The sequence below is a fragment of the Streptosporangium heterodermiicola genome (genome assembly GCF_051390675.1).
Classification (GTDB): Bacteria; Actinomycetota; Actinomycetes; order Streptosporangiales; family Streptosporangiaceae; genus Streptosporangium.
The window spans coordinates 746,273-931,856 of record NZ_JBPJSR010000001.1 but is presented as its reverse complement, the minus strand read 5'-3'; the positions used below and the strand labels follow the sequence as shown (position 1 = coordinate 931,856).

General features: G+C 71.5%; 166 protein-coding genes (1 of these 166 only partly in view). 92 read left to right on the top strand and 74 right to left on the bottom strand.

Annotated elements, in window-relative coordinates; translation table 11 throughout:
- The first annotated feature begins 135 nt into the window (after positions 1–135).
- The 7 genes from ACSC1Q_RS03835 to ACSC1Q_RS03805 all read left to right on the top strand — a co-directional run bounded on the left by ACSC1Q_RS03835 (position 136) and on the right by ACSC1Q_RS03805 (position 7,209).
- Entirely contained in the window at positions 136–1,428 is a 1,293-nt protein-coding gene (locus tag ACSC1Q_RS03835) for an amidohydrolase family protein (RefSeq protein WP_436757214.1), read from the top strand.
- Positions 1,425–1,823, top strand: a complete 399-nt coding sequence (locus tag ACSC1Q_RS03830) for a DUF4440 domain-containing protein (RefSeq protein WP_436757213.1) — start codon at positions 1,425–1,427, stop codon at positions 1,821–1,823. Before ACSC1Q_RS03835 ends, ACSC1Q_RS03830 begins: the two co-directional genes overlap by 4 nt.
- The gene (locus tag ACSC1Q_RS03825; RefSeq protein ID WP_436757212.1) at positions 1,820–2,809 is read left to right on the top strand and encodes a zinc-binding dehydrogenase; all 990 of its coding nucleotides are present in this window, start codon (positions 1,820–1,822) and stop codon (positions 2,807–2,809) included. Before ACSC1Q_RS03830 ends, ACSC1Q_RS03825 begins: the two co-directional genes overlap by 4 nt.
- Positions 2,810–2,822: 13 nt before the next feature.
- Positions 2,823–3,179, top strand: a complete 357-nt coding sequence (locus tag ACSC1Q_RS03820) for a TIGR04076 family protein (RefSeq protein WP_436757211.1) — start codon at positions 2,823–2,825, stop codon at positions 3,177–3,179.
- 106 nt (positions 3,180–3,285) lie between these two features.
- The gene (locus tag ACSC1Q_RS03815; protein ID WP_436757210.1) at positions 3,286–4,332 is read left to right on the top strand and encodes an LLM class flavin-dependent oxidoreductase; all 1,047 of its coding nucleotides are present in this window, start codon (positions 3,286–3,288) and stop codon (positions 4,330–4,332) included.
- Between the two features lie 160 nt (positions 4,333–4,492).
- A complete protein-coding gene (kynU, locus tag ACSC1Q_RS03810; protein WP_436757209.1) occupies positions 4,493–5,860 on the top strand; it encodes a kynureninase in 1,368 nt (455 codons plus the stop codon).
- Positions 5,857–7,209: an FAD-dependent oxidoreductase gene (locus tag ACSC1Q_RS03805; RefSeq protein ID WP_436757208.1), complete on the top strand. Its 1,353-nt coding sequence runs from the start codon at positions 5,857–5,859 to the stop codon at positions 7,207–7,209. The genes kynU and ACSC1Q_RS03805 overlap by 4 nt, the downstream gene beginning before the upstream one ends.
- A 103-nt stretch (positions 7,210–7,312) precedes the next feature.
- Here the strand turns inward: ACSC1Q_RS03805 and ACSC1Q_RS03800 are convergent, their stop codons facing one another.
- Positions 7,313–7,942 carry a helix-turn-helix domain-containing protein gene (locus ACSC1Q_RS03800; protein ID WP_344749018.1) on the bottom strand — a complete coding sequence of 210 codons (630 nt, stop codon included), beginning with the start codon at positions 7,940–7,942 and terminating at the stop codon, positions 7,313–7,315.
- 95 nt (positions 7,943–8,037) lie between these two features.
- Here ACSC1Q_RS03800 and ACSC1Q_RS03795 point away from each other — a divergent pair, with 95 nt between their 5' ends.
- Entirely contained in the window at positions 8,038–9,354 is a 1,317-nt protein-coding gene (locus ACSC1Q_RS03795; protein ID WP_436757207.1) for a damage-control phosphatase ARMT1 family protein, read from the top strand.
- A 166-nt stretch (positions 9,355–9,520) separates the two neighbouring features.
- Here the strand turns inward: ACSC1Q_RS03795 and ACSC1Q_RS03790 are convergent, their stop codons facing one another.
- The 3 genes from ACSC1Q_RS03790 to ACSC1Q_RS03780 all read right to left on the bottom strand — a co-directional run bounded on the left by ACSC1Q_RS03790 (position 9,521) and on the right by ACSC1Q_RS03780 (position 12,052).
- Positions 9,521–10,189: an AIM24 family protein gene (locus tag ACSC1Q_RS03790; RefSeq protein ID WP_436757206.1), complete on the bottom strand. Its 669-nt coding sequence runs from the start codon at positions 10,187–10,189 to the stop codon at positions 9,521–9,523.
- Between the two features lie 226 nt (positions 10,190–10,415).
- The gene (locus tag ACSC1Q_RS03785) at positions 10,416–11,075 is read right to left on the bottom strand and encodes a DUF47 domain-containing protein (protein WP_436757205.1); all 660 of its coding nucleotides are present in this window, start codon (positions 11,073–11,075) and stop codon (positions 10,416–10,418) included.
- Positions 11,072–12,052: an inorganic phosphate transporter gene (locus ACSC1Q_RS03780; RefSeq protein ID WP_436757204.1), complete on the bottom strand. Its 981-nt coding sequence runs from the start codon at positions 12,050–12,052 to the stop codon at positions 11,072–11,074. Before ACSC1Q_RS03780 ends, ACSC1Q_RS03785 begins: the two co-directional genes overlap by 4 nt.
- Before the next feature lie 471 nt (positions 12,053–12,523).
- Here ACSC1Q_RS03780 and ACSC1Q_RS03775 point away from each other — a divergent pair, with 471 nt between their 5' ends.
- From ACSC1Q_RS03775 to ACSC1Q_RS03755, 5 genes are all read left to right on the top strand, one after another.
- The gene (locus ACSC1Q_RS03775; protein ID WP_436757203.1) at positions 12,524–13,246 is read left to right on the top strand and encodes a RibD family protein; all 723 of its coding nucleotides are present in this window, start codon (positions 12,524–12,526) and stop codon (positions 13,244–13,246) included.
- A gap of 10 nt (positions 13,247–13,256) precedes the next feature.
- Complete coding sequence (locus ACSC1Q_RS03770; protein WP_436757202.1) at positions 13,257–13,700, top strand: cytidine/deoxycytidylate deaminase family protein; 444 nt, start codon at positions 13,257–13,259, stop codon at positions 13,698–13,700.
- Positions 13,701–14,185: 485 nt separating this feature from the next.
- Positions 14,186–15,451, top strand: coding sequence for a glycosyltransferase family 9 protein (locus ACSC1Q_RS03765; RefSeq protein WP_436757201.1), 1,266 nt, complete (start codon positions 14,186–14,188; stop codon positions 15,449–15,451).
- Between the two features lie 34 nt (positions 15,452–15,485).
- Entirely contained in the window at positions 15,486–16,541 is a 1,056-nt protein-coding gene (locus ACSC1Q_RS03760; protein ID WP_436757200.1) for a glycosyltransferase family 9 protein, read from the top strand.
- Positions 16,538–17,503 carry a UDP-glucuronic acid decarboxylase family protein gene (locus ACSC1Q_RS03755; RefSeq protein ID WP_436757199.1) on the top strand — a complete coding sequence of 322 codons (966 nt, stop codon included), beginning with the start codon at positions 16,538–16,540 and terminating at the stop codon, positions 17,501–17,503. Before ACSC1Q_RS03760 ends, ACSC1Q_RS03755 begins: the two co-directional genes overlap by 4 nt.
- Before the next feature lie 77 nt (positions 17,504–17,580).
- On the opposite strand, the gene ACSC1Q_RS03750 is transcribed toward ACSC1Q_RS03755, so the two are convergent.
- The 3 genes from ACSC1Q_RS03750 to ACSC1Q_RS03740 all read right to left on the bottom strand — a co-directional run bounded on the left by ACSC1Q_RS03750 (position 17,581) and on the right by ACSC1Q_RS03740 (position 20,452).
- Positions 17,581–18,315 (bottom strand): hypothetical protein, encoded by a 735-nt coding sequence (locus ACSC1Q_RS03750; RefSeq protein ID WP_436757198.1) that lies wholly within the window; start codon positions 18,313–18,315, stop codon positions 17,581–17,583.
- A 304-nt stretch (positions 18,316–18,619) separates the two neighbouring features.
- On the bottom strand, positions 18,620–19,162 hold the full coding sequence (locus ACSC1Q_RS03745) for a GNAT family N-acetyltransferase (RefSeq protein ID WP_436757197.1): 543 nt from the start codon (positions 19,160–19,162) through the stop codon (positions 18,620–18,622).
- 102 nt (positions 19,163–19,264) lie between these two features.
- A complete protein-coding gene (locus tag ACSC1Q_RS03740; RefSeq protein ID WP_436757196.1) occupies positions 19,265–20,452 on the bottom strand; it encodes an ROK family protein in 1,188 nt (395 codons plus the stop codon).
- A 268-nt stretch (positions 20,453–20,720) separates the two neighbouring features.
- Between ACSC1Q_RS03740 and ACSC1Q_RS03735 the strand changes: the two genes are divergently transcribed.
- The 5 genes from ACSC1Q_RS03735 to ACSC1Q_RS03715 all read left to right on the top strand — a co-directional run bounded on the left by ACSC1Q_RS03735 (position 20,721) and on the right by ACSC1Q_RS03715 (position 26,521).
- The gene (locus ACSC1Q_RS03735; protein WP_436757195.1) at positions 20,721–22,193 is read left to right on the top strand and encodes a sugar ABC transporter ATP-binding protein; all 1,473 of its coding nucleotides are present in this window, start codon (positions 20,721–20,723) and stop codon (positions 22,191–22,193) included.
- Positions 22,190–23,236 (top strand): ABC transporter permease, encoded by a 1,047-nt coding sequence (locus ACSC1Q_RS03730; RefSeq protein ID WP_436757194.1) that lies wholly within the window; start codon positions 22,190–22,192, stop codon positions 23,234–23,236. The genes ACSC1Q_RS03735 and ACSC1Q_RS03730 overlap by 4 nt, the downstream gene beginning before the upstream one ends.
- A 40-nt stretch (positions 23,237–23,276) precedes the next feature.
- Positions 23,277–24,215 (top strand): ABC transporter permease, encoded by a 939-nt coding sequence (locus tag ACSC1Q_RS03725; protein WP_436757193.1) that lies wholly within the window; start codon positions 23,277–23,279, stop codon positions 24,213–24,215.
- 73 nt (positions 24,216–24,288) lie between these two features.
- Positions 24,289–25,464: a substrate-binding domain-containing protein gene (locus tag ACSC1Q_RS03720; protein WP_436757244.1), complete on the top strand. Its 1,176-nt coding sequence runs from the start codon at positions 24,289–24,291 to the stop codon at positions 25,462–25,464.
- Between the two features lie 217 nt (positions 25,465–25,681).
- Entirely contained in the window at positions 25,682–26,521 is an 840-nt protein-coding gene (locus ACSC1Q_RS03715; protein ID WP_436757192.1) for a sugar phosphate isomerase/epimerase family protein, read from the top strand.
- Positions 26,522–26,823: 302 nt separating this feature from the next.
- Here ACSC1Q_RS03715 and ACSC1Q_RS03710 read toward each other — a convergent pair whose 3' ends face one another.
- From ACSC1Q_RS03710 to ACSC1Q_RS03700, 3 genes are all read right to left on the bottom strand, one after another.
- Positions 26,824–28,287 carry a hypothetical protein gene (locus ACSC1Q_RS03710; protein ID WP_436757191.1) on the bottom strand — a complete coding sequence of 488 codons (1,464 nt, stop codon included), beginning with the start codon at positions 28,285–28,287 and terminating at the stop codon, positions 26,824–26,826.
- Positions 28,288–28,705: 418 nt separating this feature from the next.
- Positions 28,706–30,205, bottom strand: a complete 1,500-nt coding sequence (locus ACSC1Q_RS03705) for a S1 family peptidase (RefSeq protein ID WP_436757190.1) — start codon at positions 30,203–30,205, stop codon at positions 28,706–28,708.
- A gap of 84 nt (positions 30,206–30,289) precedes the next feature.
- Entirely contained in the window at positions 30,290–31,249 is a 960-nt protein-coding gene (locus ACSC1Q_RS03700) for a LysR family transcriptional regulator (protein WP_436757189.1), read from the bottom strand.
- Positions 31,250–31,750: 501 nt separating this feature from the next.
- On the opposite strand from ACSC1Q_RS03700, the gene ACSC1Q_RS03695 reads away from it, so the two are divergent.
- Entirely contained in the window at positions 31,751–32,530 is a 780-nt protein-coding gene (locus ACSC1Q_RS03695) for a putative hydro-lyase (RefSeq protein WP_436757188.1), read from the top strand.
- 6 nt (positions 32,531–32,536) lie between these two features.
- Here ACSC1Q_RS03695 and ACSC1Q_RS03690 read toward each other — a convergent pair whose 3' ends face one another.
- The 3 genes from ACSC1Q_RS03690 to ACSC1Q_RS03680 form a co-directional block, all read right to left on the bottom strand.
- Positions 32,537–33,277 (bottom strand): P-loop nucleotide/nucleoside kinase family protein, encoded by a 741-nt coding sequence (locus tag ACSC1Q_RS03690; protein ID WP_436757187.1) that lies wholly within the window; start codon positions 33,275–33,277, stop codon positions 32,537–32,539.
- Positions 33,278–33,283: 6 nt separating this feature from the next.
- Positions 33,284–34,105, bottom strand: coding sequence for a patatin-like phospholipase family protein (locus tag ACSC1Q_RS03685; RefSeq protein ID WP_436757186.1), 822 nt, complete (start codon positions 34,103–34,105; stop codon positions 33,284–33,286).
- A gap of 77 nt (positions 34,106–34,182) precedes the next feature.
- Positions 34,183–34,581 carry a PPOX class F420-dependent oxidoreductase gene (locus ACSC1Q_RS03680; protein ID WP_436757185.1) on the bottom strand — a complete coding sequence of 133 codons (399 nt, stop codon included), beginning with the start codon at positions 34,579–34,581 and terminating at the stop codon, positions 34,183–34,185.
- An 82-nt stretch (positions 34,582–34,663) separates the two neighbouring features.
- Between ACSC1Q_RS03680 and soxR the strand changes: the two genes are divergently transcribed.
- The 4 genes from soxR to ACSC1Q_RS03660 all read left to right on the top strand — a co-directional run bounded on the left by soxR (position 34,664) and on the right by ACSC1Q_RS03660 (position 40,039).
- On the top strand, positions 34,664–35,137 hold the full coding sequence (gene soxR / locus ACSC1Q_RS03675) for a redox-sensitive transcriptional activator SoxR (RefSeq protein ID WP_436757184.1): 474 nt from the start codon (positions 34,664–34,666) through the stop codon (positions 35,135–35,137).
- A gap of 228 nt (positions 35,138–35,365) precedes the next feature.
- On the top strand, positions 35,366–38,383 hold the full coding sequence (locus ACSC1Q_RS03670) for a cellulose binding domain-containing protein (protein ID WP_436757183.1): 3,018 nt from the start codon (positions 35,366–35,368) through the stop codon (positions 38,381–38,383).
- Between the two features lie 280 nt (positions 38,384–38,663).
- Positions 38,664–39,320 (top strand): TIGR02611 family protein, encoded by a 657-nt coding sequence (locus ACSC1Q_RS03665; RefSeq protein WP_436757182.1) that lies wholly within the window; start codon positions 38,664–38,666, stop codon positions 39,318–39,320.
- 344 nt (positions 39,321–39,664) lie between these two features.
- Positions 39,665–40,039: a hypothetical protein gene (locus ACSC1Q_RS03660; protein ID WP_436757181.1), complete on the top strand. Its 375-nt coding sequence runs from the start codon at positions 39,665–39,667 to the stop codon at positions 40,037–40,039.
- Between the two features lie 135 nt (positions 40,040–40,174).
- Here ACSC1Q_RS03660 and ACSC1Q_RS03655 read toward each other — a convergent pair whose 3' ends face one another.
- A complete protein-coding gene (locus ACSC1Q_RS03655) occupies positions 40,175–40,945 on the bottom strand; it encodes a TetR/AcrR family transcriptional regulator (RefSeq protein ID WP_436757180.1) in 771 nt (256 codons plus the stop codon).
- Between the two features lie 148 nt (positions 40,946–41,093).
- On the opposite strand from ACSC1Q_RS03655, the gene ACSC1Q_RS03650 reads away from it, so the two are divergent.
- The 3 genes from ACSC1Q_RS03650 (at position 41,094) to ACSC1Q_RS03640 (ending at position 43,511) form a co-directional block, all read left to right on the top strand.
- Entirely contained in the window at positions 41,094–42,116 is a 1,023-nt protein-coding gene (locus ACSC1Q_RS03650; RefSeq protein ID WP_436757179.1) for an ATP-binding cassette domain-containing protein, read from the top strand.
- A 141-nt stretch (positions 42,117–42,257) separates the two neighbouring features.
- Positions 42,258–43,091 carry an ABC transporter permease gene (locus tag ACSC1Q_RS03645; RefSeq protein WP_436757178.1) on the top strand — a complete coding sequence of 278 codons (834 nt, stop codon included), beginning with the start codon at positions 42,258–42,260 and terminating at the stop codon, positions 43,089–43,091.
- Between the two features lie 147 nt (positions 43,092–43,238).
- The gene (locus ACSC1Q_RS03640) at positions 43,239–43,511 is read left to right on the top strand and encodes a hypothetical protein (RefSeq protein WP_436757177.1); all 273 of its coding nucleotides are present in this window, start codon (positions 43,239–43,241) and stop codon (positions 43,509–43,511) included.
- On the opposite strand, the gene ACSC1Q_RS03635 is transcribed toward ACSC1Q_RS03640, so the two are convergent.
- On the bottom strand, positions 43,465–45,375 hold the full coding sequence (locus tag ACSC1Q_RS03635; protein WP_436757176.1) for a phosphatidylglycerol lysyltransferase domain-containing protein: 1,911 nt from the start codon (positions 45,373–45,375) through the stop codon (positions 43,465–43,467). The genes ACSC1Q_RS03640 and ACSC1Q_RS03635 overlap by 47 nt on opposite strands.
- 480 nt (positions 45,376–45,855) lie before the next feature.
- Here ACSC1Q_RS03635 and ACSC1Q_RS03630 point away from each other — a divergent pair, with 480 nt between their 5' ends.
- On the top strand, positions 45,856–46,833 hold the full coding sequence (locus ACSC1Q_RS03630; RefSeq protein ID WP_436757175.1) for a hypothetical protein: 978 nt from the start codon (positions 45,856–45,858) through the stop codon (positions 46,831–46,833).
- Between the two features lie 58 nt (positions 46,834–46,891).
- Here ACSC1Q_RS03630 and ACSC1Q_RS03625 read toward each other — a convergent pair whose 3' ends face one another.
- Complete coding sequence (locus tag ACSC1Q_RS03625) at positions 46,892–47,212, bottom strand: GroES family chaperonin (protein ID WP_344748144.1); 321 nt, start codon at positions 47,210–47,212, stop codon at positions 46,892–46,894.
- A 120-nt stretch (positions 47,213–47,332) separates the two neighbouring features.
- Here ACSC1Q_RS03625 and ACSC1Q_RS03620 point away from each other — a divergent pair, with 120 nt between their 5' ends.
- Entirely contained in the window at positions 47,333–48,967 is a 1,635-nt protein-coding gene (locus tag ACSC1Q_RS03620; protein ID WP_436757174.1) for a DUF885 domain-containing protein, read from the top strand.
- 65 nt (positions 48,968–49,032) lie between these two features.
- Here the strand turns inward: ACSC1Q_RS03620 and ACSC1Q_RS03615 are convergent, their stop codons facing one another.
- From ACSC1Q_RS03615 to ACSC1Q_RS03605, 3 genes are all read right to left on the bottom strand, one after another.
- Entirely contained in the window at positions 49,033–49,827 is a 795-nt protein-coding gene (locus ACSC1Q_RS03615) for an ABC transporter ATP-binding protein (protein WP_436757173.1), read from the bottom strand.
- Positions 49,824–50,942: a FecCD family ABC transporter permease gene (locus ACSC1Q_RS03610; protein ID WP_436757172.1), complete on the bottom strand. Its 1,119-nt coding sequence runs from the start codon at positions 50,940–50,942 to the stop codon at positions 49,824–49,826. Before ACSC1Q_RS03610 ends, ACSC1Q_RS03615 begins: the two co-directional genes overlap by 4 nt.
- 157 nt (positions 50,943–51,099) lie before the next feature.
- Positions 51,100–52,203: a FecCD family ABC transporter permease gene (locus ACSC1Q_RS03605; protein ID WP_436757171.1), complete on the bottom strand. Its 1,104-nt coding sequence runs from the start codon at positions 52,201–52,203 to the stop codon at positions 51,100–51,102.
- Positions 52,204–52,289: 86 nt separating this feature from the next.
- Between ACSC1Q_RS03605 and ACSC1Q_RS03600 the strand changes: the two genes are divergently transcribed.
- Positions 52,290–53,312, top strand: a complete 1,023-nt coding sequence (locus ACSC1Q_RS03600) for an ABC transporter substrate-binding protein (protein ID WP_436757170.1) — start codon at positions 52,290–52,292, stop codon at positions 53,310–53,312.
- A gap of 119 nt (positions 53,313–53,431) precedes the next feature.
- On the opposite strand, the gene ACSC1Q_RS03595 is transcribed toward ACSC1Q_RS03600, so the two are convergent.
- Entirely contained in the window at positions 53,432–55,828 is a 2,397-nt protein-coding gene (locus ACSC1Q_RS03595; protein WP_436757169.1) for a helicase-associated domain-containing protein, read from the bottom strand.
- A 314-nt stretch (positions 55,829–56,142) separates the two neighbouring features.
- Entirely contained in the window at positions 56,143–56,574 is a 432-nt protein-coding gene (locus ACSC1Q_RS03590; protein ID WP_436757168.1) for an ATP-binding protein, read from the bottom strand.
- A 311-nt stretch (positions 56,575–56,885) separates the two neighbouring features.
- Between ACSC1Q_RS03590 and ACSC1Q_RS03585 the strand changes: the two genes are divergently transcribed.
- From ACSC1Q_RS03585 to ACSC1Q_RS03575, 3 genes are all read left to right on the top strand, one after another.
- Positions 56,886–57,752, top strand: coding sequence for a Sco1979 family transcriptional regulator (locus ACSC1Q_RS03585; RefSeq protein ID WP_436757167.1), 867 nt, complete (start codon positions 56,886–56,888; stop codon positions 57,750–57,752).
- Positions 57,753–57,989 carry a DUF397 domain-containing protein gene (locus ACSC1Q_RS03580; protein WP_329092568.1) on the top strand — a complete coding sequence of 79 codons (237 nt, stop codon included), beginning with the start codon at positions 57,753–57,755 and terminating at the stop codon, positions 57,987–57,989.
- 111 nt (positions 57,990–58,100) lie between these two features.
- On the top strand, positions 58,101–58,370 hold the full coding sequence (locus ACSC1Q_RS03575) for a hypothetical protein (protein ID WP_436757166.1): 270 nt from the start codon (positions 58,101–58,103) through the stop codon (positions 58,368–58,370).
- A gap of 78 nt (positions 58,371–58,448) precedes the next feature.
- On the opposite strand, the gene ACSC1Q_RS03570 is transcribed toward ACSC1Q_RS03575, so the two are convergent.
- The 4 genes from ACSC1Q_RS03570 to ACSC1Q_RS03555 all read right to left on the bottom strand — a co-directional run bounded on the left by ACSC1Q_RS03570 (position 58,449) and on the right by ACSC1Q_RS03555 (position 63,539).
- Complete coding sequence (locus ACSC1Q_RS03570) at positions 58,449–59,108, bottom strand: M15 family metallopeptidase (protein ID WP_436757165.1); 660 nt, start codon at positions 59,106–59,108, stop codon at positions 58,449–58,451.
- A gap of 99 nt (positions 59,109–59,207) precedes the next feature.
- Positions 59,208–62,207, bottom strand: a complete 3,000-nt coding sequence (locus ACSC1Q_RS03565) for an AfsR/SARP family transcriptional regulator (protein WP_436757164.1) — start codon at positions 62,205–62,207, stop codon at positions 59,208–59,210.
- Between the two features lie 272 nt (positions 62,208–62,479).
- Positions 62,480–62,794 (bottom strand): hypothetical protein, encoded by a 315-nt coding sequence (locus ACSC1Q_RS03560; protein ID WP_436757163.1) that lies wholly within the window; start codon positions 62,792–62,794, stop codon positions 62,480–62,482.
- Between the two features lie 163 nt (positions 62,795–62,957).
- Complete coding sequence (locus ACSC1Q_RS03555) at positions 62,958–63,539, bottom strand: histidine phosphatase family protein (RefSeq protein ID WP_436757162.1); 582 nt, start codon at positions 63,537–63,539, stop codon at positions 62,958–62,960.
- Between the two features lie 135 nt (positions 63,540–63,674).
- Here ACSC1Q_RS03555 and ACSC1Q_RS03550 point away from each other — a divergent pair, with 135 nt between their 5' ends.
- The 8 genes from ACSC1Q_RS03550 to ACSC1Q_RS03515 all read left to right on the top strand — a co-directional run bounded on the left by ACSC1Q_RS03550 (position 63,675) and on the right by ACSC1Q_RS03515 (position 73,153).
- Entirely contained in the window at positions 63,675–64,529 is an 855-nt protein-coding gene (locus tag ACSC1Q_RS03550; protein ID WP_436757161.1) for a Gfo/Idh/MocA family protein, read from the top strand.
- Between the two features lie 297 nt (positions 64,530–64,826).
- Complete coding sequence (locus ACSC1Q_RS03545) at positions 64,827–65,786, top strand: ABC transporter substrate-binding protein (RefSeq protein ID WP_436757160.1); 960 nt, start codon at positions 64,827–64,829, stop codon at positions 65,784–65,786.
- A 310-nt stretch (positions 65,787–66,096) separates the two neighbouring features.
- Positions 66,097–67,098 carry a FecCD family ABC transporter permease gene (locus ACSC1Q_RS03540; protein WP_436757159.1) on the top strand — a complete coding sequence of 334 codons (1,002 nt, stop codon included), beginning with the start codon at positions 66,097–66,099 and terminating at the stop codon, positions 67,096–67,098.
- A gap of 109 nt (positions 67,099–67,207) precedes the next feature.
- Positions 67,208–67,981, top strand: a complete 774-nt coding sequence (locus ACSC1Q_RS03535) for an ABC transporter ATP-binding protein (protein ID WP_436757158.1) — start codon at positions 67,208–67,210, stop codon at positions 67,979–67,981.
- A gap of 154 nt (positions 67,982–68,135) precedes the next feature.
- Entirely contained in the window at positions 68,136–68,792 is a 657-nt protein-coding gene (locus ACSC1Q_RS03530) for an adenosylcobinamide amidohydrolase (protein WP_436757243.1), read from the top strand.
- A gap of 342 nt (positions 68,793–69,134) precedes the next feature.
- Positions 69,135–70,724, top strand: coding sequence for a hypothetical protein (locus ACSC1Q_RS03525; protein ID WP_436757157.1), 1,590 nt, complete (start codon positions 69,135–69,137; stop codon positions 70,722–70,724).
- A complete protein-coding gene (locus ACSC1Q_RS03520) occupies positions 70,724–72,304 on the top strand; it encodes a serine/threonine protein kinase (RefSeq protein WP_436757156.1) in 1,581 nt (526 codons plus the stop codon). The genes ACSC1Q_RS03525 and ACSC1Q_RS03520 overlap by 1 nt, the downstream gene beginning before the upstream one ends.
- A 186-nt stretch (positions 72,305–72,490) precedes the next feature.
- Positions 72,491–73,153, top strand: a complete 663-nt coding sequence (locus ACSC1Q_RS03515) for a response regulator (RefSeq protein ID WP_436757155.1) — start codon at positions 72,491–72,493, stop codon at positions 73,151–73,153.
- Here ACSC1Q_RS03515 and ACSC1Q_RS03510 read toward each other — a convergent pair.
- Both ACSC1Q_RS03510 and ACSC1Q_RS03505 read right to left on the bottom strand, forming a co-directional pair.
- Positions 73,093–73,797, bottom strand: a complete 705-nt coding sequence (locus ACSC1Q_RS03510) for a hypothetical protein (RefSeq protein WP_436757154.1) — start codon at positions 73,795–73,797, stop codon at positions 73,093–73,095. The two genes, ACSC1Q_RS03515 and ACSC1Q_RS03510, sit on opposite strands and share 61 nt — an antisense overlap.
- 348 nt (positions 73,798–74,145) lie before the next feature.
- Entirely contained in the window at positions 74,146–75,042 is an 897-nt protein-coding gene (locus ACSC1Q_RS03505) for a LysR family transcriptional regulator (protein ID WP_436757153.1), read from the bottom strand.
- A 102-nt stretch (positions 75,043–75,144) separates the two neighbouring features.
- On the opposite strand from ACSC1Q_RS03505, the gene ACSC1Q_RS03500 reads away from it, so the two are divergent.
- Complete coding sequence (locus ACSC1Q_RS03500; protein ID WP_436757152.1) at positions 75,145–75,510, top strand: YybH family protein; 366 nt, start codon at positions 75,145–75,147, stop codon at positions 75,508–75,510.
- Between the two features lie 59 nt (positions 75,511–75,569).
- Here ACSC1Q_RS03500 and ACSC1Q_RS03495 read toward each other — a convergent pair whose 3' ends face one another.
- Positions 75,570–76,166, bottom strand: a complete 597-nt coding sequence (locus tag ACSC1Q_RS03495; protein ID WP_436757151.1) for a TetR/AcrR family transcriptional regulator — start codon at positions 76,164–76,166, stop codon at positions 75,570–75,572.
- Positions 76,167–76,221: 55 nt separating this feature from the next.
- Between ACSC1Q_RS03495 and ACSC1Q_RS03490 the strand changes: the two genes are divergently transcribed.
- Positions 76,222–77,025: an SDR family NAD(P)-dependent oxidoreductase gene (locus ACSC1Q_RS03490; RefSeq protein ID WP_436757150.1), complete on the top strand. Its 804-nt coding sequence runs from the start codon at positions 76,222–76,224 to the stop codon at positions 77,023–77,025.
- 184 nt (positions 77,026–77,209) lie between these two features.
- On the opposite strand, the gene ACSC1Q_RS03485 is transcribed toward ACSC1Q_RS03490, so the two are convergent.
- A complete protein-coding gene (locus tag ACSC1Q_RS03485) occupies positions 77,210–77,836 on the bottom strand; it encodes a hypothetical protein (RefSeq protein ID WP_436757149.1) in 627 nt (208 codons plus the stop codon).
- 504 nt (positions 77,837–78,340) lie between these two features.
- On the opposite strand from ACSC1Q_RS03485, the gene ACSC1Q_RS03480 reads away from it, so the two are divergent.
- From ACSC1Q_RS03480 to trpS, 6 genes are all read left to right on the top strand, one after another.
- Positions 78,341–78,991 (top strand): carbonic anhydrase family protein, encoded by a 651-nt coding sequence (locus tag ACSC1Q_RS03480; RefSeq protein WP_436757148.1) that lies wholly within the window; start codon positions 78,341–78,343, stop codon positions 78,989–78,991.
- A 334-nt stretch (positions 78,992–79,325) separates the two neighbouring features.
- Positions 79,326–79,514, top strand: a complete 189-nt coding sequence (locus tag ACSC1Q_RS03475; RefSeq protein ID WP_436757147.1) for a hypothetical protein — start codon at positions 79,326–79,328, stop codon at positions 79,512–79,514.
- A 117-nt stretch (positions 79,515–79,631) separates the two neighbouring features.
- On the top strand, positions 79,632–81,752 hold the full coding sequence (locus ACSC1Q_RS03470; protein WP_436757146.1) for a DUF6421 family protein: 2,121 nt from the start codon (positions 79,632–79,634) through the stop codon (positions 81,750–81,752).
- On the top strand, positions 81,749–82,414 hold the full coding sequence (locus ACSC1Q_RS03465; RefSeq protein WP_436757145.1) for an SDR family NAD(P)-dependent oxidoreductase: 666 nt from the start codon (positions 81,749–81,751) through the stop codon (positions 82,412–82,414). Before ACSC1Q_RS03470 ends, ACSC1Q_RS03465 begins: the two co-directional genes overlap by 4 nt.
- Entirely contained in the window at positions 82,411–83,475 is a 1,065-nt protein-coding gene (locus ACSC1Q_RS03460) for a threonine aldolase family protein (protein WP_436757144.1), read from the top strand. Before ACSC1Q_RS03465 ends, ACSC1Q_RS03460 begins: the two co-directional genes overlap by 4 nt.
- A 173-nt stretch (positions 83,476–83,648) precedes the next feature.
- Complete coding sequence (gene trpS, locus ACSC1Q_RS03455) at positions 83,649–84,614, top strand: tryptophan--tRNA ligase (RefSeq protein ID WP_436757143.1); 966 nt, start codon at positions 83,649–83,651, stop codon at positions 84,612–84,614.
- A gap of 82 nt (positions 84,615–84,696) precedes the next feature.
- Here trpS and ACSC1Q_RS03450 read toward each other — a convergent pair whose 3' ends face one another.
- Both ACSC1Q_RS03450 and ACSC1Q_RS03445 read right to left on the bottom strand, forming a co-directional pair.
- Positions 84,697–84,996: a DUF3467 domain-containing protein gene (locus ACSC1Q_RS03450; protein ID WP_329092600.1), complete on the bottom strand. Its 300-nt coding sequence runs from the start codon at positions 84,994–84,996 to the stop codon at positions 84,697–84,699.
- 74 nt (positions 84,997–85,070) lie between these two features.
- Positions 85,071–85,682, bottom strand: a complete 612-nt coding sequence (locus ACSC1Q_RS03445) for a DUF305 domain-containing protein (RefSeq protein ID WP_436757142.1) — start codon at positions 85,680–85,682, stop codon at positions 85,071–85,073.
- 164 nt (positions 85,683–85,846) lie between these two features.
- On the opposite strand from ACSC1Q_RS03445, the gene ACSC1Q_RS03440 reads away from it, so the two are divergent.
- Complete coding sequence (locus tag ACSC1Q_RS03440) at positions 85,847–86,590, top strand: thioredoxin-like domain-containing protein (protein WP_436757141.1); 744 nt, start codon at positions 85,847–85,849, stop codon at positions 86,588–86,590.
- Positions 86,591–86,659: 69 nt separating this feature from the next.
- Here the strand turns inward: ACSC1Q_RS03440 and ald are convergent, their stop codons facing one another.
- Positions 86,660–87,778, bottom strand: a complete 1,119-nt coding sequence (ald, locus tag ACSC1Q_RS03435; protein ID WP_436757140.1) for an alanine dehydrogenase — start codon at positions 87,776–87,778, stop codon at positions 86,660–86,662.
- A 1,106-nt stretch (positions 87,779–88,884) separates the two neighbouring features.
- Here ald and ACSC1Q_RS03430 point away from each other — a divergent pair.
- Positions 88,885–89,841, top strand: a complete 957-nt coding sequence (locus ACSC1Q_RS03430) for an excalibur calcium-binding domain-containing protein (protein ID WP_436757139.1) — start codon at positions 88,885–88,887, stop codon at positions 89,839–89,841.
- Positions 89,842–89,877: 36 nt separating this feature from the next.
- On the opposite strand, the gene ACSC1Q_RS03425 is transcribed toward ACSC1Q_RS03430, so the two are convergent.
- The 3 genes from ACSC1Q_RS03425 to ACSC1Q_RS03415 form a co-directional block, all read right to left on the bottom strand.
- Positions 89,878–92,106, bottom strand: coding sequence for a molybdopterin cofactor-binding domain-containing protein (locus ACSC1Q_RS03425; RefSeq protein ID WP_436757138.1), 2,229 nt, complete (start codon positions 92,104–92,106; stop codon positions 89,878–89,880).
- 127 nt (positions 92,107–92,233) lie between these two features.
- Entirely contained in the window at positions 92,234–95,350 is a 3,117-nt protein-coding gene (locus ACSC1Q_RS03420; protein ID WP_436757137.1) for an AfsR/SARP family transcriptional regulator, read from the bottom strand.
- A gap of 89 nt (positions 95,351–95,439) precedes the next feature.
- Positions 95,440–95,817, bottom strand: a complete 378-nt coding sequence (locus tag ACSC1Q_RS03415) for a helix-turn-helix domain-containing protein (protein ID WP_436757136.1) — start codon at positions 95,815–95,817, stop codon at positions 95,440–95,442.
- A 1,702-nt stretch (positions 95,818–97,519) separates the two neighbouring features.
- Here ACSC1Q_RS03415 and ACSC1Q_RS03410 point away from each other — a divergent pair.
- From ACSC1Q_RS03410 to ACSC1Q_RS03395, 4 genes are all read left to right on the top strand, one after another.
- Entirely contained in the window at positions 97,520–98,812 is a 1,293-nt protein-coding gene (locus ACSC1Q_RS03410; RefSeq protein ID WP_436757135.1) for a helix-turn-helix domain-containing protein, read from the top strand.
- Positions 98,813–98,901: 89 nt separating this feature from the next.
- Positions 98,902–99,525 carry a copper resistance CopC family protein gene (locus ACSC1Q_RS03405; RefSeq protein ID WP_436757134.1) on the top strand — a complete coding sequence of 208 codons (624 nt, stop codon included), beginning with the start codon at positions 98,902–98,904 and terminating at the stop codon, positions 99,523–99,525.
- Positions 99,522–101,564: a bifunctional copper resistance protein CopD/cytochrome c oxidase assembly protein gene (locus ACSC1Q_RS03400; RefSeq protein ID WP_436757133.1), complete on the top strand. Its 2,043-nt coding sequence runs from the start codon at positions 99,522–99,524 to the stop codon at positions 101,562–101,564. Before ACSC1Q_RS03405 ends, ACSC1Q_RS03400 begins: the two co-directional genes overlap by 4 nt.
- A 178-nt stretch (positions 101,565–101,742) precedes the next feature.
- Entirely contained in the window at positions 101,743–102,156 is a 414-nt protein-coding gene (locus tag ACSC1Q_RS03395; protein WP_436757132.1) for a sensor histidine kinase, read from the top strand.
- Positions 102,157–102,243: 87 nt separating this feature from the next.
- Here the strand turns inward: ACSC1Q_RS03395 and map are convergent, their stop codons facing one another.
- On the bottom strand, positions 102,244–103,092 hold the full coding sequence (gene map / locus ACSC1Q_RS03390; RefSeq protein ID WP_436757131.1) for a type I methionyl aminopeptidase: 849 nt from the start codon (positions 103,090–103,092) through the stop codon (positions 102,244–102,246).
- A 44-nt stretch (positions 103,093–103,136) separates the two neighbouring features.
- Here map and ACSC1Q_RS03385 point away from each other — a divergent pair, with 44 nt between their 5' ends.
- On the top strand, positions 103,137–103,319 hold the full coding sequence (locus ACSC1Q_RS03385) for a hypothetical protein (RefSeq protein ID WP_436757130.1): 183 nt from the start codon (positions 103,137–103,139) through the stop codon (positions 103,317–103,319).
- A gap of 105 nt (positions 103,320–103,424) precedes the next feature.
- On the opposite strand, the gene ACSC1Q_RS03380 is transcribed toward ACSC1Q_RS03385, so the two are convergent.
- Both ACSC1Q_RS03380 and ACSC1Q_RS03375 read right to left on the bottom strand, forming a co-directional pair.
- The gene (locus ACSC1Q_RS03380) at positions 103,425–104,084 is read right to left on the bottom strand and encodes a cyclase family protein (protein WP_436757129.1); all 660 of its coding nucleotides are present in this window, start codon (positions 104,082–104,084) and stop codon (positions 103,425–103,427) included.
- Positions 104,081–104,350 (bottom strand): CBU_0592 family membrane protein, encoded by a 270-nt coding sequence (locus ACSC1Q_RS03375; protein ID WP_436757128.1) that lies wholly within the window; start codon positions 104,348–104,350, stop codon positions 104,081–104,083. Before ACSC1Q_RS03375 ends, ACSC1Q_RS03380 begins: the two co-directional genes overlap by 4 nt.
- Positions 104,351–104,453: 103 nt before the next feature.
- Here ACSC1Q_RS03375 and ACSC1Q_RS03370 point away from each other — a divergent pair, with 103 nt between their 5' ends.
- Positions 104,454–105,404 (top strand): LysR family transcriptional regulator, encoded by a 951-nt coding sequence (locus ACSC1Q_RS03370; RefSeq protein ID WP_436757127.1) that lies wholly within the window; start codon positions 104,454–104,456, stop codon positions 105,402–105,404.
- Positions 105,405–105,502: 98 nt separating this feature from the next.
- Here ACSC1Q_RS03370 and ACSC1Q_RS03365 read toward each other — a convergent pair whose 3' ends face one another.
- A complete protein-coding gene (locus tag ACSC1Q_RS03365) occupies positions 105,503–106,081 on the bottom strand; it encodes a hypothetical protein (protein WP_436757126.1) in 579 nt (192 codons plus the stop codon).
- Between the two features lie 123 nt (positions 106,082–106,204).
- Between ACSC1Q_RS03365 and npdG the strand changes: the two genes are divergently transcribed.
- From npdG to ACSC1Q_RS03350, 3 genes are all read left to right on the top strand, one after another.
- Positions 106,205–106,870, top strand: coding sequence for an NADPH-dependent F420 reductase (gene npdG, locus ACSC1Q_RS03360; RefSeq protein ID WP_436757125.1), 666 nt, complete (start codon positions 106,205–106,207; stop codon positions 106,868–106,870).
- A 90-nt stretch (positions 106,871–106,960) separates the two neighbouring features.
- Positions 106,961–108,133: a trans-sulfuration enzyme family protein gene (locus ACSC1Q_RS03355; protein ID WP_436757124.1), complete on the top strand. Its 1,173-nt coding sequence runs from the start codon at positions 106,961–106,963 to the stop codon at positions 108,131–108,133.
- A 104-nt stretch (positions 108,134–108,237) separates the two neighbouring features.
- On the top strand, positions 108,238–109,149 hold the full coding sequence (locus tag ACSC1Q_RS03350) for a threonine/serine dehydratase (protein WP_436757123.1): 912 nt from the start codon (positions 108,238–108,240) through the stop codon (positions 109,147–109,149).
- A 121-nt stretch (positions 109,150–109,270) separates the two neighbouring features.
- Here ACSC1Q_RS03350 and panB read toward each other — a convergent pair whose 3' ends face one another.
- A complete protein-coding gene (gene panB, locus ACSC1Q_RS03345) occupies positions 109,271–110,116 on the bottom strand; it encodes a 3-methyl-2-oxobutanoate hydroxymethyltransferase (RefSeq protein WP_350970736.1) in 846 nt (281 codons plus the stop codon).
- A 460-nt stretch (positions 110,117–110,576) separates the two neighbouring features.
- Between panB and ACSC1Q_RS03340 the strand changes: the two genes are divergently transcribed.
- From ACSC1Q_RS03340 to ACSC1Q_RS03330, 3 genes are all read left to right on the top strand, one after another.
- Entirely contained in the window at positions 110,577–111,779 is a 1,203-nt protein-coding gene (locus ACSC1Q_RS03340) for an MFS transporter (RefSeq protein ID WP_436757122.1), read from the top strand.
- 240 nt (positions 111,780–112,019) lie between these two features.
- On the top strand, positions 112,020–113,582 hold the full coding sequence (locus ACSC1Q_RS03335; RefSeq protein WP_436757121.1) for an MFS transporter: 1,563 nt from the start codon (positions 112,020–112,022) through the stop codon (positions 113,580–113,582).
- A 7-nt stretch (positions 113,583–113,589) separates the two neighbouring features.
- Positions 113,590–114,216 carry a TetR/AcrR family transcriptional regulator gene (locus ACSC1Q_RS03330; protein WP_436757120.1) on the top strand — a complete coding sequence of 209 codons (627 nt, stop codon included), beginning with the start codon at positions 113,590–113,592 and terminating at the stop codon, positions 114,214–114,216.
- Positions 114,217–114,414: 198 nt separating this feature from the next.
- Here the strand turns inward: ACSC1Q_RS03330 and ACSC1Q_RS03325 are convergent, their stop codons facing one another.
- Both ACSC1Q_RS03325 and ACSC1Q_RS03320 read right to left on the bottom strand, forming a co-directional pair.
- Complete coding sequence (locus ACSC1Q_RS03325; protein WP_436757119.1) at positions 114,415–114,660, bottom strand: DUF397 domain-containing protein; 246 nt, start codon at positions 114,658–114,660, stop codon at positions 114,415–114,417.
- On the bottom strand, positions 114,645–115,067 hold the full coding sequence (locus ACSC1Q_RS03320; RefSeq protein WP_436757118.1) for a DUF5753 domain-containing protein: 423 nt from the start codon (positions 115,065–115,067) through the stop codon (positions 114,645–114,647). The genes ACSC1Q_RS03325 and ACSC1Q_RS03320 overlap by 16 nt, the downstream gene beginning before the upstream one ends.
- A gap of 332 nt (positions 115,068–115,399) precedes the next feature.
- Here ACSC1Q_RS03320 and ACSC1Q_RS03315 point away from each other — a divergent pair, with 332 nt between their 5' ends.
- Together ACSC1Q_RS03315 and ACSC1Q_RS03310 are read left to right on the top strand one after the other, a co-directional pair.
- Positions 115,400–117,250, top strand: coding sequence for a hypothetical protein (locus tag ACSC1Q_RS03315; protein ID WP_436757117.1), 1,851 nt, complete (start codon positions 115,400–115,402; stop codon positions 117,248–117,250).
- A gap of 3 nt (positions 117,251–117,253) precedes the next feature.
- Positions 117,254–117,547 (top strand): WXG100 family type VII secretion target, encoded by a 294-nt coding sequence (locus tag ACSC1Q_RS03310; RefSeq protein WP_436757116.1) that lies wholly within the window; start codon positions 117,254–117,256, stop codon positions 117,545–117,547.
- On the opposite strand, the gene ACSC1Q_RS03305 is transcribed toward ACSC1Q_RS03310, so the two are convergent.
- From ACSC1Q_RS03305 to ACSC1Q_RS03265, 9 genes are all read right to left on the bottom strand, one after another.
- Entirely contained in the window at positions 117,548–118,024 is a 477-nt protein-coding gene (locus ACSC1Q_RS03305) for a hypothetical protein (RefSeq protein ID WP_436757115.1), read from the bottom strand.
- Positions 118,025–118,107: 83 nt separating this feature from the next.
- Entirely contained in the window at positions 118,108–119,892 is a 1,785-nt protein-coding gene (locus tag ACSC1Q_RS03300; protein ID WP_436757114.1) for an NAD+ synthase, read from the bottom strand.
- Positions 119,893–120,881: 989 nt separating this feature from the next.
- Positions 120,882–121,844 (bottom strand): TolB family protein, encoded by a 963-nt coding sequence (locus ACSC1Q_RS03295; protein ID WP_436757113.1) that lies wholly within the window; start codon positions 121,842–121,844, stop codon positions 120,882–120,884.
- Between the two features lie 60 nt (positions 121,845–121,904).
- A complete protein-coding gene (locus ACSC1Q_RS03290) occupies positions 121,905–124,028 on the bottom strand; it encodes a sensor histidine kinase (RefSeq protein ID WP_436757112.1) in 2,124 nt (707 codons plus the stop codon).
- Between the two features lie 2 nt (positions 124,029–124,030).
- Positions 124,031–125,515, bottom strand: a complete 1,485-nt coding sequence (locus ACSC1Q_RS03285; protein WP_436757111.1) for a BTAD domain-containing putative transcriptional regulator — start codon at positions 125,513–125,515, stop codon at positions 124,031–124,033.
- An 85-nt stretch (positions 125,516–125,600) separates the two neighbouring features.
- Positions 125,601–127,538 carry a sensor histidine kinase gene (locus tag ACSC1Q_RS03280; protein ID WP_436757110.1) on the bottom strand — a complete coding sequence of 646 codons (1,938 nt, stop codon included), beginning with the start codon at positions 127,536–127,538 and terminating at the stop codon, positions 125,601–125,603.
- A gap of 289 nt (positions 127,539–127,827) precedes the next feature.
- Positions 127,828–128,859 (bottom strand): terpene synthase family protein, encoded by a 1,032-nt coding sequence (locus tag ACSC1Q_RS03275; RefSeq protein WP_436757109.1) that lies wholly within the window; start codon positions 128,857–128,859, stop codon positions 127,828–127,830.
- A 71-nt stretch (positions 128,860–128,930) separates the two neighbouring features.
- A complete protein-coding gene (locus ACSC1Q_RS03270) occupies positions 128,931–129,476 on the bottom strand; it encodes an EF-hand domain-containing protein (protein WP_436757108.1) in 546 nt (181 codons plus the stop codon).
- Between the two features lie 34 nt (positions 129,477–129,510).
- Positions 129,511–130,428, bottom strand: coding sequence for a terpene synthase family protein (locus tag ACSC1Q_RS03265; RefSeq protein ID WP_436757107.1), 918 nt, complete (start codon positions 130,426–130,428; stop codon positions 129,511–129,513).
- 192 nt (positions 130,429–130,620) lie between these two features.
- Between ACSC1Q_RS03265 and ACSC1Q_RS03260 the strand changes: the two genes are divergently transcribed.
- Positions 130,621–131,982 carry a glutamine synthetase family protein gene (locus ACSC1Q_RS03260; RefSeq protein WP_350970749.1) on the top strand — a complete coding sequence of 454 codons (1,362 nt, stop codon included), beginning with the start codon at positions 130,621–130,623 and terminating at the stop codon, positions 131,980–131,982.
- A gap of 445 nt (positions 131,983–132,427) precedes the next feature.
- The gene (locus ACSC1Q_RS03255; protein WP_436757106.1) at positions 132,428–133,162 is read left to right on the top strand and encodes a PaaI family thioesterase; all 735 of its coding nucleotides are present in this window, start codon (positions 132,428–132,430) and stop codon (positions 133,160–133,162) included.
- A gap of 22 nt (positions 133,163–133,184) precedes the next feature.
- Here ACSC1Q_RS03255 and ACSC1Q_RS03250 read toward each other — a convergent pair whose 3' ends face one another.
- On the bottom strand, positions 133,185–134,048 hold the full coding sequence (locus ACSC1Q_RS03250) for an alpha/beta hydrolase (RefSeq protein WP_436757105.1): 864 nt from the start codon (positions 134,046–134,048) through the stop codon (positions 133,185–133,187).
- Positions 134,049–134,313: 265 nt separating this feature from the next.
- On the opposite strand from ACSC1Q_RS03250, the gene ACSC1Q_RS03245 reads away from it, so the two are divergent.
- From ACSC1Q_RS03245 to ACSC1Q_RS03235, 3 genes are all read left to right on the top strand, one after another.
- Positions 134,314–135,024 (top strand): type 1 glutamine amidotransferase, encoded by a 711-nt coding sequence (locus tag ACSC1Q_RS03245; protein ID WP_436757104.1) that lies wholly within the window; start codon positions 134,314–134,316, stop codon positions 135,022–135,024.
- Between the two features lie 262 nt (positions 135,025–135,286).
- Positions 135,287–138,268, top strand: a complete 2,982-nt coding sequence (locus ACSC1Q_RS03240; protein WP_436757242.1) for a bifunctional [glutamine synthetase] adenylyltransferase/[glutamine synthetase]-adenylyl-L-tyrosine phosphorylase — start codon at positions 135,287–135,289, stop codon at positions 138,266–138,268.
- A gap of 368 nt (positions 138,269–138,636) precedes the next feature.
- Positions 138,637–139,839, top strand: coding sequence for a hypothetical protein (locus ACSC1Q_RS03235; protein ID WP_436757103.1), 1,203 nt, complete (start codon positions 138,637–138,639; stop codon positions 139,837–139,839).
- A gap of 37 nt (positions 139,840–139,876) precedes the next feature.
- Here the strand turns inward: ACSC1Q_RS03235 and ACSC1Q_RS03230 are convergent, their stop codons facing one another.
- The 3 genes from ACSC1Q_RS03230 to ACSC1Q_RS03220 all read right to left on the bottom strand — a co-directional run bounded on the left by ACSC1Q_RS03230 (position 139,877) and on the right by ACSC1Q_RS03220 (position 142,098).
- A complete protein-coding gene (locus ACSC1Q_RS03230) occupies positions 139,877–140,713 on the bottom strand; it encodes an LLM class flavin-dependent oxidoreductase (protein ID WP_436757102.1) in 837 nt (278 codons plus the stop codon).
- Between the two features lie 62 nt (positions 140,714–140,775).
- Entirely contained in the window at positions 140,776–141,327 is a 552-nt protein-coding gene (locus ACSC1Q_RS03225) for a C40 family peptidase (protein WP_436757101.1), read from the bottom strand.
- 579 nt (positions 141,328–141,906) lie between these two features.
- Positions 141,907–142,098: a hypothetical protein gene (locus tag ACSC1Q_RS03220; RefSeq protein ID WP_436757100.1), complete on the bottom strand. Its 192-nt coding sequence runs from the start codon at positions 142,096–142,098 to the stop codon at positions 141,907–141,909.
- A gap of 276 nt (positions 142,099–142,374) precedes the next feature.
- Here ACSC1Q_RS03220 and ACSC1Q_RS03215 point away from each other — a divergent pair, with 276 nt between their 5' ends.
- On the top strand, positions 142,375–142,683 hold the full coding sequence (locus ACSC1Q_RS03215) for a hypothetical protein (protein ID WP_436757099.1): 309 nt from the start codon (positions 142,375–142,377) through the stop codon (positions 142,681–142,683).
- A 268-nt stretch (positions 142,684–142,951) separates the two neighbouring features.
- Here ACSC1Q_RS03215 and glnA read toward each other — a convergent pair whose 3' ends face one another.
- Together glnA and ACSC1Q_RS03205 are read right to left on the bottom strand one after the other, a co-directional pair.
- Entirely contained in the window at positions 142,952–144,376 is a 1,425-nt protein-coding gene (gene glnA / locus ACSC1Q_RS03210; RefSeq protein ID WP_329092704.1) for a type I glutamate--ammonia ligase, read from the bottom strand.
- Positions 144,377–144,534: 158 nt separating this feature from the next.
- A complete protein-coding gene (locus ACSC1Q_RS03205) occupies positions 144,535–145,566 on the bottom strand; it encodes a hypothetical protein (RefSeq protein WP_436757098.1) in 1,032 nt (343 codons plus the stop codon).
- Between the two features lie 136 nt (positions 145,567–145,702).
- Here ACSC1Q_RS03205 and ACSC1Q_RS03200 point away from each other — a divergent pair, with 136 nt between their 5' ends.
- The 4 genes from ACSC1Q_RS03200 to ACSC1Q_RS03185 all read left to right on the top strand — a co-directional run bounded on the left by ACSC1Q_RS03200 (position 145,703) and on the right by ACSC1Q_RS03185 (position 149,075).
- Complete coding sequence (locus tag ACSC1Q_RS03200) at positions 145,703–146,164, top strand: RDD family protein (RefSeq protein WP_436757097.1); 462 nt, start codon at positions 145,703–145,705, stop codon at positions 146,162–146,164.
- 222 nt (positions 146,165–146,386) lie between these two features.
- Positions 146,387–147,433: an RNA polymerase subunit sigma-70 gene (locus tag ACSC1Q_RS03195; RefSeq protein WP_436757096.1), complete on the top strand. Its 1,047-nt coding sequence runs from the start codon at positions 146,387–146,389 to the stop codon at positions 147,431–147,433.
- The gene (locus tag ACSC1Q_RS03190) at positions 147,430–147,798 is read left to right on the top strand and encodes a hypothetical protein (protein ID WP_436757095.1); all 369 of its coding nucleotides are present in this window, start codon (positions 147,430–147,432) and stop codon (positions 147,796–147,798) included. The genes ACSC1Q_RS03195 and ACSC1Q_RS03190 overlap by 4 nt, the downstream gene beginning before the upstream one ends.
- 143 nt (positions 147,799–147,941) lie before the next feature.
- On the top strand, positions 147,942–149,075 hold the full coding sequence (locus ACSC1Q_RS03185; RefSeq protein WP_436757241.1) for a serine hydrolase domain-containing protein: 1,134 nt from the start codon (positions 147,942–147,944) through the stop codon (positions 149,073–149,075).
- Between the two features lie 166 nt (positions 149,076–149,241).
- Here the strand turns inward: ACSC1Q_RS03185 and ACSC1Q_RS03180 are convergent, their stop codons facing one another.
- The 9 genes from ACSC1Q_RS03180 to ACSC1Q_RS03140 all read right to left on the bottom strand — a co-directional run bounded on the left by ACSC1Q_RS03180 (position 149,242) and on the right by ACSC1Q_RS03140 (position 159,180).
- Positions 149,242–150,054: a class I SAM-dependent methyltransferase gene (locus tag ACSC1Q_RS03180; RefSeq protein WP_436757094.1), complete on the bottom strand. Its 813-nt coding sequence runs from the start codon at positions 150,052–150,054 to the stop codon at positions 149,242–149,244.
- Positions 150,054–150,734 (bottom strand): DUF4191 domain-containing protein, encoded by a 681-nt coding sequence (locus ACSC1Q_RS03175; RefSeq protein WP_436757093.1) that lies wholly within the window; start codon positions 150,732–150,734, stop codon positions 150,054–150,056. Before ACSC1Q_RS03175 ends, ACSC1Q_RS03180 begins: the two co-directional genes overlap by 1 nt.
- 198 nt (positions 150,735–150,932) lie before the next feature.
- Positions 150,933–151,862 carry a lipoyl synthase gene (gene lipA / locus ACSC1Q_RS03170; RefSeq protein ID WP_350970770.1) on the bottom strand — a complete coding sequence of 310 codons (930 nt, stop codon included), beginning with the start codon at positions 151,860–151,862 and terminating at the stop codon, positions 150,933–150,935.
- 163 nt (positions 151,863–152,025) lie between these two features.
- The gene (gene lipB / locus ACSC1Q_RS03165) at positions 152,026–152,703 is read right to left on the bottom strand and encodes a lipoyl(octanoyl) transferase LipB (protein WP_436757092.1); all 678 of its coding nucleotides are present in this window, start codon (positions 152,701–152,703) and stop codon (positions 152,026–152,028) included.
- Between the two features lie 28 nt (positions 152,704–152,731).
- A complete protein-coding gene (locus tag ACSC1Q_RS03160; protein ID WP_436757091.1) occupies positions 152,732–153,469 on the bottom strand; it encodes a Type 1 glutamine amidotransferase-like domain-containing protein in 738 nt (245 codons plus the stop codon).
- A 48-nt stretch (positions 153,470–153,517) separates the two neighbouring features.
- Positions 153,518–154,414, bottom strand: a complete 897-nt coding sequence (locus tag ACSC1Q_RS03155; RefSeq protein ID WP_436757090.1) for a TIGR01777 family oxidoreductase — start codon at positions 154,412–154,414, stop codon at positions 153,518–153,520.
- Between the two features lie 160 nt (positions 154,415–154,574).
- Positions 154,575–156,062 (bottom strand): 2-oxoglutarate dehydrogenase, E2 component, dihydrolipoamide succinyltransferase, encoded by a 1,488-nt coding sequence (gene sucB / locus ACSC1Q_RS03150; RefSeq protein ID WP_436757089.1) that lies wholly within the window; start codon positions 156,060–156,062, stop codon positions 154,575–154,577.
- Between the two features lie 37 nt (positions 156,063–156,099).
- Positions 156,100–157,479 (bottom strand): dihydrolipoyl dehydrogenase, encoded by a 1,380-nt coding sequence (lpdA, locus tag ACSC1Q_RS03145; protein WP_436757088.1) that lies wholly within the window; start codon positions 157,477–157,479, stop codon positions 156,100–156,102.
- A gap of 201 nt (positions 157,480–157,680) precedes the next feature.
- The gene (locus ACSC1Q_RS03140; RefSeq protein WP_436757087.1) at positions 157,681–159,180 is read right to left on the bottom strand and encodes a leucyl aminopeptidase; all 1,500 of its coding nucleotides are present in this window, start codon (positions 159,178–159,180) and stop codon (positions 157,681–157,683) included.
- 138 nt (positions 159,181–159,318) lie between these two features.
- Between ACSC1Q_RS03140 and ACSC1Q_RS03135 the strand changes: the two genes are divergently transcribed.
- From ACSC1Q_RS03135 to ACSC1Q_RS03125, 3 genes are all read left to right on the top strand, one after another.
- Positions 159,319–159,654 carry a GntR family transcriptional regulator gene (locus tag ACSC1Q_RS03135; protein WP_329092738.1) on the top strand — a complete coding sequence of 112 codons (336 nt, stop codon included), beginning with the start codon at positions 159,319–159,321 and terminating at the stop codon, positions 159,652–159,654.
- Complete coding sequence (locus tag ACSC1Q_RS03130; protein ID WP_436757086.1) at positions 159,651–160,688, top strand: DUF1648 domain-containing protein; 1,038 nt, start codon at positions 159,651–159,653, stop codon at positions 160,686–160,688. The genes ACSC1Q_RS03135 and ACSC1Q_RS03130 overlap by 4 nt, the downstream gene beginning before the upstream one ends.
- 361 nt (positions 160,689–161,049) lie before the next feature.
- Positions 161,050–161,988 carry a CPBP family intramembrane glutamic endopeptidase gene (locus ACSC1Q_RS03125; RefSeq protein ID WP_436757085.1) on the top strand — a complete coding sequence of 313 codons (939 nt, stop codon included), beginning with the start codon at positions 161,050–161,052 and terminating at the stop codon, positions 161,986–161,988.
- Positions 161,989–162,145: 157 nt separating this feature from the next.
- Here ACSC1Q_RS03125 and ACSC1Q_RS03120 read toward each other — a convergent pair whose 3' ends face one another.
- Together ACSC1Q_RS03120 and ACSC1Q_RS03115 are read right to left on the bottom strand one after the other, a co-directional pair.
- On the bottom strand, positions 162,146–163,105 hold the full coding sequence (locus ACSC1Q_RS03120) for an adenosylcobinamide-GDP ribazoletransferase (RefSeq protein WP_436757084.1): 960 nt from the start codon (positions 163,103–163,105) through the stop codon (positions 162,146–162,148).
- Positions 163,106–163,314: 209 nt separating this feature from the next.
- Complete coding sequence (locus tag ACSC1Q_RS03115; RefSeq protein ID WP_436757240.1) at positions 163,315–164,094, bottom strand: bifunctional adenosylcobinamide kinase/adenosylcobinamide-phosphate guanylyltransferase; 780 nt, start codon at positions 164,092–164,094, stop codon at positions 163,315–163,317.
- Positions 164,095–164,951: 857 nt separating this feature from the next.
- Here ACSC1Q_RS03115 and ACSC1Q_RS03110 point away from each other — a divergent pair.
- The gene (locus tag ACSC1Q_RS03110) at positions 164,952–165,158 is read left to right on the top strand and encodes a hypothetical protein (RefSeq protein WP_350970781.1); all 207 of its coding nucleotides are present in this window, start codon (positions 164,952–164,954) and stop codon (positions 165,156–165,158) included.
- Between the two features lie 293 nt (positions 165,159–165,451).
- Here ACSC1Q_RS03110 and ACSC1Q_RS03105 read toward each other — a convergent pair whose 3' ends face one another.
- On the bottom strand, positions 165,452–166,453 hold the full coding sequence (locus ACSC1Q_RS03105) for an aldo/keto reductase family protein (protein ID WP_436757083.1): 1,002 nt from the start codon (positions 166,451–166,453) through the stop codon (positions 165,452–165,454).
- 55 nt (positions 166,454–166,508) lie between these two features.
- On the opposite strand from ACSC1Q_RS03105, the gene ACSC1Q_RS03100 reads away from it, so the two are divergent.
- Positions 166,509–167,942, top strand: a complete 1,434-nt coding sequence (locus ACSC1Q_RS03100; protein ID WP_436757082.1) for an SMI1/KNR4 family protein — start codon at positions 166,509–166,511, stop codon at positions 167,940–167,942.
- Positions 167,943–168,169: 227 nt separating this feature from the next.
- Here the strand turns inward: ACSC1Q_RS03100 and ACSC1Q_RS03095 are convergent, their stop codons facing one another.
- Positions 168,170–168,778 carry a DUF3043 domain-containing protein gene (locus ACSC1Q_RS03095; RefSeq protein ID WP_344746179.1) on the bottom strand — a complete coding sequence of 203 codons (609 nt, stop codon included), beginning with the start codon at positions 168,776–168,778 and terminating at the stop codon, positions 168,170–168,172.
- A gap of 145 nt (positions 168,779–168,923) precedes the next feature.
- Between ACSC1Q_RS03095 and ACSC1Q_RS03090 the strand changes: the two genes are divergently transcribed.
- The 7 genes from ACSC1Q_RS03090 (at position 168,924) to ACSC1Q_RS03060 (ending at position 176,174) form a co-directional block, all read left to right on the top strand.
- Positions 168,924–169,760 (top strand): PspA/IM30 family protein, encoded by an 837-nt coding sequence (locus ACSC1Q_RS03090; protein WP_436757081.1) that lies wholly within the window; start codon positions 168,924–168,926, stop codon positions 169,758–169,760.
- On the top strand, positions 169,757–170,035 hold the full coding sequence (gene pspAA / locus ACSC1Q_RS03085; RefSeq protein ID WP_329092758.1) for a PspA-associated protein PspAA: 279 nt from the start codon (positions 169,757–169,759) through the stop codon (positions 170,033–170,035). Before ACSC1Q_RS03090 ends, pspAA begins: the two co-directional genes overlap by 4 nt.
- 9 nt (positions 170,036–170,044) lie before the next feature.
- Positions 170,045–170,950, top strand: coding sequence for a zinc metalloprotease HtpX (htpX, locus tag ACSC1Q_RS03080; protein WP_436757080.1), 906 nt, complete (start codon positions 170,045–170,047; stop codon positions 170,948–170,950).
- A gap of 128 nt (positions 170,951–171,078) precedes the next feature.
- Complete coding sequence (pspAB, locus tag ACSC1Q_RS03075) at positions 171,079–171,687, top strand: PspA-associated protein PspAB (RefSeq protein WP_436757079.1); 609 nt, start codon at positions 171,079–171,081, stop codon at positions 171,685–171,687.
- A 162-nt stretch (positions 171,688–171,849) separates the two neighbouring features.
- Entirely contained in the window at positions 171,850–174,507 is a 2,658-nt protein-coding gene (locus ACSC1Q_RS03070) for a serine/threonine protein kinase (RefSeq protein ID WP_436757078.1), read from the top strand.
- Between the two features lies 1 nt (position 174,508).
- Positions 174,509–175,261, top strand: a complete 753-nt coding sequence (locus tag ACSC1Q_RS03065; RefSeq protein WP_436757077.1) for a maleylpyruvate isomerase family mycothiol-dependent enzyme — start codon at positions 174,509–174,511, stop codon at positions 175,259–175,261.
- A gap of 187 nt (positions 175,262–175,448) precedes the next feature.
- The gene (locus ACSC1Q_RS03060) at positions 175,449–176,174 is read left to right on the top strand and encodes an SIMPL domain-containing protein (RefSeq protein WP_436757076.1); all 726 of its coding nucleotides are present in this window, start codon (positions 175,449–175,451) and stop codon (positions 176,172–176,174) included.
- A gap of 200 nt (positions 176,175–176,374) precedes the next feature.
- On the opposite strand, the gene nadA is transcribed toward ACSC1Q_RS03060, so the two are convergent.
- Positions 176,375–177,529, bottom strand: a complete 1,155-nt coding sequence (gene nadA / locus ACSC1Q_RS03055) for a quinolinate synthase NadA (protein WP_436757075.1) — start codon at positions 177,527–177,529, stop codon at positions 176,375–176,377.
- 221 nt (positions 177,530–177,750) lie between these two features.
- Between nadA and ACSC1Q_RS03050 the strand changes: the two genes are divergently transcribed.
- Complete coding sequence (locus tag ACSC1Q_RS03050) at positions 177,751–178,104, top strand: HesB/IscA family protein (RefSeq protein ID WP_030910261.1); 354 nt, start codon at positions 177,751–177,753, stop codon at positions 178,102–178,104.
- A gap of 225 nt (positions 178,105–178,329) precedes the next feature.
- A complete protein-coding gene (locus ACSC1Q_RS03045) occupies positions 178,330–179,316 on the top strand; it encodes a carbohydrate kinase family protein (protein WP_436757074.1) in 987 nt (328 codons plus the stop codon).
- 119 nt (positions 179,317–179,435) lie between these two features.
- On the opposite strand, the gene ACSC1Q_RS03040 is transcribed toward ACSC1Q_RS03045, so the two are convergent.
- The 3 genes from ACSC1Q_RS03040 to ACSC1Q_RS03030 all read right to left on the bottom strand — a co-directional run bounded on the left by ACSC1Q_RS03040 (position 179,436) and on the right by ACSC1Q_RS03030 (position 181,378).
- Complete coding sequence (locus ACSC1Q_RS03040) at positions 179,436–179,858, bottom strand: CBS domain-containing protein (RefSeq protein WP_436757073.1); 423 nt, start codon at positions 179,856–179,858, stop codon at positions 179,436–179,438.
- Positions 179,859–179,919: 61 nt separating this feature from the next.
- Positions 179,920–180,189 carry a sulfurtransferase TusA family protein gene (locus ACSC1Q_RS03035; protein ID WP_350970792.1) on the bottom strand — a complete coding sequence of 90 codons (270 nt, stop codon included), beginning with the start codon at positions 180,187–180,189 and terminating at the stop codon, positions 179,920–179,922.
- A gap of 25 nt (positions 180,190–180,214) precedes the next feature.
- Positions 180,215–181,378, bottom strand: a complete 1,164-nt coding sequence (locus ACSC1Q_RS03030) for a cysteine desulfurase family protein (RefSeq protein ID WP_436757072.1) — start codon at positions 181,376–181,378, stop codon at positions 180,215–180,217.
- Between the two features lie 218 nt (positions 181,379–181,596).
- On the opposite strand from ACSC1Q_RS03030, the gene ctaC reads away from it, so the two are divergent.
- The 4 genes from ctaC to ACSC1Q_RS03010 all read left to right on the top strand — a co-directional run.
- Complete coding sequence (gene ctaC, locus ACSC1Q_RS03025; RefSeq protein ID WP_436757071.1) at positions 181,597–182,346, top strand: aa3-type cytochrome oxidase subunit II; 750 nt, start codon at positions 181,597–181,599, stop codon at positions 182,344–182,346.
- Entirely contained in the window at positions 182,343–184,001 is a 1,659-nt protein-coding gene (gene ctaD, locus ACSC1Q_RS03020) for an aa3-type cytochrome oxidase subunit I (RefSeq protein WP_436757070.1), read from the top strand. The genes ctaC and ctaD overlap by 4 nt, the downstream gene beginning before the upstream one ends.
- Positions 183,998–184,393, top strand: coding sequence for a cytochrome c oxidase subunit 4 (locus tag ACSC1Q_RS03015; RefSeq protein ID WP_344916564.1), 396 nt, complete (start codon positions 183,998–184,000; stop codon positions 184,391–184,393). Before ctaD ends, ACSC1Q_RS03015 begins: the two co-directional genes overlap by 4 nt.
- Positions 184,394–184,614: 221 nt before the next feature.
- On the top strand, positions 184,615–185,584 hold the 5' portion of the coding sequence (locus tag ACSC1Q_RS03010) for a L,D-transpeptidase (RefSeq protein WP_436757069.1). 266 nt of this gene lie beyond the right edge of the window; 970 of the gene's 1,236 nt are visible here — the first part of the coding sequence; its start codon is at positions 184,615–184,617; the stop codon falls past the right edge of the window.

The following is a 185,584-nucleotide window of genomic DNA, read 5'->3' as shown; positions in this document are numbered from 1 at the left end:
AACCTACGAGAGCGGGACCGGTGTCGCCCGCCGGGCCTACGAGACCGGGACCGAGAGCGGGACCGACGCCGTCCGCTGGACCCACGAGACCGGGACCGGTGCCGCCCTCCGGGCCCATGAGACCGGGATCGTCCGATGAACGACATGGTCAACGACGTGGTCCTCGTCAACTGCACCGTCACCGACGCCCGCGCCGCCGTTCCCGGTACGGCCCCGGCGAGCCGTACACCGGAGGCGGGAGGGGGCGGCGAGGGGCGGATCGCCGACGCGGCGGTGTGGGTCAGGGGCGACCGGATCGCGGCCGTGGGCCCGCGCGAGCGGATCCTGGAGCGGACGGGCGACGCCCACCCGATCGACCTCGACGGCGCGCACGTCACCCCCGGCCTGGTCAACATGCACACCCACCTGTCCCTGTCGCTCCCGGGCAACGGGGGCGACAGCGTCAAGAACATGACGGCGCACGAGCTCGCCCTCTACATGGCCGACGGCGCCCGGCGCACCCTGCACTGCGGGGTCACCACGGTGCGGTGCGTGGCCGAGAAGGACCACGCCGACTTCGCGCTGCGCCGGGCGATCGAGTCGGGCCGGGCGATCGGCCCGCGGATCTTCACCGCCGGTCGCGCCCTGGTCTGCACCGGCGGCCACGGGCACGAGGGGAGCGACACCCTGGAGTGCGACGGCGCCGACGGGTTCCGGCGCGGGGTGCGCAGCCAGGTCAAGGCGGGCGCCGACCTCATCAAGATCATGATCTCGGGCGGGATCGCCGGGGAGCACGAGAAGATCGACACCCCGCAGCTGTTCTCCGACGAGATGGCGGCGGCGCTGCAGACCGCGCACGCCTGGGGCCGGAAGGTCACCGCGCACGCGGGCCCGGCGGCGGTGATCGCCGAGGCCGTCGAGCTCGGCCTCGACTGCGTGGAGCACGGCTACCAGCTCACCCCCGAGGTCGCGAAGAGGATGGCCGAACGCGGCACGTCCCTGGTCCCGACGCTGCTCGTCACCCGCTGCAAGGAGTTCTTCGACGAGCTCGGCGTACCGGAGTGGATGCAGTGCCGCTCGCTCGGCGCCGGACCCCGGCACCTGGAGAGCTACGCCATGGCCCTCGACGCGGGGGTGGACGTCCTGCTGGGCAGCGACATGCCGCCGTTCTGGGACTTCGAGGGGACCAACGCCTCGGTCCGCGAGCTGGAGTGCATGTCCGAGGGCGGCCTCGGCCCGGCCGGAGCGCTGTACGCCGGAACGCTCGGCCCGGTGCGCTGGCTCGGCGCCGACGCCGACCTCGGCACCGTCGAGGTCGGCAAGTACGCGGACCTCGTCGCGATGGACGCCGACCCCCTCGCGGGCACCTCGGCCTTCCGCGGGGTCCGCTGGGTGATGAAAGGCGGCCGGGTCGTCCGCGACGACCGGTCGGGATGGGAGAAATCGTGAACACCGCCTCCGGCACCGACACCGACCTGATCTCGGCGGGCATCGACGACATGTACGACGCGTTCCTCGCGGCCGACCGCCGCCGGTTCGACGGGCACCTGCACGACGAGGTGACCACCTGGGAGACACACCTGCCGGGACCGCTGCGGACCCGTTCGGAGCTCGACGCCTACCGCGACGACAGGGACGGCTCGGGCGCCCGCCCGCGCCTCGACCGTCTCGCGGCCGAGGACAAGCGGATCGACGTGTGGGACGACACCGGCGTCGCCCGCTACGTGCTCGTCGCCGAACCGCCCGGCGGGCCCGCGCGGCGCAGCCGGGTGACCGACGTGCTGCGCCGCGTCGGCGGCGACTGGCTCATCGTGCACCACCACTCCGAACTGCTCGCGCCGTGAACCGGCGGCTGGTCGCCTACGCGCACGGCGAGCCGGAGGAGGTCCTCTCCCTGGCCGAGGTGCCCGAGGACCGCGCCCCCGGCGACGGGGAGGTCAGGATCGCGGTGCGGGCCGTCGGGCTGAACTACCTCGACGTCATGCTGTGCAGGGGCACCTACCCCGTGCGCCCCGACCCGCCGATGACGCCGGGCGTCGAGGCCACCGGGACGGTGGTCGCCGCCGGGGCGGGGGCCGGTCACCTGGAGGGCAGGACGGTCCTCGCCTGTCCCACCCTGCCGCACGGCGCCCTCGGCGACGTCGTCACCGTCGACGCCGCCCTCGTGGTGCCGTACCCGGCCGGGCTCGATCCCGTCACGGTCGCGGCCCTGCCCGTCACGTACCAGACCGCGTGGTTCGCGCTGCGCCGCGCCGGGCTGGCGGCGGGGGAGACGGTGCTCGTGCACGCGGGCGCGGGAGGCGTCGGCATCGCCGCCACCCAGCTCGCGCTCGCCTCCGGGGCGCGGGTGATCTGCACGGCGGGCGGCCCGGCCAAGACCGCGCTGTGCCGGGAGAACGGGGCGGGCGAGGCGATCGACTACCTGGACGCCGACTTCGCCGCCTCGGTCATGGACCTGACGGACGGTCACGGCGTGGACGTGGTGGTCGACCCCGTCGGCGGCGACGTCCTCGCGCGCTCGCTGGGCTGCCTGGCCTTCGAGGGGCGCCTGGTGGCCGTCGGGGCGGCCGGAGGGTCCCCGCCGCCGGTCGATCCGATGGCGCTCGTCGCCGCCAACGCCTCCCTGGTCGGGGTGTCGTGGGGGTCGGCGTACCCGTGGCGGCGGCCCGGCGCGGTGCGGGACGCCTACGAGGAGCTGTTCGCCCTGCTCGCCTCGGGCGCCGTCCGGCCGCTCGTGTCGCGCGTGGTGGACCTGGCGGACACCCCCGCCGCCCTCGCGGACCTGGCCGCACGCCGTACGACAGGAAAGATCATGGTCCGCACGGGCTGAGGAGGGAACCGGCATGGACGGCACGGACGGCACGGACGACATCGGCGGGAGCGACGACGGCGACATGGAGCTGTACGACCTGCGGGTGGTGGTCGACCGCATCGAGGGCAGGTCCGTCTGCGGGATGGGGGTGGGCGACCGCTTCACGCTGGAGAACAGCGCCCACCTGCGGCTCCCCGACGGCGAGCACTTCTGCGTCTACGCGCTCGCCTCGGTCCTGCCGTTCCTCGCCGCCAAGCAGCGCGACCTCGGCGAGGGCGACTGGCTGGAGCGGGACACCCTGTTCGCCTGCCCCGACCCGGAGGAGCGGCTGGTGATGCGGGTCGAGCGGACCCGCCGCCGCCGGATGAACTCCGCCGACCTGACCTGAGGGGGTTCACGATGACGGCCGACCTGACGAAAACCGCGATGACCGCCCCTGGGCCGGGGGTTCGCGAGGGGGGCAGCGCCGACCGCCGCCGGGCCGGGGGTTCGCGATGACGGCCGCCGAGATCGGTCTCGGGCTGCAGAGCGACAAGCGGGCCGGTGACTACGCGCGGCTCGCGCGCCGCGCCGAGGAGCTCGGCTTCGACGTGCTGAGCGTGTTCGGCGACCTGATGTACCAGCCGCCGATCTTCCCCCTGCTGGAGATGGCCGCCGCCACCGGGAGGGTGCGGCTCGGCGCGGCCTGCCTCAACCCGTACTCGACGGCACCGTACGAGATCGCCGGGCAGCTCGCCGCCCTCGACCTGGCCTCGCACGGCCGCGCCTACCTGGGCCTGGCGCGCGGCACCTGGCTCGGCGCGGTGGGCATCGCCCAGCCCAGGCCGCTCACCGCGCTGGCGGAGGCCGCCGAGGTGGTCCACCGGCTGCTCGCCGGTGACTCCGGCGGGTACGAGGGGGAGATGTTCCGTCTCGCGCCCGGCACCCGGTTGCGCTACCCCGTGCACCGGGCCCGGCCGCCGTTGCTCCTCGGCGCCTGGGGCCCGCGAGGGGCGGCGCTGGCCGGGCGGATCGCCGACGAGATCAAGGTGGGCGGCAGCGCGAACCCGGCGATGGTCGGGGTGATCCGCGAACGGGTCGCGGCCGGGGCGGTCGCGGCCGGGCGCGACCCTCGCGAGATCGGCGTCGTCCTGGGCGCGGTGACCGTCGTGGACGCCGACGGCGCCGCGGCCCGCGCCAGGGCGCGCCGCGAGGTCGCCATGTACCTCGCGGTGGTCGCCGACCTCGATCCGACCGTGGAGATCCCCGCCGACCTGCTCGGCCGGGTCAAGGAGCTGGTCGGGAAGGGGAGGGACGAGGAGGCCGGGCGGCTGATCCCCGGCGACCTGCTCGACCTGTTCGCCTTCTCCGGCACCCCGGAGCAGGTCGCCGCGCAGGCCCAGGCCCTCATCGACGCGGGCGCGCACCGGGTGGAGTTCGGTACGCCGCACGGTCTCACCGACGACGGCGGCGTGGAGCTGCTGGGCACCGGGGTGCTGCCGCTGCTGGATCGCTCCCCGCTGCTGGACCGCTCCCCGAGGAGGCCGGCGACGGTACGGTGACCGAGGGTGAGGTGTGACCCTCCCGAGTGACGCTCCGTCATCTCGAAACCGGATGCCCGGAGAACCTTCCGTCCGTAAAGCGCGCGGCCGGAATCGTCGCGCGCCGCTAATTTCACCTCCGTTCGGTATGGGTGAACATAAGGAGGGAGGAGGAGATGACGTGACGAGTGAGCGCACCGGAGGCCCGGCGATCGATCCTGGGATCCCCGGCGAGCGGGAGGCGGTGGCCGCCGACGCCGAGGAGGCCGCACACGCCGGGGACGCCGGGCGCGCCGGGAAGGCCGGGAAGGCGGTGTGCCGCCGCGCGGAGTTCCTCGTCCCGCCCGCCCCCGCCACCTCCCGTCACCCCGAGGTCGCCTACTTCGCCGGGAACTCGCTCGGCCTCCAGCCCCGCGCCGCCCGCGACGCGATCTCCGCCGAGCTGGACGACTGGGCCCTGCACGCCGTCGAGGGACACCACCGGGCGGCGCACCCCTGGCTGCCGTACCACGCCGAGCTGCGCGAGGACGCCGCCGCCCTGGTGGGCGCGTACCCCGACGAGACCGTGGTGATGAACTCCCTCACGGTCAACCTGCACCTGATGATGGCGACCTTCTACCGCCCGGCGGGTGAGCGCACCCGCGTCGTCATCGAGGACCACGCCTTCTCCTCCGACAGCTACGCGGTGCGCAGCCAGGCCGTGCACCACGGGCTCGACCCCGACGAGACGGTGGTCCGCCTGCGCCCCCGCGAGGGCGAGGACTGCCTGCGCGCCGAGGACATCGCGGACTACCTGGCCCGCGAGGGGCACCGGGTGGCGCTCGTGCTCCTCGGCGGGGTCAACTACCTGACCGGCGAGTTCCTCGACATCCCCGCCGTCACCGCCGCCGGGCACGCGGCCGGGTGCCTCGTCGGCTGGGACCTCGCGCACGCCGCGGGGAACGTGCCGCTCGCGCTGCACGACTGGGACGTGGACTTCGCGGCCTGGTGCTCGTACAAGTACCTCAACGCCGGTCCCGGCGCGGTCGCCGGGTGCTTCGTGCACCGACGCCACGTGACCGACCCTGAGCTGCCCCGGCTCGCCGGGTGGTGGAGCACCGAGCAGGCGACCCGCTTCGAGATGCGGCCCGAGCTCGTCCCCGTCCCCACCGCCGACGCCTGGCAGATCTCCAACCCGCCGATCCTCGCGATGGCCCCGGTCAGGGTCTCGTTGCGGATGTTCGCCGAGACCGGGATGGCGGCGCTGCGGGAGCGGAGCCTGGCGCTCACCGGCTACCTGGAACGGCTGCTCACCGAGGTGGCCCGCGACCGCCCGCTGGAGATCGTCACGCCCGCCGACCCGGCCAGGCGCGGGGCCCAGCTCTCCCTCCGGGTGACCGGCGGCGCCGACGCCTCCGAATTGGCGGCCCGGCTGCACGAGGTCCACGGCGTCCTCGCCGACGTGCGGCGCCCGGACGTCATCCGGTTCGCCCCCGTGCCCATGTACTCCACGTTCCACGACTGCTGGCGGGCGGCCGACGCGCTCGCCAGGGAGGTGAGACCGGCATGAGTTCCCCTGGTGAGGTCGGAGAGGTGGGAGAGGTCGCCGTGGTCGGCGCCGGGCTGGTCGGCTGCCTGACGGCCTGCTACCTGGCCCGCCGGGGCTACGAGGTCACCCTGTACGAGCGCAGGCCCGACCCGCGCGAGGCCGCCCCCGAGCGCGGGCGCTCGATCAACCTGGCGATCTCCGAACGGGGGATCGCCGCGCTGCGCGGGATCGGGCTGGACGAGACCGTGCTGAAGGCCGCGCTGCCGATGCCCGGCCGGATGATGCACGCCCCCGACGGCACGCTCGGCTTCCAGCCGTACAGCGCCGGAGGGCGGCGGGCGATCAACTCCATCAGCCGCTCGGAGCTCAACCGGACCCTGCTGGACGCGGCCCTCGGCATGCCCGGGGTCCGCGCCCTCTTCGAGCACCGGCTCACCGGGCTCGACGTCGACTCGGGCCGGATGGACTTCGACACGCCCGGCGGTCCCGTCACCCGCACCGCCCAGGTCGTGCTCGCCGCCGACGGCGCCTACAGCGCGGTACGGGGACGGCTGCAGTTCCTCCCCGGCTTCGACTTCAGCCAGGAGTACCTCGACTACGGCTACAAGGAGCTGACGATCCCGGCGCGCGACGGCGGGTTCGCCCTCGACCCGGGCGCGCTGCACATCTGGCCGCGCGGCAAGGCCATGATGATCGCCCTGCCCAACCCGGACAGGTCCTTCACCTGCACGCTGTTCTGGCCCAAGTCGGGGCCGGGCAGCTTCGCGGAGCTGGACACCGCGGAGCGGTTCGAGGAGTTCTTCGCCGCCAACTACGCCGACGCCCGCGCCCTCATGCCCGACCTCGCCGGGGACTACGCCCACAACCCGATCGGGCACCTGGTCACCATGCGGGCCCGCCCCTGGCACGTGCGCGGCACCGCCGGAGCGGTGGTCGGCCTGCTCGGCGACGCGGCCCACGCGATCGTCCCCTTCTACGGCCAGGGCGCCAACTGCGGCTTCGAGGACTGCGTGGAGCTCGACCGCTGCCTGGAGGAGACCGGCGACGACTTCCCCCGGGCCCTCGCCATGTACGGGGCCCGCCGCAAGGAGCACGCCGACACCATCGCCGAGCTCGCGCTGGAGAACTTCGTCGAGATGCGCGACAAGGTCGCCTCCCGGTCGTTCCTGCTGCGCAAGCGCGTCGAGCACTGCCTGGAACGGCTGCTGCCCGGCCTCTACGCCTCCCGGTACGAGCTCGTGTCGTTCAGCACGGTGCCGTACGCCGAGATCCAGCGGCGCATCTCCCGCCAGCGCGGGGCGGTCGCCGCCGGGGCGCTCGGCGCGCTGGCCGCGGTCGCGCTGGCGGCCCGCGCCCTGCGCCGTCGCTGAGAGCCTTGTGCCGCTGACCGATCGCTCTGGGCCGTCACCGGCCGTCCTGCGCCGTGACCGGCCCGCCCCGCGTGGCCGTCGCCGCCGTCCGGGCGGGGAGGGGTCAGAACAGCCGGGGGGTCACCACGGACACGACCGTGGTCACCCGGTCGGTGTCGTTGAACATGCTGTGCGGGACGGTCGACCTCAGGTGGACGCTGTCGCCCGGGTGCAGCCGGTGCTCGACGCCGTCGACCTCGTAGAGGAGCTCGCCCTCCAGCACGAAGGCGAACTCCTCCCCGGCGTGGCCGTAGGAGTTCTCGCGCTTGCCGCCGGGCGCGATGTGCACCAGCAGCGGTTCGAGCACCAGGTTCGGGCCTCTGGCCGAGAGCATGCGGTAGGTCTGCTGGCCCGAGATGTACTCGGTGGCGGCCGTCGCCGAGCGGGTGAGCGTGAAGTGGCTCGGCAGATGGGAGACCGGGGCGTGCTCCTCCTCGGTCTCCTCCTCGGGCGGCACGTCGTTGAAGAACTCCGCCACGCTGCGGTCGAGCGCGGTGGCCACACTGTTGAGCGCGGTCAGGCCGATGGAGGAGATCCCCCTCTCGACCTGAGACAGAAACCCGATCGAGAGCCCGGAGTGGGTGGCGAGACCGCGTAGTGTCAGACCGCGCTCCTTGCGGAACTGCCGCATCCGGGCTCCGACGGCGTCGTGGCGGTCCAGCTCCTCACCGCTGCGACGCTCCGATGTGCCCACCTACGGCTCCCTCCGTCAAGCGGCGTGGCCGCCTGTTCGCTCTAGCTAAACATATTTCATAACAAGAGTCGTCCTGCGTCAAAAAGGAGTCGGAAATGGCAGACGGTGATGGCCGGGAGCTGTCCGGAGTGCCCTCGGCGCCGTACGATCCGCCGGAGTTCCTGAGCGATGTCCCCGGTTCCTATCCGTGGCGGGTTCTTCATGAACGGCACCCCGCCCTGATCGAGAGGGTCCGGGCCGCCACGCCGTACGACATCCGGGTGAACCGGGCGCTCGACCTGCTGCTTGAGGAGATCGAGGGGGTCATGGAGCCCCTGGAGGGCTCCGCGCACGACCGTGACCTGTGGGAGAGCTGGGACCGGGGGCACATCGGGCGGCGGTGGGACGACGCGCCGTTCCTGTGGGCGGAGAGTTACTTCTACCGCAGGCTCCTGTCCGCGGTCGGCTACTTCGGGCCCGGCGCGTGGCAGGGCGTCGACCCGTTCGAGCCCTTCAAGCAGGCCGAACTGTCCGGCGAGGCCGTCGACGAGGAGTTGCGCGAGCTCGACGCCCTGGCCGCCCTGCCTCCCGCCGAGCGGGCCCAGACGCTGACCCTGAGGGCATTGTGGGGGAACCGGGCCGACCTCGTGTTCCGGGTCGCGGCCGGTCCCGAGCTCGCCGGGCGCGAATCGGGGCTGGTGGCCGACGACAGCGCGCTGCTGTGGTCGCTGATCGGCGGCGAGGGGGCCGGTGTGTCGGGTGCTACCGGTGTGCCCGGCGTTTCCGGTGGCTCTGGCGTCCCTGGTATTTCCGGTGGTCCCGGTGGCGAGGCGGATCGCGCGGTGGCCGGTCGCGGGGGTGTCGCGAGGGTCTGCCTGGTCGCGGACAACGCCGGGAGCGAGCTGCTGCCCGACCTCGTCCTGATCGACCACCTGCTGCACGCCCGGGGGACGGGCGAGGTCGTCCTGCACGTCAAGCCACTGCCGTACTACGTGTCCGACGCCACCCCGGCCGACGTCCTGGCCTGCCTGCGGCGCATGTCGGCCGCGGGCGGCGAGGCGGGGGAGGTAGCGGGGCGGCTGCGGGCGGCGCTCGGGTCGGGGCGGCTGCTCGTCCGGGCGCACGCCTTCTCCTGCGCGCCGCTGCCCTACCGCGAGATGCCGGTCGGCATGCGGGAGGACTTCGCGTCCGCGTCACTGACGATCATGAAGGGTGACCTGAACTACCGCCGCCTGGTCGGCGACAGGGCCTGGCCGCACACCACCCCGTTCGCCGAGGTCACCGCGTACTTCCCCGGCCCCGTCGCGGCGCTGCGCACCCTGAAGTCCGAGGTCGCGGTCGGCCTGGACGGCGACGTGGTCAAGGCCCTGGAGGCCACCGGCCACCCCTGGCTGACCACCGGCGCCCACGGGCTCATCCAGGCCAGGCCGTAGCGACCGGAGCCCCGGCCACCGGGCCGGGGATGGTCGAACCACCGGTCCCGGGTCGTCCCCGCGCGGACTTGTGACGTCGGCCGGGGGACGGTCGGGCCGGATCCCGTGTGGCCTCGTGACGTCGGCCGGGGGACGGTCGGGCCGGGTCCCGCGCGTCCTCGTGACGTCAGCCGCTCGCCTGGGGGACGATCGGGCCCTCGCTCGCCTGGACGAGGACGAAACCCTCTCCCTTGAACGCGAGCTGCAGGGCCTCGCCGCTGCCCCGCCCGATCAGCGCCCCCGCCTTCATCGTGCGGTTGACGCCCACGTGCAACCCCGCGCTCCAGCACACCGCGGACTGGCCGTCGGCGAAGGTCGGCGCCTGGGCCGCGTCGAGGAGCACGGGGGCGCCGTGCGCGGTGACAGCCACCCAGCCGGTGCCCTTGAGCGTGGTGTTGAACAGGCCGCCGGCGGCGACGCCCGCGCCCTGGACGCGCTGGATGTCCCAGGTGAGCTGCGGATCGAAGGCCAGCAGGTTGGTGCCGTTGACGGTGAGAGCCTCGTTCTCCAGGTAGAACAGGTGCACGTCGGTGGCGTTGTCGGCGAAGAAGATCACGCCCTGCCCGCGGACCCGCATCAGCGGCGCGCCCTCCCCGCTCATCATCTTCTTCAGGAAGCGGCCGACGCTCCCCGCGCCCTCGTAGTCGAAGTCCATCTGCCCCTGGAAGGCGACCATCGCCCCCTGCCGGGCCAGCACCTCACCGCCCAGCCGCACCCGCAGCATCTTGGTGTTCTGCAGGGCGAAATGGTCGGGGAGCCGGTCCTGGTCGAGGTTGCCGAAGAATGAGCTACGCACGGGAGATGCCTCTCGGTGTCGGGGACGTCACATGGTGGGCGGCCGCATGGTGAATGACGAATCCGGGCGCGACGGAGTTCCCGCCCGTCGTCCCGCGCCCGTCCCGCGCCCGTCCGCCGCCGTCTCGCGCCTGTCCCGCCGCCTCCTCGCGAACGACCTCGGGGCCCCGCCCGAACGGCCTCGGCGCGTTCTCGGCGATGTCCGGACGCGGGGATCCGGGGCGCCCTCAGTGGCTTCGTTTGAGCATCGCGTCCGCGAGCGCGTCGGCGGCCTCGCCGAGACGGCGGCCCACCGCGTCGAGCCGCGACAGCAGCTCACGCCTGCGCAGGGTGTCCATGTCCAGCGGTTCGGCGAACAGCTCGGCGAGCCGGGCCTGGTAGAGCTGGCGAACCCGGCTGCACGCCTTGCGGGTGGCCAGCACGGCCTCGGTGACCGAGGCCGGGGCGTCGATCATCTTCAGCACGGCCCCCTCCAGCTCGTCGAGACCGTCGATCACCGCCTGCAGCGGTTCGGCCGCGAACCGCAGGTCCTCCGGCCCGAACAGGTCGATCTCGCGTACGTGGTCACGCAGGTGGTCCAGCACGTCGTCGATCGAGCGGGAGAGCCTGAACAGGTCCTCCCTGTCGATGGGCGTCGCCAGCACCCGCCGCAGGAGCCGTACCAGCTCGGCCCTGGCCTCGTCCCCCTCGTGCTCCACGTCGGCCATCCGGGCCCGCGCCGCCGACCGCTCGATCTCGCCGGACGCGACCGAGCGGGCCAGCTCGGCCCCCGCCCGCGCGATGGCCACCTGGTCCCGTACCAGCCCGACGATCCGCCGCCCGGAACGGCCGCGCAGGTCGTCCCAGGCACGCGCGAACCTCCGGGGCCTGCCCTTGACGCGCTTCACATCAGCCTCAGGGCGAGACCGCCGAGGCAGCCCAGCGCCATCGACGACGGCAGCGTGACCAGCCACGCCGTACCCACGTTCACGACCCCTTGCCATCGCACTCTCCTCGTTCCCTCGCTCGTCGCCGCGCCGACCACTCCCGCGGTGATCGACTGGGTCATGCTCACCGGACTGCCCAGCGCCGAGCTGCCGAGGACGGCGCCGGTGGCCGCCGTCTCGGCGGAGACGATGTGCAGCGGCCGGGTGATGACCACCCCGCGGCCCAGCCGGCCTCCGACACGGATCAGGCTCGTCAGGGCACCGGCGAGGAAGACCGCCACCAGGGCGGCCATCCACCCCGGCGGGACCTCGACGGGCCCCACCCCGCCGAGCCCGTCGCGGCTCACCCCGATCGCCACGCTCACCACCGCGATCATCTTCTGGCCGTCGTTCACCGCGTACGCCACGCACTGGGCCGAGTAGGCCAGCAGGTGCGTGGTGAACACCAGCCGCGGCATGCGGCGGTGGGACGGCACGCGGCGCGACACGGCCCCCAGCAGGTAGCCCAGGACCAGCCCGGCCAGGGGCGCGCCGGCCCCGATCGCGAGGACGGTGCCCAGATCCCGCCACGACACGGGGAGCCCGGCGCCGAGCCCCGCGCCGCTGATGCCGCCGATCACCGCGAGGGTGAGGCTGGTCGGCAGGCCCCTGCCGGTCAGCACCGCGACCACCGCCACCGCGATCACCACCCCCACCAGGAACGCCGCCGCGCCGCCGCTCGTCCCGAGCCCGGCCAGCCGCTCGGTGAACGTGCGCGCGACCGCGACTCCCAGGAGGTACGGGACGGCGAAGAGCACGGACACCAGGAGCACGGTGACCGCCCATCCGGGGGAGCGGGGGAACCTGAGCCCGAGGCCGATGATGGTGGCGCCGTCGTTCGCCCCGCTGGCCAGCACGAAGAGGACCGCCACGACGGCGAACGCCAGGGTCCATCCCATCAGCGGGGGAACCTCAGGCCGTGCCCCGCGCCCTCGCGGCCCTCACATCCCGGATGTCTTCCCGCCGTCACGCCTCTCCCTCGCCCAAGACGCCGCCGCCGACGCCGCTGGTGGCGCGAGTGGTGCGGGCGGTGTGGACGTACGAGGCGCCGGTGGCGTGGAGGCGGTGCCCGGTCGGTTCTCGGAGGGAGCGCGGGAGGCCGGGAAAGCGCCGGTGACCACGGCTCGGGGGGCTCACACGCATTTATGACCCTTCATTTGGATAGCTTCAGATTTAGGTTAACAGAGGGTAAACAATCGGGGAATTGCCGCTGACGTACAGGTGACATCAGGATGGCGTCCCGTGCCCCCGTCGCGTGGTCGACCGGGAGCTCGCCGGGCGGGAGGCGAGGGGGGCGGGGCGGGCGCCGCCGTGAGGGGGCCGGGCGGCGGTTGTTACGATCGGCCGGTGCCCGACCGGGGAGGTGGAGGGTGGGCGAGCGCCCGTACGTGCTGCTGAGCTGCGCGATGTCCGTCGACGGATACATCGACGACAACACGCCGCACCGGCTGCTGCTCTCCAACGACGAGGACTTCGACCGGGTCGACGCGGTCCGCGCCACCTGCGACGCGATCCTGGTCGGGGCGGGCACCGTCCGCCGTGACAACCCCAGGCTCCTGGTCAGGTCACCGGAGCGCGGGCGGGAGCGGGCCGCGCGCGGCCTGCCGCCGTCTCCGGCGAAGGTGACGCTGACCGCCACCGGCGACCTCGACCCGGACGCCGCCTTCTTCACCGCCGGTGACGCGGAGAGGATCGTGTACGCCGCGCCGTCGGCCGTGTCGAAACTCGCGGACCGTCTCGGCGGGGCCGCCGAGGTGGTCGACGCGCGAGGCCCCGCGGGCCCGGCGGGCCCGGGTTCCGGCGGTGGTGACGGCGGCGACGGGGTCGATCTCGGCCGCGTCCTCTCCGACCTGTACGGGCGGGGGGTGCGCCGCCTGATGGTCGAGGGCGGCACCTCCGTCCACACCCGCTTCCTGCGGGAGGACCTCGTGGACGAGCTTCACCTCGTCGTCGCCCCGTTCTTCGTCGGCGACCCCGCCGCCCCGCGCTTCGTCCTGGGCGGTGACTTCCCCCGCGACCGCCGTCGCAGGATGGACCTGGCGGAGGCCCGCGCGATGGGCGACGTCACCCTCCTGCGCTACCTGCTGAGCTGAGGAGGTCCGGATGGACGACCACGCCTGGCTGGAGCTGGCGTGCGACCTGGCGAGGTCGTGCCCGCCCTCGGAGACGGCCTTCTCGGTCGGCGCCGTGATCGTCTCCGCCGACGGCGAGGAGATCTCCCGGGGATACTCGCGGGAGGGCGACCCGCACGTCCACGCGGAGGAGTCGGCGCTCGCCAAGATCTCCCCGGACGATCCCCGGCTGGCCGGTGCCACGGTCTACAGCAGCCTGGAGCCGTGCAGCGCGCGCGTGTCGCGTCCCAGGACCTGCACCCGCCTGATCCTGGACAGCGGCGTCCGGCGCGTGGTGATGGCGTGGCGCGAGCCGCTGCTCTTCGTCGACTGCCACGGGGCCGAGGAACTCGCGGCGGCCGGGGTGACCGTGCTGGAGATTCCCGAGCTGGCGGACCGGGCCCGCGAGCCCAACGCCCACCTCGTTCCCGGCTGACCGGTTCCCGGGGGACTCGGGTCCCGTGCGGATTCCTGACCTGGCCGACGGGTGCTCCGGGTGCTCGGGTCCCGTGCGGATTCCTGACCTGCCCGACCGGTTCTCCGCGTGCCCCGATCCCGTACGGCCCCTCGATCCTCCCGAGCGTACGATCGCCGGAGGTGTTCTGTCCGGCCCGGGAGCGCCGAGCCCCCGCCGAGGGGACGCGCCGTCGCGGTGATCCGCCTTGTTACCCGGCAGGGGAGCCGGATAATCCTAGGAATGATTACTTATAGCGATAAGAGTAATCGCATAACCCTCTCAACTGCGCTTATATACGATTTTTCGGTTTGTGTGGCCGCTCCGCTCGGTAGTCATTAGATATCGAACGAGAGGCCGAGCACCATGAGATTTCTCGGAAAAAACGCGATATTTCATGATCCGTTGGCCGCCCCCCGGGTCAGCGGGGAGATCACCACCACCGTGGCACGGCCCGGGGAGCGGTGGTGACCGGCACCGTTCTCGTCGCCCGCGTGGACAACGCGGGCGACGTCCTGCTCGCGGGCCCGGCGATCCGCGCGGTGGCCGCGAGCGCGCGGGAGGTCGTGCTGCTGACCGGGCCGTACGGCCGGGCCGCCGCCGAGCTGCTGCCCGGGGTGTCGCGGGTGGTGGAGTGGCGCACGCCGTGGATCGACCCCGCCGCGCCGCCCCTGACCGGCCCGCACGTCCTGAGGCTGCTGCGGATCGTCCGGGACGTGGCCCCCGAGCAGGCGCTGATCCTCACCTCGCTCCACCAGTCGCCGCTGCCGCTGGCCCTGCTGTTCAGGCTCGCGGGCACGCTGAGGATCGCCGCGATCTCCGCCGACTACCCGGGCTCGCTGCTCGACGTGCGGCACGTCGTCGACGAGGACGCGGACGTGCCGGAGCCCGAGCGGATGCTCGGGCTGGCCGGTGCGGCGGGATTCGAGCTTCCCGGGGGGGACGCGGGCGGCCTCGCCGTACGACGCCCGCTGCCCGACGTCGGCCACCTCACCGGGCCGCCGGGCTACGTGGTCCTGCACCCCGGGGTGTCGGTCCCGGCCAGGGCGTGGCCGGAGGAGCACTGGGCACGCGCGGTCCACGACCTGGTCCGCTCGGGCCGCAGGGTCGTCGTGACCGGCGGCCAGGACGAACGGGGACTCACCGCGCGGATCGCCTCCGGCGTCGGGCAGCACGGCCTGTCGCCCGGCCCCCTCTTCGCGGGCGGCTGGATGGGCGGCGGTCCCGTACGCCTGCGCGACTGGGATGAGGCGGAGGAGTCCCCCTTCACCGAGGGCTGGGTCGACGGGCGGTCCGCCGCGACGGGCGGCCGGGGTCCGGACGGCCCCTCGGCCCCGCGCGGCGAGCGGCCGGACGGGCATCCGGAAAGCCCGGGAAGGCAGGAAAGGCAGGGAAGGTCCGTCGTCGACCTCGGCGGCAGGACGACCTTTCCCGAGCTCGCCGCGGTGCTCGAAGGAGCGTGCGCGGTGGTCGTCGCCGACGCCGGTCCCGCCCACCTCGCGGCCGCGGTCGGCACGCCGGTCGTCAGCCTGTTCGCCCCCGTGGTCCCCGCCGGGCGCTGGGCGCCGTACGGCGTGCCGACCGTGGTCCTCGGCGACCAGGAGGCCCCCTGCAGGGCGACGCGGGCCGGCACCTGCCCGGTCGCCGGTCACCCGTGCCTGTCGTCGGTGCCGAGCACGCGGGTCGTCGAGGCGGTCGACCACCTGACGTTCGTGAAAGAGGCCGTCACATGAGGATCGCCACGACGTTCGCGAAAGAGGCAGTCACATGAAAGTCCCCCTGGTACCGGAGCACGCGAGCCCCCTGGAGACCGTCGGCGACAGCGACGCCGGCACCGGCGCCGGAGGGCGGAGCGTCGATGTCGCGGGAGCTCCGGACGGCCGGCCGCTCATGGTGGTGCTGCGCGGGCTGGGACTGGGGGACCTGCTCACCGCGGTACCGGCGCTGCGCGCCCTGCGGCGCTCCCACCCCGGCCACCGGATCGTGCTGGCCGCGCCCTCCGCGCTGGCGCCCCTGGTGCCGCTGATCGGCGGGGTGGACGAGGTGTGCGACGTGTCGGGACCCGGCCACGTGCCGCCGCTCGGCTGCGGCGTCGACGTCGCGGTCAACCTGCACGGGGGCGGCCCGCACAGCATCGCCGCGCTCCACCGCACCGGCCCGGCGCGGCTGCTCACCCACGCGCACCCCGCCTTCCCCGACGCGTACGGACCTGACTGGCCGGACGGCGCGCACGAGGTGCGGCGCTGGTGCGACCTGCTCGGCTGGTACGGCATCGAGGCCGACCCCGCCGACCTGGAGCTGGAACGCCCCCGGCCCGGCGACCTCGGTGACGAGGGGGCGCGGCCGGTCGTCATCCACCCGGGAGCCGCGTACCCGGCCAGGCGCTGGCCGCCGGAGCGGTTCGCGCTGGTGGCCGCGGAGCTGCGGGACAACGGGCACGAGATCGTGATCACCGGGAGCGAGCGGGAAAGGGACCTCGCCGAGCGGGTGGCACTGCTCGCCGGGCTGCCGTCCACGTCCGTGCTCGCCGGGCGCACCGGGCCGCTCGAACTGGCCGAGCTGGTGGCCGGGGCCCGGCTGCTGATCTGCGGTGACACCGGGGTGGCCCATATGGCGGCGGCCTTCGTCACCCCCTCCGTGGTGCTGTTCGGCCCCGTCTCGCCCGCCCGGTGGGGGCCTCCGGAGACGGGACCGCACACCGTCCTGTGGAATGGAGGTCTCGGTGACCCCTACGGGTACGAGCCCGATCCGGGGCTGCTGGAGATCGGCGTCTGGGATGTCCTGGACGCCGTGGCGCGGTTGACGGAGGTGGGGGTGCGGTGAACGGCCGGCGGGTGGTGGTGACCGGCGGTGCCGGGTTCGTGGGGTCGCATCTGTGCGAGCGCCTGCTGGCCGAGGGGGCGGAGGTGGTGTGCCTGGACAACTTCCTGACCGGCTCGCCGCGCAACGTCCGGCATCTGGTGGGGCTGCCGTCCTTCCGGCTGGTGGAGTGTGACGTGACCGGGTTCGTGCACGTGCCGGGGGCGGTGGACCTGGTGCTGCACCTCGCCTCGGCGGCCTCGCCGGTGGACTACCTGCGTCATCCGATCGAGACGCTGAAGGCGGGCAGCCTGGGCACGCTGCACGCCCTGGGACTGGCCAGGCAGAAGGAGGCCCGGCTGGTGCTGGCCTCCACCAGCGAGGTCTACGGGGACCCGCTGGAGCACCCGCAGCGCGAGAGCTACTGGGGCAACGTCAACCCGGTCGGGCCGCGCAGCGTCTACGACGAGGCCAAGCGGTTCGCCGAGGCCCTGACCACCGCGTACCGCACCTGCCACGGCGTCGACACCGCGATCGTGCGGATCTTCAACACGTACGGGCCCAGGATGCGGCCCTACGACGGCCGGGCCATTCCCACCTTCGTACGCCAGGCGCTGCGCGGTGAGCCGATCACGGTGGCCGGAGACGGCGGGCAGACCAGGTCGGTGTGCTACGTCGACGACACGGTGGAGGGGATCGTGGCCCTGGCCCGCGGTGAGCTCACCGGGCCGGTCAACATCGGCAATCCCACCGAGCTGACCGTGCTGGCCCTGGCCGAGACGGTCCGTCACCTGACCGGCTCGGAGTCGCCGATCCGCTTCGTCGGCCGCCCCGACGACGACCCCGAGATCCGCCGCCCCGACATCTCCCTGGCCGTCTCCGCGCTGGGCTGGCGGCCGAGGATCGACGTCATCGAGGGGCTGCGCCGCACCATCACCTGGTTCACCCGGGAGCTCAGCGCGTCACGGGAACTGATCCCCGGCTGAGAGTCTCTTGCCCGTTTGTACGGGACTTCTCGCTTACGCGGAGCTTTCCGTGCTTTTCGCGGTACGAGGAGCAGAGGTCAGGCGTGGTTGTGGCCGGGGCCGTCGGCGCGGACGAGGCGCAGGAAGGCCTTGAGCCCGGCGATGACCTCGTGGTTGTCGGTGAGACCGTCCACCGTGTCCTCGAAACGCCGGGCGAGACCGGTGATCCGGCGCTCCAGGGCCTCGTCGCCGTTCCGCAGGTCGGCGCCGAGCGTCTCGGTGACGTCCCGGAGCAGCTCGGCCGACCTGGTCAGCGCGGCCACCTCGACGGCGAGCCCGTCCACCCGGGCGACAAGGGAGACGACGTCCTCGCGAGGGTGGCGAGCCTCGCTCATCAACGTGGTGACCCGCTCGCGAAGGTGGGACAGGTAGGCGCCCGCCGGGCGGAAAAAGGTGCTGAGCAGGTAGAACCCGGCGAAGTAGTAGCCCACCGAGGCGCCGGAGAAGTAGGTGATGACCGCCAGGACCGCCGCCGAGACGATGTGGCCGCCGACGGCGAACCCGCGCATCCGCCGGGCGATCTCCAGGGCCTCGGCCTCGTGCCCCTCGGGCACCTCGATGCCGCGCTCCCTGGACACGTGGATCTCGTGGACCACCTGGCGCGCCCCGAAATAGAGGTTCCACGGCAGGGTGAGGAGCACGACCAGCCAGATGAGGCTGATCGCGCCGAGCCCGAGCGACAGGAGCGTGGAGAGCGGGACGTGGGCGTACACGAGCAGCCACGCCGCGACCACCGTGGCGACGAGCCCGACCAGGAAAATCCACCATTTCATGATCTGAGCATTTCGAAGATCGCAAAATGCGGGGAGGGCGCGCGCACTCAGCCATCCCTGAGCATTCCTACTCAGATACGTCCCGGCTCCGCGATTCCCACGATCACTCGAACCCACCCCGGATTCACCCGACCCACGGGGTTCACGCGGCCCACTTCCACGCGGCCCGCTTCCACGGCCCGCGCGGTCGAGGGGCCACGGCCACGCGGCCCACTTCCACGCGTCCACGGTCCGCGCGGTCCACGGTCCGCGCGGTCCACGGTCCGCGCGCTCCATGGTCTGTCGGTGGTGGCCGGTCCCGGACCTAGCCGGATCTCCAGACGACCTCGCCGTCCACCCTGCCGTCGGTCGGTGTCAGGCCCGCGCGGCGGGCCACCGCCGACGAGGCGGTGTGGTCGGGATGGATGGTGGCGACGATGGTGGTCGTGCCCCGCTCCCCGAGCCAGGCGACGAGCGCGACCGCCGCCTCCCCGGCGATGCCACGGCCCTGCCAGGGGGTCCCCACGACCCAGGCCACGGTCGCGCGGTCACGGACGACGGTCGCCTGGACGTAGCCGACCAGCCGGTCCGAGCCGGTCAGCCGGTCCGGGTCGCCGACCGGCCGGTCCGAGCCGATGTCCGGCGTGTGGAGGCGGATCACCCAGTTGAGCCACGACTCCGCCCGGTTGGGCGGCGGGGTGGCGGCCAGGCGGGCGTAGCGGTCGCGGAGCTGCTCGGGGGTCTCGGGCGAACCGCCGATGAAGGTGTGCAGGGCCGGATCGCCGAGCACCTCGGCCATCTCGGCGGCGTGGTGCGGCGCCAGCGGCTCCAACGTGAGCCGGGCGGTCCTCACGGGTTCGGCGTTCATGGTCGAACGAGTGTCCCACGAGCGCCGTTCACCCGCTGTCGCCCGCTGTCGCCCGCCGTCGCTCACCGGCGCGGTCGAAGGGCGGGGACGGGCGAGAACCGCTCAGGCCGTGGGGACGGACACGGACCGGTCGACGCTGCCGGGGGCCAGTACGTGCTCGATGACCATGACGGCGGCGCCGATCACGCCCGCGCGGTCGCCCAGCTCGCTGGCGGTGATCGTCAGGTGCTGGGTGGCGAGGGGGAGCGACCGGCTGTAGATGACCTCGCGGAGACCGGCGAGCACCTGCTCCCCGGCCTCGGAGATGTCGCCGCCGACCACTATCACCGAGGGGTTGAAGAAGTTGACGATCGAGGCGAGCACGTCGCCGACCTCGCGGCCCGCCTGCCGGATGAGCTGGACGGCGTGGGTGTTGCCGCCGCGTACGAGGCGGACCACGTCGCGGCTGTCCTCGGCCTCCACCCCGTCCGCTGACAGCTTGGCGGCCATCGCGGCGCCACTGGCGACGGCCTCCAGGCAGCCGACGTTGCCGCAGCGGCAGACGGTGTTCAGGGCCGAGGCCACCCGGATGTGCCCGATGTCGCCGGCCGCGCCCTGCGCGCCCCGGTGCAGGCGGCGGTCGCTGATGATGCCGCAGCCGATGCCGGTGCCGATCTTGACGAAGATGAGGTGGTCGGCCTCGGGGCGGGCGGCCCAGTGCTCGCCCAGCGCCATGATGTTCACGTCGTTGTCGACGAGAACGGGGGCGCCGAGGCGCGAGCCGAGCCACTCGGGGACGGGGAAACCGTCCCAGCCCGGCATTATCGGCGGATTGACCGGTCGTCCCGAGCTGTGCTCGACCGGGCCGGGCAGGCCGACGCCGATGCCGCAGATCTCCTCCGGGCGGTGGCCGGTCTCGGTGAGCATCTCCTCGAAGGTGCGCCGCAGCCAGCCGAGCGTCTCCTCGGGGCCGCGGTCTATCGAGACCTCGGCCGCGCGTTCGGCGAGGACCGTGGTGCCGAGGTCGGTGACCGCCACCCGGGCGTGGGTGGCGCCGAGGTCGGCGGAGAGGACGACGCGGGCGGTGCGGTTGAACGTGAAGGCGATGGCCGGACGGCCCCCCGAGGAGATGGCCTCCTCCGTCGGGATGATCCACTGCTGGCTCAGCAGCGCGTCGAGACGCTGGGCCAGGGTGGATCTGGCCAGCCCGGTGAGCTGGACCAACTCGGCCCTCGTTCTGGCCTGACCGTCGCGCAGGATGTTCAGAAGCGCCCCCGCGCCGGCGATCGAACCGTTCGCTTCGCTAAGCATGCGCACAGTCAACACTCCTTGTTTCCACCGCGTCAAAGCGACTTAGGTCCTCCACCTGCTCCATTATGCCAAATGGTGACGCGCTTTTGCTTGACCATCGGCATAAGGGCGCTTTAGCATCCGGAAACATGGAGGAAATCGGGCGGTTACCGACGAATCAATTACCATCCGGTGTCGTCGGAACCCGCTTTTCGGATGTGTTCGCCCTGCCCTCGACATCCCTGACGAGTTATCCCGCCGCCGGATCTCACACCGGGACGGTTACCCCATGATCCTGAGGATGCGCGGCATCGCCAAGAGCTTTCTCGGAGTTCGCGTGCTGAGCGGGGTCGATCTGGACGTCGCCGCCGGAGAGGTGCACGCGGTCGTCGGGGAGAACGGCGCCGGCAAGTCCACGCTGATGAAGGTCCTCGCCGGGGTGCACGCCCCGGACGAGGGCACCGTCGAGATCGACGGCGACCGGGTCTCCTTCGCCCACCCGGTCGAGGCCCAGCGCGCCGGGGTCGCGATCATCTACCAGGAGTTCAACCTGCTGCCCGAGCGCAGCGTCGCCGAGAACGTCTTCCTGGGCCGCGAGCCCGTCCGGCGGGGGCTGGTCGACAGGGAGGCGATGGAGACCGCCACCACCCGGCTGCTCCAGGAGCTCGGCGAGACCTCCTTCTCCTCCCGTGACCTGGTCCGCCACCTCTCCATCGCCCAGCAGCAGGTCGTGGAGATCGTCAAGGCGCTCTCCCAGGACGCCCGGATCATCGTGATGGACGAGCCCACCGCGGCGCTGGCCGAACACGAGGTGGAACTGCTCTACCGGCTGGTGGCCCGCCTGCGGGAGCGGAGGATAGCCGTCCTCTACATCTCCCACCGGCTGCGCGAGGTCTTCGACCTGTCCACCCGGGTGACGGTGCTGAAGGACGGCGCGCTGGTCAGGACCGCCGACACCGCCGGGATCACCTCCGACGAGCTGGTCAGGCTGATGGTCGGCCGCGACCTCGGCACCTACTTCCCCGCCAGGGGCACGGAGCCGGGCGAGGTACGGCTCAGCGTGCGCGGCGGCGGCAACGCCGTACTCGACGGGATCGACCTCGAACTGCGCGAGCGCGAGATCCTCGGGGTGGCCGGGCTGCAGGGCTCGGGCCGCACCGAGCTGGCCAAGGCCCTCTTCGGCGCCGAGCCGTTCACGCGCGGCACGATGAGCCCGCTGCGGCCGGTGTCGGTACGGCAGGCCGTGGCCGCCGGGATCGGCCTGGTGAACGAGGACCGCAAGGCGGAGGGACTCGCGCTGCGCCAGTCCGTACGGGACAACGCCCTGCTGGTCTCCCGCTCGGTGCGCAGGATCGGCAACGGCGGCCGGATCGGCGGTACCGGCGGCACCGGCGTCCTGGAACTCCTGGAGGCGGTACGGCTCCACCCGCCCCGCCCCGACCAGGAGGTCCGCTACCTGTCGGGCGGCAACCAGCAGAAGGTCGTGCTGGCCAAGTGGATGACCGTCGCGCCGAACGTCCTGATCTTCGACGAGCCCACGCGCGGGGTCGACGTGGGGGCCAAGGCCGCCATCCACGACCTGATGCGCGGCCTGGCGGAGGACGGCATGGCGATCATGATGATCTCGTCCGAGCTTCCCGAGCTGATCGGCATGAGCGACCGCGTCGTGGTGATGCGCGACGGCCGCGTCGCCGGAGCCCTCCCGGCGGGCTCCTCCGAGGAGGCCGTCATGCGCCTGGCCGCCGGTGAGGTGACGGCATGACCGGCCGGGTCCGCCCCGCTGCGGCGGCGACCGGCACCGCCGGACCCGCCGCGCCCGTCCCCCCGGGAGGCGGCGGGCGGCGCGCCCTGGCGGGCCGCGTCGGCTCGACCCAGGTCATCTACCTGGCCCTGTTCGGGGTCATGCTCGTCGGATGGGTGCTGGTGGCCTTCGACGGGGGCAACTTCCTCACGCTGGAGACCGTCGTCGGCATCCAGCAGCGCTCGGCCGCGCTGGGCATCGTCGCGGTGGGACAGACGCTGGCGATCCTGGTCGGGTCGCTTGACCTGTCGGTCGCGTACCTGATCAGCCTCACCTCGCTCGTCGCGGCCGAGATCATGGCCGGGCAGGACGGCGGGATCGTCCCCGGCGTCGCGGCGGTGCTCGCGGTGAGCGCGCTGATCGGCCTGGTCAACGGCCTGGTCATCACAAGGCTGCACGTCCACGCCTTCATCGCGACCCTCGGCACGGCGCTGATCGTCAAGGGGGTCGTGGACCACCTCTACGACGGGCCCGCGGGCAGCGTGCCCGAGTCCTTCCAGCGGCTCGGCTACGACAGGATCGGGCCGGTCCCGGTCTCGGCGCTGCTCTGGGCCGCCGTCGCGGTCGCGGTCTGGTTCCTGCTGCGCCGCACGAGGCTCGGGTACCGGATCTACGCGGTCGGCGGGGACGAGGAGGTCGCCCGGCTGTCCGGCGTACGGACCGGCAGGATCGTCGTCGCCGCGCACGTCCTGTGCTCGGTCTGCGCGGGCGTCGCCGGGCTGCTGCTGGCGAGCAGGCTCGGCGCGGGCGCGCCCACGGTCGGCACCGACGGCGGCTACGACCTGGAGTCGATCGCCGCGGTGGTCCTCGGCGGCACGGCCCTGGCCGGGGGCAGGGGCGGGGTCGCGGGGACGGTCGGCGGGGTGCTGCTGCTCGCCGTGCTCGACAGCGTCTTCAACCAGCTGGAGGTCAACGCGTTCTTCAAGGACGTGGTCCGCGGCGTGGTCATCGTCGCGGCCGTGGCCGTCTACGCCCGCCGCACCGCCCGGAGGCGATCCCGATGACCGTCGTTCACGCACGCGGTGGCGCCCGGAGGCGATCCCGATGAGAGCCCTCAGGTCCATGGGGCCGATCCTGGCCGTGCTGGCGGTGCTGCTGGTGCTGATCGCGCTGGCCAACCCGTTCTTCCTGGAGCCCGCCGGGTTCCTCGCCTTCCTCAAGCGGGCCGCGCCGCTGGTCATCCTGGCGGCCGGGCAGTACTTCGTGATCGTCTCCGGGGAGTTCGACCTGTCGGTCGGGTCGCTGGTCACCGTGCAGGTCGTGGTGGCCGCCCGGCTGATCGACGGCCAGGAGCAGGCGACCTGGCCGGTGCTGGCCCTGCTGATCGTGATCGGGCTGCTGGTCGGGCTCGCCAACGGGGCCATCACCACCGGGCTGCGGGTGCCGTCGTTCATCACCACGCTCGGCATGATGCTCGTACTGTCCGGCGCGGTGTTCCTGTGGACCGGCGGCGCCCCGCGCGGCGCGCTGTCGGAGACGTTCCGGATGTTCGGCCGCAAGGACCTCGGCCCGGTGCCCTGGTCGGTGCTCATCCTCCTCGCCGCGGGCACCGCGGCGATCCTCCTCATGCGCTCCGACTTCGGCAAGCGGCTCATCGCCACCGGCGACAACGAGCGCGCCGCCGGACTGTCCGGGGTACGGGTCGACCGGACCCGGATCGCGGCCTTCGTCCTCTCCGGCCTGGCCGCCGCCGTCGCGGGCATCCTGCTCGGCGGCTTCGCGGGGGTCTCGGCCCAGGTCGGCCAGGGACTGGAGTTCTCCGCCATCACCGCCGTCGTCCTCGGCGGCGTGGCGCTCGGCGGCGGGCGCGGCTCCGTGGTCGCCGCGATGGCCGGGGCCTTCACCCTCGAAGCGCTGTTCACCCTGCTCAACCTGTACGGGATCTCGGGGGCCCTGGAGTTCGCCGTCCAGGGCGTGATCATCATCGCCGCCGTCGCGGCGAGCGCCGTACGGCTTCCGTTCAGGCGCGCGGCACGTGTCTGAACGCACCCCCCAGAAAAGAAGGAGATCTTCATTGAACAGGTCGATCACGGTGCTCGTCGCGGGTGTCTCCGCGATGTTGCTCGCCGCGGGATGTGCCAGTGACAAACCGGTGACCTCCAGCGCCGCCCCCGAGACGTCCGCAACCGCCCCGTCCAACGGCACGGCCGCCGCGTCCCCCAACACCGGTGAGCAGTCGAAGTTCTTCGTCCAGGCCGACTACGACGCCCAGCTGGCCATGCGTACCCAGAGCGCGGAGGGCCCCGCGGACAAGCCGTGGGAGCAGGCCATCGCCCCGGAGATGGTCGACACGGCCAAGTACAAGAAGGACGGCCCCTACAACCTGTGCTTCTCCAACGCCGCGGTGAACAACCCGTGGCGGCAGGTGGGCTGGAAGACCATGCAGGCCGAGGTGGCGCTGCACAAGGAGATCAAGAAGTTCACCGCGCTCGACGCGGAGGGCAAGGACGACAAGCAGATCTCCGACATCGCCGAGCTGGTCGGCAAGGGCTGTGACGCGCTGATCGTCTCGCCGAACACCACCGCGACGCTCACCCCCGCGGTGACGGGCGCCTGTCCCGAGGTCCCGGTGATCGTCTTCGACCGCGGCGTGGAGACCGACTGCCCGGTGACGTTCATCAACCCCATCGGCGGCTACGCCTTCGGCGCGGACGGCGCCGAGTTCCTGGTGGAGAAGGTGCCGGCCGGGGGCAAGGTCCTCGCGCTGCGGATCCTGCCGGGCGTCGACGTGCTGGAGACCCGCTGGTCGGCGGCGAAGGTCACCTTCGACAAGAGTCAGCTCGACGTGGTCGGGGTGGAGTTCACCGACGGCGACGCCGCCAAGACCAAGAGCATCGTGAGCGACTACATCCAGCGGCACGGCAAGATCGACGGGGTGTGGATGGACGCGGGCGCGACCGCCGTGGCGGCCGTCGAGGCGTTCGAGGACGCCGGGGTCCCGGTGCCGGCGATCGTCGGCGAGGACCAGCAGGACTTCCTGAGCAAGTGGAAGAGCGGCGGCCTCACCGCCGTCGCGCCGACCTACCCCACCTACCAGTGGCGCACCCCGATCATCGCCGCGCTGAGGATCCTCAAGGGCGAGGAGGTGCCCAAGGTCTGGAAGCTGCCGCAGCCCAAGATCACTTCTGAGAACCTGGACACCTACCTGCAGCCCAACATGCCGCCGCTGCACTACGCGCTCTGCGGCTGCGAGAAGCTGCCGGACTTCCCCGCCAACTGGGGCGGCAAGTAAGGCCCGGGGCGGTAGGCAAGACCGATCTGCCGGGCTCCGGGCGGTGCCCGGAGCCCACCGGTACGTCCACGGGCTCACGGTCGAGTCCGTATTGAACTCGTTCACGGGCTCACGACAGGCCCGCGTCGAACTCGTTCACGGGCTCACGGTGAGTCCGCGTCGAGTTCGCTCACGGGTCCACGACGGGCCCGCGCCGAACTCAGGGAAGGGGTTGCCGATGTTCCCCATCGGGGTCAACACGTGGGTGTGGGTCTCGCCGCTGACGGACGAGGATCTCGGCCGGCTGGCGCCGAAGGTGGCCGCCTGGGGGTTCGACACGATCGAGCTGCCGGTGGAGCGGATCGGCGACTGGGACCCCGCGTGGGCGGCCGAGCTGCTGGGGAACCTCGGGCTGAGGGCCTCGGTGGTCCTCGTCATGCCGCCGGGCAGGGAGCTGGTCGGCGCCGACGCGGGGACGGTCGCCGAGACCCAGGACTACCTGCGCGGGTGCGTGGACGCCGCGGTGTCGGTGGGCAGCCCGGTGATCGGCGGACCCGCCTACGCCTCGGTGGGGCGGACCTGGCGGATGTCGGCCGAGGAGCGCAAGGCCTGCTACGCCGAGCTGCGGGAGAACCTGGCCCCGGTCGGCGCGTACGCGGCCGAGCGCGGGGTGACGGTCGCCGTCGAACCGCTCAACCGCTACGAGACCAGCCTGATCAACACCTTCGAGCAGGCCGTCGGGGCGGTCGGCGGGATCCCGGGCGTCGGCCTCGCGCTGGACGTCTACCACATGAACATCGAGGAACGGGACCCGGCGGCGGCCGTACGGCGGGCCGGGGGCCTGGTCGCGCACGTGCAGGTCTGCGCCAACGACCGGGGCGCGCCCGGCGCCGACCACCTGGACTGGCCCGCCCTCGCCGACGCCCTGCGCGCCGTGGACTACCGGGGCCCGCTCTGCATCGAGTCGTTCACCGCGCACAACCGGACGATCGCCACGGCCGCCTCGATCTGGCGCCCCCTCGCCGACACCCAGGACGCCCTCGCCACGGCCGGCCTGGCCTTCCTGCGCACCCTCTGACGGGTCCCGGCTCCCCCCGCGCCATCGGGAGCCGGGCCGCGCGACCCCACCCGCGTGCGCGGCCGGAGGCCCGGTCGCGTCACACCGCCCGCACGACACCGCCCGCACGACACCGCCCGCACGACACCGCCCGCACGACACCGCCCGCACGACACCGCCCGCACGACACCGCCCGCACGCCCGCGCACCGACACACCCCGGCCTCCGCGGGGCGCCCATCGGCTGGCGCCCCCGCGCACCCTGGCTTTCGCGGGATCGTCTGTCGGTCGACGCCCCCGCGCACCCCCGCCTTCGCGGGGGCGTCAGCGCCCGGCGGTGTCCCCGCCCGCCGTGCCGGGGGCCCGCCGGGGGCGCCTGAAGAAGGCGGCCACCGCGTAGGGGTCGACGGGATCGGCGAGCAGGGCGAGCATCTCCTCCCGCCGCTCCGGATCGACCTTGAACGGGTGGCCGAACACGTGCGGCCCCGTCCCGTCGCCCAGCACCCTGGTCAGCATCAGGTCCCCGGGCAGCGCCTGCCCGGAGAGCAGCTCGTCGGACAGCGTCACCCGCTCCCCGCCCTCGCCCCCCTCGGCGGCGGCCACGGTGATCTCGTTCCCGGACACGCCGAGGACCTCCCACAGGCGCAGCGGCGTCCGCCGCCAGGACTCCAGCAGCTCCACCTCGTCGTCGCGCAGCCACTCGGCCCGCGCGTCCAGGAACTCGCCGACGACGTCGTTCTCGAACAGCGCCAGGTCCGCGAGGGCGGGCTCGGCCACCCGGACGCTCAGCGCGATCAGATCCTCGATCAGCCGGTGGCGGGCCGGGCGGTAGGCGTACGCGAGCAGCTGCCGGAACAGGTGCGCGGCCCGCTCGGGCAGCGGGGCGCCGGGGTCGGTGCGGCAGGCGGCGTACTCGGCGGCGTCGCGCACGGCCGGTGCCATGCCGGGGGAGAGGGAGAGCACCTCGGAGATCAGCCCCGACGCCTCGAACGAGCGGCCCTCGCCCTCGGCCGACCTCGCGACCAGCAGCAGCGCGGCCGGCTCGGTGCGGGGCAGGGCCTCGACCAGCGCCGGGCCGAGCGGCTCGCGCTCCACCTCGTCGGCGATCCGCGCGAGCACCACCTCCGACCGCGACAGGTAGGTGACGGCCTTGGAGAGGTCGGCGCCCTCGCCGTACGTCCGCAGGGCGCTGCGCACCAGGGCCAGCCTGATGATGTCCAGCGGCGCCAGGTCGGCGACCGACGCGGTGTCCCACGGCGCGCCCACGATGCCCACCCGGCCGTCGCGCAGCTCCAGCGAGGCGTTGCGCAGCAGCGGCGCCAGCGGCGGCAGCGGGTCGGCGAAGGTCTCGGGGGCCTTCGTCAGCAGCTCCAGGACCACGACGTCGACCGGCACGCCGGGACTGGGCTCCAGCCCCTCGGCGAAGGCGCGCAGCGCGTCGAGCGCCTGCTCCCCGAACTCCTGGACGACCCGCACCGCCCGCTCGGCGGGGACGTCGTCCAGCTCGGTGACCGACAGCTCCAGGGTGCCGCCGCGCAGGCGCAGCGCGACCACCTGCTCGGGCTCCACCCCGTCGAGCCAGCCGCCGGGCCCGGTCAGGACGGGCTCGCCGGTGTCGAGCGAGGTGCGTATCCGGCCGCCGCCCGCCAGCGGCACCCCCTCGCCGTCGGCCAGCCGGGCCCACAGCCGCAGGTCGTCGGAGGCGGGCAGCACCCCGCTCGCCAGCTCGGCCCGGGTGGCGAGATGCGTCAGCACCGCGCCCTCGCTCAGCGTCAGAAGGTCGCTCATCGTGTTCCTTTCAGCGTGGAGATCCCCGCCTTAGGTGTAGTGAGGAAACGCGGCAAGGCGTCGTACGGATTGTTAGCATGTTCGCACGGTGGCGATAACCAAGCCGCCGCACGCATGACCTGCACCAACCTCGCCGCCGGGCCGGCGGAGAGAAAAACGCCCGCGGAGCTGATGTAAGACCTCAAAGGGGGGCGTTTTCCTCCTGGCGGGCAACCGGCGGTGAAACAGGAAACCCGACCCGTGAGGGTCGGAGTCCCCTGGCTTCAGCCGTGGGAAGAAGTCAACCCTCCATTGTTCTCGACGTCCGGGCATGACAATGCCGCCCTCCCCCCGCAAGGTCGCACGGGCTCGCGGGGGAAGGGCGGCGGGGTGACCGGTCCGCGGGGGCGGCGGCCCGGCCGGGCCGAGGGGGAGAGCCTTACGGCCTGGTCAGGCCGAGGGTGTAGGAGCCGGAACCGCTGTAGGCGTGTACCCGCACGCGGTAGGTGCCCGCGGTGCCGCTGTAGGTGAAGGCCTCGTCAGGGTTGGCGGAGGTCCCGCTGGCCACGGTCGTCCAGGTGGAGCCGCTCAGCTTCTGCAGGTAGGCGTCGTAGTCGGTGCCGTTGGGGCCGTCCAGGCAGACGCGGTGGACGCCCGCTCCGGCGCTGTAGCCGGAGGTGCCGGGCTGGTAGGCGTTGGCGTTGGACGTGAGCGAGCCGGTGTAGGAGTTCTGGTAGCCGCTGCAGCCGGTGGGCGGCGGGGTCCCGTTGGTCACCAGGGTGAGCCCGTACACCGAGAGGATCTCGTTGATCGGCTGGTGGTAGGTCGTGCCGCCGGAGGTGCAGTTGCCCGAGCCGCCGGAGGTGACGCCCTGGGCCTGGCTGCCGGAGATGTAGGAGCCGCCGGAGTCGCCGGGCTCGGCGCACACGGTGGTGCGGGTCAGGCCGGTGATGGTGCCCTCGGGGTAGGTGACGCTCGTGTTGTGCTGGCTGATGGTGCCGCAGCGGTACTGGGTGGTGGAGCCGGAGCGGCAGATGGAGCTGCCCACGACCTGCTGGGTGGAGCCCGTCACCGGGAGGATGCCCGCGCTGTAGCCGTTCACCACGCCGGTCGGGGTCCAGTTGGCGTTGACCGCGACCCACGCGTAGTCGTTGCCGGGGAAGGACGAGCCCTGGAAGGTGCCCTGGGCGACCTGGTTGTAGCCCTGGGTGGCGGTGCCGGGCGTGCCGCAGTGGCCCGCGGTGGCGAAGCCGCCCTGGGAGCCGCGGGTGACCGAGAAGCCGACCGAGCAGCGGCCGCCCATGTAGAACGCGTCACCGCCGCGGACGTCGTAGAGGGGCCTGGGCTTCTCCTGCGAGGCCTCGACGCGGACCAGCGCCCGGTCCACGCCGCTGCCGTCCACGAACGCCTGCGCCTCGGCGACGTCACCGGCCAGCACGACGACGCTGTTGCTCGTCACGTCGACGTACCAGGACGGGATCGACTTCGGCGCGCTGGCCAGGAGCTGGTCGAGCCGCTCCTTGGCCGTGTCGAGCGTGGCCAGGGAGTTCTTGACGAGCTTGACCTCCGCGCCCGACTTCGCGAGCGAGGCGACCTTGGTGGAGTCGCTGGTGGCGATCACCAGGTTGGAGGTGGGACCGCTCACCCAGGATCCGGCGAAGGAGGCGCCGAGCTGCCCGCGGAGGGCGGGCTCGATCTTGGCGGCGGCCGCCTCGTTGATCAGCCGGGCCGACGCCTGCTCGGCGGTGCCGCCGAGGTCGCGCCGGATGGCGTCGACCAGGCCCGGTGACGGCTTGGCGGTGGCCTGCACCAGTGTCCGGGCCTCGGCGAGGGTGTACGGGGCGGCGGATTCGCCGGGTCCCTGGTGAGCGGCGGCGGGGGTGGCCACCATCGCGACAGCGAGCACGAAGCCCGCTGCCACGGCACTTCTGCGGAGCATGGTTCTCTCCTCGTATGGGGGGTGCCGTCAAAGTAACGGTGTGCACACGAGGCGCGCCTCTACCAAATGTCTCCTATCGTCACGTTATGGAGAGGTGCCCAGTCCGGGATTGTGGGTGAGCCACCCGGCGTATCGTCTGCTCCGCCCGATCGCGTCGGAGTGCGCGGCCTTCGCGTGTTCGAGGATCGACGTCGCGACCGCGGCGCTGGACGCCTCCGGATGCCAGCCGAGCAGCTGCCGCCAGCGCAGCGGAGCCCCCGCGAGCGGTACCAGCTTCAGCCCCTCGGCGGGCTGGAAGGTCGCCTGGCACAGCGCGGCGGCGCGGCCGACCTTGGCCAGGTGCATGCAGGTGGCCACGTCGGTCTCGTAGATGGTCTTGGGGGTGAACCCGGCGCGGGCGCAGGCAGTGGCGAAGCAGTCGCCGAAGCAGCTGTCGCCGGGGGTGACCGTCCACTGCTCGTCGGCCAGCTCCGCGAGTTCCACCTCCTCCCTGTCCACCAGCGGATGGTCCTCGTTGAGCAGCACGAAGACGGGGTCGGTCCCCACGGTCGACCACACCACCGGCCCCTCCACCGGCGGGGGGCTCTCCCCGCAGGCGCCGATGAACGCGAAGTCGATCCGGCCCAGCATCACCATGGCGGTGAGCTCCCTCGCGGACCAGGAGGTGTGGGTGCTCACCGGGGTGGACGGCCAGGCGGTGGCGAGGCGGTCCATCAGGCCGCCGAGGATCGGCCCGTTGGTGGCACCCAGCCGGTAGCTGGGGATGTCGGCGTTCGCGTTCGCGAATCGAAGTGCCTCCTCCTGGAGTTCGCGGGCCGCGGGCAGCAGCACCATGGCGCGTGACAGGACCAGCTGCCCCAGGGGCGTGGGCCTGGCGCCGTTGTGGTCGCGTTCGAAAAGAGCTCCCCCGAGCACCCGCTCTATCCGTTTGAGCTGCGCCGTCAGCGCGGGTTGGGCCAATCCGAGGTGGGTGGCGGCCTTGGTGACGCTGCCGGCCTGTGCCACCGCGCGCACGATCTTGAGGTGTCGGAGCTCGAGATCCATACCGGGAACGTAAGGCCGGGACGTTATGCCCGCAATGCCAACATGTCATGAAATATGACTCAATTTTGTCGAATCGTTCCAAAAACAATTAAGGCTATTTAAATGTGATGTTTACGGACATCCGTTAACGCCCTTCCGGTCGTCTCGTCTAGAGAGCTTCCGTTCCACCTGGCCGTACTCTGACAGTGGTGTCCGATATTCGAGATTCCCGGGATTCGGGTTTCGCCGATATTCCGGCCCCCGGAGGCGCCGGGACCCGGCGGCCGGACCCGCCCTCCCCGCCCGGGCGAGGAACGCCGCCGCCCGGCCACGTGCCGGCGGAGGCCGGTCGCGCGCTCCTCGCGCGGATGAAGGATGCATGCCGGCGGAGGCCCGTCGCGCACTCCTCGCGCGGACGCGGGGCGCCACCACCTGGTCACGTGCCGGCGGAGGCCGGTCGCGCGCTCCTCGCGCGGACGAAGGACGCTGGCCGGGAGGCGGAACCGAGGTTATGATCCGCCGATGGACGTAGCGGCGCTCACCCCCGAGCAAGCCCGGAACCACTTCAGAGAGGGGCTGCGGGCACCCACCGCGGGGTGGTGCCGGGGCTGGACCCAGGCCAACCTGCTCGCCGTGCCCCGCGAGCTCGCCTACGACCTGCTCCTGTTCGCCCAGCGCAACCCCGTCGCCTGCCCCGTCCTGGATGTCGGCGACCCCGGCGCGGTGAGCACCAGCCTGTTCGGCGGCGACCTCCGCAGCGACCTGCCCGCCTACCGCGTCTACAAGGACGGCAGGGCCACGGCCGACGTCGACGACGCCCGCGACGTCTGGCGGGACGACCTGGTCGCCTTCCTGCTGGGCTGCAGCTTCACCTTCGAGGACGCGCTGCTGAGGGCCGGGGTCCCGGTGCGGCACATCGAGGCGGGAACGAACGTGCCCATGTACCTCACCTCGATCGCCTGCCGCCCCGCGGGATCGTTGAGCGGCCCGCTGGTCGTCTCGATGCGCCCGGTCCCGGCCTCCCTCGTCTCGGCCGCCGTACGGGTGACCGCGAGGTATCCGGCCGTGCACGGGTCGCCGATCCACGTCGGCGACCCCGGCGAGATCGGGATCGCCGACCTGGGCGTGCCCGACTTCGGCGACCCCGTCGAGGTGCGGGCGGGGGAGACCCCGGTCTTCTGGGCCTGCGGGGTGACGCCGCAGGCGGCCGTCATGGCGAGCGGGGTGTCCTTCGCCATCGGTCACCTCCCCGGCCACATGGCGATCACCGACGCGAGGGACGACCGCTTCCAGGTTCCGTGATCCCGTTCACGGCGCGGCGGTTTCCCGGGGGGTGACGAGCCTTTCCAGCTGTGACGTGAGCGCGGCGGCGCCGGGCCGGTTGTCGATCTCGTCGTGGGGCACGGCGGGCGGTTCGTCGACCCTGATCGCCCGCAGGTAGTCCTCGAAGCGGTCGAGCTTGCCCGCGTCCCTGGCGAGCCCCCTGGCCTCCAGCCGGGAACGCAGCGTCGGGCCGTCCGAGCGCACCCAGAGGAGACGTATGGGCGGCCCGCCCAGCCGCCCGGCCCAGCGTTCCCACGCCGCCGCGTCGTGCACCTGGGTGGTGAAGGGGCCTCCCAGCATCACCGGGCAGCCGTGCGAGCGGATCTGCCGGGCGACCTCGGTCAGCCCCTCGTACTCGTGGCGCTTGACGTGCTCGTCGTACCAGGGGCCCTCGCGTTCGCCGTCGTCACGGCCGTGGGCGCGGAGGGTGGCGGCGACGAAGCCGCCGTAGACGGTGTCCTTGTCGAGCAGCGCGGGAACCGGGGCGAGCAGCGCCAGCAGCGCCGCCGCGACGGTCGACTTCCCCCCTCCCGGCGGCCCGCTCACCACCCACAGCGGCGCCACCCCGCCCGCGTCCCCGCCGTACGCCCCACCGAAGGTCCCGGCGCCGGTCTCACCGTGGCCTCCGGTCTCACCGTCGGTCGCGTCGGTCGCGTCGGGAACCTCACCGGAGACGTCACCGGAGACCTTGCCGGAGACCTTGCCGGGGAACCGTCTTCCGCTCATGCGGTCTCAGTCCTTCCAGACCCTGGCCACGCTCTCCTCGACGGCGGGAGCCTGGGCGAGACCGGCCTGGAAGGCGGGGCGCCACAGGGCCGGGTCGAGGACGTTGGCGCCGAACACGGCGACCGACGCCTCGTCGGGGACGACGTGGGCGATCGCGGCGCCACCCAGTTCGGCGAGCTCTGCCTCGACGCGCGCCTTCGGCGAGGTGTGCGCCAGCGGTTCCAGGAGGACCACGGCGGAACTGCCCGCCGCCAGGTCGGCGTTCGTCGGCGAGCGGACCCCGCCGTCGATGTAGCGGCGCCCGTTGATCTCCACCGGCGGGAACACGCACGGGACCGCGCAGCTGGAGGCGACCGCCGACACCAGCGGTACCCCCGAGCCGCGCTCCCAGACCACGAACTCGCCGGTCGCCGCGTCGACGGCGGTGATCAGCAGGCGGCGCTCCGGCCACTCCTTGACGGGCAGCCGGTTACCGATCGTCTCGATCCTGGCGCCGGTGTCCTTCACCGCGAGGGCCAGCTCGCCGACCCGGCGCCTGGCCTCCTGGGGGTCCAGGGACGGGTCGTAGAGGATGCTGAAGGCGGCCATGACCGCCTCCATGTCGACGGCGGAGACGGTCGCGACCTCCGTGTTCGCCTGGACGCCGACCGAGTTCTCCAGGTCGGCCTCGGTGGTGACGAGCGTCCCGACCACCGATCCGGCGGAGGTGCCGATGACCAGGTCCGCCTCTCCCAGATCAATGCCCGCCCGGCGCAGGCCGGTGATGATCCCGGCCTCCCAGGCGATGCCCGCCACGCCTCCGCCACCCAGTACCAATGCTCTCGTCATGCGCCATTCTTACCCGATGGGTCTTCCCCGCAGGGGAAGCGCCCCCGAGGTACCCTCCCCTGCGGGGGACGCGGGGATCAGACGTCGCGGCCCTTCATGCCCTCCTGGGCGGGGTCGACGCCCCAGGAGATGATCCGCCGGGGGTAGATGCGGATGATCTCCCGGCTGAAGTACGGGGAGGGCGGCTCGTGGTCCTCGACGGCCTCGGCCTCGCCGCGGATCTCCACGCCCCTGACCCGCCAGGGATCGGTGGAGGCGACGTCGTCCACCACGAAGGCCACCTGCGGGTTCGTCCGGACGTTCTGGAACTTCCTGGTGGTGCCCATCGCGCGGCCGTAGATGTCGACGACGCCGGTCTCGATGTCGACGCGGAACCCGGTCGGGCTGTTCTGCAGGGAGCCGCCGGGGCCCGTCGTGGCCAGGCGGCCCAGGCGCTGCTCTTCGAGATAGGCGAGTTCCGCCTCCGTGAATGTCATGCTCCCCCTCTTTCCGCCTTCGTGGATCTCATGCCCTCACTCTGCAACCTCAATATTGATTGAGGTCAAGTTACACTGGCGCATGCCCAACAATCCGGAGATGACCGTCGGCCAGCTCTCCTCGCGCAGCGGGGTCGCTGTCTCCGCCCTCCACTTCTACGAGGCCAAGGGCCTGATCCGCAGCCGCCGCACCGCGGGCAACCAGCGTCGTTTCCCTCGCGACACGCTCCGCAGGATCGCCTTCATCCGGGTCTCCCAGCGGGTCGGGATCCCGCTCAAGACGATCCAGGAGGCGCTGTCCGCCCTCCCCGACGAGCGCACCCCCACCAGGGACGACTGGGCGAGACTCTCGACGATGTGGCAGTACGAGCTCGACGACCGCATCAAGCAGCTCGAACGGCTCCGGCACGGCCTGACCGACTGCATCGCCTGCGGCTGCCTCTCGCTGGACCGTTGCGCGCTCGCCAACCCCGACGACGTGGCCGCCGCGAGGGGACCCGGCTCGCGGCTGATGCTCCCTCCCCGGCGGGACTGCGCTCCCTGCGAGGCGCGGTAGGCCGGGGTACGAGCGCCTCCCGGGGGCGTCCACGGCGTCACCCGGGGGTTTCGCCGCGATTTACGGCAGGTTTGTTAGTTGTCTATTCAAACTATTGACGACCCGGGGTCCGGCATGTGACCCTCTGGGCGTTCATGCACGCGCATCATGTGGGCGGTCGAAGGTCAGGGTCCCGTCGCCTGATCGTGCATGGCGGTTTGTCCGTTGCATTGCGAAGGGAAGCCGTACATGCGAAGAAGGCTGTTCAGCATGCTCGCCGCCGTGGCGGTGGCGTGCGCGTCGGCAGGCGCGGCCGTCGGGGGCGCGAGCGCCCAGGCGTCCGGTGCCGGGACCGAGGTGACCGGGGTGACCGGGACCAAAGTGACCGGGACCAAAGTGACCGGGACCAAAGTGACCGGGACCGGTTCGGTGGCCGCCGCCGAGTCGTACGAGTGGAAGAACGTCAGGATCGACGGCGGCGGGTTCGTGCCGGGGATCGTCTTCAACCAGAAGGAACAGAACCTGATCTACGCCCGCACCGACATCGGCGGCGCGTATCGCTGGGAGCAGTCGAGCAAGAGCTGGACCCCGCTGCTCGACTGGGTGGGCTGGGACAAGTGGGGATACAACGGCGTGGTCAGCCTGGCCACCGACCCGGTGGAGACCAACCGGGTCTACGTCGCCGCCGGGATGTACACCAACAGCTGGGACCCCAACAACGGGGCCATCCTGCGTTCCGCCGACAAGGGCGCCACCTGGCAGGCCACGCCGCTGCCGTTCAAGCTCGGCGGCAACATGCCCGGCCGGGGGATGGGCGAGCGGCTCGCCGTCGACCCCAACAGGAACAGCGTCGTCTACCTCGGCGCGCCCGACGGCAACGGCCTGTGGCGCAGCACCGACAAGGGCGTGACCTGGGCCAAGGTCGCGAGCTTCCCCAACCCGGGCAACCACGCCGACGACCCCGCCGACCCCAACGGCTACCTCAGCCACCGCCCCGGCGTGGTCTGGGTGACCTTCGACCCGACCTCCGCGACCGCGGGGAACACGACGCAGAAGATCTACGTGGGCGTCGCGGACAAGCAGAACACCGTCTACAGCTCCGCCGACGGCGGGACCACCTGGACGCGCGTGGCCGGGCAGCCCACCGGCTACATCGCGCACAAGGGCGTGCTCGACCACGTCGACCACACGCTCTACATCGCCACCAGCGACACCTCGGGCCCCTACGACGGCGCCAAGGGCGACGTGTGGAAGCTCAACACGACCACCGGAGCCTGGACCCAGATCAGCCCGGTCCCCTCCAGCTCGTCCGACGCGTACTACGGCTACAGCGGCCTCACGATCGACCGGCAGAACCCCGGCACGATCATGGTCGCCACCCAGATCTCCTGGTGGCCGGACGTCATCTTCTTCAGGTCCACCGACTCCGGCGCGACCTGGACCCGCATCTGGGACTTCACCTCCTACCCGAACCGCAGCTTCCGCTACACGATGGACGTCTCCTCCTCGCCGTGGCTGACCTTCGGGGCCAGCCCGCAACCGCCGGAGACGACGCCCAAGCTCGGCTGGATGACGGAATCGCTGGAGATCGACCCGTTCAACGGCAACCGGATGATGTACGGCACCGGCGCCACCCTCTACGGCACCGAGGATCTCAAGAAGTGGGACACCGGCGGCCAGCTCACCATCAAGCCCATGGTCAAGGGGCTTGAGGAGACCGCCGTCCTCGACCTGATCAGCCCGCCGTCCGGCGCCCCGCTGGTCAGCGGCCTGGGCGACATCGGCGGCTTCCGGCACACCAGCCTCGACGCCGTGCCGCCCATGATGTTCACCTCACCGAACTTCACCTCGACGACCAGCCTCGACTACGCCGAGACCAACCCGTCCGTCATGGTCCGCGCGGGCAACTTCACCGACGCCGACCGGCCGAACGACAGCCACGCCGCGTTCTCCACCGACGGCGGCGCCAACTGGTTCCAGGGTAGTGAGCCCGGCGGGATCAACGAGGGCGGCACGATCGCCGCGGCGGCCGACGGCTCCCGGTTCGTCTGGGCGCCCAAGGGTGTCGGCGTGCACTACTCGGTCGGCTACGGCACTTCCTGGACCGCCTCCACCGGACTCCCCACGGGAGCCGTGGTCGAGTCCGACCGGGTGAACTCCAGCAGGTTCTACGGCTTCGGCGCCGGAAGGTTCTACGCCAGCACCAACGGCGGCGCCTCCTTCACGGCCACCGCCGCGACCGGGCTGCCCGCCGAGGGGAACGTCAAGTTCAAGGCCGTACCCGGCCGCGAGGGCGACATCTGGCTCGCCGGGCCCCCCAGTGACACCGGCGCCGCCTCGGGCCTGTGGCACTCCACCAACGGCGGCGCGTCGTTCACCAAGCTGTCCGGCGTCACGAGCGCCGTCAACATCGGCTTCGGCAGGTCCGCCTCCGCCGGGGGCTACCAGGCGCTGTACACCGTCGCCACGATCGGCGGCGTGACCGGCGTCTTCCGCTCCGACGACACCGGCGCGAGCTGGGTCAGGATCAACGACGACAGGCACCGGTACGGCAACGCGGGCGAGGCCGTCACCGGCGACCCGCGCGTCTACGGCCGCGTCTACCTCGGCACCAACGGCCGCGGCATCCTGTACGCCGACAACGGCGGGACCGTCCCGCCCCCCGACACAGTGCCGCCGACCAGGCCGGGCACCCCGGTCGCCTCGGCGATCACCTCGTCGGGGGCGACGCTGGCATGGACGGCCTCGACGGACGCCGTGGGGGTGAGCGGTTACGACGTCTACCGCGAGGCGGGGACGACGGACGTCAAGGTGGGCTCGCCCACCTCGGCGTCGTTCGCGCTGACCGGGCTGACCCCTGACACCTCGTACACCTTCTACGTGATCGCCCGCGACGGCGCAGGGAACAGTTCCACCGCCTCCAGCCCGGTGACCTTCAGGACCCTCACCGGGCCCGTCGGCGGCGGTTGCGCCGCGGCCTACCGGGTGTCCAACTCCTGGCCGGGCGGCTTCCAGGGCGAGGTGACGGTGCGCAACGCCGGAACCTCGGCGATCACCGGCTGGACGGTCAGGTGGTCGTTCCCGAACGGCCAGACGATCACCCAGCTCTGGAGCGGCACCCACACCCAGACCGGTGCCGACGTCGTCGTGCGGAACACGAACTGGAACGGCGCCCTGGCAGCCGGGGCCTCCACGACGTTCGGCTTCGGCGCCTCCTGGACCGGCACCAACGGCGTTCCGTCCACCGTCACCTGCGCCACTTCCTGACAGTCCTCCGGCGCGCCGGTGCGGTAGGGCATCAAGGCCCGGGGGTCCGGACGGCCTCCGCACCGGCGGCCGGGGGTGTCCCGCGAGAACCACGGGGCACCCCCGGCCCGCACGGCCCCGCCACGCCCCGAACGGGCGTGGCGGGGCCGTCCCGATGATCTGGTGGTTCTCCACCTGAGGGACCCCCTGCCCTCCCCCTTGAGGATGATCTGAGTACGTCGGCGGGGCCGGTCCGCCCAGCAGAGCCTATTGTGGAAGAAACGACTGTCCTGGGGAGAACATGACGATCTCAGATGGGGTGCGCGAGCCTCACGGCTCAGCCGGGCGGCTGTCTGAGACCGGCACCTCCGGTGTGCGGGACGAGGACGGCATCGGCGACATCGGCGACGCGCGGCGCGAGACCGGCGCACGCGGTGAGACCGGCGTACGGGCCGAGACGGCCGGTCGGGGTGACAGCCTGGGCGACACGAGCGGCCGGGCCGAGACGGGCGGTCCAGGTGACGGCCGGGTCGAGACGGGCGACGCCGACGCGCTGAAAGACGCGGCGGCCGGGCGGTCCGGCATCCACGGCTGGCTCGACGGAGTGCGGTCCACCCGCGCGGGCCACCTCACCCTGAAGATCGTCATCGGTGCCATCGGTGCCGTGCTGGTCATCGGCGGCCTGATCATGGTGCCCTTCCCCGGTCCCGGCTGGCTGGTCGTCTTCGCGGGACTGGCGGTGCTGGCCACCGAGTTCCACTGGGCCCACCGGCTGCTGGAGTTCGGTAAGCGGACCCTGTCGGCCTGGACGGCCTGGCTGGGCCGCCGGGGCTGGACCGTCAAGATCCTGGTCGTCCTCGCCGCCGCGGTGACCGCCACCGCCATCGTCTACTACGGCCTCAAGCTCAGCTTCGACCTCGACCTGGTCGTCGAGGCCCAGAAGCTCCTCACCCGATAGCCCGGTAGCCCGATCCCTCCGGCCCGAGTGGCAAGGCCGGGCCGTGCCCGTGCGAGCCGGTCGCTCTGCTCCCAGCGGTAAGGCCGAACGGCGCCTGCGTGAGCTGATCGAGCCAGTGGTCGTCCGGGCCCGGCTCCGGTGGTTTCGCCTCGCACCCCTTCCGGAGTGATTGCCCCCTTGCGGCGGCAATGGTGCCGTGTGTCCGGGAAAAGGACCGGTGCTCCCCTGAGTTTTACCCAGGTCCGCCCACCTCGTTATCTTTCCCGGATCTGACTCTCCGTAGTGTCTCCACGTCCGATCCGCAGGGACGGATCGGCAGAGACGAATAAGGAGAGTGACGTTCTATGCGCGCCCTGTCCTCGATGTTGGTCCTGGCGGCCGCCGGAGCCGTCGCCCTGACCGGCACCCCCGCCCACGCCGACGACGTCAACCTGGCCGCGAGGGTTCAGCCCGGCGAGGAGGTGTTCCTCACGCCCGAGCTCGTCCCCGCGGCCCAGTACAACGGAAACGTGCTGGTCAAGCTCGACACCAACAGCGTGCCCGTCAAGGTCAAGATCGCTAACTGCCGTGGCAGGTACATCGGGACGGTGCCGATCGCCGCCAACGACCACGCCGCGTACGTCGCCGCCAGCGCCTCCCCGCCCGCCCCGTGCATCCGCTACCGGGTGAAGAACATGGGCAACCAGACCGCCGCCATCACGGGCACCGGTTACTACTAAACCGGCCCGCCGGGGTGTGCGGGACGGGAACGGCTACCGAGGGCGTTCCCGTCCCGCGCACCCCGGTTTCTCTGTTTCCGGCCACATGTCTCCGCTGGCCCGATGGCCATGTCTCCGGCCGGCGGTCCTTCGGTGTCAGGGGCGTTTCCGGCCCTCGATCAGGCCGGCGACGCCGTCCAGGATGCGTTCCAGGCCGAAGGTGAGGGCGTGGACGGGGTCGGCGACCGACTGGTGGGCCTCCCCGGCCGCCTGGCCGACGCGGGAGGCGAGGGGGAACCGGGCGGAGTCCATGATCTTGTCGAGGAGCGGGGCGTTGGACAGCCACCACTCGGCGTCGGTCATCCCGCTCTCCTCCTGGATCCTGGCCTGGTTGGCCTTGGCCCTGGCGGTGCTCTCCACGTGGCTGAGCACCAGGGCCAGGGCGGAGTCCATCTCGACGTCCGACAGGCCGGTGCCCTCCAGCGGGCGCAGCTCGGCCTCGTACTTGAGTGACGCGTTCGGTCCCAGCGTGGAGCGGACGTCGACGATCTGCAGCATCCACGGGTTGCGCCGGTAGAGGTCCCAGTTGCGGGCCGCGACGAACTCCAGTCCGCCCCGCCACCCGCCGGGCTGCCGGGACGGGGCGTCCACGTCGTCGTAGAGTTCCCCGTACGCGGTGTCGATCATGAGATCCACCAGCTCGCCCTTGCCGGGGACGTGGGTGTAGAGGGACATGGTCCCGACCTCCAGCCGCTCGGCGACGTGCCGCATGGAGACCGCGTCGAGCCCCTCCTCGTTGGCCAGTTCGATGGCCGCCAGGACGATCGAGCGCACCGTCAGCCCGGAACGACCCGGCTTGCTGTGTGATCCCCACAGGAGCGCCAGGCTGCGTGCCGGGTCGGCGTCGGAAGCTTTCTTCGCACTCATGGGAACAGCCTCCAGATTCTCGGCGTTGGGACCACCGTAGCCGAGCCGTACGGTGTACGGTACGGTCTACGTTTGCAGGCGCGTCCATGTAGGGCGAATCGTCCGTCATGGGCGCCGGACGGGAAGACGGGTGTGAAGGGTGAAACGGGTGAACCGGGTGAACGCGAAGGCGGCCGGGCGGGACGAGACGGCGATCGCCGCGCACGGCCTGCGCAAGAACTACGCGGGTGCCGCCGAGGGCACAGGACTCAACGGGTTCGACCTGCGGGTCGCGGCCGGAACGGTCTGCGGCCTGCTCGGGCCCAACGGCGCGGGAAAGACGACCGCGATCCGAATCCTGTCCACGCTCCTGCGCCCCGACTCGGGCCGGGCGAGCGTCGCCGGGTTCGACGTCCGGACACAGGCGCGGCAGGTACGCGAGCGGATCGGGCTGGTCGGCCAGTACGCCGCGGTCGACGAGATCCTCAGCGGGCGGCAGAACCTGGTCATGTTCGGCAGGCTGAACCACTTCTCCGCCGACAGGGCGCGGCGGCGGGCCGACGAGCTGCTGGAGCGCTTCTCGCTGGCCGGCACCGGGGGCAGGCCGGTCGGCAAGTACTCCGGCGGAATGCGCAGGCGGCTCGACCTGGCGGCGAGCCTCATCGTGGCGCCGCCGGTGCTCTTCGTGGACGAGCCCACCACCGGTCTCGACCCGGCCGCCCGCCAGGAGGTGTGGGCGGCCGTCCGAGACCTGGTCGGCTCCGGCACGACCGTGCTGCTCACCACCCAGTACCTGGAGGAGGCGGACCGGCTGGCCGACCGGATCACGATGCTGGGGGCGGGCCGGGTCGTCACCGAGGGCACCCCCGAGGAGCTGAAGTCCGCCATCGGCGGTGACTGGCTCGACCTCGTCCTCGCCGACCAGGCGGACGTGGCCGCGACGGAGGCCCTCGCGGCGCGGGTCGCGTCCGGCGAGGTCCACGTGGACGCCGAGGCGCGCCGGGTCAGCGTCCCGGTCGCCGAGCGCACCCGGGCGCTCGTCACGATGGCCACCGCCCTCGGTGACGCCGGGATCGAACCGCTCGACGTCACGCTGCGCCGCCCCACGCTCGACGAGGTGTTCCTGCACCTGACGGGCGGCGCGGAAGGAACCCGGCGGTCCCCGGCCCCCCTCACGGAGGCGTCCGCTTGAGCGTCACCCCCTCCCGCGCGAGCACGACCGTCTCGATGCGCGGTGCGGAGGCATCCCTGTGAGTACGAGGACCCCGATGCCTGCCACGGGAGGCATTCCCGTGAGTACGACGACCCCGATCCCCGATACGGAGGCATCCCCATGAGCACGACGACCCCGGCTCCGACGCTCGCCGGAACCTCGATGTCCCGGTTCGGCTGGGCGCTGGCCGACTCCTGGACCATCACCCTGCGCGACCTGAACCACTGGGTCCGGCAGCCGGGCCCGGTCATCCTCGGCTGGTTCTTCCCGATCATGATGGTGCTGATGTTCGGCGGGCTGTTCGGCGGCGCCATCGGCGTCCCCGGCGGGGGAGGCTACTTCGACTTCCTGATCCCCGGCATGTTCGCCATGACGATGCTCTTCGGCCTGGAGAGCACGATGATGGCGGTCACCACCGACGCGGCCAAGGGGGTGACCGACCGGTTCCGGTCGATGCCGATGAGCGCCTCCGCGGTCGTGATGGGCCGGGGGATCGCCGACATGCTCAACTCGGTCGTCGGGCTGGCCGTCATGATCGTGACCGGGCTGCTGCTCGGCTGGCGCGCCGGGGGAGGGCCGTCCGCGGCGCTCACCGCCGTGGGCCTGCTCCTGCTGCTGCGCTTCGCCCTGCTCTGGGTGGGCATCTTCATCGGCCTCGTCGCGGGAGGGCCGGAGGTGGTGACGTCCGTGCAGATCCTGGTCTGGCCCGTCGGCTTCCTGTCCAGCGTGTTCGTCGATCCCGGCACCATGCCCGGCTGGCTCGGGGCGATCGCGGAGTGGAACCCGCTCTCGGCCACCGCCACGGCCGCGAGGCAGCTCTTCGACAATCCCGGCTGGGGAGGCGAGTCCTGGGTCGCGCAGAACGCCGTGCTCATGGCGGTGGTCTGGCCGCTGCTGCTGATCGCCGTCTTCCTGCCCCTGTCGACGCGTACGTTCCGCGGGCTCGGCGGCTGACAGGCGCGCCCGCCGGTCTCCGCGGGGGTGTGTTCCCGCCGGATCACGGGGTTCACATGTTCGCCGCCGCCAGAAGATGCTCCGTGTTTTACATCGTGGTGACGGGATCCGACGCGGACTGTAACTGGCGGTAGTGAGCCTGGACGCATGAGTGAGACGGAACGGGAACGATCCGCCTCGGGGTGGACGCTCAACAGGGAACTGCTCAACGTCGGCGCGATCATCGTCGCCGCAGGTATAGCCCATCTCGTCATGGGCCTCATAGGACACGAGAAGTACGGGCCGTTCATGCTCCTGCTGCTCGGCGGGGTGCTCGTCGTGACAGCGCTCGGTCACCGGTTCTACGAGCACCGGCGGCACCGTGGCCCCATGGTCATGGAATGCGTGAGGTGCGGAAGCGCGCCGGGAGGAGGCTCCTGACGCGTCGCGAGACGACCCCGGGAACGCAGAGGGAGATGAAGGCCTCCGCCTGGAGCGCCGACACGCCGATCCGCGGAAGGTCCCGCGCCGCGGGATAGACCAGGAAACGGGGTTTCCACAGCGGCTGGAACTTCGCGTTGAACCTGTACAGCGACTCGATCTGGAACCACCTGGACAGGAAGACCAGGACGCCGTACCAGACACGGAGGATCGGGCCGGCGCCCAGCCGCTCGCCCCTGGCGAGCGCGGCGCGGAACATGGCGAAGTTGAGCGAGACCGCGCTCACACCGAGGGCCGGGGCCGCCTGCAGGGCCTTGACGATCAGCAGGTCGTTGAGGCCCGGGTCGGCCTCGTGGTCGCGGCGCATCAGGTCGAGGGAGATGCCGTCCGTCCCCCAGGGGACGAAGTGCAGGACGGCGCGGATGTCCCCGCCCGTCCCGCTCCCGCCGCCCGCCGGGCCCTCGGCGTCCATCGCGTCCTCGGCGCTCTCGGTCTTCGAGGAACCCTCGATCTTTGAGAAACCTCTGGGCTTCGCGGAATCCCCGGCCTTCGAGGTGCCTCCGGCCTCCGAGGAGCTCTCGGTCTTCGGGGCGCTCCCGGCGTGGCTGTGCGCCGTGACGACGACGCATCCGGCGTCGGCGGGGTCGCCGAACCGGCCGAGCGCCATGGAGAAGCCCCGCTCGGTGTCCGTGCCGCGCCAGGAGTCGGCGGCGTGCCGGATCCGGTCCTTCTCCGCCTCGGTGAGGTCCCCGACCCGCCGTACGAGACAGGTGTAGCCCGCGCGTTCCACCCGGTTCACCATCTGCCGGACGTTGCGCATCGTCCTGCCTTCGAGGGTGAAGGCGGCGACGTCGATGACGGCCTCGTCGCCGATCTCCAGGGCGGACAGGCGGCCCTCCCTGGTCCACACCTCGCCGCCCGTCTCGCTGCAGCCGATCACGGCGGGTACCCAGGCGTGCCGCTCCGCCTCCTCCATGAAGCGTTTGATCGCGCCCGGCCACGCCTCGACGTCCCCGATGGGGTCGCCGCTGGCGAGCATGACCCCCGAGACCACGCGGTAGGCGATCACCGCCTTGCCCGTCGGGGAGAACACGACGCTCTTGTCGCGGCGCAGCGCGAAGTAGCCGAGCGAGTCGCGGGCACCGTGCCGGGCGAGGAGCTCGCGGACCGTCTTCTCCTGCTCGGGGTCCAGCTCGGCGACGGGCCTCTCCGGCCGCAGGACGAGGTAGAGGGTCGTCACCGCGGTGAGCGCGCCGAGACCGAGGAGGGAGTAGTAGACCAGGTCGGCCGTCCGCTCCGAGGAGTACCCGACAGGGCCCTCCACCCCGACGAGGCCGAGCAGCACGTGCTGGAGCCGCTCTCCGGCATCGGGGTCGCCGACGATGTACCGGGAGTGGGCGTTCACCACGACCCAGCCGATGACGATGTCCAGGGCGCCCAGGCCGAGAAGGTTCCACAGCGCCCGCCAGCGGGTCCGGGGATCGGAGAGGGCGTTGAACTCGCGCCGGTCGATCACGAGCAGGACGACGACCAGCACGCTGACGACGGCGGTGAAGGGGCGGTGCGCGTGCAAAAGTTCCATGACGACGCTCAGCGGCAGGAGCACCATCACCGCCCGCCAGGCCCGTTTCTTCCTGCGCCGGAGGCCGTGGGCGAGCATGACGGTCAGGACGCCCAGGACGAGCGAGACCGCCTGGGCGAGCGAGGTGAACGTTCCCGGCAGGAACCCGGTAATTTCGCCGACCCGGCTCCTCCTGAACGCGGGCAGCACGGCCCTGATGATGTCCAGGACGCCGATCGCCATCGCCGCGTAACCGGTCGCGGTGGACACCCAGGAACGGGGTGCCCATGACCGATTCCTCATGGGAGGACATTAATCGGTGATAGAGGCCCTAACATGACCACACGGCTCGCCGGGGCCGAATCCGCCCCACCCGGCTCCGGTGACTTTGCATTGCGCGTCGTGAAGCGCGTCACGAACCCTCCGCGAGAACGGCCGGGGACGGGTTGGAGCCGGCCGCCGTAAAATCACCGTTCGTTTTCGGTCTGCCCGCCGCGCCGCCCACAGCCGCGCCACCCGCCTTCGGGCCGCCGCGCCGTCCCCGGGCCGCCAGCCGCACTCGACGTCCCTGACTCATGGCGACCCATGACGGCCTGCGAGGCTTTGGAAGTCCGGGCCCCGTGTCTCCGGAAGGGAGGTCCGGCCCTCGTGTCCCGGCGGCACCGGGCTTTCGTCCCGCTCGCCTTCCGGTGTCCCCTCACCCCGACCGGCCTCTCTCACACCTCTTCTAACCGATTCGTTCTAGATCAGGATCTTGGGGGCTTTCCGGCTTAGTATTCCGCCGTGTCCGTGACTCCTGGGATTTACCGGTTGTTCGGTTGCCTCGCCGTCCTGGCCTCGGTGATCGTGCCGATTCCGGCGGCCGCGCACGCCGCCGAGCCGGCGGCCGTCGCGTCCGCCGCCGCGCCCGTCGACATCGTGCTGCCCGGCACCCGGGTCACCGTCCGGGAGGATTCCGCGGACGCGCTCAGGGTGACCTCCTACTCCTCCGGCAAGATGACCTACCTGCGCAGGGGGGCCGGGTTCACCCGGCAGGCCGCCTACCAGGAGATCACGGTCGCGCCGAAGGGGAAGCAGGCCCTCGCGGTGCCCACCTCCTACCAGAGCGGCTACGACTCGGTCGTCCTGCTCGACCTGGCGACCTCCAAGGGCACCAGGATCCGTACGGTGAAGAAACCGCTCGTCGCGCATTACGCCCACTGGAGCCGCAACGGCGGCAAGGCGGTGCTGACCGTCGAGAGGAAGAGCGGATCCGCGTGGGTGACCTCCGGGTTCGTGGTCGTCGACGCGGTCACGAAGACCGCGAAGACGGTGACCGTGGCCAACGTCGACAAGGCCGCGAGGTTCCGCTGGAGCTCCGACGGCTCCGACATCGTGGCCGAACACGCGGGCGGCACCCGCTTCTACGGGCAGGACGGCGCGATCCGCCGCACCCTGGCCAAGACCGGCAGGCCCGCCGGCGGGGAGGACGCCTTCACCCCCTCCGGGCGGGGCCTGATGACCTGGTGCCCGTCCAGTCACACCGAGCACGTCTGCGTCTGGGACCGCACCTCGGGCAAGCTCGCGACCAAGGTGCCCGGCATCAAGCCGAAGGCCTTGTGGGGCTGGTGGGACGAGAAGCACTTCATCGCCGTCATCCCCGCCTCCGGCCACTATCAGGTGGTCCTGTCGACCCTCAAGGGCAAGACCACCCGGGTGCTGGCCGCCTTCTCCGCCGCCGACTGGTCCAACAAGCTCTATCTCGGCTACACCCGGAAGTGACCCGCGCGTTCCACGGACCTCGCGGACCTCGCGGATCTCGTCAGGGACCTCGCGGTCCTCACAGATACAGGCCGGTGCCGTTGTCGGTCTGCGGGGTGGCGATGGCGTGCAGGTCGCGCTCGCGCATGACCAGATAGAGCTGGCCGTGCACCTCGACCTCGTACTGGTCCTCGGGGTTGAACAGGACCTTGTCGCCGACCTTGACCGCGCGGGCGTTCTGGCCCGCGCCGCAGACCTCGCCCCAGACGAGGCGGTTGGCCATCTTCACCGTCGCCGGGATGACGATGCCCGCCGTGCTGCGGCGTTCCTCGGACTCCTGCTCGATCTTGACCATGACACGGTCGTGGAGCATCTGGATCTCGAACTTCGGGTCACCCACAGCATGAAGCTTATGGGAACCGCGGAGCCGAGCCCGCTCGACGGCGGTCCCGGGCACCGGGAGGCCGGGAGAGGACGACATCGGTGATGGAGATCCGTCCGCCGAGTAGGATCCGGCGTTATGACGTCTCCTGAACTCGTGAGCGGCTTCCTCGACTGGTATCTGGCGGCGAATCCCGCCTACGCCAACCTCGCGGGCGCACAGGGGTACGACAGGACTCTCGGCGACTTCACCGAGTCGGGCATCCTCGCCAGGCAGCGTGAGGCGCGCCGCTGGCTGGGACGGCTCCAGGAGGTCCAGGCGCCCGGGAGCGCCGGGAGCCCCGCGGAGCCCGAGAGCTTCGAGGACGAGATCGACCGGGAGCTGGTCATGTCCACGCTGCGCGGCGAGATCGCGTACGAGACGTGGCCCGTCTGGCGGCGCGACCCGGGCGCCTACGTGGGGCCGATCTTCTCCTCGATGTTCGGGCCTTTCCTGCAGCGGCTGTCCGGCGAGGCGGAGCTGGTGGACGCGGCCGTCGCGCGGCTGGCCGAGGTGCCTGACGTCATCGCCGCCTGCCGGGCCAACCTCGACCCCGGCCTCGCGGCCCCGCTGCTGGTCGCGCGGGGGCTGGGCCAGTCGCGGACCGCCCGGCGGTTCCTCACCGAGACGGTCCCCGGCCAGGTCGCCGACGAGGCCCTGCGCGCCCGGCTGGTCGCGGCGGCCGAGCCCGCGGCGGCGGCCTTCGACGAGCTGGTGGAGTTCCTGGAGGGCTTCCGGGCGACCGGCACCTGGCGGATGGGGGAGGAGCTCTACTCCACCCTGCTGCGCGAGCGGGAGATGCTCGGCTACGGCGCCGGAGAGCTGCTCAAGCGGGGACAGGCCGCCTACGACGAGCTGGACGCGCGGATGCGCGAGGTCGCCGCCAGGCTGGACGGCGGCTCCGGCGACTGGCACGCGGCCGTCACCGAGCTCCAGGACGACCACGCGCCGACGCTGGAGGACATGCGGGCCGAGTACGAGGCCGAGACGGAGCGGGCCAGGAGGTTCGTCCGCGAGCGTGGCCTGGTGACCTTCGCGGCGGGCGAGGAGTGCAGGGTCGTCCCGTCGCCGGAGTTCCAGCGGCCCATCGTCGCCGTCGCCTCCTACATGTCGCCCCCGCCCCTGTCGACCTCCAGGATCGGGCACTTCTTCGTCCCGTTCACCCCGTCCTCGTTCACCGAGGAGCAGGTCCGCCAGCGGTTGCGCACCAACGCCAGGGCGCAGATGCCCTCCATCGCCGTCCACGAGGCCTACCCGGGTCACCACTGGCACCTGTCGTGGATGGCGGACAACCCCCGGCGGGCCCGCAAGCTGTTCCGCACCCCGTACTTCGCCGAGGGCTGGGGCCTGTACGTCGAGAAGCTCATGCACGAGCAGGGCTACTTCACCACCCCGGCCCAGGAGCTCGCCCACCTCGACTTCCGGCTCTTCCGGGCGGCCCGCATCGTCGTCGACACCTCGTTGCACTGCGGCGACATGACGATCGAGCAGGCCGAGGAGTACATGACCACGAAGTCGTCGCTCACCCCCGGCACGGCCAAGGGCGAGGTCGACCGCTACTGCGCGTGGCCCACCCAGGCGCCCTCCTACCTGACCGGCGCCCTGGAGATCGACCGCATCCGCGACGACTACCTGGCGGCGGGCCGCGGCGACCTGCGCGCCTTCCACGACACGCTGGCCGGTTCCGGCGGGCTCCCCCTCGGACTGGCCCGCCGGGTCGCGCTGGAGGGCTGACCCGCGGTCACGCCCCCGCGCGAGCGGGGCTGTGCACATGGTCCCAGCTCACGTACGAGCGGCGGCTACGTGCGGGCGGGGGCGCGGCGGCGGGTCTCGGGGACGATCAGCGGGGTGCCGCTCTGCGGGTCCTCGATGATCTCGCAGCGCAGTTCGAAGACCTCCTCCACCAGCGCGGCCGTGACGATCGAGGCGGGGTCGCCCTCGGCGACGATCCGGCCGTCGCGCATCACGATCAGGTGGGTGGCGTAGCGGCAGGCCTGGTTCAGGTCGTGCAGCACGGCGACCATGGTCCTGCCCTGCTCGTGCAGGTCGGCGCAGAGGTCGAGCACCTCGATCTGGTGGGCGATGTCCAGGAAGGTCGTCGGCTCGTCGAGCAGCAGGATCGGGGTCTCCTGGGCGAGCGCCATGGCCAGCCAGACACGCTGGCGCTGGCCGCCGGAGAGCTCGTCCACGCAGCGGTCCGCCAGGTCGGTCACGTCGGTCGACTCCATGGCCGCCGCCACCGCGACCTCGTCCTCGCGGGACCACTGCCGCATCAGCCGCTGGTGCGGGTAGCGGCCCCGGCCCACCAGGTCGGCGACCGTGATGCCGTCGGGCACGATCGAGCTCTGCGGCAGCAGGCCCAGCCTGCGCGCGACCTCCTTGGACGGCAGCGAGGTGATCACGGACCCGTCCAGGTGGACCGCCCCCGCGCGGGGCTTGAGCATGCGGGCCAGGGCGCGCAGCATGGTGGACTTGCCGCACGCGTTGGGGCCGATGATCACGGTGAACGATCCGTCGGGGATCGTGACGTCCAGGTCACTGGTCACCACGCGCTTGTCGTACGAGAGCGTCAGTCCGGTGCCGTACAGTCTCAACGTCGTTCCCTCCGGAGTAGAAACACCAGGTATATACCGCCGATCGCGGCGGTCATGATTCCCACCGGCAGCTGCACCGGGGCGAAGACACGCTGGGCGGCCAGGTCGGCGCCCACCAGTAGTGTGGCGCCCGTCAGCGCCGAGGTGACCAGGGTGACGCCGGGGGAGCGGCTGATCCGGCGGGCCAGCTGGGGGGCCGCCATCGCCACGAAGATCACGGGCCCGGCGGCGGCGGTGGCGACTCCGCACAGCAGCACGCCGACGGCGATGGCCGTCGCGCGCACCGGCTCGACGCGGATGCCCGCGGCCCTGGCCGCGTCGTCGCCCATCTCCATCATCCGCAGCGGGCGCGACAGCCAGGCGCAGACGGGCAGGAGCACGGCGAGCGCGTACGCGACCGGGACCGCGTGCTCCCAGCCGCGCCCGCTGAGGCTGCCGGTGATCCACGCCCCGGCGGTGGCGGCGTCGTTGATGTTGGCGCGGGTCAGCATGTACCAGCAGGCGGAGACCAGCAGCGCGCTGATCCCGATGCCGACCAGGATCAGCCGGTAGCCCTGCACCCCGCGCCGGAAGGCCAGGGCGTACACCACCAGCGCGGAGAGGACGCACCCGGCGAGCGAGGCTCCCGCGATCTGCCAGGCGGTGCCGCCCAGCACGACGGCGGCGATGCCCCCGGTGGAGGCGCCGGCGGTGAAGCCGATGAAGTCGGGGCTGCCGAGCGGGTTGCGGGTGAGACTCTGGAAGACGGCCCCGCTCAGCCCGAACGCGGCGCCGACCAGCAGGCCGGTCACGACCCGCGGTGCCCGCAGGCGGCCCACGATGAGCTCGGCGGCCGGGGGCCCCTGGCCGAACAGCGCGGCCACGATGTCGGGGATGGGCACGGTGAACTCGCCGACGGACAGCGCTACCAGGCTGACGACCGCTCCCAGGGCGGTGACGGCGATCCCGGCGCCGAGGCCGCGCGGCGAGAGCCGCAGCGACCAGGAACGCAGGCGCAGCGCGGGGGGAAGGGCCTTCGAGGCGGGCGTCCGCCGTGCGGGATGCGTGTCGTGGGTCCCCGGAGAGGTCCCGGGAGAGGTACCCGGGGAGGTCGCCGGTGGTGGGATGAGTTTCATGAGAGGTCCGCGCGGTGAGCCTTCGAGACGGTTGCCGGTGATGGAGCGGGTTTCGTGAGGGATGCGCGCGGTGAGTCTCCGAGGCGGTCGCCGGCGGGTTCCGTAAGAGGTCCGCGCCGTGAGTCTCCGGGGTGGGCGTCCGTGGACGGGGAGGGTTTCATAGGGCGGCGAGCCTCCGGCGGCGGGCGAGCAGGACGAACACAGGGGCGCCGACGGCGGCGCACATGATGCCCACCTGCACCTCGGCGGGGGCGGCGACCACCCGGCCGAGGATGTCCGAGCCGAGCAGCACCACGGGCGCGAGCACGACGGTGTAGGGCAGGACCCAGCGCTGGTCGGGCCCCGTGAAGGCTCGCACCGCGTGCGGCACGGCCAGCCCCACGAACCACAGGGGCCCGGCGGCGGCGGTGGCGGCCCCGCACAGCAGGGTGACGGCGATCGCGGTCAGCCCGCGCGTACGGGCCACGCTCACGCCGAGCGCGCGTCCCGCCTCGTCGCCGAGCGCGAGGGCGTTGAGCGGCTTGGCGAGCAGCAGCCCGAGCACGAGCCCGGCCGCGAGGAACGGGGCGAGCCGCACCGCGACGTCGCCGCCGATCCCGGCCAGCGAGCCGGTGAGCCAGAACCGCATCCGGTCGAAGGTCGCGCTGTCGGTCCGCAGGATCGCCGAGGCGGCGGCGTTGAAGACCATGCCCAGGGCGACACCGGCGAGCGTGAGCCGTACCGGACCGCCGCCCGACCGCCCGGCGGAACCCAGCGCGTAGGCGAGCGCGGCGGCGGCGGCCGCGCCGGCGAAGGCGAACCAGACGTAGAGGGAGGGGTCGCTCACCCCGAGCAGCCCGATGGCGGCCGTCACCCCGAACGCGGCGCCCTGGTTGACGCCCAGCAGGCCGGGGTCGGCGAGCGGGTTGCGGGTGAGGCTCTGCATCAGCGCGCCGGCCAGTCCGAGTGCCGCGCCCACGGCGATGCCGATCAGGGTCCTCGGGACGCGCAGGTCCCTGATGACCGTGTGGTCCGCGGACCCGTCGGGCGCGAGCAGCGCGTCCAGCACCGTGGACAGCGGGACCGAGCGGGAGCCCACCGCGACGCCGATCATCGCCAGCAGCGCCAGTACCGCCAGCCCGGCGAGCAGTCCGGCCGCCAGCGCCGCCGAGCGCCGTCCCGTCCCTCCCGCCCGCTCCGGACGCGTCGCGTCCGGTTTCGCGGCCGTCTCTGACGCGGACGCGGCCGTGGAGACAGACGCGGCCACAGCGGCCCTGCTCACCGGGTACCCCTCTTCGTCGGTATTGGTTAGGTAAGGCTAATCTAATGCAAGAGTCATTTAGGTAAGCCTATCCTTTGGAGTCGGAAATGTCCCTACCTGTCCTACCCCGGCGGGGATTCATGGCCGCGGGCCTCGGCCTCGTGTTCGCCCTGGCCGCGTGCGGTGGCGGCACGGAGACGCCCGCGGCGACCGGCGGCTCCCCGGCCGCGGCCTCCCCGGCGGCGGCGGGTCCGTGGACGTTCACCGACGACCGCGGGAAGAAGATCGACGCGCCCGGGCGGCCGGCCAGGGTCGTCGCCCAGGTCGGCGCCGCCGCGGCGCTCTGGGACTTCGGGATCCGCCCCGTCGCCGTCTTCGGGCCGCACAAGCTCAAGGACGGTACGAAGGATCCCCAGGTCGGCGACGTCGACATCACCAAGGTCGAGTCCATCGGCAACGTGTGGGACGAGTTCAACGTCGAGAAGTACATCTCGCTCCAGCCGGACCTGCTGGTCAGCGGCATGTACACCAAGGACGCCCTCTGGTACGTGCCGCAGAAGTCCGCCGCCACCATCGAGCAGGTCGCGCCCACCCTCGGCGTCAGCCTGCTCGACGTGTCGGTGCCCCAGCTCATCGAGAGGTACGGGCAGGTCGCCACGGCCCTCGGAGCGGATCTCGGCGCTCCCGAGGTGACCTCGGCCAAGGCCAGGTTCGACGCCGCCTCCGCCGCGCTCCCCAGCCCCGAGGCCAAGGGCCTGAAGGTCCTGGTCCTGGCGAGCGGGCCGGAGTCCATCTGGGTGGCCAACCCCGACGACCACGCGGACCTGCGCTACTTCAAGGAGCTCGGCCTGGACCTGGTCGTGCCGGAGAAGGTCGACGACGGCGGCTTCTGGCAGACCCTGAGCTGGGAGAACGCCGACACCTACGACGCGGACGTGATCCTGGTGGACGCGCGCACCCAGTCGATGCGGCTTGAGGAGATGAAGAGGAAGCCGACCTTCGCCGCGCTGCCCGCGGTCAAGGCGGGGCAGGTCTATGAGTGGCACGCCGAGGAGCGCTACAGCTACCAGGGCTACGCGGACGTGCTGGAGCGGCTCAACACCGACCTCGCCAAGGCCGGGAAGCTCTAGCCGGACCGCCACCGCACCCGGGGCGGCGTACGGCACACCCGTGCCAAGCCGGGCCGGGCCGGGCCGGGCCGGGTCGGACGGCGTAAGGCCAGGCCGACGACGGAGAACAGCGGTCCGGGTCAGGCGTAGGTGCCGCGGACCTCGACGATGTCGGCCAGCGGGAACTCCAGGTAGTCGCCCGCCTCCTCGCACCACGCGTCGAGCACGCCGCTGCGCAGCTCGCCGTGGCTGATGGTGGCGGTCAGGCCGTCGGCCAGCGTGATCGCCGCCCGTACGCCGCGGTCGACGACGAAGCCGAGCAGCGACTGCTGGGCGGTCGGCAGGCGGGAGGCCATCCGGCCGATGACCGCCCACGTCCTGCCGGCGGACCGGGAGGCCTCCCCCTCGGCGACGAGCAGGCGCTGGGCGTGCTCGCGCGGGTCGGGGGGCGGCTCCACCAGCGGGTACGAAGGCTGCTCGAACTCGGCCACCCGGCCCCCGGGAAGCAGGATCAGCCGCCCGTTCTGCGGCTCCTCGACGCGGGCCCTGCGGATGGTGATCTCACCGGTGTCCTCGATCGGCACCGGCGCGTAGCCGTTCTCCCGCAGCGCCGCGAGGGTCTTGTCGGCGGGCACCGAGCTGGCCAGCACGGTCGGGGCGAGCAGCCGCAGGCCCAGCCTGCCCAGCCGCCGGTGCCCGGCGATCTCGGCCAGCAGCGCCGGGTCGGAGGCCTGCACGATGCAGGCGACCGTGGTCACCGTGACCTCGCCGTGCCGCCTGGCCACGTCGTGTACCAGGTAGTCGAGGGGCTGCGGCACCGTGCCCACCTCGGCGAGGTCCGCCAGCAGGCCCTCGGCGGTGTAGCCGGAGTCCATGGCCCGGCGCACGCTGGCCGGGGTGAACCGCCACACCGAGGCCGCGCCCCGCGACTCGCGTTCGGCGGCCCGGTCGAGCAGCTCGGCGAGCTCGCCGGCGGGCGGGCCGGTCACCACGGCGGTGAGGTCGGCGCCGAAGAGCGCGCTGCGCCGCACGCTGGCCAGCGCCCTGGTGGAGCACTCGACCAGCATGGGGTCGTTCTCCACGATGGGCGACGAGTCGTCGATCTCGTCACCGGGGAAGGCGTCCAGCCCGGCCATCGCCCGGCCGAGGTCGGTGATCGTGTCGAGGGCGACGAGCCCGAGCATGCGGGCCTCCTCCATCACGGCGGGGGCGCACTCGGCCAGCAGCGACTGGTCCAGCAGCGGGGCGTGCCAGTGCGCGGACCTCACCAGCCCCGCCCGGTCGGTGCACGCCGTGCTGGCGGGCAGCCGGGCCAGCACGCCGAGCAGTGCCCGCCGGGCGCGGGCGACCATGGCTCCGGCCGGGTCGTCGCCGAGCACCGTGCCGTACTTGCCGTCGACCTTCCGCAGCGACGAGCGCTCCATCCGCCACCACGCCGACAGCAGCACCCTCAGCCTGGCGGCGGCGTCGTCCAGCCGCCAGCGGTCGAACTTCTCGGTGGGCACCAGCCCGCCCGCCGGCTCGTCCCAGGCGAGCAGCCTGGCCACCGCGCAGACCTCCAGCAGCAGCCGGGTCTCGTCCTCGTCGCAGCCGGTGTCCCTGGCCACCCGCCGGACCTCGCGCACCCCGACCCCGCCCGCCTTGAGCAGCGGCAACGGGAACTTCGCGGTGTTCTCCAGCATCGCGGCGCAGCGCTCCACCACGTGCGGGGCGGCCAGCGTCATCAGGTGGTCGACGGCCTCGGGGTCGACGGGGATGGTGGCGAGGTCGGGCGGGACGGGGGTGAAGGGCGGGTGGTAGTCGGGGCCGCGCAGCGCGAGCGCCACCTCGCGGGGCATCTCGGCCACGTTCCAGCTGGGCCGGAAGAGCAGCCCGTGGTCGGCCGCCCACTTCTCGGGGGCGCCGGGCACCACGAACCTGCCGCCGTCGACGTCGCGGACCGGGCCGTCCCAGGCGAACTCGTCCAGCAGCCGCCTCGCGCCCTCCGGGGCCCTCTCCAGCAGCGCGGTCACCCGCGCGGGGTCTTCGAGGATCTCGGTGACCCTGGTGACCGTGCGCCGCTTGGGACCGTGCGGAAGGCCGAGGGTCCTGGCCAGCCCGCGCAGCGCGTCGGCGCTGACCGTCCAGGAGTTCAGGTAGTGGGGGAGCGGCTCGCCGAGCCCGCAGGGCGCCGCCCACCACCGGGCGACCCCCTCGGCCACCCGGACGCGGCCCTCGCCGTCGGGCCACGCCAGCGCGTGGTCGAACAGCAGGTCGAGCCAGGGCGACACCTCGGACCCGGGCACGCCCATGAACCGGGCGACCGTCTCCGGCCCGGCACGCTCGCCGAGGGCGAGTGCCGCCTGCGCCACCTCCAGGGAGGGCAGCGGCAACCCGCGCATGACCTCCATCACCGCGAACCCGTTGCCCAGCCGCTGCGCCAGGGTGTCCAGGCGGCGCGGCCACGGTGGGGCGATGGCGTCCAGCCGGTTGGCCAGAACTCGGGCGAGCCGTTCTTCGTCGAGGGTTTTCAACCAGCCGAGCAGGTGATCGTCCATCTCGCAGCTCTCTCAGGAATCTCGCGCGGGGACTCTCCGTGAGCCATAAACATCCACGGTAATGCAGAGGGCATCTCTGACGGCATCTACCGCGCAGAATGCGATGCGTTATAGAGCTCTCCGTCCGGTTCTGATCGGTCCCGGGGCCGCGAGGCGGGAGGGATGGCGGCCCCGGGACCGATCGGCGCCTTCGAAAGGGAAGGGCGGCGCCGTCCGGGAGGGTTCGGTAGAGGTCCTGGGAGAACGAGGAAGGTCGTGGGACCCGAGAGGCGCGGGCGAACCGGAGGATCACCGGGGATCACCGGGGGAGGGGACTACGGGTGGTCGAGGGGGTCCGGGTCCTGGGGGAGGCCCGTCCTGAGGACGGCCCACACGATCTTGCCGTACGGGGCGAGCGGTGCCCAGCCCCAGCGGAGGCTCAGCGACTCGACGATGTGCAGCCCGAGACCGCCGATGTCGAGGGGAGAGGGGTCGCGGAGGGCGGGGAATCCGGCTCCCGGGTCGTTGAGCGTGCAGGCGACCAGCCCGCCGCGCCGGAGCAGGGAGAGCCGGATCGGCTCCCTGGCCCGGGACTCGGCCAGTCTCAGGCCGTGCCTGAAGGCGTTGGTCGCGAGCTCCGAGACCACCAGCTCCATGTTCTCGCCCAGCTCACCGAGGTTCCAGCCGGTGAGGGTGCCCGTCGCGAAGCTGCGGGCGGAGTGGACGGACTCGGCGTGGGGCGGGAGCACGAAGGTGGCGCTGGCCATGGCTGCCGGGGATCCGGGAAGGAGATCGCGCGCGGAATCGGGCCACCAGCCGGCGGGGGGCCACCAGTCGAGCGCCGTCCATGACGTTGACGCTCGGGGGGGCGCGGTTTGGGCGGACTGCACAGCCGTCATCATGCTGCAAACTCCCGTGCAGGTGCAAGAGCGAATGCACGTGCATAAGGTCTGTGCAACCGCTACCGTTACCCCTGATTGGGTGATTTCCGGACGAAAGGGGATCTTGGTCGTGGCCAAGGATTCTTAGGTCACGAAGTGACAGACTGTCGATCAGGAAAGCGAGCGAGGAGCACCACGTGTCCATGGATCCGCCCGGTACCGGTTCCACTGTTCGGCGAATCATGCTCGGAGCGAGCCTTCGCCGGCTGCGTGAGGAGAAGGGGCTCGCCCGTGAGGCCGCGGGATTTCACATCCGCGCCTCCGAGTCCAAGATCAGCCGCATGGAGCTCGGCCGCGTCGGTTTCAAGACGCGTGACGTGGAAGACCTGCTCACCCTGTACGGCGTGCTCGACGACGCAGAACGGCGCGGCCTGCTGGAGATGGTCCGCGAGGCGAACACCCCGGGCTGGTGGCACAAGTACGGCGACCTGTTGCCGCACTGGTTCACCACCTACGTGGGGCTGGAGGAGGCGACGAACATGATCCGCACCTACGAGGTGCAGTTCATTCCCGGCCTGCTGCAGACGTCCGCCTACGCGCACACCGTGATCCGGTTGGGCTACCCGGACGTGCCGGAGGCGGAGATCGAGCGTCGTGTGCATATGCGCATGCAGCGGCAGGATCGCCTGACGAAGAAGGACGGCCCCCGGTTGTGGGCGGTTATCGACGAGGCGGCCCTGAGGCGTCCCATCGGAGGCAAGGAGATCATGCGGGAACAACTCCAGCACCTGCTGGAAGTGTCCTCGCTTCCCAACATCACCCTTCAGGTGATGCCCTTCCGATTCGGCATGCACGCGGCCGAGGGTGGTGCGTTCAGCATCTTGCGGTTTCCCGAGTCCGACCTGTCGGACGTCGTCTATGTCGAGCAGCTCTGGGGTGCCCTCTACCTGGATAAACGTGAAGATATTGATCCATATCTCACGGCCATGGAGCAGTTGTGCGTGGAAAGCACCACGCCCGGGGGCACCGCCGAGATCCTCGGCGACCTTCTCAGAGAGACGTAAATGAAGCAGACCTACAACGGCATGCCCGCCACTGACCTTGCCGGGGCCAGCTGGCGCAAGAGCCGCCACAGCAACTCGACGGGTAACTGCGTCGAACTGGCCGAGCTGTCCGACGGCAGCATCGCGGTCCGTAACTCGCGTTTCCCCGAGGGACCTGCCCTGATTTACACGCGGGATGAGATCCGCGCCCTGGTACTCGGGGTGAAGGATGGGGAGTTCGACGGTTTAACGGTGTAACACCGTTTTTACATCAGGGCCGCCAGGTTAACCGTGGCGCGCCTGTGACGTAACCGGGGGAGTGGATCGGCACGGAAGAGTTTGAGATCACAGTGATTGGGGGCTCAAACCGTGCTCGACCAGATGACCTTGTATCCGGTTGCCGACGACGTGTTGTTCGCACCAGGCGGGCGCGTCGTGATCCGCACCTACGGCGTCGCCTCGGCGGCGACCGGGGAGGGTACGCCCACTCCGGTGTCCTACCGCACATGGGTCACCGGAGTGCGCGACCAGCCGCGTTACTGGCGTTGGGGTCACTTCGAGGACGCCTGCCACGGTCATCGCAAGGTCCTCGAATGGCTCACCGGCCGGGGCCCCCAGCCCGTCGAGCTCGCGGCCTGAACGAGCCCTCCCCGCCGTACGACGTGACGCCGTTCGGTGTGGTGTCGTCCGGTGTGGTGTCGTTTGCCGTGACGCCGTTCAAAGGGCGGGGCCGTCGCTCATGTCGTAGTGGGCGTGGCGCGCGCCCGTGGCGAACGCCCAGTAACGGTCGCCGTAGGACCAGTGCCACCACTCGGTCGGGTAGTTGACGAACCCCGCGGACGTCATCACGATTCCGAGGATGTCGCGGTTGCGGCGGGCCTCGGAGGGGATGCCGGGGAAGGCGGTGTGGCACGCCTCGTCGCTCTCCGGCGGGGTGGCGTTGACCCGCGTGCCCATCGGGAGTTCGGCGCCGGAGACGGTGCACAGGGTCAGGTCCACCGCGCCTCCGCTGACGTGCGGGGCCACCTCCGGCGGGGAGACGTACCTGCTGGCCTCCAGTCCGGCCCGCCGGTCGTCCCAGCCCGGGTGGGCCGCCCTGTGCGCGGCCACGGAATCGGCGAAGTAACGGCGCTGCAGGGCCGCCGGGCGGAATCCCTCCACGACCAGCAGGCGCAGCCCGCGGGGCAGCCGGGCCTGCGCGGCGATCAGGCGGCCGGCCACGCTCAGCCGTACGCGCGCGTACGCCCCCTCGGGATCGGCGAGGCTCCGGTCGAGCCGGACGTCCTCCAGGGCGCGGAGATCCACCAAGGGCTCACCGCACTCCTTCACCGGCACTTCGGCGATCCGTGGATCCGACAGGAGCACGATCTCCGGCATACGAGCCTCCGCGTCGTTTCGAAGGTGCTCCGCGCGGGACACCGATGCCATGGTGCGTCCCGGCGCTTCAAAGACGCTGCAACCGGCCTCCGCGGAGCCTCACTCGCCGAGCTCACGCAGCTCGCGGGCCCCGTACAGCCGGAAGATCTCCAGCGTCTCGGCCAGGTTCTTCTTGGCGGCGGCCTCCTCGCCGAGCGCGCCGTGCACCCGGGCCAGGTCGCGCATGGTACGGGCGCGGAACAGATGGGCGCTCAGCGTCTCCCACAGCGCCAGCGACCTCGTGAGGTGCCCCTTGGCCTGCCGGAGCCGGCCCTCGGCCAGGTCGAGCTCGCCGAGCGTACGCAGGGTGCACGCCTCGCCCCAGCGGTCGCCGAGGGTCCGGGTCATGGCGAGCGCCTGCTCCAGGGCCCGGCGTGCCTGGTCGAACCGGCCGAGCCGTACCCAGATCTTGGCCAGGGAACGCTCGCAGTACGCCCCCATCAGCCGGTCGCCCAGCTCGCGGAAGATCGCCGACGCCTGCTCGCACAGCTTCTCCGACCGCGCCAGCTCGCCCCGGGCGCGGTGGTACAGGGACATGCTCCGCAGGGTCAGCCCTTCGCCGCGCCGGTTCCCGGTCTCCTGGTACAGGGCCAGCGCAGCGGTGAGGTCGTCCCAGGTCGCCCGGTAGTCCCCGCGCTCCAGCCGCACGCTGCCGGACAGCCTCCTGACGTGCGCGAGGGCCGCCGGGTCGGCGAGGTCGGTCCACCGCCGGCCCGCCTCGCCCAGGAAGTGAAGCGCCTCGGACAGGTGGCCCTGTTCGCGGCAGGCGGCACCGAGCGCGGCGAGCGTGGTGGCCTCACCCCGGGCGTCCCGGGCGAGGCGGAACAGGGACAGCGCCCGGCCGAGGTACTCGCGGGACTGGGCGTAATGGTCGCGCTCGTAGTACAGGTGGCCGAGCCCGGCGAGCAGGGTCGCCTCGCCCAGGGCGTTGCCCCTCCGCCGCGCCGCCGCCAGCGCGGCCTCGTGCGTGCGGTGCCACGCCGCGAACGGGTTGTCGAAGATGTACTGGCTGCCCTCGAAGGCCACCGAGGACAGTGCGGCGGCCAGCTGCACGGCGATGTCGTCGAGATCCATCGCCGCCGCCAGCTCCACGGCGGGGATCAGCGCCTCCTCCTCACCGCGGAACCAGTCGTGCGGGGCGGCGAGCACCATCCGCAACACCTCCCGGTCCACCGGCCGCGCCAGGCCGAGGGGGGCGCGCATCGGGATCGCCCCGGTGGGTACGGCCTCGCCGAGCTGTTCGATCAGCCACAGCCACCCGCCGAGCACCCTGCGCACGACCGCCGTGCGCTCCCGCTCCGGTTCCTCCGCGCACGCGCGCTCCCGGGCGAACAGCCGGACCAGGTCGTGCAGCCGGTAGCGGGCCCGGCCGGCCGCGTCCGTGTCGACCGCGTTCGCCAGGGAGGTGTCCACCAGGTGGTCCAGCACCCGCTCCGCCTCGTCCAGGCCGGTCTCCATGGCCGCCGCCACCACCCACACCGGGAAGTACGGCAGGCCGAGCAGGCCCAGGCGGCGCAGTGCCGTCCCGGCCTCGGGCGGCAGCAGGTCGTAGCTGAGGGCGATGCCGGCCCGCACCTCCTGGTCCCCGGCGGCCAGCTCGTCCAGCCTGCGTTGCTCGTCGTCCAGCCGGTCGGCCAGCCGGGCCACCGGCCACCGGTGTCGCGAGGCCAGCCTCGCGCCGGCGATGCGCAGCGCGAGCGGCAGGCCGCCACACCGCCGTACGATGCGCTCCGCCGCGTCCGGATCGGTGGCGACGCGCTCCGGACCGGCGACCTGCCCGAGGAACCGCAGGGCGGCCTGGTCGGGCAACACCCCCAGGGTGAGCACCGTGGCGCCGGCGAGGCCCGCCAGGCGGTTGCGGGAGGTGACGACGACCCCGCAGCCCGGGGCGCCGGGCAGGAGCGGCCGTACCTGCTGCTCGGTGGCGGCGTCCTCCAGCATGATCAGTTTTCGCCGGCCGGCCAGCAACGTGCGGTAGCGGGCGGCGCACTCCTCCAGTGTGCCGGGCGGCGTGCCGGACCCCAGGTCGCGCAGCAGCCGGCCGAGGACCTCCCGCGGGTCGGCGGGCGCCTCAGTGGTGCCGCGCAGCTCGACGTGCAGCTGGCCGTCGGGATAGAAGTGCGCGATCTCGTGCGCGGCGCGCAGGGCCAGGGTCGACTTGCCCACGCCGCCCGGCCCGAAGATCACGCAGACCGGCATGGCGTCCGGCGTGACGAGACGGTCGCGCAACTCCGCGATCTCCTCCTCGCGCGCGGTGAAGTCGGGTGGCGGGGAGGGCAGCTGCCGGGGCGGAGCGGGCCTCCCCGCCGCTTCCAGCAGCGCGGGATCGGAGCGCAGGATGGATTCGTGGACGCGCCGCAGCTCCGGCCCCGGCTCGATGCCCAGTTCCTCGACCAGCACCTGCCTGCCCTGCTGGTAGACGGCGAGCGCGTCCACCTGCCGGCCGGCCCGGTAGAGCGCCACCATGAGGTCGCGGCGCAGCCGCTCGCGCACCGGGTACGCCGCGGTGAGCTCGGTGAGTTCGTCGACCAGGCACTCACTGGGGCCCGTCGCCAGCTCGGCCGCGATCCGCTCCTCGATCAGCGTCAGCCGCAGCTCCTCCAGCCTGGCCGCCTCCGCGTACAGGTAGGTGTCGCCGCTCCCGCCCAGGGCCGGACCCCGCCACAGCGCCAGAGCCGCCCGGAACAGGTCCGCCGCCTCCTGGTGGCTCCCGTCGCGCGCCGCCCGTCGTCCCTGTTCGGCGAGCCGCTCGAAGACGTCCTTGTCCAGGCTGCCCGGCGGGATCTCGGCGGAGTAGCCCACCCGGTGCGAGAAGATGACCTCCGGCAGACCCGCGCCGGCGAACGCCCGGCGCAGCGAGGAGACATAGGTCTGCAGGATCTTGCGTGCGCTCCGCGGCGGGTCGTCCCGCCAGATCGCCTCCATCAGCCGCTCGACGGTGACCGCCCGGCCGGGCGTCAGGAGCAAGGCGGCGAGCAGGGCCCGCGGCTTGCCGCCCCCCAGAGGAACCTGCCGTCCGTCGCTCAGCACCTCAATCGGCCCCAGGAGCCGTAACTCCATTTGGTTCTCCCCCAAAGGCTCGGCAGACCCATCCCAAACCCTAAACGCACACCGGCTTCCCCGGGTGACGGAAGGGGCGCGGGAATTCGCCGGTGCCCTCGGACACACATGCGGTCGAAGACGACGGCGTCACCGGGCTGGGGCGCGTAGCCGCTGCCACGGGTGCGCCACGTGCCGTGCCGGACGCCGTACTCCTTGAAGGACGAGGCCCAGCCGGTGAGGACACCGCCGTCGCCCTCGGCCACGTCGGCGTACGGCACGCCGGCGCTTCGTCAGACGTACTTGGAGAAGTCGGCGCACCAGTCGCTGTCGCGCCACTGGACGCCGTCCCTGGACGGGCACCCCGAGGAGGGCTTCCAGGAGCGGAGGTAACCGGTGTAGTGGTTGCAGCCGCTGCCCGGCGGAGACTCGACGTTGCGAGCCGAGTCGTTGAGCTGGCCGGTGGCCACGGAGACGATGGCCGAACGGCTGACCGCCGCCGAGGGCGTCGCGGAGATCGCCACGGTGCCCAGGGCGGCGACGGTCACCGCCAGGAGCGGGCTCGACATGCGAGGTAGGCGCCAGGTGGAGCCCTTGAGAAGTCTCATGAGCAGCAAGTGTTCGCTCAGCTTCTCCAAAGTCGCTTTGAGTCCGCTCCAATCCCTTTCGGGGCATGCTGGTTGTTTTGTGTTTTGGCCGGCGGCCGGGGCGGAGGACGTCGTCGGCGATGAGCGACCGGCCGGATGGGGGTTCCGGACCCTCCGTCCGAGGTCAGACGGGGGCGTTCCAGGTGAGGACCACCGGCTCGCCGTGCTCGAAGCCGAGCCGGGAGTAGGTCCCGGTGTCCAGGCGGAAGAGACGCCCGTCCTCCGGGGGCAGCCCGAGCCAGCGGGCGCACAGCACCCGCAGGTAGTGCCCGTGGGCGACCACGACCACGTCGCCCTCCGCCTTCCTGGCGCGGGCGATCACCCGGTCGGCGCGGGCGCCGACCTGCTCCGCGCTCTCGCCGGGATGGCCGGAGTCGCCGGGGACGACACCGTCGCGCCACAGGTACCAGCCGGGGCGGCTCTCGCGGATCGTGGCGGTGGTGACGCCCTCGTAGCCGCCGTAGTCCCATTCCCACAGGTCGGGCTCGGTCTCGGGGTTCTCGATCCCGGCCAGCCCGGCGGTGTCCCTCGCGCGCCTGGCCGGGCTCACCAGGGCCAGGTCGAACGTCCGGCCCGCGATCAGCGGGGCCAGCGCCCGAGCCTGGTCCTCGCCCTTGGAGGTCAGCGGCAGGTCGGTGAGCCCGGTGTGCCGGCCGTCCCGGCTCCACTCGGTCTCGCCGTGCCGCAGCAGAGTCATCTGGTTCATCGTGGTCTCCATAATGCCGGTACGGATGGCCCGGCGGTGGCTCGCCGGTGGCGTACCGGTGGCGCACCGGCGGCGGGGCACGGAACACCGTCCGGGGCACGCGATCACGGTGGGAGAGCGTGCGAAACTGGATCGGTGACGTTATCTGTGGGTCTGGTTGGCGCCGGACCGTGGGCCGAGATGGTGCACGCGCCGATGCTGGCGGCTGGTCCGCACACGCGTCTGGCGGGCGTGTGGGCTCGTCGTCCCGAGGCGGCTGCCAGGTTCGGCGCCCCGGTCTTCGAGCGGATCGAGGAGCTCTTCGACAACTGCGAGGCGGTCGCGTTCTCGGTGCCGCCGGCCGTCCAGGCGGAGCTGGGAGTACGCGCCGCCAAGGCGGGCAAGGCGCTGCTGCTGGAGAAACCGCTCGCCGCCGACCTGGACGGGGCCCGGCGGCTGGCCGAGGCGGTCGCCGAGGCGGGCGTGGCCTCGCAGATGGTCCTCACCTGGCGTTACTCACCCGCCACCCGTGCCTTCCTGGCCAGGGTGTCGGCCATCGAGCCGTTCGGCGGTAGGGCCGCCAACATCTCCGGGGCGATGCTCGGCGGAGCCTTCGCCACCTCCTGGCGGCTGGAGCGCGGCGCGATCCTCGACGTCGGCCCGCACATGATCGACATGCTGGACGTGGCGCTCGGCAGGGTCGTCGGCGTCCGGGCGCACGGCAACCCGCTGGGCTGGGTCGGCCTGCTGCTCGAACACGAGACCGGCGCGGTCAGCGAGGCGTCGCTGTGCATGAGCGTGCCCGGTGAGAACCCGCCCTCCGACGTCGAGATCTACGGGCGTCTCGGCCGGGAGTCCCTGGACGGCACCCGGCTGGGCTCCGACGTCTTCTCCCTCATGCTCGCCGAGTTCGCGTCGACCGTACGGCGCGGCGGCGGCCACCCCCTGGACGCCGCGCACGGCCTGCGCCTGCAGGAGATCATCGCCGCCGCCGAGAAGCAGCTCGGCTGAGGGGCGGCTCGATCGAGGAGCGGATTGATCGAGGAGCGGCCCGGCCGGGAGTGATCCGGCCGGGGATCGGGGGGCGCCCGACGCCGGGGACCCTGGGGGGATGCCCGGGGGGATTGATACCGTTCGTCTGACGCGCGATGTGAGCGAAGTCCGGTGTGAGCCCGGCGCTGTCCCGCAACTGTCATGGCCCCCAGGGGTCGAGCCAGGTCGCCTCCGCCGCGTCGACGCCGACCCTCGTGGAAAAGGGTGACCCGTCTCTCCTGGGTCCCTCGGTTCCGGCAACTGAAAGGACCTCGTGTGAGGCCCGTACGCAGCGTCCCCGCCGCCCTCGCCGGTGCCCTGCTCGCCGCGCTGACCCTCGCCGGATGCGGCCAGAGCGCCCCCACCGCCTCTCCCGCCACCTCCGCGAGCGTGGCGGCCACCCCCTCGGCGGCGGGATTCCCCGTCACCGTCGAGGCGGGCAACGGCCCCGTGGCCGTCGCCAAGCGGCCGGAGCGGATCGTCTCGCTGTCGCCCACCGCCACCGAGAGCCTGTTCGCGATCGGCGCCGGACCGCAGGTCGTGGCGGTGGACGACCAGTCCAACCATCCCGCCGAGGCGCCGAAGAGCGACCTGTCCGGTTTCAAGCCGAACGTGGAGGCGATCATCGCCAGGAAGCCCGACCTGGTCGTGGTCGCCAACGACGCCGACAGCGTCGTGGCCGCGCTGGGCAAGGTCGGCGTCCCCGTACTGCTGGAGCCCGCCGCCACCAAGCTCGACGAGGCCTACGACCAGATCACCGACCTCGGCGCCGCCACCGGCAACGGCGACAGGGCCGCCGAGATCGTCGCCGGGATGAGGAAGCAGCTCGACGAGCTCGCCGCCGCCGCGCCGAAGGACGCGAAGCTCACCTACTATCACGAGCTGGACACCACCCCCTATTCGGCGACCTCCACCACCTTCATCGGGCAGATCTACGGGCTGTTCGGCATGACCAACATCGCCGACGAGGCTCCCGACGCGGCCGGTGGCTACCCCAAGCTCTCCGCCGAGTTCGTCGCCAAGGCCGACCCCGACCTCGTCTTCCTGGCCGACACCAAGTGCTGCGGCCAGTCCAGGGACACCCTCGCCAAGCGTCCCGGCTGGTCCAAGCTCTCCGCCGTCAAGGACGACCAGGTCGTCCTCCTCGACGACGACGTCGCCTCCCGCTGGGGGCCGCGTGTCGTCGACCTCGCCAGGCAGGTCGGCGACGCGGTCCAGAAGGTTTCGGCGGGCTGATCGGCGTCACGAGAAGAAACGAGAAATGCTTCCTCCCCGCTCCGAAGGGCGAGGCATCCGCCCCGGGCACCCGGTGAGCCCCGGCGACGCGCCCTCGGACCCGTCGCCGACCGGCCCCGGCCCCGAGACCGGCACGGACACCGTCACCGGTCCCGGAGCCGGCACGGACGCCGGTGTCAGTACGGGCGTCGTCACCGGTTCCGGTGCGGATACCGGCACCGTAACCAGGACCGGCGTCGGAAGGGATCCCGGTGCGGCGGGTTGGGGGGCCGGTGTCCAAGGCGGGCAGGCGGCCCGGCTGAGCCCGTTGATGGCGGTCTCGGCCGTGGCCGTGCTCCTGGGGAGCATGCTCGCCGGGCTGCTGGTCGGCGCGGCGGGCATCGCGCCGCGCGACGTGCTGCTCCAGCTGCTCGACTGGCTGCCGTTCGTCTCGGCGGACTCGGGACTGGCCCCAGTCGAGCTGGGCCTGCTGACCGAGCTGCGGCTGCCCCGGGTCCTGCTCGCCGCGATCGTCGGCGGCCTGCTGGCCATCGCCGGAGCCGGTTACCAGGGCGTGTTCCGCAACCCGCTCGCGGACCCGTACCTGCTGGGAGCCGCAGCGGGCGCCGGTCTGACGACCACGGCGGCGATCGTCTTCACCGGTGGAGACATCGAGGCGATCGGCATTCCGGCCGCGGCCTTCGCCGGGGCCGTCGGCGGCGTGCTGCTCGCCTACGCGCTGGGCAGCGCGGCGGGCCGGGGCGGCGGAACCGCCACGCTGGTCCTCGCGGGCGTCGCGGTCACGTCCTTCCTCACCGCGATCCAGACGTTCCTGCAGCAGCTCAGGGTGGAGGAGCTCCAGCGCATCTACGCCTGGATCCTCGGCGACGTCGGCGGCGGCTGGGGCCAGGTCACGCTCGTCGCCCCGTACGCCGCCGTCTCGGTGGCGGTCATGCTGCTGCACGGCAGGCTCCTCGACGTGCTCTCGGTCGGCGACGACGAGGCGGTCACCCTCGGCCTGAACGCCGCCCGCGTCCGTCTCGTCGTACTGCTCGCCGCCTCCCTGGCCACCGCGGCGGCCGTCGCGGTGAGCGGGCTGATCGGCTTCGTCGGCATCGTCGTGCCGCACGTGGTCCGCCGCCTGGCCGGGGCGTCGTACCGGATCGTGCTGCCGGTCTCGCTGGTCGGCGGGGCCGCCTTCCTGGTTCTCGCCGACCTCATCGCCAGGACCGTGCTCGCCCCCGCCGAGCTGCCCATCGGAGTGGTGACCGCCTTCGTCGGCGCGCCGTTCTTCGTGGCCGTGCTGCGCGTGACCCGCAGGGTGGAGACGTGAACCGCGAGGTGAGCCCGTACGGTGAACGCGCGGCCGTGACCCGCGTGCCGCGTGAAGGGGAGCCTTGTGCAGGGGAACCTCGTGAAGGGGAGAGGCGGAGGGGAGACCGGTGAGCCACCTCGCGGTGAGGGACCTGTCGGTCGTGCTGGACCGGCGCGCGGTGCTGTCCGGCGTCGGTCTCGACGTACGGGACGGCGACTGGCTCGCGGTCATCGGCGCCAACGGCGCGGGCAAGTCCACGCTGCTGCGCGCCCTGGCCGGAGTGCTGCCCTTCGGGGGCGAGGTGCTCGTCGACGACGTGCCGCTCAGGCGGCTCAGGCCCAGGGAGCGGGCCAGGCTGCTGGCCTGCGCCCCGCAGTCCCCGGCGCTGCCGGCCGACATGACGGTGTTCGACTACGCCCTGCTCGGCCGCACCCCGTACATCCCCTATCTGGGCCGTGAGAGCCGTCACGACCGCGAGGTGACCGCCTCGGTGCTGGAGCGGCTGGACCTGTCCTCCCTCGCCGCCCGCCCGCTCGCCCACCTGTCGGGCGGCGAGCGCCAGCGCGTCGTGCTCGCCAGGGCGCTGGCCCAGCGGGCCCCGGTGCTCCTGCTCGACGAGCCCACCACGGCCCTCGACCTGGGACACCAGCAGCAGGTGCTGGAACTCGTGGACCGGCTCCGGCTGGCCGACGGGCTCACCGTCGTCACGACTCTGCACGACCTGAGCCTCGCGGGTCAGTACGCTGACTCGATGATGCTGCTCTCCGGCGGCCGGGTGGCCGCCTCCGGCACCCCGGCCGAGGTGCTGACCGGGGAGCTGATCGGTGAGCACTTCGACGCCCGTGTCCGCGTCGCGGCCGGTCCCGGCGGCAGGCCCGAGGTCCACCTGGAGCGCCCTTGAACGGGGCCGTGACGGTCGGAGGCGTTCGTGAGCGGGACCGAGATCCGGCCGGGGCGTTCGTGAGCGGGGCCGTGACGCGCCGGAGGTGTTCGTGAGCGGGTCCGGGGTTCGGCCGGACGTCCCCGGACAGGCCCGGGGCTCACACGGAGCCGCGCTGAGACTGAGCCACCGCGAGGAGGACGGCGCCCGGCTGGCCTCGCTGCTGTGGGAGTTCGGGCCCGGCTGGCGGGCGATCTCCTCGGCCATGGTCGGCGGAGGCATCGGCCCGGCCGCCTGGATGCTCAACGCGCAGGTGGTCGCCGGATACTCGCGGATGGACCCGGTGGACCACCTCCTGGAGCTGGCCCCGCCGGGACCCGGGGTCGGCATGCTCACCGCGGCCTCGGTCGGCCACTTCACCCGGGCCCGCGACGGGGGAGCGGAGGCCGTGGCGACCGTCGGCCTGCGCGTCCCCACCTGGGCCGCCGCCCCGGAGGGCGCCGCCGACCCCGAGCTGGCCCCCGTGTTCCTGCCGGGAACGGTCAACATCGCGGTCGCCGTACCGGTCGCCATGAGCGACGCCGCTTTGGTCAACGCGGTCATGACGGTGACCGAGGCGAAGACCCAGGCGCTGCTGGAGGCCGGTTTCCCCTGCACAGGCACCGCCTCCGACGCCGTCTGCGTGGCCGCCCCCGACCGTACCCCGGAAGGTCCCGAGGAGCTCTTCGGCGGGCCCCGCTCGACCTGGGGTGCCCGCGTCGCCCGTGCCGTCCACACCGCCGTCCTCCAGGGCGCCCACCGATGGGCGAACCGTGATGCGCCGACCACCTGATCTCTCAGCCGAGGTGACGGGTTTCCTCGGGTGAGCCGATCTCCGTGCGGTATACGTTGTCGCGCCGGAGGGCCGGGCAGGATTAGACTTTGCGTAACTGTCCGCGACGGGGCGTGGGCGTGACGATAGGCGCAAGACGGGATGGTCGGGACGGGGTGGCGATGCCCTGCTCGTGACCTTTCACGGGTGATGGCGGGAAAGAAAGTCAAGCCCTCGGGCCTGGACGGTTCACTTATTCACCCCCGTTTGCGACCCTGGTCCTATCCCCTGTAGGGAGTGGCGATGCGGCGGTTCGGTTCGGCGCTGGCGGTTTTATGTGGGCTCTCCTTGGCGATCGCCGGGATGGCTCCCGCACTGGCTCACGAGCACCCCAGCGGAATCACCGACCTGGTGACCCCCGCGGTGGTCAGGGTCGAGGCGACGGCGAAGGTCGACATCACGCTGCTCGACCACATCGGCGAGCTGGTGCACGTGGAGCGTTCCTACGAGGTGCCGATCGGCAGCGGCACCGGCACCGTGGTCAACCCCGACGGCGGCATGGTCACCCTCACCCGGGTGGTCAAGACCGACCGCGACGTCCGGATCTACGCCGCCAACAAGATCTTCGCCGCGCACCACAAGGTGAAGATCCCCGAGGACTTCGAGCGGCACACGCTCAAGGACGACCAGCTCAACCACCACCTGCAGGAGTGTTACCCGCCCAAGCAGCCTACCGCCACCTGCATCATCGACGTCACCACCGAGATCACGGTCTTCCCCAACATCGCCCCCGCCGACAAGGAGGGGTTCAAGGCCGAGGTCGTCCGCACCGGTGACAGGCCCGACAGCCCCGCGGTGCTGAGGCCCGTCGGCCGCGCCGACGGGAGCGCGGGCCTGCCCACCGCCCCGCTCGCCGCCGCGGTGCCCGCCAAGGAGGGCTCGCCGGTGGCGGTCGCGGGGTTCACCGGGCGGCCCGCCACGAACCTGCCGGAGACCGTCGACATCGCCCACCTGCGGGCGGGCGGCGCCGGAGAGGGCGGCAGGCAGTTCAAGGACCCGGAGAACAAGGCGAACGAGCCCGAGAAGCTGGGCGCCCTGGTCGACAGGGGCCTGCTCGGCGGCCCGGTGATCGAGGACAAGAAGGGCGAGGTCGTCGGCCTGCTGATCGGCGGCGGCGAGGACGCCAGGATGCTCGGCATCCGCGAGGTCACCAAGGCCCTCGCCGAGGCGGACGTCGCGCCCGCCAGAGGCCCGATCGACGCCGCCTTCGAGCAGGCGCTGACCCGCTTCCACACCCACTACTACGGTGACGCCGTCCCCGCCTTCCAGCGCGTGCTGGAGCTCTACCCGGGCCACACCGTGGCGGCCGCGCACCTGAAGACGTCGCAGGCCAAGCGCGGCACCGCCGAGGACGAGGCCACCAAGAGGGCGGCCGCCTCCACCGACCAGCCCCGGGGCACGCCCCTGTGGCCGTTCCTCGTCGGCGGCGCCCTGCTGGTGCTGGCCGTGCTGACCACCGCGATCCTGCTCTGGCGTCGCGGGTCGCAGGACCCCGAGCCCGACCCCGAGCCGGAGCCGGGCCCGGCCGCGGACACCCGGCCCCCGTTCCCGATCTCGCCGCCGATACCGATACCGGCGCCGGGGCGGACACAGCCGCGACCGGCCTTCGACGAGCAGGCCGACTCCACGGTCGTGGTCGGCCGCTCCTTCCCGGCGCTGCCCAAGATCTCCTCCACGCCCGGCCAGCCGGTGCTGGTGGCACGCGACCCGGGTCACAACACGTCCCCCGGCCACAACACGGCCCCGGGGGCCGGCACGGGGCCGGGTCCCGCGACGGGATCGGGGACGAAACCCGGCGACACGGTGGCGCAGAAATACTGCACGGGCTGCGGGATGCGGCTGGGACCCGCCCACAGCTTCTGCGGCTACTGCGGCCAGCCGACCAAGACGTGATGTCCGTGAACGACAGGGCGCTGATCGGCCGGGAAGTGGCCGGCTACCAGATCGAGGACATCATCGGCAAGGGCGGCATGGCCGTCGTCTACCTCGCGATCGACCCCAGGCTCAACCGCCGGGTGGCACTGAAGATCCTCAATCCGCTCCTCGGCGAGGACGACCGGTTCCGCCAGCGCTTCGTGCTGGAGTCGCGCACGGTCGCGAGCATCGACCACCCCAACATCATCCCGATCTACGAGGCCGACAGCGCCGACGACGGCACCCTCTACATCGCGATGCGTTACGTCGACGGCCCCGACCTGCGCAAGCTCTTCTACGACCGGGGCCTGATGCCGGTCAGCCAGGTCAGCCGGATCTTCGCCCAGGTGGCCGCCGCGCTCGACACCGCGCACGCCCACGACCTGGTCCACCGTGACGTCAAGCCCGCCAACATCCTGATCGCCGGCCACACCGAGGGCGACCACGCCTATCTCACCGACTTCGGCATCACCAAGCACCGCACCTCGATCTCCGGGCTGACCCAGACCAACCAGTTCATCGGCACCCCCCGCTACATGTCGCCCGAGCAGATCAACAAGGAGCACATCGACGGCCGCTGCGACCAGTACGGCCTGGCCTGCGTGGTCTACGAGGCGCTGTCCGGGCGGCTGCCCTTCCAGCGCGACAACGAGATCGCCCTGCTCTGGGCGCATCTCGCCGAGACCCCCACGCCGCTCACCACGCTCCGGCCCGAGCTGCCGCTTGAGGTCGACGGCGTGATGATGCGCGCCCTGGCCAAGTCGCCCGAGCAGCGCTACGACACCTGCGGCCAGTTCATCGCCGAGCTGCGCGACGCGATCAGCGGGGCCGGCCAGCCGTACCAGCTCGGCCACTCCCACCCGTCGTCGACGGCGCCGAGGGCACCGGTGCCGTCCGAGACGACCGAGGCGTCCGGCAGGCGGAAGGCGCCGAAGAAGAAGCCCGCGTCCGCGAAGGGCATCCTCATCGGCGCGGCCGTGGCGATCACGGCGATCGTCGCGCTGGTGGCGGTGCTCGCGACGTTCCTGCGCGGCGACGACACCTGGGCGGCGTACGAGGGCTCGGCCGCGGTGCCCGTCGCCTTCCAGTACCCCGGGGCCTGGACCCTGGAGCCGCACGCCGACGTGTTCGTGGCGGCCTCGCCGAAGGTGGAGCAGTTCCGCGCGCTGTTCGCCACGCCCGTCACCGCCGACTGGGCCTCGGCGAACGAGATCATCAAGGACGCCCCGCAGGACGCCACCGGCTTCTACGCGCAGACGCTCGACACCCTCGACCCGCTCGGCGGCGCCAAGCAGCTGCAGGAGACCCTGCAGTCCTCGCTTCCCGGGACGGTGAGCGTCTTCTCCCAGGTCGTCCAGGTGAGCGTGGGCGGGCGAAACGCCTCGCGCCTGCAGGGGACGATCGCCGACCCGCAGCGCGGCGGCCAGCTGGAGTTCACCGGCTGGGTCGTCGAGCGGCAGGACGAGCCCGCCCTCCTGATCTACTTCTGCGCCTCCGGCAAGTGTGACGACACGGTCGCCAACCGGTTCGTCCGGAGTGTTTCGTTCCCGGCGTCCTGACCCGTTGACTTGTGTCCCACTTGTGAGCGGCTTGTCCGGGCGTTTTGTCCTATGGGCAAGACGGTCACCAGGCTTTAGTCTCCCCGAATGGCGGTTCTCCTTCCCCTTCTTCGGTCCTCCGCGCGTGCGGGCCGTTGATCGCCCGACCCCCGGAACGAGGTGTCCAGCCGCCTGACAGGAGGAGAAGTGAACATCCGCGTCGTGATCGCCGACGACCAGGCGATGGTGCGTGCCGGGCTGAAGCTCGTGGTGGAGAGCGAGTCCGGGCTGGAGGTGGTCGGTGAGGCCCCCGACGGGATCGAGGCCCTCGCCGTGGCCCGTCGCACCAAGCCCGACATCGTGCTGATGGACATCTCGATGCCGCGCATGGACGGCCTCACCGCCGCCAGGCAGCTGCTGAGTCAGCCGGACCCGCCGAAGGTCGTGATGCTGACGACCTTCGACACCGACGAGAACCTCTACGCGGCGCTCCGCGCCGGGACCAGCGGGTTCCTGCTCAAGGTCTCGCCACCCGAGCAGCTCGTGGACGCCATCCGGGTGGTCGTCGCCGGGGACGCCCTGCTCGACCCGGCCGTCACCACCCGCGTCATCGCCTCCTTCGCCGGACGCCACGACCCCGCGCCCCCGCCGCGGCTGGCCGAGCTCACCCCGCGCGAGCTGGAGGTGCTGCGCTCCCTGGCTCGCGGCCTGACCAACGCCGAGATCGCGGGGGAGCTCTTCGTGGGGGAGGCCACGGTCAAGACCCACGTGGCCCGGGTGCTGATGAAGCTCCACCTGCGCGACCGGGCTCAGGCGGTGGTGTTCGCGTACGAGTCGGGCGTGGTCCGGCCGGGAGCGGCCGTCGGATAGTACGAGATCCACTCCTCGCGGCTCATCCGGAGCGTCTTCACCCCGACCCAGCCGAGCGCGGCCGTCGTCGCGGCCCAGAACGGCACCGTCACGGGCCCGTACTCGGTCACCATCGAGCCGATGGAGGAGAGCACGGCGACGAGCGGCACCGCCCAGTGCACGAACCCGGCCCGCCAGACCCCGATCAGCAGGACCGGCAGGCCGAAGATCGCGAAGAACAGCCACGGCATCTGGAAGCCGAACACGACGCCGGGCAGGTCCAGCATCTCGCCGAGGATCCTCTCGCCCTCCGCGGGGGTGTTGTGCCGTCCGAGCCACCACTCCACCGGGTCGATCATCAGCAGGGCCGACAGGTTGACGTAGCCGAGGACGGTCAGGGCGCCCGCGAGGTGCCCGAAGACCACGGCGCGGCGGCGCATCACGTGCAGCAGGCCGAAGACCGACAGGGCCGCCAGCAGGTAGGACCAGTGGTAGAGCACCGACTGTGTCTGGGCCAGCGCCGGGTTGACGCCGAAGCCGACCATCTCGCGCTCGTCACCCCAGGTGCCGGGGTCGATGACGACGGCGACGAGCTGGAGCAGCGGGGCGACGACGAGCAACGTGCCGGAGGCGATACGCCGGAAGTCGGCGGAGTCCTTGAACATGGTTCTCCCTGCCTGTGTCTGTCGGCCGGGGGCCGTGGCGGTCCGTTAGCCAGGAAGGTAGGCGGCGGCGCTCCGCCGGGTCGTCCGTCGCGGGGCTGACCCGGGATCCTCCTCGTGGGGTAAGAGATGCTCGCCACGAGCCGGTCGAGGGGTGAGACGGGCGCCTCGGTGAAAGGGGGTGAGACGGGTGCCTCGGCGAGCAGGTGAACAGGCGAACAGGTGAACAGGTGAACAGGTGAACAGGTCCTCGGCCTGGACCGGCCGAAGCGAGGGCGAGGTGGCCGCCGAGCGGCGTCTCCTGTCCAGGTCACGCCACCCGTCCAGGGAACGGTGACACGATAGCCGCCGTCAGCGGGCGGCGGGATCCGAGGTGGCGAACGCCCGCCGGCCGTGGACGAGGAACTCGCGTACCGCGGGACCGTGCGTGTTCCTCCAGGTCAACGCCAGCCTGGTGGGCGCCTCGACGTCGTCGATGACGCGGGCGGTGAGCCGGTCGCGGTAGTGCGCGGCCATCGACTCGCTGAGGATGGCGACGCCGAGCCCCCGGACGGCGAGGGCGGCGATGGCGTCCGCGGCGCCGGCCTGGAGCGCGATCACCGGCCGGAGTCCCCGCGCCGCGCAGGCCTGGTCGAACGTCGTGCGCAGGCCGGTCCCGGGTGGCATGCACACGATCGGGTACGCGTCCAGCTCGCGCAGTGTGATCCGCCGCAGGTCCGCCAGGGGGTGCCCGGCCGGTACCGCCGCGACGAGCCGTTCACTGACGATCGTCATCGCGTCCAGCCCGTCCGGGGTGGCGGTCGCCGTCCCGACGAGGGCCAGGTCGATCGTGTCGGCGCGGACGCCTTCCACGAGCCGGTCGGAGTTGTCCTCAAGCAGCGAGATCTCCACCCCGGGATGCGCCCGGTGGAACGCGGCGAGGGCGTCGAACAGCGGTGTGACGGTGCAGCCGACGACCATGCCGACGGCGAGCCGGCCCCGGACCAGGCCGGTGACCTCGCCCACCGCCCGGCCGACCGCCGCGGCGGCGGCGAGCGTGGCACGGGCGTGTTCGAGCGCGGCCTTGCCCGCGACGGTGAGGGTGGCGGCCCGCGCCGACCGGTCGAACAACTCGGCGCCGAGCTCACGTTCCAGCTGCCGGATCTGGGCGCTGACGCCGGACTGGCTGATGTGCACCCGCTCGGCCGCCCGGGTGAAGTTGCGCTCCTCGGCGACCGCGACGAAGTATTCCAGCTGCCGTAATTCCATGACTGCGGATTCTAGTTCCCATCAGAACAAGCTGTTGGACTTCTGGACCGGCCCGGCGCCACCCTGGAAGGGACCCCGGAAACCAGCCGTGGAAGGAACACCATGTACGAGAAGGCCATGCGCCCCGAAGAGATCACCCGTCTGTTCGTCGAGCGGTCCAACGCCGGCGACGCGGCGGGAGTCGCCGCGCTCTACGAGGAGGACGCGGTGCTGGCCTACCCGCCGGGCGACCGGACGGTGGGCCGGGAGGCGATCCGCGTGCTGTGGGAGAAGGTGCTGTCCAACCGCCCCCGCTTCGAGTACGAGGACCCGCTGCCGACCCTGGTCAGCGGCGACATCGCCCTCACGTCTACCCCGCCCCGGGACGGCGCCGGCGCCCGCGCCCAGGTCGTCCGCCGCCAGCCCGACGGAAGCTGGCTGCGCCTGCTCGACCAGCCCGAATTCGTGCCCGTCACCCGGGAGCCCTGAGAGCCTGTCCGCCGTCCGCTCGCCGTCCGCTCGCCGTCCGCTCGCCGTCTGTGATGCCCTCAGCACTCGCCCATCGCGGCACGCGTCTGCGACGGCGACATGGGCGGGACGGGCAGGGGGCGGGCCGCGGTGGCACGCAGGCCGTCGAGGGTGAGGGCGAGGTGCCGCCGCCAGACGCCGGGAGCGACGCGGAACGTCGCGCGTACGGTCGCCGCGACCCCCCAGATCACGAACGCCATGTCGTCGAGCGTGACGTCGTCCCGCAGGTCGCCCGACTCCTGGGCGCGCTCGACGATCCGGCGCATCAGCGCGTACCCCGTGTCGGTGCCGGCCGTGGCGCCGCGTACGGCGAGGTCGTTGTAGCCGAGGTCGGTGGCCTGCAACTCGCACACGCCGGTGACGAACGCGACGAACCCCTCCCAGGCGTCGTCCGTCGCGAGCGCGTCCGCGGCCAGGCCGGCGACCGTCGCCACCCGGTCCTCGAACACCGCCGCCACCAGCTCGGCGCGGGTCGGGAAGCGGTTGTACAGCGTCCCGACGCTCACTCCCGCCGTGCGGGCGATCTCTTCGAGCGGCACGTCGAGCCCCCGGTCGGCGAAGAGCCGCCTGGCCGCCAGGAGGAGGCGCTCGCGGTTGTGGAGGGCGTCCTTGCGCATACGGGAATCCTCGCTTAAGTTGAGGAATATCTCAACTTGAGGAGGATCTCAACTTATGCGGCGGACCATCGTGATCACCGGCGGCACGAGCGGCATCGGCAAGGCCCTCGCCCGGCACCACGCCGGGCGGGGCGATCTGGTCATCGCCGTGGGCAGCGGTGAGGCGGGCGGCGAGCGCCTGCGGGAGGACGTGCCCTCGGCGCGCTTCGTCCGGGCCGACCTCGGCTCCATCCGGCAGACCCACGCCCTGATCGAGCGGCTCCGCGCCGACCACCCGGTGATCGACGCGCTGGTGCTCGGCGCCTTCAGGTACAACCCGGCGAGGATCGAGACCGAGGAGGGGTTCGAGCACACCTTCGCCCTGTACGTGATCAACCGCTGGCTGATGGCCGAGGGGCTGCGCGACTCCCTGGAGAGGGCTCCGGCGCCCGTGATCATCAACCTGTGCGGCGTCGGGGGCGTCCGCGCGGGAGGGATCCACTGGGACGACCCGCAGCTGACCAGGGGCTATCGGCCCTTCAGGGCGACCATGCAGGGCGCCAGGGGCGGGGAGCTGCTGGCCTCGACCTACAACGGCGGGCGGACGCGCTACGTCCTCTACAACCCGCTGTTCGTGGCGACCGGCCTGTTCGAACCCTTCCGGCAGCCGGTACGCGGTCTCGTACGGGTGATGTCGGCGCTGTTCGCCCAGCCGGTGGCGAGAGCCGTGCCGCCGATCGCCGCGCTCGTCGACCGGCCCCCGGCCGGGCCGCTCACCGCCTACCGCAAGGGCAGGCCCATCGCGTTCGCCGCCGACCGCGAGCAGGCGCTGAGGTTCGAGAAGGCCGTGCGTGCGATGGTGGCGCCGTTCTCAGGGTGATTCTCCGGGTGGTCGCCTTCGGCCGACCGTCCCCCGCCGATCGTCACCGGATGATCGGCAGTGTGCTGGACGGGCGGGTGGTCGCGGCGGGCCCTTCGCCCGGCGGTGTGCCGGCCGGGCGGTCCCGGCAGGCCCCGCGTTCCCGGGCCTGCCGGCACCCGTCGTCCGCCGGCCGGACGTGCGCTCAGCCCGCGCCGGGGACGGTGACGCCCCGCTCCTTGAAGTCGTAGCCGTTCTTCACGGCGTTCTGCCGCAGGCTGTCGAAGGAGCTCTTGCTGGCCTGAAGGTCGGCCTCGGTGGCGGTGCCGCTCTTCAGCTTGTCGGTCAGGTTGCTGAAGCTGTCGGCGACCACCTTGACGCCCTTGCACATCGTCGGGTTGGCCAGGGCGAAGCGCCTGGCGACCTTCAGCTCGTGAAGGGTGAAGAGGCCGGCCACGGCGGCCTTCGCGAAGGTCCGCTTCCGCTTCTCCGCTCCGGCCTTGAACCCGCCGCTCTGCAGCGGTTTGTAGATGTAGCGGTAGAAGGCCCCCAGTGCGAGACCCGCGTGCAGCGCGAAGCGGGTCTTGGCGAACCTCTTGCTGTTGGCGCCGACCGGGCACTCCTCCGCGGTGTACTCCTCGGCGTCCATCGAGAGATCGGCCCCGGGCGGGGCGCCCGCGGCGGGCGGGACGGCCGCGGGTGGCGCTGTCGTGGCCACGACGGCCTCGGGTCTCACCGCGGTCGGCCTGTCGCCACCGCAGCCGCCGATCAGTGTCACGGCCAGCAGTGCCGCTGCCGGGACGGCAACGGATCGGGCAATCCGTACAGACATCTTCCCCCCTGGATGACGGTTACGGCGTCGCCTTTCGCCCTCTTTGTACCCTTTGCGGTTGCTTCGACACGTTCTGTGAAGCGGGTGGCCTCCGCGATAGGGCCATGGGGGCCTGGGGTTCGTTCGGCGGGCGGTGCCGAGCCGATCCGTCCACCGCGTCGCGTTCTCGCGGGGTGCGGCGCCCCGGTGTCTCGACGTCAAGTAATCGGCTGTTTACTTATGGTCGTTTTGGACGCGAAAAAACAGGGTGCAGATTTACTTTTTTCGACTAACCTCACCAATGCCCTTATGTCGCTCTTAATACGGACATAGCCCTCTTTGGCACTCCGTATGCGGCGTATCTGGCTCCCCTCGTACGAAAGGCACCTGGTGCGGTACCGTCTCGCCCCCATTGCGGTGGCTGCTGTTGTTTCCCTTCCGTTCATTTCCTTTTCCGCTCCCGTACAGGCTCAGGTCAAGCCGTGCCACGGCACCGGCACGGACAGCGCGGTCCAGACTCCCGTCGTGATCGACCGTTCGGCGGCGTGCCCGGGCACCGGGTCCGCGCTCGCCATCCACTATCCGCACAGTGTCGACGGGACGCTCCTGTTCCAGGACAAGCCTCCGCTGGAGGAGGCGAGCGAGCACGACGACGTCAGGTTCGTCATCGGCACCGGCGGTTCCCAGCCGTACATCACCTACGGCGGCCAGCGCTACAACCTGAACAACGTGCACTTCCACGGCCACGCCGAGCACAAGTTCGCCGGCCAGCCCTTCGCCCCGCTTGAGGCCCACTTCGTCCACGAGCGGGCGACCGGGCCGAAGGGCTACGTGGTCTTCTCGGTCCTCGTCGACGCCAAGGCCTTCCAGGGCCTGTCGCAGCACGACCGCCTGATCAAGTCGCCCCCCGCTCTCGGCGAGTCCAAGAGCGTCCACGGCGTCGACCTCAAGGCCCTGCTGCCCGAGAGCCACGCCACCTACCGCTACACCGGCTCCCTCACGACGCCGGACGAGACCGGCTCCTACTTCCAGCCGGTCAACTGGGTCGTCTTCAACCAGCACGCGAAGGCGCACCAGAACAACATCCAGTCCTACAGGTCCCTGTGGGGCCCGGAGGGCAACCACCGGGAACTCCAGGAGAACGCCGTGGAGCCCAACTTCTACTCGTACCACTGACACCGCGCGGTTCCGGGCTCACCCGGTTCCGTGACCGTGTGACGACCGCGCCGACCGGGGTACGCCTCGGCCGGCGCGGTCGTTTCACGCGTTCGGGGGGATTTCTTTGATACGGGAATCCCGGCGAAGCGGGCGCCCGCGCTGCCCGCCACGGCACCGATCGCGGCGATCGCCAAGTCCGCGATATCCATGCGATCAGGCTATGACGCGAAGTGTTTCCATGGCCGGGAGTCGCGGTGAGTGGTCAACCATCCGTAAACGGAGGAATGCGCCGACATCAAGTTCGTGGGGCACGTGAGCGAACCGGCGGCGGAGAAGTACGACGTTTTTCATCATGCACGCCCAGGCCGACCCGGAACGGGCGAAGTGGGTGTCGGCACGGCTGCCGGAGGACGGGTTCCGGGCCGCGCCGGAGGACTGCCTGCCCGGGGACATCGTCGTGCGCGGCCCGCTCGTCCGTACCGTACTCCGGACACCCGAGATCGGTATCGACCCGCGCCGGCTCGCCCAGCCCTCCACCTGACTCCCCGCCCGCGGGGTCTCGATCTTTTAACCTCCTCGACCCATAAGGGATGCGTCAAAACGGGCATAGGTTGTGTATATTTTCCGTTAACCACTCTCATCTGAAGGAGGATTTATCGTGTCAGCTTTCCCACGCGTACTGTTCGACGAGGCACACAGCGAGTCGTGGACCATCCGGCGGGAGGTGGCCGAGACGATGAATCCCGGGCATCCCGACGACAGCAGCTACGCCCGCGCGGCCGGGCTGTTGCGCGGGCTGGGGCACTCCGTGGACGCGCACGTCGAGGGGCCGCTCACCCCGGGGCTGCTGAGCGCGAGGGACGTGCTGGTGATCGCGCACCCCTCCGGTGACCGCTGGGAGCACACCACCGGGCTGGGCAGCCCGGTCCTCCCCGTCGAGGAGCTCGACGCGATCGAGGAGTACGTCCGCGACGGCGGCGGGCTGGTCGTGCTGGCCGAGTACGAGCAGGAGAAGTACGGCAGCAACCTCGGCGAGCTGCTCGCGCGCTTCGGCGTGGGCGTCGAGCACACCCTCGTCCGGGACCCCGGGAGCGCCCACAACGGCGTGGCCTCCTGGGTCCTGGGCACCCCTCAAAACACCCCGCAGAACGGGCAGGACCTGCTCGCCGGGGCCCGGCGGGCCTGTTTCTACCGGTCGGGTGTGCTCACCGCCCCCGATCACGCGGCCGTCCTGTTCGCCACCTCGCCCACCGCGACCCCCGCGAACCGCCCGCTGGCGGTGGCCGTACGGCACGGCGAGGGCCGCGTCGTGGTGGTCGCCGACTCCGACCTGTTCGGTGACGACTCGATCGCCGACTACGACCACGCCGTGCTCTGGGGCAACCTCGTCACCTGGGCCGCCCGCGTCCCGGCCCCGGCCGTCAGGATCACGGGGGAGTCCGAGGGCCGCGCCGAGTTCCAAAAGCTCAAGGACGCAGTCGAGGCGCTCAAGCCGCTGCAGGTCAAGGACGGCTCGGTCCCGGAGGAGAGCGACAAACCGCGGGCCGCCGAGCTGGTCTCCGCGATCGCCGGGCACGTCGAGCGGCTCGCGCCGCGCTTCCCGCACGACGCCGCCTACCTGGCCGCCGTCGTCGCCGACCTCCGCAAGTGGGCCGATCAGGGACTGGGCGTCCCCGACTTCCTCGACGCGCTCGACGCCTTCCACCCCGACACCCAGCGGGTGGACGGGCTGGAGCACCTGGTCGTCTTCCCGATGTACACCCAGAACGGCACCACCTTCCGCCACATCGAGGCCGTGTGGATCCGGACGATCTGGCCCGGGTGGCTGGCCGAGCTGGAGCGGAACGGCTACGACAACCCGATGTTCGTGCCGATCGCCTTCGAGGACTTCACCTCCGGCTACGACACCAACTCCGCGGTGCTCTTCCCCGAGACCGTCGCGGTCCGCGAGACCCCGGCCCGCTTCACCTGGGGCGGGATCTTCGCCGACCGGGAGGCCGCGAGGTTCCGGGCGGTGAGCGGGGCCGCCGCGGCCACGCTGAAGCTCGCGCTGCCGCCGGACGCGGCCAGGCTGATCGCGTCGCAGGAGCTGGCCCAGGACACCTTCGTGCTCTGGGACCTGATCCACGACCGTACCCACAGCCACGGCGACCTGCCGTTCGACCCGTTCATGATCAAGCAGCGCATGCCGTACTGGCTCTACTCCCTGGAGGAGCTCCGCTGCGACCTGACCGCGTTCGGGGAGGCCGTGAAGCTGGAGAGGGAGGGTGTATCGCACGCCCGTTACGTCCAGCTGGCGATCCTGTTCGACCGGCTGTTCCGCTTCCCGATCACCGGTGACCGGGTCCGCAACTACGACGGCCTGGGCGGGCAGCTGCTCTTCTCGTACCTGCACCGCAACGACGTCGTCCGGTGGACCGACAACCGGCTGAGCGTCGACTGGGAGCGGCTCGCCGGGGGGGTCGCGGACCTGCGGGGCGAGGTCGAGAAGCTCTACCGGGACGGCATCGACCGCTCCAAGCTCGCCCACTGGCTCGCCGCCCACCAGCTCGTCGCCGCCTACGTCCAGCCGAACCCCGCCTCGGTCTGGGCCCACGGGGTCGGCGCCCTGCCCGTGGAGGATCCTCGGGGGTCCGGGGGCCGCCCCCCGGCCGGCAACAGCCTCAAGGCGGTGGTGGACGCGGTGCTGCCCGACGAGTTCCCCCTGAGCATGTTCTACGAGGCCCTGCGCCGTAAGCTCGGCGATGTCGTCGACTCCACGAAGGGCATCCGAGCATGATCATCCTTGTCACCGGCGCGGGCGGGCCCGCGGGCCGGGCCGTCGTCCGCAGGTTCACCGGCGAGGGCCACACGGTGATCGGTGTCGACAGGAGCGGCGCCGAGGGGTGCCTCGCGGTCGACCTGCTCGACACCGACGCCGTCGCGAGGCTCGCGGAGGACGTGCGGGCCGAGCACGGCAGGGTGGACGGGATCGTCCACCTGGTCGGCGGCTGGCGCGGGTCCAAGACCTTCGCCGAGACGTCGCTGGACGACTGGGCGCTCCTGCACGACCTGCTGGTCCGTACCCTCCAGCACGTCACGCTCGCCTTCGAGCCGCTGCTCAAGGCGAGCGAGCGCGGCCGGTTCGCCATCGTCTCCGCGAAGGCGGCCGAGCGTCCCACCCAGGGCAACGCGGCGTACGGCACGGCCAAGGCCGCCTCGGAGGCGTGGACCCTCGCCTTCGCCGACGCCCTGGAGGGCACCGCCTCCACCGCGAACATCCTGGTCGTGAAGGCGCTCGTGCACGAGGACATGCGCGCGGCGAGCCCCGAGCGGACGTTCCCCGGCTTCACCGACGTCGACGACCTCGCCGAGGCGATCGACGACCTGTGGAGGACCGACGCCAACGGCACCCGGATCGACCTCACCACCGACAAGAAGGAGGAGGGGAGGACCGCGTGACGGACGCCATCCGCAGGCACGACCCGCTGACGAAGGGCTTCGCCAGCGACAACTACGCCGGGGTCCACCCGGAGATCCTCCAGGCGATCGCGCTCGCCAACGGGGGCCACCAGACCTCGTACGGCGACGACGTCTACACCGAAGCGCTCCAGGAGGTCTTCAAGCGGCACTTCGGCCCCGCCGCGCAGGCGTGGCCGATGTTCAACGGCACCGGCGCCAACGTGGTCGCGCTCCGCTCGATGACCGCCCACTGGGAGGCGGTGGTCTGCGCGGAGTCGGCGCACATCCACACCGACGAGGGCGGCGCCCCCGAGCGGTCGGCCGGGCTCAAGCTGCTGCCGGTCGCCACCCCCGACGGCAAGCTCACGCCCGAGCTGATCGACAGGCAGGCGTGGGGCTTCGGCGACGAGCACCGGGCACAGCCCAAGGTCGTGTCGATCACCCAGACCACCGAGCTGGGCACGCTCTACACGCCGGAGGAGATCGGGGCGATCTGCGATCACGCCCACGAGCTCGGCATGGTCGTCCACCTCGACGGCGCCCGCGCGACCAACGCCGCCGCCGCGCTGGACGTGCCGCTGCGCGCGTTCACCACCGACGTGGGCGTGGACGTGCTGTCCTTCGGCGGTACGAAGGCCGGACTGATGTTCGGCGAGGCCGTCGTGGTGCTCAACCCCGGCGCCGTGCGCGGCCTGCGCTACCTGCGCAAGAGCGCCATGCAGCTCGCCTCCAAGATGCGGTTCGTCTCGGTGCAGTTCGAGGCGCTGCTCGCGGGCGACCTGTGGCTGCGCAACGCCCGCAACGCCAACGCGATGGCCCGGCGGCTCGCCGACGCCGTGCGGGACGTGCCCGGGGTGGAGATCCCGCGCCCGGTGCAGGCCAACGCGGTCTTCGCGATCCTGCCCGGGGACGTGACCGAGCGCCTGCAGAAGCGCTTCCGGTTCTACACCTGGAACGAGGCGACCGGTGAGGTCCGCTGGATGACCGCGTTCGACACCACCGAGGCCGACGTGGACGCCTTTGCCGCCGCGGTGGCGCGGGAGTTACACTCACCGGCATGAGCAAGCACGGTCTGGGTCTGTGGCGGGCCGCCGAGAGGCGGATCCGCTAGCCAGTCCCGACTGCGCACCAAACGGCCGCCGTTCACCGGCGGTCGTTTTCGTTTCTCCGGAGTGTTCCGGGGACGTCCCGGTACGACCGGCGGGCGGCGGTCCTCTTCTCACCAGGAGTGACCATGACGAAGCGCGTCTTCTCCGCCTTCAAACCGACCGGCCGTCTCACGCTCGGCAACCTCCTCGGCGCGATCATGCCCGCCGTACGGCTCCAGGACGAGGCCGACTGCGTCCACGCCGTCGCGGACCTGCACGCCCTGACGATCAGGCACGACCCGGAACGGCTGCGCGCCCGCACCCGCGAGGCCGCGACCCTGCTGCTCGCCTGCGGCCTGGACCGCTCTCTCGTCTACGTACAGTCTCGGGTGCCCGCGCACACAGAGCTGGCCTACCTGCTGGAGAGCACGGCCCACTTCGGCGAGATGCGGCGCATGATCCAGTTCAGGGAGAAATCGGCCCGGCAGGAGGAGGTGCGGCTCTCGCTGCTCACCTACCCCGCGCTGATGGCCGCCGACATCCTGCTGCACCGGGCGGACGCCGTGCCCGTGGGGGAGGACCAGCGCCAGCACGTGGAGCTGACCAGGGACCTGGCCCTGCGGTTCAACCGGCTGTACGGCGAGGTGTTCACCGTGCCCGAGGCCGTGCGCCCGAGGGTCGCCGCCAGGGTGATGGACCTGAGCGCGCCCACCTCGAAGATGGGCAAGTCGGACGGCTCGTCCGCCGGGACGATCTATCTGCTCGACCCGCCCGCCGATCTCGGGCGCAAGGTCATGCGCGCGGTGACCGACTCCGGCACCGAGGTCGCCTACGACCCCGAGGGCAAGCCCGGCGTCTCCAACCTGCTCACGGTTCTCGCGGCCTGCTCGGACCGGCCGGTCGAGTCGCTCTCCTACGGGTCGTACGGCGCGCTCAAACGGGACACGGCCGAGGCGGTGGCGGAGACGCTGCGGCCCGTCCAGGAACGTTACGCCGAGTTGTCGGCCGACCAGGCCGAGCTGTCGCGGGTCCTGGAGGGCGGGGCGGCGCTGGCGGCCGAGCGCGTCGGCGGGCTGCTGGCCGAGGCGCGGGAGGCCATCGGCCTGGCGTGAGGCCCTGTCGCGAGGGCTTTTCCGCGAAGGCGGAGGGAGGTCTGTTGTGAGAACCCGGCGTGGGGGGTGCCCGCGCCGGGTCTCAGTTCTTGTGACCCGTCTCGTGCTCGTACGCGGTCAGCTGCTGTTCGAGGGCCTTCATCAGCTCGAACACCTGGCTCGGGGGAATGCGGATCCGGCTGACGATCCGGGTCGGCACGCTCACGAAGTGCTGCCCCGAGGAGGGGTCGTTGGCCAGCTGGGGCGGCCTGGTGATCACCGCGAAATCAAGGACAAAACCATCCTGGGTGTGCCATACAGAGGCGAAGTTGGCGTACTGCCCCATTTCCACCTCGGCGGAGATGCTCACCTCCAGGCGGTTCTCCGGCTCGTCGTTCACCATTCTCTTTCCTCCGGCCAGGTTGGCTCCATGCTGCCCTGGCCGGGAACCGGCCACACAGGGACGCGCCGACGCTATTAAAGGATGGAAGGCAGCCGCTGGGCGCCGCGCTGCCGCAACATGTCGGTCATCAACTCGATCTCGCCCGTCTGACCGTCGACGATGTGCTGTGCCATGGTGGCCACCTCTTCGCGGTCGGACAGTTTCAGCAGCCCTCTGCCCATCTGCACGCCGCCCTCGTGATGGCGGATCATGAGCTGGAGGAAGAGGATCTCCTGGTCCTTGCCTGTGGCCTCGCGGAGCCTTTTGAGCTCGTCCTCGGTTGCCATACCGGGCATCGCGGCGGGCGCGTCCGGTGTTACAGCGTGACCGCCGCCGTGACCGGCCATCCACGCCATGGTGGGACGCTCGCTCGACTGGTTGAGACCCCACTGCTGCAACCAGCCCGTGAACATGCCGCGCTGGGCCGTCTGCGTGACGATGATGTCGTAGGCCAGCCGCCGGAGCGCGTCGTCCTCGCTCCCGTCCCTGGCGATGAAGGCCATCTCGACGGCCTGGGCATGATGGACGGACATGTCGCGGGCGAAGCCCGCCTCGGCCGAGGCGTCGGTCGGGGTGGCCGTCCTCCCCACCACCAGCAGCAACGCGACCGCCGCGACCAGGCAGCCGACCAGCACGCCGACCGCCACGCCACGCCTGGACCTCGCGCCATCTTCACCGGGGGTTTTCATTACCTGCCCAGAGTACCCACTGTCGAGATTCGTCGCTGTATCAGCCGTTGTCATCCCCTTATTCTCCACATACGCCGGTAGGGCATAGGGTGACCCGAAGTTGTTTGCCGGCTGGAGGGTTGATGACCAAGGAAAAGGCGCAGGCGAGGCGTGAGCACCTCACCCGTATGCGTGAGGAGCAGAAGCGCAAGGAGCGCAGGGCCGCGTTCCTGATGTGGGGTGCCGGAGGTGCCGTCGTCGTCCTGCTCGTCGCGGTCGTCGCCTACTACCTGGTCACCGAGCGGGCCGCGACCTCATTGGACAACGTCGCCACCACGAAGTACACGGGTAGCCAGCACACCCAGACGAAGGTGACGTACAAGGAGAACCCGCCCATGGGCGGTGAGCACAACCCGGCCTGGCAGAACTGCGGCATCTACGATCAGCCGATCAACAACGAGAACGCCGTCCACGCCATGGAGCACGGCGCCGTGTGGATCACCTACCAGCCGGACCTGCCCAAGGCGGAGGTGGACACGCTGAGGGAACTGGCCTCCAAGGAGTACATGCTCCTGAGCCCGTACCCGGGCCTGCCCGCCAAGGTCGTGGCCAGCTCCTGGAACAACCAGCTCAAGCTGGACAGCGCGAACGACGGGCGCCTGCCCAGGTTCATCACCAAGTACAAGAACGGGCCGGGCACCCCCGAGCTCGGCGCGTCCTGCAGCGGCGGCGTGGGCACCACCACCGCCGAGGCGCCCATCCCGGCGACCGCGCCCAGCCAGGACCCGTCGGCCGCCCCGGACGCGTCCGCGGCTCCCAGCGACGCCCCGGCCACGGACGCTCCCGCCACCGACGCCCCGGCTCCCAGCGCCACCCCGGCGCCCTGACCGGCAGGTACCCGACGCCGGTGACGCCGGTGACGCCGTCCTGACGAGGCGTCCCGGCGGACGGGCCCGCTAGACCCGCAGGATCCGTTCCAGGGGCACCGCCTCCAGCCCGTGAGCCTCGGCCACGGGCCGGTTGGTCAGGTGCCCCTCGTGCGTGTTCAGGCCCAGCGCCAGCGCCGGGTCGCTCCGCAGCGCCTCCCGCCAGCCCAGGTGGGCGATCGAGAGCGCATAGGGGACGGTCACGTTGGTCAGCGCGTACGTCGAGGTGTGCGGTACCGCGCCCGGCATGTTGGCCACGCAGTAGAACACCGAGTCGTGCACCCGGTACGTCGGTTCGGCGTGGGTGGTGGGCCGGGAGTCCTCGAAGCAGCCGCCCTGGTCGATGGAGATGTCCACCAGGACCGACCCCGGTCTCATCCGCGAGACCAGCGCGTTGTCGACGAGTTTGGGAGCCCTCGCTCCCGGTATCAGCACCGCGCCGATGACCAGGTCCGCGTTCAGCACCGCCCGCTCGATCTCGTACGTGGTGGAGGCGATGGTCTTGCAGTGTCCCTTGTAGATCACGTCCGCCTGGCGGAGCCTGTCGATGTCGCGGTCGAGCAGCAGCACCTCCGCCTGCATGCCCAGCGCGATGACCGCGGCGTTCATGCCGGAGACCCCGGCGCCGATCACGACCACGCTGGCCGCGTGCACGCCCGACACCCCGCCCATCAGCACCCCGCGCCCGCCGCCCTGGCGCATCAGGTGGTACGCCCCCACCTGGGGGGCGAGCCGCCCGGCCACCTCCGACATGGGGGCGAGCAGGGGCAGGAAGCCGTTCGCGTTCTGCACGGTCTCGTAGGCGATGCCGGTGACCCCGGCGTCGAGCAGGGCGCGGGTGCACGTGGGGGAGGCGGCCAGGTGCAGGTAGGTGAAGAGCACCTGGCCCTCGCGCATCCGGTGGTACTCCTCGGGGACCGGCTCCTTGACCTTCAGGACCAGCTCGCCCGCGGCCCACACGTCGTCGGCGGAGCCGAGGATGGTCGCGCCGGCGCTCTGGAAGTCGGCGTCGGGAATGGAGGACCCCGCCCCGGCGTCTTTCTCGACGAAGACCTGATGACCGTGCCGGACGAACTCGTGGGCCCCGGCCGGGGTCAGCGCCACGCGATATTCGTGGTTCTTGACCTCACGGGGAACGGAGATCTTCACGGCTCCTCCAAGGGTGGGCGCGTGTCCTCTTCTTCACTGTGCGTTCCCCGAAAGGGAGCAGTCACGCGCAAGGCGGCAGGAATGGGGTCAGGGCTGATGACATTCCGTCAGCGGTCGTCGACGTTCGGTCTCCGGGTGGCCGTCGTGACGTGCGGGGTTACCGGCTCCCCGCGACGATCGGTAGGCTCGCCGCGAACAGATGCGAGGAATACGGGGATATGACGATGGGGATGCACGCGGGGCAGGGTGGGCCGCCCGTACCGCAGGGACCTCCAGCCGGGCCTGACGACCCCTCTGACGAGTCGCGGTCCCCGTCCGGCTCCTATGACGCCTTCGCCCCGCCGGGCCGCCCTGGCGCCTCACCCGGCCGCCACGCCCGCGGTGCGGGAAAATCGGACGACGCTCCCCTCCACGGCTCAGGTGGTCCGGCCGACCTCGGCGAACCGGGTCGCGGTGATCGGGGTTCCGGCGGTTCCACCTTCGACGCCTTCGGCGCTCCCGGCCCCGGCTCCGGTCCCGGCGGGTCCGGCTCCGGTCCCGGCCCCGGCCCCGGCTCCGTTTCCGGTCCTGGCGGTCTCGGTCCCGCCGGCCCTGGCCTCGGCCCCGGTCCCGGTGGCCCCGGCTCCGGGTTCGACGCTTTCGGCGGTGGCGGGTCCGGTCCCGGCGGTTCCACCTTCGACGCCTTCGGCGGTTCCAGGTCCGGCTCCGGGGGGTCCACCTTCGACGCCTTCGGCGGGCCGAGGGACCCCGGTCCCGGCTCCGGCGGCTCTGACTTCGATGCTTTTGGTGCTAGAGGTTCAGATTTCAATGCCTTTGGCGCCGGTGGTGCGGGGTCCGGCGGTCCCGGCTCCGGCGACACGAGGTTCGGCGATCCGGCCTTCGGGGGAGCCGCCTTCGAGAGGCAGGGCTCAGGAGATCCGAGGGACCCCGCTCCAGGAGGCCCGGTTCCCGGGGGCCCGGGTGCGGGTGGTCCCGACATCGACACCCTGGCCCTCACCGAGGGGCAGGCGCCCACCGTCCAGGGACCCGGCGAGCCGGGAGCGGGCGGGCCGGGCGCGGGCGCTCCCGGGACCGGCGGGCGGCGGGCCGGGGAGTCACCGGACGAGGTGCCCAAGGCGAGCCGGGTCACCACCGCGATCCTGGTGACCGTCCTGGTCATCGTCGTGCTGATCACCGGTGTGCTCGGCACCATCGCGGTGCTCATGACCCGCAACCCCGACATGCCGCTCGGCGGCGCGCCGCCCAAGAGGCTGGCGGTCCCCCTCCACTTCGCCCCGGTGACCGAGGCGAAGGCCGGAGCCTGCACGGTTCCGGACACCTATCCCGACGACCTCGGGCAGACCTGCTACTCGGTCGCCGCCGGGGTCAACGTGAACGCCGTACGGAAGATCGAGGCGGTCCTGGAGAAGAGCGGCGCCTACTCGGTCAGGATCGCGTTCGCGCCCGCCTTCCGCGAGCAGATCAACGACCTGACCGCGGAAGCGGTCGACCAGGACGACCCGGTCAGGCAGCAGATCGCGATCGTCGTGGGGGACAAGGTGGTGGCGGCCCCCCGGGTCGCCCAGGCGATCACCGACGACAGCCTGAGCATCGCGGGTTCCTTCACCAAGGAGCAGGCGGACGCGATGGTCGTCAGGCTGCTCGGCTCCGGGGCCGCCGTCCCGCAGCCGGCGGGCACGCAGCCGAGCGCGTCGGTCTTCACCCCGCCGGACGGCACGGCCACGACCCCTCCGGCCGGCCAGCAGCCCGTGACCCCTCCCGCGAGCCAGCCCGTGAATCCTCCTCCGGCCGACCAGCCCGTGACCCCTCCGGCCAACACCGGAGGAGCCACCGCCCCGGCCACCACGAACACCGCCGGGACCAACGCGAACCGCCCGGCCGACACCACCGGGGACACCTCCGCGAACGCGCCCCGCGAGGGCGTCGACCGCAAGTACCCCACCTGCAAGGCCGCGCGGGAGAACGGCGACGGCCCCTACTTCAAGGGCACCCACGAGGAGTACCAGTGGTACGTCGACGGCGACGGGGACGGCGTCGCCTGCGAGCAGGCGGAGACCGGCTGACCCCGGCCGGCGCGGGCCCCCGCACCGCGAGGGGGTTCACCCCTCCAGGGCGATGTCGTGGGGGCGGATGGGCACCCTGGGCAGCCGCAGGCCGGTGGCGGCCCGTACGGCGGCGGCCACCGCGGGGGTGGAGGAGAGCGTGGGCGGCTCGCCCGCGCCGCGCAGGCCGTAGGGGGCGTTCGGGTCGGGACACTCCATGATCGACAACCGCATGGGCGGCATGTCGAGGATGGTGGGGATCAGATAGTCGGTGAACGACGGGTTGAGCACCAGCCCGTCGCGGACCTGGATCTCCTCCATCAGCGCCAGCCCCAGCCCCTGGGCCGAGCCGCCGTGGATCTGCCCCTCCAGCGCCAGCGGGTTCATGATCTTACCCACGTCCTGGACGGCCGCCAGCTCCACCACCTTGACCAGCCCCAGCTCCACGTCCACGTCCACCACGGCCCGGTGGACGCACAGGGCGAGCTGGGTGTGCGAGTCGCCCTGCCCGGTGAACGGGTCCAGGGGGAAGGTCGGCCGGTGCCGGTACTCCCTCGTCTCCTCCACGGCCCCGGCCCGCTCCAGCGCCTCCACCAGCGACGACCCGTCGCCCGTCAGCTTCGCCAGCCGCTCCCGCACGGCCTCGCAGGCCGCCCTGACCGCGCCGCCGGTGACGTACGACTGGCGGGAGGCCGACGAGGACCCGGCGGAGCCGACCGACGTGTCCGCCCGCGCGACCGTCACCGCGTCGATCCCCAGCTCGGTCCTGGCGATCTGCTCCTGGACCATCAGCAGGCCCTGCCCAACCTCGGCCGCCGCGGTGTGCACCAGGACGTGCGGCTCGCCACCGATCAGCTCCACCCGCACCCTGGCGGTCGAGTGGTCGTCGAAGCCCTCGGAGAAGCAGATGTTCTTGATGCCCACGCCGTACCCGACACCGCGCCGCACCCCCTCGCCGTGGGTGGTCTGCGAGACGCCGCCCGGCATATTCAGCAGATCCGAGCCGCCTGAACCGCCCGAGGCGTCAGAGACGGGCAGCGGCATCGCGGCGAGTTCCCTGAGCATCTCGGCCAGCGGCGCGGGCGAGTCGATCACCTGCCCGGTGGCCAGCACCGACCCCTGGGAGACGGCGTTGCGGATCCTGACCTCGACCGGGGAGATCCCGCACGCCTCGGCCAGCCTGTCCATCTGCGACTCGTACGCGTAGCAGGCCTGGACCGCGCCGAAGCCGCGCATCGCGCCGCAGGGCGGGTTGTTGGTGAAGACGCCGTAGGCGTCGATCCACACGTTGTCCACCTCGTACGGGCCCACCCCCAGGGAGGCCGCGTTGCCGACCACGGCGGGGGAGGTGGAGCAGTAGGCGCCGCCGTCGAGCAGGATCTCCGCCCTGACGTAGAGCAGCCCGCCGTCGCGGGTGGCGCCGTGCTCGTAGCGCATCCTGGCCGGGTGGCGGTGGACGTGCCCGTAGAAGGACTCCTCGCGGTTGTAGACGATCTTCACGGGGCGGCCGGTGCGCAGGGCCAGCATGCACGCGTGGACCTGCATGGACAGGTCCTCCCGGGCGCCGAACGCCCCGCCCACCCCGGCCAGCGAGAGCCGTACCTTCTCCTCGGGCAGCCCCAGGCACGGCGCGATCTGCTCCCGGTCGGAGTGCAGCCACTGCGTCGCGATGAACAGGTCCACCCCGCCGTCCTCGGCCGGTACGGCGAGCCCGGACTCGGGCCCGAGGAAGGCCTGGTCCTGCATGCCGACCTCGTACTCGCCGGTGACGACCACGGGGGCCTCGAACGCGGAGCCGACCCGGATCGGCTGGTGGCGCACCAGGTTGCCGCTCTCGTGGACCGTGGGGCAGGAGGCGTCGAAGGCGGCCCGGCGCGCGTCGGTGACGGCCTCGCGGACCTCGTACTCCACGACGATGGCCTCGGCCGCCCGCCTGGCGCGCTCGGGATGGTCGGCCGCTACCAGCGCGACCGGCTCGCCCTGGTAGCGGACCTGGTCGACGGCGAGCACCGGCTGGTCCCTGCGGTCCAGGCCGTAGAACTTCGCGCCCGGCACGTCCTCGTGGGTGAGGACCGCGTACACGCCGGGCATGGCGAGCGCGGGGCCGACGTCGATCGAGCGGATCCACGCCGACGGGTGCGGGCTGCGGAGGGTGACCCCCCAGATCATGTCCGCCAGGTACAGGTCGGAGGAGTAGGCGAACTCGCCCGTCACCTTCAGCGTCCCGTCGGGACGCAGGACGCTCTCGCCGACGCCGCGCCGCCGCCGTGTCTCGATGCCGCTCATCCCAGCAGTACATCAGCCCGGCCCGGGGGAGGACATGGCAGGCACGACGGAAGGCGGGGGGTGGCCGTTGGCGACTCTTGCGGTTGTGCCCGGAACCCGTGTGCCGCCGCCGGCCCTCGGGGAGGGATCAGAGGGCCATCATCCGGCTCGGGGGCGTGACGGGCTGCCCGCCGGAGGCCAGCACGATCGCCTCCTCGACCGACGCCTGCCCCTCCACCTCCTCGTTCCCCGTCGCCCGCGCGGACGCGAGGGAGCGCGCCAGGTAGGCCGAGGCGCGCCCCGGCTCGCCGAGGAGCCGGTAGGAGCGGGCCAGGCCGAGCAGCAGGTACGGCTCGGCGACGCTCAGCCGTCCGACGCGCGCGCAGTCGAGACCGGCCTCGAAGGAGGCCCTGGCCGACACGGCGTCCCCCAGGCCGAGGTGGGTGTCGCCGAGCCTGTTGTGCACGGACGTCTCCTGGTACAAATTGCCGTCCCTGCGGCACATGGTCAGGGCCTCGTCCAGCACCGCCAGCGCCTGCTCGAACCGGCCCAGGCCGCTGTACCCCGCCCCGATCATGGTGAGCGCGAACTGCTCGCCCGACCTGTGCCCGATCGCGCTCGCGATCTTCCGCTGTTTCCTGGCGCAGTCGATGGTCTCCTCGTAGCGGTCGAGTTCGAGGTAGTTCATCGCGAGGTTGCCCAGCGCCTTCTGCTCACCGTGCGCGTCGGAGAGCCGGCGGCACAGGTCCAGCTGGTGCCGGAAGTGGTCCACGGCCTCCGCCGGGCGGTTGACCATGTTCAGCGCCAGACCGGCGAGGCAGTGCGCGTGCGACTCGATGCTGTGATCGTCCAGCCGCCTGCCGATCGCGAGGGGCTGCGGGCTGATCGCGAGGAGATGGTCGCGGAGACCGGCGTGGTGGAGGTGCCAGAACAGCGCGAAGACCAGGGCGACACCGAGCCTGGCGGTCCGCTCCCGGGGGGCGGACATCGCCTGGAAGGCGACGGACAGCAGGTTGGCCTGCTCCCGCTGCAGCCAGTCGCGGGCCTCCTCGTACGAGGTCAGCGAGAGCGGCTCGGCGCTGAGGTCGACGTCCGTCCGCGCCGGGCGCGGGTAGCGGCCCACCTCCATGGCCAGGCGGGCGGTCCCGACGTACGAGCTCAGCGCCCGGTCCAGCGCGACGTCGTGGTCGGCCTCCGGGTCCTCCTTGGCGGCCTGCTCCTTGGCGAACAACCGCACCAGGTCGTGCAGCCGGTATCTTCCCGGCTCGTCCATCTCCGAGAGATGCGCGTCGACCAGCCGTTCCATGGCGTGCCCGGCCGTCTCCACCGGGACGTCCAGCAGGGCGCCGACGATGTGCGCCGTCACGTCGGCCGTCTGCAGCACGCCGAGCGCGCGCAGCGCGCGGGCGGCCGTCCGGTCGAGGAGGTGTTCGCTGCCGGCGAGCATGTCGTAGCTGACCGCCAGGCTGGACCGCACCGCGAGGTCGCCCGCCGCCAGTTCCCGCAACCGGCCGTGCTCGTCGTCCAGCCGGTCCACCAGATCGGTCACATTCCAGCGCGGCCGGTTCGCCAGCCGGGCTCCCGCGATGCCGACGGCGAGCGGCAGTCCACCGCAGAGATCGATCAGGCGCCTCGTGGCGCGGGCGTCCTCGGCGACCCGCTCGGCCCCGATCAGCTTCGCGAGCATCGCGGAGGACTCGGTCCGCCGCATCCCGGAGATCGGCACGCGGGCGCAGTCGTCGAGCAGCGTGAAGCTCTCCCGGCTGGTCGTCAGGATCGCGTTGCCCATCGACACGGACAGCAGCGGGCGGATCTGGGCCAGGTCGGCGGCGTCGTCCAGCACGATGAGCATCTCGCGGCCGTCGAGCTCGCCGCGCCACAGCGCCGCGGCCTCGTCGACGTCCGTGGGGATGCCGTGCGGGGACATGCCGAGGTCGCGCAGGAACCTGGTGATCACCTCGACCGGTTCGAGCCGCCTCATGCCCGGTGTCGCCCCGCGCAGGTTCACGTACAGCTGCCCGCCGGGGAAGCGGTCGCGGACCATGTGCGCGGCCCGGATGGCCAGGGTCGACTTGCCGGACCCGGGCGCTCCGGTGATCGCGACGACGTGGTGCGGCGGGCCGCCGTCCCAGGGGGAGAGCAGTCCTCTCAACCGTACGAGCTCCTCCGCGCGCCCGACGAAGTCGACGGGGTCGCGTGGCAGCTGGCGGGCCGTCCTCGTCCTCGGGGCCGTGCGGCGCCGCGAACCCGGGGCCCTCCGCTCACCGGCGTCCGGTCCCGCGGTGCCGCCGGGGTTCCCGGAGTCCTCGGAGCTCTCTTCGAAGTTCCCGGGCTCTCCGGGGTTCGCGGAGCTCTCGGAGCTCTCGGAGTTCGCAGGGTTCGAGGAGTCTCCGGAGTTCGAGGAGCTTCCGGAGTCGTCGGCGGAGGGGGCGTCGGAGAGCGCGGCGGGCAAGTCGAGCAGCGGGTCGGCGCGCAGGATCAGCTCGTGGCACCTGCGGAGACTCTCGTGCGGCTGGATGCCGAACTCCTCCGCGAGCAGGCGCCGGGTCTCCTGGTAGACCTTCAGGGCCTCCACCTGCCGGCCGCAGCGGTAGAGCGCGACCATGTACAGCTCGCGGAGCCGCTCGCGCAACGGGTGTTCCGAGGTCAGGAGCACCAGCCGGGCGGCGGCCTCCTGGGGGCGCCCGAGCAGGAGCAGCAGGTCCGTGTGCAGCTCCAGCGCGGTCAGGCGCAGCTCGCTCAGCCTGTGCCGCTCGACCTCGGCGAACGGGCCGGGAATGCCGCTCAGGCAGGTGCCCCGCCACAGCCCCACGGCCCCGTTCAGGGAGTGCAGGGCGGTCTCGTACGCGTTGTTCGCGTGCGCCTTCCTGGCCAGGTCGAGACGCCGCTCGAACACCAGGGCGTCCACCTGCTCGGGGGTGAGCCGCAATGAGTATCCGCCGGAGACGGAGACGAGCACCCTCGAAGGCCTGCGCGGGTCCCGGTCCGGGTCGAGGGTCCTGCGCAGTCCGGACACGTAGGTGTAGACGCTCTGCTCCGCCGTCTTCGGGGGGCGCTCCCCCCACACCCCGTCGATCAGCTTCTCCTTGGTGACGACCTGCCCCGCGTTGATCGCCAGGACGCAGAGGACCGCCTGCCGTCTGGGCTCCCCCAGGTCGAGCCGCTGCGAACCCCTCCGGCCGGTCACGGGCCCCAGGATGTCAATGCCGAGGTTTCCCACCGGGAGGCTCTCCCCGACGTGGGCGGTGGTGCGCGTCTCTTCCATCAGACCTCCACGCGGTCGGGCATGGCGCAGCGAAGTCGTGAGGAAGACACTATCCGACAAGTTTGCGACGCAGGATTCCCCGCGGTTGGTCAGACGATTCCCGCTTTGGCGATACGCACTCCAGCCTGGAGTCTGCTGTGCGCCCCGATCCGCTCCATCGCGTTGGCCATGTGGCGGCGCACGGTGCGGGAGGTCAACCCGAGCTGGCGGCCGATCACCTCGTCCGTCATGCCCTCCGCGGCCATTCTCAGCACGGTCTTCTCCTGGTCCGTCAGCGCGAACGGCGCCTTCCACCCCCGGGGCCGCGGTTCGGCGCGTGACCAGACGTGCTCGAACAGGTCTCCCAGCAACGAGACCAGCACGGGGGCACGCACGATCGCCATCCGGGACGGGTGACCCGTCAGGGCGATGTGATCGTCGATCACCAGGAATCTCTCGGAGATCAGCGGATCGACCCTCGATTCCACGGACGCGGGGAAATCGGCCATCTCGTGCGGCGAATCGACCACGATCCTCGTCCGCACCCCCGGCGGGACGACGGCGGAATTGAAAAGCTGGAGAAACGTGGTGTTCTTTCGTGGTTCAGGAAGGAACATATCTATCGTCCGTTTCGCGGACGAACAGAGGGTCTCGACGTCGTGCCGGACCGGGGACCGCTCTCCCGCGGAGGGAGAGGACGGCAGGAAGTGGGTCATGCGCCCCTCACGAACCATGCCGGACCGAACGCGCCCGTGTCCCTCCCCGCGGGCGCCGCCACCGTGTTCCTTCTCGTGTCCCTCTCCGCGGGCGCCGCCACCGTGTTCTTTCCCGTGCTCCTTCCCGCGGGCGTCGACGCCGGGCCGCGCCGCGACGGGTTTCCAGGGCGTCCCGCACCGGGGGAGAGGTGTCCCGCGCCGGGGAGGGGGTGGAGAACCGCACGCGCACGGGACCGGCCGTCACCGTCGTACGCGCGCGGGGGAGAGTCGCACATCGATGGTCCCTCCATCCTGTCGTCCGTGTCGGTGGTGGCAGGGGAGGCGCTTGGAAAATGGCCCTCTCGGGCCGGGCCCGGAGAAACGAACCCCCGTCACCGGTCTTCGCCGGATCTTTCTGGAATTCTCGCCGTTTACTCTCGCAGGTGAGCCTAGAGATCGCCTAGAGATGTCCGCGGGCGTCGAGCGCGGGCGCGTGGGGGCCGGCGCGGGAGACCGAAACCCGGGGAGGGCGCGGCGGTCGCGGGCATACGGGCGGATCGTGTTCACGGTTTTCCCGTGGTGCGGATCATGTTTCCGCTCCCCGAGGGGGCCGCTTTCCCGGTTTTCGGCGGGCCGGTTCCGCCCGCGGCATTGTTCGCGCCCATGAGAAAGCAGCCGTCCGCCTTCTGAGAATCTGGCTGACCGCTTTAGGACATCCGCTTGATAGCGGATTAGTTCATTATATTTTTCAGGGTAACGACTGGTTTCAAAAGCAGAGGGCACCGAAGGACACGGGGGTTCGTGAGCCGACCGGCCTGCGGACCGGTCGGCGACGAAGGGCGGGCGGAACGGTTATGACGCCGACGAGGGGGATCGAGTGGCCGTCACCGGCGCCCTCGACCCGAACCGTGCGGCCCGTGAGCCGTGACCTGCGATGAAGGGGTCCGTACGTAAGTCCTTACGTAGCGGGAACCCTGCGCGTGTGTTCGTCCGGCCGGGATCCTCCGTGAAGAACGACGATCTTCTCGGAAGGGTTCCGAACCCCGGTTCGGACACGATCGGTGGTGCTTGTTCCGGGGCGGTGACGCCTCGGTGTTCTCGCGGGCCCCGTAGCTGGAGCGTGTTCGGCGAAGGCCTGCACGCCCGCACACCGGCTGAGCACACCGGTCCCGTCAGGTGGAGCGGCTCGCTGGCTGGAAGCTCTCCACAGGGGCGGACGGGATTCTTTCCGTTCCCTGTCTCTCCGGCAAACTGAGCCGCCGGTTAGTCCGGCCAGCCCCAGTCCAGGTTGGACTGGGCGCTGACCAATTGCGAAGAATGCTTGCCTGGGGCCTTCGGGGGGGCAGACGAATCGGCACTCGCGGTCGTAGCATTGCTAGTGACGGCAAAAGTGGCCGTTAATAGCATGGCGAGGGCAGACAAGGCAAGACGTCGGCGCACGGGGAGACTCCTGTCGTAGGTTCTGCTGCTCAAATGACATCTTTCAAGGGGCAACGTGACTGGTCAAGACCTAGTGGGGCAGCGCATCAAAACCGTCCGTCGGCAACGCGGTCTTTCGCAGGCGCAGCTCGCTCATCCAGAACTTTCGGACAGTTACGTATCTCTCATCGAGAGTGGCAAGCGTACTCCGACACCCGCGGTGCTGGAGCTTCTCGCCGAAAAACTCGACTGCTCCCTGACCTATCTGATCAACGGCGTCACCGCCGAGCAGATGCAGGAGATCGAGCTCGCGCTCAGCTACGCGCAGCTGGCCCTCGACAACGGAGAGGTCGTCGAGGCCCGCAACCGATACGCCGAGCTCCTCGCCGACAGCGGCCTGGCGGGCCTGCCGCAACTACGGCAGGACACCGAGTACGGCCTGGCCCTCGCGACCGAGGCCTGCGGAGACCTGGAGCAGGCGATCGTCCTGCTCAACGGGCTGCGCGAGAACGACGCGGTGGCCATGAGCCCCGAGCGCCACATCGCGGTCGCCGTCGCGCTCTCGCGCTGCTACCGCGAGACGAAGGACATGGCCCAGGCGGTACGCGTACCCGAGCAGATCCTCACCGGCGCGGTCCGGCCCGCCTGGACCGACGGCCTGATGCGGCTGGGCGGCCAGCTTCTCGCCGCCTACGTCAACCGCGGCGACCTGCTCAGGGCCCGGCAGTTCTCCGCCGAGATGCTCGCCGCCGCCGAGCTGCTCGCCAGCCCGCAGGCGCTCACCCTGGCGCACTGGGGCGCCGCGCTCGTCGCCGTCGAGACCGGCCACGCCGACGAGGCGGTCACGCACGCCGAGCGCGCCCTGGCCATCCAGTCCGAGTACGGCGACCTGCGCCGGCTGGCCCGGTTGCGCAGCGACTACGCCCAGATCCTGCTCAACGTCCGTCCCATGGAGGCCGAGGCCTGGCGCGACGTGCTGCTGAAGGTGGAGAGCGAGCTGGCGGAGAGCTCCGCCAGCGCGATCGACAAGATGCGCTGCGCGATGAGCCTCGTCCGGGTGGATCTGCTGCTCGCCAGGCCCGAGCGGGCCGAGGAGCGCATGCGCTTCGTCTGCGACCTGCTCGACGGCATGCCGAAGGTCATGCAGGCGGACGCCCGCCTGCTGCACGGCGAGACCCTCGCGGCGCTGGGCCTGCGGGCCGAGGCCTCGCGGGAGCTGCTGGCCGGGGCCGAATACCTGGAGCAGATGCCGGAGATCCGTTTCGCCGCCCACGCCTGGCTCACCGCGGCCCGGGTCCTGGAGCGGATCGACGAGCCTGATCGGAGTGTCGACGCCTACAAGCGGGCGCTGGCCTGCGTCGGACTGTAGATCGGGAGGGCGAGGGCGACCCGCCCGAGGGGATGGATCGGACAGGGGGGTCGAGACCGCGCGGTCGCGTCGGTAGCCTTGTGGTTGCCATGAAGACTTCCCCTGTCGCGGTCGCCCTCGCGCTTCTCGCCGCCCTCGTTCTCGGCACGGCCTTTGCCTCGCCCGCCCTCGCCCATGACCGGCTCAAGAGCAGTAACCCGGCCAAGGGCGCGAAGGTCGAGAACCTGGAGGAGGTGAAGCTGACGTTCAGCGCCACCGTGCGCTTCCCGAACGTCGTCGTCCGCTCCGGGGACGAGACCCACCAGGACGGCAAACCCGCCGCCGACGGCCCCGTGGTCACCCAGAAGGTCAAGGGAGACCTCCCGCCCGGCGAGTACGTCATCGCCTACCGCGTGGTCTCCTCCGACGGCCACCCGATAGAAGGGGAGATCCCCTTCACCCTCCTCGGCTCCGCCGAGGCCTCCCCGTCGCCGTCCCCGCCGCCTTCGGAGAACTCGCCGTCCCCGGAGGCCACCGAGAGTGCCGGGAGTGCCGGGAGCGAGCCCGCCGCGAGCACGCCGGTCGCCACGCTCAGCCCGGCCGCCGCGGCCGGGGAGTCCGAGGAGCCCGGCTCCTCGGGAGGCGTGCCCGGCTGGATGTGGATCGTCGTCGGCGGCCTGACCGGCGTCGGCATCGGCCTGTTCTTCAGCATGCGCGGCAGGAAGCGGACATGAGCAGGACCGCGCGGGCCGCGCAGGCGGCACAGGCCGAGGCGCCGGCGAACGGCCGGGTCGTGAAGCTCGCCCTGGCGGGCGTGGGAGCGGCCGTCGCCGCCCTGGTGATCGCCATGATCGCCGGAGGCGCCGCGAGCCCGCGCATCATCCCGGGCCTGCCCGACCAGGGCGCGTTCACCCGCTGGGGACTGCCGCTGTCGAAGCTGGCGATGGACGCCGCGGGCGTGCTCACCGTCGGCACGCTCCTGGCCGCCGCGATCCTGCTCCCCAACGACAAGGGCCTGCTGGGCAAATCCGCCCTCGGCTACGTCAAGGCCACCTCCTGGATCGCCCTCGCCTGGGCCGGGGCCGCCGCCGCCACGATGGTGTTCAGCCTCTCGGAGGCGCTCGGGCTGCCGGTGGCCGACGTCCTCGGCGGCGACGAGCTCACCAGCTTCGCCAGCCAGGTCTCCCAGGGCATCTCGCTGACCCTGGTCGTGCTGTTCTCGGTCGCGATCGCGCTCTTCGCCCGCGGCGCGATCACCGCCGGCGCGGCCGGCGGCCTGCTCATCCTCGCCCTGGCCACCATGCTCCCGCCCGCGCTGACCGGCCACTCCTCCTCCTCGCCCAACCACGACCTGGCGACCACCGGCGTCGCCGTCCACCTGGTCGTCCTCGCTCTCTGGGTGGGCGGCCTCGGCGTGCTCTGCGCGCACGCGCTGCGCCGCCGGCCACATCTGGAGATCGCCACCGCCCGCTTCTCGGCCCTGGCGCTGTGGTGCTTCATCGGGGTGGGGCTGTCCGGCGTCTTCAGCGTCCTGGCCAGGCTCAGCGCCCTCTCCGAGCTGTTCACCTCCGCCTACGGCCTGCTGCTGCTGGCCAAGACCGCCGCGTTCGCGCTGCTCGGCGCCGTCGGCTGGTGGCACCGCAGGCGGACCCTGCCGCTGCTCGCGGCGGGCGGATCCGGCACGTTCCTCCGCTTCGCCTCCGGCGAGATCGTCGTCATGTTCGTGGCCGTCGGGCTCGCCGTCGCGCTGTCCCGCACCGCGCCGCCCCCGGCGGTCCTGCCCGTCGACAGGGCCTTCGACGTGCTCGGCTACACCATGCCGCCGGAGATCTCGCTCGCCAACCTGGCCTCGCTGTGGTGGTTCGACCTGTTCTCCGGCACGCTCATCGCCCTGCTGGCGGGCCTCTACCTCGCCGGTGTCGTACGGCTCGCCCGGCGCGGTGACTCCTGGTCCAAGGGCCGTACGGCCGCCTGGTTCACCGGCGTGCTGATCCTGCTGATCGCCACCCAGAGCGGTGTCGCCCGCTACGCCAAGGTGCTGTTCAGCGCCCACATGGCCGAGCACATGACGCTGTCGATGATGGTGCCGATCTTCCTCGTGCTCGGCGCGCCCGTCACCCTGGCCCTGCGCGCCCTCAAGCCCGCCGCCCGCAGGGGCGACCGGGGCCCCAGGGAGTGGCTGACGACGATCCTGCACAGCAGGTTCGTCCGCGTCATCGCCCACCCGGCGATCGCCACCGCGATCTTCATCGTCTCCACCTACGCGCTGTACTTCACGCCGCTGTTCGCCGCCGCGATGGAGGAGCACCTCGGCCACATCGTGATGACGGTGCACTTCCTGCTCAGCGGGTGCCTGTTCTTCTGGGTGATCATCGGCGTCGACCCCGCCCCCTACCGGCTGCCGCACGTGGCCCGGCTCATCCTGCTGTTCGTGACCATGCCGTTCCACGCGTTCTTCGGCATCGCGCTGATGAGCATGACCACCGTGCTGGCCTCCGACTGGTACGACCAGCTCGGCCGTACCTGGGGCGCTTCCGCGATCGAGGACCAGCAGACCGGCGGCGCCATCGCCTGGGGGTTCGGGGAGATCCCGACCCTCGTGGTGCTCCTCGCGCTCGCCTTCCAGTGGTGGCGCCACGACGACCGGGGGGCCCGCCGGGCCGATCGCCGCGCCGACGCCGCCGCGGCCCGCGACGGTGGCAGCGGCGACGCCCAGCTCGACGCCTACAATGACTACCTGGCCAAACTCAACAGGCGAGACGGCGCGGAGTAGCCGGACAGCTACGCCCTTCTATCTTCGAGCCCCCTCCAGGACACCTCCCGGTAGCCTGTATCGCAGGGGGCTCGTGCTCACCGCAGCGGGTGCAGCGCTTTTTCCGTCGCGCGCCACGCCCAGTCACATATCCGGTCGGGGGGCCGGTGGCTGCAATGTGCATCAGGAAGGTTGAGCAGTGTCCGAGGAAGTGCGCGTACGCGAGGGCCGGAGCAGGAGCCTGGCCCAGGCGCTCGAAGAGCATCTCACCGAATGGGCCGAGCGCACCGGGATCACCGTCGAGATCTGGGCGCTGCCCGCCCGGGACGTCCCGCCCGTGGTCGCCAAAGCCGTGCTGGCCGCGCTCGGGGAGGCGCTGGCCAACGTCGAGCGGCACAGCGGTGCCCGTACGGTCTCCGTCGCCGTCACCCTCGGGCGTGGCGGCCTGCGTATGACGGTGAGTGACAACGGGGTCGGCTTCTTCGGAGAGGCGAAGGGCCGGGGCGTCGCCGCCATGCGCGCCCACCTCGAACGACTCGGCGGCTCGTGCGGCGTCAACGGCGTTCCCGGCGAGGGAACCACCGTCACCGGAGTGGTGCCCGGCCAGGACTAGCCTGGGCCGGGCGCCCGCCAGGGGGAGCGGCGCCCGGAGGTCGCGGTCTCCCCAGGTCAGGGAGATGATCGCGGGACGGGCCCGGACTCAGGGAAGCGTCAGGATCTCGTGGCCGGTCTCGGTCACCAGGATGGTGTGCTCGAACTGGGCGGTCCGCATGCGGTCCTTGGTGACGGCGGTCCAGCCGTCGGGCCAGATGTCGTAGTCGATGGTGCCGAGCGTCAGCATGGGCTCGATCGTGAACGTCATGCCCGGCTCCAGCGTGACCGCGAGTGACGGGTCGTCGTAGTGGGGCACGATGAGGCCCGAGTGGAACGTGGTGCCGATGCCGTGGCCGGTGAAGTCGCGGACCACGCCGTAGCCGAACCGCTTGGCGTAGGCCTCGATCACGCGACCGGCCACGTTGAGCTGGCGGCCGGGGGCGACGGCCTTGATGGCCCGGTTGGTGGCCTCGCGGGTGCGCTCGACCAGCAGGCGCGACTCCTCGTCCACGTCGCCGACGAGGAAGGTGGCGTCGGTGTCGCCGTGCACGCCGCCGATGAAGGCGGTGATGTCGATGTTGACGATGTCGCCGTCGCGCAGCACGGTGTCGTCCGGGATGCCGTGGCAGATCACCTCGTTGATCGAGGTGCACAGCGACTTGGGATAGCCGCGGTAGCCGAGCGTGCTGGGATACGCGCCGCGGTCGCAGAGGAACTCGTGGCCGATCCGGTCGAGCTCGTCGGTGGTGACGCCGGGGGCCACGTGCCTGCCGACCTCTTCGAGCGCCTGGGCAGCCAGCTTGCCCGCGACCCGCATCCGCTCGATGATCTCAGGGGTCTTGACGTCGGACTCCCCGGTCTTCGGGACCTTCTTCCCGACGTACTCCGGCCGCTGGATATGAGAGGGAACCTTGCGGATGGGGGAGATCCGCCCGGGCTGGAGCAGTGTCGTCATGGTCCCCCAGTCTAGTTGTGCTTCTCACTGGGCAGTATTGCCGCATGAGTGATCAATGGTGGTTCTGCCTGACGCACATGGCCGTCGAACCCGACGACGGATGCCCGAACAAGGACCGGATGGGACCGTACCCGACCCGCGAGGCCGCGTCCGCCGCGCTGAAGACCGCGGCCGACAGGAACGAGGAGTGGAAGAAGAACGACCGCTCCTGGGACGGAGACGACTGAGCCCGCAGCCGGTTACCGGTTACCGGCCGTCCACGACGGCGTACGCGCGGGTGGGTAGGTCGGTTGATCCTCCACGGCGATGTACGCGCGGGCGGGGAAGGCCGGTCAGTCGTCCACGACGGCGTACGCGCGGACGGGGAAGGTCCCCAGGCCGGCCAGCAGCGGTGGCGCGGCGTGGAGGCGAAACCCGCTGCCGGGCAGCGCGGCCAGCCCCGTCATGTGCTCCACGATCGGGATGCCCGCCGCGAGCAGCAGCGTGTGCGCGGGACGCTCACCGCGGGGCGGGGTGTCGTCGATGTTGAGGCTGTCGATGCCGACGAGCGCGGGCCCCCGCTCCGCGAGCCAGTGGGCCGCCTCCGGTTCGAGGTAGGGATGGCCGTGGAAGTACGCCTCGGTGCCGAAGTGCCGGTCCCAGCCGGTGTGCAGGAGTACGGCCCTGCCGCGCACGTCCAGCCCGGCGAACCGGTCGAGCCCCACGGAGGGCGCCCCCTCGGCCCGTACGACCAGGCCCGGCAGGTCGGCGAGCGACTCCAGCGGCATCCCCGACAGGTCGGGCCCCTGCGGGTAGCGGTGGTAGGGGGTGTCGAGGTAGGTGCCGGTGTTGGCGACCAGTTCGACGCTGCCGATGTGGAACTCCGTGCCCGGGGCGTAGACCTCCCGCGAGTCCTCCCTGCTCAGGTGCACGCCCAGGCGGGGGCCCGGGACGCCGGGGTAGGTGATCATCCCCTCGGTGATGCGGTGGCTCAGCTCGACCAGCCGGGTCACGGGACGCTCACCTTCTCGCGCCTCGTGCGGGCCCCGGCCATCCTGCCGATCGCGACGAGGCCGATCACGCCCCAGACGACGTTGAGGATCGCCGAGGGCCAGGCCGAGAGGTAGGCCGTGTTGACCATCAGCGCGACCGCCCCGGCCAGGTTGATCACCTGGTAGGGCAGGCCGTCGCCGGTCATCCTGGACATCGACACCATGGCGTACCCGTACAGCATGACGGCGGCGCCGGCCCAGCCGAGCAGGTTGACGAAGAGGGGCACCGGATCACGCGCCCGACGGGGAGAGGCTCATGCCCCCATGATTTCCGTCCCGCTCACTGAAGGGCAAATAAAGTTTTCTTAATGTCCACGTAAGCTGAGCTGCATGGATATCGATCCCCGGCGACTGCGGGTGCTCCACGAGGTCGCCCGTCGCGGCGGTGTCATGCGCGCGGCGGAGGCGCTCCACCTGACGGCCTCGGCGGTCTCGCAGCAGCTCGAGCTCCTGGAGCGGGAGGTCGGGCTCTCCCTGATCGACAGGTCGCAGCGCCGGGTCGCCCTCACCCCCGCGGGCCGGGTCCTCGCCGGATACGCCGAGCGCGTCGAGGAGGAGCTGGGCGAGGCGAGGCGGGAGCTGATCCGCTTCACCGAGCGGCTGGCCGGGCCGGTGGCGATCGCCGCGTTCCCCACGGTCATCAGGCATCTGCTGGTGCCCGCGCTGGGCAGGCTGGCCGAGCGCCACCCCCAGATCACGCCGCGGATCCAGGAGCTGTACGGGGCGCCCGCGCTGCGGGAGCTCCGCCTCGGCGGGGTCGACCTCGCCCTCACCGAGGAGGACGCCGACAAGGCCGACAAGACCGTCGCGGCGCAGCAGTCCATCGTCTCCCATCCCCTCTACGTGGACGAGTACCGGATCGTGGCCCCGCCGGGCTGGGCGGACGTCCCGCGAGAGGTCGCCGACCTGGCGGGAGTGCCCTGGATCGCCGGACCGCCCGACCAGGCCTGCGGCCACGCCCTGGAGCGGTTCGCCGCCCTGCACGGATTCACCCCGCGCCGGGTGCACATGATCCAGGAGTTCCCGCCCACGCTCGCCCTGGTCGCGGCGGGGCACGGGGTGGCGATCGTGCCGTCGCTCGCCCTGCTCGACGTCCCGGAGGGTGAGGTCGTCGTCACCGGCATCGCCAACGTGGGCGCCAGGAAACTGGACGCGGTGACCCGCCTCAGCCGTACCCGCTCGGGTGAGCCCGACCCGGTGCAGGCCGTGGTCATCGCGGCGCTCAGGGACGCGGCCGAGGAACTGCCGGGACGGCTCGGAGCGCGCTGGAACGCGTCCTAGCCTTACTGCCGGCTTGAGCCGTTCTCAGGGGTGTTCCGGTCGCGTTCTGGTTGTGTCCGGCCGTACCGCCCGCTGGTTCCAGGGGGCGGCCGGTGGGGCTAGTCGGTGACCCGCGGGCCGCTGATCCGTTCCAGCAGCCCGGCCAGGCGGTCGCGCAGGCCGGGACGGCGGCCGGCCTCGCCCGCGGCCATGCTCACCAGGTGCTGGGCTCCGTCGAAGGAGAACGGCGCCCGTTCGGGGACCGTCAGCGCGTCGTGGGCCAGACCTTTCAGATCCGGGTCGCCGCCGTCCAGGGCCAGGATCGTCGTGCCGGTCCTGCGGGCGTCGCTCACCCGTTCCAGCAGCGCCTCGGGGGCGCGCTCCTCGGCCACCACGAACAGCGTCTCGCCCCGCCTGGCCCGCTCGATCCGCTCCAGCCCGACCCGCAGGTGCGCGGGCGCTTCCGGGGCGGGCGCCCAGCGGACCAGCGTCGGGGTGAGCTGCGGCATCCCGGAGAGCCTGGCCTCGTCGCCCAGGTGCGCGGTCAGGTGCCAGGGTTCCTCCTGGGGCGTGCCCACCAGCAGCAGCCCGCCGGGGGAGCGTGTCGCGCGGAGGGCGAGGCCCAGCTCGCGGGTCCGCTCGACCCAGCCGGTCGAGGCCAGGATTTCACGCAGCAGCGTCACCGACCCAGCGTCCATCGCACCATCGTGCCCCAGACACCCCGCGCCGATCCTGGAAACGCGCCCCTGAGATGATCGGGACAGGCGATATGGTCGATGGAGTCCGGCCCTGAGCGACCGGGGGACGATGAGGAGTGGCGAGTGAGCACTGACATTCCGGACGTGAGCAAGATCTCGATCGGGATCCTGGGCGGGACCGGCGACCAGGGCAAGGGCCTGGCCCGGCGGTTCGCCCTCGCCGGTCACACCGTGCTGATCGGTTCACGGAGCGCGGAACGGGCTCAGGCGGCGGCGGAGAGCGTCGGCGGATCGGTGCGCGGCGCGGACAACCCGACCGTGGCGGCCGAGGCCGACGTGGTGATCGTGGCCATTCCCTGGGACGGGCACCGCTCCACGCTGGAGTCCCTCCGCTCCGAGCTGGCCGGGAAGATCGTCGTCGACTGCGTCAACCCGCTCGGCTTCGACAAGCAGGGTGCCTACGCGCTCGCGGTGGAGGAGGGCAGCGCCGCCCAGCAGGCGGCCGCCGTCCTGCCCGACAGCCGCGTGGTCGCCGCCTTCCACCACGTCTCGGCCGTCCTGCTGATGGATCCCGAGGTCGAGGAGATCACCCTGGACGTGCTCGTGGCGGGTGACGACCGCGAGGCCACCGACACCGTCCAGGCACTGGCGGGCCGGATCCCCGGCATGCGTGGCGTGTACGCCGGACGCCTGCGCAACGCCCACCAGGTCGAGGCGCTGACCGCCAACCTCATCTCGATCAACCGCCGCTACAAGGCCCACGCGGGCCTGCGCGTCACCGACCTCTAGCGGCCGGTTGAGTGGATTCGGTCCTTGAACCAGGCCAATCTTGCCCGATTGGATCTGACAAATAGCACGTTAACCGGACATCCTTGGCATATGACTGATTTTCGTCCGGAGACCCGTACCGTCCACCTGCCCCAGCCTCCCCTGAACGGCAGCCGTTCCATCACGATGCCGCTCTACCAGACCTCCGGGTTCGTCTTCGACGACCCGGCCGTTTTCGCCGACGGGATGGGCCGCCCGGACGGCGCCTTCGTCTACGGGCGGCTGTCGAACCCGACGGTCCGCTCCCTGGAGGAGGCCGTCGCCGGGCTGGAGGGCGGCGTCGGCGCCGTGGCCACCGGCTCCGGGATGGGGGCCATCAACTCCGTACTCCTCGGGCTGCTGGAGCCCGGCGACCACCTGATCGCGCAGAAGCCGCTCTACGGCGGCACCGCCGCGATGATCAACGACCTGGTGGCGCGGTTCCGGATCGAGGTCTCGTACGTCCCCGAGGACGACCCGGCGGCGCTGCGCGAGGCGGTGCGGCCGGAGACCAAACTGGTCTACCTGGAGACCATCGCCAACCCGGTGACCCAGGTCGCCGACCTGCCGGGCATGTGCGCCGCGGCCCGCGAGGCCGGACTGGTCTCGGTGGTCGACAACACCTTCGCCTCGCCGATCCTGTGCAGGCCGATCGAGCACGGCGCCGACATCGTGGTGCACTCCACCACCAAGTATCTGAGCGGGCACACCGACGTGCTCGGCGGGATCGCCGTCTTCGCCTCCGACGAGCTGTACCGCAAGGTGTGGTCCTTCACCACCAAGCTGGGCGCCACCGCGGACCCGTTCGCCGCCTGGCTCACCCTGCGCGGCATCCAGACGCTGCCGCTGCGGATGGAGCGCCACTGCTCCAACACCCGCGAGCTGGCCACCCGCCTGGACGCCCACCCCGCCGTCTCCGTCGTGCACTGGCCGGGGCTGCCCTCGCACCCCTCGTACGAGCTGGCGGCCAAGCTCCTGCCCGACTTCGGGGGGGTCTTCTCCTTCGACCTGACGGGCGGGCGGGAGGCGGGGGAGCGGTTCATGAGCTCGGTGAGGCTGGCCCTGCTGGCCCCGTCCCTCGGCGGCGTCGAGACGCTCATCCTGCACCCCGCGACCACCTCCCACCGCTCCCTGAGCGCCGAGGAGCTCGCCCGGCACGGGATCGGCGAGGGTACGGTGCGGGTGGCGGTCGGCATCGAGCACGTCGAGGACCTGTGGGCCGACTTCGAGCAGGCACTCGCCTGACGCCGCGCGCAGCGGGATCCGCGGTGTTTCCGGCATCGCGGCGCGGGGCCGCCCGGGAGACCGGGCGCCCCCTCCGGGATCGTGTTCATGGGGAGGGAGCACGCGTGAGCGTGTCGTTCGAGGACGTGGAGCGGGCCGCCGGGCGCATCGCGGGGCACGTCCTGCGTACGCCGGTGGTCGAGGTGTCGCCTGGGCTGTTCCTGAAGCTGGAGGGGCTGCAGCACTCGGGGTCGTTCAAGGCGCGCGGAGGCTTCAACCGCGCGCTGGCCTCCGAGGCGATCCCCGAGGCAGGGCTGATCGCGGCGAGCGGGGGCAACCACGGCCTGGCGGTGGCGTACGTGGCGCGCGACCTAGGCGTCCAGGCGGAGATCTTCGTGCCGACGGTGGCCAGCCCGGTGAAGGTCGCCGGGCTGCGCGCGCTGGGCGCGCGGGTGACCCAGACCGGCGCCGTCTACGCCGAGGCGTACGAGGCCTCGGTCAAGCGCGCGGCCGAGACCGGTGCCCTGGACATCCACGCCTACGACCAGGCGGAGGTGGTCGCGGGCCAGGGCACGGTCGGCCTGGAGCTCCTGGAGCAGACCGGGGGCGTCGACACGGTCGTCGTCGCGGTCGGCGGCGGCGGGCTCGTCGCGGGGATCACCGTCGCCCTCGGCGGCCGGGCCCGCGTGGTCGCCGTCGAGCCCGAGCTCATCCCCACCCTGCGCCGGGCCCTGGAGGCGGGCGGGCCGGTCGGCGTCGAGGTCTCGGGGGTGGGGGCCGACGCGCTGGGCGCCAGCCGGGCGGGCGAGATCGCGTACGAGGTCACGAGCGCGGCGGGGGTGCTGAGCCTCCTGGTCTCCGACGAGGCCATCGTCGAGGCGCGGCGTGAGCTGTGGCGCGAACACAGGGTCGCCGCCGAGCACGCGGGCGCCGCGGCGTACGCGGCCCTGCTGTCCGGTGTGTACACCCCGGCCCCCGGCGAGCGGGTGGCCGTCGTCGTGTGCGGCGCCAACACCGACCCCGCGACGCTCGTCTGACGCTTCGCGCGTTCCGTACGACGAGGCCGCCCCGGCGCCGCCAGGTTCTCCTGGGGCGCCGGGGCGGCTCGGCGGTGGTCACCGGTTCCGCGCCGCCCGGGGGTTGCGCGGTCCGGACCGGTCAGCGGTAGCTGTGCTCGGCGGTGGGGAAGGCGCCGGTCGACACCTCGTCGGCGAAGCTGCGTACGGCCCTGTCCATCTCGTGGGCCAGGTCGAAGTACTTCTTGACGAACTTGGCGGGGCTGGCGGTCAGGCCCATCAGGTCCTGCCAGACGAGGACCTGCGCGTCGGTGCCCGGCCCGGCGCCGATGCCGATCGTGGGGATCGACAGGGAGGCGGTGACCCGCTCGGCCAGGTCGGTGGGGACGCACTCCAGGACCACCGAGAACGCCCCGGCGTACTCCAGGTCCTTGGCGTCGGCCATCAGCTCGTCGCCCGACTGGCCGCGGCCCTGCACGCGGTAGCCGCCGAGCGCGTTGACCGACTGGGGGGTCAGGCCCAGGTGGGCCATCACCGGGATGCCGGCCGAGACCAGGGCCTCGACCTGGGGAAGCACCCGCCGCCCGCCTTCGAGCTTGACCGCGTGCGCGCCGGCCTCCTTCATGAAGCGGGCGGCCGTCTCCAGGGCCTGCTGGGGAGAGGACTGGTAGGAACCGAACGGCAGGTCGGCCACGACCATCGCGCGGGAGGAGCCGCGGACCACGGCCGCCGTCAGGGGCATGAGATCGTCCACCGACACGGGCAGTGTCGAGTCGTAGCCGTACACGACCATGGCGGCCGAGTCGCCGACGAGCAGCACGGGGATGCCGGCCTCGTCGAAGACCCTGGCGGTCATCGCGTCGTACGCGGTGACCATCGGCCACCGCTCGCCGCGCTCCTTGGCGGCGGCGACGTCGCGCACGGTGATCCTTCGTCCAGCCTGGCCGCCGTAGAGAGAGGTCGGCCGGTTGGTGACGGAAGAGGACATGGGACCTCCAGTGAAGTCTCGAGGCGCCCCTGTGGCGTCCCCGGACGGTTTCGATGATTGCACGCGTACGACAGGTTCAACAGACCTGATCGGCGTGGTAATCCAGCGGGCGGGTGCGGGAGTTATGTGATGCTTTCATGCTTTTAGTCTGATATGTTCGCACCTTCGTTCCGGTGACGGAGCGTGATCGGCGGGTGTGTCCGGGTGGTGATCCGGTGGCGAAGGCCTGTCGGTGCGACCGACCTGTTCGCGGGAACGGCCCGGCGGCCGGGCGCGGGTGATGTGTGACACATCCGAGGCGCCCGGGGGAGCGGCTGACGGCCGGATGCGGGCGGGGCGGGGCGGAGCGGGGCGCGTCAGGGGGTCCTCGGCAGGCGGGACGCGGTGCCCCGGCACGGTAATCCAGTGGCGGATGTGCCAGGGGCGTACGGCACAATGCTCGCGGAGGTAAGTAATCACAATGGCTGTCGAACCTTACCGCCGCCTGCTGGCGATCCCGGGCGTGCGGTCGTTGCTGCTGGTGGGGCTGGTCGCCCGCATTCCCTCGACCGCGATCGCGATCACGCTGACGATGCACGTCGTCGACCCCAGCGGGCTCGGGCTCGGCTTCGCCGCGGCCGGTCTGGTGACCATGGCGAGCACGGTGGGGATGGCGGTCGGCTCGCCGCTGGCCGGAAGGTTCGTCGACAGTCACGGCCTGCGTCCGGTGCTGGTGGTGACCACGCTCGCCCAGCTCGCCTTCTGGTCCACCGCGTGGGCGATGCCGTTCCCCCTGCTGCTCGCGGCCTCGGTGCCCGCGGGCCTGCTCAGCCTCCCGGTGTTCAGCGTGATCAGGCAGTGCCTCACGGCACTGGTCCCGGTCGACCAGCGCAGGATGGGCTTCTCCCTCGACTCCATGATCGTGGAACTCTCCTACATGGCCGGCCCCGCCCTGGCGGTCGCGGGGGTGACCCTCCTCGGCAGCGTGCCCACCATGAGCCTCGTCGCGGCCGGTCTGGTCGCCTCGGGGGTGGCGCTGATCGTGCTTAACCCGCCCGTCCGCTCGGACGAGGAGCTCCAGGAGGTGGCGGGGAGGGTCTCGCGGCGCCGGTGGCTCACCCCGGGCATGCTCGGGCTGCTCGGCACGGTCGCCGCCGCGACCTTCATCCTGGCCGCCACCGAGCTGTCCCTGGTGGCGACGATGAAGCAGGACGGCGACACCGCGTGGGTCGGGCTGGCGATCGGCCTGTGGTGCGCCTACTCGCTGATAGGCGGGTTCGTGTACGGCATGCTGCCCCGGGGGGTGTCGCCGCTGATCCTGATCGGCGCCATGGGGGTGCTCACCGTCCCCGTCGGGCTGGTCGGCGGTGACTGGCGCTGGCTGATCCTGGCCCTGCTGCCGGCCGGGGTGCTGTGCGCTCCCGCGCTGTCCTCCACGATCGAGACCGTGACCCGCTGGGTGCCCGCCGGGGCCCGGGGCGAGGCGATGGGCCTGCACGGCACGGCGCTGCTGATCGGCGCGGGCTCCGCGGCGCCCATCGCGGGCGTGATCATCGACGGCCCCGGTCCCGGCTGGGCCTTCGCCGCCGCCGGGCTGGTCGGTGTGGTGATGGTGCTGGTCGCCCTGCCGTTCTGGCGGCGCACCGCGGCCGTGGTCGAGGAACCCGTCCCGGTGGCCGCCTGACCTCTGCCGTACCTGGATCCGGGACGTGCTCTGTCCCGGGTGTCGCCGGTCTCCCGGGTGTCGCCGGTCCCGGCCTCGGTGCTCTCGGCCGCCACCCGGCCTCGGTGCGTCACTTCGAGGGGGCGCATGCTGAGAGTTCGAGACATTTCACGATAAATACGAAACGATACGGTTGCGTATCGTAATGATCAGCGCTACGGTGGTGTTTCGAAACTCAAGCGTATCGAATACGGGGCCTTCGTGGAACAACAGCTCGGCCACCCGCGGCGGTGGCAGATCCTGGGAGTGCTGGTCTTCAGCCTCCTGGCGGTCGTGCTCGACAACACCATTCTCAATGTCGCACTGAAGACGATCGCCGACCCCGAGGTGGGCCTGGGGGCCACCCAGAGTCAGCTGGAATGGGCGATCAACTCCTACACGCTCGTGTTCGCGGGCCTGCTGTTCACCTTCGGGGTGATCGGCGACCGCACCGGGCGCAAGCGCATGCTCATGGTCGGCATGGTGCTCTTCGGCCTGGCCTCACTGGCCAGCGCCTACGCCCAGGACCCCATGCAGCTGATCGTCGCCCGCGCGTTCATGGGCATCGGCGGTGCCGCGATCATGCCGGCCACGCTGGCGATCATCTCCAACGTCTTCCCCCCGCAGGAGCGCGGCAAGGCGATCGGCGTCTGGGCCGGAGGGGTGGGCCTTGCCGTGGCGATCGGCCCGATCACCGGAGGACTGCTCATCGAGCACTTCTGGTGGGGCTCGGTCTTCCTGGTCAACCTGCCGATCGTGCTGGTCAGCATGGTGCTCATCCGCCTGGTCGTGCCCGAGTCGCGCGACCCCAAGCCCTCCAGGCTCGACCCGGTCGGCGTGATCCTCTCCATCGTCGGCCTCGTCGCCATCACCTACGGCATCATCCGGGGCGGGGAACTGGCCACGATCACCAGCGCCGAGGTGCTCGTCCCGGCCGTCTTCGGCGTCGTCGTGCTCGCCGCCTTCGTCTGGTACGAGCGCCGTATCGACCACCCGGCCTTCGACGTCCGCTACTTCCGCGACCCGCGCTTCGCCACCGCGGTCGGCATGATCGGCATCGTGTTCTTCGCGATGATGGGCGCGATGTTCTTCCTGGTCTTCTACCTGCAGATCGTGCTGGGCTTCAGCGCGCTGCAGGCGGGTGCCCTGATGATCCCCTTCGCCGCCGCACAGCTGATCTTCGCGCCGCTGAGCCAGCAGATGGCCGCGCGCTTCGGCGGCAAGCTGAGCGCCACGGTCAGCATGGTCGTCGTGGCCGCCGCGCTGGCCTCGTACTCGCTGATGGACCACAACACCCCGATCGTCCTGCTGGAGATCGTGTTCTTCGTCCAGGGCGCGGCGATGGCCAACATCATGCCTCCGGCGACCACCGCGATCATGGAGGCACTTCCCAGGGAGAAGGCCGGTGTCGGCTCGGCCATGAGCAACACCGTCCGCCAGGTGGCCGGCGCGCTCGGCGTCGCGCTCCTCGGCTCGCTGCTCTCGGCCACCTACCGTGACCAGATCGCCCCGGCCCTGACGGGCCTGCCCGACCAGCTCAAGCACCTGGCGGGCGAGTCGCTGACCGGCACGCTGGGCGTGGCCCAGGGCCTCGGCGCCCAAGGCGCGGCGCTGATCGAACCGGCCAAGCTCGCCTTCGTCGAGGGCATGCACATCACCGCCCTCGTCTCAGCGGTCATCGCGCTGGTCGGAGCCCTGATGGTGTTCAGGTGGCTGCCCGGCAAGCCCTCCGCGGCTCCCGCCCCGAAGGAGATCAACCGAGACAAGGAACCGGCGGTAGTGTAGGAACGCTATGACGACCACCGACGAGATTCAGGCGACCGGGGCTCAGACGCCCCGCCCGGCGGGCCGTCCCCGCAGTGCCAGGGCGGAGAAGGCCATCATCGACGCGACCCTCGACCTGATCGGGGAGAGCGTAGGCATCTCCGAGCTGTCGATCGAGGCGATCGCGGCTCGCGCGGGGGTCGGCAAGACCACGATCTACCGGCGCTGGTCCAACAAGGAGGACCTGCTCGTCGACGCGCTGGCCACCCTCAAGTCGCCTCTGCCCCCGGTCGCGGGCCTCTCGGTCCGCGAGGATCTCGTCGCCTACGCGCGGGTGTTCCTGCGCGACGCGTGCGACGCGCGCAACCGCTGCGTGATGAACATCGCGATGAACGAGGCCGAGCGCCATCCCCGCCTGGTGGAGCGCATCCGCCAGGCGACCATCGAGCCGCGCAGGGCGGCGATCACCGCCCTGCTGCGGCGCGGCGTCACCACCGGCGAGCTGCGGACCGGCCTCGACGTCTCCATCGCGATGGCGAACCTGGTCGGCACCGTCATGTGGTACATCCGCACCGAGGGTGTCGACGAGTGCACCGCGTCCTCCGACCTGGCCGAACGGATCGTCGACCACCTTTTGGCGGGCCTCGCTCCCTGAGGCCTTCCCGTACGGCCGTCCGGGGGCTCTCGTACGGCGGCGTCGTCATGAAAGCCGGGCGGACCACGGCTTCGGCCGCTTCATGGCCCGTCGCACACGGGCGGCGTCATGGATGTCGTCACGGATGTCGTCACGAAACCCCGGCGGTGATCGCCGGGGTTTCGTCGTCTTGGGCGCCTCGCGAACGGAAGTGAGGCGTCAGTCGCCGAGGTGGTCGAACTCGCCGAGCTTCACGCCCGCGATGAAGACGTCCCATTCGGCCCGGGTGAAGAAGAGTTTCGGCCCACCGGGGTTCTTGGAGTCGCGCAGCACGTGCAGGGCGCCGAGGTCCGCCTTGTATCCGGTGCGAGGGGCGCCGACGACGGCCACCTCGACGCAGTTGCCGCCGCCGGAGCCGCTCAGGGAGGTTTTGCGCCAGGTCGCGCCGGTCAGGTCTGCTGCCATTCCGTCATCACCTTCGCTATGGGATCGGCGCTCGCCCGCGCGGGCAGGGCCGCCGAGCGGACCGCTTCGTATCGCCTGCAGATCGCCGCCACGTCACGAGGATGGTCCGTGACGTGCCCTACGGCAGCGGACTCCACGAATACACTATCCAGGCTGCCCTCGGCGCTCGCAATGAAGAATCCTCCCTCCAGACCCGCGATCGCACCGCCGGTCACGTAGGCGCTTTTCGGTACGACCTGGATGGAGATGTTCCGGTGCTCGGACGCGGTGAGAAGCGCGGCGAGCTGGTCGCGCATGATGCCGGCACCCCCGACGCATCTGTGCAGGACTCCCTCGTCGAACACGGTCCACAGCGGCGGAGGGTTGTCGCGTGCCAGGATTTTCTGACGCTCCAGGCGGGCGGTCATCGGAGGCGAAGAAGGTGAGCGGGCTGGCCTCACCGTCCGGCTCACGCAGGGCGGGCATCGCGGGCTCCTTTCTCGCGCAGGGACGCTGGGGGACCGGCGCGCGCTTCGTCATCGGATCACTACGAAAAGTAATGGCCCGTTGTCGCAATAGGAAGCGCGTATCCGGAACGCGGTGAAAAGCGCTTTGAGTTCGTGGTCGACGACTCGGCCGGATGCATATTTCCCTGATGACCGCCAGTCTCTTCTTCTCAACATCTTCGGTTGTTGAGAATTCACGATAATCTGTTGGGGATTTGTTTTTCTGGCGTCTCGCCCCGAGGAGGCCGGGTCGAATGGCGGAGTTTGTTGGCATTGATCCGGCCGGGGCGCGGCGTCTCATCACCTCCATGGACGACGCCGTGCAGCGCGTCCAGACGCTGAGACCCTGGCTGTCGGCCTCCATCGCCGAGGCGGGCACCGACTGGCCCGCCGGACCGGGTGCCGAGGTGCTCGACGGTGTCGGGCGTTTCCTCGACGAGACGCGGCGTGATCTGACCTGGCGGACCCAGACGATCGAGCGCGTCGAGGGTGCCGCTTCCCAAGGGGGCCTGAGGGCGGCGGAGTTCGCGTTCGGCGACGCGGCGGCGGCCCGGACCGCGGGGACCCTCGCCGGGAAACGAACCCTGGCGGCATGGCAGGCGTATCAGAAGGACCCAGGCGTCCAGAACTGGGAGAAGGTCCAGGAGGCGCTCAGAGAAGGACAGGGCAAGACCGTCGACGCCGCCTACTCGGCGGGACTGCTGGCCACCTTGGGCACCGGCACTTTCGCGGGCATCTTCGCCGCCGTGAGCGCGAGAAACCAGAACGACGCGCGTGGGTACAGCCCGGCCAACCTGGCGAAGGCGAAGAAGGACCTGGGCCCGCTGGCCGAGGCGTTCGCCTCGACGGACGCGGCGGGCACCCTCCCCGGGGATCTGCGCGACCGCGCGTTGGAAGATCTGCCGATCGGAGACATGGCGGCCCTGCTCGGCCTGGCCCGCCAGTCACGGGAATTCCTGGTCCAGGCGGGAGCCACACTCGCCCAGCGGAGCGGTCACCGTGAGGACGAGGAAGACTGGAACACCTACTGGCTGGTCAAGGCGTTGAGCCAGAACGGTGAGGCTACTCAGGAACTGCTTGCCTCCGGTGACAACGCCACACTGTTGCTGCGTCCCGAGGTGGTCAACGACGGGGGCCGCCCAGGATTCAAGAAGTTGCTCGCCGCCGCACTGGACAAGGCGCTGGCCCCCGGTGCGGGAACCGCCACTCTCCGCCGGGATGCCTGGATCAATGTCATCAAGGTGTTCGGGGACAGGACGGCATGGCCATCTCTGCTCCCCGAACCAAGCAAGCTGGAATACTTCCCGCCTTTGGACGGCCAGCCGCCGGACAAGCGTTATCTTCCCGGCGACACCAAGGTCATACCTGTCCCCTCCCCGATCGGTCAGGTCCTCGCCAGGCACATCTCCCAGTATTTCCCCGAACTCGCCGCCGTCTGGAGCAGAGAACACGGCTCCCTACCTGCGGCCCCAGGTGAGGGATGGCGGAACCTCAACGCGGAATCGGTGGTGAACTTCTTTGGCGGGCTCCTGCGCGATCCGGCGGCGCTGTCACCACTTAGAAGCGGATATGGTGGCTTTCTTGAAAATCTCGATCTGGGTAAGGAACATCCGTTCGGCAACGCGTCCACAGAAGAGGGAAGAGAAGGGCAGCGCCGGGCTTTCTACGACAAGGCGGTAAGGGCCGGAGCGCTCGCCTCGTTGTTTTTCAGTGGTTTACACGAGGCTGACCTCGATGCGGAGGAAAATCGCAAGTTCACTGTCGAGTTCTTGTCTATCCCTCTTGACGCACTGGTCGGCGGCTGGGCGGGCCATCTCCTTGCGGACTCCGTCTTGGCCGGAGCGGCGGCGTCCAAAGCCGTTGATCTCACCTGGAAGAACACCCTGCAGGACGAGATCGAGAATTTTCTGGACGAAGGATCGCCCGAAGAGGCGTCGGATCTGGTTGATGTGCTGGTCGACGGCCAGGTGTCCGCTTTCAACGCCTCGCGCGAAAGTCACGGTCAGCCGCCACTCGGTGAATCGGATCTTCGTCAACTCAAGGACATTTTCTACGGGCGGTTGGAACCGGTGCTGGAAGCGGCCCTAAGAGCACGCGGAGGATGACCGATGACCGAGCACGCCGAACTGCTGCGTCTCGCGAACGAGAAAGAACTACTCGCAGATCGCTTCGATGGTTATGTGAAGAATCTGACGACACTGTTCGATCAGATCAAGACCGAGTCGGTCCACGGCGAGCGCACCTGGACGGGACCTGCGGCTCAGCGTTTCGACCACGACGTCGTTCGACGGCGATCGGACCTGGACCGGCTCGCGGAACAGTGCCGAACGGCCGCAAGAAACCTGAAACGCTCTGCTCTGCGACTTCGGGAGCAGGCACGCCTTCTCGGAGATTCCTCGTGACTACTGGCTCGCCGGCAGGCAGTCGGTTTTACCGATCACTTCGATGTTGGGCTGGGAAGCCTGCACGAGGACGATGAAGGTGATACCTGGATCTTCTTTGTGAAGGATCACGAAGCTTCGCCCGGGCTGTACCCAGCTGGCATTTCGATCAACTTTGTAGCCGACGCGCATGAGCGCGTCCTGCAACGGGCGAGTGGTCAGGTCGGCTAACTGTGCGGGAGTGTACTGGTTGTCTTTCGCGAAGTCGCCACTGAGCTGGTGAAAGCGAAATGCGGTGCCCTTCTCCGAACAGGTTGTAAAATCATTTCCGTCTTCCCCGGTCTTGTCGACGACTTTCTTGTTGACGGTGGGGTGCAGATGTTCAAGCTTTCTGGCGTCCTTGGCCAGCGTTTGGGCGGCCTGGTCCAGGGTGGGACTACTGGCGCCGCAGCCGGTGGCCATCAGCAGTATCAGGGCGCATCCCGCAGCACGTCGCACCCTGTCGACTTTACAGACCGGCTTCCTGCGCGGCGAGATGACATTCAAAAACAGCCGGGTCGGGACGTGGAAAACGCGATATGTCAGGTGGTGGTCTCGCGCCAGCGGTTGGTGATGGGGAGGCGGCGGTCGCGGCCGAAGTTCTTGGGGGTGATCTTCGGGCCCGGGGGATACTGGCGGCGCTTGTACTCGGCCAGGTCGACCAGGCGGATCACCCGGGTGACCAGGGCCGGGTCGTGTCCGGCGGCGACGAGTTCGGCGGAGCCCATGTCCTTCTCGACGTAGTCGTACAGCAGCCTGTCGAGGATGTCGTACTCGGGCAGGGAGTCGGTGTCACGCTGGTCGGGGCGGAGCTCGGCGCTGGGCTCCTTCTCGATCGAGCTCTCCGGGATCGGCGGCACCGCGAACCCGTGCAGGAACTCGCCCGACCGGCCCGCCTGGGCGTTGCGCCAGCGCGACAGCTCCCAGACCAGGGTCTTGAGCACGTCCTTGATGGGCGCGAAACCGCCCGCCGAGTCGCCGTAGAGGGTGGAGTAGCCGGTGGCGAGCTCGCTCTTGTTGCCGGTGGTGAGGACGAGGTGGCCGTGCTCGTTGGACAGGCCCATCAGGATCATGCCGCGCACCCGGGCCTGGAGGTTCTCCGCGGCCAGGCCGGAGAGCTCGATCTCCTTCTCGAAACCGCTGACGATGTCGGCGATCGGCACGATCCTGGCGTTGATCCCTTGCCGGTCGACCAGTTCCTGGGCGTCGCCCACCGAGTGGTCCGAGGAGTAGCGGGAGGGCATCAGCACCACGTGCACCCGGTCGGGGCCGATGGCGTCGGAGGCGATCGTGGCGGTCAGCGCCGAGTCGATGCCGCCGGACAGGCCGAGGATGACCGACCGGAAGCCGTTCTTGGCGACGTAGTCGCGGACCGCGAGGACCAGCGCCGAGTAGACCTCGGCGGTGTCGTCGAGGTGCTCGGCGATCGTGGGGGCCTGCGGCTCGTACGGCTCGACGGGGCGGGCCGACAGCTCCAGCCGCTCCACCGTGATCACGGTGCCGTCCCCGGCGTCCACCTGGAAGGTGCCGAGCCCTCCGTACCTGGCCTCGGGCAGCTCCAGGTCCGTGATCAGCAGCTCCTCCGAGAAGCGCGCCGCGCGCGCGACCAGCTCGCCGGAGGCGGAGACGACCACCGAGTCCCCGTCGAAGACCAGCTCGTCCTGGCCGCCGACCTGGTTGACGTAGGCGAGGGCGCATCCGGCCTCGCGGGCGCGCCTGGCCACCAGGGCCAGGCGTACGTCGTCCTTCTCCTTCTCGTACGGGGAGGCGTTGGGCACCACGAGCAGCCCGGCTCCGGCCTCGGCCACCACCGCGACGGGGCCGCCCTCCTGCCAGAGGTCCTCGCAGACCGCGATCGCCACGTCGACACCGTGCAGCCGGAAGATCGGCATCCGGTCGCCGCGGATGAAGTAGCGGTACTCGTCGAAGACGCCGTAGTTCGGCAGGTGGTGCTTGGCGGTCTTGACGACCACCTGCCCCCGGTGCAGCAGCGCGGCCGCGTCGAGCGGGGCGCCCTTGGGCTGACCGGCGCGCGGTGCGAGCCGCGCGCGGTCCACGTAGCCGACCACCACGGGGACCTCACCGAGCCCGGCCTCGTCCAGCCGTCGCGCGGCCTCCTCGATCGCGGCGATCGACGCCTCCACGAACGAGGTGCGCAGCACGAGGTCCTCGACGGGATACCCGGTCAGGAACATCTCGGTGAAGACGACCAGGTGCGCGCCGCGGTCGGCGGCGCGGCGGGTCCACTCGACGAGCCTGTCCGTGTTGGCGGCCAGGTCACCGACGGCGGGATTGCTCTGGGCCAGGGCGATGCGGAGTTGAGCCACGTGGCCATCATATTGGGGCGTGTCCGGAGATCGCCGTCCAGGTGATCCCTCCTCGGCCGCCGGCGGGTGAGCGCGGGCGTCCGGGGGTGATCTCCTGCCGTCTCTCCGGGCGCTCAGGTCTCCGGTTGTTTCCCGGTACGAGGCCGCCGGAGGCCGCCCAGGGCTCTCAGCCGGTGTGAAGGCCCCCCGGTGGGACTGGGGTCGCGGGCGACAGTTCCGATCGGGAGGCCTCGTCTCTCCGTCGACATCATACGAGGCCATGTGGGGTCACACGGGGTCACACGGGGTCGCGATGAACGGCGTGGTTCCCGGTGTTCCCGGTGTTCCCGGTGTTCCCGGTGTTTTTGATGTCCCTGGTTCGCCGTCCAGCAGAAGCGGGCGTATCCGGCGTCGTAACCGTCCAGGAATTCCCTGTCGTAGTCGCTGGGAGGACCGATGTAGCTCCTCGCCCTGCTCCTGCGGCAGTCCTGCCCGGCGGCCCGGTAGCCGTCGCGGTATCCCCGCCAGTGGTCCCTCGGGTCCTCCGCCGATGTGCTCGGGTCCGTCACCGCCCCCTTCTGCGGAGTACTCGCCGACGCGGCCCGCTCGGGGTCGGGTGTGGCCGAGGCGGGCGAGAACGAGGCCGGTCCGAGGGCGAGGGCGGCGAGAAGCGCCGGGCGGAGCACCACCAGCCGCCGCTTTCCGTACATGCTTTCCCCCTTCGATCGGGCCGTGGGCGGAGTCCGCCCGACGGCCGTGACTAGGGGGAAAGATATAAGGCAATTCGTTCGGACTAAAGGGCCGAACTGCCCATTTACCTATTTTCGGAGTAAGTTAAGAAAGGTCTGATTTTGCTGATCCTTTGTTTGTTTCGGTAATTTTCGAGAAAGGGTGATTTCTCGCTGGACATAATCATTCGCTGGCGTACGAACCGTGAAGGCGCGGTGAGATCCGGGTGTGATCGGTGACGTGGCGGGAGGGCCCTCGACGCCGGCCGCACCCGGATCGCGTCAGCCGATGACCCAGAGCAGCCCGAGGTTCCTCGCCCTGGCCGGTTCGGTCACCCGCTGGACCTCCTTGCCGGAGCGGGAGAGGACGACGATCGTGTTGGCGGACGTGCCCTTGACGCGGACCGCGAGGCGGCCGTCGCCCAGATAGCGCGCGCCCAGCAGCCGCCCCCTGACCGGGACGGCGACCTTCGCGCCGGTCCTGGTGTCATAGACGGAAGGGGTGAACGACAGGGGCCAGGAGCCGTCGCCGCCCGGGGCGTTCGCGCCGATGGCGTTGACCACCACCCGGCGGCCGTCGGGTGACAGGCTCTCCACGTGGTTGGCGAGCCTGATGCCCGGGGCGCGGACGGAGACCCGCCTCCGGGTGTCCAGGAGGTGGACGCCGTCGACGTCGCCCGCGTACCCGGCGAGGGTCCTGCCGTCGGCCGACCAGGTCAGGTGGCAGGGGCCGAGGGTCTTCCCGGCGTCGATCCGGCCCCTGCCGTCGGCGCCGACCACGGCCACCGTCATGGCCTCGGCCGTGCCCTTCACCGGGTAGGCGATCCGCCTGCCGTCGGCCGTCCAGGCGGGGGTCAGGCAGGGGCCGCCGTAGGCGGCGTTCCTGGCGATCACCTTGTCCGTCACCCTGTTCGTGCCGGACCCGGGGGCCGACGTGACGCGCAGCCTGTTCTTGCCGTCGATCCAGGCGACCTTCCGGCCGCCGGGCGCGACCGCGAACTGGCCCGCGAAGGCCCCGCCGCCGACCGTCAGGCCACCGGTCCAGCCTCCCCGGTGGGTCAGCACCTCGATTCCACCGCTGCCGTAGCGGAAGTAGACGGCGCCCGAGACGGGAGCCACCCCGTGCGAGACCCTCCCGGCGCTCCCGTCGGATCCGGTGGATCCGGTGGATCCGGCGAGCGCGGGAGGGGCGGCGGTGACCGTCAGGGCGAGTACGACGCCGGCGGCCAGGGCCCAGTGCTTCAAGGGGATCTCCTCGGGTGAATTACTCAACGGCTGGTTAGAGCCCCGAGAGGACGAAAAGGTTTACCGGAGGCTCGCCGCGACCGGTGCGGCCGGAATCGGCAGCACGGCCTCCACGACCGTCCCGCCTCCGGGGGCCGCCCCGATCACGCAGGTACCGCCCAGCTCGGCGGCCCGCTCGCGCATGGAGAGCAGCCCCACCCCCGAACGCGGCCCCGAGGGCAGCCCGCCCCCGTCGTCCTGGACGCGTACCACCAGCGACTCCCCGCGTCGCAGCGAGATCACCGCGGAGCTGGCCTTCGCGTGCTTGCGGACGTTGGTGAGCCCCTCCTGCGCGATGCGGTACGCGGCCACCTCCGCCGCCGCGGGCAGGTCGGACAGGTCACCCTCGGTCTCGACCGCGACCCGCGGCGTGCCCTCCTGCGCCAGGGCCCGTACGGCACCCTCCAGGCCGAGCTCGTCGAGGGTGGGCGGGCGCAGGCCGTACACCAGCTCCCTGATCTCCGCGCTGACCGCGTCCATGCCGCCGCGCAGTTCCAGCAGGAGCCTGTCCGCGGAGGCGGGGGCGGTGCGCAGGCTGATCCTGGCCATGTTGATCGACATGGCCATGTCGGTGAGCGCGTGGCCGAGCCCGTCGTGCAGGTCCCTGCGCAGGCGGCGGCGTTCCTCCTCGCGGGCGGTGAGGATGCGCTCCCGGGAACGCTGCAGGTCGGCGGTCATCCGCACGGCGTGCGCCACGTCGGCGACGTACGGGACGGCCGCCGCGACCAGGCGGCCGTTGTGCGCGGCGGCGAACCTGCGGGGGCCGGGGGAGCCGAGGAGCAGCCGCCCGACCGGCTCGCCGTGCCAGATCAGCGGCACCCCGCGCGGCGCCGGGCCCAGCGGGCCGACCTGCACCTGCCTGGCGCCGGGCCCGTGGACCTCGACGGCGACGCCGGTGACGCTCAGCCAGTCCTTGACCACGGCGGCGACGGCGGCGAGCGCGTTGGCCGGCTCGGTCTCGCGGACCTCCCTGGCCAGGCGCGCGGCGAGCGCCTGCGGGTCGCCGCGCGTGCCGTACATGAGCCGGTCGACCACGCTCCTGAGCCGGTGCCGGAGCGGCTGGAAGACCACCCCGGCGAGCAGGGCCGCCACCAGGCCGCCGATCCGGTCGTACCCCCACAGGGCGAGCCCGGCGACCGCGCCGACCGCGTAGATGACGCTGACCGCGGCGATCAGCCCGGCGGCGACGAAGGCCCGGCTGACCACCGTGTCGATGCCGTAGAGCTGGTAGCGCAGCACCGAGAAGACGAGCGCCCCCGGGATGAGCCCGGTCCAGATCGTCGCGCCCAGCCACCAGGCCGGTCCGGCGAGCAGGAAGGCGACGTAGACGGCGAACGCGAAGACCGGCCAGGCGATCTGGCGGCGCAGCTCGGGCCCGGCCCGGCGGAAGCGCAGCACTATGGAGACCAGCGCCAGGACCGCGAGGGCCGAGATCAGGATGACGGTGACCTCGCGCCCCGCCACGTTGTACGGGGCGAGGAGGTCCACCGCGAGCGGGTTGGGGACGACCCGCGGCCAGGGGTAGGTCGCCGGATCGGGGTCCGGGCGGGTGAGGGTCAGCAGCAGGTCCGTCAGGAACACGGCCACGCCGGCCGCGACCAGCGGCCGCCACCGCCGCGAGGGCAGCCGCCCGTCGGGGGAGTACAGCGGTAACAGGATCGCCAGCAGGAAGCCGCCGGTCGCCTTCCCCAGGACCATGCTCAGGCGGAGGTACCCGGCGGACTCCATGTCGCCCGCGGCGGCGAAGGTGAACATCGTCGCCTCGGAGAACGCGTTGACCGCGCACATCAGGCCGCCCACGCACATCAGCCACGCCGTGGCCGGGCGCGCGCGGTGGGCCAGCAGGAAGGCGCCCACCACCGGGAACGTCAGCCCCGCCGCCAGGTCGGGCGTGGCCGGCTGCTCCGGCCGCCACCCGGGCGGCAGGTCGACGCGCAGCACGAGGCCGACCACGGTGAGCCCCACCGAGAGGACCGCCATCGAGACGGCGGCGAGCCGCAGCGGGGAGCGCAGCAGCCCGCGGACGAGCGAGGTGACGGGCCAGGAGGGGGCGTCCTCGGCCACGGTGACCGCGTCGACGACCCGCCTGGGCACGCCACCGGCGCCGTCGAGCACCCGGCCGCGTTCGCGTGGCCGCCGGGACACGGCTATCTGCCCACGTCGCCGGGGTTGACCAGCCCGGACTCGTACGCGGTGACGACGAGCTGGGCCCGGTCGAACAACCCGAGGTGGTCGAGCAGCTTGACCACCGACTGCGAGACAGACCGCTCGGGGACCGCAAGGGTCGCCGCGATCTGCCGGTTGGTCAGTCCCCGGGCGACCAGCTTCATCAGGTCGAGTTCCGCGTCGCCGAGACCGGCGAGACCGGGCGGCGCCGACGGGTCGGTGCGCCCGGCGAAGGCCGCGATCAGGCGGGTGGTGACGGCGGGGTCGATCAGCGCGTCACCGGCCTGCGCGGCCCGCATCGCGGTGATGAGCTGCTCGGGCGCCGACGTCTTGAGGACGAACCCGCTCACCCCGGCCCGCAGCGCCGCGTAGAGGTTGTCGTCCGTGCCGAACGTGGTCATCATGACGACCTTCGGCGGCGCCGCGTCGGCCAGGATCCTGCGCGCGGCCGTCAGCCCGTCCAGCCTGGGCATCTGGATGTCCATCAGCACCAGGTCGGGGGAGGTCTCCCTGACGACCGTGATCGCCTGTTCGCCGTTCTCGGCCTCCCCGACGAGCTCGAAGCCGGGTTCGCTGTCCAGCACCACGCGCAGGCCGGTGCGGACCAGCGCCTGGTCGTCCACCACCACGATCCGCAGCCCCGGCAGCGCCCGCCCCTCGGCGGACGTCGTGCGCGCCGCCGCCGGGGGTTCCGCGGCCCGTACGGGCTTCACGGGCGGGTGGAGGTGTACGGCCTGGGCCAGCATGTCGGACTCCAGGCGCTGCAGGGTGGCGCCCAGGTCGAGGCCGAGCTCGTCACGGAGCATCACCCTGGCGCGCCGGAGCGCTCCAAGCGCGTCCCCCTGCCTGCCGTTGCGGTACAGGGCCAGCGCGAGCAGCCGCCAGGCCTCCTCCCGCAGCGGGTGGGCCGAGGCGTGCGCCTCCAGGTCGGCGACGAGGGCGCCGGAGTGCCCCAGCAGGAGCCCCGCGTCGGCTCGGCGCTCGACCGCGATCAGCCGCAGCTCCTCCAGCCTGCCCGCCTCGCTCACCGCCCACGGCAGGTCGGAGAACTCGGCCAGGGCCGGGCCGCGCCAGAGCGCGAGGGCGGCCTCCAGGCGCTTCCACACCTCGGCGGGCTCGCCGCTCGTCTTGACCGCGCTCTCGAAACTCCAGGTGTCCACCTGGCCGGGCGAGGCGCGCAGCGCGTACCCGGGCGGGGCGGAGACCAGGACCTCGGCCTCCTCCCGCGGCGCGCGGCCGGGTTCCAGGGCGCGCCGCAGCCGCGACACGTATCCCTGGATGGTCGACAGGGCCTGGGCGGGGGGCTCGCCCGGCCACAGTTCGTCGATGAGCATGGTCACCGGGACGGCGCGGCCACCGGCGACGAGGAGCCGGGCCAGCACCGCCATCTGGCGCTGGCCGCCGAGGTCGAGAGATATCTCACCATGACGGGCCTGAAATGGGCCTAGGGCACGAAATGTCAGCATTGCAGGCGCAAGGGTAGGGCTACCTGGACCAACGTCATAGGGCAATACTCACCATCGTTCGCGAGCCGTAAGAAATCATCGGTGGTCAGATCTCCACATTCAAGTTGACCGGGAGTATCGCCTCGACCACGGTGCCCCCCTCGGGGGGCGTGGTGATCACGCATGTCCCGCCCAGTTCGGCGGCGCGCTCGCGCATCGAGGCCAGCCCGACCCCCGAGCGACGCCCGGCGGGGACGCCGATCCCGTCGTCGCTCACCCGGATGCTCAGGTCGTCCTCGCCCCGCTCCAGCGACACCCGCACCGTCGCGGCGGCCCCGGCGTGCCTGCGCGCGTTGGTCAGCGCCTCCTGCGCGATCCGGTACGCGGCGACCTCGGTCGCCGCGGGCAGGCCCGGCAGCTCACCCCTGACCTCCACGTCGACGCCGGGGCCCGCCATCTCCGCCACGGCCCCGGCCAGCCCGAGATCGTCCAGCGCGGGCGGCCGCAGGCCGTACACCAGGTGCCTGATGTCACTGGTGACACTGTCCATGCCGGAGCGTAGCTCACCGAGCATGCGCTCGGCCGCCTCGGGGGAGGACCGCAGGGAGAGCCTGGCCGCGTTGATGGACATCGCCATCCCGCTGAGCGACTGCCCGAGACCGTCGTGCAGGTCGCGGCGGAGGCGGCGGCGCTCCTCCTCCCGGGTGGTGACGATCCGCTCCCGGGAACGCCGCAGCGCGCCGACCAGCCGGACCGCGTGGGCGGCGTCGGCCACGTACGGCGTGAGCGCGGTGATGACCCGCTCGTTGTGCGCGGCCGGCAGGCGCCGGGCCCCGGGCGGGCCGATGAGCAGGCGGCCGACGGGCTCGCCGTGCCAGACCAGCCGGATGTCGCGCGCCACCTCCCCCAGCGTCCCCACCGTCGACTCCTCTGGCCAGCCGCCCTGGAAGCGCACGCCCGTGCCGGTGACCGCCAGGCCGTCGCGCAGCACCTCCAGGGCCGCGGCCAGGCCCCCCGCGGGGTCGGTACGCTGCAGCCTGCGCCCGAGCTCGGCGGCGAGCGCCACCGGGTCGCCCCTGCCGCCGTACAGGAGGCGGTCGGCGCCGCGCTGGAGCAGCCGCCGCATCGGGTGGAAGAACGCCCCCGCGCAGAGCGCGGCGACCAGGCCGCCGATCCGGTCCACGTCCGACAGGAACAGGCTGGAGGCCGTGCCCACCGCCACGTACACCCCGCCGATCACGCCGACCAGGCCCGCGCCGACCAGCGTCCTGGTGATGAGCGTGTCGATCCCATAGAGGCGGTGCCGCAGCACCGAGAAGGTGATCGCGACCGGGACCAGCGGGATCGTGAACGACGCCAGCCACCACACCGGGTTGCCGATCACCCAGGGGACGATGACGGTGGCGATCGCGGCCAGCGTCCAGACGATCTGCCCGCGCTCCTCGCGACCGGCCCGCCGGAACCGCGCGGCCAGCGAGGCGAAGGCCAGGATCATCACCGCGTTGGTGAGCATGTCCAGCCAGAACCGCAGCGGGTGGGGGGAGGCGCTCGCGTACCGCTGCCCGGAGAGGGGCAGCAGATCCGTGACGAGCACGTCGGCCGCGAGGACGGCGACGGAGCCCCAGACCAGCGCCCGCCAGCGCGGGGAGGGCAGCCTCCCGTCCGGATAGAGCAGCGGCAGCAGCACGACCAGGAAGAGGATGGTCGGCTTCCAGCTCACCCCGGCGACCGTCCGGATCACCTCGGGCAGGACCGTCCACCCCCGCGCGGCGTCCAGGAGGGCGAGGTTCACCGTGAGGCTGTTCAGCGCGGAGCACAGCCCGCCCAGGCAGAGCAGCCAGCCGATGACCAGCCGGGGCCGCTGGAACACCAGCAACGCCCCGAGGACGGGGAACGCGGCTCCGGCCACGTCCTCGGGCGCGAAGGGCAGCGGCGTGTAGGAGGGCTGCGGGAGCTGCGCCGTGACCCAGATGTTGACGCACTCCATCGCCACGGACGCGGCGGCGACGAGCACCGCCGTGACCCGCAGCTGGACGGGCGTCACCCTCGGGATCCCCCGGTACAGCCCGCGCATGATGATTCAGGCCCTTCATTTTGTGCTTAAAGGGACTTTAACCTGCGCAGACCGCAATTCAATCAACGAGGGATCAACGCCGGCCGGATCCCGTACGGGCCCCGGAGCCGGTCCGGCCGCCGGCGCCCCGACACGGCGGCCGCCGAGGCCCCCACCCGGGCGGGCCGGCGCGGGCGGGGGCCGTCGATCACGTGGTCACGTGGTCACGTGGTCACGTGGTCACGGGGTCACGGGGTCACGGGGTCACTGGGTCACTGGGTCACGGGCACGGTACGTCGTACCGGCTGGACTCCAGGAGCCATTCCAGCTGGGCCCTCGGCGCCGTGAGGAAGGCGCACGCGACCTTGCTGACGTCCCTGGCCTGGCCCGTCGAGAACCCGAACCGGTCGAACAGGGCGGGCAGCCGCCGCGCGGAGGTCCGCAGGTCCTCGGCGCGGGCGGCGATCCGGTCGTTCACCCAGGCGACGGCCCCGGTGTCGGAGAGCCCGAACGCGGTCGCCGCGACCGTCACGTAGTTGTGCACGTCGCCGTTGGCCCGCTCCTTGTGGTGCGAGGCGACGTCGTTGCACCAGGCGGTGACGTCGTTGCAGGCGTCCACCAGCGTCCGCCAGGTCGTGCTCTCGCGCAGCCCCGCGGGCACCTCCACCCCCAGGCAGGGCTCCACCAGGTCGAACAGGTAGGGGCCGGCGGTGCCCCGCCGCAGCCGTGGGTACTCCGCCGGGGAGGGCACGCGGCCCGCGCAGCGGTTCTCGGCCTCGGTACGGCACGCCTCGCCCTGCGCCGCCAGCCCCGCCAGGAACCGGTGCCGCCAGCGGGTGCTCATCCGCCCGGCGGTGGCCTTCCAGAGGTCGCCGAAGGCCAGCTCGACGGGCGAGGAGGCGAGAGCGGGCGCGCGGGCGACGAGGTCGAGCCGCGCGAAGGTGGCGTCGACGATCTCGGCCGCGCGCCCGGCGGGCTTCTCGTCCCACTCGTCGTCGAAGTGGAACAGCCAGGTCAGCCATTTGGCGAACAGCAGCGCCGACTCCACGCCGAACCCGCAGAAGGCGCGGCCCGCCATCCGCTCGAACCCGGCGCCGGTGGGAGGTTCGAGCCCGACCTCGCGGGCCCAGACGGCCAGCTCGGCGCCGATCAGGCCGACCGAGGGGTGCATCGGGCACGGCGCCGACATCACCGGCACGAGCTCGGTGAGGGGCAGCAGCAGCGCCGCGGCCACTCCCGAGGGTCGCGGCGGCTCTGAGCGGCCCGGTGTTCCGGCGGGCGCGGCGGACGAGGGGGACAGGGAGAGTGGCATCGAGTGCGGCAAGGGTTGCGGGTGGGGTCGGGAACGGGTGAGGGGGTCGCCGAACGTCGGGATGCGGGCCACTAGAGCGGACCGAACAGCCAGTTGCCGGCCACCGCCGGATCGGCGCTCGTGTAGAACTGCCGGGTCGCCTCGACCAGCTCGCCCACGGACACGACGCCGTCGCCGTCGCCGTCGAGCCGCTCGAAGGTGGCCAGCACGTCCTCGCGCGGGGTGCCGAACGCGGCCATCATGGTCCAGAACTCGTCCGGTCCCACGGCCCCGTCGCCGTCGGTGTCGCACAGGCCGGCCACCGCCTCGGCGGCGGGCGCGAACACCGCGTCGAAGTGGTCGCCCTCGATGAACGCGGACGTCATGCCCGCGCGGAACTCCTCGGACGAGATGGCGCCGTCGCCGTCGGTGTCGATCTCCGCGGCCAGGGTCCGCCAGATCCCCTCGAAGCCCTGGGCGAGCCTGTGACCGCCCGGGGAGGTCGGCGACTCGCCGAAGCCGACGAGGATCCGGGCACCGAGGCCGAGAAGGTCCTCGCGCTCGATCGATCCGCTGCCGTCGACGTCCATGTGCCCGAAGGCGAGGTCGAGCTTGTGGTTGAGGAGCATGCTGCTCATCGTTACTCCAGCATTACGTGTTGACATCAAACCGTTACCCTAAGTGACGATAGCGGGGTGTTTCCAGGAGCCGCTCCAGGTAAGCCCGGGGGATGGTCAAGAAAGCGCATGCCACCCGCGTCACCTCGCGGGAGGCGGCGAAGCCCAGGTCGTGCCGCTCCGTGAGCGCGGGGATCGCGCGGGCGGCCGTCCACAGCTCCTCCATGCGGGTGGCGACCCTGTCGATCTTCCCCTCTTCCGCCCCGGGATTGGAGCGTTCCAAGGAAATGGTGCCCGCATGGCCGCGTCCGGCCACCGCCTCCTCGCACCAGGCGGTCACGTCGCCGCTCGCCTCGGCGAGCGCCCGCCACTGCGGGCTCCGCCACACCGGGACCGGTACCTCCACCCCCAGGCACGGCTCCACCAGGTCGAACAGGTAGCGGCCGAAGGCGTCCTTGCGCGACTCCGCGCGACCGCCGGGATCCCCGGGATCCCCGGGATCACCGTGATGGCCGGTCGCAGGTGTCCTGGGGGAGACGGTCGCCTCGCGCTGGGCGGTCAGCCCGGCCGTGAACCGCTCGCGCCACGCGTCGCTCATCCCCGGCGCGCACGCCGTCCAGAGGCCGGAGAAGGCCCGCTCCAGCGGCGCCGGGCCCGGCTCGCCGCCCTCGGCCACGGCGAGGATCGGGGTGAGGGCCTCGGGGGACCGGCGCAGGCGCGACATCAAGGTCAGCCAGCGGGCCAGCGTCGTGACCGCGCCGGTTTCGCAACGGGCGAACGCCCACCCGGCCAGCCGGGAGGCGGCCGGATCGGGGTCCAGCCCGGCCGCGCGCGCCCAGCCGGCCACCGCGGCCTCGACCAGGTGTATCGACGGATGGACGGGGCAGGGCATCGCCAGTGCCGCGAGACGTTCGGTGAGTCTGGCCGGTGGCGAGACCGCGTTCGGTGGTCCCTGAACTTCGGTACGCGTCATCGCTTCCCCCGGATCGAACTTCCAGCGGCTCCGGTCGCACACTGTAGGAGGAGAGGGGGGCCGGCAGGCGGAGGCGCGACGGTCCGGATGCCACATCTCACCGTTCTTCCTCGTAACGTGTGCGAAACACTGAGAGGGCAAACTGGGAGACCACTAGGCGTGTTGCGGCACGTCGGCAATGAAGGAGAAGCCTTGGACCGCCAGCAGGAGTTCGTTCTCCGCACCCTTGAGGAGCGCGACATCCGGTTCATCCGGCTGTGGTTCACCGATGTGCTCGGGTTCCTGAAGTCGGTGGCCATCGCCCCGGCCGAACTCGAAGGGGCCTTCGCCGAGGGCATCGGCTTCGACGGCTCGGCCATCGAGGGCTTCGCCCGGGTCTACGAGTCGGACATGCTCGCCAAGCCCGACCCGTCGACCTTCCAGATCCTTCCCTGGCGGAGCGAGACGCCGGGCGCGGCCCGGATGTTCTGCGACATCCTCATGCCCGACGGCTCGCCCTCGCACGCCGACCCCCGCTGGGTGCTCAAGCGCACCCTGGCGAAGGCCTCCGACATGGGCTTCAGCTTCTACACCCACCCGGAGATCGAGTTCTTCCTGCTGAAGAACCGGCCGGAGGGCAGCGAGCGGCCCGAGCCGATCGACGGCGGCGGCTACTTCGACCACACCCCGCACAGCTCGGGCCACGACTTCCGGCGTAACGCGATCATGATGCTGGAGTCGATGGGCATCTCCGTCGAGTACAGCCACCACGAGGGCGGCCCCGGCCAGCAGGAGATCGACCTGCGCTACGCCGACGCGCTCACCACCGCCGACAACATCATGACCTTCCGGCTGGTCATGAAGGAGGTCGCGCTGGAGCAGGGCATCTGGGCGAGCTTCATGCCCAAGCCCTTCACCGAGCACCCCGGCTCCGGCATGCACACCCACATGTCGCTCTTCGAGGGCGACCGCAACGCCTTCTACGAGCCCGGCGCCGACTACCAGCTCTCCAAGATCGGCCGTTCCTTCATCGGCGGCCTGCTCACGCACGCCGCCGAGATCACCGCGGTCTGCAACCAGTGGGTCAACTCCTACAAGCGGCTGTGGGGCGGCGCCGAGGCGATCGCCGGAGCGGGCGGCGAGGCCCCGAGCTACATCTCCTGGGGCCACAACAACCGCTCCGCCCTGGTCCGGGTGCCGATGTACAAGCCGCACAAGGGCGGCTCCACCCGCATCGAGTTCCGCTCGCTCGACTCCTCCTGCAACCCGTACCTCGCCTTCGCCGTGATCCTCGCGGCCGGCCTGAAGGGCATCGAGGAGGGGTACGAGATGCCCCCCGGCGCCGAGGACGACGTGTGGGCGCTGACCTCGGCCGAGCGCAGGGCGCTGGGCATCCAGCCGCTGCCCCAGTCGCTGGACGAGGCCATCGCGGTCATGGAGCGCAGCGAGCTCGTCGCCGAGACCCTCGGCGAGCACGTCTTCGACTACTTCCTGCGCAACAAGCGCGCCGAGTGGAACGAGTACCGCAGGCAGGTCACCGAGTTCGAGCTGGGCCGCTACCTGCCGGTCCTCTAGCGGCCGCGGCCGGCCGCCGTCGCGGGCCCCTGGCGGGCCGGGCGAGAGCGGGCGCGGGCGGGCATGGACACGGCGGGCATCCGGGGCGCCCGCCGTGCCCGTGCGGACACGGGCCTCGGCCGGGTACGGCCGGGTGCCGTCGCGTGGACGGCGGGCGGGGTCGTGCCGGGTTTCCGCGATCCGTGTCTCATGGCGGGGGCCGGTGATCCGGGGCCTCATGGCCGAGAGCGGCGGAAAGCGGCCGAGAGCGGCGGGGAGTGGCGGGAGTCACCCGGCGAGGTACTCCAGGATGGCTCCTCGAACGTCATACCGGCGTTACCTGCGGCTAATGAGGACGTCATAGATCCCGAGTTGGCTGTATGTACAAGCAGTCCGATAAAATCGGTCAGTCCCAATAACGTGATTTCTGAGGATTGATCGCCATAAAGGCGACAGGAGGTGCGGCATGACGACGACGTCCGAGCTGCAGACCGTGCTGACCGTTCCGGCGCGTTTCCGTGGGCCCGAGGGCTCCGCGAACGGCGGCTGGATCGCGGGCACGGTCTCGGAGGCGTTGCACGGCGCCCGGCCCGACTCGGCCGTCGAGGTCACGCTGCACGCACCCACGCCGCTGGACACCGAGCTGTCCCTGCGCCACCTCGCCAACACCGCGACCCTCACCCACGGCGACAAGCTTCTCGTCGAGGCCATCACGGTCGCCGAGAAGCTCGACGTCCCGGACTTCGTGCCTTTCAACGACGCCGCGAAGGCCGAGGGCGGCTTCGTCGGCCTGGTCGGGCACGCCTTCCCCGGCTGCTTCGCGTGCGGCCTGCGCGGTCCCGGCGACGGCCTGCGGATCTTCCCCGGCCCGGTGCCCGGCACCGACCTGATCGCCGCGGGCTGGCGGGTCCCGATGACCATCACCGACGCGGACGGCACCGTCCCCGGCGCGATCCTGTGGGCCGCCCTCGACTGCCCCACCGGCTGGGCGCACTTCGGGCCCGGCGAGTTCGCCCTGCTCGGCCGCCTGACCGCGCGGATCCACCGCCGGATCTACCCCGGCGGCACCTACTCCGTCGTCGCCCGCGCCGCCGGCCGCGAGGGCCGCAAGCTCTTCGGCGAGAGCGCCGTCTACGAGACCGACGGCACCCTCGTCGCCGCCGCCAAGGCCACCTGGATCACTCCCGCCCGGCCCGCCTGACCCACGTCCGGCTCGCCGGGACCTACCGGGAGAGGTGCGCGGCGACCAGCGAGGCGGGGCGGTCGTCGAAGAGGATCGTGTAGTGGTTGCAGTCGCCGAGCACCTCGTCCTCCAGCGCGGGCAGCCGCCTGACCCACGCGGAGGCCAGCTCGTCGGGCAGCATGCCGACCGGCTGGTTCAGCAGCCCACGGGGGGCGCGCAGCAGCGACAGGGGTGAGGTGATCGCGCGCAGCGCGGCGCCGACCGCCTCGCCCTCGGTGAGCAGCCACCGGCCGTCCTCGCGGACCGGCTCGCGCCGCGCCCGCGAGCGCACCTCCCCCTCCGGCCCCCGCGCGTCGTAGCGGACGTACTCCTCCACGTCCTCGGTCCACGCCCCGGCGAAGGCGGGGTGGGCCCTGAAGAAGTCCAGGTACGCGTCGACGCTCGGGAAGGTCTGGTCCAGCCGGGCGAGGGCCGGGCCGAGCGTGGCCTCCAGGACCGCGTCGGGGTCGGCGCCGGGGGGCATCGGCAGCGGGAGCCCGCCGTCGATCAGCACCACCCTGGCGTAGTCGTGTCCCGCGGCGGCGAGGGCCGCGACGTAGGCGCCCATCGAGTGACCGGTGAGCACGACGCCGGACCCGGCGCCTGCGGACCGGGCCACGAGGTTCACGTCCTCGGCGTGCCTGGCCAGGCCGTACGGGCCGGGGAGCCCGGCGCTGCGGCCGCGGCCTCGCAGGTCCATCGCGACCAGTGACCACTCGGCGGGGAGCCTGCGGGCGACGCCGGCCCAGGCCATGAGCGAGGCGGTGATGCCGTGCACCGCCACGATCACGCGGGGGCCGGTGCCGAACCTGGCGACGCGCAGCGTGCCGCCGGGGACCTCGACATCACTCAGGACGGGGTTCATCGGTCCTCCTCGAACGGGGAGTTCCGCCTTCGGCCCGGGCGGGGCCGGGGTGTTCGGGCGGGGCTTTCGGGGTGACTGCTCTCAAGATGGCCTGGGTGGCCGGGGTGGCTGCCTTCAAGATGGCCGGGGTGGCTGGGGTGGCTGGGGTAAAGGTGGCGGGTGTTCGTGCCCGAGGTCAAGGTCCATGGCCCACATGACGCGCGGCGGCTCCGGGTGTCCTTCAGACTGTGACCGCCTTGTGCCTGTATAAGACCATAATTGCCGTATGAGGATTACCGTCATCGAGCACGAGGCCGACGCCGGGCTCGGATTCCTCGCCGGATGGCTGTCCGGGGCCGGGGCCGTCTGCGAGGTCGTCCGGCCCTACCTGGGCGAGGCCGTGCCCGAGCGGGCCGCCGGAGGGCTGATCGTTCTCGGCGGCGAGGCGGCGGCCTGGGAGGACGAGCGGTGTTCCTGGCTGCCGGCCACCCGCGCCCTGATCCGCGCCTGTGTCGGGGAGGGCGTGCCGACCCTGGGGATCTGCCTGGGGGCACAGCTCATGGCGCTCGCCTGCGGCGGTGCCGTCGGGCGCGGTGAGCACGGACTGGAGGTCGGCGTGACCGAGGTCGTCCCGCTGCCCGCGGCCGGAGCGGACCCGCTGTTCGCCGGTCTCGGCCCTTCCCCCGCCGTGCAGTACCACCGTGACGCGATCACGGAGCTCCCCCCGGGCGCGGTGCCGCTGGCCACCGGGGACCCGTACCCCAACCAGGCCTACCGGCTGGGGGAGAACGCCTGGGCGGTGCAGTTCCACCCCGAGGCCACCCCCGACGTCTTCGCCGGATGGACGGCCGGCTCGGCCGGCGCCCTGACCGGCCTGGGCCACTCGGCCGAGGAGCTCGACGCGCAGGTGAGGGCGGTCGAGGACGGCCTGGTCGCCGCGTGGAGGCCGCTCGCCGAGCGTTTCGCCGCCGCCGCCATCGCCGTCCAAACCGCGTGACCGCGCGATTACGTTCCGAATCCGCTAACGACGCCGCACAGTTTCAGGATTAGCCTGTGCGGCGACGCTCCGAAAGCCTGAGACGTGGGCCAGGGTGGGGATCCGGAGGCGAATCGCGCCGATCCCGCCCACCCGCCGGGGGGACCGAGGCCCATGCGACCGCGGGGAGCGTGCACCTTTGATCGCTCGGGGTAGGGATTGAGGAAGGGCACCCGTGCTTGTGATCGAGGACCATGGAGGGTCGGTGGAAACCGTGCCTCGGATGCAGACGACCGCCGGGCGCCTGGCGAGGCTCGGCTTCGCCGACGGCGCCAGGGCCGAGCGGCTGCTCGACGAACTGGGTCCCGAGGCCGTCGGTGACATCGACCTGCTGAGCTCGCTGGTCGCCGCGGCCGACCCCGACCTCGCGCTCACCTCGCTGAACCGGCTGGCCGAGCAGGATCCCAGCGTTCTTGGAGCGCTCCGGGCCGACCCCGGCCTGCGCGAGCGGCTGATCGGCGTCTTCGGCGTCAGCGCCGCGCTCGGCGACCACGTCGTCAGGCACCCGGACCACTGGCGCCTGCTCGGCGGCGCGACGGCCGTGGACCGCCCGACCGAGGCGGAGCTCCGCGCGGAGCTGCTGCTCGCGGTCGGCGCCGAGCCGGACGACCCCGAGCCGAGGGCTGCCGACGCCTCCACCGCCACCCTGTCGGCGCTGCGCGCCGCCTACCGGGGCCGCCTGCTCCACCTCGCCGCGCGCGACGTCACCGGGGTCGTCCTGCTGTCCGGGGTGACCGCGGAGCTGTCCGACCTGGCCGGGGCCGCGCTGGAGGCGGGGCTCGCCATCGCCAGGTCCGAGCACCCGGAGGCGGGGGCGGTACGGCTCGCCGTCATCGGCATGGGCAAGTGCGGGGCGCGCGAGCTCAACTACATCAGCGACGTCGACGTCATCTTCGTGGCCGAGCCGCGCGAGGGGGCCGACGGCTCCCTCGACGAGCACTCGGCCATCAAGCTCGCCACCAGGCTCGCCCAGGGCATGATGCGCGCCTGCTCGACCAGCACCCCCGAGGGCGCGCTGTGGGAGGTCGACGCGGCGCTGCGTCCCGAGGGCAAGGCCGGGCCGCTGGTCCGCACCCTCGCCAGCCACCTCGCCTACTACCGGCGCTGGGCCAAGACCTGGGAGTTCCAGGCCCTGCTGAAGGCGAGGCCGGTCGCGGGCGACGCCGAGCTCGGCCAGCAGTACGTCGCCGCCATGAACGAGCTGGTCTGGCAGGCCGCCACCCGTGACAGGTTCGTCGAGGACGTGCAGGCCATGCGCCGCCGGGTGGAGGCCCACGTCCGCGGCGGCGAGGCCGACCGCCAGCTGAAGCTCGGGCCCGGCGGGCTGCGCGACATCGAGTTCGCGGTGCAGCTGCTCCAGCTCGTCCACGGCCGCCTCGACCCGCTGCTGCGGCGCCGCGCCACGCTCCCCGCGCTCGGCGCCCTCTCCCGGGGCGGCTACGTGGGCAGGGACGACGCCAAGGCCCTCGCCGAGGCGTACACCTTCCTGCGCCAGATCGAGCACCTGATCCAGCTGCACCGGCTGCGCCGCACGCACGTGGTGCCCGAGGGCAACGCCGACCTGCGCCGCCTCGGCCGGAGCCTGGGCATGACCGCCGACCCGGTGGGGGAGTTCACCACCAGGTGGCGGCGGCACGCCATGGAGGCGAGGCGCCTGCACGAGAAGTTGTTCTACCGGCCGCTGCTGCAGGCCGTGGCCCGGCTGCCCGAGTCGGAGGACCGGCTCTCCACGGCCGCCGCCAAGGCCCGCCTGGAGGCGCTCGGCTACTCCGACCCCGGCGGGGCGCTGCGCCACATCAGCGCGCTGACCAGCGGGGTCTCCCGCCGGGCCGCGATCCAGCGGACCCTGCTGCCGGTGATGCTCGGCTGGTTCGCCGACGCCCCCGACCCCGACGCCGGGCTGCTCGGCTTCCGCCAGGTCTCCGACAAGCTCGGCTCCACCCCCTGGTACCTGCGGCTGCTCCGCGACGAGACCGCCGTGGCGTCGCGCCTGGCCAGGATGCTCGGTACCAGCCGCTACGTGACGGGTCTGCTGATGAACGCCCCCGAGGCGGTCGCGATGCTCGGCTCGGACACCGAGCTCGCCCCCAGGCCCGTCGAGACGCTGCTGTCCGAGGCCCGGACCGTGGTCGCCCGCCACCCCGGCGACGCCGAGGGCGCGGTGGCCGCGGTCCGGGCGCTGCGCCGCAGGGAGCTGGTCCGCACGGCCGTCGCCGACCTGTCCGGGATCATCGGCATCGAGGAGGTCGGGCAGACGCTGTCCAACCTCAACGACGTGACGATCCAGGCCGCGCTCGACGCCGCCATCGACAAGGTCGAGATGGAGCGCCGCACCCCGCTGGGCACGAGGTTCGCGGTGATCGCGATGGGCCGCCTGGGCGGGATCGAGTCCTCGTACGGCAGCGACGCCGACGTGATGTTCGTCCACTCGCCGCTGGAGGGGGTGCCGGAGCGCGAGGCGACCGAGACGGCGTTCGAGGTGGCCAACGAGCTGCGACGGCTGCTCGCCCTGCCCGCCCCCGACCCGCCGCTGCTCATCGACCCCGGCCTGCGTCCCGAGGGCAAGGCGGGGCCGCTGGTCCGCACCCTGGCCTCCTACGCCGCCTACTACGAGCGCTGGTCGTCGCCGTGGGAGTCGCAGGCGCTGCTGCGCGCCCGCTTCTCCGCCGGGGACGCCGAGCTCGGCGTCGGCCTGCTACACCTGGCCGACCCGCTGCGCTACCCCGAGGAGGGCATCTCCGACGCGGCCGTGCTGGAGATCCGCAGGCTCAAGGCCCGGATGGAGGCCGAACGCCTTCCGCGCGGCGCCGATCCCGCGCTGCACACCAAGCTCGGCCCCGGCGGGCTGTCCGACGTGGAGTGGGTGGCCCAGCTCATCCAGCTCCGCCACGCGGGGGCGCGGCCGGCGCTGCGGACCACCCGCACCCTGGAGGCGCTGGGCGCGGCGGTCGCGGAGGGCCTGCTGTCGGAGGCCGACGAGGCCGTGCTCGCCGAGGCCTGGCGGTTCGCCTCGCGCATCCGCGACGCCATCGTCGCGGTGAGGGGCCGCGCCTCCGACGCGATCCCGGTGGACGCCCGCGAGCGCACGCTCATCGCCCGCGCCCTCGGCTACCCGCCCGACGGTACGGAGGACTTCGTGGACGACTACCGCCGCGCCACCCGGCGCGCCCGCCGGGTCGTGGAGCGCGTCTTCTACGAGGACTGAGAGGACCGCACCGCCCGGTTCCCCGGGCGCGACCGCTTTCCCGGGCGCGTCCGGTTTGCCGGGGCGTGCCTGTTCGTCCGGGGCGCGTCCGGTTTTCCGGGAGCGGGTGGGGCGGACGTACGGCGCGGATCGTGAGGACAGGTCCGCGCCCGAGGGGCACCTGCTTCGCGCGGGTGTCGCCTTGGTCGCGGGAATCCTTGGTCACGGAAATCCTGGGGGGCGGGAATCCTCCGGGCCGGGTCACGAAAACGGGCCGGGTCAAGAAAACCCTGGTCACAAGAATCCCCGGGTCACGAAAACCGACCTGTTTTGGTGATCGCGTTGCGCCGCCGGGGGCGTGCGTGTATCAACGGTCCCGGGTGATCCTTTTGATATCTGTTTACATCGATCTGGCCATCGGCCTGATCCTGGCCTTCCTGCTCCTGTCGCTCCTGGTGAGCGGGATCAACGAGGCCTTCGTCCGGCTGCTCGGGATCCGCAGCAAGTTCCTGTGGGCCTACCTCAGGGACACCCTGGACGGCTCCGAGGACGGCAGGTCGTGGATCCCGTCGAAGATAGCCGACGTCTTCGCGAAGCTGCCCTTCTCCAAGGACGATCCGCGCCCGGCGCACAGCCCAGACCCCGCGCCCTCGGTGGTCGAGCCGATGCGGGTCGACCCCGCCACGGTCCTGGCCGCCGAGGAGGCGAGGGAGCGGGTCGCGGCGGAGATCGACGAGGGGATCGTCCCTGAGGAGAGCGCCGACGGCCCTTCCGGCGGCTCCTCGCCGGATGGCGGGCCCGCCTCAGGGGGGCCGGTGGAGGCGCCCGTGCCGCAGGTCGACATGACCGCGCGGCTGTACGAGCGGCTCCAGGAGATCGACCATCCCAAGGGCGCCCGTACCAGCATCGCCAACATCCCGCCCGAGCGGTTCTCCGGCGCGGTGATGGAGCTGGTCGCCGCCGAGGAGGGCGGGATCGACGGCCTGCTCGCCAAGCTGGAGGCGATCAACAGCCCTCTCGCGGGCCACCTCAAGGGCGTCTGGGAGGGCGCCCAGCGGGACCTGCCGAGGTTCCGCAAGGGCGTCGAGGACTGGTTCAACGGGGAGATGCAGCGCCTGTCCACGCTCTACGCCCGCTACGTCAAGTGGGTGGTCTTCGCGCTGGGCGTGGTGCTGACGCTGGCGTTCAGCATGGACGCGCTGGAGTACGGCAAGACCCTGCTGCGCGACAACGCCTACCGCGCCGGGGTGAGCGCCATCGCGGGCGGCGGCGGGGACGGGTACGCCGCGCTGAGGGACAAGTGCGCGGGCGGCGAGATCGGCCTCGCCGAGCCGTACCAGTGCGTGACCGAGTCCCTCAGCTCCCCGGCACTGGTGAAGATCTTCGATCACTCGATCGTGAGCGTCACGATCCCGCCCGACGGCTCCGCCGATCCGTCCTTCCACTGGAACGGCGGAGCCTGGTGGGACCGGCTCATCACCCCCGGGCACTGGCCCGGCTATCTGCTCACGATGGTCGCGCTGCTGTTCGGGGCCTCGTTCTGGTGGGACATCCTGCGCCGCCTCACCGGAGTCCGGGGCGACCGCTCCTGACTCCGGGGCGGCCGTTCCCGGCTCCGGGGCGACGTTCCTAGCGGAGCTCTCCCAGGAGCAGGTCCACCTGGGGGAGCGGGTCCGGCCCGTACGGGCGGACCACGACCGTGCGGGCACCCGCCTCCCACAGGGACCTGACCTGGTCGGCGGCCTCCTCGGGAGAGCCCATCGCCATCACGACCTCCTCCGGGGCGACCTTCAGGAACCCGGCGGTGCCCTCGGCCAGGGCGGTGGCCACCGTGGGGTCGTCGCCGAGGTAGAGGTTCACGAAGACCACCATCTCGTGATCGCCCTCGCCGGTCAGCTTCAGGGCGTCCCCGATCTGCCGGGGGCCGACCCCCTCGGGCAGGATCGTGCCCTGCGCCACCCGTCCCGACAGCTCCAGCGAGCGGGGCCGCACCACCCCGGCCAGCAGCGGCGGCACGACGGCGGGGGGATGCGCCAGGCTCACCCCGTCGAGCCGTACGGCCCTGCCCTGGAGGGTGACCGTCTCGCCGCGCAGCAGCTCCCGTACCGCCGTGATCGTCTCCTCCAGCAGCGCCAGCGGCGAGGGGGCGAGGGCGCCGACCTGGCGCATCCAGTCCTGGACGCCGTGCCCGATCCCGGCCGCCAGCCTGCCAGGGTGCAGCCTGGCCAGGTTGCCCAGCTCCATGGCGAGCAGGGCCGGGTTGCGCAGCGGCGCCGGGGTGATCCCGATGCCCACCCGGAGGCGCTCGGTGACGGCGAGCGCGGTGGCCGCCGACGAGATGGCCCCGGTCCAGCCGAGATCCTCCACCACCCAGACGTCGTCCACCTCGGCCGCGTCCAGATGGCGGCAGAAGGGGATGAGTGACTCGGGGGGAAGGTCACGGTCGAACATGACGCCCAGGCGCATATCTCTCCTAGTGAACGGCGGGAGTTCCCGCTGTGCCGTTTTCGCGGGACCTCAGAGGGTCCTCAGAGGGTCCTCGCGTAGCGGAAGTAGCCGGCGAGGTCGTCGAGGGCCGCGACGCGATCGATCCGCACCTCGGTCCCGGTCCTCCGTGCATTGATCATCTTGCCCTGGCCGACGTAGATGCCGACGTGGTGGGTCCTGACTTTACGCTTGCCGACCTTGCCGTAGAACACGAGGTCTCCCGGCCTCGCCACGGCGGCGGGGATCCTCTTGAGCCGCCTGACGTGGTCGTCGGTGTTGCCCGGTCCCAGCACGTCGCGCCCGTAGGCGAGGTGGTAGACCCAGCGGGCGAGACCGGAGCAGTCGAGCCCGAGGGTCCTGGTGGCGGGACAGGGCTTGATCGATCCTTGGTAGCCCTGGCAGGTACCGAGGGAGGGGCCCGGGTCCTCGTCGTGGCCGCCGCCCCAGGAGTAGGGGATCTCCCCGCCCCGCCAGCCGGGCTGGTGCCGCCCGGCCTCGATCGCGTACGCGATGGCGGTGATCCGGTTGGGGGTGACGGGCCGGGTCGGTGTCCAGGCGGAGGCGCTCAGGAGCAGGAACGTTCCCAGGAGCACGATCGCCGAGGCTCGCTTCCGGCGCCGGTGAGGGGCGGGACGCCGGGGGAGGCCGTGATCGCCGGTGGGCCCCGAGAACCCGGGAAGGCGGGCGAGGAGCCCGGGGAGACTCTGGCGTCCGGGGAACCGGCCACGGTTGAAAGGTGCGAAAGGTGCGAAAGGTTCGACGGGGGTGGTGAGGGGGCCGAGAGGGGTGGAAGGCCGCTCCCCGGCCCGGGAGATCGTGGAATTCGCCTCGTCGTCCCGGATCGCCGCTGCCACGTCACCTCGCCTGGTCGGTCCCGGTAGGTCATGACCAGTCTGCCCAACAAGCCGGTGATGCGCGTTGTGTGCTGATTTACCCCATATCGTGCGAGGTCGGTGACGGGGAGGCCGGGCCGTTCAGGACCGGGGCGAACGGGTGACGGGCGTCGTGACACGCGGCGACCCGCGTGCGGGGCACGCGGGTCGCGGTGACGCCGGGTACGGTGCCGGGGCGCGATGTGGAGGCGCCGCCGTCCGTGTCCCGGGGCCGGGCGTCAATTGTCGTCGTCCATGGGGAGATCTTCCGGGAGACGCCGGTTTCCCAGGAGCGGGTCGTCAGTTGTTGTCGTCCCCGTCGTCGTCCGTGCCGCCGTCGTCGTCCACGCCGGGCCCGGTCGTCGTGTTGACGACGTCGGGGCCGTCGTCCCCGTCGTCGTCGCCACCGCCCCCGCAACCGCCGGCCAGGCCGACGAGGGTCGCCATCGCCGCGGCGGCGAGCGCCGCCTTCCGCGTGGTCTGAGCAAGCATGCACAACCTCCAGCTGGTGGTTCTTTCGGCCGGACGCGTCGGCGTCCGGCCCCACCCCTCTGTCCTGTCAGGCGGCGATCTAACACCGGGCGGGGATGTCATGTTGGCCGCTCCCCGCCCACGGTCACTTCTTGTGCGGGGCGGATCGCCGCAGTTCAAAGATACTTTTTTCAGGTGAAAGACCGAATTTTCCGCGATTTCTAATAAAAAGACGATTCTTGGGTAATCGGTGTTCGCTGTAACGACGGGGAGATTCTCTGACCGGTGAGGTGATTCATGAACGGCGGCAGGAATGACAGGCGTCGTATCGCGGTGGCCATGCTGGTCGCGCTGCTGAGCGTGGTGCTGATCGCGCTGGTGGCGGGGGCGCTCGGCGTGCTGGTGTCCAACACGTTCGGTGTCGACCGGGAAACGACCAGCACCGTGTCCCTCATAGTGAGCGGCGTGGCGAGCGGGGCAATCGCCACGATACTGGTGAGGCGTTACCGTGTATGGCCCAAGGCGTCCGGCACCAGGCCGAAGGCGTCCGCCTCCACGGCGCCCGATGTCTCGGAGAAGGTGAGCAGGTCGCCGGAGTCGGCCTGACCGGCGCCGTCTGTCACCGAAACAACGAGGTGACCCGGGTCCGGTGAAGCGGAATCACTTCTCGCACGCGGGAAACCGGTGACCCGTCCCGGGTTTCGGATCGCGGCCCCGCGCCCTTCGTAGCGCCGGGGAGAAACACATGCCGCCGGGGGAGAAGCGCATGCGAAAGGCCGTCGAACGGCCCTCCGGAGAGGGCCGTTCGACGGCCTTTCGTGAGACGCCCTGGTGTTCCGGCCGGCGCGTTCGACCGGGTCGGAAGATCGGCGGCTCAGACGTCGTAGTAGAGCTCGAACTCGTGGGGGTGCGGGCGCAGGCGGATCGGGTCGATCTCGTTCTCGCGCTTGTAGGCGATCCAGGTCTCGATCAGGTCCGGCGTGAACACGCCGCCCTCCAGCAGGTACTCGTGGTCGGCCTCCAGGGCCGCGAGCACGGCGTCGAGCGAGCCCGGGACCTGCGGGATGTTGCGGGCCTCCTCCGGGGGAAGCTCGTAGAGGTCCTTGTCGACCGGCTCGACCGGCTCGATCTTGTTGCGGATGCCGTCGATGCCCGCCATGAGCTGGGCGGCGAAGGCGAAGTACGGGTTGCAGGAGGGGTCGGGGACCCGGAACTCGATGCGCTTGGCCTTCGGGTTGGAGCCCGTGATCGGGATGCGGATGCACGCCGAGCGGTTGCGCTGGGAGTAGACCAGGTTGACCGGGGCCTCGTAGCCGGGCACCAGACGGTGGTAGGAGTTGACCGTCGGGTTGGTGAACGCCAGCAGCGACGGGGCGTGCTTGAGCAGGCCGCCGATGTAGTAGCGGGCGGTGTCGGACAGGCCCGCGTAGCCGACCTCGTCGTAGAAGAGCGGCTCGCCGTCCTTCCAGAGCGACTGGTGGCAGTGCATGCCGGAGCCGTTGTCACCGAAGATCGGCTTGGGCATGAAGGTCACCGTGTGGCCGTGCTCCAGCGCCGTGCTCTTGACGATGTACTTGTACAGCATCAGGGTGTCGGCGGCCTTGAGCAGCGTGTTGAAGCGGAAGTCGATCTCCGCCTGACCGGCCGTGCCCACCTCGTGGTGCTGCATCTCGACGTCGATCCCGGCGTCGATCAGCTTGCGGACCATCTCCGAACGCAGGTCGGTGAAGTGGTCCATCGGCGGGACCGGGAAGTAGCCGCCCTTGAAGCGCGGCTTGTACCCGAGGTTGCCGCCGTCCTGGGCCTTGCCGCTGTTCCAGGCGCCCTCGATCGAGTCGATGTGGTAGTAGCTCGAATGGGCGTTGGTCTCGAACCGCACGTCGTCGAAGATGTAGAACTCGGCCTCGGGGCCGAAGTAGACCGTGTCGGCGATGCCGGTGCCCTTGAGATACTCCTCCGCCTTGCGGGCGACGTTGCGCGGGTCGCGGCTGTAGGCCTCGCCCGTCAGCGGGTCGTGCACGAAGAAGTTGATGTTGAGCGTCTTGTGCTGCCTGAACGGGTCGAGGACGGCCGTGGACGGGTCGGGCAGCAGCAGCATGTCCGACTCGTGGATGGCCTGGAACCCGCGGATCGACGAGCCGTCGAACATGAGGCCGTCGGTGAAGACGCCGGCCCCGAAGTTCTCCGAGGGGAACGTGAAATGGTGCGTCGTCCCCGGCAGGTCGGTGAACCTGACGTCAACGAACTGCACCCCTTCGTCCTTGATGAACTTCAGGACGTCGTCGGCGGAGTTGAACACGCGAACCTCCCATGGGACGGGCTGACAGCCCGAAAGTATGCCTGTGCCGTTACCGCCCCGTGTCTCGTTTGTTTCACCCGTGTTAAGCGAACGTCGCCTCCACGGTAGTCCTCAAGTCCGCTTCGGACGGGTATAGCGGGTCTTTCCGTTACCGACTCTCACGTCTCGGACCTCAGTTCCCGGCAGGCTCCCGGATGCGTGTCGTCCTCGGCGCGGGAGTAGGGATCCACGGCGGGACCGGTCGTCTCCACGTTGTTCAGCGAGTCCGGATAGAAGGGGTGGACGAAGCCGTCGTCGACGTCGCACCGCGCGGGGGCCACACCCCCGCCGTTCCACTCGTTCACCCAGAAGCGCAGCCGGTCACCTTCCCGCCACGCCTGTACGACGCCGATGTTGTGGGCGACGAGCCTCGTCACGGTGTCCGGGCGGCCCGGCCGCTGGATCGCGTACACGAACAGGTAGTTGACCTTGACCCGGACGCCCCTGAGGCCGTCCTCCCTGAAGGCCGACAGCCGGGTCTCGCCGTCCACCTTGACGGTCCGGGTGACGAACTCGGCGCTTCCCGGCGCCAGGCTCGTCACCCACTCGCGGCTGTGGTACCCCTTCCTCCTCTCCGGCTTCTTGAGCCCCTTGACGAACGGCGCGCGCTGCTCCGGGTCCAGCAGGCGGATCAGCTTCTCCGGCCTGCCACCCGCCAGCACCTTCTCGTCCAGGTGCGCGGCGGTGAGGAGGCTCTTCGCGTGCCGCACGGCGGCGGCCACCTCCTTGCGCCCCAGCCCGCCCACCGCCCTGGCGGGCGGCATGACCAGTCCCTTGGCGCCGTCGGCGTACTCCTGGGCGGGCGAGCCGTCGAAGGGGGAGGGCCTCCCCGACTCCGCCCGTGCCGTCTCGGCGGGCTCGTTCGTCCCGGCCGCACCGGAGGTATCTCCCGCCGTCAGGTCCGAGATACCTCCGGACACGGCGGTACGGACCTGGTCGACGACATCCGGCCGGTAGGAGACGAACACCCCGGCCGCCGCGACCAGGACCGCCACGGCGATCGCCGCGTTCCGCAGCCTCCGGCGGCGCCGGAGGCGGGGATGCCGCGCCCACTCCCGCGTGGCGGCCTTGTTCATCCGCCGGCGTTCCCGGTCGTCGATCTGGGCCGTGAGCGCTCTGAAACGCTCGTCGATGTCGTCGGTGTCGGACACGAGGGTTCTCCGGGGGGTGATCGCGAGGGGGTGCCGACACACATGATCCCCGGCTTTCGCGGGACACCGGTAGCCGGTGGCCGCAGGGGACGCGGGCGGATGCGAGGGCGGCGTCCCGGACGGCTACCGTTGGAGCATGAGCAGCAAGCAGCCGCGTTGGACCCAGACCTGGCTCGGCGGCGTCAGGTCCGCCGGAGTCGATCTCGGCTACCCGGGGGAGCGGCTCGGGCTGCCCCGGGAGGGCAGCGGCTCGGTGGCCGGGTTCGGCCGCCGGATCGGCGCCATCGTGATCGACTGGCTGATCTGCACCTGGGCCATCACCCAGGGGCTCCTGCGGGTCGACCCGGCCAGGGCGCCCTGGGTGCCTGTCCTGATCCTCGCCGCCGAATACCTCCTGCTGGTGGGCACCATGGGGATGACCTTCGGGATGCGCCTGCTCGGCGTCCGGGTCGCCGCGCTCGGCGGTGGCGGCCCCGGGTTCGTCGCCGTGCTGGTGCGGACCTTCCTGCTCTGCCTGGCCGTGCCCGCCCTCGTCTGGGACCGCGACCAGCGCGGCCTGCACGACCGCGCGGCGAACACCGTGGTCGTACGCCTCTGAGCGGGCCTCGCGCCTCGCTTCCCGTTCCCACCCGCCTGTCCGGGCGCCGCTTCCCGCCCGCTCTCGGCCGCGCCGGTGCTCGTCCCGCGACCGTGATCACGCCCGTATCCGGGTTCGGGATTCGGGCGGGAGGGGCGACGGGACCGATTCCTTTTCCGGCCGGTGGTCGTCATACCGGGGGCGGCCGCGCCGGGCGGGACGCCGTACGGGAGGTATGAGGTCGTGACCAGGGACGAGACAGGCCGGGAAGCGGTGGAGGACGGCGAGGTCCTGGCCGCCGCGCTGGCGGGGGACGAACCGGCGTTCGGCGCGCTCGCGGAGCGGTACCGGCGGGAGTTGCGGGTGCACTGCTACCGGATGCTCGGCTCGTTCGAGGAGTCGGAGGACATGGTGCAGGAGACGTTCCTGCGCGCCTGGCGCAAGAGGGAGGGCTTCCAGGGGCGCTCGACGTTCCGGGCCTGGCTGTACCGGATCGCGACCAACGCGTGCCTGGACTTCCTCGACCGCCACCCGCGTCGACCGCGCCCGCGCGAGGCGCCGGTGCTCGCCACCCCCGGCGTGCCGTCGCCGTCGCCGACCGAGGTCTTCTGGCTGCGCCCCTACCCGGACCGGCTCCTGGAGCCCGCCGCGCCCGCGGGGGCCGAGCCGGACGCCGCCGTGGTCGCCAAGGAGACGATCGAGCTGGCGTTCATGGCCGCCATCCAGCACCTGCCTCCCCGGCAGCGGGTGGTGCTGATCCTGCGCGACGTGCTCGGCTGGTCGGCGCAGGAGGCCGCCGCGCTGCTGGAGGTGAGCGTCGTCTCGGTGAAGAGCACCCTGCAGCGGGCACGGTCGACGATGCGGGAGAACCTGCCCGCGCGACGGCTGGAGTGGGCGCCGTCCCCGGATCCGACCGGCGAGGAACGCGCGGTGCTGCAGCGCTACATCGACGCCGTCGAGCAGGCCGACCCCGCCGTCCTGGCCGGGGTGCTGCGCGCGGACGCGTGGCAGTCGATGCCGCCGGCGCCGATCTGGATTCTGGGAGGGCCGTCGATCGTCGACGCGTGGCGCCCGGCCATGGTCGGCCCCGAGGCGTGGGGGGACTGGCGTGTCCTGCCCACCCGCGCCAACCGGCAGCCCGCGGCGGCGGCGTACGTCAAGCGGGCCGGCGAGTCCGAGTACCACGGCTCGTGGCTCGGTGTCCTGCGGGTCGAGGACGGGCTGGTCACCCAGATCACGACCTTCGGCGCCGAGATCTTCCCGGCTTTCGGCCTTCCCCGGACGCTGTGACGGACTCGGTGACGGGCGCCGGTGAGGATCCGGGAGACGCCGTGACGGGTGCCGGGGAGAATCCGGGAGGCGCCGGGGAGAGCCCGGCGCACTCGCTTCCCGGGCGGTCAGGGCCGTTGTTCGACGTGCGCAGGATCGTCGTCGAGCCCGGCGGCTCGCGCGTTTACGACGAAGCCGAGTGGCGGGGGGCGATCGTCCTGCTGGAGCGCGGGCGGATCGAGCTGGTCCGCTCCGACGGCGATCACCGGGCCTTCCGGCGCGGCGACGTGCTGTGGCTGGACGGGCTGCCGGTGCGGGCCCTGCGCAATCCGGGACGGGAGCCCGCCGTCCTGCTCGCGATCTCCCGGCGACCCTCGCGGCGCTGATCTCCCGGTCCGGGAACCCGGGCCGATTCCCGGCCCCGCACCGATTCCCCGCCTCCGGACCGATTCCTTTCCCGGCGCCTCACCGTCGTACAGGTCACACGTCTCATCACGAATCATCAAGAAGGAGAAAGACCGTGAACGACATGCAGAAGCGGGTCCAGGAGGCGGCCGACAAGCTTGTGGAGTCCGGTGCCGAGCGGGGCCTGCAGGTCGCCGCGTACCGGCACGGCGAGCTGGTGGTCGACGTCGTCGCGGGCGTCGCCGATCCGGCCACCGGGCGTCTCGTCACGCCGGGCACGCCGTTCTGGAGCGCCTCGACCGGCAAGGGCGTCACCTCGACCGTGGCGCACGTGCTCGTGGAGCGGGGCGTTCTCGGCTACGACACGCCGATCGCCGAGCTGTGGCCGGAGTTCGGCGCCCACGGCAAGGAGCGCGCGACCGTGCGGCACGCCCTGACCCACTCGACGGGCGTGCCCGGCGTACCGGTGGCCACCACCCCGGAGGACCTGTGCGACTGGAAGGGGATGTGCGCGGCGATCGCCGACGCCACGCCCTGGTGGGAGCCCGGTACCAGAAGCGGCTACCACCCCCAGTCGTTCGGCTACATCGTCGGCGAGATCGTCCGCCGGGCCACCGGCACGCCGATCTCCCAGGTCCTGCGGGAGGAGGTCGCCGGACCGCTGGGGGTGGCCGACGAGCTGTTCTTCGCCGTCCCCGAGCCGGAGCTGGGCAGGCTGGCCCGCCTGGAGGACGCGCCGAACGACTTCGAGATGCCCGAGGGGATGTCCATGGAGTCGATGTTCGCGGACATGCCGTTCTTCAAGGTCGTGGACGGCTACACGGCGGCACCGATGGCCGCGATGCCCGACGCCGCGTTCGGCAACCGCGCCGACGTGCTGACCTCCGACATCCCGGCGGGCGGCACCATGTCCGCCCGCGCGGTGGCCCGCATGTACGCGGCCCTGCTGGGCGAGGTGGACGGCGTCCGGCTCGTCTCGCCGGAACGGCTCCGCGAGATCACCGCCGTGGAGTTCGGCGGCATGGACGAGGTCACCGCCTTCCCGGCCACCAGGTCCCTCGGGTACGCCCTCGGCGCCACCCAGCTCCTCGACAGCCCCACCCTGTTCGGCATGGCGGGCAGCGGCGGATCGGCCGCGTACGCCGACACGGCCACCGGGATCGCGGTCGCCGTGACCAAGAACCTCGTCTCCTCCGGGGAGTTCGGCACCTTCGAGGCCCTCGGCGGGCTCGTCCTGAACGCCGCTGGCGACCGCTAGGCGCCGCCCGGCGTGAGGGCTCCACCCCGCCGGGCCACCCGGCGGGGTCCCGTGCGCCCGACCACGCGCGAATCGCCTGCCGTGCGCGGATCGTCCACCGTGCGCGAGTCGCCCGCCATGCGCAGGCCATCTGCCATACGCGGGGCGTCTGGCGTGCGTAGGTCGTTCACCGTACGGGAGTCGTCCACCGCGCGCAGGTGAAGATCGCGGTGCCGGGCAGGTGATGGCCGCGCAGCGGGCTCCAGCCGCCCCACTCGCGGTCGTGGCCCGGCGGCCACTCGGGCTCGGTCAGCCCCCGCAGCACCAGCCCCGACGCGGTGACGAGCCCGACCCAGTCGGCCATCGTGCGGTGGTGCTCGACATAGGACGGCCGCCCGTCCTCGCCGATCTCCACGTACGCGGAACGGTCGAAGTAGGAGCGGTCGGAGGTGAGCCCGGCGGGGCCCGGGTCGTCGGGGAAGGCCCACCGGACCGGGTGGCTCACCGAGAAGACCAGCAGGCCCCCGGGGCGCAGCACCCGGTGGATCTCGGCCAGGACGGCACCGGCGTCGGCCACGAACGGCAGCGCGCCGTAGGCCGAGCAGGCCAGGTCGAACGTCTGGTCGGCGAAGGGCAGCACCTCCGCGTCCGCCTGGACCACCGGCAGCGCGGACCCGGCCTCCAGGTCGATCCGGCCGGAGTGCTGGAGCTGCCGGAAGGACAGGTCGAAGGCGGCCACCCTGGCGCCCTGCCCGGCCAGCCAGCGCCCGCACTGCCCGGCCCCGCAGCCGATCTCCAGCACGTCCCTGCCCGCGACGTCGCCCAGCAGGCGGGCGTCGGCCTCGTCCAGGCCCTCGGGGCCCCAGACGAACCCGGCGTCGCGCAGGAACTCCCCGTGCTCCGATTGGTACTCGTCGGCGGCGCCGTCCCACCAGCCGCGGTTGGCCCGGGAGGTGGCCGCGGCGTCCACCCGGTGGCGGCCCACCCCGGCGAGGCCCATCAGCGCATCTTCGGGCGGGGCATCTTCGCGCCGCGCGGCAGCGGGCCCTTGGGCATCGGCAGCGTCTGCGGGAGCGCCTTCAGCCGGTTGTTGATCTCGTACAGGGCGGGCTTCTTGAGGTTGCGGGGCAGCTTCATCAGGTGCCGCTGCAGCTTGGCCAGCGGGACCTGCCCGTCGCCGTCGCCGGACTGGATGTCGTAGACGGGGACGTCCAGCGCGACCCGCTGGACGCGCTTCTTCTCGGCGACGAGCATCTTCTGCACGCGGCTGCCCGGCCCCTCGGAGACCAGGATGATGCCGGGGTAGCCGACCACGCGGTGCACGATGTCCTGGTCGCGGGTGACGGCGACGGCGGGGGTGACCTCCCAGTTGCCGCGCATGCCCTGCAGGATCGCGGCGGCGGCGCCGACCTGCCCGTGCAACATGGAGTACTGGGCCCGCTGGGCGAGCTGGCCGAACACCACCAGCCCGACGGTGAGGGCCAGCATGACCCCGATGAAGAGGAGATACCAGAACCAGCCCGTGACCAGGCCGATCACCACGCACAGCGCGAGCGTGCCCAGCGCCGAGGCGTAGACGATCGGCATCCCCTTGGGGTTTGCCTCTTTGATGATCTTCGCGATCATGCGGAGCTGCTTGATGCGCCCCGGGCGCTCTGAGTCTTCGGGCTTCTTGGCCATGTTCTGAAGGATACAAATCCAGGGCTCAAGAAGTGAAAACGTGACCTGCCGAGCTTCGGTCCCGGCACCGGGAGCGGTCAGCTGTCCGTGACCGTACGTGTTCGCCGGAGCCGGTCACGGGGAGTCAGGGGCGGAAAACCGGAAGGACCCCGCCCCGGGGCGGGGTCCTTCCGGTCGTCACGGGTTTCCGGGAGGGGCTCAGGCGTGCTGGCGAGCCTCGACGGCCTGCTTGTACAGGCGGCCCGCCCGGTAGGAGGAACGGACCAGCGGCCCGGAGAGGACCCCGGCGAACCCGATGGCCTCCGCCTCCTTCTGCAGCTCCACGAACTCCTCCGGCTTCACCCAGCGCTCGACGGGGTGGTGGCGCGGGGTGGGCCGCAGGTACTGGGTCACGGTGAGCAGGTCGCACCCGGCCTCGTGCAGGTCGCGCATGGCCTGGACGATCTCCTCGCGCTCCTCGCCCATGCCGAGGATCAGGTTGGACTTGGTCACCAGACCGGCCTGGCGGGCCTTGGTGATCACTCCCAGGGACCGGTCGTAGCGGAACGCGGGCCGGATGCGCTTGAAGATCCGCGGCACGGTCTCGATGTTGTGCGCGAACACCTCGGGCCTGGAGGAGAACACCTCCTCCAGCTGGGCCTGGTCGCCGTTGAAGTCGGGCACCAGCAGCTCGACGCCGCAGCCGGGCAGGAGCGCGTGGATCTGCCGCGCGGTCTCGGCGTACAGCCACGCGCCGCCGTCGGGCAGGTCGTCGCGGGCGACACCGGTCACGGTCGCGTAGTTGAGCCCCATCTGCCGCACCGAGTCGGCCACGCGGCGCGGCTCGTCGGTGTCGTACTCCTTGGGCTTGCCGGTGTCGATCTGGCAGAAGTCGCACCGGCGGGTGCACTGGTCACCGCCGATGAGGAAGGTGGCCTCGCGGTCCTCCCAGCACTCGGAGATGTTGGGGCACCCGGCCTCCTGGCAGACCGTGTGCAGCCCTTCGCGTTTGACCAGCGCCCTGAGCTCGGTGTGATTGGGACCCGCCCTGAACTTGGTCTTGATCCAGTCGGGCTTCTTCTCGATGGGGGTCTCGGCGTTGCGGACCTCGAGGCGGAGGAGCTTCCGCCCCTCGGGGGCGACGGTCATGCGAGCTCCTTCGTCGGTCGGGAGACCGAGGTGGTGCACATCGAGGTGCGGTAAATGTCGTCACGCTCGCTCACCTCACCAGCTTATGTCCCGCCACGGGCTGCGGCGGACCCGGGTCACGGCGGGTGTCACGCTGGGTGAGCGGGCACGGCGAACGGCCGGGTCAGCGCCGGAACAGGTCCTCCTCGGGCAGCTCGAACGCCTGCGCGCCGAGCGCCTCCGCCAGGTGCTTCTCGGCGTACGGCAGGACCTCGTCGACCACGATCCGGCGGCCGGTCTCGGCCGACAGCGAGGAGACCCCGGCGTCGCTGATGCCGCAGGGGACGATCCGGTTGTACCAGCTCGGGTCGTTGGAGCAGTTGAGGGCGAACCCGTGCATCGTGACGCCGCCGGAGACCCGGATGCCGATCGCCCCGACCTTCCTGTCGGGCAGGCCGTGCGAGGGGTCCCCGGCCACCCAGACGCCGCCGCGCCCCTCCACCCGGCCCGCCTGGACCCCGAAGTCGGCGCAGACGTGCACCAGGGTCTCCTCCAGGAGCCTCACGTAGGCGTTCACGTCGAGCGGGCCGCCGAGCCTCACGATCGGGTAGCCGACCAGCTGGCCGGGGCCGTGCCAGGTGATCCGCCCGCCCCGGTCGACCTCGACGACCGGGGTGCCGTCGGAGGGCCTCTCGTGCGGCGCGGTGCGTTTGCCCGCCGTGTAGACCGGCGCGTGTTCGAGCATCAGGCAGGTGTCGGGGATCTCCTCGGCCACCCGGCGCGCGTGGATGCGCCGCTGAAGATCCCATGCCTGCTCGTAGGGGAAGTCAACGCCAAGACGGACGACTGCCAGGTCACTCACGCCTCAAGAGTAGTTGACCCGTTCGTGGTTAAGACGTGAGAAGCCGAGGCTCGATGCGGAACTCCTTGGCCCCGCCCGCCCCGTCGTGCTCGACCTTGTAGGCGTAGGCGTCGGGATGCACGCTGACGGCCTGGATGAACTCGGTGCCCACGTAGTGCAGGGCGACGCCCTCGTCGGCGGCGTAGCCCTCCGGCAGCTCGCCCGAGGCCACCGCCTCGTGCAGCAGCTGACGGCGCTGCGGGTCGGAGTTGTAGTGGACGCCGCAGGAGTAGGGGAGCATGCCCAGGCCGTCGGACCACACCCGCAGCGTCGGCCCGAAGGAGTCGGTGTTGCCGCCCACGTGCCAGCACAGCGCCCCGGCGCTCTGGCCCGCCAGCACCACGCCCGCCCGCCACGCCTCCTCGAAGACCTCGTCGAGGCCGTGCAGCCGCCACAGGACCGCCAGGTTGGCCACGCTGCCGCCGCTGACGTAGATGACGTCCTGGCTGAGCGCCCACTCGCGCGGGTCCTCGACGTTGGTCATCGGGAACACGGTCAGGTGGCTGACCTCGACGTCCCACGCGCCGAAGGCGCCGTACATCCTCAGCAGCCACTCCGCGTCGTCGCCGGTGGCGGTGGCGAGCAGGCCCAGGCGGGGCCGGTCCTGGCCGGTGAGGTCGAGGGCGTACCTGAGCAGCGGGCTCGCCTCCATGGTCCCCTGGCGCGTGGAGGCGCGGAACGAGCCGCCCCCGATCGCGAGGATGTGCGACTGCCCGGGGCTGCCCATGTCTGTCTCCCAGTGGTTTCATCGGCCGGAACGCTGAAAACAGGGATCTTAGAGTACGGCGGCCAGTGCCTCGCCGAGACGCGTATGCCGGAACGCGTGACCGCTGTCGAGCAGGCGCCGGGGCAGCACCCGCTGTCCGGTCAGCACCCCCTCGTCGGCGAACTCCCCGATGGCCGTGCGCAGCACGAAGCCCGGCACGGCCAGCGGCAGCGTGGGCCGGCGCAGGGCCGCCCCGAGTGTCTTGGTGAACTCGGCGTTGGTGACCGGCTCGGGCGCCGTCACGTTCACCGGCCCCGATATTTCAGGATTTTTCAGGATGTGCTGAACGGCGAGAATCCAGTCGTCGATGGAGATCCACGACCAGTACTGCCGACCCGAGCCCAGCGGGGCGCCCAGCCCCACCCTGAAGATCGGGAGAAGCTGCGACATCATGCCGCCCCGCCCGCTCAGCACCAGGCCGGTACGGAGTCTCACCACCCGGATGCCCGCCTCCTCCGCGGGCGCCGTCTCCGCCTCCCACGGCACCACGACCTCCTGGGCGAGGAACCCCTCACCCGCGGGCGCCGTCTCGTCCACCGCGACGTCCCCGGTGTCGCCGTAGAAGCCGATCGCCGAGCCGGACAGCAGCACCGCGGGTTTCGCCTCCAGGCCGGCGAGCGCGCCCGCCAGGGTCCTGGTCCCCTCGACCCGGCTGCGGACCACCTCGCGCTTGTACTCTTCGCTCCAGCGGTGGTCGCCGATGCCCGCGCCCGCGAGATGGATCACCGCCTCCGCGCCCTCCAGCGCCTCCCGCTCGACGACCCCCTTCGCCGGGTTCCAGAAGGCCTCGTCGCGGCCCTCCGGCACCCGCCGGACCAAACGGACCACCCGGGCGCCGTCGTCCCGCAGAGCCCTGACCAGAGCCGATCCCAGCAGGCCCGAGGACCCGGTCACGATGATCGTCATGTCGTCCAATGTAATCGACCTCCCCCCGGATCTTCGGAAACCGGACGCCCACCGGATTCGCGTCATCACCGCGGGTTTCCCGAGGGTGCCGCCGGCGCGGGAGAACGAGCCGGGCCGGCCCGCGACGTCGCGGACCGGCCCGGTGGGGGAGAACGGGTGACTAGCCGTGCAGGCCCAGCTGGTTCTCGAAACGGCCCTCCTCCAGACGACGCTTGATCGTCGTCAGGAAGCGGGCGGCGTCGGCGCCGTCGACCAGGCGGTGGTCGTAGCTGAGCGCCAGGTACATCATCGAGCGGACGGCGATGACCTCGCCCTCGGGGGTGTCCAGGACCACCGGGCGCTTGACGACGGCACCGGTGCCCAGCATGCCGACCTGCGGCTGGTTGAGGATCGGCGTGTCGAACAGCGCGCCACGGCTGCCGGTGTTGGTCAGCGTGAACGTGCCGCCGGTGATCTCGTCCGGGCTCACCTTGTTGGTGCGGGTGCGCTCGGCGAGGTCGGCGATCTTACGGGACAGCCCGGCGATGTTGAGGTCGCCCGCGTCCTTGATCACCGGGACGAGCAGGCCGCGCTCGGTGTCCGTCGCGAAACCGAGGTGCTCGGTGTCGAAGTACGTGACCTCGTTGGTCTCGCTGTCGATCGTGGCGTTCAGCTTCGGGTGCTGCTTGAGCGCCTCGATCGTGGCGAGGGCGAAGAACGGCGTGAACGTGAGCTTGACGCCCTCGCGCCGCTGGAACTCGGCCTTCGCCTGGTCGCGCAGCCGCGCGATCTTGGTGACGTCGACCTCGACCACGCTCGTGAGCTGGGCCGAGACCTGCAGCGACTCGACCATGCGCTTGGCGATGGTCTGGCGCAGCCGCGACATCTTCTCGGTGCGCCCGCGCAGCGTGGTGTCCACCACGACCGGCTCGGGGGCCTGCGGGGCGGACGCCTGGGCCGGGGCCTGGGCGGCGGCCTGCGGGGCCTGCGCCTGCGGCTGGGCCTGGGCCGCGCTCGCACGCTCGCGCTGGTCGCGGGCGGCCTCCAGCACGTCCTGCTTGCGGATGCGCCCGCCGACACCGGTGCCGGTCAGCGAGTCGAGGTCCACGCCGTGCTCACCGGCGAGCTTGCGCACCAGCGGGGTGACGTACGGGCTGTCGCCCGACGGCTGCGCGGCGGGCTCGGACGCCGCGATCGGCGACGGCGGCGCGGCCGGGGAGGACTGGACGGTCTGCGGGGCCTGCGCCTGAGGCTGCGCCTGCTGCGGGGCGGGGGCCTGCTGCGTCTGCTGCTGCGGGGCCTGCGCCTGCTGCGGGGCGGGCTGCGGGATCGAGGAGGCCGGCTGCGCCTGCTGCTGCTGAGGGGCGGGCTCCGGCTCCGGCTCGGGCTCGGGGGCCTTCTCCTGCGCCGGGGCGGCGGCGCCCTCGGTGCCGTTCTCGTCGATGACGGCGAGCTCGGCGCCGACCTCGACGGTCTCGTCCTCGGCCACCACGATCTTCGTGAGGATGCCCGCCGCCGGGGAGGGGATCTCGGTGTCGACCTTGTCGGTGGAGACTTCGAGAAGCGGCTCGTCGGCCTCGACGCGCTCGCCCTCCTTCTTCAGCCAACGGGTGACGGTGCCCTCCGTGACGCTCTCACCGAGCTGGGGCATCTGTACGGACTTCGGCATGGGTTGTCTTCTCTCGCGTTCCGAGTGAGGGCTTGCGTTAGTTGTGGACGTGGAGCGGCTTGCCGGCGAGCGCCAGCATCGCCTCGCCGACGGCCTCGGACTGGGTGGGGTGCGCGTGGATGAGCTGCGCGACCTCGGAGGGCAGGGCCTCCCAGTTGTAGATCAGCTGACCCTCGGTCACCAGCTCGCCGATGCGGCGGCCGACCATGTGCACACCGAGCACCGGGCCGTCCTTCGCCGCGATGATCTTGACGGCGCCCTGCGTCTGCAGGATCTGGCTCTTGGGGTTGCCCGCCAGGTCGTAGGTCAGCTCGACGACCTCGTGGCCGCGCTCCCTGGCCTGGGCGGAGGTGATGCCCACCGAGGCGACCTCGGGGTCGGAGTAGGTGATCCTGGGCACGCCGTCGTAGTCGATCGGCACCGGGTTCAGGCCGGCGATGTGCTCGGCCACCAGGATGCCCTCGGCGAAGCCCGCGTGCGCGAGCTGCAGGGTCGGGATGAGGTCGCCGACCGCGTACACGCCGGGCACGCTGGTCTGGCAGAACTCGTTCACCGTGACGGTGCCGCGCTCGATCGCGACGCCCGCCTCCTCGAAGCCCATGCCCGCGGAGACCGCGCCGCGGCCGACCGCGACGAGCAGCAGCTCGGCGTCGAGGGTCTTGCCGTTGGCCAGGCTGACGACCACTCCGGTGTCGGTGGTCTTGACGCCCTCGAAGAAGACGCCCAGCTCCTGCTTGATGCCGCGGCGGCGGAACGAGCGCTCCAGCAGCTTGGAGCTGGACTCCTCCTCCAGGGGCAGCAGGTGCGGCAGGCCCTCGACGATCGTCACCTCGGCGCCGAAGGAACGCCAGACGCTGGCGAACTCCACGCCGATGACGCCACCGCCCAGGACGACCACCGAGGTGGGCACCCGGTCGAGCTTGAGCGCGTGCTCGCTGGTGATGATCCGCTCGCCGTCGATCTCCAGGCCCGGGAGGGACCTGGGCGCGGAGCCGGTCGCCAGCACGATGTTGCGGCCCTCGTAGACCTCGGAGCCCACCGCCACCCGGTTCGGGCCCGCGAGACGGCCCTCACCCTCGATGATCGTGATGCCCTTGCTCTTGAGAAGGCCCTGCACGCCCTTCCAGGCGCGCGTGACGATCTTGTCCTTGAACGCGTGGACCGCGGGCACGTCGATGCCCTCGAAACGGGCCTTGACGCCGTAGGTCGCGCTCTCCCGCGTCTCGTCGGCGACCTCCGCGGAGTGCAGAAGCGCCTTGGTGGGAATGCATCCCCGGTGCAGGCACGTACCGCCGATCTTGTCCCTCTCGATCAGCGCGACCGTCTTGCCCAGCTCGGCCGCCCGCAGAGCGCAGGCATACCCACCGCTACCGCCACCTAGGACGACGATGTCGTAGGGGCCGCTGCCATCAGCCACAGGAAAGCTCCTTGTCGGATCGGAATACCGTCTTCACGGTCGCGCCCCTCGTCGTGCCCTGGACGGCCGCGCGGATCCTCGATCGCATCCACGCCGCCACCGGACCCGGCTCGGCGCCGTGCCGGTGCCCGCTTCTCGGCTTGACCCCGGCAACCGCATCTTTTCATTTGTCTAGGTTGCTTGTGACCCGCTTGCGCGGCGTTACCGGGTGGGCTCGCCCGCGTGGCGCTCGGCCAGGCCGACGAGTGTCCGGGTGATCGCCCCGGTGCCGCCCTTCGGCGTGTAGCCGTGGGGCTCACCCTTGTTGAAGGCGGGACCGGCCATGTCAATGTGTGCCCAACGGACCCCGTCCGGTACGAATTCCCGCAGGAAGATGGCGGCCGTCAGCATCCCGCCGAAACGCTCGGGGTGCAGGTTGGCGATGTCGGCCACCGGGGAGTCGAGGCCCTTGCGGAGCTCGTCGGGCAGGGGCATCGGCCACGCGGCCTCGCCCTGCTCGGCCGCCGTCGCGACGATCTCCGCGCGGAGGTCGTCGTCGTTGCCCATGACGCCCGCCGTCCGCCAGCCCAGCGCGACGATCTGCGCGCCGGTGAGCGTGGCGACGTCGACGATCACGTCGGGGTCGTCCTGCGCGGCGCGGGCGATGCCGTCGATCAGGACCAGGCGGCCCTCGGCGTCGGTGTCGAGCACCTCGACGGTCTTGCCCGCGAAGCTGGTGAACACGTCGGAGGGGCGCTGCGCGGTGCCGCTCGGCATGTTCTCGGCCAGGCAGAGGTAGCCGACCGCGTTGACCTTCAGGCCCAGCCCGGCGATCGCCAGGAGCGCGCCGAGGACCGCGCCGGCGCCGCCCATGTCCGACTTCATCCAGTCCATCGAGGCCGTCGGCTTGAGCGACAGGCCGCCGGAGTCGAAGGTGATGCCCTTGCCGACGTACGCGAGCCTCTTGGTGGCCTCGGGGTGGCTGTAGGAGAGGCGGACCAGCCGGGGCGGGTTGGCCGACCCCTGGCCGACGGCGACGATGCCGCCGTAGCCGCCCTCCTTGAGCGCCTTCTCGTCCAGGACCTCGACCGACAGGCCGGCCTCGGTGCCCACCCGCTCGGCGATCTCGGCGAAGCGGGCCGGCCACAGGTCCGACGGCGGGGTGTTGACCAGGTCGCGGACGAGCGAGACCGACTCGGCCAGCGTGGTGGCGCGGTCGATCGCGGCCTGGGCGCCCTCGGCGTCGGTCAGCACGGCCAGCTCGGCCACCGGGGAGCTCTGCTCTCCCACGGTGCGGTATCTGGTGAACGAGTAGGCGCCGAGAAGGCCGCCCAGGGCGGCGGCGCCGGCGTGCTCGGCGCTCGCGGCGGGCAGGGCGAGCGCCACCCGGCCGGTGCCCGCCAGGGCGCGGACCGCGGTGCCCGCGGCGCGGCGCAGGACCTCGGCGTCGTAGCCCTCGGCGGGAGTGTCACCGAGGCCGACGACGACCAGCAGGGGCGCGGTCAGCGCGCCGAAGGTGGGGATCTTGGAGATCTCGCCCGGCTTACCCTTGGCGCCCACGCTCTCGAGCGTGGCGGCGAGCCTGCCGCCGAGCGCCTGGTCGAGGCCCTCGGCCCCGGGAGCGGGAAGCAGGCCGTCCGGTCCGGTGTGGACGCCGACGACCAGTGCGTCGGTATCGAACGAGACAGCGTTGTCAGTTGGGGTAAGCCGCACAGTGGTCACGTAGGCCGATGCTAGTCGGGCTGGCGCAGTACGCATAAACGAGGGTTCGTCCTACGAATCGTGCCGCCCGATGGTGCTATTCGGGGTGGCACCATCGGGCCGCTTGGTGCTAATGTCGCTAGCACTATGTTGCTTACCTTGGATCTGAACGATCCCCGGCCGCTGCACGAGCAGGTCGCCGAGGCGATCAGACGCGCCGTCGCCGAGGGTTCGTACGCTCCGGGAGACCGGCTCCCGCCGGCCCGCGACCTGGCCGCCGCGCTGGGCATCAACGCCAACACGGTGCTGCGCGCCCTGCGGGACCTGCGCGACGAGGGGGTGCTGGAGTTCCGCAGGGGCCGGGGCGTGAGCGTGCTCAGCCGCCCCAACCCGCGCAGCGTCATCGAGGAGAAGCTGCGAGCCCTGCTCGACGAGGCGGTCCAGTACGGCTACCGCCACGACGACGTCATCGAGCTCATCAGGGAACTGTCGTGACCGGGCCGCGAGCCCGGTCCTTGGAAGGGGTGACCGACGTGGGGCTGCGAGCCCGATTCCTGTCCATCGCCGCCGGTTGGGCCGCGCTGGTGACCGCCGCGCTGATCGCCGCGCCGCTGGCGCTGCGAGACCGGCTGCCCGATCCGATCGCCACGCACTGGGGGCCGTCCGGCGTCCCCGACAACTCGATGCCGTTCACCGCCTCGCTGCTGGTCCAGGCGGGCCTGTGGGCGCTGCTCGCGTGCGGGGCCTGGGGGGTCGCGCTCGCCGGCGGCGGGATGTTCAGGCGCAGGACGAGCCGCATGGGGCTCGGCGCCCTGCTGGGCGGCGCCGGCCTGTTCTTCCTGGGGCTGCAGGCGGTCACGCTGACGGCCAACCTCGACGCCCCCGACTGGAGCCGGGCCGCCGACCTGGGGTGGGGCGCGCTGCTCGCGGTCGCGGGGCTGGTGCTGGGCGGCTGGCTCGGCGCCCTCGCCGCCCGCCCGGGGCCCGACGACCGGCCCGAGCCGTCCGCCGTCCCCACGAGGCGGATCCCGCTCCGCCCCGGCCAGCGCGCGGTGTGGGTCTCCTCGGTGGGCAGCGGCCCGCTCGCCGCGCTCGGCGGCTCCCTCCTGGCCGCGGGCCTGGGGCTCGCCGTGCTCGCCCTGATCGGCGGCGAGGGCGCGCTGTGGATCCCGGCGGGGATCATGTCCCTGGTGGGCCTGCCGGTGGCGACCTTCAGCTCGGTGCGGGTGCAGATCACCGAGGAGGGCATCGTGATCTTCTACGGGCCGTTCCGCCTGCCCCGCAGGCACATCCCGATCGAGCGGGTGGAGCGGGCCTGGACGGAGGAGCTGCTCCCGTCCGGCGTCGGGGGCTGGGGCGTCAGGGGGTTGCCGGGGGCCATGACGATCATGATCCGCGGCGGGGAGTGCCTCGTGGTGGGCTACGTCTCCGGCGGCCGCCTCGCCATCTCGATCGACGACGCGGAGAGGGGCGCCGCCCTGCTGAACACCCTCGTGGACCGGGCCTCCACGGGTCCGTCCGCCCGCTGATCCCGGCTCGTCGGCTTCCGTCCCCTCATCTCTGTTCCCTGCTCCTGCTCCCGCCCGCTGACTTTCGTCCCCTGATATCCGTCCGCCGCCCCCGTATATCGGCTTTCGCCCGTCGGCCTACGCTCGTCGGCTTTCGCCCGCTTTTGCCACCACCCCCTGTCCGCTGATTTCCGCCCGCTGCCTCCATCCCCGGCCGTTCTCCGTCTCCTCCTTTCCTCCGCACGTCCTTCTTCCGGTCCCTCGCCTCCCTGGCCCCTCGCTGTGTCACGGCCCTCCCGTGGCCGCCTCCGCCGCCTTTTGTCCCTCCTGTTCCTCTTGTTTCTCTTGTTTCTCCCGCGTCCGAGCACCCGAAGGTGGTGTCATGCTTCGCCGATCCCCTGACCTGTGGTTGTTCCTGCTCGTCGCGTTCGGCCTGTCCTGGTTGTTCGCCCTTCCCCTCTGGCTGTCGGACGCGCCGACCGGCACGCTCGTGTTCACGGTGGTCGGGGTGGCGATGATGTTCACCCCGACGCTCGGAGTCCTCGCCGTCCGGCTGTACGACAGGCGGGTCGGGGATCCCGCCACCGGGCGCGAGTGGGCCGTGCGGACGGGCCTGTCGGCGGGCGGGAGCCGGGGCCGCGTGTTCGCGCTGGTCGCGCTGGCCTGGTTCGGCGTCCCCGTGCTGGTCGTCGTCGCGATCGCGCTCAGTGCCGCCCTCGGCCTGCTCTCCGTCGACCTGCGAGGGTTCAGCCTGTTCCGCGAGAGCCTGGCGGCGGCCGTCCCGGGCGGGACGCCCTCGATGGGGACCGGGGTCCTGGTGGCCGTGCAGGCCGTGTCGATGGTCCTGGTCGCCCCGCTGGTCAACTCGGTCGCGGCCTTCGGTGAGGAGTGGGGGTGGCGAGGCTGGTTGCTGCCGCGCCTGACGCCGCTCGGCGCCTGGCGGGCGATCCTGGTGTCCGGGGTGATCTGGGGGCTCTGGCACTTCCCGCTCACCCTGCGTGGATACAACTACCCCGAGCTCGGGGCCTGGGCGGCGCCGATGTTCGTCATCTTCTGCGTGACCTTCGGAGCCCTGCTCGGCTGGCTCCGCCTCTGTTCGGGAAGCGTCTGGCCGGCGGTCGTCGGGCACGGATCGCTGAACTCCTCGGCGGGTCTGATGCTTCTCGTCGGTGACGCGGCCGACCCGCCGGTGTTCGCCGTCGCGGGGATCACGGGCCTGGTCGGTTCGGTGTTGCTGGCCGTGGTCTCCGCGCTGCTGTTCAAATACCGGCCGGTTCAAATACCGGCCGGTCGAGCGGCCGGTCCTGGTCGCCGCCCGTGAAATCCACAGCGGGGCCGTGTGAGGGCCGGGCGAGATCCCAGGTGAGGTCGTGAGGGCAGGGTGAGATCCCGGGTGGGAAGGTTCCTCGGGTCCCGCGATCCTCTCGGGGCCACGGCCACGGCCACGGCCACGGCTACGGCCGAGACCGGGAGGGAGATCAGTTCACGAGGATCGTGCAGGCCAGCAGGGTCGTCGCGGTGGTGATCTCGACGAGGGCGCCGAGGACGTCGCCGGTGACGCCGCCGAGCCGTCGCACGGCCCTGCGCCGTACGGCCCAGGCCGCCAGCAGCCCCGCGAGCACGGCCAGAGGGAGACCCAGCGGGGCGAGGAGTGGCCCCAGACCCGATACGAGACCCGCACCGGGGGTGCCCGCCCCGAGGAAGTCGCCGACTTCGGAACGGGTCATGTCCACGTAGGCCACATAGCCCCATCCGCCGGAGGACTCGGAAGACCACGGGGCAAGGGCGCCGATGCCGTGGAGATAGGCCAGCGCCGCCGTTCCCATGAGCACCAGCGCGGTCACGACCACCGCGACGCTCCGCCGTACGGTGCCCGCGACCATCGCGCCGAGCCCGTCCGGGCGTGCCGGGGGGATGCCCGCGCGGCAGGCCCAGGTGAGGGCGAGCCGTCCGGCCGCGCAGGCCGCGACCAGGGTGATCGCGCCCGCCCCCGCGCCCGCACCGGTGACGGCCTCCTGCAGGGCCGTCACCTGGACCAGCAGGACGAGGATCAGTGTCACCACGCCGAATGGGCCGATGTCCGACCGCTTCATGATCTCCAGCGCCCGCTCGGCGGGTTTCCCGCTGCCCAGCCCGTCGGCGAGGTCGGCCAGCCCGTCCAGGTGCAGCCCTCGGGTGAGCAGCGCCACGATCGCCACGGCCAGCACCGACGCCGGAAGCGGTGTCACCCCCAGCCACAGGGAGATCGCCAGCACCAGCCCGCCGACGGCCCCGATCATCGCCCCCACCAGCGGGGCCACCGTCATCGCGACCCCTCCCGCGCGGCGGTCGATCACTCCGGGACGGACCGGGAACACGCTCAGCGTGCCGATCGCGAGACGCGCCCCGTCGGCGAACGTGGACGGGCCGTCCTCGGCCGGGGGAGAGGGTTCGGACATGACCGATGATCGTAGCCGTCGGCCTCCCGGTGCCGTGATCGCGTACGTCCATCGGACCGCGTATGCCCACTGGACTCGGTGGTGTGCCGTCTCGGGGACGGCCTCAGCCGCTCCGGAAGCCCGATGAGGGGTGCCGGTTACAACATCGGGTCACAACATCAGGGAGTTCATGCGGGAGGGAGCGGCTACGGGAGGGGGCGGGGAGGAGGTCAGATGGGGAGGGGGAGGAGACGGCCGGCGACGACGAGGGTGACGTCCTCCGACTCCAGGGCGAGACGCTGGTTCAGCCGGCCGAGCGTGTCCCGGAACATCCGGCCGCTGGCGGTGCCGGGCACCACGCCGAGCCCGACCTCGTCGGAGACCGCCACGACCCGAGCCCGGGTCTGCCTCCAGGCCTCGACCAGATCGTCACACCGGGCCGCGACCGCGTCCCTGCCGTCCCTGCCGTCCCTGCTTTTGTCGCGGGTGGAGCCGTCGCCGCCCGGCCAGGCGTCGCACTCGTCGAAGACGGCGGCCACCCAGGTACCGAGCCCGTCGATCAGCAGCGGGATCTCGGAGGACCGCAGCAACTCGGCCAGGCCGGTGGTCTCGGCGGTCTTCCAGTGGGCGGGCCTGCGGTCGCGATGCGCCCGGACCCGGCGCAGCCACTCGGGATCGCCGTCGCCGGACGGGCCTGTCGCGACGTAGAGCACCTCTGGCTCCGCCGCCAGTCGCAGTTCGGCCTCCGCCGACTTGCCCGACCGGCTCCCCCCGAGCAGCAGGGTCCTCCTGGACGGGGAAACCGGGGCGGGTGGGGGCTCGCCGATGTCGACGACCGTGCCGTCCGGTACGACGCGCACCCCCCACAGAGTGCCCCGCCGGACCAGTTCCGCCTCCGTGGGCACCCGGTGGTCGACGCCGACGGCCACCACGTGCGTCCGTTCGCCGACCAGGCCCCGCCGCCGCAGGTCCCCCAGTCGTTCCGGCCGATCCAGCACGTCCAGCAGCACCAGGTCCAACGCCTCTCCCGCGCCACCGGTGTTCTCCTCCCGTACGCCCCGCCCATCACGAGAAGATTCGTCCCGAGAGGATTCGTCGCGGGGGAACTCACCGCGTGAAGGCTCCCCGTATGGAGGCCTCACGCGCGGAGGTTTCTCGCACGGAGGCTCTCCGCGCAGGGGGGGAACGGGCGGGGAAGAAGTGGCGTGCAGGACGCGCCGGCCGCCGGGAGTGGTGACGGTGAGGCCGTCCGGGCCGGCCGAGGCGTGGTAACCGGGCGGAAGCGGACCGGCCAGCGGCAGCCGCACCGAACCGCCGGGCTCCACCGAACCGCCGGGTGCCACTGAGCCGGCGGGCGGCAGTGAGCCGGCGGGCGGCGGCGAACCACCGGGCTGCGGCGAGGTGCCGGGCGTCACCGAATCGCCAGGGGCCGTAGATCCGCCAGGGTCTGTCGAGCCGTCGGGTGGCGGGGAGCCGGCGAGCGGTGCTGGGGCGCCAGGCATCGGGGAGCCGTCGGGTGTCACCTGGACGTCGAGTACAACGGAGATGGGACGGCGGCCTGGTGTGGCACGGGCGCAGGAGGCGCACCCGCAGTCCGGGGACGGCCATCCGCCCGCGCTCGCCGTGCCGGAGATCAAGATCTTCACGTCCGCTCTCCTGCCTGGTCGAAGAACTGGTCGGGAGGCCACGTGTCTCCGCCTCCGGGCGGAAGCCGACGACCTCCGTGGCGTGCCGAGGGTGCCGGGAACGTCCCGGCGACAGGGCGCGAGGTCATGATCTCGCCTTCATGCCCGGGAGTGCCCGGGAGAGGTAGTGTTCGCTGAGCCGCCGAGGGGCACCGGCAGGATCCGCGAGAAGGGGCTATGGCATGACGTGGCGCTGGCGTTACGAAAACGCGAATGGTGGCGAGGTGGTCGAGGGTGTTTCGCCGTCCGACACGTTCCCGAGCCAGGCGGACGCCGAGTCGTGGCTCGGTGAAAGCTGGCGTGAGCTGCTGGATTCCGGAGTCGAGAAGGTCACCCTGCTCGAAGGCGAGCGTGTCGAGTACGAGGGCATGTCACTGCGCCCGGAGTGAACCCGGATGAACGGAGAACCCCTCGGCCCCTCTCTGAGGATGAGGAACCGAGGGGTTCTTTCCCGTTCCGCGCACGAACGCGAAGGGCGCACGACCGCGGGCACCCGCGAACGCAAGCGGCCCCGAACGCGAGCATCCGCGAACGCGAGCGGCCCCGAACGCGAGCGGCCCCGAACGCGAGCAGCCCCGAACGCGAGAGGCCAGGTCAACGCCACCGGCGTTCACCGTGACGGGTCACCTGATCCGGTCACCCGACCCGGCCAACCCGACCCGTCACCCGACCCGTCACCGTGCTACGGACGCGACGCGGGGCTCACGGTCTTGGCGGGGTCGCGCTCGACGATCGGGCCGAGGATGTCGTCGATCTTCCGCAGTACCTCGGACTCCAGCTTCACCCCGGAGGCCTTGACGTTGTCGCGGACCTGCTCGGGCCTGCTGGCCCCGACGATGGCGGAGGCCACGTTGGGGTTCTGCAGCACCCAGGCCACCGCGAGCTGGGCCATGGACAGGCCGAGGTCGGCGGCGACCGGCTCCAGCTGCTGGACGCGGGTGAGCACGTCGTCGGTGAGCATCCGGGAGATGACGTTCTTCCCCCCGGTCTCGTCGGTGGCCCGGGAACCGGCGGGAGGCGGCTGCCCCGGCCGGTACTTGCCACTGAGCACGCCCTGGGCGATGGGGGAGAAGACGACCTGGCCGACGCCCTCCTTCTCGCTCAGCGGCACGACCTCGGCCTCGATGACCCGCCACAGCATGGAGTACTGGGGCTGGTTGGAGACCAGGCGGTCGAAGCCCATCTCGTCGGCGATCTTCAGCGCCCGGCCGATCTGCTCGGCCGTCCACTCGCTGACGCCGACGTAGAGGACCTTGCCCTGGCGTACGAGGTCGTCGAAGGTCTTGAGGGTCTCCTCAAGCGGCGTCTCGTTGTCGAAGCGGTGCGCCTGGTACAGGTCGACGTAGTCGGTCTGCAGGCGGCGCAGCGAGCCGTGCAGCGCCTCGGTGATGTGCTTGCGCGACAGCCCTCGGTCGTTGGGGCCGGACCCGGTCGGCCAGTAGACCTTGGTGAAGATCTCCAGGGACTCGCGGCGGACCCCCGCGAGAGCGCGGCCGAGAACCTCCTCCGCCTTGGTACCCGCGTACACGTCGGCGGTGTCGAAGGTGGTGATCCCCTCGTCGAGTGCCGCTCGCACGCATTGCCTGGCGGCGTCCTCCTCTACCTGGGAACCGTGTGTGATCCAGTTGCCGTAGCTGATCTCGCTGACCATGAGACCGCTGCGGCCAAGGTGGCGGAATTCCATGGTCCGAGGTTAGTAGGCGCCATATTTCATGGCGATTCGGGATAGCCTGCCGGGCGTGTTGCGGTTGATCACTTCCCGACGGGTACGGCTCGCGCTCGCCGCGGCGGCGCTGGTGGCGGGCGTCGTGGCGGTCGCCCGCCTGCGGCGCCGGTCGGAGGAGCGCCGGACCGCCTCCCTCGCCGAGGGGCCACTCGCCGGGGGACCGAGCTCTGGAGCCGGACGCGCCGGAGGACCGGGGTCCGGAGCCGGGCGCGCCGGGGAACCAGGCTCCGGAGCCGGACGCGCCGGGGGGCCGGGGTCCGGAGCCGGGAGCGCCGGGGAACCAGGCTCCGGAGCCGGACGCGCCGGGGGGCCGGGGTCCGGAGCCGGGAGCGCCGGAGGACCGGGGGCCGGAGCCGGGACCGCGCCCCGATGGCCTCCCGTGCCCGTCCTCGGCACCCCCACGGACGAAGATCTCAGGCGGTACGCCGCCAGGCCCCCCTCCGCCGTCAGGACCGCCGTCGAGCGGATGTTCGAGCGGGGGCCGCGGGCGCCGGGAGAGCCGCTGGACGAGGCGGCCCGGAGCCGCCTGGTCCGCTGGGGCGCCATCGGGATCGGGCTGTGCGTGCTCGCCTTCGGCACGCAGGTCCTGGAGAGCGCGGTCTTCTCGAACGGGGTGGAGACCGTCGAGGCGACCGATGTCCGGAGCGCCGGCGGGCGGTGCGGACCGGGACCGGGCACCCCGCTGGAGCCAGGGCTGCGCTACACGAGCGACACGGACGCGGAAGGGGCGGCCCGGCACGTCCGATGTGTGGGCACGGAGGAGCTCCCGGTCCCGGAGGTGACCGCCGAGGCCCCCGTGGCGGTTCCCGACGCCGACTGCCACCCGCCGGCGCGGACCCCGCGGGTGCGGGCGATCGACCCGAGGGTGACCCGGGCGGTGAACCACCAGTGGCGCCGTATCGAGAGGTGGCTGGGGGCCAACGCCCCCGCGAGCCTCCGCACGCTGGGCAGGCCCGCCAGAGCCCGGACGATCGCCGTCGCCGAGGCGCAGATGGGCCTGCGCTTCCCCAACGACCTGCGCGCCTCCCTGCTGCGCCACGACGGGGCCTCCGTCGTGGGCGGCACCTGGGCGTTCGGGTTCCTCGGCAACTGGAACCATGGGGTCCGCGAGATCCGTGACACCTGGCGGCGGCTGTGCGGGATAGACGGAGAGGTCGAGGGAGAGGGCACGGACGAGGACGCGCGGACGGAGTGGTGGGACGGGCGGATGATCCCGTTCGGCGCCGACGGGAGCGGCAACCATCTGGTGGTCGACTCCGTGATACGCGACGTCGGCGGCACCGATCACGAGGACGTGATGAATTTCCTGCCCGGCGGCGTCCCGATCGGTTCGTACTACCGCCTGCTGCGGGCGACGGCGCACGCCCTGGAGACCGGCGGGTCCATCGGTCACTGGAAACCGGTGGTCACCGGCGGCGAGCTGGGCTGGACGTTCGTTGCGGAGTGACCGTACGTAGCACAGGGTGACGCCCGTCCGGTTCGGGAGTGAGGCCCCTCGAAGAGCGAGGCCCCGCGAGGGCGCCCGCCGCTGGGGCCGCGAAGCCGGTGAGGAACGAACCGGTTGAGAGCGAAGGACCCCGCCCCCTCACGGAGGGGACGGGGTCCGTGAACGTGTCCGGCCACGAGGTCGCGAGGTCTCGCCAGGTCTCTCGGGCTCCGCGGGTGACTCCGCCGTCAGTTCTTCGGCGGGACCGGCCTGCCGCCGGGCAGCACGGCGGGCGGCGGGAAGCGCAGCTTGCGGATCTGCAGCGCGCGCATGGCGGCGTAGAAGCCGACGCCCTTGAGGTTCTCGTTGGGGAACTTCTCGGCGGTCAGCTTCTTCACCTTCCAGGACACCCAGATCGAGGTGAGCAGCACGCCCACCATCATGAGCGGCCAGCCGACCGTGATCACCGCGACGTAGACGTAACCGCGGACGTCCGCCGGGAAGGGGATCCAGGTGAGCAGCAGGATGAGGAGGGAGAACGGCAGGAAGTACTGGCTGGCGAGACGGCGGGAGTCGACCCAGTCACGCGCGAACTTCCTGGCGGGCCCCTTGTCACGTGCGGGGAAGTAACGCTCGTCGCCACGCAGCATGCCCTCGCGCGCCTTGACGCGCTCGCTGGCCTGGCGTTCGCGGAGGTTCTTGTAGGCCTCTTTGCGGTTCTGGGGGGCGTTCACCGGCTGCCGGCGACGGCCTTCGGCGTCCCGTCGCTTGGGTGTGGGACGCCCCTTGCCCGCAGGCTTAGGATCGTTAGCGGAGGCGGGGGAGTCGTCCGCGGTGGTCTGGGTACGTCGGAACACAACGTCAGCCTACCGGGACTGCAACTTAGTGACGCCCCCGCGCGTTATGCGTAGGGTGAACCCTATGGTGGCTCCGGTGCTTTTCGGGGGCTGGACTCACTTGGGGTGACCCGAAGCGCATTGAAGAAGGGGACGGCCGACGCGCATGAGCGTGATGAAGAGACTTTCGCTGATCTTCAGGTCCAAGGCGAACAACGCGTTGGACAAGATGGAAGATCCTCGCGAGACCCTGGACTACTCATATCAGCGCCAGCTGGAGTTGTTGCAGAAGGTGCGCCGAGGCGTGGCGGACGTCGCCACCTCGCGCAAGCGCGTGGAGCTTCAGATCAACCAGATCGAGGCGCAGTCGCGCAAGCTTGAGGAGCAGGGCCGCAAGGCGCTCGGAGTCGGCCGCGAGGACCTGGCCCGCGAGGCGCTGACCCGCCGTGGCAGCCTGCAGACCCAGATCGCGGACCTCCGCGTACAGCACGACAACCTGCAGTCCGAGGAGGAGAAGCTCACCACGGCCTCCCACCGGCTGCAGGCCAAGGTCGACTCCTTCCGTACGAGGAAGGAGACGATCAAGGCGACCTACACCGCGGCCGAGGCGCAGACGCGGATCAACGAGGCCTTCTCCGGCATCTCCGAGGAGATGGGCGACGTCGGCCTGGCGATCCAGCGCGCCGAGGACAAGACGGCCTCCATGCAGGCCCGCGCGGGTGCCATCGACGAGCTGCTGGCCAGCGGCGCGCTCGACGACTTCAGCGGGCAGCGCGGCGACGACATCCAGGCCGAGCTCGACCGCATGGGCGGCGGGCACGACGTGGAGCTGGAGATCGCGCGGATGAAGGCCGAGCTCGGCCAGGGTCCCGCGCCGCAGGGCGCGATCACGCCCGGCCCGGGGCAGCCCCACCAGCAGCCCCAGCCTCAGCAGCCGCCCCAGCAGCAGCAGCCGCAGTCCAACCAGACGCAGCAGCTGCGCCAGCCGGGGGAGGGCCTGTGATCGTCCGCATCATGGGGGAGGGGCAGATCGACATCGCCCCCGCAGACCTCGACGTGCTGAACACGCTGGACGCCGAGCTGGAGGCCGCCATCGAGGCCGGCGAGGAGGAGACCTTCCGGGTACGGCTGCACGCCCTGCTCGACAAGGTCCGCCACGTCGGCAAGGCGCTGCCCGACGACAGCCTGGAGTCCTCGGAGCTGATTTTGCCTCCGGCCGACGCATCCATGGACGAAGTGCGGGAGATGCTCGGCAATGAGGGGCTGATTCCCGGCTAGCTTGGGCATATGGCACAAACCCGGTTCGCCCCGGACCAGGGCCTGACCAGGCGCATGGTGCTCACCATGTTCCTGCTCGGACTGCTCTACGTGGTCTTCGTGGCCGTGTTGATCTCGCTGGGCGTCCGGGCCGTCGTGGTGCTGCTCATCGCCGGTGGCATCCTGCTCGTGCAGTACTTCATGTCCGATCGCATCGCGCTCTTCGCGATGCACGGGCGTGTCGTCTCCCCGCAGGAGGCCCCGGAGCTACACGGCATGATCGACAGGTTGTGCGCGCTCGCCGACATGCCCAAACCGCGGGTGGCGATCGCCGACTCGGACGTCCCGAACGCGTTCGCCACCGGCCGTAACCAGAAGAACTCCGTGGTCTGCGTGACCACGGGGTTGCTGCGCCGCGTCGACGGCGGCGAGCTGGAGGGCGTGCTGGCCCACGAGATGTCCCACGTGGCCCACCGTGACGTCGCGGTCATGACGATCGCGTCCTTCCTCGGCATCGTCGCCGGGCTGATGACCAGGGTCGCGCTCTACAGCGGCCTGGGCGGGCGCGGGCGCGACGACAGGGGCGGCCTGCCGATCGGCCTGATCATCCTTCTCGTCTCGGCGCTGGTGTACGCGGTCAGCTTCCTGCTCACCCGTGCCCTGTCGCGTTACCGCGAGCTCGCCGCCGACCGCGCGGGAGCACTGCTCACCCAGCGTCCCTCCGCCCTGGCCAGCGCCCTCGTCAAGATCAACGGTGAGATGGCCCGCATCCCGACGAAGGACCTGCGCGAGGCCGAGCCGTTCAACGCCTTCTTCTTCGCGCCGGCCCTGTCGGGCAAGGCCGGCCTGTCCGCGCTCTTCGCGACCCACCCGCCGCTGGAACGGCGCCTGGACCAGCTCGGCAGGATCTCCGCCCAGCTCGGGCAGGGCGGGTGACGGACCCGCGGGCCGTGCGCGGGACGCTCGCGGAACGCCTGAAGGGTGCCCCGGCGCCTCGCGGTGACGGACCCGCGAAGAGGTCTTGAGCAGGAGCGAGCGAAGGGGACCGAGGGGGGAGTGATCCGATGCGCTGGTGGGACACGCTGATGGGACGCGGCGAACCGGCCAAGGCCGACCTGGACGCGCTGTTCGCGCTGCCCTCGGCCGCGGTGACGCTGCAGGCCGCCACGGACCTGGCGCCGACGGGAGTGGGGGCGGTCTGCTTCCGCTCGGCCGAGGGCGGGGCGTTCGCCGAACTGGAGCGCGACGTCACCCGGCTGCTGGACGCCGGAGGCGGCCCCCCGGTGGAGGTGTCGAAGGACTCCTTCGGCTACACGTGGCTGCTGGTGCGCCGTACTCCCGACACCCCCGGCACCCCCGACATGCTCGGTGACCTGGTGACGGACCTGCACGCGGTCAACTCCTCCCTTGAGGCGGCGGGCTTCGGCCCCTCCCTGCTCTGCTCGCTGGTCTCCTTCGCCGCCCCCGACGGCCGCGGGCTCGCCCTGGTCTACCTCTACAAGCAGGGCACCTTCTACCCGTTCGCCCCGCTGCCCGCCGAGCGCGGGGGAGGCCAGGCCCAGCGCAGGGACAACGCGCTGGAGTTGCAGGTACGCGGCGCGATCGGCGGCGAGCTGGAGATCGAGCCCGATCTCGGCCGCTGGTTCCCCCTCTGGGGCGCGCCCGGCCTCTGAGAGATCTCCCGCGAAGCCCTGCCCGCACGGCCTCCCCGCGCGGTTCGCGAGGCCGCCTGGAACGCGCCATCGTGGCCGTCCGGCTTGCGGTTTGATGTACGTCCTGTGACCCTTTGCCCCCACAATGGGACCGGAAAATCATCACGGGAGAAGGGTGTGACCATGGCGGACCTCGTGTCCCTGCGGCCCGGGGATCCCGAGCACGTGCGGGAGTACCGGCTCACCGCCAGGCTCGGCGAGGGAGGCCAGGGAACGGTCTACCTGGGCGTTTCCCCGACCGGGGCACGCGTCGCGGTCAAGTTGCTCCGCGCGGACCTCACGCAGGACGAGGAGGCGATGGAACGCTTCGTCCGCGAGGTCAGCACGACCCAGCGCGTCGCGCCCTTCTGCACCGCCGCCGTGATCGACACCGGGGTCGACCAGCATCGCCCGTACATCGTCAGCGAGTACATCGACGGCCCGACGCTCGACGCGGTCGTGACCGGTGAGGGGCCGCGCGAGGGCGCGGGCCTGCACCGCCTGGCGATCGGCACGGTCACCGCGCTCGTCGCCATCCACCAGGCGGGGATCGTGCACCGCGACTTCAAGCCTTCCAACGTGCTCCTGGCCTCCGACGGGCCCCGGGTGATCGACTTCGGCATCGCCAAGGCGCTCGACCGGACCTCCACGCTGACCGCGATGGCGATCGGCACCCCTTCGTACATGACCCCCGAGCAGCTGGCCGGGGAGAACGCGGGGTCGCCCGCCGACATGTTCGCGTGGGGCTGCACGATGGTCTTCGCGGCGACCGGGCAGCCGCCGTTCGGCACGGACAGCCTTCCGGCGATCTTCAACCGGATCATGAACATGGAGCCGGACCTGGGGGCGATCACCGACCCGGCGCTGCGCGACCTGGTCGGGCAGTGCCTGTCCAAGGACCCCGCCCAGCGGCCCGCGGCGGGCGAGGCGCTGCTGCGGCTGCTCGGCCACGCGGGCGGTCCGGGCGGCACGGGCGGCGCGACCGGTGCCGCGCTGCCCACCGCTCCGCGCGGCATCCTCGCCGAGGGCTCGGCCGCCGCGGCGCAGCAGACCGGCCCCGGCGGGCACGGCCCGGACGGGAACGACCCCGGGCACACCGTGTACGGGCAGCGGCGTCCGGGCGGCGACGACCACGCCCAGTGGGAACAGCGGGACCAGCGGGACCAGTGGGACCAACGGCGGCACTCGGGGCCGCAGCCGTTCGCCCAGCAGGGCGGGCCCGGCGGGGGATACCCGGCGCAGGGCCCGCAGGGCGGTCCCGCCGGCTACGCCCAGCAGTCGGACCCTCGCGGCCATGTCCCTCAGCCCCAGCAGTCGAATCCGCGTGGCCACGCCTCGCACCCCCAGCAGTCGGACCCTCGTGGCCAGGCCCCGCACCCTCAGCAGTCGGATCCCCGTGGCCAGGCCCCGCACCCTCAGCGGTCGGACCCCCGTGGCCAGGCCCGGAACCCCGAGCACGCCCAGTGGCAGGACCCTCGCGGCCACGCCCAGCAGGCCGGGCCCCACGGTTCCCCGCAGCAGGGGGCGCCCCTGACACGGCCCTTCCCCGGCCACTCCGGCCCCGACGGCCACGCGGGCGGCTACCCCCCGCAGGGCCCCGGGCACCCGCAGCCGGGATATCCGGGGAATCCCGGGCCCCAGCCCTACGGTGGTCCCGCGACCTATCCCTCCTCCGAGGGCGTCCAGTACCGGAACCCCTCGGCACCGGCGTACCCGGGACAGGCGCCCCCCGCGCGGAGCGGGCGCCGGACGTGGCCGGCGATCGTGGGCGGCGTGCTGGTCACCGCCCTCGTGGCCGGGGGCGTCGTACTGGCGCTGCGCGGCACCGGCACCGAGACGCCGGAGACCACCCGGGCGGACACCACGAAGGGCGCGAGCACCCCCACTCCCACCGCGCCGACGGTGCCGGAGGCCGACAGCACGACCAAGCTGCCCGGCAGCTCGCTCACGCTCCACGAGAGCGACCAGGACCCGATCAAGCTGAGCTCCTACAGCCTCGACTGGGACAAGACCCTCTACGTCCGCGAGCAGGGCGGCGGGCGGTTCGTCAAGAACGGCAAGTACTTCCAGTACACGGTCAACGCCGACGGCACCAAGGCGCTGGGCACCGACCGGATCTACGACGCGCAGAGCTACGCGATTGTGTCGATCGTCGATCACCGATCCGGCGCGGCGAGTAGGATCAGGATCACCAAGGCGCCGATCTACCCGACCCTTCCGCAGTGGTCGCCGGACGGCACGCGCGGCCTGGTCACCCTCTACGAGGCGGTCGGCGACATCAGCAAGGAGTACGGTTTCGCGATCATCGACGTCGCCACGAAGAAGGCGAAGGTCGTCCGCGTGAAGGAGAAGGACGCGGGCAAGTGGAGCTATTTCTGGCGGGGCGACGGCAGGGCCGTCGGCACCTGGGCGCTCACCGGCAAGACCCAGCGCATCCGCTTCTACGACACGCAGGGCACCGTGCTGCAGACCCTGCTGGACGTGGGCACCCCGATCACGGTCGAGGGCGACGACATCTCCCCGTCCGGCTCCTCCCTGCTGACGTACTGCAAGGAGAGCAAGAAGGAGATCTGCGTCTGGTCCACCGGCTCCGACGGCCCGGCGAAGGTCCGGATCCCGTTCGAGACGGAGCGGCTCATCGGCTGGTACGACGACGAGCACATCGCGGGCTGGCGGCGCAAGGGCTCCGGCTACGAGGCGGTGGTGTTCGACTTCAAGGGGAAGGTGCAGCGGTTGCTGGCCACCAGCACCGACGCCAAGGAGTACGAAAAGCAGTTCATGCGCTTCACGCGAGAGGGTTGAGATGAGGGAGTGGACCCACGCCGAGCACACCGCGGCCGCCGCCACGGAGATCGCCCGGATGGCCGACGTCGTAAAGGGGCGTGACATGTCCGTCTCCGTGCGGACCTGTCCCGGCTGGGATCTGGCGAAGCTCGTCACCCACACCGGAGGCGTGCACCGCTGGGTGGCCGCCATGGTGCGCGACCTGGCCGAACGGCGCCACGACCGCGACGGCATGGACATGGGCCTGCCCGCCGACCCGGGCGGTTACGCCGCCTGGCTCGCCGAGGGCGCCGCCTTCCTGCCCGAGGCGCTGCTGTCGCGGGACCCGGACGCGCCGATGTGGTCCTGGTCCGGGGAGAAGCGGGTGCGGTTCTGGTCGAGGCGGATGCTCCACGAGACCCTGGTGCACCGGGTCGACGCCGAGCTCGCGCTGGGCGTCCCCGTCGTGATCGACGAGCACGTGGCCGCCGACGGGGTCGAGGAGTTCCTCGACGTCCTGCCGTACGTGAGGTGGAACCCGGACGTGGCCGAGATCAGGGGCGGGGGCGAGACGATCTCCCTGCAGGCCGACACCGGGGCCGGGTGGGTGATCACCCTCGATCCCGACCGCTTCCACCACCGGCGGTCCCTGCAACCGGGCACCGTGACCGTGCTCGCCGCCACGTCGGCCGACCTGCTCCAGGTCGTGTGGGGGCGGCGCAGCCCCGACGACTACGCCGTCGAGGGCGACGGCGGGCTGCTGGGCTGGTGGCGGGGGCTCAGCCGGATCTGAACCACGCCCACCCGCCCGGATCCGAACCGTGTCCGCCCGCCCGGGGCGCGCCAGTGTCCGCCCGTCGCGATCCGGCCGGAATCCAACCCGGTCGGCGGCAAAACATCCGCCCGGGATTCGGCCAAGACACGACAGGGCCCGCGCGGAGCCCGCCGCCGCGACCGGCGTCCCGTGGTGCCATGACTTTATGATCAAGATGTCTCAGGCGGTCACCTCGGCCGTGCTCGTCTCCGCGGGGCTGTTCTTCGCCGGGCTGTCCGGCGGCACCGCGCTCGCGGACTCCGAGCCGTCCGCGGCGGCCGTGGAGGGGAGCCGCCCGCAGATCACGATCGTGGGCGAGGGCACCGTGTCCACCACCCCCGACATCATGCGGCTGGACACCGGCGTCGAGGTGCGCCGGCCCACCGCCGGGGCGGCGTTCACCGCCGCCCGTACCGCCGCCGCCGCGCTGACCCGGGCGCTGCTCGCGGCCGGGATCGCGGCGAGGGACCTGCGGACCGACGAGCTGACCCTCGGCCCCGAGTACAAGGAGTACCCCACGGTCTCCGGCTACCGGGCCACGCAGGGCGTCGAGGCCGTCGTGCGCGACATCGACGACGCGGACGACGTGGTGGAGGCGGCGGCGGCCGTCGGCGAGGCGGTCAGGCTGAACGGCATCTCCTTCGAGGTGTCCGACAACCGCGCGCCGCTCAGGCTGGCACGCGACATCGCCTTCAGGGACGCCCAGAGCCGCGCCACGCAGTACGTCAGGCTCGCGGGCCGCGGGCTCGGCCGCGTCACGGAGATAAACGAGCAGGACGTCACCCCGCCGACGCCGATATTCGGCTTCGCCGCGGCCGTCGACAGGGCGTCGATCAGCCCCGGCCGCCGGAACGTGTCGGTCAGCGTCAGGGTGGTCTACGAGCTCGAATAGGCCCCGCTCACGCGGTGCTCCCCCGACCCCGGGTACGCGACAGGTCCCCGGCACGCGACGGGCCCCGGCGGGTCACCACCCGCCGGGGCCCGTCCACGCTGAGGCCAGGGAAACCGGGGGAGGCCCCGGGACACCGGGCCCGGCCGGAAGCCGGACCGGGGGACCGCGGGACCCGCCCGGGTCACTGCTTCGCTCCGAGGTCAGGGCAGGGCCAGCATCCGGTCCAGGGCGACCCCGGCCCAGTGGGCGGTGTCGTCGTCCACGGTGATCTGGTTGACGACCTGGCCGGAGGCGAGCGACTCCAGCGCCCACACCAGGTGCGGGAGGTCGATCCGGTTCATCGTCGAGCAGTAGCAGACCGTCCGGTCCAGGAACGTCACGTTCTTGTCGGGGAACATGGCGCCGAGCCGCTTGACCAGGTTCAGTTCGGTGCCCACCGCCCAGGAGGACCCGGCCGGAGCCTCTTCGAGCTTCTTGATGATGTACTCGGTCGAGCCGACGTGGTCGGCCTTGGTGACGACCTCGTGCCTGCACTCGGGGTGGACCAGCACGTTGACGCCGGGGATGCGGGCGCGGACGTCGTCCACGCACTCGGCGCTGAAACGGCCGTGCACCGAGCAGTGACCCTTCCAGAGGATCACCTTGGCGTTCTCCAGCTGCTCGACGGTCAGGCCGCCGTTCGGCCGGTGCGGGTTGTAGACGACGCAGTCGTCCAGCGACAGGCCCAGCTCCAGCACGGCGGTGTTGCGGCCCAGGTGCTGGTCGGGGAGGAAGAGCACCTTCTCGCCGCGTGAGAAGGCCCACTCCAGGGCGCGCCTGGCGTTGGAGGAGGTGCACACGGCACCGCCGTTGCGCCCGCAGAACGCCTTGATGTCGGCGCTGGAGTTCATGTAGGTGACGGGGACGGTGACCCCGGCGATCCCCGCGTCCTCCAGGGCCTCCCAGCACTCCTCGACCTGGTCGAAGGTGGCCATGTCGGCCATCGAGCACCCGGCCGCGAGGTCGGGCAGCACGACCTTCTGGGAGCTCGACGTGAGGATGTCGGCGGACTCGGCCATGAAGTGCACGCCGCAGAAGACGATGTACTCCGCGCCGGGGCGGGCCGCGGCCTCCTTCGCGAGCTTGAACGAGTCGCCGGTCACGTCGGCGAACTGGATGACCTCGTCGCGCTGGTAGTGGTGGCCCAGCACGAAGACCCGGTCGCCGAGCGCCGCCTTGGCCCTCCGGGCGCGCTCCACGAGCGCCGGGTCCGAAGCGGACGGCAGCTCGCCGGGACAGTCGACGCCGCGCTCGCTGTGCGGGTCGACACCTCTGCCGAGGACGAAGAGCGGAAGCCCGGTCTCGGTGGTCGTCATGGCCACACCCCCTTATCGTCGAAGTGACGACTAATGATGACACACAGGATTGGGGCTTTATTCCGGGGGAGGGGGTTTTGTCTAAGGACGTCCAAGGACGGAGGTGTCTGTCGTCTCAGGAATGTGTACAGGGGGGCGGGTGTTGGTAGCGTCTGAGAAGGACGTCATACACAGACGGCCGTTCCCGGGGAGCGGCTGACGAAGACGCGGGAGTCACCAACATGTCGGTTGAGAGCAGCGAGACCACGGCGCAGGGCCTGATCCTCAGTTCCGCGGCCGCGGCGAAGGTCAAGAGCCTGCTGGAGCAGCAGGGCGAGGAAGGTCTCCAGCTGCGCGTGGCCGTGCAGCCCGGCGGCTGTTCCGGCCTGCGTTACCAGCTCTTCTTCGACGACCGTTCGATGGACGGCGACGTCGTCTCCGACTTCGACGGCGTGAGCGTCGTCACCGACCGGATGAGCGCCCCCTACCTCGTGGGCGCCACCGTCGACTTCGTCGACACGATCGAGAAGCAGGGCTTCACGATCGACAACCCCAACGCCACCGGCTCGTGCGCCTGCGGCGACTCGTTCAACTAGACGGGTTCGGCCGGGCGGATCCCGCCCGGCGAGACGGACCGGCGAGAACGCCAGGCCCCGCGGGGTGACATTGGTCACTCCGCGGGGCTTTCGCGTGTCCGATCGGGGTAGCCATTGGAGCACGAGCGGGACGCGAGAAAGGTCGCGTATTCTTGCGTGGCTCAACTTCCCGCGTGGCTCAACCGCCCACGTTCCGAAGATGCAGACAACGAGGAGAAGAACCCCGTGCGCATCGCCGTCACCGGCTCAATCGCGACCGATCAACTGATGACCTTCCCCGGCCGCTTCAGCGACCAGCTCATCGCCGGTCAGCTCGACCGGGTATCCCTGTCGTTCCTCGTGGACGACCTGCAGGTCCGCCGCGGCGGCTGCGCGGCCAACATCGCGTTCGGAATGGGCTGCCTGGGGCTGCGGCCCCTTCTGGTCGGCGCGGTCGGCGCCGACTTCGCCGACTACCGCTCCTGGCTGGAGCGTCACGGGGTCGACTGCGACTCCATCCACGTCTCCGAGACGCACCACACCGCCCGCTTCCTGTGTACGACCGACGACGACCACAACCAGATCGCGTCGTTCTACACCGGCGCGATGGCCGAGGCCCGCCTCATCGAGCTCGACCCGGTCGCCCGGCGAGTCGGCGGACTCGACCTGGTGCTGATCAGCCCCAACGACCCCGAGGCGATGCTCAGGCACACCACCGAGGCCCGCCAGCGGGCCATCCCGTTCGCGGCCGACCCCTCCCAGCAGCTCGCCCGCATGCCCGGGGAGCAGATCCGCGAGCTGGTCGACGGCGCGGCGTACCTGTTCGGCAACGACTACGAGAAGGGCATGATCGAGCAGAAGACCGGCTGGACCGACGAGGAGATCCTCGGCCGGGTCGGCGTCCGCGTCACCACGCTCGGTCCCAAGGGCGTCGTCATCGACCGCGAGGGCGAGCCGTCCCTGCACGTCCCCCCGGCGCCCGAGCTCGGCAAGGCCGACCCCACCGGCGTGGGCGACGCCTTCCGCTCCGGCTTCCTGTCCGCCCTGGCCTGGGGCCTGTCCCTGGAGCGCTGCGGCCAGGTCGGCAACCTCACCGCCACCCACGTCCTGGAGCGGGTCGGCGGCCAGGAGTACGAGCTCGGCCAGAAGGTCTTCCTGGAGCGCCTCGCCGACGCCTACGGCGCCGACGCCGCCGCCGAGGTGGCCCCCTTCGTGAAGTGCCACCACGCCTGAGCGATCACGCTTGAGCCGCCGCGCCTGAGCGGTCTCGGACCACCGCAGGGCCTCGCCCGGCGGTGGTCCGGCCGGTACCACCGTGCCGTGGTCGTGCGGGTGCTCGCGCGGGCCGGGTGTCAGCCGCTCGCGTAGACGCGGTGCACGAACTCGGCCAGCTTGTCGTCGGGCAGCTTCCTCGCCAGGTCGGCCTCGCTGATCATGCCGACGATACGGCCGTCCTCGATCACCGGCAGCCGCCGGATCTGGTTCTGCTCCATCTTGGCCAGCGCGTCCTCGACGCTCGCGTCCGAGGCCACCCAGACCAGGCCGGTCGCGAGGTCTCCCGCGGTCATCTTGGAGGGGTCCAGGCCGTGGGCCACGCACTTGACCACGATGTCGCGGTCGGTGATGATCCCCTTCAGCCGGTCGTCGCTGCCGCAGATGGGCAGCGCGCCCACGTTCATGTCCCGCATCATCTGCGACGCCCGGTCGAGTGTCTCGTGTGCCTCGACGCACCGGACCCCGGCGTTCATCAGATCTCTGGCCGTCTCACCGCTCATGCCGTCCCCCCGAACCGTTTGGCGTGTTTTCGGGGGAGGTCATACCCAATTTCAAGACATGTCAGTAATTGCGGCGTACGTGGATGGCCCAGCCGCGCTCGGGGAGCTCGTGGCTGCCGACGTGGTGGTGCGACTTCAACCGGCACCAGGCGGGGATGTCGGTGACGGCGGCCGGGTCGTCGGCGAGGACCGCGACGATCCCGTTGCGCGGCACGTCGTTGATCTGCGCCGCCAGCATGATGATCGGGATCGGGCACTTCTTGCCCAGCGCGTCGATGGTCAGGGCGGGAGGCTGTGCCGCTCCCGCCGGAGTCGCCTGGCCGGACGTCATCGCGTCTTCACTCCCCGAGTGTTGATCAAAGCTTGACCCCCGCCTCCTCGCGTATCCTCCGCACCGCGTCCGGCAGGAAGGTGAGGAAACGGTCCACATCCGTCGCCGAGGTGCCCCTGGGGAGCGAAACGCGGACGTTCCCGTGAGTGAGCACGCCCATCGCCTCCAGAACATGCGACGGACGAAGCGTACTCGCCGTACAGGAGCTGCCGGACGATACCGAGAACCCGGCCTTGTCGAGTTCCGTCAGCAGCGCCTCGCCCTCCACGTAAAGACACGAAAAGGTGACAATGTGCGGCGCCCGTACGATCGGGTCGCCGATCACCTCGACGTCCGGGACCAGCCGGGGCACCTCGGTCCTGACGCGGTCCACGAGCGCCGAGAGCCTGGCCGACTCCATGACCGACTCGGCCACCGTGGCGCGCAGCGCGGCGGCCGCCGCGACGATCTCCGGCACGTTCTCGAACCCGGGGACCCTGCGGCGCTCGCGGTCGTCCTCGGGCAGCGGGGTGCGCCACCGGGTGCCCTTGCGGACCACCAGCACGCCGACCCCCGCGGGGCCGCCCCACTTGTGCGCGCTGGCGGCCAGCACCGACCAGCCGGGGGGCAGCGGCATCCTGCCCGCCGTCTGGGCCGCGTCCACCAGCAGCGGCACCCCCGCCTCGGCGCACGCCGCCGCCACCTCGGCGACCGGCTGGAGCGTGCCGACCTCGTGGTTGGCGCTCTGCAGGCAGGCCAGGGCCGTGCCCCCGGCGCCCCCGGCGCCCCCGGCGCCCTCGGCGCGGACCGCCTCGCCGAAGACCTCGGGATCGACCGCGCCGGTGATCCCGACGCCGACCGTCTCCACCGAGCCGCCGTCGCGCTCGTGGATGCCCGCCGCGTGCAGCACGCAGGAGTGCTCCACCGCCGAGGTGACCAGGCGGCGTCCGGCCCGGTGGCGGCCGCGCAGGGTGCCGAGGACGCCCAGGTGCACCGCCTGGGTTCCCGAGGAGGTGAACGAGACCTCGTCGGCCCTCACTCCCAGGGCCTCGGCCACCTCGGTCCTCGCCTGTTCCAGTAACATCCTTGCCCGGCGGGCGGAGCCGTACAGTCTCGCGGGGTCGGCCCAGCCGACGTCGAGGGCCGCGATGAGAGCCTCGCGCGCCTGGGGGTGCAGCGGCTCCGTGGAGGCCGCGTCGAAGTACGCCACGCTCCCAATCGTCGCACCACGCGCGGTGCGGGCGGGGGCTGCGGGGGAGGGCGAGGGGTGTCCGCGCTAATGTGTCCCCCAGCGTGAAGCTGTTGACTACGAAATCTTGAACGTGAACAAACGACCGCCCAGGAGTGACTCCTGGGCTTCATCTGTGGGGTAGGCGATCCGTGAGTCCGACCCGCCGTTCTGCACGGCGTCCGTTGGCCCGCCGCCGGGTGCCACGCGCTGCCGCTCTGGCGCTGCTGCTGGTTTCCCTGACGGCGTGCAGTGCCGAAGACTGGTCCCGAGGGGGCCTGCCCGAGGGCGTCACCAAGCAGTCCGACGCCGTTCAGAATCTGTGGAACGGCTCCTGGATCGCCGCCCTCGCCACCGGTGTGGTCGTGTGGGGTCTGATCCTCTGGTCCGTCGCCTTCCACCGTAAGAAGAAGAACTCCAAGGAGGAGCTGCCGCCCCAGGTGCGGTACAACCTCCCGATCGAGATCCTCTACACGGTGGTGCCGATCATCATGGTCGGCGTGTTCTTCTTCTTCACCGCGCGGGACCAGAACTACATCAACGAGATGTCCGGCAAGCCCGACGTGAAGGTCAAGGTCGAGGGCTTCCAGTGGAGCTGGCGCTTCACCTCGGAGACCGGCGGCAAGTCCGTCCAGGTCGTGGGCCGGCCCGCCGCCGACTACACCAAGGGCCCGCAGCTGGTGCTGCCGGTCGGCAAGAAGATCGAGTTCGATCTCCACTCGCCGGACGTCATCCACTCCTTCTGGGTCCCGGCGTTCCACTTCAAGCGCGACGTGATCCCCGGCGTGAACAACAAGTTCGAGGTCCAGACGCTGGACAAGCCCGGCGTCTACGCCGGCCGCTGCGCGGAACTCTGCGGCGTCGACCACAGCAGGATGCTCTTCTCGGTGAAACTCGTCCCCCAGAACGAGTTCGACCAGTACATCGCTAGCCAGGCGGGTGCCCAGTGACCGCACTTAACGAACCCCTCGTCCTCTCCCCGGTGCCGACCCGCAAGGGCTCGATCATCACGAAGTGGGCGTCGTCCACCGATCACAAGATCATCGGACATCTCTACCTGATCACCTCGTTCATCTTCTTCCTGATCGGCGGCGTCATGGCGCTGATCATGAGGGCGGAGCTGGCCCAGCCGGCGCTGCAGTTCGTCAGCAACGAGCAGTTCAACCAGCTGTTCACCATGCACGGCACGATCATGCTGCTGATGTTCGCGACCCCGCTGTTCGCGGGCTTCGCCAACGAGCTCATGCCGCTGCAGATCGGCGCCCCCGACGTCGCCTTCCCGCGGCTGAACATGGTCAGCTACTGGCTCTTCACCTTCGGCAGCCTCATCGCCCTGTCGGGCTTCATCACCCCGGGCGGCGCGGCCAGCTTCGGCTGGTTCGCCTACACCCCGCTGTCGAACGCGATCAGCTCCCCGGGGATCGGCGGCGACCTGTGGATCGTCGGCCTGACCATCAGCGGTCTGGGCACGATCCTCGGCTCGGTGAACTTCGTCACCACGATCGTCTGCATGCGCGCGCCGGGAATGACCATGTTCCGCCTGCCGATGTTCACCTGGAACGTCCTGCTCACCTCGATCCTGGTGCTGATGGCGTTCCCGGTGCTGGCCGCCGCGCTGCTGGCGCTGGAGGCCGACCGCAAGCTCGGCACGCACATCTTCGACTCCCAGACCGGGGGCGCGCTGCTCTGGCAGCACCTGTTCTGGTTCTTCGGCCATCCGGAGGTCTACATCATCGCGTTGCCGTTCTTCGGCATCGTGACCGAGGTGCTGCCGGTCTTCAGCCGCAAGCCGCTGTTCGGCTACATCGGCCTGGTCGGCGCGACGATCGCCATCGCGGGTCTGTCGATCACCGTGTGGGCGCACCACATGTTCCCCACGGGACAGGTGCTGCTGCCGTTCTTCTCCTTCATGACGTTCCTCATCGCGGTGCCCACCGGGGTGAAGTTCTTCAACTGGATCGGCACGATGTGGCGCGGCCACCTGTCGTTCGAGTCGCCGATGCTGTTCTCGATCGGCTTCCTGGTGACGTTCCTGTTCGGCGGCCTGACCGGTGTCATCCTGGCCTCCCCGCCGCTCGACTTCCAGGTCTCCGACTCCTACTTCGTGGTCGCGCACTTCCACTACGTGGTCTTCGGCACCGTGGTCTTCGCGATGTTCGCGGGCTTCTACTTCTGGTGGCCCAAGTTCACCGGCAAGATGCTGAACGACACGATGGGCAAGATCCACTTCTGGACGCTGTTCGTCGGTTTCCACACCACGTTCCTCGTCCAGCACTGGCTCGGCGCGCAGGGCTTCCCGCGCCGCTACGCCGACTACAGCCCGATCGACGGCTTCACCGACCTCAACATGGTCTCCTCGGTCGGCGCGTTCCTGCTGGGCGCCTCCACGCTGCCGTTCCTCTACAACGTGTGGAAGACCCACAAGACCGCGCCGAAGGTCACCGTGGACGACCCGTGGGGGTACGGCAACTCGCTCGAATGGGCGACGTCCTGCCCGCCGCCGAGGCACAACTTCACCTCGCTGCCCCGCATCCGGTCCGAGCGCCCGGCGTTCGACCTCAAGCACCCGCACATCCCGGCCCGTGAGCTGGAGGAGAACCGATGAAGGTCCAGGGCTGGTTGTTCATCCTCTGCGGCGTCTTCTTCGCCGCCGTGGACGTCGTCTACTGGTACTGGTCCAAGGAGCCGGTCGGCACGACGGCGATGGCCATCTCGGTCGGCTTCGCGTTCATGATCGGTTACTACCTCATGTACACGGCCCGCCGTATCGGCGAGCAGCCGGAGGACGACAAGCAGGGCGAGATCAGCGAGGGTGCCGGGGAGCTCGGCTTCTTCAGCCCGCACAGCTGGTGGCCGCTCTTCGTCTGCCTCGCCGTCGCGCTCAGCGCGGTCGGCCTGGTCATCGGCTGGTGGCTCTTCCTGATCGGCGTGTTCGCGATCGTGATGAGCATGATCGGCTTCGTCTTCGAGTACTACCGGGGCAACTTCTCGCACTGACCCCGCGTCCGACCGCCCCCTGAGCGGGCCCGCCCCGCGTCTTACGGGCACCCGCGTGCGCTGAACCCGCGTCTCACGACCATCCGAGCGGGCCACGGAAAAACTTCCGTGGCCCGCTTTTTGGCGTTTATTTGGGGCTCAGGGTGGATGTCTTATGTGGTGAACCGCTTACTCCGGGTAATAACTAAATCAGTGGTTCAGTCCGGGACAGGGGAGTTCATGTGGGGCACGCGATCCGTGGTTCGAGCCAGGGAGCGGGGCTGCTGACTCTCGCGCTGGTGACGGCCTCCTGCTCGGGAAACACCGCCGTACAGGGCGGGCAGACGCCACAGGCGTCACAGAATCCGTCGGCCGCGGCCGACGCGGCCGTCGTCACGGTGGCCCCTCTCGACAGGGCCAAGGGTGTTCCCACGGACACCCCCATCCTGGTCGCGGCGCGGGGCGGCACCCTGCGGCAGGTCGTCGTCAGGGCCGTGAAGGGCGCCAAAGGCTCCCTGCCGGGCGTTCTCAGCGCCGACGGTACCCAGTGGCGCAGCCGGGGCACGGCGGCCCCAGGGGCCTCCTACGAGGTCTCCGCGACGGCCGTCAACCCCTCGGGCGCCGTCACCACCACGACCTCCTCCTTCTCCACGGTGAAGGGGCGCGAGACCTTCGCGATCGAGAACTTCATGCCTGGCAGGGACTCGACCGGCCTGACCGTCGGCGTCGGCATGCCGGTGATGATCACCTTTGACCGCGACGTCACCGACCGGGTCTCCATCGAGCGCAACCTGTTCGTCCGTACCTCCAGGCCGGTCCTGGGGGCGTGGCACTGGTTCGACGCCCGGAACGTGCACTTCCGCCCGAAGAAGTTCTGGCCCGCCGGTACGAGGGTCCGAGTCGAGGCCCGCCTGGCCGGGGTGCGCGGCGGCGACGGCCTGTACGGGGCGGCGAGCAAGACCGTCAACTTCAAGATCGGCCGTTCGCAGATCACCCGGGGCAGCGTCCAGTCGCACCACCTCACGGTGAAGCGCAACGGCAAGGTCGTCCGCGAGATGCCCATGAGCGCCGGGCAGGGCGGCAACTGGAAGTACCACACGACCAGCGGTGTGCACCTGGCCATGTCGCGGGAGGACGTCACCGTCATGACCTCCCCGGGCATCGGCCCCGGCTCGGCCGGCTACTACCAGCTGACCGTCTACGACACCGTCC

Coding starts and splice junctions, on each gene's coding strand:
- ACSC1Q_RS03835 (WP_436757214.1), top strand. CDS start 136: ATGAACGACATGGTCAACGACGTGGTCCTCGTCAACTGCACCGTCACC.
- ACSC1Q_RS03820 (WP_436757211.1), top strand. CDS start 2,823: ATGGACGGCACGGACGGCACGGACGACATCGGCGGGAGCGACGACGGC.
- ACSC1Q_RS03815 (WP_436757210.1), top strand. CDS start 3,286: ATGACGGCCGCCGAGATCGGTCTCGGGCTGCAGAGCGACAAGCGGGCC.
- ACSC1Q_RS03805 (WP_436757208.1), top strand. CDS start 5,857: ATGAGTTCCCCTGGTGAGGTCGGAGAGGTGGGAGAGGTCGCCGTGGTC.
- ACSC1Q_RS03795 (WP_436757207.1), top strand. CDS start 8,038: ATGGCAGACGGTGATGGCCGGGAGCTGTCCGGAGTGCCCTCGGCGCCG.
- ACSC1Q_RS03780 (WP_436757204.1), bottom strand. CDS start 12,052: ATGGGATGGACCCTGGCGTTCGCCGTCGTGGCGGTCCTCTTCGTGCTG.
- ACSC1Q_RS03770 (WP_436757202.1), top strand. CDS start 13,257: ATGGACGACCACGCCTGGCTGGAGCTGGCGTGCGACCTGGCGAGGTCG.
- ACSC1Q_RS03760 (WP_436757200.1), top strand. CDS start 15,486: ATGAAAGTCCCCCTGGTACCGGAGCACGCGAGCCCCCTGGAGACCGTC.
- ACSC1Q_RS03750 (WP_436757198.1), bottom strand. CDS start 18,315: ATGAAATGGTGGATTTTCCTGGTCGGGCTCGTCGCCACGGTGGTCGCG.
- ACSC1Q_RS03745 (WP_436757197.1), bottom strand. CDS start 19,162: ATGAACGCCGAACCCGTGAGGACCGCCCGGCTCACGTTGGAGCCGCTG.
- ACSC1Q_RS03740 (WP_436757196.1), bottom strand. CDS start 20,452: ATGCTTAGCGAAGCGAACGGTTCGATCGCCGGCGCGGGGGCGCTTCTG.
- ACSC1Q_RS03735 (WP_436757195.1), top strand. CDS start 20,721: ATGATCCTGAGGATGCGCGGCATCGCCAAGAGCTTTCTCGGAGTTCGC.
- ACSC1Q_RS03730 (WP_436757194.1), top strand. CDS start 22,190: ATGACCGGCCGGGTCCGCCCCGCTGCGGCGGCGACCGGCACCGCCGGA.
- ACSC1Q_RS03725 (WP_436757193.1), top strand. CDS start 23,277: ATGAGAGCCCTCAGGTCCATGGGGCCGATCCTGGCCGTGCTGGCGGTG.
- ACSC1Q_RS03720 (WP_436757244.1), top strand. CDS start 24,289: ATGTTGCTCGCCGCGGGATGTGCCAGTGACAAACCGGTGACCTCCAGC.
- ACSC1Q_RS03715 (WP_436757192.1), top strand. CDS start 25,682: ATGTTCCCCATCGGGGTCAACACGTGGGTGTGGGTCTCGCCGCTGACG.
- ACSC1Q_RS03710 (WP_436757191.1), bottom strand. CDS start 28,287: ATGAGCGACCTTCTGACGCTGAGCGAGGGCGCGGTGCTGACGCATCTC.
- ACSC1Q_RS03705 (WP_436757190.1), bottom strand. CDS start 30,205: ATGCTCCGCAGAAGTGCCGTGGCAGCGGGCTTCGTGCTCGCTGTCGCG.
- ACSC1Q_RS03700 (WP_436757189.1), bottom strand. CDS start 31,249: ATGGATCTCGAGCTCCGACACCTCAAGATCGTGCGCGCGGTGGCACAG.
- ACSC1Q_RS03695 (WP_436757188.1), top strand. CDS start 31,751: ATGGACGTAGCGGCGCTCACCCCCGAGCAAGCCCGGAACCACTTCAGA.
- ACSC1Q_RS03690 (WP_436757187.1), bottom strand. CDS start 33,277: ATGAGCGGAAGACGGTTCCCCGGCAAGGTCTCCGGCAAGGTCTCCGGT.
- ACSC1Q_RS03685 (WP_436757186.1), bottom strand. CDS start 34,105: ATGACGAGAGCATTGGTACTGGGTGGCGGAGGCGTGGCGGGCATCGCC.
- ACSC1Q_RS03680 (WP_436757185.1), bottom strand. CDS start 34,581: ATGACATTCACGGAGGCGGAACTCGCCTATCTCGAAGAGCAGCGCCTG.
- soxR (WP_436757184.1), top strand. CDS start 34,664: ATGCCCAACAATCCGGAGATGACCGTCGGCCAGCTCTCCTCGCGCAGC.
- ACSC1Q_RS03670 (WP_436757183.1), top strand. CDS start 35,366: ATGCGAAGAAGGCTGTTCAGCATGCTCGCCGCCGTGGCGGTGGCGTGC.
- ACSC1Q_RS03665 (WP_436757182.1), top strand. CDS start 38,664: ATGACGATCTCAGATGGGGTGCGCGAGCCTCACGGCTCAGCCGGGCGG.
- ACSC1Q_RS03660 (WP_436757181.1), top strand. CDS start 39,665: ATGCGCGCCCTGTCCTCGATGTTGGTCCTGGCGGCCGCCGGAGCCGTC.
- ACSC1Q_RS03655 (WP_436757180.1), bottom strand. CDS start 40,945: ATGAGTGCGAAGAAAGCTTCCGACGCCGACCCGGCACGCAGCCTGGCG.
- ACSC1Q_RS03645 (WP_436757178.1), top strand. CDS start 42,258: ATGAGCACGACGACCCCGGCTCCGACGCTCGCCGGAACCTCGATGTCC.
- ACSC1Q_RS03640 (WP_436757177.1), top strand. CDS start 43,239: ATGAGTGAGACGGAACGGGAACGATCCGCCTCGGGGTGGACGCTCAAC.
- ACSC1Q_RS03635 (WP_436757176.1), bottom strand. CDS start 45,375: ATGAGGAATCGGTCATGGGCACCCCGTTCCTGGGTGTCCACCGCGACC.
- ACSC1Q_RS03620 (WP_436757174.1), top strand. CDS start 47,333: ATGACGTCTCCTGAACTCGTGAGCGGCTTCCTCGACTGGTATCTGGCG.
- ACSC1Q_RS03610 (WP_436757172.1), bottom strand. CDS start 50,942: ATGAAACTCATCCCACCACCGGCGACCTCCCCGGGTACCTCTCCCGGG.
- ACSC1Q_RS03600 (WP_436757170.1), top strand. CDS start 52,290: ATGTCCCTACCTGTCCTACCCCGGCGGGGATTCATGGCCGCGGGCCTC.
- ACSC1Q_RS03595 (WP_436757169.1), bottom strand. CDS start 55,828: ATGGACGATCACCTGCTCGGCTGGTTGAAAACCCTCGACGAAGAACGG.
- ACSC1Q_RS03590 (WP_436757168.1), bottom strand. CDS start 56,574: ATGGCCAGCGCCACCTTCGTGCTCCCGCCCCACGCCGAGTCCGTCCAC.
- ACSC1Q_RS03580 (WP_329092568.1), top strand. CDS start 57,753: ATGAAGCAGACCTACAACGGCATGCCCGCCACTGACCTTGCCGGGGCC.
- ACSC1Q_RS03570 (WP_436757165.1), bottom strand. CDS start 59,108: ATGCCGGAGATCGTGCTCCTGTCGGATCCACGGATCGCCGAAGTGCCG.
- ACSC1Q_RS03565 (WP_436757164.1), bottom strand. CDS start 62,207: ATGGAGTTACGGCTCCTGGGGCCGATTGAGGTGCTGAGCGACGGACGG.
- ACSC1Q_RS03560 (WP_436757163.1), bottom strand. CDS start 62,794: ATGAGACTTCTCAAGGGCTCCACCTGGCGCCTACCTCGCATGTCGAGC.
- ACSC1Q_RS03555 (WP_436757162.1), bottom strand. CDS start 63,539: ATGAACCAGATGACTCTGCTGCGGCACGGCGAGACCGAGTGGAGCCGG.
- ACSC1Q_RS03540 (WP_436757159.1), top strand. CDS start 66,097: ATGGCGGTCTCGGCCGTGGCCGTGCTCCTGGGGAGCATGCTCGCCGGG.
- ACSC1Q_RS03525 (WP_436757157.1), top strand. CDS start 69,135: ATGGCTCCCGCACTGGCTCACGAGCACCCCAGCGGAATCACCGACCTG.
- ACSC1Q_RS03520 (WP_436757156.1), top strand. CDS start 70,724: ATGTCCGTGAACGACAGGGCGCTGATCGGCCGGGAAGTGGCCGGCTAC.
- ACSC1Q_RS03510 (WP_436757154.1), bottom strand. CDS start 73,797: ATGTTCAAGGACTCCGCCGACTTCCGGCGTATCGCCTCCGGCACGTTG.
- ACSC1Q_RS03505 (WP_436757153.1), bottom strand. CDS start 75,042: ATGGAATTACGGCAGCTGGAATACTTCGTCGCGGTCGCCGAGGAGCGC.
- ACSC1Q_RS03500 (WP_436757152.1), top strand. CDS start 75,145: ATGTACGAGAAGGCCATGCGCCCCGAAGAGATCACCCGTCTGTTCGTC.
- ACSC1Q_RS03495 (WP_436757151.1), bottom strand. CDS start 76,166: ATGCGCAAGGACGCCCTCCACAACCGCGAGCGCCTCCTCCTGGCGGCC.
- ACSC1Q_RS03490 (WP_436757150.1), top strand. CDS start 76,222: ATGCGGCGGACCATCGTGATCACCGGCGGCACGAGCGGCATCGGCAAG.
- ACSC1Q_RS03485 (WP_436757149.1), bottom strand. CDS start 77,836: ATGTCTGTACGGATTGCCCGATCCGTTGCCGTCCCGGCAGCGGCACTG.
- ACSC1Q_RS03475 (WP_436757147.1), top strand. CDS start 79,326: ATGCACGCCCAGGCCGACCCGGAACGGGCGAAGTGGGTGTCGGCACGG.
- ACSC1Q_RS03465 (WP_436757145.1), top strand. CDS start 81,749: ATGATCATCCTTGTCACCGGCGCGGGCGGGCCCGCGGGCCGGGCCGTC.
- trpS (WP_436757143.1), top strand. CDS start 83,649: ATGACGAAGCGCGTCTTCTCCGCCTTCAAACCGACCGGCCGTCTCACG.
- ACSC1Q_RS03450 (WP_329092600.1), bottom strand. CDS start 84,996: ATGGTGAACGACGAGCCGGAGAACCGCCTGGAGGTGAGCATCTCCGCC.
- ACSC1Q_RS03440 (WP_436757141.1), top strand. CDS start 85,847: ATGACCAAGGAAAAGGCGCAGGCGAGGCGTGAGCACCTCACCCGTATG.
- ACSC1Q_RS03425 (WP_436757138.1), bottom strand. CDS start 92,106: ATGAGCGGCATCGAGACACGGCGGCGGCGCGGCGTCGGCGAGAGCGTC.
- ACSC1Q_RS03420 (WP_436757137.1), bottom strand. CDS start 95,350: ATGGAAGAGACGCGCACCACCGCCCACGTCGGGGAGAGCCTCCCGGTG.
- ACSC1Q_RS03405 (WP_436757134.1), top strand. CDS start 98,902: ATGAAGACTTCCCCTGTCGCGGTCGCCCTCGCGCTTCTCGCCGCCCTC.
- ACSC1Q_RS03400 (WP_436757133.1), top strand. CDS start 99,522: ATGAGCAGGACCGCGCGGGCCGCGCAGGCGGCACAGGCCGAGGCGCCG.
- map (WP_436757131.1), bottom strand. CDS start 103,092: ATGACGACACTGCTCCAGCCCGGGCGGATCTCCCCCATCCGCAAGGTT.
- ACSC1Q_RS03385 (WP_436757130.1), top strand. CDS start 103,137: ATGAGTGATCAATGGTGGTTCTGCCTGACGCACATGGCCGTCGAACCC.
- ACSC1Q_RS03370 (WP_436757127.1), top strand. CDS start 104,454: ATGGATATCGATCCCCGGCGACTGCGGGTGCTCCACGAGGTCGCCCGT.
- ACSC1Q_RS03365 (WP_436757126.1), bottom strand. CDS start 106,081: ATGGACGCTGGGTCGGTGACGCTGCTGCGTGAAATCCTGGCCTCGACC.
- ACSC1Q_RS03355 (WP_436757124.1), top strand. CDS start 106,961: ATGACTGATTTTCGTCCGGAGACCCGTACCGTCCACCTGCCCCAGCCT.
- panB (WP_350970736.1), bottom strand. CDS start 110,116: ATGTCCTCTTCCGTCACCAACCGGCCGACCTCTCTCTACGGCGGCCAG.
- ACSC1Q_RS03340 (WP_436757122.1), top strand. CDS start 110,577: ATGGCTGTCGAACCTTACCGCCGCCTGCTGGCGATCCCGGGCGTGCGG.
- ACSC1Q_RS03330 (WP_436757120.1), top strand. CDS start 113,590: ATGACGACCACCGACGAGATTCAGGCGACCGGGGCTCAGACGCCCCGC.
- ACSC1Q_RS03325 (WP_436757119.1), bottom strand. CDS start 114,660: ATGGCAGCAGACCTGACCGGCGCGACCTGGCGCAAAACCTCCCTGAGC.
- ACSC1Q_RS03320 (WP_436757118.1), bottom strand. CDS start 115,067: ATGACCGCCCGCCTGGAGCGTCAGAAAATCCTGGCACGCGACAACCCT.
- ACSC1Q_RS03315 (WP_436757117.1), top strand. CDS start 115,400: ATGGCGGAGTTTGTTGGCATTGATCCGGCCGGGGCGCGGCGTCTCATC.
- ACSC1Q_RS03310 (WP_436757116.1), top strand. CDS start 117,254: ATGACCGAGCACGCCGAACTGCTGCGTCTCGCGAACGAGAAAGAACTA.
- ACSC1Q_RS03285 (WP_436757111.1), bottom strand. CDS start 125,515: ATGCTGACATTTCGTGCCCTAGGCCCATTTCAGGCCCGTCATGGTGAG.
- ACSC1Q_RS03275 (WP_436757109.1), bottom strand. CDS start 128,859: ATGCCACTCTCCCTGTCCCCCTCGTCCGCCGCGCCCGCCGGAACACCG.
- ACSC1Q_RS03270 (WP_436757108.1), bottom strand. CDS start 129,476: ATGAGCAGCATGCTCCTCAACCACAAGCTCGACCTCGCCTTCGGGCAC.
- ACSC1Q_RS03265 (WP_436757107.1), bottom strand. CDS start 130,428: ATGACGCGTACCGAAGTTCAGGGACCACCGAACGCGGTCTCGCCACCG.
- ACSC1Q_RS03255 (WP_436757106.1), top strand. CDS start 132,428: ATGACGACGACGTCCGAGCTGCAGACCGTGCTGACCGTTCCGGCGCGT.
- ACSC1Q_RS03250 (WP_436757105.1), bottom strand. CDS start 134,048: ATGAACCCCGTCCTGAGTGATGTCGAGGTCCCCGGCGGCACGCTGCGC.
- ACSC1Q_RS03245 (WP_436757104.1), top strand. CDS start 134,314: ATGAGGATTACCGTCATCGAGCACGAGGCCGACGCCGGGCTCGGATTC.
- ACSC1Q_RS03240 (WP_436757242.1), top strand. CDS start 135,287: ATGCAGACGACCGCCGGGCGCCTGGCGAGGCTCGGCTTCGCCGACGGC.
- ACSC1Q_RS03230 (WP_436757102.1), bottom strand. CDS start 140,713: ATGCGCCTGGGCGTCATGTTCGACCGTGACCTTCCCCCCGAGTCACTC.
- ACSC1Q_RS03220 (WP_436757100.1), bottom strand. CDS start 142,098: ATGCTTGCTCAGACCACGCGGAAGGCGGCGCTCGCCGCCGCGGCGATG.
- ACSC1Q_RS03215 (WP_436757099.1), top strand. CDS start 142,375: ATGAACGGCGGCAGGAATGACAGGCGTCGTATCGCGGTGGCCATGCTG.
- ACSC1Q_RS03200 (WP_436757097.1), top strand. CDS start 145,703: ATGAGCAGCAAGCAGCCGCGTTGGACCCAGACCTGGCTCGGCGGCGTC.
- ACSC1Q_RS03185 (WP_436757241.1), top strand. CDS start 147,942: ATGCAGAAGCGGGTCCAGGAGGCGGCCGACAAGCTTGTGGAGTCCGGT.
- ACSC1Q_RS03180 (WP_436757094.1), bottom strand. CDS start 150,054: ATGGGCCTCGCCGGGGTGGGCCGCCACCGGGTGGACGCCGCGGCCACC.
- ACSC1Q_RS03175 (WP_436757093.1), bottom strand. CDS start 150,734: ATGGCCAAGAAGCCCGAAGACTCAGAGCGCCCGGGGCGCATCAAGCAG.
- lipA (WP_350970770.1), bottom strand. CDS start 151,862: ATGACCGTCGCCCCCGAGGGGCGGAAGCTCCTCCGCCTCGAGGTCCGC.
- ACSC1Q_RS03160 (WP_436757091.1), bottom strand. CDS start 153,469: ATGGGCAGCCCCGGGCAGTCGCACATCCTCGCGATCGGGGGCGGCTCG.
- ACSC1Q_RS03155 (WP_436757090.1), bottom strand. CDS start 154,414: ATGACGATCATCGTGACCGGGTCCTCGGGCCTGCTGGGATCGGCTCTG.
- sucB (WP_436757089.1), bottom strand. CDS start 156,062: ATGCCGAAGTCCGTACAGATGCCCCAGCTCGGTGAGAGCGTCACGGAG.
- ACSC1Q_RS03125 (WP_436757085.1), top strand. CDS start 161,050: ATGCTTCGCCGATCCCCTGACCTGTGGTTGTTCCTGCTCGTCGCGTTC.
- ACSC1Q_RS03120 (WP_436757084.1), bottom strand. CDS start 163,105: ATGTCCGAACCCTCTCCCCCGGCCGAGGACGGCCCGTCCACGTTCGCC.
- ACSC1Q_RS03110 (WP_350970781.1), top strand. CDS start 164,952: ATGACGTGGCGCTGGCGTTACGAAAACGCGAATGGTGGCGAGGTGGTC.
- ACSC1Q_RS03105 (WP_436757083.1), bottom strand. CDS start 166,453: ATGGAATTCCGCCACCTTGGCCGCAGCGGTCTCATGGTCAGCGAGATC.
- ACSC1Q_RS03090 (WP_436757081.1), top strand. CDS start 168,924: ATGAGCGTGATGAAGAGACTTTCGCTGATCTTCAGGTCCAAGGCGAAC.
- htpX (WP_436757080.1), top strand. CDS start 170,045: ATGGCACAAACCCGGTTCGCCCCGGACCAGGGCCTGACCAGGCGCATG.
- pspAB (WP_436757079.1), top strand. CDS start 171,079: ATGCGCTGGTGGGACACGCTGATGGGACGCGGCGAACCGGCCAAGGCC.
- ACSC1Q_RS03070 (WP_436757078.1), top strand. CDS start 171,850: ATGGCGGACCTCGTGTCCCTGCGGCCCGGGGATCCCGAGCACGTGCGG.
- ACSC1Q_RS03065 (WP_436757077.1), top strand. CDS start 174,509: ATGAGGGAGTGGACCCACGCCGAGCACACCGCGGCCGCCGCCACGGAG.
- ACSC1Q_RS03060 (WP_436757076.1), top strand. CDS start 175,449: ATGATCAAGATGTCTCAGGCGGTCACCTCGGCCGTGCTCGTCTCCGCG.
- nadA (WP_436757075.1), bottom strand. CDS start 177,529: ATGACGACCACCGAGACCGGGCTTCCGCTCTTCGTCCTCGGCAGAGGT.
- ACSC1Q_RS03050 (WP_030910261.1), top strand. CDS start 177,751: ATGTCGGTTGAGAGCAGCGAGACCACGGCGCAGGGCCTGATCCTCAGT.
- ACSC1Q_RS03040 (WP_436757073.1), bottom strand. CDS start 179,858: ATGAGCGGTGAGACGGCCAGAGATCTGATGAACGCCGGGGTCCGGTGC.
- ACSC1Q_RS03035 (WP_350970792.1), bottom strand. CDS start 180,189: ATGACGTCCGGCCAGGCGACTCCGGCGGGAGCGGCACAGCCTCCCGCC.
- ACSC1Q_RS03015 (WP_344916564.1), top strand. CDS start 183,998: ATGAAGGTCCAGGGCTGGTTGTTCATCCTCTGCGGCGTCTTCTTCGCC.